The sequence below is a fragment of the Novosphingobium sp. BL-A-41-Hi4A-0G genome (assembly GCF_055521735.1).
Genome location: NZ_CM145501.1, coordinates 2,982,990 through 3,205,972 on the forward strand (window position 1 = coordinate 2,982,990; position 222,983 = coordinate 3,205,972).

Consider the following 222,983-nt stretch of genomic DNA (forward strand, 5'->3'; position numbering starts at 1 on the left):
CCGGCCTACCACAAGGCGATGTTCGAGGGCGCGCGCCCTTCGGACGAGAGCATTGCAGCTGCAGCTGGCGTTGCCGGGCTGGATCTTGCCGCCGCACGCAGCTTTGCCGCGCGGCCCGATGTCGAGGAAGAGCTCAAGCGCAACCTGCAGATGGCCCGCCAGCTCGGCATCAACGGAACGCCCGCATGGATCATCGGCGACCAGCTGGTCCACGGTGCCGTCCCCGCCGAAGACCTGCAGGCCGCAATCGATGCCGCACGCAAGGGTTAGGTCGCACTAGCCTAGCCCCCTTCGAACGGTTACAAACCTTTTCATGGCCGCGCTGCCGTTCAGACCAACGCCGTTCTTCGGCAACAAGAACCGAGCCTTCTGGCGCCTGCAGTTCATGGGCTGGGGCGGCGCGATGCTGCTGCGTGCGATGTCCTCCATCGCCAATGCGCAGCCGTGGTCATTCCTCGTCATCGTGGTGATCGCCACGATCACCGGCTTCTCGATCTCGCTGATCCTCTCTGTGATCTACCGCGCGCTGATCAACCGGCGGCCGATCGTGACCTGGGGTGTGACGGCCATCGCGATGTCGGTCGCGGTGGGCCTCTATGCCTTCATCGATTCATGGGTGATCAGCCTCTACCGGCAGGGCGGCGATGCCAGCTTCGCGCAGCTGTTCCTCGGCGTGTTCTACCTCGACCTTACGCTCGTGATCTCGTGGACCGGCCTCTATTACGCGATCAACTTCTTCCTGCAGGTGGAAGAGCAGAACGACCAGCTGATGCGGCTCGAAGCGCAGGCAACCTCTGCCCAGCTGGCCATGCTTCGCTACCAGCTCAACCCGCACTTCCTGTTCAACACGCTGAATTCGATCTCCACGCTGGTCCTGCTCAAGCAGACCGAGCCTGCCAACGCGATGCTTTCGCGCCTGTCCTCGTTCCTGCGCTACACGCTGGTCAACGAGCCGACCGCGCGGGTGACTGTGGCGCAGGAGATCGAGACGCTGAAGCTCTACCTCGATATCGAGCGGATGCGCTTCGAGGAGCGGCTGCGCACCGAATTCCGCATCGACGATGCCGTGCGCAGCGGGCTGATGCCCTCGCTGTTGCTGCAGCCGCTGGTCGAGAACGCGATCAAGTATGCCGTCAGCCCGATGGAATATGGCGCGGAAATTACCGTGGAGGCGCAACTCGTCGGCCCGATGCTGCGGGTCACCGTGTCCGATACCGGACCGGGCTTGCCACCGGGCACCGATCCTTCAAGCGTGTTTGGCGTGAGCAGCGACAGCACCGGCATCGGACTTGCAAACATCCGCGATCGTCTGGTTCAGGCCTATGGCGAGAACCAGCGGTTCGACATCTCCAACCGCCCGGAAGGGGGTTTCCAGGTCGTGCTCGAACTGCCGTTCGAGGCGAAGGCAGAGCCGGTCCCGGCCACTCCTGTCCGGCGTTCTGGCATGATCGGCGTGGGGGTCGGCGCATGAAAGCGGGAACCGACTGCCGCTTTACCCGTCCTGCCATCAGGCAATCTCCAACGGGGGGACCGTTTCGGGGGCGCAACGTGATCCATAAGGGAACCGCATGACCATCCGCACGATCCTCGTCGACGACGAGAAACTGGCCATCCAGGGGCTGCAGCTCCGCCTCCAGGCCTTCCCCGATGTCGAAGTGATCGACACCTGCTCGAACGGGCGCGAGGCCATCCGCAAGATCAAGACCGAAAAGCCTGACCTCGTTTTCTGTGACATCCAGATGCCGGGGTTTGACGGTTTCTCGGTGGTCAAGGGCGTGATGGAGATCGACCCGCCGCTGTTCGTCTTCGTGACCGCCTATTCCGAACACGCGATCAAGGCGTTCGAGGCCAACGCGGTCGACTACCTGCTCAAGCCGGTCGAGGAAGACCGCCTTGCCGACGCGCTTGACCGCGCCCGCACACGCCTTTCGGAAAAGCGCGGACGCGAAGAGGCCGACAAACTCAAGACCGTGCTCGCCGAAGTCGCGCCCGGTGCCATGCCCGAGATCGAGGACGAGGGCGAGCCGGTGGCCGGGCGCTTCGAAAAGCTCATCAACATCAAGGATCGCGGCAAGATCTTTCGCGTCGATGTCGACACGATCGAGCGCATCGAAGCCGCAGGCGACTACATGTGCATCTACACCGGCGACAATTCGCTGATCCTGCGCGAGACGATGAAGGACCTTGAGCGCCGCCTTGACCCGCGCGTGTTCCAGCGCGTGCACCGCTCGAAGATCGTCAATCTCGATCAGGTGCGCCAGGTCAAACCGCACACCAATGGCGAATGCTTCCTCGTGCTCGAGAGCGGCGCCGAGGTGAAGGTGTCGCGCTCCTACCGTGATGTGGTGGCACGCTTCGTTCACTGAGTGGTCGATAGCGCCGCAGGCTTTCCTGTTTCTCGCAGAGACGCGAAGAAGAACGGAAGAGCGCAAAGATGACGCGCTTCTTCTCTGCGATCTCTTTTCCCTCTGCGTCTTTGCGAAAAACAGAAAAATAGCGGCGCGGTGCGATCACTCGACACGTTGTCCACGCATGGGTAAGTCCGCCGCATGACCGACTTCTCCATTCCCGGTTTCGATCTTGAAGCCTTCGTCGCCGCAACGCTTGCCGAAGATCTGGGCGAAGACCTGCCCGGCGGCGGGCATGACGTGACCAGTGAAAGCGTTATCCCGGCAGACGCTCGCTTTTCCGGCGTGATGGACAGCCGCGATGCGATCACCGTCTGCGGATTGCCGATTGCCGCTGCATTCTTCCGCACGCTTGATCCGGACATGAAGATCGAGATTCTCGTCGAGGAAGGCGCACAGGTCGCGCCCGGCTCCGATCTGATGCGCCTTGAAGGCAACGCCCGCGCAATGCTTACCGGCGAGCGCAGCGCGCTGAACACCGTCCAGCACCTTTCAGGCGTCGCCACACTGACCCGCCAGTATGTTGATGCCATGGGGGACACGAGCGCAAAGCTGCTCGACACCCGCAAGACCATCCCCGGCCTGCGCCATCTCGAAAAGTACGCGGTGCGCACCGGCGGCGGCACCAATCACCGCATGGGCCTGTGGGACGCGGCGATGATCAAGGACAACCACGTCCTCGTCGCAGGCGGCGTGGCCGAGGCCGTACGTCGCGCTTTGTCCGCAGGCGTCAAGGACGTGATCTGCGAGGTCGACCACATCGACCAGATCGAACCTGCCCTCGCCGCCGGTGCCACGCGCCTGCTGCTCGACAACATGGGGCCTGACCGTTTGCGCGAGGCCGTTGCCTTGGTCGCGGGCCGCGTGCCCTGCGAGGCCTCGGGCGGCGTCCGGCTCGACACCATCGGCGCGATTGCAGCCTCGGGCGTGGACTACGTCTCGGTCGGCCGCCTGACCCAGAGCGCGCCCGCCGCCGATATCGGCCTCGACTTCACTCCGATTGCCTGAACAGGACCAGCCCCATGCGCCCCACGACCATCCGCCTGTTCGAAGCCAGCGTGATCGCCAGCCAGCTGATCCGCATCGTCAACATCGTGATCCACGCAGACGCAATGGCGGCGGCTCTGGAGATCGGACGCAACCAGTTGCTGATCGGCCCGTTCGCCAACGCGCTGGTCGCCATCGGCCTCGCCCTTGCCGTGTCGCGCGGGCGGTTCTCGATTGCACGCTGGTTCCTCGCAGCCGTGATAGCGCTGGACCTGATCGGCCTTGGCGGCATTCCCGCCGTTGCCCTGATGATCGGCGTACCCTTCGCGATCTTCTCGGTCATCGCGATCCTGCTGATGCTGGCGGCAGGCGTGCTGATGTTCGTGCCTGCGTCGTCGCAATGGCTGAAGCAGCGCGCGTAATCGTTCGGGGCATGTGACCAAGATCGCTATCCCGCCTCGCGCGAAGGCGATAGCATGGCCGCAGTTCAAGGGAGCTGCCCGATGCGTCCACGTTCGATTACGATCTTTCATCGTCTGCTGATCGCCGTGATGGTAATCAGTCTTGTCCAGACCGCGATTTCGTGGACCTCCTCGCAGGACATTCTCCAGGCTGATCCTGCGACGCGGATGTTCGGCAGCTGGTGGTTCCTGATCGGCGTGAGCCTGATCAGCTACGGCATCTACGCGCTGATCTGGTTCAGGATCGTGGCCCGTGCCAGCAATGCCGCACGGTGGATCTTTACGGTGCTGACCGTGCTTAGCGTTGTCAGCGTACCGCTCAACCTCGCCAATGCTGTCTCCGGTTTGATCAGTCCTTTGACCGCGATCCTGATGCTGGCTTCCGCACTGGTGCAACTGGCCGCCCTCGTCTGCCTGTTCCTGCCGGATGCACGGCGCTGGTTCGCGAACAAGGGCGTAATGGCAGACCCGCTCGTCTTCGAATGAACCTCGCTCGACTGCTGACACTGCCGCTGGCCCTGCTGGCGACGCCCGCCCTCGCACAGGGCTGGCAGTGCCAGATTCCGCCGCAAATCAGCGTGCCGCCGCTGCCCGAGCCCGATGCCCCGCCGCGCATCGTGCCGACCACGGGCTACACGCTGGCGATCAGCTGGTCGCCCGAGTTCTGCCGCACGCGCAAGGACGATCCGCGCCACGCCACGCAGTGTTCGGGCAAGTACGGCCGCTTCGGCTTCGTGCTCCACGGCCTCTGGCCCGATGGCAGTGGCGGCCAGTATCCGCAGTATTGCCCGTCGCGCCGCCTGCCCGATGCGCAGACCCTGCGCCGCAACTTCTGCACCACGCCCTCCGCCGAGCTTCAGCTGCACGAGTGGGCCAAGCACGGCACTTGCATGAGCAAGGACCCGGCGGCCTACTTCGACAAGGGCCGCACGCTGTTCCAGGCGATGCAGTTCCCCGACATGGCACGCCTCTCGCGCACCGAGGGTCTGGACGCAGGAAAGGTCCGGCAGGCCCTGACCATCGCCAACCCGCGCCTCAAGCCCGACATGATCCGCCTGCTGCTGGGCCGCGATGGCTGGCTGCGCGAGATTCACGTCTGCCACTCGGTCCGCATGAAGCCCGCGCGCTGCCCCGGCGGCAATGGCCCGGCAGATACGGTGCCGGTGAAAATCTGGCGCAGCTTCTAGCGCCGTTCGCGGAAAAACCGGCGCAGCAGTTCCGCCGCCTCACCCTCGCCCATGCCGGAATAGACCTCGGGCCGGTGCAGGCAGGTCGGCTGCTCGAACACCCGCGCCCCATGCTCCACCGCACCACCCTTGGGATCGCTGGCGGCATAATAGACCCGCGCGATACGGGCGTGGGCGATGGCACCGGCACACATCGCGCAGGGCTCAAGGCTGACCCAAAGGTCGCATCCCTCCAGCCGCTCCTGCCCAAGCGTTGCAGCCGCCGCGCGAATCGCCAGCACCTCGGCATGAGCGGTAGGGTCGCACAGGCCGCGAGGCTGGTTGTGAGCCGTGGCAACAACCTTGCCGTCCTTGACCACGACCGCGCCGATCGGCACTTCGCCCTCGCCAGCCGCCCGCGCAGCCTCACCCAGAGCCAATCGCATCGGTTCAGGCAGGGGCCAGCGGGTCATGCCACGGGCTATAGGTGCCGGAACGTCGCTTTCAAACTCCGAATCCTTGACTTCGCTCCGTGAATCGATAAGAGCCGCGCCTTCCCGATAGGTATTATCGAACACAAGCGAGTTTTAGCCATGTCGCGTATCTGCGAACTGACCGGTAAGGGCCGCCAAGTCGGTCACAACGTAAGCCACGCCAACAACAAGACCAAGCGTCTGTTCCTGCCCAACCTGCAGAACGTCACGCTGATGAGCGAGAAGCTGGAGCGCAGCTTCAAGTTCCGCGTTTCGACCCATGGTCTGCGTTCGGTCGAACACAACGGCGGTCTCGACAACTGGCTGCTCAAGCAGTCGGACACCAAGCTCAGCACGCGCGCCCTCAAGGTGAAGCGCGAGCTGGTCAAGGCGACCGCCGCCTAATTCTTCTGCCCGCAAGGGTTGAGACATCGAAGGCCCCCATTCCATAACGGAACGGGGGCTTTTGTTGCGTCTGCTTTAGCGGGCCGGAAGGCGCGCAGGATCGAACTTCAGCTTCATCAGCCAGGTTTGCTGGAACGCCGAATCGTTGGCATCGGTCACCAGCCAGAGTGAATCGCCAACCAGCGCCATTCCTTCCCAGTTTTCACGCAGGACGCGCCCGTCGATCCGGGCAAGCTCCTGCGTGGCAAGCGGGCGCGCGAAATCCAGCTTCGTCAGATCCGCCAGCACGATTCGCGCCTCGAAGTGCGGCGGCAGAAAGGCGAAGCGGCGGACGAGGAGCAGAAGCCGTCCATCGGGGAGCGCTACGGCGTCAACCGGGTCGAACCCCGGCGGGACGATCAGGCCGAACGGCCGTCCCTTCACCTTGCCGGGATGCCCCGGAAACATCAGGCCCATATGCAGCCCTCCCCGCCCGGTGCCGCACGTTTCGCACAGCATGATCCAGCGCCCGTCGGGCAACCGCGCCATGGCTTCAGCGCCGCCGTTGCGCGGCCAATCGACGATCTGAGGCACTGCAAGGAACTTCGCCCTGCCCTTGGTGGTGTCGACGCGGACAATGTGCGCTTCGTCCTCAAGGCCAAGCCACAGCGTGCCATCGGGATCGCGGACGGCCGATTCGACATCGAAGCCGACGTAGCGGCCATCTTCGCGACGCAGGGAGATGGCGCGCTGGGCCTTGGGCACACTCCAGCCCTCGCGGGGTGGCAGGGGGAGCGAGAGGACACGGTTCCGGTCGCTGACGGCCATCAGACCGCCGCTGCGCGATTGAACGAGCGCGGAGTACCCGCCGAAGAAGCGGTCGGTGCCGGTGAGGTGCCACAGACCTTCGAGCGAGAAGGGCCCGAGGCTGTCCCGTTCGGCCTTGGGCACCTTGCCCGCAATGCTTTCAACCAGAACCCGGCCGGAGGCGCGATTGGGGTTGTCTCTCGGTCCGGTCCAACTCAGCCAGAGCAGAGGAACCAACAACAGGAGGAAAGCAACCGGTTTGCGCACGAAAGCGCGTTGGCACATCCGCAGCCGTGGTCAACCTTCAACCGTGCACCCCTGCCAACAAAGGTTCAGGCCAGATGGCGTCAGGCAGGCCGGAACTTCAGCGCATCCCCATTGATGCAGTAGCGCAGGCCCGTTGGCGCAGGGCCATCGTCGAACACGTGGCCGAGGTGCCCGCCGCACTGGGTGCAATGGACTTCGGTGCGCGACATGCCGAGGCTGCGATCGGTGCTGGTGGCAACGCCCTTGGGCAGCGGCTTCCAGAAGCTGGGCCAGCCGGTTCCGCTGTCGAACTTGGTCGATGAGGCAAACAGCGCGTTGCCGTCAGCCGCGCAGACGAACGTACCCTTGCGATGTTCCTTGAGCAGCGGCGAGGTAAACGGGCGCTCGGTTCCTTCCTCGCGCAGGATGTAGAACTGCTCCGGGGTCAGGACGCGGCGCCATTCCGCCTCGCTCTTCACGATCGGGAACGTGCCCTTGGCCGCAGGCTTGGCGCTGCACGCGCTGGCAAAGGGCAAGACCGATCCTGCGGCAAGAAAAGAGACGAAGCGGCGACGTGTGGCAATCATGGTCAACCTTCAGGTGTCCTGCCGATGGGTGAGAGGGTGTAACCTCGGGGGCGGAGTGCCCACCGACAGGACTTGGGTCCTTCTAGGCCTGTCCTGCTCTCACAATCGTGACACAAGTCATAGCATGACGACCTGTATGGACGATTACCGCTTTTCGAGCACCACCTCGAGCTTGCGGAAGCCGTGGACGAAGTTCGCCCGCACGCGCTCCACTTCGCCCGCCACGCGCACCTTCATCCGGCGCTCGTGCATTTCTTCCAACAGGATGCGCAGTTGCAGCTCGGCCAGCCGCGCCCCGACGCAACGGTGCACGCCATAGCCGAACGAGAGGTGCCGCCGGGCGTTGTCGCGGTCGACGATCAGCTTGTCGGCATTCTCGAACACGGTCTCGTCGCGGTTGGCCGAGATGTACCAGAGAATCAGCTTCTCGCCGGCCTTGACGTTCTGCCCGAACACCTCGGCATCGGCCGTGGCGGTGCGGCGCATGTGTGCAAGCGGCGTGACGTAGCGGATGCACTCCTGCACCGCATTCGGGATCAGCGAGGGATCGCTTGCCAGCAGGTCACGCTGGTCAGGGAACTGGTCGAGCGCGTGGATGATGCCCGACATGGTGTTGCGCGTCGTATCGTTGCCGCCAACGATCAGCAGCACCAGATTGCCCATGAACTCCTGCGGGCTCATGTGGTTCATCGCCTCGGAATGAATCATCATCGAGATGAGATCACCCGAAGGCGCGCTGCGCATCCGTTCGCCCCACAGGCGCTGGAAGTAGTGCGCCATCTCGCCGAGGAAGCTGAAGCGCATGTCGGACAGTTCGCGCGCAAGCACCAACTCCACGTCGCCCGCCCAGTCCGACCAGAACGTCAGCAGGCGGCGGTCCTGCCACGGGAAGCCGAACAGCAGCGCAAGCATGCCGGTGGTCAGTTCGATCGAGACCTTGTCGACCCAGTCGAACTTCTCGCCCCAGGGCAGCGAATCGAGAACTTCGCCGGTGCGCTGACGAATCTCGCGCTCCATTTCGATCATCTTGGCGGGCGTGAAAGCGGGGGCGACGGTGCGGCGCTGGCCAGTATGCTCGGGCCGGTCCATGGCGATGAACATCGGCAGCTGCCGCTCGGCCAGAAGCGAAGGATCGGTGTCGGCCGGAGGATCGCCGATCGTGATGCCGCCGTACTTCCATGACGAGGAGAACAGCTCGGGCAGTGATTCGACGTGCTGGATCGCCTTGTGGTTCACCACGTTCCAGTATGCGCCATAGGGCGATTCGGGCACGAAGTTGACCGGGGCCTGCGCGCGCATCTCCGCAAAGATCGGCTGCCAGCGATCCTCCACGTAAATGTCGGAACGGCTGACGTCCCACTTGTGCGTGTGCGGCGGGAACGCCTGCGGGTTTTCCTTGAGCCAGGCGGTGAACGCCTCGATCGCGGTGGGCGAACTGCGGTAGCTGAACTGCTGGGCTTCGGGAGCAAGCTGCGTGGCCATGGTCATCCTCCGGCAGGGCCGCGCTTTGGCGCGCGGTTCCCTTCACGCTGACAAGCTGCCACAACCTACACAGATGTCAATAAGCCTTGTCCTCATTGCGACGGAACAGCTTGGCCATCAGCGACACCGAGGATTTGCCCCGTGCGGGACCGGACTTCATCACCGTGCGGCGGAACAGTTGCGCCCCTGCTCGCACGATCACGATCACCCACAGGACCTGCCAGCCCAGCGCTGCCAGATGTGGCCAGATTTCGGGCTCCTTGGCGGCGCGGGCGAGCATCGCGTAGGGCGAACTGACCGGGAAGGCGATGGAGAGCCATTCGACCCAGGTTCCCGGCATCGTTAGCGCGTAGCTCGCAAAGAAGAACACCATCAGCTGGAACATCGACACCGGCATCGACAGCGTCTGCACCTCGCGCACGGTCGCGGCCATGCCGCCGATCGAGAGGAACAGCGAACCCATCAGCAGATAGGCCATCGCGAAGTAGAGGAAGCCGAGGATCAGGAACAGCGGCCAGCCGACGGCGGGCGTCGATATCGCCGGAAGGCTCTTGGCGCCCATCAGCACGATCACCCCGATGGCTGTTCCCCACACCGCGATGCCGACAAGGCTGACCGCCAGCATGGCGAAGAGCTTGCCCATGAACATCGCATCCATCGGGATCGCGGCCGCCAGTACCTCGATGATCTTGTTGCCCTTTTCCTCGACGAGATTGGACAGGACCATGCCTGCGAGCAGCATCGTCAACAGGAACAGCAGCACTTGTGCAGCCTGGGCCGTGTAGATCTGGCCCGTCTTCACCTTGGCGAGCGACGTCGTGACTTCCTGCACCATGACGTCCGGATAGGCAGTCGGAGACGGGGCGCGGGCCCGCGCTGCAAGGTTGGACACGAGCCCGACCCACTGCCGTGCGCGCTCTGCGGGGGCCGTAAGCGTCGGCGCATCGAGCGTGCCGCCGACGACCGCCGTAACCTGCCGGTTCGCGTCGGCAAGCGCTGCCTTTGCGTCGAAGTCTTCCCCCGGCCCGACGTCCTGCAGGACGACCAGTTCGGGAATGCCTCCGGCCATCCGCCCATCCAGCTCGTCGCGCGCCGCCAGCATCCGCTGCGAATCGCTGTCGCTCATGGCGAGGCCGATCGTCGGTCGATCGACGTTCTGCTGGACCTTGGCGCCGATATTCCCGGCAAGACCGCCGACCAGCACCGGGAAGGCCGGACCGATCAGGAAGAAGATGAAGGTCTTGGAGAAGACCACCGCCACGAAGTCCCTGCGCGCCACGACCAGCGCCGCGCGCAGCTTTTCACGAAGGCCAGTCATCGTGCCTCTCCTTCGCTCTCTTCAAGCGCCTTGGCCGCAGCTTCGCCCGCAATGGCGACGAAGGCATCGTGCAACCCTGCGCGCTCGATCGACAGGCTGAGGATGCCCGCATCGCCCTCGATCAGGGCGCGCAGCAGGGGTTCAACCCCGGTTTCGGGCAGGGTGAAGTACCAGAATGCGCCTTCGTGGCGTGCGTCATCGGGAAGCGCGGCGCGCCACGGCCCGTCCTGCGCGCGCGTTTCGAGGCGGACCTGCGGGCGCAGGCGGTCGCGGGCGAGGTCGACGGGGCCTGCGAAGGGCACCTTGCCGCCGGCGATGATGGCGATGCGGTCGCACAGGCGCTCGGCGTGGGCGATGACGTGGGTGGAGAAGATGACCGTCGTGCCCTTCGCCGCCAGCGCGCGGATCATGCGTTCGAGCTTGCCCTGGTTGAGCGCGTCGAGGCCCGAGAAGGGTTCGTCGAAAACCACCAGATCGGGCTGGTGAACCAGCGTGCCGAGCAGTTGGACGGTCTGCGCCATGCCCTTGGACATCTGCCGGATCTGCCGGTCGGCGGCATAGCCAAGCCCATGTTCTTCCAGCAATTCCCGCCCCTTGCGCCGCCCTTCTTTCAGCGGCACGCCGCGCAGGGCGGCAAGGAAACCGATGGCCTCGTAGGCTTTCATCGCGGGGTAAAGCCCGCGCTCTTCGGGCAGGTAGCCGATGCGCCGCGCGACGTCGGTCGGGCGTTCAGCGCCGAGCACGCAGCGGTAGCCTTCGTCGGGATCAATGATGCCCAGCAGCATGCGCAGCGTGGTCGTCTTGCCCGCGCCGTTGGGGCCGAGAATCCCGAAGATCGAGCCCTTTGGCACCGATATGTCAACGCCATCGACGGCAGTGAAGCCATCGAAGCGTTTGACCAGCCCACGCGCCTCGATGGCGAGTTCCACACCGGCGTGGTCAACCGCGTTGCCAGTCACCGGCCATTCCCCTAGCTCGATTTTCATGGGTCATTTGCCTAGCGATAGGCGATGAACGAGCAGGGCAGCAAGTGTGGTTAACGCAAGTCCAACTCTCGGATGCAGAGAGGCAACTCTCGAGGGCAGAGGGCCAACTCTCGAAGGCAGACTGGGGGCAGAAGCCATGCGCCTGGGCTTCGCCGCCTGCGGCATTGCACCCGCCGAGGATGACCCCGTCCGCGCCACCCGACTCGAACAGTGGCTGGGCGAAGGTCACCACGCGACGATGGAGTGGATGGAGACGCGGCTGCATCACCGGCGCGGTCCGCAATCGCTCTGGCCCGAGGCGAAGAGCGTGATCGCGCTGGGCATGAGCTATGCCCCCGCCGCCGATCCGCGCGGCCTGGAAGCCCATCCGGAGCGGGGGCGCATTTCGGTCTATGCGCAGGGCGGGGATTATCACGACGTGGTGAAGCGCAACCTGAAGGCGCTGGCGCGGTGGCTCGTGGCCGAAGCGCCTGAAGCGCAAGTGAAAGTCTTCGTCGATACCGCGCCGGTGATGGAAAAGCCGCTGGGGCAGCTGGCGGGGATCGGGTGGCAGGGCAAGCATACCAACCTGGTCAGCCGGACCCATGGGTCGTGGCTGTTTCTGGGGGCGATCTATACGACGCTGGAGTTAGTCACCGATACGCCCCACGCCGACCGGTGCGGGTCGTGCACCGCATGCCAGACGGCCTGCCCGACCGAGGCTTTTCCCGAACCTTATCAACTGGATGCGCGGCGGTGCATTTCCTACCTGACGATCGAGCACAAGGGACCGGTGGCGGAAGAATTCCGCGAGGCGTTGGGCAACCGGATCTATGGCTGCGACGATTGCCTTGCGGCCTGTCCGTGGAACAGCTTTGCGCAAGCCGCGCAGGCGAACCGGGCCTTCCTGCCGCGTGCCGAGCTTGCCGCCCCGAAGCTGGCCGAACTGCTCGCGCTGGATGACGCGACGTTCCGGCAGGTGTTCAGCGGCAGTCCGATCAAGCGGATCGGGCGGGACCGGATGGTGCGCAACTGCCTCTATGCGGCGGGAAACAGCGGCGACCGGTCGCTGCTGCCGAGCGTAACGGCCTTGGCCGCAGACCCTGACCCGGCGGTGGCAGATGCCGCCCGCTGGGCCATGGAGCGTCTGGCCTAAGCCACCATTTCCTTGAGCGGCACGCTGGCATCGGCCAGTTGCTCAGGCGAAAGCTGGGCGCGGGTTTCGACCAGTTTCTTGCCCTGCACGTAGTCCTTGACCATGTTCACGCAGTCGAGCGCAACGACCTTGCCGCCCTTGAGATACACGACCGAGAACGAGCGCGTGGCCGGATCGCCGCGCAGCACGGCGGTGTCGTGGCCGGTCGAGAGGCCCACCGTCTGCAGGCGCAGGTCATACTGATTGGACCAGAACCACGGCGTGGCCTTGTAGGGCACCGGCGCGCCGCAGATGTCCTTGGCGGCAGTGGTCGCCTGATCGTTGGCGTTCTGGACGGATTCGAGGCGGATGACCGCACCGTCGACGAAATCGTTGGCGTGGGCCGCACAATCGCCGATAGCATAGACATCGGGCAGCGAGGTGCGGCAGAACTCGTCGACGTCGACGCCATTGCCGCCCGCAGCGCCTGCCGAGAGCAGCGGCCCGACGCATGGGATGATGCCGATGCCGACGATGACGATGTCGGCGGGCAGGACCGAGCCGTCCTGCATCCTGACGCCGGTGACCTTGGTGCCGTCACCCTCGATGCAGTCCATCGCAGCGCCGGTGCGCAGATCGACGCCGTGGGCGCGGTGCTCGGCCTGGTAAAATTCTGAAAGCGCCTCGCCCGCAACGCGCGCCAGCACGCGGGGCAGCGCTTCGAGCAGGGTGACCGATACGTCGAACTTCGTGAGGACGGCGGCGGCTTCGAGGCCAATATAGCCGCCGCCGATGACCACGGCGCGCTTGGCGGCACCTTTTGAATCAAGGGCATCGAGTTCGGACATCAGCCGGTCAGCATCTTCCTTGGTGCGCACGGCGTGGACGCCGGCAAGGTCTGCACCCATGCACGAGAGACGGCGCGGATCGCCCCCCGTTGCCCAGATCAGCTTGCCGTAGCCGATTTCCGAGCCATCGCCGAGCTTGACCGTGTGCGCGGCGGGATCGAGCGAGACGACTTCGGCGCCGAGCTTCATCTCGACCGCCTTGTCCTCCCAGAACTGAGCCGGGCGGATGCAGATGCGATCGAACGTCTTTTCGCGCGCGAGGTATTCCTTCGACAGCGGCGGACGCTCGTAGGGAATCTCCGGCTCGCGCCCGATAACGAGGATGCGGCCTTCAAAGCCATTCTGGCGCAGCGCGATGGCAGCCTGTGCCCCGCCGTGCCCTGCACCCACGATGATGACGTCTGCGCGATCTGCTTCGTTGGCCATTCGAATCCTCCGATCTTTCTGTGCCGTTTGGCGAAAACCGCGCGGGCGTCAATCAGCGAAGATCAAATTGTCCTATGCTGACAAATGCAGATGCACTTGCGCCAACGAATAGACCGGGTCTATGCTATGTCATATAACATCCGGGTGAAAGCCTGGAACCGGAGAGAGATTCGGATCATGCGCAATCCAAAGGCCTGTCAGTTGCTAGCCAGCACCATCTCCATGCTGCTTGGCATCGCTGCCCTTCCCGCCAGTGCCGAAAGCCCGCCGACCGCCCCACCCGCCACGCCAGCAGCAACTCCGGCCGATCCGGTGATCTCGATGCGCCAGCACTGGCTGGATGGCGACATCAACAGCTTCAACTTCAGGAACTCGGCGCAGATCTTCGAGACGCGCAGGGTAGCCACCGCCGGGAAGGTCTGGGGCCTGCCCAAGGGGCCTGCCGCAGCGATGCCCGCCAACTACGACACCTGGGCTCGCCGCACTTATACCAACGCCCTGCTGGTGATCCACGATGGCAAGATCGTGTTCGAGGACTACCGCAACCGGACGACGCCCGAGGACCGGTTCATCTCGTTCTCGATGGCCAAGTCGATCACCGCGCTGCTCGTCGGCCTTGCCCTGCAGGACGGCAAGATCGCGTCCATCGACGATCCGGTCAGCAAGTACGTGCCGGAACTGAAGGGTGGCGGGTACGAGGGGGTATCGATCCGCCATGTCCTGCAGATGCGCTCGGGCGTCGCCTATGAGGAGCGCTACGACTTCGGCGAGAAGCCGAGCCTTGCCGCGCTGATCCACATGAACGCGATCGTCGCGAACAAGGAGCGCTTCGCCGACCGCGCCCGCACGGTTGGCAAGGCAGCTGAGCCGGGTTCACGCTTCAACTATGCGACGCTCGATACGGCGGTGCTGGGCTGGGTCGTGGAGCGCGCCACCGGCGAGAAGCTGGCATCCTACATGAGCCGCCGCTTGTGGCAGCCGCTGGGCGCGGAGGCCGATGGTTTCTGGATTGCCGATGGCCCGGAAGGCGTGGGGCGTGAGCTTTCAGGAATGGGCTACAACGCGCGGCTGCGCGATTTCGGGCGCATCGGGCTTATGCTGCTGAACAAGGGCAAGGCGGGTGGCAGGCAGGTGGTGCCCGCCGACTGGGTGAAGCAGCAGACCACGATGATCCCGTTTGCGGCATCGGCGGCGCTGGGCCTTGGCAAGGGCTATGGCTTCCAGACCTGGCAGCTGGATAGCGAGCCCGGGGCCTATTCGGCGGTCGGGCTGGCGGGGCAGTTCATCTATGTCCATCCCGCCAGCAACACGGTGATCGTCAAGCTGAGCCATTTCCCCAATCCGGAGCCGGAGGGAATCATCGACGAGACCTTGGGCGGCTTCCACGCGATCATTGCGGGGTTGCCGAAGTAGTTCAGAGTTCGATGATCCGGCTGGCCAGCCGTTCGACTTCGGCGCGATCGTGGCTGACGTAGAGGATGGGCAGACCCAGTTCGTCGCGCAGGCGCTCGATGGTGCGCATGATCTCCTCGCGGCGGGCGCGGTCGAGCGCCGCCAAGGGTTCGTCCATCAGGAGGAATCGGGGGTTGCCGAGCAGGGCACGACCGATGGCGACGCGCTGGGCCTCGCCGCCTGACAGCGTGCGGGGCCAGCGGTCCAGCAGGTGGTCGATGCCGAGGAAGCGGGCGGCTTCGGCAAGCGTCATCAGGCCCTCACCGGAACTCCCGTAAACCAGATTGTCGCGCACGCGCATGTGGGGGAACAGGCGGCCATCCTGGAAGACGTAGCCTGCGCGGCGGGACTGGACCGGGACGTCGATGCCGGAGGCTGAGTCGAACAGCACTTCGCCGCCCACGGCAATACGGCCATCGTCGGGCTTTAGCAGGCCAGCGACCATGTTGAGCACCGAAGTCTTGCCCGCGCCCGAGGGGCCGAACAGGGCCGTCAGTCCGGCCTCCGCGGCGAAGGTGCATTTCACGATGGTATCGCCCAGCCGCCGCGAGACACTGACTTCAAAGGACATGGGCGCTCCTCCCCATCCGGCGGGCGAGGACTTCGGAGACGACCAGCGCGGCGAGCGAGAGCGTGACGGAAATGCCCGCAAGACGGGCGACCGCCGCTTCGCCTCCCGGAACCTGAAGTGCACTGTAGATTGCCAGTGGCAGGGTCTGCGTCTCGCCGGGGATATTGGAGACGAACGTGATCGTCGCGCCGAATTCTCCGAGCGAGCGGGCGAAGCCGAGCACCGCGCCAGCGACCACGCCGGGCAGCGCGAGCGGCAGGGTGATCGTGCGGAATACTCGCCAGCGCGAGGCGCCCAGCGTCATGGCGGCTGCTTCAAACCGCAGGTCGACCGCCTCGATCGACAGGCGCATGGCACGGACCATCAGCGGGAGCGCCATGACCGCTGCCGCTAGCGCCGCGCCGGTCCAGCGGAACATGAAAGTGAGGCCGAGCGCATTCTCGAACCAGCTGCCGATGGGGCCTTGCGGACCGAAGGCGAGCAGGAGCATCCAGCCGGTGACCACAGGTGGCAGCACCAGCGGCAAGTGGATGAGTGCGTCGAGCAGGACCTTGCCCGCAAACTTACCGCGCGCCAGCAGCCACGCCAGCGCAAAGGCAAGCGGCAGGCAGCCGCCGACGGCGACGGCGCTGACCTTTAGCGACAGGTGGACGATGGCCCAGTCTTCTGGGGTCACTGAGTTTTGCCGAAGCCGCGACGGGCGAGGATGGCGCGGCCCTCGCGCGAGATCAGGAAGCGCCGGAAGGCTTCGGCATCGCGGTGCTGCGAGGTCTTGAGCAGGGCCACCGGATAAGTGATCGGGCGATGGCTGGATGCCGGGAACAGGCCGACGATGCGCACGCCCTTCGAGGCCTGCGCGTCGGTCGCATAGACCACGCCGAATGGCGCAGCGCCGCGTTCGACCAGCGCCAGCGCGGCGCGGACGTTCTCGGCCGCCGCGATCTTTCCGGCAACGCCTGGCCAGACGCCGAGGTTGGTGAGCGCTTCGCGGCCATAGCGGCCTGCCGGGACCACGGCGGGATCGGCCATCGCCAATCGTCCGCTGCCCAGCGCCCGGGCAAGGGGAAAGTCGCGCGCGATGCGCAAGGTGGCGCGGGACTGGAGCGGGGCGACGAGCACCAGCCGGTTTTCGGTCAACCGTGCGCGCGAGCCCGGTTTGAGCAGGCCCTTGCCTTGCAGGTAGTCCATCCACTCCTCGTCCGCCGAGGCGAACAGATCGGCGCGCGCGCCTGCCTCTGCCTGCCGGGCAAGCGCGGAGGACGCGGCGAAGGACAGGACGGGGCGGGCGTGGCCCTTGGCAACCCACCGGTCGGCTGCATCGCCCAGTGCTTCCTGCAGGCTCGATGCGGCGAGCACCAGCGGCCCGCGCTCCTGCGCTGCTGCTGGCACGGCAAACGGTGTGAGCAGGAACAGGGCAAGGATCGAACGGAAGAGCAGCTTCATCAAGGTTCCGGGCGCTGGCTATGTTCAGGCGTATATAACAAGCCCGAAGCAGAACCAAGCGCCCCTTCGTCGCTGCCGCCTCCCGTCAGTCAGCGCCCGAGCAGGGTCCTTGCCTGGCTTGCGACTTGCGCAAGCATGGCCGCCGCAACCGTGGGTGCCGCCTGCGCGCGTGCGACCAGCCCGCGGAATTGGCGGACCGCCGCTGCGTTGGACACGAGCCATTCGGCCACGAAGGAGTCAGGCGAACGCCCCTTCGACCTTGCAAGAAAATCGAGGCGCATCTGCTCGAAATCGCGCGAAAGGCCGGCGACGAGCAGGCGCTCCCATGGATCGGAGGGATTCATCCGTCGCGACGCCTGCTGCGCCCAGTCGAGGCCGAGGGCAGCGCCGAGATCGGCAAAGGCGCCGGTCAGGGCAGCGGCATCGACGGCAAGATCGCGGGCGAGATGGGCGAGGCCCACGGCGCCGTCCATGTCGTAGAGATGGACCAGCCGCGCCGAGATTTCGGGCGGCGTGCCCGCAGCGGAAAGGTCGTCGGCCATCTGCCGGGCCTGTGCCTGCGCTTCCCCGCGCAGCAATTGCGCGGTGGCGTGGCTGAGCAGGCCGACGCCGCCCGAAAGATCCTCGATCAGCGCGCCGGGCTGCTGCGAGCCATTGCCGACGCGCAGGACATCGGCAACGTGGCCGCGCAGGCCTTGTGCCGTCCGGTCGAACAGGTCGAGCCTCAGCACTTCGGGCATGGCGGCCTGATCGAGCAGGTCCCAGGTCTTGCGCAAGTCGAGCAGGCGCTCGGCCGCGACGAAGGCGGCCACGACTTGCGCCAGCGAAAGGCCTTCCTCCTCGCACAGTTCGAAGGGCGCGACGGGGCCCATCCGGTTGATCACGCGGTTGGCGAGCTTGGTCGCGATGATCTCGCGGCGCAGGCGGTGGCTGGCGATTTCTTCGGCAAAGGCTTCGCGCATCTGCGGCGGGAAGGCGGCGAAGAGTTCGCTTTCGAGCATCGGATCATCGACCACTGCGCTCTCTTCGAGCGCGCGCTGGAGGACGAGCTTGGTGCTAGACAGGAGCACGGCCAGTTCGGGACGGGTAAGACCCTGACCCGACGCGGCACGGCGGGCGAGGTCTTCGGCAGACGCGAGGCCTTCGGTCTTGCGATCGAGGTCGCCGCCTTCTTCGAGCACATCGATCAGGCGCGACCATGCGGGCATGGCAAGCGCGCCGCCGCGTTCGGCAATGGACAGCGCGAGGGCCTGCAGGCGGTTGTCCTCCAGAACCAGATGCGCAACCTCGTCGGTCATCGAGACGAGCAGGTCGACGCGGGCGTCCTCGGTCAGCTTGCCGGTGCGCTTGGCCGCGGCCAGCGCGATCTTGATGTTGACCTCGTTGTCCGAGCAATCGACGCCGGCGGAGTTGTCGATGAAGTCGGTGTTGATCCGGCCCCCGTGCAGCGAGAACTCGATGCGGGCGGCCTGCGTGGTGCCCAAGTTTGCGCCTTCGCCGATGACCTTGGCGCGCACTTCGTTGGCCGAGATGCGGATGGCGTCGTTCGAGGGATCGCCGACGTCGACGTTGTTCTGGGTGCTGGCCTTCACGTAAGTGCCGATGCCGCCGAACCACAGCAGGTCGACGTCGGCGCGCAGGATTGCGGTGATCAGGGAGTCTGGGTCGATCTCTGCCGCTTCGAGGCCCAGCATTGCCTGCACTTCTGGCGAGAGAGGGATGGACTTCATCGAGCGCGGGAATACGCCGCCGCCCTGCGAAATCAGGCTTTTGTCGTAATCGTCCCAGCTCGAACGCGGGAGAGCGAACATGCGGGCGCGTTCTTCCCAGCTGCGCGCCGGATCGGGATCGGGATCGAGAAAGATGTGGCGGTGATCGAAGGCGGCGACGACCTTGAGCGCCTTGGACAGCAGCATGCCGTTGCCGAACACGTCGCCCGACATGTCGCCGCAGCCTGCGACGCGGACAGGCTCGGACTGCACGTCGACACCGAGTTCGAGGAAGTGGCGGCGGACAGAGAGCCACGCGCCCCTGGCGGTGATGCCCATCGCCTTGTGGTCATAGCCCTTCGAGCCACCGCTGGCGAAAGCATCGTCGAGCCAGAAATCGCGCGATTCGGCGATGGCATTGGCAACGTCGGAGAAGGCTGCGGTGCCCTTGTCGGCGGCGACGACGAAGTAGGGGTCTTCCCCATCGCGGACGATGACGCCTGCGGGGTGGACGACTTTGCCTTCGACGATGTTGTCAGTGAGCGAGAGCAGGGTGCGAATGAAGACCTGATAGCTCGCCTTGCCCTCGGCCAGCCAGCCTTCACGGTCGCGGACCGGATCGGGGAGCTGCTTGGGATAGAAGCCACCCTTGGCCCCAGTCGGCACGATCACCGCGTTCTTGACGCGCTGGGCCTTCATCAGGCCGAGGATCTCGGTGCGGAAGTCGTCGCGCCGGTCGGACCAGCGCAGGCCCCCACGGGCGACGGGTCCAGCGCGCAAGTGGATGCCCTCGACGCGCGGGGAATAGACGAAGATCTCGCGCCACGGGAGCGGCTTGGGCAGGCCGGGGACGGCGGCGGAATCGATCTTGAAGACGAGCGCTTCGGCAGCGGCGGGCGCGAAGGCGTTGGTCCGCAGAATCGCAGCCACTAGCGCGCGGAAGCTGCGCAGGAGGCGGTCGTCGTTGATCGCTGCGACCCCTGCAAGGCCCGTCTTGAGACGGTCGTCAGCGGCGGCGAAGGCGGTATCGCGCTCGCCCTTGAACGCGGGATCGTGGCGCGCGACGAAGCTTTCGATCAGCCCGCGCGTGACCGCTGGGGCATTCTTGAGCGCTTCGACCACGGTGGGCACGCCGAAGGTCATGCCTGCCTGGCGGAGGTAGCGGTAGAACGCGCGCAACCAGTTGGCCTCGACCGCAGTCAGGCCGGTGCCGACGATCAGGCGGTTGAAGGCATCGTCCTCTGCTGCGCCGTTGAGCACGGCGGAGAGCGAAGTCTCGATCGAGGTGGCACGCGCCATCAGGTCTTCGATGGAGCTGTCAGCCGGGTGTGAGACGAGGAAATCGTGGATGAAGCCGAGGCGGCCACCATCGAGCGGGGTGGGCACTTCCTCAAGCACGCGGAAGCCGAAGTTCTCGAGCACCGGCACGGCATCGGACAGGACGATGGCGCCTTCGCGCTGGTAGAGCTTGAGGCGCAGCGCGGCTTCGCCGGGGTGGCGATGGAGGCGGGCGGCGCGGCGCGGGGCATTGCTGCCCGAAAGCGTGCGCAACACGCGGATGTCCTGCGCGGCTTCGGCGGGGCCGGAGACATTGCGATAGGAGATCGGGAAGGCATCGGCATAGCGCGCGGCGATGGCGGCAGCGCGGGAGGGTTCTTCGGTGGCGCCAAGCTCTGCCTCGACCGCGCCCGCCCAGCCGCGGACCATACCCTGCAGCTGGTGATCGAGCGCGACCTCATCGGCGTGGCCGCCCTGATCGCGCACATCGAGCACGAAGCGCAGCATGGCGAGCGTGCTGCCTTCGACCTGCAGCGACCAGTCGATCACCTGCGCCCCGGCCCCGGCTTCGAGCATGGCGCGGATGGCGAGGCGGACCTCGGTGGAAAGCACGTCACGCGGGAGCCAGACGAAGGCGAAGAGGTGACGGGCAAGCGGAGCTTCGACCAGCGCGAGGCGTGGGCGCGGACGGTCGACCAGGCTCATCATCGCGGTGGCGACGCGTTCGAGATCGTCTTCGGCAAAGCTGACCAGCAGATCGTGCGGCAGCGCGGTGAGCGCGTGGACGAGCGCCTTGCCGGCATGGCCGTTGGGCGCAAAGCCGAACTTGTCCATCAGGCCGGAGAGCTGCGTGCGCAGGCGCGGCACGCGGTCGGGCGCGGCGGCCAGCGCGGCGCTGGTCCAGACGCCTGCGTGGACGGAAAGCGCAACAACTTTGCCGCTTTCGACGCGCGGCACGATGAACAGATCGAGCGGCACCCGGCGATGGACATTGGCGATACGGTTCGCCTTGACGATCAGCGGCGCGCGGCCCGTACCGCTTTCAAACCAGCGGAAGGCGCGTTCGAACGACGAGGCGGCGAGCAGGCTGCGTTCGCTGGCGCGGCAGATGCCGAGCGGGCGCTCTTCGGTGCCATCGCGCAGGCGGGTGACGCTGCCGAGCTGGGTGAGCATGCCGTCGGCCAGCCAGCGCAGCAGCGCAGCGCCTTCGGGATCGGCCAGCAGCGCCGCATCATCGCGCATGGCAGACTGCATCAGCGGCCAGTCGGCGACGGCGGCGCGCACGTCGGACAGGGTTTCTTCGAGCGCGAGAATCAGGCTGCGGCGCTGGCGGGCGTCTGCGCGTTCGGTTTCGAGATAGACGATGGATTCGCGCCGTTCGCCGCTGGCATCGCCTTCGGGAAACTCGGTCAGCCGCCCATCGGAACCGCGGCGCACGGCGACGACCGGGTGGACCAGCCGGTCGATGGCCAGACCCTGTGCGGTGATCGTTGCCGTGATCGAATCGACGAGAAACGGCATGTCATCATTGATCGCCGCGAGGCGCAGGTGCCGTCCGCCGGAGTCCGAACCGCTGACGCTTTCGATGGCGATAGCAGGTTGGCTGCCCTTGCGCAGCGCTGCCGCGCCTGCCGCGAAGCGCGCCGCTTCGGCGAGACGGGAAACATCGAAATCGCGAGCTTCGTCAGGGAGCAGCGCGGCGGCAAAGCGCTCTGCAAGGGCTGACGCCAACGGATCTGAGGGGGCCTCCGAAGCATCGGGGAGGGATGAGCGATCAATTGCGGTCTTCGACGCCATGGCGTTTTCCCGGCTCTCCAGCGAGAGAGGATGTTATCCTCTCTTGTAATTATCGAATACGATCTTGTATCATTCTTCCAGATGGTAATCCAGCCGTTGCGGAGCCTCAAGTCCGGTTGATCGTCGCTTCCGGCTTAACCTGCCGTTGTAATCCACGTGGTCGGAAATTGGTGCCGCAGCATTGCCTGCCGGTAACAATGGGTGCGAGACTCGCACTGTCTGACGGTCAAACGCTCAAGCCGCTGCCAGTTCCCGCGCGGCCTCTGCCGTCAAACGCAGCGAGCGCAGGCGCGATGGCTGGTCATAGATCGAGGCGGCGACGATGAGTTCGTCAGCACCGGTACGCTCGGCAAATGCGGCCAGACCCGCCCGGACCGTCTCGATCGAGCCGCAGGCGCTGACCTGCCGCACATGTTCGAGCATGGCGAGTGCGGGTGGCGGAAGAGTTTCGCGATAGCCCGGCACCGGAGGCCGGAGCTTGCCCGGATTGCCGGTGCGCAGGGCGACGAAGGCCTGATCCATCGACGAGGCGAGCAGTTGCGCTTCCTCGTCGGTTTCAGCAGCCACGACATTGATTGCGGCGGCGCAGTAAGGCGCATCGAGCGTGGCCGAAGGCTGGAAGCGCTCGCGATAGATCTTGAGCGCGGCGTCAAGGTGATCGGGCGCGAAGTGCGAGGCGAAGGCGTAGGGCAGGCCGAGCATGGCGGCGAGTTGCGCGCCGAACAGGCTGGAGCCGAGAATCCACAGCTGCGGCTTTGCCCCTTTGGCGGGATAGGCCTGCAACGGCACGCGCGGATCGCCCGCGAACTGGAGCTGGAGTTCGACGACGTCCTGCGGGAAGTCCTCGGCGGCGCGGTTGGTGTCCTTGTGCAGGGCGCGCATGATGCGCTGGTCGGCGCCGGGTGCACGGCCAAGACCGAGGTCGATGCGCCCGGGGAACAGGGCGTCAAGCGTGCCGAACTGTTCGGCGATGACCAGCGGGTTGTGGTTGGGCAGCATGATGCCGCCTGCACCGATGCGGATGGTGGAGGTTGCTTGCCCGATGTGGGCGAGAGCGACGGCGGTGGCCGCACCGGCCAGACCTTCCATGCCGTGATGCTCTGCCACCCAGTAGCGCTCATAGCCGCATTCCTCGGCCACGCGCGCGGCGGCAGCGGAGTTGTCGAGCGCTTCCCGCGCCGTCCCGCCCTCGACCACGCTGACCAGATCGAGGACCGAGATTTTCATGGCGCGCTCCTTGCTGCGACTTCCGGCTTTCCTGCGGTTGCCGGAGCTTCAGATTTAGGCGCAGGGCCAAGTTGTTCAAGGTAGCCCTTGGCGGTCTTGCCCGCCTCGCCGTCCTTGTCGGCCAGAACGACCGAGTCCCACGATTTGCGCGCGGCATCGTCACGCCCGGACAGCACGGCGATGACGCCCGCCTCCAGCCCGATGCGCGGATCGCGCGGGCCGTATTGGGCTGCGACCTCGATGTCGCGCTGGGCACGATCGAGATCGCCGCCGCGCCGGGCCAGCGTGGCGGACAGCAGCCAGCCTTCGGGGTCTTCTGGCGCAAGGCGATGCGCTTCATCGAGCGCGCCTGCAGCCTCGGCATTGCGGCCAAGAGCGACGAGTGCGCGCGAGCGGTCGATCTCGATGGCGGCGCGGCCTGCGTTGTCGGTGCCATCCTTCACGGCGAGCGCACGGTCGAACCAGCTGATGGCGACCTCGGCCTTGCCTGCGGCCAGCGCGGCATTGCCTGCCATGGCCATGAGCGGCACGGCGGCCACTTCCTGCTGGCTCGGCACGCCAGCAACGGCCTGTGCGAAGGCCTCGAGCGCACCGTCGAAATCGCCCGCGTTGGAGCGCAGCATGCCGAGGCACTGGTTGGCGCGGACCTGCTGGCCAGTATCGCGGCTTTCGCCAAGCCAGGTCTGCACTTCGACCATCGCCGCATCGGGATCGTTGGCGGCCTTTTGGAGGCAGTAGGCCAACCGATCCTGCTGAGGCAGATCGGGACGCACGAGACCGGCTTCCTTTTCCACCTGCTTCTGCTTTTCAGGATCGCGGCGGCGCGGGATGGGCAAGTCGGACGGGCGCATAGGCATGGGGCTGGGGCCGATCTGCATGAGCGCGGTGCCTTTGGGCGCGCCCTGTTCGAGCCTGTGCTCCACGGCGAACAGCGGCGCAGGGAGATCGATCATCGCAGGCTTGTCCTTCGGCACTTCAGTATGATCAGGCAGCATCAAGCCCGGCCAGTTCGCGCAAGAGCAGCGCGATGTCGGCCGGGCGCGAAAGCCGGTGGTCACCGTCCTTGATCAGATGCACCTGCACATCGGCTGAACGCAGGGCTCCTGCCAGCTGGATCGATATGTCCCACGGCACGTCAGGGTCTGCCTGACCGTGGATGAGACGCACCGGACCATCGAAGGCGACGCCACTGCGCAGACGCTTGTGCCGCTCCCCATCGGAGAAGAAACCGGCGTGGGTCGGGGTGGGTTCCGGGCCGTAGGGGTTGTCTTCGTAGATCGTGCGACCGGCGGCCAGTTCGATCCGCTGCGATTGTGACAGGCCCCATTCGGTGAAATCGGGCGCGGGTGCAATACCAACCAGCGCCTGCGCGCGCTCGCCCAGCGATTCGGCGATCAGCAGCATGAGCCAGCCACCCATGCTGGAGCCGACCAGCTGGACCGTGCCGATGCCGAGATGATCGATCAGGGCGACGACTTCATCGCGCCATTGCGAGAGGCGGCCATCGGCGAAATCGCCATCGCTCAGGCCGCAGCCGGTATAGTCGAGCAGCAGACAGGCGCGTCCCTGCTGGCCCGCCCATTCGAGCACGGCCTGCGCCTTGCTGCCCGACATGTCGGACATGTAGCCGGGGAGGAAAACGATGGTCGGCGATTGGCCGGGGAGATGGCGGTAGGCCATGGCCTGGCCTGAGGGCAGAGTGAAACGCGCTACGTCTGTCATACCCTTTCATGGCCCGCAGGCGCGGGCGCGGCAAGCTCAGTTGAGCGGAAACGTGAGGGTGATTCGGGCGGGCGCGTGTTCGGCGGCGGTAGCGGTCGGGCGGTCCTGCTTGTGGGGTTTGCTGGAGGACATCGAGGCTGCGGTGATGGCCACGGCAATGGCCGCCCACATCCCGAACCGGCGTGCTGGGTTCTTGCAGGGCATGTTCACTCTCCTCTTTCGAAGATCTCTTCAATGGGAAGGCCGAACAGGTCGGCGATGCGGAAGGCGAGCGGGAGGGAAGGGTCATACTTGCCCGTCTCGATCGCGTTGACCGACTGGCGGCTGACTTCGAGCTTTTCGGCGAGGTCTGCCTGGCTCCAGTCACGCATGGCGCGCAGGACCTTGAGGCGGTTCTTCACTTGCAGCCTCCGTCCCAGCCCGCGTCACCGATGGTGAGCTTGTTGAACAAGGCACCAAGGCCGAGGCCTGCAAACCAGAAGAATGCGGCGCCGAACCCGGCATCGCCCGAGGGAATCATGTCGAAGTTCTGCAGCCATTCGCGGATCGTGGTGACGACAAGCGCAAAGCCGGTGGCGAAGAGGCACTGGCGCACCAGCAGCATGCGCAGATATTCGTCGGTCTGCTCGACCAGCAGCCGCATGACGGCCCAGAACACGCCGATGATCGGCAGAGCGGGCAGAACGGCGAGAACATAGCCGAGCGTGCCTTCGGCAAAGCCGCGCTTGAACATCCACTTGGCGAAGAGCAGCAACAGGACATAGGCGGTCATGAGCACGAAGAGCCGCAGGGTGTAGCGGCGCGCGGCAGGGTTCTTGATATTGGCGGGCATTGGTCAAGCCTCCTTGATCTGATGACAAGCTTACTTGACCAGATTCGGGATAATGTCAAGTGTCATTGTCATTGTGACGGGTTCGCTTGACCTAACAGGCGGGATGACTCTTGGGATCAATCCCGCTAAAAGCCGCCCATCATGGCGCAACGCACCACCACCTTCACTACAACCACTACCCCCGCGAGCCGGGGGCGGTCGCTGCTGGCCTAGCGCCTGAGCGATGCCGCCGCCCGGTTCGGGTGGCTTTGCGCATCGCCTCCCGAACCGAACGATTTGCCTGATGCGCGCCCTTTCGGTGGCGGCGCTCCTGTGCCAAAGCGCTGCCACGAGATTGCAGAGAGACCCGCATGTCCGAGTTGCTGAAGATCACCCTGCCCGATGGCTCCGTGCGCGAGGTTGCGCCCGGCAGCACGCCTGCGGACATTGCCGCCGCAATCGGCCCCGGCCTTGCCAAGGCCGCGCTGGCGGCGAGAGTCGATGGCGAACTGGTGGACCTTTCGCGCCCGTTCACGGCGGACGCGCAGCTGGCGTTGGTGACGGCCAAGGATGAGGCAGACGCACTTGATCTTGCGCGCCATGACTACGCGCACGTGCTGGCCGAAGCGGTGCAGGCGCTGTTTCCGGACACGCAGATCACCTTCGGGCCGAGCACGGATGACGGGTTCTATTACGACTTCGCGCCGAAGGATCGTCCGTTCACCGACGAAGACCTGCCCGCGATCGAGGCGGAGATGCGCAAGATCATCGCCGCGAACAAGCCGCTGCGCCGTGAAGTTTGGAGCCGCGAGCAGCTGATCAGCCGCTGGAAGCAGCAGGGTGAAAGCTTCAAGGCGGAATGGGCGGCGGAACTGCCCGGCGACGAGCCGCTGACGGTATACTGGTCGGGCGACGACTGGCTCGACATGTGCCGCGGGCCGCACCTGCCCTCGACCGGGAAGCTCGATCCCGCAGCGTTCAAGCTGACGAGGGTTTCGGGCGCGTATTGGCGTGGTGACCAGAAGAATGCGATGCTCAGCCGCGTCTATGGCACCGGCTGGCTCAACAAGAAGCAGCTCGATGCGCACCTGACGCGGCTTGAGGAAGCGGCCAAGCGCGACCATCGCAAGCTGGGCAACGAGATGGACCTGTTCCATCTTCAGCAGGAAGCCCACGGCAGCGTGTTCTGGCACCCCAAGGGCTACCTGATCTGGCGCGAGCTGGAAGCCTACATGCGGCGCGCCATCGACGGCGCGGGCTATCGCGAGGTGAAGACGCCGCAGGTCATGGACGCGCGGCAGTGGGAGCAGTCCGGCCACTGGGGCAAGTATCGCGAGAACATGTTCGTGATCCCCGACGAGGTGCCGAACGTCGAGGACGAGGGTCCGGTCATCAGCGGCGAGGCCGACTGGATGGCGCTGAAGCCGATGAACTGCCCAGCGCACGTGCTGATCTTCCGGCAGGGCATCAAGTCCTACCGCGAACTGCCCATGCGCCTCTACGAGAACGGCTGCTGCCACCGCAACGAGCCGCACGGCGCGCTGCACGGGCTGATGCGCGTGCGCCAGTTCACGCAGGACGATGCGCATATCTTCTGCCGCGAAGACCAGATCGTCGATGAAGTGCAGGCGTTCTGCGAACTGGCCGACCGCGTCTACAAGCACTTCGGCTTCACCTACTCGATCAAGCTGGCGCTGCGCCCCGAAAAGCGCTTTGGAACCGAGGAGATGTGGGACAAGGCGGAAGCCGAGCTGCGCGCCGCCGTGGTCCGCGCTGGCCTTGCAACGGAAGAATACGGCTGGGAGGAACTGCCTGGCGAAGGTGCATTCTATGCGCCCAAGCTGGAATGGCACCTGACCGACGCGATTGGCCGCACCTGGCAGGTCGGCACGATCCAGTCGGACCGCGTGCTGCCCGATCGCCTTGATGCCACCTACATCGGCGAGGATGGCGACAAGCACCGCCCGGTCATGCTGCACCGCGCGATCTTCGGCTCTTACGAGCGCTTCATCGGCATCCTGATCGAGCACTTTGCAGGGCGCCTGCCAGCTTGGCTGGCACCGGTGCAGGCGGTTGTCGCGACCATCGTCTCGGACGCTGACGACTATGCCAAGGATGCGCTGGCCAAGCTGAAGGCAGCCGGCATCCGTGCCGATACCGACCTGCGCAACGAGAAGATCAACTACAAGGTGCGCGAACACTCGCTTCAGAAGGTCCCCTACCTGCTGGTGGTGGGCAAGCGCGAGGCCGAGGAAGGCACCGTGGCGATCCGCACTCTGGGCGAGCAGCAGCAGAAGGTGATGTCGCTCGACGAGGCGATTGCGCTGCTGAAGAGCGAAGCCACGCCGCCGGAACTGAAATGATGCTTCGACAAGCTCAGCGTGAGCGCGTTTGGTGGGATTTGAATATCCCGATCCGCTCGTCCTGAGCCTGTCGAAGGACGTTTGATGCTGCTCGACCTGCCAATCCTGTCGCTCGCCCTCTGCGCGATGGCGGCATTTGTCGCTGCCTTCGTGCGCGGACTGGCGGGGTTTGGCATGGCGATCCTGCTGGTGCCCCTGATCGGGCTGGTGATCCCGCCGGGCGAGGCGGTGGTTGTTTCCAACATGCTGGGGCTGCTGATTGGCCTCGTTGGCGCGCGGAATGTGTGGAACGCGGGCGAGAAGAGCGCGGGCGTTATCGGCGGGTTTGCAATGCTGCTCACGCCTGTCGGGCTACTGGCACTGTTCGCGACTCCCCCCGAAGTGGCGCGCGTGTTGATTGCGGCGGTGGCGATCGGCGCGTTCCTGCTGGTTCTTCTGCCCGCCAAGCCTGGCCATGCACCGGGCCGGATCGAAACCGGCCTGACTGGCGTCTCGGCGGGCCTGCTCACCGGATTTGCCGGAATGCCGGGGCCTCCGGTCGTGCCCTACTACTTGCGCCGCCCGATCCCACGAGACGTGGCGCGCGCATCGATGCTCACGGTGTTCCTGCTGACCTCGATTGCGAGCACTGTCGCGGCACTGGCGCTGGGTCTTGCAACCTGGCGCGACGCGCTGTTCGCGCTGATTCTGTTCCTGCCGGTTCTGGCAGGCAATCACCTCGGCTCTCTCGCCTTCGGCAAGGTGAGCGATGCGGCCTGGCGCGGCTTTGTCGGCTTCCTGCTGGCCATGTCCGGGCTGATGGCAGTGGTCAGGCTGATAACCCCAAGTTAAGCGGTTTCCCGTAAACCCGCCTGCGATTGAACGCTTGAGGGACCGAGCACGCATGACCCTGCATTTCCGCGCTTTGGCAGAGCAGGCCGCCAAGGACAGCGCGATCACTCTTGAGGAAATCCTCGAGCTGCGCCGCTCCGCATGGCCCGACGGCAGGATCGACCCTGAAGAAGCGGAAGCGATCTTCATTCTCAACGACAAGATCGCCGAGCCGACGCCCGAATGGTCCGACTTCTTCGTCGAAGCCCTGGTCGAATTCGTGGTCAACGCAAGCGAGCCCAAGGGCCATGTCTCGGACGGGAATGCGCGCTGGCTGATCGAGCGCGTCTCGCACGATGGCAAGGTGGAAAGCCTCACCGAACTCGAACTGCTGGTGCGCGTGCTGGAAAAGGCGCTGTCCGCACCCGATGACCTGCGCATGTTCGTGCTGGAGCAGATCGAACGTGAAGTGCTGACCGGCGAAGGGCCGACGCGCTGCGGCGGCACGCTCGATCCCGGCAGCATCACCGAGGCCGAGTGCACCCTGATCCGCCGCACGATCTTTGCCTCAGGCGGGGATCGTCCGGCCGGAGTGAGCCAGCGCGAGGCGGAAATGCTGTTCCGCCTGAAAGATGCCACGCTGGGCGCAGGCAATGCGCCTTCGTGGGAGCGCCTGTTCGTGCAGGGCGTGGGCAACTACCTGCAGGGCTGGAACGGGGCCAAGGGCATCACGCGCGAGCGGGCGGCCGAGCTCGAAACCTTCATGGACGACCGGACCACCCACATCGGCAAGTTCTTCGGCCGCATGGCCCGGGTCGACGGGACGGCCTTTGCCCAAGCCATCCGTGAGGTGGGCTTTGGCCGCAAGCAGCCAGGGCGCGACATTGCCGGGGAAGCCGCTGCCGATCACGCGGTCACCGATGCGGAGAACCTGTGGTTGCAGGCACGCATCGATGCCGATGGGCAAGTCGATGCGCTTGAGCAGGCGCTGCTGAAGTTCCTCGCCGAAGGCTAGACGGTAAAGCTCTCGCCGCAGCCACACGATCCCTTGGCGTTGGGGTTCTGGAACACGAAACCGGCGGTGAAATCGTCTTCCTGCCAGTCCATCGTGCTGCCGATGAGGTAGAGCACCGAGGCGCTGTCGATGAAGAACAGGCCGCCGGGGGTCTCGATCTTCTCGTCGAGCGGGTTGGCCTCGGTCACGTAATCGACCGAGTAGGCCAGACCCGAACAGCCGCGACGGGGCGTGGAAAGCTTCACGCCGATCGCGCCTTCGGGGGCCTTGTCCATGAGGTGCGCCACACGCGCTTCGGCGCTGGCCGTGAGGATCACGGCGGCGGGGCGGGGGCGGCGGACTTTGGTTTCGGTGGTCATTTCAAAATCTCCCCCCTCCCGCTTGCGGGAGGGGTCGGGGGAGGGCCTGTTGAATATAGGGATGGGTTTGGCCGCTGCCCACCCCCAACCCCTCCCGCTTGCGGGAGGGGGGAAACTCAGAGCATTCCCAGTTCAAGCTTGGCTTCGTCGCTCATCTTGGCCGGATCCCATGCGGGGTCCCAGACGAGATTTACCTCTGCATCCCGAACGCCGGGGACCGAAGACACGCGCAGTTCGACTTCGCCGGGCATCGATTCCGCCACCGGGCAGTGCGGCGTGGTCAGCGTCATGGTGACGGTCACATCCGACTCATCCGAAACTTCGACGCCGTAGATCAGGCCGAGATCGTAGATGTTGACCGGGATTTCCGGGTCGAAGATTTCCTTGAGCGCGGCGACGACGCCTTCATAGATGTCGCCACCCGGCTCGGCGGGAGAGACGGCTTCAGGCTTGGCCGCGAGGAAGCCTTCGAGGTAATCGCGCTTGCGCTCGAGCTTTTCGGCAGGCGTTTCCTCGGGCGCGTCTTCCACGAAGGCGCGCTTGGGGGCGGTCACGGCCTCGACCTCTTCAACCACGAATTTGGATTCGTTCTCGCTCATCCGAAGATCCTCTTGGTCCTCTCGATGCCGCGCACGAGCGCGGCAATATCGCTTTCATCGCTGTAGATGCCGAAGCTGGCGCGCGCCGTGGCGGGAACGCCAAGGTGCGCCATCAAGGGCTGTGTGCAGTGATGCCCGGCGCGGATCGCCACGCCTTCCTCGTCAAGAATTGTGCCGAGATCGTGCGGGTGCACGCCTTCGAGCGCGAAGCTGAGGATGCCGGCGCTGTCGGCAGGGCCGAACAGCTTGACCGAATTCATGCGCCCGAGCGCTTCACGCGCCTTGGCCACCAGCGCGCATTCGTGGGCATGGATGGAGGCGAGGCCCTGCGCCTGAACGAAATCCACTGCCGCGCCGAAGCCGATGGCTTCGACGATGGCAGGCGTGCCAGCCTCGAACCGTTGGGGCGCGGGGGCATAAGTGGTGCGCTCGAATGTGACCTTGTCGATCATCGCACCGCCGCCCTGCCATGGCGGCATGGCATCGAGGATTTCGGCCTTGGCCCAGAGCGCGCCGATGCCGGTGGGGCCATAGAGCTTGTGCGCAGAGAAGACGTAGAAATCGGCGCCCAAAGCCTTCACGTCGACGGTGAGGCGGGCGACCGACTGGCAGCCGTCGAGCAGGATCTTCGCGCCGACGCTGCGGGCAAGCGCAACGGCGCGGGGCGCATCGAGCACCGAGCCGAGCACATTCGAGACATGCGCGAAAGCGACCAGCTTGTGCGCAGGCGTGATCATGCGTTCTGCCGCGTCGAGATCGATCAACCCGTCTTCGGTGAGCGGGCAGACGTCGATGTCCACGCCGGTCCGGTCGCGCAGCATCTGCCAGGGCACGATGTTGGCGTGGTGCTCGAGCGTGGAGATCAGGATGCGGTCACCGGCCTTGAGGTTCTGCACGCCCCATGTCTGCGCAACGAGGTTTATCGCCTCGGTCGCACCGCGGGTGAAGACGAGTTCGTTCTCCGCGCCGCCGATCAAGCCCGCAACCTTGCGGCGCGCGGCTTCGAAGGCCAGCGTCATGTCGGCCGAGCGGGCATAGACGCCGCGATGAACGGTGGCGTAATCGCTGCCCAGCGCGCGGGTGATGGCGTCGATGACGACTTGCGGCTTCTGAGCGGTGGCAGCCGTATCTAGGTAGTGCCAGCGACTGCCGTCAGGGTTGACGAGGCCGGGCCACTGCGAGGCGCGGGTGAGCGCATCGACCGTCACAGCACCGCCTCCAGCGCCTTGAGGGCAGCCTCGGTCAGCGCTTCTTCATCAGCGGCACCGACGAAGGCTTCGGCGATGAAGGCCTGCAGCATCAGCTTCTTGGCCACGGCGGGCGGAAGTCCGCGCTGGGCAAGGTAGAACAGCCCTTGCGGATCGAGTTCGCCGACCGCGCAACCGTGCGCGCACTTCACATCGTCGGCGTAGATTTCGAGTTCCGGGCGGGCGTTGGCAGTGGCAGTGCGATCGAGCAACATGGCGCGGATCGATTGCGAACCATCGGTGCCGATGGCGCCGCGCGCGACCGCGACCTTGCCAAGATATGTCCCCGTGGCGTGGCCACCCAGAACCGAGCGCACGATCTGGCTGGAGACCGCGTCAGGTTCGGCATGGACGACTTCGGTGACGATCTCGGCGGTCTGATCGCCGCCGGCGATCTGCGCCGCGCCCAGGTGGAACTTCGCGCCCTTGCCGAGCGTGACCTTGACCGCAATGCGGCCATAGGCATAACCGGCGTTGAGCAGGCGCAGGTCATATTCTGCGCCGTCTTCCAGGGTGATGACGATATCCTGCGCAGCATCGTTCGCGCCATTGAGCACGACTGCGCTTGCCCCCTGTTGGCCCGCCACGACGCGGATTTCCTGCACAGGCAGGGGCCAAAGCGTTTCAAGCGCCGCAAGATCGGCGTAGCGGAACGCTTCGTCCTTGCGGGTGGGCGGGGCAAGACTGGTCACAGCGCCGACTCCCATTCCCCGTCACCCCGGCGCAGGCCGGGGTCCATCGTGGCCGAAGTCGGAGTGCGACCTCCGACGTCATGGGCCCCGGCCTTCGCCGGGGTGACGGAAGTATCGAGGGTCATGCCGCGACAGCCTCGTAGCCGTGTTCTTCCAGCTCAAGCGCCAGTTCCGGCCCTCCGCTGCGCACGATGCGGCCACCGGCGAGGACGTGGACGAAGTCCGGCTTCACGTAATCGAGCAGGCGCTGATAGTGGGTGATCAGTAGCACGGCCTTGTCGGCTTTACGCATGATCGCATTGATGCCTTCGCCGCAGATGCGAAGCGCATCGATGTCGAGGCCGGAATCGGTTTCGTCGAGGATCGCGATCTTGGGATCGAGGATGCCCATCTGCACCATCTCGGCGCGCTTTTTCTCGCCGCCCGAAAAGCCGACGTTCACCGGGCGCTTGAGCATGTCCATGTCCATGCGCAGCAGGCCCGCCTTTTCCTTGGCAAGCTTGAGGAATTCGCCGCCCGAAAGCGGTGCTTCCCCACGCGCCTTGCGCTGGGCATTGGCGGATTCGCGCAGGAATTGGACGAAAGAAACGCCGGGGATTTCGACCGGGTACTGGAAGCCAAGGAACAGGCCGGCGGCGGCGCGTTCGTGCGGTTCGAGTTCGAACAGGTCGGTGCCATCAAGCGTGGCGGTGCCGCCGGTCACTTCGTAGCCGGGCCGCCCGCCGAGCGTGTAGCCGAGCGTCGACTTGCCCGCGCCGTTTGGCCCCATGATCGCGTGGATTTCGCCCGCGTTGATGGTGAGCGAAAGTCCCTTGAGGATCGGCTTGTCGGCAACACTGGCCTGGAGGTTCTGGATTTCGAGCATGGTCATCTCTCTCAGTCGCGAGCCCGTGGGTAAGGGCTGCGCTGCGGGCGCGCGCCGGAGCGCGAATAGGAGGGGCGCTGCGGGCGCGAGGCGGCGCGCAATTCGTCGTAGCGGGCCTTCATCGCGGCCAGCACTGCGGCGCAGGCACCTTCGGGATCACCGAGCACTTCGGCGGCATCGTAACGCAGGACCTTGAGGCCGACTTCGGCAAGGCTGGCATCGCGGCGGCGTTCGATCTCGGGCGTGTCGCCCCGGTCGAGCGCAACGACCAGCTTGAGCGGCTGGCTGGCGAAATCGACGATGGCCGAGCCGATCACCGCGTAACGCTTGAACTTGTACTTGCCGAGGTCTTCCTTCGCCAGCTCCTCGGCCAGCGCGAGATGGGCCTCGTCCGGCTCGCGACGCAACTGGCGCGCGCGGTCATGGATCGCATCGAGGCGCGAGCCCGAAATGGCCCAGCCACGCCCCTTCTTCTGGATCTTCGGCGCCTCGGCACGTTCCGAAACGGGGCGGAGGGAAAGGGTCTTTTTGATCATTGTGCCGTCCTTGGCGCGAAGAGATGACCGGCCAGCGCGCTCAACACATAAATGCCGACCAGCACGGAACCGAAGATGATCAGCACCTTGATCGCAAAGCGCTTGTCCTCGGCGCTGGCTCTCGATGGCTTGCGCCGGGGCTCCGTCGGAGCAGGGTTCGCCTCGACCGCCTTGATCGTCTCGATGCAGAATTTGATCATGTCGGCATTGCCGAGACGTTCTTCGCCTTCCTGCCACCAGCCTTGCGCATCGGTAAGTTCGCAGATCGCGCGCTGAACCAGTGACATGGCGAGAATGGAGCTCTGGTGCCCTCGCGCCGCGAACGCCAGCGCAGTATCGCCATGCTCGGAATAGTCGGGGGCTTCCGGATCATTCCTGAGATATTGCTCGCGCGATAGCACCGCGTAATCGAAACCTGTGTTGACGCCATTCAGCAAGGCTGGCACCCAGCCCGAATGAGCCTTGTCGGTGGTGTCGAAACCAGCCGGAAAGGCAATCGCATGTCCGTATTCGGCAACCTTGCGCACGATCGCATCCGCCGCAGGGACGGCAGAGAAATCGAGGAATAGATCGCTTTCGGAAAGGCTCATCCAACGCTGCCTTCAAGGCTGATGCCGAGCAGCTTCTGCGCTTCGACGGCAAATTCCATCGGCAGCTGCTGCAGCACTTCGCGGGCGAAGCCGTTGACGATCAGGGCGACGGCGCTTTCCTGATCGAGGCCGCGCTGCATGGCGTAGAACAGCTGGTCGTCGCTGATCTTGCTGGTGGTGGCTTCGTGTTCGATCGTGGCGCTGGGATTGCGCACTTCGATGTAAGGCACGGTGTGCGCGCCGCATTCGGCGCCCAGCAGCAGGCTGTCGCACTGGGTGAAGTTGCGCACGCCTTCGGCCTGCGGGGCGACGCGGACGAGGCCGCGATAGGTGTTGTTCGACTTGCCCGCAGAGATGCCCTTCGACACGATGGTCGAGCGCGACCCCTTGCCGTTGTGGATCATCTTGGTGCCGGTATCGGCCTGCTGGTGGTTGTTGGTGACGGCGACCGAGTAGAATTCGCCGACCGAATCCTCGCCATTCAGCACGCAGGAAGGATACTTCCACGTGATGGCAGAGCCGGTTTCGACCTGCGTCCACGAAACCTTGGAGCGCGCACCCTGACACAGCGCACGCTTGGTGACGAAGTTGTAGATGCCGCCAAGGCCCTCGGCGTTGCCGGGATACCAGTTCTGCACCGTGGAGTACTTGATCTCGGCATCGTCGAGCGCGACGAGTTCGACCACGGCGGCGTGAAGCTGGTTTTCATCGCGCTGCGGGGCAGTGCAGCCTTCGAGGTAGGAGACGTAGGCCCCCTTGTCGGCGACGATAAGAGTGCGCTCGAACTGTCCGGTGTTTTCCGCGTTGATGCGGAAATAGGTGGACAGCTCCATCGGGCAGCGCACGCCTTCGGGGATGTAGACGAAGGTGCCGTCCGAGAAGACCGCGCAGTTGAGCGTGGCGAAGTAGTTGTCGTGCATCGGCACGACCTTGCCGAGCCACTTCTTCACAAGGTCAGGGTATTCGCGGATCGCTTCGGAGATCGAGCGGAAGATGACGCCTGCCGCTTCCAGTTCCTTGCGGAAGGTGGTGGCGACGCTGACGCTGTCAAACACGGCATCGACCGCGACCTTGCGCGCGCCTTCGACGCCCGCGAGCACCTTCTGCTCCTCGAGTGGAATGCCGAGCTTTTCGTAGATGCGCAGGATTTCCGGATCGACTTCGTCAAGGCTGCCGAGCTTGGGCTTGGCCTTGGGCGCGGCCCAGTAATAGGCGTCCTGATAGTCGATCGGCGGCACGTTGAGCTTGGCCCAGTCGGGCGTGGGCATGGTCAGCCAGTGGCGATAGGCCTTCAGGCGCCATTCGAGCATCCATTCGGGCTCGTTCTTCTTGGCCGAGATATAGCGGACGGTATCTTCGGAGAGGCCCTTGGGCCCGTACTCCTGCTCGATATCCGACGACCAGCCGTGCTCGTACTCGGCAACCTTTGCCGCCGCCTCGCGTGCAGCCTGATCCTTTACTTCAATGTTCTCGGTCATGCCATAACCTCCGCCACCGGGACCGCCGGGACGGCGGGGCGGGACAATTGGGTAAGCGGTATTCCGGCCAGCGCGCCGCGCAGGGCGGCATCGACCGCAGGCCAGTGCGGACGGACAGTGCACGCAGCTTCCAGCGTGCAATCGTGGCGCCCATGCTCGCTGCAGGGCGTAAGAGCAATAGGGCCTTCGACCGCCTCGACGATATCCGCCAAAGTGATGGCTGCGGCGGGGCGGGCAAGCTTCAGCCCGCCGCGCGCGCCGCGCACCGACTTGAGCAGCCCGGCAGCCGACAGCTTGCTCACCAGCTTCTGCACGGTCGGCACCGGAAGGCCGGTTTCATCGGCGAGTTGCTGGGCACAGACGCGCTGGCCGCCGCAGTGGCGCGCAGCGGCGGTCATCGTCACGACGGCGTAATCGGCCATGCTGGAAAGGCGCATTGGCGAAGGTCCCGGGCAATGGTCCGCGAAATCGGACCGAATCACTCCGGTTATCTAGGCGCGGGTGTCTGGCGGCACAAGAGGCTGAGGCACTTCGCGATGGCACAAAAAAAGGCGGCCGAACCCAGATGGGTCACCGGCCGCCTGAAAGTCGAGAACCCGTTGCATTGCTGCACCGAGCCCTTCGGGTCGCAGCGCTTTCCTACGCAGAAGGCCGTAAGGTGAATTGTATGGATTCGACAATTTCGGTGGCAAAGGCGCAACATACCAAGAGCAATCAATTACAAATGCTGTCAGAATCGAGAAGTTCCGGCTTGGCCATTGCGCAATCTCGTCGCAAAGACAGCGGTCAGGGGTGTGCGCGGTCTTGAAGCGTCGCGAATTTGCCCGAATCGAACCTGCTGAATCGCCAATCCGGAACCTTGTGCCCTTGACGCCTTATTCCCTGCTGCGCCCGCTGATCTTCCGCATTCCTGCAGAACCGGCCCATCGGCTGACGATCAAGGCTCTGGCGCTGAGCCAGCCTTCCGGCCCGGTCGCGCCCACGCCGACGCTGGCCCAGCGCATTGCCGGGATCGCTTTTCCCAACCCGGTCGGAATGGCACCGGGTTTCGACAAGAACGCCGAAGTCCCCGATGCCATGCTCGGCCTCGGATTCGGATTTGTCGAAGTCGGCACGGTCACTCCGCTGCCACAGGAAGGCAATCCCAAGCCGCGCCTGTTCCGGCTGGTCGAGGACCGCGCCGTCATCAACCGCATGGGCTTCAACAACGAAGGCGCGCAGGCGGTCACCAACCGGCTGGTCAAGCGGCTTGAAACCGGCAAGCACGGGCTGCCCGGCATCGTCGGCGTCAACATCGGCGCGAACAAGGACTCGGTCGACCGGATCGCCGATTATGCGCAGATGACCCGGATCATGGCGCCGCTGGCGTCCTATCTTACCGTCAACATTTCCTCGCCCAATACGCCGGGCTTGCGCGCGCTGCAGGACGAAGGCGCGCTTTCCGCGCTGCTCGATGCCGTCATCGAGGCGCGAGGCAACATCAACGTGCCGGTATTTCTCAAGCTGGCGCCCGATCTCGAATCTTCGGACATCGATGCGATCTGCCGCATCGCTCTGGAAAAGCGCCTTGCCGCGCTGATCATCTCGAACACCACGATCACCCGCCCGGCCCTGCGCTCGACACATGCTGCGGAAACAGGCGGGCTTTCAGGCGAGCCCTTGCGCGAGCTAGCGCTGCAGCGCCTGCGCGATTTCCGCAAGGCCAGCGGAGGGGCTATCCCGCTGGTCGGCGTTGGCGGGATCGGCACGGTTGACGATGCCTGGGCCCGCATCCGCGCAGGCGCCAGCCTGATCCAGATCTACAGCGCGATGGTCTATGAAGGCCCCGGCCTTGCCAAGCGCATCGTCGCAGGCCTTGAACGCAAGGTCCGCGAAGCGGGCATGACCTCCATTGCCGAGGCGGTCGGCAGCGAATAGCAAGGGAGGCATGACCCTGCCTCTCCCGTTCCGGATTGCCCCCCTCGCAGCCGCGCTTTGCGCCAGCGCCTGCGTCCCTCCGCCCAATGCAGCGATCACACCGCCTGCCGCCTCGCCCGTTGCCTCGGCTGCGCAAGGCGTGCCGCTCGAGGGACCTGGCCTGGTCTCTGCGGCTGATCCTCGTGCGGCCGAAGCCGGAGCTCAGATGCTGCGCCTTGGCGGCAGCGCAACCGATGCTGCCATCGCGACGATGCTGGCGCTGACGGTTGTCGAGCCGCAGAGTTCGGGCATCGGCGGTGGCGGCTTCCTCGTGCTGGGCGATACGGCGGGCAACGTCGATACCATTGACGGACGCGAGACCGCACCCAAGGCGGCAACCCCGCAGTGGTTCTATGTGGACGGCAAACCGCTCTCTTATGGCGAGGCGATCCCCGGCGGCCGCAGCGTCGGCATTCCCGGGAACCTGCGCCTTGCGGCAAGCGCGCACAACGCCAAGGGCAAGCTGGCCTGGCGCACGCTGTTCCAGCCGGCAATCCGCCTTGCCCGCGAAGGCTATGCGATAACCCCGCGCCTCAATGCCATACTCGCTGCCGCCAGCCGCACCGGCGCGCTCGATCCGGATGCGCGTGCGCTCTATTATGGCGCTGACGGACAGCCGCTTCCCATCGGTACGGTGGTGCGCAATCCGGCACTCGCAGCAACGCTCGAGTCCATCTCGGCCCGTGGCGCGGACAGCTTCTACACGGGCGACAACGCCGCAACCATTGCCGCGAAGGTCGGGACGGCGCCGCGCAATCCTGCGCCGATGACCACGGCAGACATCGCAGCCTACCGCGCCGTGGCCCGGCCCGCCGTCTGCGGGCAGTACCGCGCTTACCGCATCTGCGGGATGGGTCCGCCTTCGTCGGGCGCAACGACAGTCTTTGCCATTCTCAAGCAGCTTGAACGCTTCGACATGAAAGCGCTCGGCCCGGCGAACCCGGTTTCGTGGCACCTGATCGCCGAATCACAGCGTCTCGCCTACGCTGATCGCGACCAGTATCTGGCCGACAGCGATTTCGTCTCGGTCCCCGTCGCGGGGCTGACGGACCCGGCCTATCTTGCGGGGCGCTCGGCGCTGATCTCGGAAGGCAGCACGTTGCCGGGCGTACAGCCCGGCACGCCGCCCGGTGCAAAGCTCGCCTTCGCACCCGCGCCGCGTCAGGAAGAGAATGGCACCACGCATTTCGTCACGGTTGACCGCTGGGGCAATGCCGCGAGCTATACCTCGACCATCGAAGGACCGTTCGGTTCAGGCCTGATGGTCGGCGGGTACTACCTCAACAACGAGTTGACCGACTTCAACATCGTGCCCGACCGCGATGGCAAGCCCACCGCCAACAGGGTCGAAGGTGGCAAGCGCCCGCGCAGTTCGATGGCGCCGACGCTGGTCTACGGCCCCGACGGCAAGCTTCGGCTCGCGGTCGGCGCGGCGGGCGGGGTGACGATTCCGGCACAAGTTGCCAAGGCAATCATCGGCGTGCTCGACTGGAACCTTTCGGCGCGCGAGGCGATTGCCCTGCCGGTGATCTTCGCGCCCGGCGGCGATATGGTCTTCGTCGAAAAGGGCACCAGCCTCGAGGCGATGATTCCCGCTCTCCAGCAACTGGGCCATGCGCAGGTCGTCGCCCGCTCGCCATCGTTCAAGGCCAATGCCATCGAACGCGTTGGCGATCGCTGGCGTGGAGCCGCCGATCCGCGCAGCGAGGGCGCCGCCATTGCTCCGTGACCCGGCCCGTTCGGGCATATCTTCCCGGCGAATGCCCTCACCGGTTGCCGTGAAGGAACTGCGTCACTAGGTTCCCCTCCAACTGGCGGGAAGCTTTGCCTCTTCCTGCCGACAAAGGGGCGAGGGTCACGACGTGCAGCTTACGGATTTCGCAGGCTTTCCGAATCTGGTTTCGATGTTCCTCGACCGCGCGGGCAAGCGCGGCGATGCGCCGTTCCTGTGGGCCAAGAGCAAGGGCGAGTGGCATTCGCTGAGCTGGGCGGAAGCGGCGCGGCAGGTTTGCGTACTTGCGCAGTCACTGCGCGCGCTTGGCCTCAATCCCGGCGACCGGGTGGCGCTCGTTTCGGAAAACCGGCCCGAATGGTGCATTGCCGACCATGCGATCATGGCGGCAGGTCTCGTCACCGTGCCGACCTACATCACCAATACCGAGCGCGATCACCTGCACATTCTCGAGAACTCGGGCGCGCGGGCAGTAATCGTGTCGACGGCCAAGCTCTCGCAGCCGCTGCTTCCAGCCGCGCTGTCCGCGCCCTGCGTCGAGCATGTGATCGGCATGGAGCCGCTGCGCCAGATGCAGGCGGGCAAGCTTGCGTTCCATGACTGGCAGACGATGACCAGCGGCGACGGCGCAGAGGCGCGTGCGGCGGTCGATGAACGGCTGCGGACGACGGGCCGTGATGACCTTGCCTGCATCATCTACACCAGCGGCACCGGCGGAAGCCCGCGCGGGGTGCGGCTGCATCATGGCTCGATCCTGTGCAATGTCGAAGGTGCCGCCGAAATCCTCGCCAACGATTTCGGCTGGGGCGAGGAAGTGTTCCTGTCGTTCCTGCCGCTGAGCCACGCCTATGAACACACCGGCGGGCAGTACCTGCCGATCGGCATGGGCGCGCAGATCTACTATTCCGAAGGGCTCGAGAAGCTCGCGTCCAACATCGAGGAAGTGCGGCCGACGATCATGGTCGTCGTGCCGCGCCTGTTCGAGGTGCTGCGCACGCGGATCATGAAGCAGGTGGAGAAGCAGGGGAAGGTCGCGAACTACCTGATGGACCGCGCGCTCTCGATCGGGGGGCGCAAGGCAGCGGGCAGGGGGCGCCTGCTCGATGCACCGATGAACCTGATCCTCGAAAAGACCCTGCGACCAAAGATCCGCGCCCGCTTTGGCGGCCGGATGAAGGCGATGGTGTCGGGCGGTGCGCCGCTCAATCCCGATGTCGGCGTGTTCTTCCAGTCGATGGGCCTGACCATGCTTCAAGGCTATGGGCAGACCGAGGCTGGCCCTGTGATTTCGTGCAACCGGCCCAAGGTAGGCCTGAGAATGGATACCGTCGGCCCGCCGATGAAGGGCGTGGAAGTGAAGATCGCCGAGGACGGTGAAATCCTCGTGCGCGGCGAGCTGGTGATGCATGGCTATTGGCACAACGATGCCGAGACCGCCCGCGCGATCCCGACCGAGGGTCCCAACGCGGGCTGGCTGCACACCGGCGACATCGGCCATCTCGACGCAAAGGGCCGCATCGTCATCACCGACCGCAAGAAGGACATGATCGTCAACGACAAGGGCGACAATGTCTCACCGCAGAAGATCGAGGGCATGCTGACGCTGCAGCCGGAGATCGCGCAGGCGATGGTCTCGGGCGACAAGCGGCCCTACATCGTCGGCCTGATCGTGCCCGATCCGGAATGGTCGCTAGAATGGGCCCGCGCGCAGGGCGAACACTTCGACTTCAAGGAACTGCAGGACCTGCCCGCGTTCAAGAGCGCCATCCGCGCGGCCGTGGACCGGGTGAACAAGGATCTCTCGGTGATCGAGAAAGTCCGCCAGTTCGCCTTTGCCGACGAGTCGTTCAGCATCGACAACGGCGAGATGACGCCCAGCCTCAAGATCCGCCGCCACAAGATCAAGGAACGCTATGGCGCGCGGGTGGATGCGCTTTACAAGGGGTGAGAGATCACCGCCCCGCCATCGCCTTAACCCGCGCGAGGTAGGTTCGGCCGATCCGCTGCAACGATCCGTCGGCCAGTTCCGCTGACCATACACCAAGGCCATCATGCTTGAGGCCCGCAATCCGATCGCGGCGGACGATGGTCGAGCGGTGGAGGCGGATGAAGCGTTCGGGATCGAGGCGCGCCTCCAATCCCGCAATGGTGTGCAGCATCATGTAGCTGCGCTGTCCCACATGCAGCCGCACATAATCGCGCTCGGCATCGATGCGTTCGAGGTCGGCCGCCGCCACGCGGATCAGTTCGGAGCGGTGCGGCACCCAGAATTCCTCGATCCATTCGCTGGCGGGTTTCTCGGGCGTAAGTGGCGTTTCGACGGGAGCGCTGCGGCGCGCCTGCGCCCGTTCCACTGCACGCTCCAGCCGCTCCTGCGCGACGGGCTTGAGCACGTAATCGACCGCGTCGCAATCGAAGGCCTCGACCGCGAAATCGTCATGCGCGGTGACGAAGACCACGGCCGGGCGATTGGCCTGTCCGGCCAGCGCCCGTGCCACGCCCAGACCATCCAACTCGGGCATCGTCATGTCGAGCAGCACCAGATCGGGGGTTAACGCATCGATCAGGCGCAGCGCCGCAGCGCCATCGCTGGCAGTGCCGACCACCTGCAACGCCGGTATTCGCGCGCAGAGGATCTGCATCCGTTCGACCGCCAGTGGTTCGTCATCGACAATCAAGGTCCGCAACGACAAGTCCCCCTCAGCATTCATTCCGGACGACCGGCATCGTCAGCACAGTCGCGTATCCGCCGGCCGGCAGCGGGCCGCTTTCGACCTTGGCCACGTCTTCGCCGAAACGGGCAGCAAGGCGGCTCTTCACGTTGGCGATGCCGATCCCGGTACCGCCGTTGGCAAAGCCTTCACCCGGACCATCGTCGGCCACGGTCAGCACGAGGAAGCCTCCGGCCTCCCGCGCAGTGATGCGGATGGTGACGGGGCGGATCGTGGTCGAGACCGCGTACTTGATCGAATTCTCGACCAGCGGCTGGAGGATCATCCCCGGGACGCAGGCGCTCATCAGCTCCTCGGGAATGTCGAACTCGCAGCGCAGCCGTTCGGGAAAGCGCACCGCTTCGATCTCGAGGTAATGGCGCTGCAGGGCGATCTCGTCCTCCAGCGGCATGTCCGTGGTCGGATCGCCGGCAAGGCTGTGGCGATAGAAACGGGAAATCGACTGGATCATCCGCTCGGCCTGTTCGGTTCGTCCAACCATGACCAAAGCCGACAAGGAATTCAATGTGTTGAACAGGAAATGCGGGTTGACCTGATACCGCAAGCTGCGCAGCTCAGCTGCCTTGGCGGCACGCGCATATTGCCCTTCGCGATATTCGGCAGCGCGCAGCTGCTCGCCATTGCCCAGCGCCAGATAGAGCGCGGCCCAGGCGATCAGCAGGAAGTAGCGCCCGAGTGCCACATCGGTCAGCTGCCGCCACAACCCCTCGTTCTCGACCGTCTGGCGGATGATCGTGACGTGGTCAGGCCCGCGATAGTCCTCGGTGACGATGTCGGACGGTGAGGGCTGCGGTTTGCCGGAGCTGCCGGTGGTCGGAGCCTTGGTCGCTTGCGCTTTCGAGGCCTTAGCGCGCGCGGCGTTGGCCTTCTCCAGCGCGGCAGCGCGCAAGGTCTGTGCCCGGGCGAGCGCCTTCTCCGCCTCGCGCCGCGCGGTTTCGCGGATTTTCTCCTGCGCGGCGGCAGAGAGTGCAGGCGGGGCTGGAGGGGCAGGCGGCGCTATACTGGCCGCGGGAGCAGGCGGTTCGGGCGGGGCCGCGTCTTCACGAATCGAGGCGACCTCGCCATCTTCGTCCACCGAATAGATCTTGCCGCCGGTGCGAACTTCGGAGCGCCCATCGGCATACTGGCGAACGTAGAGACCCGGCTGGGTGATGACCGTGCTTCCATCCTCATTCTGGACGATGCCGGTGTTCTTCAGCGCCTCGAACGTCTTTTCATCGCCCAGCCGCTTGAGTTCGGCAATGTCCTCTTCGCTCAACAGCGGTTCGGGGACGGGAAGAGCCTTTGGCGCAGTAACTTTGGGGGCTGGCGGCGGAGCAGGCGGCGGCGGTGGGACGAAGCCTTCATCGAGCACATCGACCAGCACGTTTCCGGCCATGTCGTGGCGAATCTTGACTGTGCCGCCCTTGCCTTGGTCACCCACGCCATTGCCGGTTGTGACGGTGGTCTGGGTGGTGGTCTTTTCGCCGGTCTGCTGCTGCGGGTCGGTGCTGATCCGTTCGATCATCCGCTTTTCGACCGGAGCAAAGGCCCACTGGTTCACTGCAGCCAGTGCCAGGGCAGCAGGGAGCATGATGACGAGAGCGGCGGCAACGCGGGTAGCGAGCGGTCTTGCATCGAAGCGTCGCAGGAGTGGCCAGCACGCCACTGTCACGACGATCCCCGCCGCCGTCACCAGCGCGCGCCGCCAGAGCAGGTCGGAAAAGTCGCCCAGTTCGACCACGAGTCCGCGCACGGTGATCAGCAGGAAATAGCACAACCACAGCGCAGCCGCCGACAGGATCACCTGCCGGGCCGGTACGCGCGGGATACCCGGATCGATTTGCGACGACGTCATCGCACGATGTCTAAACGCGAACCGCCCGACACGCCATAACGGCGGTCGGGCGGCGTAGGTCGTTCATCGAAGCGAAAGGTTACGCGGGGAGGAGCTTCTCGTCCGCGATCTTCTTCTTCCACACCAGTGGTGCGGACTTGTGGACATTTTCGCCTTCGCTATCGACGGCCACGGTCACCGGCATGTCCTCGACGGTGAATTCGTAGATCGCTTCCATGCCGAGATCCTCGAAGCCGACCACCTTGGACTGCTTGATCGCCCGCGCCACGAGATAGGCAGCACCGCCCACGGCCATGAGATAGGCGCTCTTGTGGTTGGCGATCGACTGGGTCGCTGCAGGGCCACGCTCAGCCTTGCCGACACTGGCGAGCAGGCCGAGGTCGAGCATGGTGTCGGAGAAGCTGTCCATGCGCGTCGCCGTGGTCGGCCCTGCTGGTCCCACGACTTCATCGCGCACCGGATCGACCGGGCCGACGTAGTAGATCACACGGCCCTTGAAATCGACGGGGAGTTCTTCGCCCTTGGCCAGCATGTCCTTGATCCGCTTGTGCGCGGCATCGCGGCCGGTGAGCATCTTGCCGTTGAGCAGCAGGCGATCGCCCGCCTTCCAGCCTTGCACTTCTTCCTGCGTCAGCGTGTCGAGGTTGACGCGCTTGGCCGCGCTGTCGGGCGCCCAGTGCACTTCAGGCCATTCGTCGAGCTTGGGGCGCTCGAGGTAGGTCGGCCCCGAACCGTCGAGCACGAAGTGGGCGTGGCGGGTCGCGGCGCAGTTGGGGATCATCGCCACCGGCTTGCCAGCGGCATGGCAGGGCGCATCCATGATCTTGACGTCGAGGATGGTCGAAAGACCGCCCAGCCCTTGCGCTCCGATGCCGAGCGCGTTGACCTTGTCGAAGATCTCGATGCGCAGCTTCTCGATATCGTTCTGGGGACCTCGCTCCTTGAGCTGGGCCATGTCGATCGGCTCCATCAGCGCCTTCTTGGCGAGCAGGACGCAGTGTTCCGCCGTTCCGCCGATGCCGATGCCAAGCATGCCCGGCGGGCACCAGCCGGCACCCATCTGCGGCAGCATCTCGATCACCCAGTCGACGATCGAATCGCTGGGGTTCATCATCTTGAACTTGGACTTGTTCTCCGAGCCACCGCCCTTTGCGGCAACGTCGACCACGACCTTGGAGCCCTTGACCATTTCGACATGGAGCACGCAGGGCGTGTTGTCGCGCGTGTTGCGGCGAGTGAAGGCGGGGTCAGCCAGGACCGAAGCGCGCAGCTTGTTGTCCGGGTTAAGATAGGCCCGGCGCACGCCTGCATCGACCACGTCCTGCAGCGACAGGTCGGATTCGAGGCGGCAGTCCTGTCCCCACTTGATGAAAACATTGACGATGCCCGTATCCTGGCAGATCGGACGGTGCCCTTCGGCGCACATGCGGCTGTTTGTCAGGATCTGGGCGATGGCGTCCTTTGCCGCCGGGCCCTGCTCCGCCTTGTAGGCTTCGCCTAAGGCACGGATGTAGTCCATCGGGTGGAAATAGCTGATGTACTGGAGCGCATCGGCAACGCTTTCGATCAGGTCCGCTTCCTTGATCGTCACCATGTCGGCCATCCGGAAATCCCTCCAAAGCCTGAGAAACTGCGAACGCCCCTTACGCCTCGACAATCGACATGCAAATCCCTTGGAAACGGCAGATCGATAATCTACAGGCACTTGGCAACATTCAGGCTGCATCGGTGCGGTGATGCAGCGCAAGCGATATGAGGGTTCGAATGACCGTGGTTGAAGATCGCCCGGCTGCAGACGAGATGCTGGTCGCCCGGCGTGCGATGATCGATAGCCAGCTCCGCGTGAGCGGCGTGAACTCGCCTGCAGTTCTGGCTGCATTCAACGCAGTACCACGCGAAGACTTCGTGCCTGCCGAGCGCCGCGCCGTGGCCTACGCTGACCGCGCGCTGCCGCTGGGCAATGGCGCAGTGCTTTCCCCGGCGCTGACCTATGGCCAGATGCTCGAAGCTGCTGCCACCGTACGCGACGATCGCATTCTGGTCATTTCCACGAACGGCTATCTTGCTGCTCTCGCTGGCCAGCTTGCGGCCGACGTGACGCGTGCTGACAGCCTCGCTGCGGCACAGGGTGGTCCCTACTCGCTGATCCTGATCGACGGCGCCGCAGAGGTCCTGCCCGATTCGCTGGCCGCTTTGCTGGCCGACGATGGGCGCGTGGTTACTGGTCTGGTCGACCGTGGCGTTACCCGGCTGGCCGTTGCAACCAAGGCGCTTGGCCACGTGGTCGCAACGCCAGTGTCCGACGCCGACTTCGCCGTTCTGCCGGAATTTGCCGCGCCCAAGAAGTGGAGCTTCTGAGCCTCATGCGCAATGCAAAGGCGCTGCGGCTGTTGCTCGTCTCGGGCGCAGCCACCATGCTCGCATCGCCTGCCCTGGCTGATGACCTGCGCGAGGCGCTGACCAGCGCCTACAACACCAACCCGACGCTCCAGGCAGCACGCGCCAACCAGCGCGCAACGGACGAAGGCGTGCCGCTTGCGAAAGCGCGGGGCCTGCCGAGCCTGCAAGGACAGGCCAGCTACACCAAGATCCTGCGAGCCAACCCCAATTCGTTTCTCATCACCGACTGGTCGTCCAGCGTCGATCTGAACCTGGGCGTGCCGCTCTATTCAGGCGGATCGGTGAAGAACGCGGTCCGCGCCGCCAAGACCCGTGTCGAAGCCGGACAGGAGGATCTTCGCGGCACCGAATCGGGCATTTTTTCGCAGGTCGTGGCTGCGTACATGGACGTCATCCGTGATTCCGCGATCGTCGGGCTCAACAGGAGCAACGTCGAAGTTCTCGAGGTGAACCTCAAGGCGACAAGCGACCGTTTCGAGATCGGTGACGTGACCCGTACCGACGTTGCCCAATCGAACTCCCGGCTCGCACTGGCCCGTGGCGATCTGCGCACGGCGCAGGCGAACCTGATCGCCAGTCGCGAACGGTACATCCAGGTTGTGGGCAAGGCGCCGACCGAGTTGCAGCCGCCACCGCCGCTCCCCGGCCTCCCGGCCAATCCGGACGATGCGGTCGACTTCGCGCTCGAGAACAATCCCGATCTGATCGCTGCGCGTGAGCGCAGCAAGGCGGCCGCCTTCGACGTGAAGGTTGCCGATGCTGCCAAGCTGCCCACGGTATCGCTTTCCACAAGTGGCAGCCGTCAGGCCTTCAAGGGAACTTTTCTCGGGTCGAACCAGACGCTGCAACAGGCGAACACGACAGCCCAGGCTGGCATCAGTGTCTCGGTCCCGCTGTTCCAAGGTGGCGGTCCGGCCGCGCAGACCCGACAGGCGCAGGCCCGCGAGAGCGCTACGCTGGAACAGGAAATCGGCGTTGAACGCGAGGTCATTGCCAGCGTCCGCTCAGCCTACGCTTCGTGGCAGGCGGCGAACGAGATCATTGCGATGAACCAGACCGCGGTAGATGCGGCCGCCCTCAGCCTTGAAGGCGTGCGCGCGGAGAACACCGTGGGCAATCGCACGATCCTCAACATCCTCGACGCCGAGCAGGAACTGCTCCGCGCCCAAGTCCAGCTCGTTGCGGCACGGCGCAACGCCTATGTCGCCGGGTTCAACCTGCTTTCGGCGATGGGCAAGGCCGATGCCAATGATCTCGGCCTCGACGGCGGCGCACTCTACGACCCGCAGGTCAACTACGACCGGGTCAAGGGCCGCATCTGGGACTGGGACCGCGATCCGACCCCAAAGGCCGTCTCGACGCGCACCGTTGACACGCCCGCACAGGATGCGACAATCGGGGCCTCATCGCGGCCGTAAGGGAATCGGCGTTGCAGGGGTATGTGGGGGTAGAGATTTCAATGCGTCAGGCCGGCGAACCGTCCGTCGAGGAAATCCTCGAATCGATCAAGAAAGTGATCGCGCGTGACAACAAGGCCGAGGCGCAGGCGCGTCTGCGGGCCGAGCCCCGCCCTTCGCTGCGCTCGGACGTGCTCGAACTGACCGAGACTGCGCAAGAGGATGACGATGACGCACCCGGCGGCCTGATCGCCGATGCCGCAGCCGCCTCGATGCGCGAATCGCTTGCCGCCCTTTCGATGCTGGCACAGCCCGGTGCCGCGCCGCAGATCGTCCGCTCGGGCGAGACTTCGCTCGAAGGTCTGGTCCGCGACCTGCTCAAGCCAATGCTGGCCGAATGGCTCGACAAGAACCTGCCCGCGATGGTCGAGAAGATGGTCGCTGCAGAAATCGCCCGCATCGCCGGGAAACGCGGCTGAAATTCCGATTTGCGTCGTGAGGTTACGGCGCTAATCCGGTTTCCATGAAAACCAACTCGATGTTGCTGGCGGCCGCTTCTCTGGCCGTTGCATTCGCCGCACCTGCCCTTGCCCAGCAGGCCGCTCCCTTCTCGCCGCAGGATCTGGTGACGCTTGGCCGCCTCGGCGGCACGGCGGTTTCGCCCGATGGCAAGACCGTCGCCTACATCGTCACCAGCACTGACCCTGCCAGCTACCAGCGTACCCCGTCGCTGTGGGTCCGCAGCGCCGACGGCAAGGGCGAGCCACGCCGCATCGACACCGGCGGCAGTGCCAGCGATCCGGCCTTTGCGCCCGACGGCACGCTATACTACCTCTCCGATCGCAAGGTGGGCGAGGCCGAGACCACGCAGGTCTGGAAAGTCGACGTAGGCTCGGGCGTGACCACGCAGGTGACCGCGTTCCAGGCCGAAGTTTCCGGATTCGAGCTTTCACCCAATGGCAAGCGCATTGCCGTGTGGGGCGACATCGCGCGCGATTGCGCGACCTTCGGCTGCGTCAGCGATGGCAACACCGCGCTCCCCGGCCCTGGCACCGGCCGCCACTACAAGGACGGTGCGGGCTTCGTGCGGCACTGGGACGCATGGGAAACGCCCGGCAACTACAGCCGCGTCTTCGCCTTCGATCTGGGCGCAGACGGCAAGGTGATGGGCGAAGGCAAGGCGGCTGACGGACCTGTCGGCACCCTTACCGGCGACAGCCCGGGCAAGCCGTTCGGCGGTGGCGAGGACGTGGCGTGGAGCGCGGATTCGCAGTCGCTGTTCTTCGTCGCGCGGCAGGCCGATCGCCACGAGCCGACCTCGACCAATCTCGACATCTGGCAATCGAAGCTGGATGGCGCAGCCCCGAAGAACCTGACCGAGGCCAACAAGGCTACCGACAACACGCCCGCGCCTTCGCCCGATGGCAAGTGGCTGGCCTATGCCGCGATGGCACGGCCTGGTTACGAGGCCGACCGGCTGGTGGTGAACCTCATCAATCTGCAGACCGGGGAACGCCGCGAGTTGACCGGCGCATGGGACCGTTCTGTCGCCTCGCTGACCTGGACGCCAGACAGCAAGGCGCTGATCGCGACGGCCGAAGACGTGCTCGATACGCCCGCCTTCCGCATCGATCCGATGAACGGCACGGTCACCCGGCTGGTGCTCAATCCCGGCCGGGAAGGGCATGTTAGCAATGTCGTGCCGCTCAAGGACGGCCGCTTTGCCTATACGCGCGATTCAATCGACAACCCGGCGGAGATGTTCATCGGCAAGCCCGGCAAAGCGGGCACGCGCCTGACCGACGTTGCCGCCACCGCGCTCTCGCAGCGCGCGCCGGTCGTGACGCAGCGCTTCAGCTTCAAGGGCGCGGATGGCGATACCGTCTGGGGCCAGATCACCAAGCCGTCATGGGTGAAGGGCAAGATGCCTTCGGTCCTGTTCGTCCATGGCGGACCGCAGGGCTCCTACAACGACAGCTGGTCCAACCGCTGGAACCCGCGCGTCTGGGCGAGCCAGGGCTATGCGATCGTCTCGGTCGATTTCCATGGCTCCACCGGATACGGGCAGAAGTTCACCGACGGGATCAACCGGGAATGGGGCGGCAAGCCGCTGGAAGACCTGCAGAAGGGCTTTGCCGCCGCCATCGCGCTCGACTCGCAGATCGATGGCGACAATGCCTGCGCGGCAGGCGCCTCCTACGGCGGCTACATGATGAACTGGATCGCCGGGAACTGGTCCGACCGGTTCAAGTGTCTCGTCCAGCATGACGGCGTGTTCGATGCGCGTGCCATGGCTTACGAGACCGAAGAGCTGTGGTTCGACGAATGGGAGCACGGCGGGCACCCTTATTACGAGGCGCCCGAAGAGTTCGAGAAGTGGAACCCGGTAAACCACGTCGCCAAGTGGAAGACGCCGATGCTGGTCATCACCGGCGAGAAGGACTTCCGCATTCCCTACACGCAAGGCCTCGCCGCGTTCACCGCCCTGCAGCGCCGGGGCATTCCGTCCGAGCTGCTGGTGTTCCCCGATGAAAACCACTGGGTACTCAAGGCCAAGAATTCGTTGCAGTGGCACCAGACCTCGTTCAACTGGCTCGATCGCTGGTTGAAGAAGAGCGAGAAGTGACAGCAAGCCAAGAAGAGATACGCCAGGCCGAGATTGCGCTCGAAAAGCTCGGCGGGTTCAATCCGCAACGCCACATCCTGCTCTGCGCAGGACCGGACAAGGACAAGTGCGCCCCGCGCGCAGTGGGCGACGAGGCATGGAACTACCTCAAGAAGCGCCTCGGCGAGCTGAAGCTTGGCGGGGCGCAAGGGGTGTTGCGCAACAAGGTCGGCTGCCTGCGGGTATGCCTCGTCGGGCCGGTCGCGGTCGTCTATCCTGACAACGTCTGGTACCACTCCTGCACCCCGCCAGTGCTCGAGCGGATCATCCAGGAACACGTGATCGGCGGCGTGCCAGTGGAAGATTTCATGCTTACCCCACCCGCGCCATCACCCGCGGGATGAACGCAAGCAGCTCGCTGGCGAGATATCCCAGCGGGCCGACCTCCTCGGCACAGCGCCGCCCCGCTTCGCCATGGAGCCAGACCGACCACAGGGCGGCCTGAAGCGGCTGCGCGCCCCGCGCCAGCAGGGCACCGGCAATGCCGGCCATCACGTCGCCCGATCCACCTGTGGCAAGCCCCACATTGCCACCACTGTAAGCGAACAGAACCCCCTCGGGCGCGGCCACGAGGCTGATTGCTCCCTTGAGGACGACAACCGCACCGAACCGGTCGGCACACCGCTTGACCGCACCTTCACGGTCTTGCGCAATTGCCGAGGCATCCTCACCCAGCAATGCGGCAATCTCGCCCAGATGGGGCGTCAGCACTGCGGGCGTCGGTCTCCGGCGCAGGCGCGGCGCGTGATCGCAGATCGCCATGAGTGCGGCCGCATCGAGCACCAGGGCAGTATTGTCCGATGATTCCAACAGACCACCGACGAGCGCCGATGCCTGATCCGCACAGCTCATCGCGGGGCCCAGCACGAGGCAATCGCTCTTTCCTGCCTCGTCGGCCAGTGCGGCGCGCGCAGCATCGATCTCGCCTTTTGCATCGATAGCGAGTGGCAGGACGGCAACTTCCGGCATCAAGGCGCCGATCGTCAACGCCGCAGGTTCGACAGTCGCGATCCGCACCTTGCCCGCGCCCGCCCGCAACGCCGCTTCGGCGGTGAGCCGCACGCCGCCCGGCACCATCGCGCAGCCCCCGACCACCAGCACGCGTCCCCGTGCGTTCTTGTCGCTTTCCTCATGGGGCTGCGGCAAAGGGTTCTCACGCAACCACGCTCCGTCGAGAACTGTCGGATCAGCCACGGGCGGCCACCATACGATCCGGTGCCCGCGTTGCCTCGGTGCCTTCGCGAACCATGGGGGCCACCATGTTGTAATGCTCGAGCACCAGTTCGCCCTCGCCTTCGCCCGAACGGTCCAGCCGATACTGGGTGATCGCACAGTTGGCGATATCACCGGCCTTGTCGATCGAGAGAATCTCGGCCTCGGACATGTGTTCAAGCACGTAGCGCATGCACAGCACCACCACCTGATGCGCCACGATCATCACCCGCTTGCCCGCGTAGTGCAGCGACACGGTGTCGAGCAGCGCGCGAAGCCGGAAGATCACGTCCACCCAGCTCTCGCCACCTGGCGGACGGTGGTAGAACTTGCCCAGCACGCGGCGAAACTCCGCCTGTTCGGGCTGGAAGTTCCGGATGCCGGGTGCGGTCAGACCGTCGAGAATCCCGAACTCCTTCTCGCGCAATCGCTCATCGACGCAGATGCGCAGGTCAGGCGCGCAGCCCCCTGCCTCGCGAAACAACTCGGCGGTCTGCACCGCGCGAACATAGGGGCTGGCAAGGATTACTTCCGGTCGCTGGCCTTCCTCCCCACTGGCAAACCAGTGCCCGAGCGCGCGGGCCTGTCGGCAGCCCAGTTGCGAAAGCGGTACGTCCACATCTCGATGATCAAGCGCGATACGCAGATCTCCAGCCGCATCCGCCGCATCGCGGGCAACATTGCCAGCGCTCTGTCCATGGCGGATCAGCCAGAGGACTTCGGGCCAGCGTTCGCGCGGCTGATGCGTTGATTTGTCAGAGGTTTCGTTGTCGCTCATGCCGCTTCAAGCGAATGGTATGCGGTTAGGTTCCGAAAGGCGGTCGCGGAACCCAAGCGCCGTTGGGGGTTTGTTCGGGCAAGACACTGACCCGAGGATACCTGACATGCCCCAGACCACATTCACCGATGCCATAGCCATGCTCAAGGCAGACCACCGCGCCGTCGAGGACCTGTTCGAAAAGTTCGAGAACGCGCGTGATGACCGCAAGCAGACCATTGCGCTGCAGATCTGCAACGAACTCAAGATCCACACGATCATCGAGGAAGAGATCTTCTACCCCGCCCTGCAGGGGAAGATCGAACAGGAGACCTGGACCGAGGCCTATGTCGAGCACGACGCCGCCAAGGTCCTGATCAACGACATCATGGCAAGCTCGCCCGAGGACGAGTTCTTCGATGCCAAGGTCAAGGTGCTGAGCGAAGAGATCAAGCACCACGTCCACGAGGAGGAAGCCCGCTCCGAAGGCATGTTCTCTCAGGCGCGCGATTCCGGCGTCGACATGGTGGCGCTGCGCGATGCGATGATGGCGCGCAAGCAGGAGCTTATGCAGCAGATCGGCAAGGGGTCTGCCGCGAGCGCGCTCCCCGAAGCCGAACTGCGCGTGGTCCAGACCTCGGCCTGAGGCCTTGCTCTAGGGTCAGGATCTATTAATCGCGCCTTCGAGGTTTGAGGCAAAATGGCCCAGCGCAAGGCGGATGGGCGCAGGGATAGTGGTTCTATTTCAAGGCCATCCAACGCAGTGATGGGCCATTTTGGTCAAATCCCTTCGGGACGCTGGAATGGCTTCCATCTCGAACGGAAATCCGCTTGGAAAGGCAACCAGCCTTCCCGGCGCGAATTTCCGCCCGATATGTTCGCCATTCCAGCGCCTCGAAGGCGCGATTAATAGGTCCTGACCCTAGGCCTGCGCCGCCTCCGCGCCCTGCCGCATCGTGCGGTAAGCGTTCGCCGCGCGGCGGATGTGCGTATTTGCCACCGCACCCGCCCAGTCCTCGTCACGCATCTCGAATGCGCTGACGAGGTCGCGGTGATCACGCTGGCTCTGTTCCATGTCGGCGCGGGAGTATTGCTCGGCCGTGCGGTGGACCACGATCTGGCTCACCACGAAGCGCATGAGCTGCCCCAACCGTTCGGACTGTGCCGCCGCAAGGATCACGGCGTGAAAGCGGCGGTTGCCTTCGACGAAACCCGACACGTCCGGTCCTTCCGGCGCGGCAATCGCATTGTCGATGAAATCGCAGTGCGCGCGTAGTTCGGCAATCTGTTCGTCCGTGATCAGCCTTGCCGCACGCGTGGCGCAGTGGCTCTCCAGCATGGCGCGCAGGGTGAACAGCTCTTCCTCATCCTCGTCCGACCAGACGGGAACGAATACCCGGTTCGTGCCGGAACGCTGCAGCAGCATCTCGGCGACCAATTCGGCAATGGCCTCGCGCACCGGTGTGCGCGAGAGGCCGCAATACTGCGCGAACTCGTCTTCGGGCACGAACTGCCCGGCAGGAAAGTGCCCCGAAAGTATGCCGGCGCGAATCTTGCGATAGGCTTCTTGCGAGGCTTTGGACACGTATGCTCCTGAATCAAACGGGGAGCAGGACCTAGCCTGCTCCCCGCTGCCCTCATCAGAACGAGGCGCCCACTTCAACCCCGATCAGGCGACGCGCGCCCGGCGAGATGAAGGAGCCGCCGAACTCGATCGCCGGGATCGCTTCGGCGATGTACTTGCGGTCGAGCAGGTTGTCGGCAAACACCGCGATCCGATAACGCGGCGTGGTGATGCCCGCACGCAGGTTCAGGACACCGAAGGCATCGCGCTTGGCCACGTCATAACGCGCGTTGCCGAAGGCCGGCGGCAGGAACGGCAGCTGCGAGATCGGCAGGAGCCCCGAGAAGATCGTCGGGCGCTCCTGATCCTGCACCGAGTGGAACCACGTCGGACCGGTCACGCGGTAATCGGCACGGAACAGCAGCTTGGCGCTGTCGGACAGCGGTGCGGTGATTTCAGTGCCAAGGTTCAGCGTCCAGTCGGCCGTGTAGGGCGACTTGTTGCCGACGGTGTAGGGGCGCGAGGCGTTCTTCTTGATCTCGCTGTCGGTCACGTTGAACGAGCCGAACACCTTCCAGCCGTCCACGACCTTGCCGGTCAGATTGATTTCGGCACCCTTGATGTCGACGCGGTCGATGTTCGAAACCACGCGCAGCAAGCCGAAATCGCCGACGAAGAATTCGAAGAACTGCATGTCGGTGACGCGGGTGTAGTAGCCCGCGAGATCGTAGGTGATGCGACCGTCGAACAGCTCGCCCTTGATGCCGGCCTCGAACGCGCTCGACTTTTCCTTGCGGTACTGGTCGTTGATCGTCACGTCGGCATCGATCGTGCCCGGGGTCACGCCGTTGTTGAAGCGGGTGTTGACCACCGCGGACGAGCCCTGGTTGTTGAAGCCACCCGACTTGAAGCCGATGCCCCAGTTTGCATAGATGTTGAGGGCGTTCGTCGGGTGATAGCTCAGCGTCACCTTGGGCTGGAGCTGCTTGAACGTCGCGTTCTGCGGGGTGAAGGCCCCGAACGCGAGGCCCGGATTGATCGGCCCGCCGGTGAACGGATCGACTGCATTGGGGACCAGCGAATTGGCCGCGCGGTCTTCGATGTCATAACGCAGCGCGATGCCACCGGTGAAGACTTCGGAAGGCTTCCACTCAGCCGAACCGAATGCCGCATAGACGTTGGTGCGGAACTTGTCGGCGAGCAGCAGCGAGGTCGGGTTCGCGGTATTGGGCGCGTTGTAGAGCTGCTTGATCACGCCCTGCCCAGTATCGGCACCGAGGCTGACGCCGGTCTTGCGGTCGATGTGCAGGTAGTATGCCCCAAGCTGCCAGGTGAGCGGGCCGTCGGTGTTCGACAGCAGGCGGACTTCGGTGCTGAAGTCCTTCTGGTTGCGCAGCTGGTACTGGATGCCGTCGCAGGTCGTCGGGCTGTAGGGGCCGAAGGTCGATCCGTTCGCCGGTGCGAACAGGAACGGTACCGGGATCTGCCCGATGTTGCCGGGCTGGTTGACCGGGAAGCCGGTAAGCGCAGCCGTGCTCGAGAAGCAGCTGGCAACCGACGAGTTCACCGCTGGATTGGCGTTCGAGATATAGCGTGCGAAGTCGGCAGAAGTGCCGTCAGCTACGAGGTCCTGCTTGACGTCGGAGTAGAGCGCCCAAGCCACCAGCTTCATGCCATTGCCGAATTCCTGATCGAGCTTGGCCGAGAAGTCGACGCTCTTCTGATCGTTGCTGGCGCGGATGTTGTTGTAGAAATTGAACTGGTGCTTGTTCACGTCCTCGTAGAACGCAGGGTTGACCGTGCCGAACAGCGGCAGGTGGAACGAGGCGTTGAACGGCAGCGAAGCGCCATGGAATTCGGCGTATCGGGCCTTGAGGTCGATCTGGGTGGCAGTGCCGCGACCAATCATGACGCGACCGTCGATTGCCCAGTTCTCCTTGTCGTCCACGGTCTTGGAGTTGTTGAGGAACTTGTTCCGCCACCAGCCATCGGTGCTGAAGTAATAGCCCGATGCGACGAAGCCGACGTTGTCGCCCAAGGGGCCTGCAATGTGCGCGGTCGCCTCGTAGGTGGCTTCATTGGCATAGGAGGCCCGCATGCCCCCAGTCAGCGTATCGGTGGGCTTGAGCGTCTGCAGCACGATCGCACCAGCGGCAGCGTTGCGGCCATAGAGTGCGCCCTGTGGACCCTTCAGCACTTCGACCTGCGACAGAGTGCCTTGCGGTTGGTTGAGCTGCGCCGTGTTGGTCTTGAGAATACCATCGACAACGAGGGCGACTGAGCTTTCGGCGTCACGCGCGCCGTTGATGCCGCGAATGTTGATCTGGGTGTCGCCCGCTTCTGCAGTGCCGGTCACGATGGTGACGCCCGGCGTGAGCTGGGTAAAGTCCTCGGCCTTGACCGCGCCGGTGTTCTGCAGAGCCGATGCTGTGAGCACCGAGACCGAAGCCGGCACGTCCTGCAGACGCTCGTTCTGGCGGCGCGCGGTGACGATGATCGTTTCGCCGGTCTCGTCCGCCATGGCCGAATCCTGCGGGGCTTCCTGCGCAAGCGCAGGCATGGCGGCGAGCACCAGGCCCAGGGCCGATGCATTCATTAGAAGACGGCTGGCACGCATTCTCAAACCTCCCTGTTCGGTTCGATGTCGTCTTGGCCCGAAGGCCATGGTGCGTTCGAAATCCGATCTGTGCAGCGAGCGCTGGGCCTTGAGCCCACCCTCTTGACGCTCGCTTGCGGCAAGTGCAGCTTATTGTATACAAACCGTCATGGTCAAGGCGCTTGAATACCTGCACCTACGGGCAGGTTTCGGCGCTGCCAGAGATAGCCCCACAGTTATATTGAATACGAAGTGAGACCTATTTTGATGATTCCCGGCCACCTTCCCTGTCATTGCGGTTTCCCGGCGTGAGCGCGCGGGCAATCTCTTTTGTCGAGGTCGGCCCGCGTGACGGGCTGCAGAACGAGAAGACGATCGTCTCCACGGCGGACAAGCTTGAACTGATTCGCCGCAGCATCGCGGCCGGTGCCCGCCGCATCGAAGTCACCAGTTTCGTCAATCCCAAGCGGGTGCCGCAGATGGCTGACGCCGAGGACGTCTGCGCCCGGCTGCCATCGGCCGACGGCGTCAGCTTCATTGGCCTCGTCCTGAACGGCAAGGGTGCGGAGCGGGCAATTGCCACCGGAACCTTGCACGAACTCGGCGCGGTCTGCGTGGCAACCGATGGCTTCGCGATTGCCAACCAGGGCCAGACCAGCGACGAATCGGTCGCCTCGGCCAAAGCAATCGTTGCCATGGCGCAGGACGCAGGTCTCAAGGGTCAGGCCACCATCGGCGCATCATTCGGCTGCCCGTTCGAGGGCGAGGTCAGCGAGGACCGCGTTGTCGCGATGGCATCCTCGCTGGCAGAGGCGAACCCGATCGAGGTTGCCCTTGCCGACACCATTGGCGTGGCGGACCCCGCGCATGTCTCGCGCCTCGTGCGCCGCGTGGTCGAAGCCGTGGCACCGCTGCCGGTACGGGTTCATTTCCACAACACCCGCGGCACCGGAATCGCCAATGTCTGGGCTGCGGTCGAGGCTGGAGCGACTGTTGTCGACGCAGCGCTCGGTGGCCTCGGCGGCTGCCCCTTCGCACCAGGCGCCGCGGGCAACGTGTCGAGCGAGGACGTCGTCTACATGCTCCACCGCGCAGGCGTGGATACCGGCATGGACCTCTCGCAGCTGATCGAGGCCAACCACTGGCTGGCCGCTGTCATGGATCGCAAACTTCCCGGAATGGTGGCGCAAGCGCCCGCCTTCCCCAAGATACCGCAGGAGCAATAACGAGATGGGCTATCGCCTTGGCGTGGACGTCGGTGGCACGTTTACCGACCTCCTGCTTTTCGACACCAGCAGCAGCGCGTTCTGGCGGCACAAGACGCCATCGACCCCGCATGACAGCTCGGAAGGCATCCTCAACGGCGTGACCGCGATCTGCGAGAAGGCCGGGATCACGCCCGGTGACGTGGATTACTTCCTCCATGGCACCACGGTCGCCACCAATGCCGTGCTTGAAGGCAAGGGTTCGCGCGTCGGCCTCGTCACGACCGAAGGCTATCGCCATGTCATGCAGATCGCGCGCTCGTTCGTGCCCGGCGGCCTTGCCGGATGGATCGTCTGGCCCAAGCCCCAGCCACTCGCCGCGCTTGAAGATACCGTGACGATCAAGGGCCGGATGAGCGCCGAGGGCACCGAAATCCGCCCCATAGACGATGCCGACATCCGCTCCCAACTCTCGGTGCTCAAGGCAAATGGCGTAGAAGCCATCACCGTCAGCCTGATCAACGCCTATACCAATGGCGCCCACGAAGCGCGCGTCGGCCAGCTTGCCGCCGAAATCCTGCCCGGCGTGCCGGTCTCGCTCTCCCACGAAGTCCTGCCCGAAATGCAGGAGTACGAGCGCACCCTGACCACCGTTGCCAACGCCGCCGTGCGTCCGGTCGTCGGCAAGTACGTCTCCAACCTGCGCTCGCGCCTTGCCGAAGCCGGCATGAACGGCAAGCTCTCGCTGCTGCGCTCCGACGGCGGTCTGATGAGCGCGCAGAAGGCCGAGGAGCACCCCGTAAACATCCTGATGTCCGGACCTGCCGGTGGCGTCACCGGCGCGATCTGGGTGGGCCGCAATGCCGGGATCAGGAACATCCTCACTTTGGACGTCGGCGGCACCAGCACCGACGTTGCCCTGATCGAGAACCTCGAAGCCCGCCGCCAGCGCACTACGGAAGTGGGCCATCTCTCGGTCCGCGCCTCCGCGCTCGATGTGAAGACGGTTGGCGCGGGCGGCGGTTCGATCGCTTATGTTCCTGAGCTGACAAGAGCCCTTCGGGTCGGGCCGCAAAGCGCAGGAGCAGTGCCGGGGCCGGTCGCCTATGGAAAAGGCGGCACCCTGCCCACGGTAACCGACGCGAACGTCGTGCTCGGTTACCTTCCCGAGAACCTCTTGGGCGGCACATTCAATCTCGACCGCGAAGGCGCGAAGAAGGCGGTGCAGACCATCGCCGATGCGCTCGGCATCGACCTGATGGCCGCTGCCCGCGGGATCATCGACATCGTCAACGAGAACATGTTCGGCGCGCTGCGCATGATATCGGTGCAGCAGGGCTACGATCCGCGCGACTTCGCGCTGATGGGCTTTGGTGGGGCGGGTCCGCTCCACGTCAACGCCGTCGCCCGCCTCATGGGCAGCTGGCCCGCGATCTCGCCGGTCAGCCCCGGCGTGCTCTGTGCGCTCGGCGATGCCACCACGCGGATGCGCACCGAAACCGCACGCTCGTTCAGCCGTCTCGCCAGCCAGACCGAAGCGGCGGACCTCATCGCCATCCTCGACGAAATGGCCGCGCAGACCCGCGCTGAACTGCTCGCCGATGGCGTGCCGGAAGACGAGATCAGCACCGCCTTTGAAGTCGACGTGCGCTATGCCGGGCAAGCCTTCGAAGTGCCGCTGACGATCACTGCCGACGTGCTGACCACCGATGGCATCGCCGGAATCCTCGCCCGCTTCGATGCCGAGCACAAACGCCTGTTCACCTTCAACATGGACACCCCACACGAGATCGTGAACCTGCGCGCGGTCGCCATGGGCCGCGCGCTCGACCTGCCCGCTGCCGAGTTGGAAAAGGGCGACGGCAACCCCATCGCCGCCAAGATGCGCGACCACACCCTGTGGATGGACGGCCGCGAACAGCCCGCCGTGATCTACGACCGCAGCAAGCTGCGCGCCGGAGACGTGATACCCGGCCCCGCCATTGTCTGCGAGATGGACTCGACGACGCTGATCGAGAGCGGCTGCACCGGCACCGTCGACCATGTCGGCAACATCCTGATCAATCTGGCCTGACGGAGCGCGAACCCATGCCTGCAACCATCGTCCAGACCAACGCCACGCCCTTCAACCGCGTGCCGATCGATCCCGTCACGCTCGACATCATCGAGAACGCCCTGCGCAACGCGCGCATCGAGATGGACGCGACGCTTGTGCGCACCGCGATGTCGCCCGGCATCCGCGAACAGGGTGACGCCTTCCCGCTGATCGCCGATCACACCGGCAAGATGATCGTCGGCCAGTTCGGCTCGTTTATCGGCGGCTTCCTCGACAACTACGAGGGCACGCTCGAGGACGGCGACATGATCTTCCTGTCCGACCCCTATTCGGTCGGCGGAGCGGTCAGCCACTCGAACGACTGGCTCGTGCTGCTGCCCGTGTTCAAGGATGGCCGCCTGATCGCCTATACCTCGATGTTCGGCCACCAGTCCGACATCGGCGGCAAGGTCGTCGGTTCGATGCCGATCAACGCCCGCTCGATCTTCGAGGAAGGCGTGCGCATTCCGCCGGTGAAAATCTGGAAGAAGGGCGAATACAACGAGGACCTCATCCGCCTCGTCATGCACCAGACGCGCAAGCCCGACTGGTGCGCGGCAGACCTCAATGCCCTGATCGCCGCCTGCCGCGTGGCCGCCCGCCGCGTGATCGAAATGGCCGCCCGTTTCGGCGACGACGTCTATGTGTCGGCCACGCAGGAACTCCTCGCCCGCAATCACCGTGCGATGAAAGCGCTGGTCGGCATGGCCATTGCCGAGGAGCCGGTGAGTTTCGAGGACTACATCTGCGACGATGGCATGGGCTTTGGCCCGTACAAGATCAAGTGCACGATGTGGCGCGAGGGGGAGAAGGTCATCCTCGATTTCGCAGGGACCGATCCGCAGTCGGTTGCCTCGATCAACTTCTTCCTCAACGAGAACATGTTCAAGATGTTCTTCGGCATCTACATGATCATGGTCTTCGACCCGCAGATCCTGTTCAACGACGGTTTCTACGACCTGATCGACGTGCGCATTCCCGAAGGCTCGCTGCTCAAGCCGAAGTTCCCCGCCGCGCTCTCGGGACGCACCCACGCGCTGGGCCGGATCTTCGACATCCTCGGCGGACTGCTCGGCCAGAAGACCCCGGAATTCCTCAACGCTGCCGGGTTCTCCTCTTCACCGCACCTGTTCTACGCGGGCAACGACGAGCGTGCGGGCAAGAACGGCGAGTGGTTCCAGCTCTTCCAGATCGGCTTCGGCGGCATTCCGGGACGTCCGATGGGCGATGGGCCCGATGGCCACTCGCTCTGGCCGGGCTTCACCAACGTGCCCAACGAGTTCCTCGAACGCTACTTCCCGATGGTGATCGAGCGCTACGAGTGCGAGCCGGATTCGGGTGGCGCAGGCCTCCATCGCGGTGGCAACGGCATCCGCATGACCTACCGCTTCCTCTCCAAGGGCACGATCGCGATCCATGACGACCGCTGGTTCGTACCGCCCTGGGGCGTCAACGGCGGCGAGCCCGGCGCGCGCGCCCGCAAGATCCTCGAAAAGCCCGATGGCGCGCAGACCATCGTCGGCAACAAGGTCGAAGACCTTGAAGTCGAAGCCGGTGACATGCTCCACTTCATCACCTGGGGCGGCGGCGGCTGGGGCGATCCGCTTGAGCGCGATCCGGCGCTGGTCGGCAAGGAGATCGTGCAGGGCCTCGTCACCGCGCAGGGCGCGCTCGCTTACGGTGTGGTCGCCGATGACCGTGGAGCGGTCAATCTCGCCGAGACCGAAGCCTTGCGCGCGCGCCTGCGCGATGAGCGGGGCGAGCTTCCGCTGTTCAACTACGGACCAGGCATCGAGACGCTTCGCGCAAACTGCGAAGCGGAAACCGGCTTGCCTGCCCCCGTTCAACCCGAATGGCCGCTACTGGAGGCGGCGGAATGACCATGGCTACCAATAACCCCGGCGCTCTCAGGGACATCCGTGTCGTCGAACTCGGCCAGCTCCTTGCAGGTCCGTTCTGCGGCCAGTTGCTGGGCGACATGGGCGCAGACGTGATCAAGGTCGAACCGCCCGTGACCGGCGATCCCATGCGCGACTGGGGCCAAGGCTCGGAAAAGGTCCAGTGGGAAGTTATCGCGCGCAACAAGCGCTCGGTCAGCGCCAACTTGCGCGTTCCAGAAGGTCAGGCGCTGGTGAAGAAGCTGATCGCCCACGCCGATGTGGTGATCGAGAATTTCAAGCCCGGCACGATGGAGAAGTGGGGCCTCGGCCCTGACGTGCTCCTCGCCGCAAAGCCCGATCTGATCATCGCGCGCATGTCCGGCTATGGCCAGACCGGCCCCTATTCCGACCGCGCGGGCTTTGGCGGCATTGGCGAGGCCATGGGCGGGTGGCGCTACATTGTGGGCGAACCCGACCGCGCGCCCAGCCGCATGGGCATCTCGATCGGCGATACGCTCACTGCCACATACGGCTGCATGGGCGTTCTGGCAGCTCTGCACGAACGCGCGCAGACCGGGCGCGGGCAGGTGATTGACGCCGCGCTCTACGAATCCGTGCTGCAGGTCATGGAAGGCCTCGTCCCCGAATACGACCGTACCGGCTACATCCGCGAACGCTCAGGCTCGGTGCTCAAGGGCATCGCTCCGTCCAACGTCTACAAGTGCAAGGACGGCGAGTTCATGATCGGGGCCAACAAGGACTCGCTGTGGAAGCGCCTCGCCACGGCGATGGGCCGCCCCGAACTCGGCGACGATCCGCGCTATGCCACGCACCTTGCCCGCGGCGAGAATCAGGACGAGCTGGACGAGCTGATCAACCAGTGGACCCGCACCCTGACAGTGGACGAGGTCGACGCGCTGATGATCGAATATTCGATCCCCGCAGGCCGCGTCTATCGCGCGCCCGACATGCTGGCCGACCCGCACTTCCAGGCGCGCGAGGCGATCATCGAGGTCGAAACCGAGCGCTTCGGCCCGCTCAAGATGCAGTCGAGCTTCCCCAAGTTCTCGGCAACACCGGGCACCGTAAGGCGCGCCGCGCCGTCAAAGGTCGGCCAGCACAACGCCGAGATCTACGGCGAACTGCTGGGGCTGGGCGAAGCGGAACTTGCTCAAATGGCCGCGAACGGGGTGATTTAAGGCAGCGCTGGAAGCCTACCCCCAGCCCCTCCCGCTTGCGGGAGGGGAGAACAAAGGTCCGCGCTATCATTCCCCCTCCCGCAAGCGGGAGGGCTCAGGGGTGGGCATTCGCCGACAGGTGAGCCTCTTGCCTCAAGCTGAGTGCTCAGCCCCCCGCCTGTTCCCGCTCGATCTCGCGCCAGCCGATGTCGCGACGGCAAAAGCCTTCCGGAAAACTGATCGCATCGACTGCCGCATAGGCCGCGTCGCGCGCCGCCTTTACGCTCGGGCCCTTGGCCGTCACGTTGAGAACGCGCCCGCCGCTGGCCGAAAGCACGCCGTCCGCCGAAAGCGAGGTCCCTGCGTGGAACACCTTCGCACCTGTCGCCTCGACCGCGGGAATGTGGTCGATCCGCCCGCCCCTCTTCGGCGTACCGGGATAGCCTTCCGCCGCCATGACCACAGTCATCGCCACGTCATTGGAAAAGCGCGGGGGCTGGATGCTCGAAAGCTTGTTGTCGGCACAGGCCAGCAGCAGTTCGACGAGGTCGCTCTCCAGCCGCATCATCAGCACCTGGCATTCGGGATCGCCGAAGCGCGCGTTGTATTCGATCAGCCTGGGGCCCTGTTCGGTCAGCATCAGCCCCGCATAGAGTACGCCCGAATAGGGCATGCCTTCGTCGGCCATGGCCTTCACCGTGGGCGCGATGATCTGCGAGAGCACTTGCGCTTCCAGTTCCGGCGTCAGCACCCGCGCCGGGCTGTAGGCGCCCATGCCTCCGGTGTTGGGGCCGGTATCGCCATCGCCGACGCGCTTGTGATCCTGCGCCGAACCGAACGGCACGATCGTCGCACCATCGGTCAACGCGAAGAAGCTCGCTTCCTCGCCAGTCATGAATTCTTCGATGACGACTTCGGCACCGGCAGCGCCGAACGCGCCATCGAACATGTCGTCGACCGCTGCTTCGGCTTCGGCCATGGTCATCGCCACCACGACGCCTTTGCCCGCGGCCAGACCATCGGCCTTGATGACCACCGGCGCGCCGAAATCCTTCAGCGCCGCACGCGCTTCTTCCAGCGATTTCGTGCGCACATAACCCGCCGTCGGAATGTCGGCCCGCGCGCAAAGATCCTTGGTGAAGCCCTTCGACCCTTCAAGCTGTGCCGCCGCCCGGCTGGGCCCGAACACCGAGAAGCCCGCAGCGCGGAGCGAATCCGTCAGGCCATCGACCAGCGGCGCTTCAGGGCCGACCACGACAAGACCAATGCGATTGCTCTCGCAGAACGTCACCACGGCGGCATGGTCGGTCAGGTCCAGCGCCACCAGCTCGGCATGTTGCGCGATGCCCGGGTTGCCGGGTGCCGCATAGAGCTTGCCCGTCAGCGGCGATTGGGCCAGTTTCCAGCTGAGGGCATGTTCGCGCCCACCCGATCCCAGCAGCAGGATATTCATGGCATTCCCTTCCGCGCCCTATGACGACGACGATACAAATGGCTCGGGCGGGCTCCTAGCGAGGGAATCGGCTGGCGACAACGCTCCGGCCCTGTCGATCTCCGAGATTTCGGCGCTGCTCAAGCGCACGGTCGAGGATCGCTTCGGCTTCGTGCGCGTGCGCGGGGAGCTTTCGGGCGTTAAGCGCGCCGCCTCCGGCCACCTTTACGTCAGCCTCAAGGACGAGAACGCGCGGCTTGATGGCGTGATGTGGCGCGGCAACGTGCAGCGCCTGAACTTCCGGCCCGAAGACGGCGTCGAAGTCATCGCCACCGGCAAGCTCACCACCTATCCCGGGCGCTCGAACTACCAGATCGTGATCGAACGAATGGAGATTGCGGGCGAAGGCGCGCTGCTGGCGCTGCTCGCCAAGCTCAAGGCCCGCCTCGAAGCCGAGGGCCTGTTCAATCCTGCCCGCAAGAAGCCGCTGCCCTTCCTGCCCCGCGTGATCGGCGTGGTCACCTCGCCCACCGGCGCTGTCATCCGCGACATCCTGCATCGTCTGTCCGACCGCTTCCCCACCCGCGTCGTCGTCTGGCCGGTGCTGGTGCAGGGTCAGGGCGCGGGCGCGCAAGTGGCGAACGCAGTGCGCGGCTTCTCCGCCCTGCCCGAAGGCGGTCCGATCCCCCGGCCCGACCTTGTCATTGTCGCGCGCGGTGGCGGCTCTATCGAAGACCTGTGGTGCTTCAACGAGGAAGAGGTCGTCCGCGCCGTGGCCGACTGCACCATCCCGATCATCAGCGCCGTCGGCCACGAGACCGACACCACACTGTGCGATTTCGCGGCAGACTTGCGCGCCCCTACTCCCACCGCTGCCGCCGAACTCGCGGTGCCGGTGCAGGCCGAACTTGCCGCCTTCGTCGCCGATCTCAACGCGCGCCAGCGCCGCGCGCTTGCCCGCCAGCTCGCACAGTCGAAAGAACGCCTCGAGGCGCGCAGCCAGCGCCTGCCCCAGCCGCAGACCCTGCTGCAGGGCCAGGCCCAGCGCGTCGACGATCTGGCCGAGCGCCTGCGCCGCGCCCTGCTCCACCGCACCGAAATCGCAGGGTCGCTCCTCGCCCGCCATGCCGGAGCCTTGCGCCCTGCGCTGCTCTCCGCCCGCGTCGAGCGCGAAGCTGAGCGCCTTGCTGCCCGCCGCCTGCGCCCTGAAGTGCTGCTCCAGCGCATCGAGCATGCGCGCAGCAAGGTCGACGCACTCGATCGTCTGCGCAAGTCGCTCGATCCCGAGGCCCCGCTTGCGCGCGGCTATGTGCTGGTGACCGACCGCGACGGCCACCTGATCAAGGACAAGGCCACCGCTACCCAGCGCGCCGCACTCACACTCAAGTTCGCCGATGGCACGCTCGACGTGAGCACAGGCTCCACGCCGCCGCCACGCCCCGCGCCCAAACCACGCTCCCCTGCGACGCCGGGCAATCAGCAGGAATTGTTCTGAGGCGCACAAGCGACTACATTGCCCCCATGCTGATGTCCCAATCCGGCCGCCTCGCGCGCCTGCACTATCTTTCCGGCTCCTTCCGCCAGCTTTCGGGCGGCGACCATGTCGTCTGCGCGGTGAGCGGCGAGCAGATCCCGCTCGATGCCCTGCGCTACTGGTGTGCAGAGCGGCAGGAAGCCTACGCCACTGCCGAAATCTCGACGCGCCGCCACCTCGAAGGCTGAGGGCCTGCCGATGATCCTCCAGCGGCGCGCGTTCCTCACCGGGTCCGCCGCCACGCTGGCGGGCATGGCCTTGGGCGGCAATGCACCTACGTCCGCGCTGACGATCGAACCCGGCGGCAGGGCGATGCAGGGCGGATGGCTGCGCGGCCGGGTCCAGCCCGGCTCGACGGCACTGATGCTGGACGGCAAGCCCTTAAGCTTTGCGCCTGACGGTGCCTTCCTGCTGGCATTCGACCGGGACGCCGGCGCGTTGGCGCGGATCACGGTCACGCCGCCTGGCGGAACCCAGTCCACCCGCGACATCGCCATCGCCCCCCGCGCCTGGCGGATCGAGCATATCAACGTCGCCCGCAAACCCGGCGGCGTGACCGACGAGGACTATCTGCGCCTGCGCCGCGCCGAACTTGCCCGCATCTCCGCCGCCCGCGCACTCGATACTGGCGCGCAAGGCTGGCGACAGGATTTCATCCGCCCTGCTCCGGGCCGCTTCTCGGGCTTCTTCGGCTCGCAGCGCATCTACAAGGGTGAACCTGCCGCCTATCACTCCGGCCTCGACATTGCCGGCGGCGCTGGCACGACTTACGTCGCTCCGGCCGACGGCGTGGTCCTCCTTGCAGCGCAGACGCCTTTCAGCCTTGAGGGTCGCCTGCTCATGCTCGACCACGGCATGGGCCTGAACAGCGCCTTCCTGCACGCCTCGGAATTGCTGGTGAGCGAAGGGCAGCACGTGCAGCGAGGCGAGCCGATTGGTCGAATCGGCAGCAGCGGCCGTGCCACGGGGCCGCACCTCCACTGGTCGGTCAAATGGCGCGAAAACCGCATCGACCCCTTGCTGCTGATCGACTCCGCTTCCTGACCGCTGGTCACCCTGCGGAACCAGGCGCTTTCTTGCACAGTTTGCAACATTGAGGTCGGCAAGCGTACGGGATCAACCCGATTCCGGTATCCTCTGCAACCCATTTAGCGTTCACAAGACACGGTTGTTTCAACCGAAACCGTCGCCGTTGAAATTAATGGCAAGTGAACCGAAGGTAACTGTAATTTCCGTGCATCACCTCTAAATGGCCGGAATCGCGGGGCAACATCCCTGCCCCAAAGGCGGTGTGGCACTTTCGCTACACATGCTTCGAATTCATTTCACAACTTACAATCGTGTTTTGATGGACCGACACATTTCAGCCACACAGGCTCATCTTGCCCGTCAACCAGGGGGCCAAACGCGATGTGCAACAGCACGTCGCCAAGGTTTGGTGAAACGGGAAAGTGCCTGCGACAGCCTCACCGGCGCGTGGGCTACAGGACAAAAGGGACTGGAAACGTGAACATCAAAACCTTCTCTGCGCTCCGTGCGAGCGCCGCGCCTCTTGCGCTGGTCGTCGCCGGTTTCGCCGGCTCGGCCGCCTTCGTCGCGCCTGCCATGGCGCAGGACTTCACCTACGCAACCGCAAGCGGCCAGATCGTCGGCGAGGACGATGCTCCGCTCGCAGGTGCAACGGTCGAGATCAAGTCGAACGATCAGGGCTTCACCCGTTCGGTGACCACCGATTCGGCTGGCGGATACCGTATCCCGACCCTGCCGCAGGGCACCTACACCTTCACGATCACGGCCGAGGGCTACCAGACCTTCAGCGACCCCGCCGTCCGCATCACCCAGTCCGAAGGCGGCAACTCGTTCCGCCTGGTTCGCACCGGTGCCGGCACCACTTCGGCTGACGGTTCGATCGTCGTTACCGGTCAGCGCATCCGCGTTTCGGACTTCGACCGCACCACCACCGGCCAGGTCATCTCGGTCGCCGACATTGCCGAGCGCGTTCCCGTCGCTCGCGACCTGACCTCGGTCATCCTGCTCGCTCCCGGCACAAGCCAGGGCGACAGCGCATTCGGCAACCTGCCCGCCATCTCGGGTTCGTCGGTTTCCGAAAACACTTTCTTCGTCAACGGCCTGAACATCACCGACTTCCGCGAAGGCCTCGGCTCGGTTGCGGTTCCGTTCGAGTTCTACCAGACCGTCGAAGTCAAGAACGGTGGCGTCCCGGCAGAATTCGGTCGCTTCACCGGCGGCTTCATCAATGCGATCACCAAGTCGGGTTCGAACCAGTTCCACGGCGGCGTGCTGTTCAACTGGCAGCCCGACAGCCTGACCGAAGACCGTCCGAACACCCTCATCGACCGTAACGATCAGGACACCCGCGAAACCCAGCAGGCGATCTTCAGCCTCTCGGGCCCGATCATCAAGGACCGCCTGTTCTTCTACGGTTTCTACCAGACGAACTACATCAAGTCGGGCGATACGCTGCTGACCGTCAACCCGAATACCACGATTGACGATCCCAACAGCGCCGATCCGGCCGACCGCCTTCAGGTCCAGCCCTACAGCACCGGCCTGCGTCGCCTTCAGGACACGACCAAGACCCCGTTCTACGGCGGCAAGATCGACTTCCTGCCGTTTGACGGTCACCGCATCGAGTTCACCTACTTCAACTCGACCACCAAGACCCTGCGCAACTCCTACGGGATCACCGACGAAAACGGCGGTGGTTACGACACGCGTGACGACCTCGGCGCTCCGGTTCGCGGCGCTTACCAGAGCACGGCGCAGCTTGAAGACGGCGGCGAGAACTACGTTGCCCGTTACACCGGCCAGCTGACCGACTTCCTCACGATCTCGGGCGCATACGGCAAGAACAAGAACCGCCAGATCACTGGTTCGACGCAGCCGAACTATCCCGGTATCTCGGATACTTCGGGTAACTTCAGCCCCGCGCTTTCCGGCAACCCGGTCAACGTGGTCGAAACCAACCTCGACACCCGCGAGTTCTACCGTGCGGACGCCGAACTGTTCGTCAACCTGATGGGCGAGCACCACTTCAAGGGTGGTTACGACCGCGAAAACCTGACCACGGATTCGACCAGCAGCTACACCGGCAACGTGTTCTACACGTACGTGAACTCGGGTCCGAGCGGCGACGTGTACGTTTCGACCCCGAACACGCTCTACGTGACGGGCCGTACGTTCATCAACGGTGGCGTGTTCAAGTCGAAGAACGAGGCATTCTACCTGCAGGACAGCTGGTCGCTGTTCGACAACCGTCTCCAGCTCAACCTGGGCGTTCGCAACGACCGCTTCTCGAACAACAACGTGAACGGCGTCACCTACTACAAGTCGGGCAACCAGTGGGCTCCGCGCCTGTCGTTCGCTCTCGACCCGTTCGGTGACAAGCGCACGAAGGTCTACGGTTCGTATGGCCGTTACTTCCTGCCGATCGTTGCCAACACCAACATCCGCCTTGCTGGCGCGGAACTCGACTACACCCGTTACAACTATGTCAACGGCGTGAACCCCGACGGCACGCCGATCCTCGGTGCTCCGGTGCTCGGCTTTGCCGATGCCACCACCTGCCCGGACAACAGCATCCGCAACTGCGACATCATCTCTGACGGCGTGGCCACTCCCACGGAAGCCACCGTCTCGAAGAGCCTGCGTCCGCAGTCGGTTGACGAGTTCGTGTTCGGCGTCGAACAGCAGATCGGCAGCCGTATCCGCCTCGGTCTGTTTGGCCAGTACCGCAAGCTGAACGACTCGCTCGAAGACATCGCAATCGACGCTGCCGTCAACAAGTACTGCGACGACAACAACATCGATTGCACCACCGCTTCGGGCAGCCCGATCTGGTCCGGTTTCCACCAGTACGTTCTGGCGAACCCGGGTCGCGATGCCACGATCACCCTGTCGAACCCGGTCAACGGTGAATCCACTCTCCGCACGATCAACTTCTCGGCGGCTGACCTGGGCTATCCGCGTGCAAAGCGCACCTACAAGGCGATCACCTTCACCTTCGACCGCGAATTCGACGGCGTGTGGAGCCTTTCGGGTTCGTACACCTGGTCGAAGTCGGAAGGTAACATCGAAGGCGGTATCCGTTCGGACAACGGCCAGACCGACTCCGGCCTGACCACCGCGTTCGACCAGCCGGGTCTCGTCAACGGCGCCTATGGCTACCTGCCGAACGATGCACGTCACAAGTTCAAGGTGTTCGGCTCGTACAAGATTGCCGACTGGCTGACGCTCGGTGCGCAGTTCCAGGCGATCGCACCGCGCAAGTTCGGCTGTATCGGTCGCGTGCCGCGCAGCATCGATCCTTATGCGGGTGCCTACGGCGCTGCAGGCTTCTACTGCAACCTCGACGCTGACGGCAACGTGATCACCAACCCGGCGTTCAAGGGCTTCTCGAACGGCGCAAGCAGCACGTCGCTGCAGTTGACCCCGCGTGGTTCGCAGCTGAAGTCGGACTGGAACATCTTCACCAACCTGTCGGCCGTGTTCACGCTGCCCACCGATGCGGTCGAAGCCACCTTCCGCGTGGACGTGTTCAACGTCTTCAACCAGAAGAACGTCCTCGACCTTCGCGAAGTCGGCACCCAGGGCAACGGTCGTCCGCGCGGCGACTACGGCACCCCGCTGTCGTACCAGCAGCCGCGCTACTTCCGCTTCCAGTTCGGCGTGAACTTCTGATCTGGAACGAAGTCTCGAGCAAAATGGGAAGGGGCGGCTTCGGTCGCCCCTTCTTTTTGTCTTCGGTACGCGACCTATTCTTTTGCCCGTGCCCATGCTGTAGCACCTGCGGATGTCCCTGATCGCCATGACCCAAGACGAAGCCGTCACCCAGTTGCGCCGCTTCGTTGCAGCGCTGGAATCCAACAGTCGGCGCGATGCCAATTCTGCAGCGTTCGCCCTGATTGCCGGCCGCGCGCCGCTGGGCGACAAGTGGCACTCCATCGCCCGGGTCATGCAGACCAACGGCGAGATCTCCGCCGCCAACGCGGCCATGCAGAACTACGCCAACCATCGCCGAGGCGATCCTCAGGCCGCCTTTCTTCAGGCAGCCATGCTCGCCCAGACCGGCCGTCTGGAACAGGCCTGGGCGGTAATGGAAAAAGTGCCCCCGGCGGTCCCGGACGTTCCCGGCAACCGCTACATTCGCGGCACCATTGCGGTGAATCTCGGACGGACGCAGGAAGCCGAAGATCTTCTCCTTGCCGCGCTCGACGCCAATCCTGCACTGGGTCAGGCAATGCTTGCGCTCGCTGCGGCACGAAAGCGCAAGAGCGGAGACCCTGTCGGCGACCGTATTCTCACAGCGGAATCGCGCATGTCGGGCGCACCTGCGTTAGAGCGTGCCCATTTCCACTACGCCGCCGGACGCGTCCATTTCGACCGCGGGGAGGCCCAGGCCGCATTCCGCCATTTCAGCGCAGGCGCCGCCCTCGTGCCGGGATGGCGCCCCTATGATGCCAAGGCAGATGCGCGCGAAGTCGATCTGTGCCGTGAAGGCTTCGACCCCGAGTTCGTCGCAGGCGTAAACCGCCAGGTCACGATCGAAACCAGCCAGCCCATCTTCGTCACCGGCCTGCCACGCTCCGGCACCACTCTGGTCGAACAGATCCTGGTCAGCCATTCGGCCGTTTCAGGTGGTGAGGAACTGGGCCGCATGGCGATCGTCAGCCGTGATCTGCCTTCGCTTTCCGGCGCTGGTCTCAAGAACTATCTCGGCAAGGGCGGCAAGGCCGATGATCTTGCCGCGCTCTATCTCCACCTCGGACAGGAGCGTTTCGGCAAGGCCGGTCGCTACGTCGACAAGGCGCTCAACACCAGCCGCTTCATGGGCCTGATCGCTGCACTGCTGCCACAGGCCCCGGTAATCTGGCTGCGGCGTGACCCGGTGGACTGTGCCTGGTCGGCATTCCGCACCTATTTCATCCAGGGTCTCGACTGGTCGTGGAAGCTCGAGGACATCGCCACCCACTTCGCGCTTGAAGACCAGTTGTTCCACCACTGGTCGCGGATGTTCCCGGAGCGCATCCTCGTCGTGGACTATCAGGAACTGGTCCGCACGCCCGAGACGCAGATTCCCCGGATTCTGGACCACTGCGGTCTGGCGCCCGAGCCGCAGGTGTTCCGTCCTCACGAAACCAAGCGCATCGTGTCCACCGCCAGCGTGATGCAGGTGCGCGAGCCGATCAATACAGGAGCCATCGGCGCAGCGGAGGCCTATCGCGACCACCTGACGCCCTTCACGGAGCGCTATCGCGCTCTCACCTCCTGATCAGGGTGCGCGTACCCGCCAGACCTTGACCCCGCTCTGCGCCGGAACCGGCACGGGCTCCAGCCACTCAGGCACCTTGCCCTCTATCAGGTGTGCCATGAACCCGTCCGGGGCGAGGTGCGCATAGACACGGGATTCGCTTCCCGCAGCGCAGACCGCCACCAGCGTCGCGCCGCGCTTGGCCATTACTGCCCGCGCACCCCGGTCCGGGCCGAGGAAGGCAACGAGTTCATCGCGCATCGCGGCGCTCGCACGATGGTGGGCCGTGGCAATGACCGTGTGCCCGGTGGTCACCAGCAGCGTCGGCCCGATGTCCAGCCCGGCAAGCACGGTTGCGCGCGGCATGGACGCCATGGCCGGAACCAGCGCCTGAAAATCGCAGGCCTGTGTCGATGGCCGTGTCGTCGCCTCGGGCGGAGCAATGATGGCTTGGGCCATGCCGATCACACCGCCCGGCAGAAGTAGTGCGATCATGCCGCCCACGCGTGCAAGGCGCCGCCACAACAGACGATCGGCCTGCCAGCGCAAGAACAAGTCCTCTAGCTGCCACGCCGCAGGCACGGCCGCGAACAGGCAGGCGACGCCCGAGGCGCGCGCCACCATCACGCCCACCAGCATAGCGCCGGCCAGCAGCAGCCCCATGTCCAGCCACCAGTCACGCGTGGCCGCATCGCGGCTGCCCCGCCAAAGCCGCCAGCACGCCACAAGGCCGATGAGAGGCACCAGCACCATGGTCCCTCCAAGCACCAGTCCCTGCCGCCAGACCGGCAATCCCTCGCGCACCGAGCCCAGCCAGACCTTGCGGACCAGCGGATCAAGTTCGGCAAAGGCATCGCCCGAAAGGCATTGCGGCGCAGCAAGTCCCGCTATCGCTATCGCGCCGAGCCCGAGCAGAGCCAGCGTCGCCAGACTCAGCATCGGCGGACGATTGCGCAGGCGTGGCAGGATCAGGGCGCATCCGGCGCCGGTCCACACCAGCACGGCCACGTGCACCGGCGACAGCGCATCGCAATGCTGGGCAAGGTCGCTCAAGCCCCGGGTGCCAAGGAACAGCGCCACGCTGCCCAGCGCAAGGCTCGCCATATAGGCAACCAGCCAGTCGCCCTGCCCCCGCAACAGGCGAAGCGTGCAAACCGCCGCCACGATGACCGTCAGCGGCAGAGATTCGAGCGAGATCGACAGCGCCAATGCCAGCGCGAGGCCCGCCACCGCGCCGCCGCTCTTCGGCACGCGAGCGGCCAAGCCGTTCAGCGCGACGAGCGCGAGCACGAACTGCCAGGCGTGATGGTCGATGCGCAGCGGCATCATCCGGAACGATGCAGGCACGGCCACCGCGACCAGCAAGGCCGCCACGATACCCACGTTGCGCCCGAACTGGCGCGCCGCCAGTCGCGCCGCCAGCGCCATTGCCGCCAGCAGGCTCAGCAATGGCACGATCACGATCGCGCAGATTTCGGCCTGTGCAGTGCCGATGAAGGGCCGCAGCAGCAGGATCACCGCCGCGATCGGCAGGTCCACTACGCGGGTCCAGTGCATCGCCACCCCTTCGGGCGGCGCGATGCGGTACTGGTGCAGATCGAACCATCCCTGCCCGGCCAGCAGGTCACGCACCTGTTGCAGGCGCAAGGCGTCGTCGCCGTCCGCAAATGCTGCCGGCGTCAGCCTGCCGCCGATCACCAGGAGCATCAGCGCAGCAACCACGATCCATGCCACGATCACGCCGGTCCAGGGCAGGCTCGCGCGGCGTTCTCCCGGCGGTGGGCCGGAAATGCTGTGCATCACTGAAAGACGACCCGTTTCCTGAGCAGCCATGTCGCGGTGAAGCTCGCGCCGATGGCGACCAGCTTGGAAATACGCGAATCAAGCCCCATCGCAGTACCCGCCCCGACAATCAGCGTGGTCAGCGCCAGCCCCACGAGCGCCGAGCCGACGAACAGCGCCTTCTGGCGGTTGCGCGCTCCACGCTCGGCGGCAACCGAGTCGGTAAACACCGCGCGGCTCGACAGCAACCAATGCGCCACGATGCCAAGCGAATATCCGCTCGCCGAAGCGATGACGGGAGCGGTCCCCATCGCCAGCAGCGCAAGGAACGAGCCCATGTCCACCGCCAGCGCGCCGACGCTGGCGAGCAGGTAGCGCAAGAGCATCACACGGCGCAGACGATCGATCATCGGCAGGATCATCCCGGTCATTTGGCGGTCCAGACTTGCGTTCAGGCGGCCTTTGCAGGCGCAATCCGCTCGGGCACGTCGCGCACCGATGCAAGCGCTGCGGCTTGATCCTCGCTCAGCGCGGCGCGGGCCGGGATCGACTGCTCGGCCCCCTCGTTGCCGGCCTCGTGGTACTCGGCGTCCTCGTTCACGCACCAGGTGTCATAGACGCGGGCACCGGCGGCGATGTTCTCCACCGTCAGCATAGCGGTCATCATTGCATGATCCTGGTTGTTGTACCGGTGCATGCCGTTGCGGCCGACCATGTGCAGGGTCGGATGGCGCGCTTCGAGTTCGCTGCGCATCGCGGCCACGTTAGCGGCATATTCGTCGTCATAGACCGGGTAGGCCTTCTCCTGACGCACCACCACGCCGCCGATCACCTTCTCGGGACTGACGAGTCCGAGGATCGCCATTTCCTTCTTGGCGAGTTCGACCAGATCGTCGTCCGAGGAATCCCACAGATCGTCGCCCTCAAAGCAGAAGTATTCGAGACCGACGCAGGCCACGCTCTCGTCGGGCACCATTTCGGGCGACCAAGAGCGGAAGTTCTGGATGCGGCCGACTTTCACCTTGCTGTCGTGAATGTAGATCCAGTTGTCCGGGAACAGTTCTTCCGAGCGGATCTTGAGCGCGACGGTCAGGAAGTCGCGGTACTTGAGACGGCTCGCCTCGAGCGTCGTTGCCGGAAGCGGGTGCAGGCGTGCTGCCAGCTCGCGCATCGGTGCCGAACTGATTGCATGGCCTGCCTCGATCACCACGTCGCCGTCCGGGCCGGTCGCAGACAGGCGCCAGCCGCCCTCACCGTCGGCAGCCAGCTGCTTGAAGGCATGGCCCATCAGCACTTCGCCCTTGCCGCTGGCGACGATCTTGTCGCGCGCAGCATCCCACATCATGCCGGGCCCGAGGCGCGGATAGCGGAAGGTTTCGAGCAGGGTCTTGGTCTGCATCCCGTCGTTCGGGCGCTTGTTGAGCCCGAGGCTGCGCTTGAGGCCGTCGGTCACCGCACCCCACAACGAAAGCCCCTTGATGCGCTGCGCCGCCCAGTCGGCGCTCATCTCGTCGCAGGGCATGCCCCAGACCTTCTCGGTATAGGTCTTGAAGAAGATCGAATAGAGCTTCTGCCCGAACTGGTTGACAGTCCAGTCCTCGAAGCTCTTGACCTTCTTGTTCGGGAACGCCTTGGCCTTGGCAAAGCTCGCCATGCACAGCGTCGAACGCACAAGGCCAAGGTTCCACAAGGCTTCGAACGCGCGCAGCGGATAGGAGTAGAACTTGCCCTCGTAGTAGATGCGGCTCATCCGCGGACGCTGGATGAAGTCGTCGGGCAGGATCTCGTTCCACAGGTCGACCACCTGCTGCGACTTGGAGAAGAAACGGTGCCCGCCGATATCGAAGCGGTAGCCTTCATGCTCCACGGTGCGGCTGATCCCGCCGACGTAGGTCTGGTCCTTCTCGATGATCGCCACCGTGAAGCCGCGCTTGGTCAGGAGGTAGCCGGCGGTCAGGCCAGCAGGCCCTGCGCCAATGATCGCAACGTCAACCTTGCGGCTTGAGCCTGCATCCGTCGCACCCTTTGCGCGAATCGTCCCGTTAACCATCAAAACCCCCGTCTGAAGCGCTGTTCGCAGGACCAGAGGTGAAGGAAATTGGATAAAGGATGGTTAACGAGCGTCTGCGGTTTCGCGAAATCGCCCGGGTCCCTCGCGATCTGGCTAGGACCCCTGACGAATCAGGCCTTCTGCGAATCAGGTGGTCCGCGAATCAGGCCGTCTGCAAATCACGGACGCCCGAAGCGTTCGCCCTTGAAGCTTTCATTCCCTGGACCCGAGACTCCGGATTCCGAACGGGGTCCGCGCGGGGCGTCGGGCTGGTCCGTAGGCTGCAGCGACGCAGTCAGGTGTGCCAGTTCGTCAAGCTTGAAGGTCTGCTCGAACAGCACACCATAGCGCGGATGGCTGCGCCACCGCACCTTGGCGTAGATCGGCTGCATGACGCCGGTCTCGAGCCGGACCAGCTCGTTCATCAGCAGCCACTTGTCGCTCTCGATGCAGGCGCCCTGCTGCGAAATGTCCTGAAACGATACCCGCACCGCCTCGCCGCCAGAGTGAAGAATCGCATCGAGATGAATGCGCAAACGGACCTGTCGCTTGGGAAATGTGCCATGGCTTTCGTCAAGCAGGCGTTCGATGTCGACATCGCCGGTAAAGCGAAAGCCCGCGTATTCGCCTTCGCTCCAGATCTGCTCCACCGGATATCGATCGCCATTGCTCATCTCGATCGCCAGCTCCCGGTGCGGCGGAAGGGCATTGAACAGGCGGATCTTGAGGCCGGACGCAGAGGCATCGCGGATCACGCAAAGGAACTCGCTCTCGCCGTCGGCGATCAGCTTGGCGGCACGGATCAGCAGCGTAAAGCGCGGCGCAGCGCGCTGTTCCGCGTCACGGCCTTGCGCCGTTGGCACCTGATCGTCGTCTGCCTGGGCCAAGCCCGTTTCCCCTTGCGTGCTCGCTGAAATCGACTCTTCGTCGACCAAGCGCCGGGACGCACGCAAATCCCGAGCGGGTGCAGTATAAATGCGTAAGTCCTACCGCCGGGTTACCAAGCAAACCGCCGCAATAATTTAATATTTTACAGTGCTGTAAGTTAATCGTCACGTTCTGTGACTTCACGTGACTTGGCTTTGGGCCGGGATCTGCTTGGCCCGAAGAATCGCCCAAGACTTCGCAACGAAGACGACAGCATTGGTGCGGACGGCGGGACTCGAACCCGCACGATCAAGGATCAAGGGATTTTAAGTCCCCGGCGTCTACCATTCCGCCACGTCCGCATCGCCTGCGCGACTTTGCCCGCGCTGAAGCTGCCGCGCGCCTGCCACAGCAGCAACGGCGCTGCAACGACTGTTGCAGCGCGACCTCTCCGTCCTCTTTCGGCAAGACGCAAGCAGAACAAGACCCGCAGCCGAACAGCCGCAGGCCTCAATCATCCACTCGGCAGATCAATCAGCGCAAATCAGTCCGCATTCAGGCGCTGGCGCATTTCCTTGCCAGCCTTGAAATAGGGCACGCGCTTGCCCGGCACCTCGACGGTTTCGCCGGTGCGCGGGTTGCGGCCCTTGCGGGCATCGCGTTCTCGCGTTGAGAAGGCACCGAAGCCGCGCAGTTCGACACGGCCGCCTTCGGCCAGCCGCTTGGCAATTTCATCGAAGAACACGTCGACAACGCGTTCGATTTCTTCGCTGCGCATTCCCGGGCTCTCTTTGGTGAGTGCCTGCAGCAGCTCCGATCTGATCATGTAATCCCTCCGCCAGGCGACCTTGCGGACGCCCCCCATTATTGACGATCCCAGCGCCCCAACCCCCGTAAGGACGCGAGAAGTGATCCTGCCACGCCGGAACCGGCATGACAATCGTTTCATATTACGCAATGAGGCCAAAAATGGACCGTTTCAGGCCATTTCCGTAGCGTCTGCCTCAAGGTCCGACAGTTTCAGACCCAATCGCCGCATCCGGGCGGCAACCATCGGCCACTCTTCCTCCAGGAACTGTTCGCGCTCGCGGCGGCGAAGCGCCTCGACGGCACCGGGGGCGACGAACATCCCGACGCCCCGCTGCACCACCACCAGCCCTTCGTCCTGGAACTGCTGGTAGGCCTTCGCCACGGTCAAGGGATTGGCTCCCTGCTCCGCGGCAAAGGCGCGCACCGAGGGCAGCATTTCGCCTTCCGGATGTCGCCCGTCGAGGATGGCGGCGCAGATTTCGTCGCGCAGGCGCAGATATACGGGACGGTTGGCCTGGGTCATGGTGATGCACTGCCATAATACAGCGAAGCGCACAACAGCGCGCAGCCCGAATACACGTGGATCCCGGCCTTCGCCGGGATGAGGCTGCAATTGGGAGTCTTACTTCAACCGTCGCCCCGGCGAAGGCCGTGGCCCACAACCTCACCGAATGACACAATCACCTCGCTCCCTGCCCGCTTCCATCGCGCCATCAAGGTCAACCGGTTGCGATTGAAAATAGTTTCTTGCCATGCGGGATCGTGCCACTAAGGCGAAAGTCCTGCCGCGCGGGAGAGGCGCGGCTGCTTTGCACGAACCCGACCCGTAAACCGGATAACGACGAGAACGCTCGCCCGCATGGCCCAGATCGACACGAATCCCGCACGAACCCCCGCGACCGGCGAGTGGTTCGGCCATCCTGCGCAACTCAAGCGCCTGTTCACCACCGAGATGTGGGAACGCTTCGGCTATTACGGGATGCGGGCGATCCTGACGCTCTATCTCGCCAAGCATTTCCTGTTCAACGATACCACCAGCACCGGCATATACGGCGGCTTCACTGCGCTGGTCTATCTCACCCCTCTGATCGGCGGCCTGATCGCCGACCGCTATCTCGGCTCGAAGCGCTCGGTGAAGTTCGGCGCGATCCTGATGGCGATCGGCTATTTCATGCTCTGCTTCGGCGGCGATGCGGCCAAGCCCTATGCCACGATCGAAGGCCAGCGCTATGACGTGACGGTCAGCGAGGCGAACGGCAGCGAGTTGCGCTCGATCGAGATGGGCGGCCAGAAGCTTGAAATCGTCGGCAACGACGACAAGTCGGTCTCGCTCAAGGCGGTTGACGGCAGCGAAGCCAAGCGCATTGCCCCCGGCGCGTTCCAGTCCGACGGCGAACGCTCCTCGTTCCACATCGCCATCCTGCTGATCGGCCTCTCGCTCGTCACGGTGGGCAACGGCTTCTTCAAGCCCAACATCTCGACCATTGTCGGCACGCTCTATGCCGAGGGCGACCGGCGACGCGATGCCGGGTTCACCATCTTCTACATGGGCATCAACCTCGGCTCGCTGATCTCGCAGTTCTTCTGCCCGATCCTGGCCGAAAGCGTGGGCTGGTGGGCCGGCTTCGGCCTTGCCGCCATCGGCATGACCTTCTCATGGATACTGTTTCAGTTCGATGGCGGCAGGCTCGACGGATATGGCGAGCGCCCGGCCGGTGCCGATCCGCGCAAGGACTGGCTGATCTATGGCGCGGCGCTGGTCTGCGTGCCGCTGTTCTTCTTCCTGTTCACCAATCTCATGGCCTATGTCCCGCCCGAAGCTGGCGAAGGCCTCGTCGGCTACTTCCTCGGCCTGCCGATCATGGGCAAGCTGATGTTCGGCACGTTCCTGATCGCGATCCCCGGCATCCTGATCTGGGCGTTGGCGGCGGGCAACCGGGTCGAATTCCAGATGATGGTCGCCGCCATGGTGCTGATCGTGTTCAACACCGTGTTCTGGACCCTGTTCGAACAGGCCGGCTCCTCGCTCACCCTCTTTGCAGAGCGCAACACCCAGCTCGAGATCGCGTGGACGCGCCCGCTCTTCGCGATGTTCCGTTCAACGCCTGCCAGCTATTATGTGTTCTTCGCCCTGTTGCTGGGCGGGCTGGGCTGGGCGCTCGCATGGTTCTTCGGCAATGGCGAAGCTCCCGAAACGAAGCGCAAGATGACGCTCGGCTTCGGCGTGGTCATGCTCGCAGGCTTCTTCGGCATGGTCTATGCCCGCAGCCAGGGCTTCGGCAGCGAAGAAGTCTATGTCATGCCCGCAGGCCAGACGCAGATCTTCAACGCGCTGTTCATCGTCACGCTGGCCCCGCTGTTCAGCGTGATGTGGAATGGCATGGCTCGGCGCGGCGTGGAGCCGTCGATCCCGGTCAAGTTCGCGCTCGCCCTGATGGGCGTGGGCGGCGGTTTTCTCCTGCTGGTCTGGGGCTCGCAGTTCGCCGACGCGCAGTTCAAGGTCGGCCTCGTCTGGCTTGCCGGGCTCTACCTGGTTCATTCGATGGCAGAGCTGTGCATTTCGCCGGTCGGCCTGTCGATGATCACCAAGCTGTCCATGGCCCGCATCGTCGGCATGATGATGGGCGTGTGGTTCCTGTCGATTGCCGTCGCCCAGTACGTCGCGGGTATGGTCGCGCAGGTCGCCAGCGTCGAAACGGTCGGCGGTCAGGTTACCAACCTCAAGGTCAGCCTTGATACCTACGTCGGCGTGTTCACGACGATTGGCTGGATATCGGTGGGCATTGGTGCTGTGCTTCTGGTCATAGCGATTCCGCTCAGGAAGCTTATGCATGGGGTGACCTGAAGGCGTTCGGGAACAAATTTCCACCTTCGGATTATTGGCCTAACCCTGAAGGCATCTGTTGTCAGATTTGTTACAAAAGCTAGAAGGGATGTTAATCAATATAAATGCCCGCGCCATTCGAGGCGCAGCAGGGGGGCGGAGATGGATGCAGATTTGATTCACCTCGTCATCGCGACAGCCGCGTTCGTGTTTACGCATTTCGCGATGTCCGGTCCGCTCAGGCAACCGCTCGTTTCAAGACTCGGGGCCCAGGGCTTCCTCCTGCTGTATTCGCTGGTGTCGATCGGGACCTTGGCCTGGGCCGTCGTCGTTTTCGACCGGACCGATGCCGATTGGCAGGCATGGAACGGCATGGCGCCAGTGCCGTGGGCGCTGGCAAGCCTGCTGACCCTTACCGGGCTTGCGCTGCTCATCCCGTCCTTCGCGCGCAACCCTGCCCTGCCCGGCAAGACGGCCGCGGGGCTTGGCACGATGATTCCCGTCGGCGTGTTCCGCGTGACGCGGCATCCGATGATGTGGGGCATCGCTATCTGGGCGCTCGGCCACATGATCGCTGCACCTTCGGCTCGCGTGCTGGTGCTGATGACCGGCATCATCCTCCTGGCGCTGGTCGGCTCGCACTTTCAGGACAAGCGCAAGGTCGCCGGCAACAAGCGCGAGTTCGGACCCTGGCAGCGCCGCACCACGTTCTGGCCCAAGTTCGGCGAACTGCTGCGGCTTCACACGATCCTGCTTATCGCCTTCCTCGTGTGGTTCATCGCCACCTGGATCCACTACCACCTGTTCGGCATCCCTGCCGGCCTGTGGCTGTGGCTGACCTGATCTAGCGCAACGCCCGCAGGCGCGCAGTCAGGCCCGCGCCTCGCTCACACCCGCAGAGTTGTGCCGCAGTGCTTTCAGCACCGTATCGACGATATGCGGCGCATTGAGCCCAGCCGTGTCGTATTGCTTGTCCGGCGAGTCATGGTCCTGAAATACGTCGGGCAGGCGCATGGTGCGAATCTTGAGGCCCGCATCGGTCAGCCCCTCGTCGCTCGCCATGGTCAGCACGTGTGCGCCAAGTCCGCCGATCGATCCTTCCTCGATCGTCACCACGACCTCGTGGGTCGCCATCAGCTGGCGGATCAGGTCGGTGTCGAGCGGCTTGGCAAAGCGCAGGTCTGCCACCGTGGTAGAAAGCCCCTTGGCCTCCAGCTGGTCCGCCGCCTTCAGTGCCTCTGCCAGACGCGTGCCGAGCGATAGCAGCGCCACCTTGCTGCCCGAACGCACGATGCGCCCCTTGCCGATCTCCAGCAATTCCGGCTCCTCCGGCAGCGCAACGCCGGTGCCATTGCCGCGCGGATAGCGGAACGCAATCGGGCCGCTGTCATGCTTTGCGGCGGTGTAGGTCATGTGGACCAGCTCCGCCTCGTCGGCCGCCGCCATCACCACCATATTCGGCAGTGTGGCAAGATAAGTAACGTCGAACGAGCCCGCGTGCGTCGCCCCGTCAGCCCCCACCAGCCCGGCGCGGTCAATCGCAAAGCGGACCGGCAGGTTCTGGATCGCCACGTCGTGCACGACCTGATCGAACGCGCGCTGCAGGAAGGTCGAATAGATCGCGCAGAACGGGCGCATGCCCTCTGCCGCAAGGCCTGCCGCAAAGGTCACCGCATGCTGCTCGGCAATGCCGACGTCGAACGTGCGTGTCGGGTGCGCCTTGGCAAACTTGTCGACGCCGGTGCCGCTGGGCATCGCCGCCGTGATCGCGCAGATAGTGGGATCGCTGTCCGCCAGCTTCGCCAGCGTCTCGCCAAACACGTTCTGGTAGGCCGGCGCACCCGGCGTGGCCTTGACCTGCTCGCCGGTCACCACGTCGAACTTCTGCACGCCGTGGTACTTGTCCGCCGCCTGCTCGGCCGGGCCATAGCCCTTGCCCTTCTGCGTCACCACGTGAACGAGGCACGGCCCTTCGGCCGCATCGCGCACGTTCTCCAGCACCGGGATCAGCTGGTCGATGTTGTGCCCGTCGAGCGGCCCGACGTAATAGAAGCCCAGCTCCTCGAACAGCGTGCCGCCCATCGCCATGCCGCGCGCGAACTCGTCGGTCTTGCGCGCCGCCGTGTGCAGCGGACGCGGCAGCTTGCGCGAAAGCTTGCGCGCGATCTCGCGCAGACCCAGAAACTGGCGCGACGACACCAGCCGCGCGAGATAGGCCGAAAGCCCGCCAACCGGCGGCGCAATCGACATGTCGTTATCGTTGAGGATCACCACGAGCCGGTTGCCCGCAAGCCCTGCATTGTTCATCGCCTCGTAGGCCATCCCTGCGCTCATCGCGCCGTCGCCGATCACCGCGATGCCCTTGCCGGGCCGGTCAGAGAGCTTGTTGGCGATGGCAAAGCCCAGTGCGGCCGAAATCGACGTGCTCGAGTGCGCCGTGCCGAACGGATCGTATTCACTCTCGCTGCGCTTGGTGAAGCCCGAAAGCCCCCCGCCCTGTCGCAGCGTGCGGATGCGATCACGCCGCCCGGTGATGATCTTGTGCGGATAGGCCTGGTGGCCCACGTCCCACACCAGCTTGTCCTGCGGCGTATTGAACACATAGTGGATCGCCACGGTCAGCTCGACCACGCCAAGCCCCGATCCGAGATGCCCGCCCGTCGATCCGACGGCGGATATCATCTCGGCACGAAGCTCGTCCGAAAGCTGGCGAAGCTGCGAAGGCGCGAGCTTGCGAAGATCCTCAGGGGTATCGACCGTGTCTAGCAGCGGCGTTGCCGGTTCTGAACTCATCCAACCGCCCTTACACCGATGCTTCTGTGCTGTCGAACATGATCATGCAGGTTGACCCTTCCCCATGGTCGGTGCCGCACGCCCCTGCGTCAGCAAGGCCGAAACCACCAGCAGTACCGCCGCCAGCACAAAGGCATATCCCGGCGCTGCAAGATCGCCTGTGGCTGAAATGTGCCGCGTCAGCAGCACCGGCGTCACCCCGAACGTGACCGCTACGATCACGCCATAACCAATGCCGACCAGCCCGGCGCGGTGGCGCTTGGGCGTAATCTCGACGAATGAGGCATAAGCCACAGCCGCCGAAATCGTCGCCATCAGCAACAGCAGTGCCGCAGCTGGGGCCAGCTGCGCCAGCGAAGCCTCGGCAATGCCCCAGCGGAACAGCGGCAGCGAAACCAGTGCGGCCAGCGCCGAAGTGCCCAGCATGACCTGACGCCGCCCGATCCGGTCGCCCAGCCATCCGCCGAACAGCAGCCCCACGATCTGCGTCCCCGCTGCCGCCATCTGCAGCAGATAGCCGTTGGTCACCGGAATCTTGAGGAACGTCGTCGCATAGACGAACAGGTAATCCCCGGCAGCGCCTGCCAGCAGGAACCCCGTCACCCCGATCAGCGCCACCACATAGGCCCGCACATCAAGCTCGGTCACCACGTTTGGCCCGGTTTCGGGCAGATGCAGCGTCTCGTCCAGCCGCCGCCGCAGTGCAAAGGCCAGCGGTACGATGGCCGCGCCAATGCCGAAGGCGATGCGCCAGCCGAAGGCATCGAGCTGCTCCGGCGTCAGCAGGCTCGCCAGCACCAGCCCCACCATACCGCTCGCCAGCACGCCGATGCGCATGGCGACAAGTTGCAGCGCGATCAACAGCCCGCGCTTTTCGGGCGGCGCGCTTTCGGCAAGGAAAGCCGTGGTCGGCCCGACATCACCCCCGGCGGCAAGGCCCTGCAACAGGCGGAAGGCAACGACAAGGATCGGTGCCCACACGCCGATCGTCGCATAGCTTGGCGTCAGGGCGAGCCCGATGGCGCTCAGGCCCATCAGCGCGAAAGTTGCCAGCATGGTCGGTCGGCGACCCAGCTTGTCGCCCAGAAGGCCAAACAGGATCGCACCCAGCGGCCTTGCGCCGAACCCCGCGCCCGCCGTCATCAGCGTCAGCAGCAACGCGCTGCCCGGAACGCCCGCCGGAAACATCACCCGCGAGACATTGGCGGCAAAGAAGCTGAAGCTCAGGAAATCGTAGAATTCCAGCGCATTTCCGGAAATGACCGCCGCAAATTGCCGTCTGCTCGGCAGATGTCGCGTCTCTTCGCTCAGATCGTTCATGCGGCCCTCCCCCCGTCAGGCACCTTATTCCCCGCTGGCGCACTCCGCGCAATGACCGCGAATCTCGACCACCGGGCGCACTTCGGCAAAGCCCGCGTCCTGCGCGGCCTTGCGCAGCGCTCCGGTCAGGCTGTCGTCGTCGATGTGCACGGCGGTGCCGCACAAGTCGCAGATCAGGAAGATGCAGTCGTGGCGGCAGCCGGGATGGCTGTTGGCCACATAGGCGTTGGCGCTCTCCACCCGCCGCGCAAGATTGGTGCGCACGAACAGGTCGAGGATGCGATAGACCGAATTGGCCGCGACGCGCTTGCCCCGCCGCGTGCCCACGCTTTCGGCAATGTCATAGGCCGATGCCGGCTTCTCGCGCTCGGCCAGCGCCTCGAACACGTCGGCGCGCATCTCAGTCCACTGCTCGCCGGACGCGGTGAGCGCATCGCGCGCGGCCTCGATCAGCCTGTCGCCTGCAAAGTCGTGATGATTGTGCCCGGACATCGGTCCTAGATAGGCACGCCTTGGCTTTGGCGCAAATCAGTTCCGCGTGAACGTCGGCTTGTAGAGATCGGGGAACAGCTTCTTCAGCGCCGCCACCTTTGGCGCGTCCCAGCGCCGGATATAGCCGCGGTCGGGATTCCGGTCGGCAAAGTCCTGATGATAGGCCTCGGCCGGATAGAACGCCTTGTAGGATTCCACCGCCGTCACAATCGGCTGCTTCCACAGGCCCGACTTCCTCAGCTGACCCAGATAGGCCGCCGCCACCCGCGCCTGCTCCTTGTCCATCGGCACCAGCGCATTGCGGTACTGCGTGCCGTGATCGGGGCCTTGATAGTTCAGCTGCGTCGGATCCGCGCCAACCGCGAAGAACACCCGCAGCAACTGGTCGTAACGGATCTTGGCGGGATCGTAGGTCACCCGCACCGCTTCTGCGTGTCCGGTATTGCCCGAGCCCACGACATCATAAATCGCGGTCTTCTGCGCTCCGCCGTGATAGCCAGAAACGACGCTGCTCACGCCCTTCAGATGGCTGAACACCGCCTCGATGCCCCAGAAGCAGCCGCCTGCAAACACGGCGACCTTCTTGCCCGGCGCTTCATTGGCTTGCACCGCCGCTGCGGGGGTGGACACCGCACCTTCGGCCTGCGCCGGTTGCTGGCATGATGCGGTCAGGACTCCCACCGCCATGAGTGCGGTCAGGAGCGGGCGGCGCATCTTAGTGCGACGCCTGTTCGGTATCGGGGGTCGCCAGCGCGGTCGTACCCGAGCTGATGCCCATGACGGCAGCGCCCATCAGGAACCCGAAGGCCAGCGCGCGGAAGAAATCAGGCTTGAACAGGCCCATCGGTTTTGGCTTTCACGATCTTGTCTGGCGTCGGCCTTGCACCGAGTCGCCTGAATGTGTGGTGACGCCCTGCACAGCCATACGCGCAAGCCATCAGCGTTTCTGCGAACCGTTCACCGCGTGCGACGAACGGTTAGGTCTGCAACTGCACCCAGATCGGTGCATGGTCACTGGCCTTTTCGCGGCCGCGATATTCCTTGTCGACGCCTGCTGCCACCAGCCGGTCGGCCAGCTCGGGCGAAAGCAGTGCGTGGTCGATGCGGAAGCCGTGGTCACGCTGCCAGGCACCGGCCTGATAGTCCCAGAACGTCCACACCCCGCCCTGCGGATTGAACGTGTCGATCGCGTCGGTCCAGCCGTCGTTGAGCAGACGGCGATAGGCGTCGCGCGATTCGGGCTGCATCAGCGCATCGTCGGCCATCGCCTTGACCGAGAAGGTATCCTTGTCCTCAGGGATCACGTTGTAATCGCCGATCACCACGGCGGGTACGTCCTCGGCGGTGATTTGCGCCATGCGCTGGCGCAGGCGTTCCATCCAGCGCAGCTTGTAATCGAACTTCGGCCCCGGCTGCGGATTGCCGTTGGGCAGGTAAATGCACACCACGCGGATGCCGAAGACATCGGCCTCGAGATAGCGCGAATGCTCGTCCTCCGGCTCGCCCGCCAGCCCGCGCTGCACTTCGACCGGTGCCTGCCCATCGGCCAGAATCGCCACGCCGTTGAAGCCCTTCTGCCCGTGCCAGATCGCGTGATAGCCGATCTTCTCGAACTCGGCCGCCGGGAACCCCTCGTCCTGTGTTTTGATCTCCTGCAGGCATGCAACCGAGGGCCGAGTTTCCTCAAGCCATTCGAGCAGACGCGGCAGACGGGCCTTGATCCCGTTGATATTGAACGATGCGACTTTGATCATATGGCGAACGAAGCGCCGCAACCACACCCCGAAGCTGCCTGCGGGTTGCTCACCCGGAAGGCCGCGCCGCCCAGCGATTCGACATATTCGACCACGCTGCCTTCGAGCAAGCCGAGGCTCACTTCGTCGACCACCAGCCGGACTCCGTCGGTCTCGGCAATCAGGTCACCGTCCTCGGGGGCGTCGGCAAGGCCGAACTTGTACTGGAAGCCCGAACAGCCGCCGCCTTCCACCGAAAGCCGCAGGATCGCGGGCTTTGACTGCTTGGCGGCAATCGTGGCAACGCGCGCGGCGGCGCTGGGGGCTAGGGTGACCTGTGTTTCGCTCATTCCGACAAGATAGGGACTAAGCGCGCCAACCTCAACGTCCGATCATCAGCGATTCCGCTCGTCCTCCAGCCGGTCCTCGATCGATTCGTCGTGGCCTGTCCCGCTGGAGAGGAACACCAGCCCCATCAATGCCGCCATCAGCATGATCGTCAGCCAGACGCCCAGCGCCGAGGCGATGAACAGGTGGATCGAGATCATGCCGATCTGGAGGTAAAGCACGTAGAGAACCACACCGACCACGGCAGTGCTGAACAGCGCCATCCAGCGCATGATCAGCCAGTATCGCGCCCAGGCAAATCGAGCGTTTTCAGGATCATCGAGAGGAGAGTGTCCGGCCATCGTCTGCGGTCCTTTGCCGATCGTAAGTGGTGGTGGCAACGGCTTTGACAATGGCCGCCAAGATGGCATGATCCCTATGGGAGATCAGGCGGTCGGCAAAGACGCCCGAAGGCGCATCGGCCGCATCACGAAGGAGGATGCCATGACGATTGCGCACGTGATTCAAGGACGTCTTGGAGCGGGTGGGGGCGAAGTGTGGAGCGTCGATGCCGACGCGCAAGTCTCGGACGCGATCGACATGCTCGCCCACCACCGCATCGGCGCCCTGCCCGTCAGCGATGGGGAGAGCGGCGTTGCCGGCATCTTCTCCGAACGCGACATGATCCGCTGCCTGCACAAGCATGGCGAGGCGGCGCTGCACATGAAGGTGCGCGACATGATGACCGCGCCGGTCGTGACCGTATCCCCGCAGACTTCGGTGATGGAGGCCCTCGCCCTGATGACCCAGCGCCGCTTCCGCCATCTCCCTGTAGTGGAAGGAAATCGCATGGTCGCCTTCGTCTCGATCGGGGACCTGGTGAAGCACCGGCTCGACAAGATCGAGGCCGAGGCGGACGCGATGCGGGTCTACATCCAGCAGGCCTGAGGCGCGTTTCCAACTCTCGGGGGCAGAACGGCAACTCTCCCCCAACTCCCCCCCAACTCTCTCGGGCAAAGGCACAACTCGCGCGCACGCCGTCCATGCACGCGCAGGTGATTCCCATTTCACGTGAAACCATCTAGGCTTCCCCTTCGAAAAGGGGATTCCGCCATGACCATGACCCGCCGCTCCCTCCTCGCCGGAGCTGCCGCCGCGACCGCATCGCTCTCGATCTCGATCCGCGCGCAAGTCCTCCCACCCCCCGGCTTCGCCACCCCGTCGGGCACCACCCCCTTCGCGCCCGAGGTCTATCGCGAGCGGCGGGCGAAGCTGATGGCGTCGCTGAAGGATGGCGTGGCGGTGATCCATGGCGCCGAGCGCGACCGGTCGAGCGGCCCGGTGAGCCCACCGTTCTATCAGTCGGGCGATTTTGCGTGGTTGACCGGAATCGTCGACGAACCCGGCGCGGTGCTGGTGCTGGCCCCTGCAGAGCGGACCTACCGCGAGTTCCTGCTGCTCCCCTCGCGCGATATCGAGACCGAGCGCTGGGACGTCGAGCGCCTGCCGCTGGGCTCGCTGATCGAACAACGCACGGGAATTCAGCGGGTCAGGCGCATTTCAGGACTCGATGGCCTCGTCACCCAGCTTGCCGCGCGCAGCCGGACGCTGCACTTCATGGGGCCGATCGCCAGCGCCTCGGCCCCGGTGCCGCCCGCGATGGACCTCTATGGCCGGGTGATGGCGCGCGTTCCGGGCTGCGCGATGAAGGACCAGAGCGCCCTCCTCCCCGCCCTGCGCACCGTCAAGGAACCGCGCGAGCTGGAGCTGATGCGCCGGGCGCTCAGCGCGACGCAAGCTGGCCACCTCGCCGCGATGAAGGCGGTGCGCCCCGGCATGACCGAGCGCCAGCTGACCGCGGTGCTGGAGGACGGGTTCCGGCAGGGCGGGGGCGAGGGCCTGTCCTACGATTCGATCGTCGCCACCGGCCGCAACGCCGCCTCGCTGCACTATGCCCATGGCAATGCCGTGATCGGCGCACAGGACCTCGTGCTGATCGATGCTGCGGCCAGCGTCGGCACTTATGCCTGCGACATTACCCGCACCTTCCCCGCCTCGGGCAAGTTCACAGCGCAGCAGCGGGCGGACTACGAGCTGGTCATGGCGGCCCAGGATGCTGCGGCCAAGCTGTTGAAACCGGGCGTCATTCACGAGGACATGACCGAGGCGGTCTATGCCCTGTTCCGCAAGGCAGGCCGGATTGACGAGTTCACCCACGGCCTCGGACACTTCGTCGGCCTCGATGTCCATGACGCGGGCGACTATGCCAAGCCGATCCCGGCAGGCGCGGTGATCACCATCGAACCGGGGCTCTACAACCAGCAGATGAACCAGGGCATCCGCATCGAGGACCTCTACCTCGTCACCCCCACGGGCTGCGAACGCCTGAGCACCGGCATCCCGCGCACGGTGGCGGAAATCGAGGCGTTCATGGGGCGGTGACTTCAGGCTGAACTCCAAACCTCCGTCACCCCGGCGCAGGCCGGGGGCCATTACCTCGCCGTCGAGCCGGACACCGGCGTCATGGGCCCCGGCCTTCGCCGGGGTGACGGGTGGTATGGATTGGTGGTTGGACTGAGATCAGCCCAGGCGCTTGGCCACCAAGTCCTGCAGGTCGGCCTCGGGGCGGGCGCCGTAGTGGGAGATGATTTCTGCGGCGCAGATGGCGCCCAGCGTCAGGCTCTCCGCAAGCGGTCGCCCGCGGACGTAGCCGTAGAGGAAGCCTGCGGCGAAGAGGTCGCCTGCGCCGGTGGTGTCGACCACCTTGTCGATGGGCTCGGCGGGAACCTGGGCGTGTTCGCCGTGGCTGACCGCGTGGGCGCCGTTTTCGCTGCGGGTGACGACGACCGTGGGCACCTTGGCGGCGAGCTGTTCGAGGCCTGCGTGGAAGTCCTCGATGCCGGTGAGGGCGGCGAGTTCGTGTTCGTTGGCGAACAGGATGTCGATCTCGCCCGCTTCGATCAGTGCGCGGAAATCATCGCTATGGCGCGAGATCACGAAAGCGTCGGACAGGGTGAAGGCCACCTTGCGGCCGGCATTGCGCGCAGCGGCAATGGCGCGGCGCATGGCCTTGCGCGGCTCTTCCGGGTCCCACAGATAGCCTTCGAGATAGAGTACGCTGGCCGCAGCGATGGTAGCGTCGTCAAGCGCTTCGGCAGGCAGGAACTGCGAGGCGCCGAGGAAGGTGTTCATCGTGCGCTGGCCATCGGGGGTGACGAAGATCAGGCAGCGCGCCGTTGGCGGTTCGTCTGTGCGCGACGGGGTCTCGAAAGCGATGCCGCCTGCGCGGATGTCGTGCGCGAAGACTTCGCCGAGCTGGTCGTCCGCCACCTGGCCGATGAAGCCGCACTTCGCGCCGAGCGCGGCAAGGCCTGCCAGCGTGTTGGCCGCCGAACCGCCCGAGATTTCACGCGCGGGGCCCATGGCGTCGTAGAGTTCCTTGGCACGGTCGGTGTCGACCAGCGTCATGCCGCCCTTGGCGAGGCCGAGCCGCTCGATGTCCGCATCATCGCAGGGGGCCATCACGTCGACGATGGCGTTGCCGATGGCGATGACGTCGTAAAGCGGTTCGGACATGCGGGACAGGCTCCGTATCTTGGGCAATTGCGCGATGGCCTAGCCGCTATGCCGCGTTGCAGCAAGAGCAGGAAGGGTGCGTCAGAACGCTTGGCCTGTGCGCCGTATCGCGCCGCCTGCGGTTGACCCGGCGGTGCTGGCGGGGCATCCCCGCGCGGTGACATTCCGCGCTGCCGCCATTCCGCTTCTCGCTCTCCTCCTTGCCTCGTGCGGCGGGGGAGGGCTGCCAGCGGGCGGCAAGACCCCGGTCGTGCGCTCTGCGCCGACAGCGCCGGTCCGCACCACGGTTCCGCGCCCTGCGCCCGTGGGCAAGCCTGTCGCGCAAGTGCAGATGATCCCCGGCCTTGAAGGCGTGATCGGGTCTGACGCGCTGCAGCTTGGCCGCACCTTCGGCACGCCGCGTCTCGACGTGATCGAGGACGACGCGCGCAAGATGCAGTGGTCGGGGACGGCCTGCATTCTCGACGTCTATCTCTACCCGCCTGCGGGTGGCGGCAAGCCGACCGCGACGTACGTGGATGCAAGGCGTGGCGATGGGCGTGACGTTGATCGCGCGGCCTGCGTGGCGGCGCTCAGGAAGGCTCCGTAACCGCGCAGGTGGGGCCGGGAGCAGGCAAAGCGGGCAGGGCGGCCCACGGTGCGAAGGCAGCGACGCCCTCGCGCGAGACATCGGCCAGCGTGTAACGGTCCAGCACGGCGAGGAAGGCGTCGAGCGCTTCGGCCAGCACGCTGCTCAGCGCGCAATCTTCACGCAGGGCGCAGGTGGCGCAATCGGCAAGGCGCAGGCCGCGTTCGAGCTTGCGTACCACTTCGCCCACGGTGATCTGGTACGCGGGGCGGGCGAGCGCGATGCCGCCGCTGCGCCCGCGCTGCGACATGGCAAAGCCTGCCTGTACCAGCGCTTGCGCGACCTTTGCGACGTGGTGATAGCTCAGGCCCTGCTGCGCGGAGAACGCGGGCAGGCTGACCGCCCCGTCCTTGCGCGCGAGCACGATCAGCAGGCGCAGGCCGAAATCGGTGTGCTGGGTCAACTGCATTCAAAAACCATCGTTTTTCCGCTTGCGAGAATCAAGCAGATAAAATACCGGTATTTGTAATACCTGATTGGAGATACCCATGCGCACCGCTTCCGAACACGCAAAGACCATCGTCAAGGCCACCGCTCCGGTGATCGAAAAGCACGGGGTGGAGATCACCACCGCCATGTACAAGCGCCTGTTCCAGAACGATGATGTGAAGGCGATGTTCGATGCCGCCGCGCAGGAAAGCGGCGAGCAGCCGCGCCGTCTGGCCGCCGCGATCCTTGCCTATGCCAAGAACATCGACAAGCTCGAGAACTTGGGACCAGCGGTGACGCGGATGGTGCAGCGCCATGTCGAGTGCGGCGTGAAGGCCGAGCATTACCCTTATGTCGCCGAGGCCCTATTGCCCGCGATTCGCGACGTGGTGGGGGCCGATGTGGCCACCGACGAAGTGCTGGCGGCCTGGGGCGAGGCCTACTGGATGCTCGCCGATATTCTCATCGGTGAAGAAGCCGAGGCTTACGCGGCGGCGGCCTGAGCGAGGGCCCACCCCGCTGCGACTAACTTCACTGCGTTCAGTAAGTCTCGCGGCCCTCCCGCTTGCGGGAGGGCAAAGAAGTGCGCTGTCACTCCCCTCCCGCAGGCGGGAGGGGTTGGGGGTGGGCAGAACGCAGGCGCTACTCCGCCGCGAAGCTGATCTCGGCGTGAGCGCGCAGGCGGTCTACCAAGGCTTCGCCGAGGATCGCGCCGGGGGTTCCGACCACGCCGCCAGCCTTGCTCGACAGCAGGGCAATGGCGGTCTCGGCGATCATCCGGCTGGTCGAGCCGTAGCCGGGATCGTAGCGCCCTTTCACGCCGTAGCGGATTTCCTGACCATCGGGCATCGTGCCAAGGAACAGGACATCGTAGTAACCGGTCTCGCGCTGCTCCTTCGACGGGCCTTCGCCGGGCTTGGGATCATCGGGGCGGCCGATGCTGGGCGTCTTTGCCATGTGCTCGGCAGCGGCCTTGCCCTGATCGCCAGGGCCGGTGAGAATCATCTCGTCATAGACAAAGTCGGTGCCCCAGGCGTGACCGAGCAGGGCATTGGTGCGGTGGACGTTCTTGACGTTGATCGCGGCCATGACGAACGGCGTTTCCCAGCTGCCGATGGCTTCGTCGTACTGGACCTTGTCGCCACGCGGCTGTTCGGGGCCTGCGAAGCCGGGAGTGAGGCAGAAGGCGCTCTGCATCAGCGGAATGAGCGAAGGGTCCTTGCCCAGCGCCTGCAGCGTCGCACCGAGGCTCGCGGCGGTGCCGCCCGAAACGCCGCCCTTGAAACCGCGCACGCGGCCCTTCACGCGCGGGGCAGGGCGGCCGAACTTCGCCACGGCTTCCTTCTGCAGCATCAGCACGCCCAGATCGAACGGGATCGAATCGAAGCCCGAGGAGAAGCAGATTCGCGCGCCGGTTTGCTTGGCTCCCTCACCATACTTGTCGATCATCTGGCGCATCCAGACCGGCTCGCCGCAAAGATCGGCATAGTCCGTGCCCGCTGCGATGCAGGCAGCGAGCAAGGGTTCGCCATAGAGCTGGTAGGGGCCGACGGTGGTGATGACGACCTTGGCCTGGCTGACCATCGCTTCGAGACTGGCAGGATCTGCGGCATCGGCCACGATCAGCGGGGTGTTCTTGGGCGCCTCGATCAGGGCACGCACCTCGGCCAGCTTTGCCGCCGAACGCCCGGCCATGGCCCAGCGCGGGCCTTCCTGGCCATAATGCCGCGCAAGATACTCCGCGACCAATCGCCCGGTAAACCCCGTCGCCCCATAGACGACGATGTCATAGGGCCTCTCCGACTTCTCCATCAGCCTCTCCGCCTGTTCTCGTTGTGCGGCAAGCTTGGCGAGTTCGGTGGCGATTGCAACCGGATTTAAGCGGGGGGTTAAGGCGTGGTGCCAACATCCTTCGACAGGCTCAGGATGAGCGGGTTTGAGAACCGATCAGGCATGCGGCACCGACCCACTCCTCCGCCCTACACTCCGTCGTCCCGGCGCAGGCCGGGACCCATGGCGCTGGCCGGCTAGCACGTTGCCGGAAAGGCGGCGCAGGGTTGTCAGGTGCGATTGCGGCGAGAGGTTGTGGGCCCCGGCCTGCGCCGGGGTGACGGTGGGGGAGTAGTTGTCAGAGGCGCGGCAGCGTCACCCCGCGCTGGCCCATGTATTTGCCGGCGCGGTCGGCGTAGCTGACTTCGCACGGTTCGTTGCCCTGGAGGAACAGGAACTGGCACGCGCCCTCGTTGGCGTAGATCTTGGCGGGCAGCGGCGTAGTGTTCGAAAATTCGAGCGTGACGTGGCCTTCCCAGCCGGGTTCGAGCGGGGTGACGTTCACGATGATGCCGCAGCGAGCATATGTGCTCTTGCCCAGGCAGATCACCAGCACATCGCGCGGCACGCGGAAGTATTCGACCGTGCGGGCCAGCGCGAAGGAATTGGGCGGGATCACGCAGACGTCGGTCTCGCGGTCGACCAGGCTGGCGCCGTCGAAGTTCTTGGGGTCCACCACCGCGGAATCGACGTTGGTGAAGATCTTGAACTCGCGCGCGACGCGGGCGTCGTAGCCGTAGGACGAGAGGCCGTAGCTGATGCAGCCATCGCGGCGCTGGTTCTCGACGAAAGGCTCGATCATGCCCTCGTTCAGCGCCTTTTCGCGGATCCACTTGTCGGAAAGAATGGCCAATTGATGTCCCCAGATATCGTCAGGCGAGATTGGCGGGGCCGAAGGCGTTGGGCAAGAGTACCGAGAGGCGCATTTCCACGACTTCCTGCGCGCCGACGCAGATCACCAGCGGATCGGTGCCACCCAATGCCGCCAGTTCGTTCAGCACCTGTCGGCAGCGGCCGCAAGGGCTGATCGCAGCTTCCACCGCGCCACCCATGCCTCCGAGTACCGCCACGGCGAGCAATCCGCCGCGCCGTCCGGCATGGGAGGCGATGGATGCGGCCACGGTTTCGGCGCAGAGCGAAAGGCCGTAGCTGGCGTTCTCGAAGTTCGCGCCGGTGACGATTGCGCCATCATCGAACAGCAGCGCCGCGCCGACGTGGAAGCCCGAGTAGGGCGCGTAAGCCGTGTCCATCGCGCGACGCGCGGCGGCGATCAGGTCTTCGCGAAGCTCGGCCACGAGGTCGGTCATTGTTGCACCACCACCCAGTGCAGCGGCGTATTGGCTGCGTCCAGCCGCAGACGGTCGCTCGCGGTCCACATCACCCATGGCCTGCCGGCATAGGCGGGCTCGAGGTAATCCTGTTCGACCCAGATGTTGCGGTCGATCCGGGCGGCGAGATGGTACTGCTTTTCGAGTGCGCGGGACACCATGAGGATCACCGGCTTTTCGGCGTGCTTTTCCACCTGGTTGAGGAACGTGGTCAGCTCGCTCTGCATCTGTGCTTCGCCGGGGACCTGCGGGCAGGTGCGCGAATCGATGTCGAAGCGGATCGCGGGCGGCAGCAGGTCTTTGTCGCGCGGGACGACGGTGACAAAGTTCGCCGCCTGAGCATCTGCGGGCGCGCATAGGTCATAGACGTGGACTGCGCCGACCTGCATGCCCCGCTCGCGCGCGGCGATCAGGCCATCGGCAAAGGCGGTGTCGCGTGTCGAGATACCTTCGCTGGCAGTCAGATAGGCGAAATCGGCCCCGGCAGCGCGCAGCAGGCGCCAGTCGACAGCGCCGCTGTCATCGCTCAGCCAGACGCCCTGCACGGGATAGTCGCGCCGGTCGGGCATCCAGGTGCGCGCCTTCCACCAGCCGATGCCGAGGCCGACGAGGACCACCAGCAGCAGGGCGGCCAGCAGGCGCCTGCGCCCCGTATGCGGGCGGGCAGTGTTCCGTTTCTTCGGCATGATGAGATTCGCTTGGGACCCGAGTTCTGATTCAGCCCCTGATATGCAGCACGCAGATCAGGGTAAAGAGGCGTCTGGCGGTGGGAAAATCCGTCTCGATCTTGCCTTCGAGGCGTTCGAGCAGGGTGTCGGCGGCATCGTTGTGGATGCCGCGTCGGGCCATGTCGATCGTCTCGATCTCGGCTGCGGTCGCCTTGCGGATGGCCTGATAGTAGCTGTCGCAGATGGCGAAATACTCGCGGATCGGACGGCGGAACCGGCCAAGGCCGAGAATCACGGTTTCAAGCGGAGCGCCGCCATCGTCCGAGACCGCCAGCACGAGCCGCCCGTCATCAACCGAAAGTTTGAGCCGGTAAGGCCCTTCGTGCCCAGCCTCAAACGCGCGCAGCGGCTTGAACGTGTTTTCCTCGATCAGGTCGAAAATGGCGATGCGCCGCTCCTGCTCGATATCGGCGTTGCGCCAGATGATCGTCGCTTCGTCCAGCTCGATATGCGAGATGCGCGGGTCTGCCATTGGGCTTTCTGTGTTGCAGACGCGTGGGGCGCGGGCAAGGGTTTTGGCCACTCGGTCCCCGCTATCCACAGGGGCGATGCATTGCCGGATCGGGCCGCTTCGGGCACTATGCAAAGCATGTCCGCCAGCGAAGCCATTCTCACCCGCGAACCGTCAGAGATTCGTGCGCTCCCCTCAAACGTGGAAGCCGAAGCGGCGTTTCTGGGCGCGGTGCTGATCGACAACCGCATCCTTGAAGAACTGCAGACCCCGCTCAAGCCCGAGCACTTCTTCGCCGCAGTCCATGGCCGCGTGTTCGAACGCATCCAGGCGCTGATCGATCGCAAGGCGGTGGTCACGCCGGTCACGCTCAAGCCCTATTTCGAGACCGACGAAGGCCTCAAGGAACTGGGCGGCACCGCCTATCTGGCGCGGCTGACCTCGGACGGGCAAGGCCTGCTCAATCCGCGCGAGCTGGCCGAGCAGATCTATGACCTGGCACTTTTGCGCGAGCTGATCTCGGTCGGGCGCAACCTTGTCGAAGGTGCGCTCGATACCAGCGATTCGGTCGCCCCGCTCGAACAGGTGGAGAAGGCCGAAGCCGCGCTCTATGCCGTGGCCGAAGGTGCGCAGACCGGCAGCGAAGCGCAGAGCTTTGCGCAGGCCACGCGCGCCTCGCTCGAGATGATCGAGAAGGCGCTGCTTTCAGGCGGCCACATTTCGGGCAAGACCACGGGCCTGACCTCGGTAAACGAGAAGATCGGCGGCCTGCACGATTCCGACCTTATCATCCTTGCCGGACGCCCGGGCATGGGCAAGACCTCGCTCGTCACCAACATCGCATTCAACGCGGCCGACCGGCTGCGGCGCGATCTGGCCGACGGCATTGCGCTCAAGGATTCGGTGGGGGCAGGGGTCGCCTTCTTCAGCCTGGAAATGAGCGCGGACCAGCTCGCCACGCGTATCCTGGCCGAGCAATCGGGCATCAGCTCCGAATCGCTGCGCATGGGCCGCATCAGCCGCGAGGATTTCCAGCAGCTGTCCTTCGCCAGCCAGCGCCTGGCCGAACTGCCGCTCTATATCGACGATACCCCGGCGCTGACCATCGGTTCGCTGCGTGCCCGTGCCCGCCGGTTGAAGCGCCGCCACGACATCGGCCTGATCATTGTCGACTACCTGCAGCTGCTGCAGGGGTCCGGCCGCAGCGACAACCGCGTCAACGAAATCTCGGAAATTTCGCGTGGACTCAAGACCCTGGCCAAGGAACTCTCGGTCCCGGTGATCGCGCTCTCGCAGCTTTCCCGTGCGGTGGAACAGCGCGACGACAAGCGCCCGATGCTGTCGGACCTGCGCGAATCGGGCTCAATCGAGCAGGACGCCGACATGGTCTGGTTCGTGTTCCGCGAGGACTATTACGTCGCCGCCAAGGAGCCGAAAGTCCCGCAAGGCAACGACGATTCGAAGATCCAGGAAGCCCACGCCGCGTGGCAGGCCGAAATGGAACGGGTCTATGGCCTTGCCGAACTGATCGTCGCAAAACAGCGCCACGGCTCGACCGGCAAGGTCCGCCTGCGCTTCGAAGCCCGCATCACCCGGTTCAGCGACCTTGCGCCTGACGACATGCGCGCAGCCTATGGCGGCGGGGACGACTGAGTCGGACGCCACGCGCGAATCCTTGACTTTTCCACACCCCCGGCCTAGCTGCCGTCCTTTCCGTAATTCTCAAGTGATTGGAGTGCCCTGATGGCGCGCGTTACCGTCGAAGATTGCGTCGACAAGGTTCCCAACCGTTTCGATCTGGTCCTGCTGGCCGCCGAACGCGCCCGCGCGATTTCGGGCGGTGCCGAACTCACCGTCGATCGTGACCGTGACAAGAACCCGGTCGTCGCTCTGCGCGAGATCGCCGAAGAGACCGTGCGTCCTGCCGTGCTCAAGGAAAACGTGATCCAGTCGCTCCAGCGCGTGCTGCCTGACGATGACGATGAAGTCGATGAAATCGGCTCGCTGTCGCAGTCGGCCGAAGCGCTGCGCATCACAGCTGCGGCACCGGTGCGCAACACCTCGCTGGGTGCTGATTACGACGGCTGATTTTTTCGGCTGATCAATGGCTTAGATTAGGCCCGCAGTTCGCGCTGCGGGCTTTTTCGTTTCTCGCAGAGACGCAGAGAAACAGGGAGATCGCAGAGAGGTTGCGCCTGGCCGTCAGGCCGCTCGACTTACGGTCATTTCATCCAAGCCGCGACACATGAAATTCAACGCGGTTTCACCGCAGGAGCGCCTTCTCTGCGCTCTTCTTTCCCTCTGCGTCTCTGCGAGAAACCCTTAAAAACGCAACCGCTCAGGTGTTCTCCAGCCGCTCGGCCATCAGCTGCCAGACCTTGTTGATCGCCTTCAAGGGCCGGACCATGACCTTGAAATCGACGATGCGGCCTTCAAGGTCGAAGCGGATCAGGTCGATTCCGTTGACGCGCACGTCGTCCATCTCGCACTCGAATTCGAGGCAGGCCTCGGGGCCGTCGACCAGCTCGCGCACATAGCGGAAGGTGCCGTTGCCGAAGACCTGGCCCGCGGCTGTGAGATACATCAGCACTTTCTCGCGCCCCGCTTGCTGGGTGTGAACGACGGGAGAATGGAACACGGCGTCATCGGCGACGAGTTCCTCGAGCAGCGTGATATCGCCGCTGATCATGTACCGGTGCCATGCTGCTAGGCCGAGTTTCATGCGCTTCTCCCGTTGTTCTTCTTGTGGTTAGGGCAGGGGCGTTGCGCGGGCATTGATCCCGCGCAACGCCGAAGACTTAGCCGAGGTGCTGCGCGAAGAAATCGCGCGTGCGGCGGTCAGCAAGCTGCGCGCCTTCCTCGTCGCGGCGGTCGCCCATCTCGGCCGCAAAGCCGTGATCCAGGCCCTCGTAATCGTAGAGCGTCACCTTGGGGTGCGGATCAAGCCCGTCGTGGATCGCCTTCTGCGCTTCGGGGCCAACGAAGTGGTCGGCGGTCGGAATGTGCAGCATCAGCGGATTGGCGATGGCGTGCGATTCGTTCAGCATCTGGTCGATCATCACGCCGTAATAGCCGACCGAAGCATCGATATCGGTGCGCGCCGCCGCCATGTAGGCCATGCGTCCGCCCAGGCAGAAGCCGACGAGGCCGACCTTGTCGATGCCTTCGTAGCCGCGCAGGAAACGGATTGCCGCCTCGATGTCCTTGATACCCTTGTCAGGATCGTACTGGCCGAAATAGCCAAAGGCTTCCTGCATCTGCTCCGGCACATCGGGATCGAGTTCGACGCCGGGAGCAAAGCGCCAGAAGATGTCGGGCGCGAGCGCCATGTAGCCCTGATCGGCCGAGGCCTCACACTTGTGACGGATACCGGGATTCACTCCGAAGATCTCCGGGATGATGATGATCGCCGCGCGGATCGGACCGTCCGGCGTTGCGAGATAGCCCGGTATATCCCCTTCGCCGTCGAGTGCTGCAAATGTGATCTTCTCGCCCATGTCGTTCATCCTGCGATTCAATGGAGTTGGTCTGGATCCATGTTGGCCCTGCCCATGGACTTTGCCAAGCGTGCATGACAGTCTTGCAAGCCAAGCGGATGCCGGGAGAGGCGCACATGAAAGTCACCGTCGAAGTCGATTGCACGCCAGAAGAGGCCCGCCGGTTCCTCGGGCTGCCCGATGTCTCGAAGGCGAACGACGTCTATGTCGAAAGCGTCGCCAAGGCGATGCAGGGCGCGGGCAGTCTCGATCAGTTGCAGAGCTTCGCCAAGCAGGTCGCGCCGATGGGCGAGATCGGGCTTAAGCTGTTCCAGAACTTCATGGAGCAGGGCGGTCTCGGTGCGATGACCGGGTCGGGTTCGAAGAAGCCGAAGGACTGACGCTCTTCCAATGATCGTGTAGGGGAGGGGCGTGACCGATACGATCTTCGCCCTCTCCTCCGGCCCACCACCCGCGGGCATTTCCGTCATCCGCATCAGTGGCCCGCAGGCAGGGGCGGCGCTTGAGGCGCTTTCGGGCAAGCTGCCCACGCCGCGCCGCGCGACGCTGGCCACGCTGGCCGATCCGCGCGACGACACACACCTCGACCGGACGATGGTGCTATGGCTGCCCGGTCCCGGCACGGCGACGGGCGAGGACAGCGCGGAACTGCATCTGCATGGCGGGCGTGCTGTTGTTGCAGCGGTGGAAGCGGCGATTGGGCGCTTGCCCGGTTTGCGGCGTGCGCAGGCCGGGGAGTTTACCCGCCGCGCATTTGCCAATGGGCGGATCGATCTGGCCGAGGCCGAGGGGCTGGCCGACCTGCTTTCTGCCGAGACCGAACTGCAACGCCGCGCTGCGCTGGCGATGGCCGAGGGTGCGCTTTCCCGTGAAACGGAGCGCTGGCGTAATGCCTTGCTGGGCATCTCGGCGAAGCTCGAAGCGGCGCTCGACTTTTCTGACGAGGACGACGTCGGGGCGGAGCAGGACCTGCTGCCGCCGGGATTTGTTGCGGACTGCGCAGCGCTGGCGCAAGACCTCGAAGCATGGCTCGCCCGCCCGCGCGCTGAGCCGCTGAAGGAGGGCTTTCGTGTGGTCCTGGCAGGGCCGCCCAATGCGGGGAAGTCGACCTTGTTCAACGCGCTCGTTCAGCAGGAAGCCGCGATCACCGCGGCGGAGCCCGGGACGACCCGCGACGTCCTGACCTTCGCTGCATCGCTTGATGGCGTGCCGTTTACCTTCGTCGACACCGCTGGCCTGCGCGATGAAGGCGCGGGCGAAATCGAGCGGATCGGCATTGCCCGGGCACGGGCGGCGGCGGAGAAGGCGGACCTGATCCTGTGGCTGGGGCCTGAAGGTGAGGGGCCGGAGGGACGGGCGTTGTGGGAAGTGGCTGCGCGCTCGGATGATGCCAGTGCACCGCGCAAGTCGGATGCAGCCTTGCAGCTATCGGCACGCACGGGCGAGGGGATGGCGCAACTGCGTGAGGCGTTGATCGCTCATGCCCGGAAGTCCTTGCCTGCTCCTGGGGAGGCCGCCCTCAACCAGCGGCAGCATGAGCGACTTGGGCAAGTGGCGGCGGCGCTCGATCAGGCGCAGCGTGAGAGTGATCCCTTGCTGGCGGCGGAGAACCTGCGCCTCGCGCGCATTGCGCTTGATGCGCTGGTTGGGCGGACGAGCACGGAGGACATGCTCGATTCGCTGTTCGGGCGGTTCTGCATCGGGAAGTAGGTGTTTCACGTGGAACATCGCTCTTCGTCATTGCCGCGAAGGCGGGAATCCAGTTAGCTCGGGGCGTGAACATGGATTCCCGTCTTCGCGGGAATGACGAAGTTGTGGCGGCGAGCGGCATCTGTTTCACGTGAAACGCTCCATCTGAAACTTTGACGCGAATCCTCAACTCGCGTATCGCGCGAAGCCATGCACCAGTTCGATATCATCGTGGTCGGCGGCGGACATGCCGGCGTCGAGGCGGCGGCCGTTGCGGCGCGGATGGGCGCGCGCACGGCGCTGGTTTCGTTCGATCCGGCAACAGTCGGGGCGATGAGCTGCAACCCGGCCATTGGCGGACTCGGCAAGGGCCATCTGGTGCGCGAGGTCGATGCCTTTGATGGACTGATCGCGCGCGCGGCAGATGCGGGCGCGATCCACTACCGGATGCTCAACCGCTCCAAGGGCAGCGCCGTGCAGGGGCCGCGCGTTCAGGCCGACCGCAAGCGCTTCAAGGCGGCGATCCAGCAGATGATTGCCGCGCAGCCGAATCTGACCGTCGTTGGGGGAGAGGCGGCTGCGCTTCATTTGGAGCAGGGACGCGTCGCCGGGATCGACCTCGCCGATGGCTCGCGGCTCTCGGGAAGGGCGGTCGTGCTATGCACCGGCACATTCCTTGGCGGGCGGCTGTTCCGGGGTGAGGAACGCATGGACGGCGGACGCATCGGCGAGGACTCTGCGCATCGTCTGGCGCAGCAGTTGCGCACGGCGGACCTGCCGATGGCGCGGCTCAAGACCGGGACGCCACCGCGTATCGATGGGCGCACCATCGACTGGGCGCGCTTGCCCGAGCAGCCGAGCGATGCCGATCCCTGGACGATGTCGCCGCTGACCAAGGCGCGGCCACTGCCGCAAGTGTTCTGCGCCATCGCCCGCACCAACGAGCGGACGCACGACATCATCCGCGCAGGGCTTGACCGTTCGCCATTGTTCACCGGTGCGATTGGCGCGCAGGGTCCGCGCTATTGCCCCTCGATCGAGGACAAGATCCACCGCTTCGGCGACCGCGACGGACACCAGGTTTTCCTCGAGCCAGAAGGTCTCGACGACAGCACCGTCTATCCCAACGGTGTCTCGACCTCGCTGCCGACCGATGTGCAGGTGGCGATGATCCGTTCGATGGAAGGGCTGGAGCAGGCCGAGATCACCGTGCCGGGTTATGCCGTGGAGTACGACCATATCGATCCGCGCGCGCTCAATCGCGGGCTGGAGGTGAAGGCGATACCCGGCCTCTATTGCGCCGGTCAGATCAACGGAACGACGGGGTACGAGGAGGCCGCAGCCCAGGGGCTGGTCGCGGGGATGCATGCCGCGGCTGCCGGACTGGGCCGCGAAGCCCCCGAGCTGGACCGCGCCAACTCCTACATGGCGGTGATGATCGATGACCTGACGCTGCACGGCGTGAGCGAGCCCTATCGCATGCTGACCGCCCGTGCGGAATACCGCCTGCGGCTGCGCGCCAACAATGCCTCGACGCGGTTGACGCCGGTCGGGCTGGCGGTGGGCTGCGTCGGTGAAGAGCGCAGGCAGTGGTTCGAGGAGCGGCTTGCCCAGCGTGAGCGACTGGAAGACTTGCTTACGCAGGAGGCGACGCCGACTGAACTCAACCGGGCGGGGATGCCGGTTCGCGCCGATGGCTCCCGGCGCTTGCTCAAGGAATGGCTGCGCTTTCCCGAGGTCACGCTGGACACGCTGCAGCCTTGGATCGGCGACGAGCGCTTCGATCCGCTGCTGGCCGAAGAGGTCGAGGAGGACGCAGCTTATGCACCCTATCTCGCCCGGCAGGATGCCGAGCTGCGCGATCTCCGCGCCTCCGATGGCGTGCCACTTGGCGCGGACTTTCCCTTTGCCGAAGTGCCGGGCCTGTCGCGCGAGATGGTCGAGAGGTTGGAGAAGGCGCAGCCCGATACGCTTGCCGCTGCCGGACGGATCGCGGGGATCACGCCTGCGGCGCTCGCCAGCCTGCTGGTCCATGCGCGGCGGAGGCTGGCGGCATGAGCGTGTTGGTGACCGAGGCCGAAGCACAGGACTGGCTCCGCAACGTTCTGCAGGTCGATGACGTCGGGATGGATCGCCTGTCGCGGCTCGTCTCACTGCTGCTCGAAGAGAACGAGCGGCAGAACCTTGTCGCGCGCGGGACGCTGCCGCACGTCTGGGTACGCCACATCGTCGACTCGGCGCAGCTGCTCCATGTTTCACGTGAAACACTCCCTGAAGGGGAATGGCTCGATCTCGGGACTGGAGCCGGTTTCCCTGGGCTGGTGGTCGGCGCACTTCAACCGGAACGCCCGGTCAAGCTCGTGGACTCGCGCCGACTGCGGACGCAGTGGCTTCAGCGCTGTGCTGATGCCCTCGGACTGGAGCGCGTGCGTGTCGTCCTTTCGCGAGTCGAAGATCTGCCTGACGGTCCGCATGCCGTGATCTCGGCGCGCGCGTTTGCGCCATTGGACAAATTGGTTACGCTTTCCGCCCGCTTTTCCACACCCGACACGGTCTGGCTGTTGCCGAAAGGGGCAGGGGCACCGCATGAATTGCAGGTGCTCCCCGACTCATGGAATCACCTGTTCCACGTGGAACAATCGCTGACCGATGAGAATGCCGGGATCATCGTCGGGCGCCTGCTCGGCGGGAGCGCACCGCGAACGACGCAATCCAAAGGCAAGCGCAAATGATCACCGTCGCCGTTGCAAACCAGAAGGGTGGAGTGGGCAAGACCACCACCGCGATCAACATCGCCACGGCGCTGGCCGCCACGGGGTGGAAGTCGCTGCTGATCGATCTCGATCCGCAGGGCAACTGCTCGACGGGCATCGGCATTTCATCGGGCGAGCGCGAGCGGTCTTCCTATGACTTGCTGATCGATCAGGCATCGGTTGCCGATTGCATGATGCCGACGCGCATTCCGGGGCTCGACATCGTGCCGGCGACGGTGGACCTTTCGGGCGCCGAAGTGGAACTGGTCAGCGTCGAAGACCGCACGCACCGTCTGCGCAAGGTGCTGACCGCGGAGACCGGGCACGATATCTGCCTGATCGACTGCCCGCCCTCGCTCGGGCTGCTCACGCTGAATGCGCTGACGGCGGCAGATTCGATCCTCGTTCCCCTGCAGTGCGAGTTCTTCGCGCTCGAAGGCCTGAGCCAGTTGCTGCAGACGGTCGAGCGGGTGCAGGAGCGGTTCAATCCCGATCTCGGCATCCTCGGCATCGTCCTGACCATGTACGACCGGCGCAACCGCCTGACCGACCAGGTGGCGGACGACGTGCGTTCGTGCCTGCGCGATCTGGTGTTCGAAAGCGTGATCCCGCGCAACGTGCGCCTGTCCGAAGCGCCGAGCCATGGGCTTCCCGCGCTGATCTATGACCATGCCTGCCCCGGTTCGCAGGCCTACATGAAGCTGGCCCGCGAACTGATCGGCCGGCTGCCCGAACGGAGGATTGCGGCATGAGTGGCGACGAAGCAGTCAAGGCACCGGCGCGCAGGACCGGGCTGGGTCGCGGACTCGGCGCGCTCATGGGCGAAGTCCGGCGGGAGGAGCCGATTGCGCGCATTTCGGTTTCTGGCGAGGAAGGCGCAGCGTCGCGCGATGGGGGTCTGGCGCTGCTGACTGTCGCCTCGATCGAACCGCATCCCGAACAGCCGCGCCGTCACTTCGATGAGGATGCGCTGGAGGAGCTGGCGCAGTCGATCGCGGCGCGCGGTGTAATCCAGCCTGTCGTCGTGCGGCCGATTGCTGGCGGACGCTACCAGCTCGTCGCGGGCGAGCGGCGCTGGCGCGCGGCGCAGAAGGCGCGGGTTCACGAAATCCCGGCCATCGTGCGAAAGCTCGATGATCGCGATGTGGCGGCGCTCGCGCTGATCGAGAATCTCCAGCGCGAAGACCTGAACCCCGTGGAAGAAGCCCGCGCCTATCAGCGCCTCGCCGACAGCGAAGGGCTGACGCAGAACGACATCGCCAAGTTCGTCGACAAGTCGCGCAGCCATGTGGCGAACATGATGCGCCTGCTCGGGCTTCCGGATGACGTGCTCGACATGGTCGTGCGCAGCGAGCTGTCGATGGGCCATGCGCGGGCGCTGATCAATGCGCCCGATCCGGTCTCGCTCGCACGCGAAGTAATCGCCAAGGACCTGTCCGTGCGCGATACCGAGAAGCTCGCGCGCAAGGCAACGCGGCCCGAAGGCCAGCGGCGTCAGGCGCGTGCCGGCAAGGATTCCGTGGGCGCTGCAGATCTCGCCGCGATCGAGCAGCACCTCGAGGATTTCCTCGGGCTCAAGGTCACGATCCAGCCAGACTCCGATCCTACGACCGGTGCGGTGACGATTCGCTACAAGAATCTTGACCAGCTGGACCTGATCTGCGGCCGGTTGACCGGCGGAGATTTCTAAGCCTCTGGTCATAAAGGGATTTCATTGACGTCACGGCGTCATGTCTCCTGCACCAACGTACATTAATTGGTCGATTAAATATTCGTTGACCGGAACAGGGCTGTGCGCATAGGTTGGCACGATAACAGTTCAAGACCGGAGAGATTGGCCATGTCGCTCGACCTGATCCCGCGCACTGCCTACAACGAAGACCACGAAGCCTTCCGCCAGACCGTCCGCCGCTTCCTGCAGGATGAGGTTGCCCCCCATTCGAACGAGTGGGCCGAAGCCGGGATCGTGCCCAAGAGCATCTGGCCCAAGGCGGGCGAACTCGGCATGCTGTGCCCGACCGTTCCGGAAGAATACGGCGGCCTTGGCCTCGACTTCGGCTACAACGCCATCGTCGACGAAGAGAGCGCCTATTACGGCCGCGTCGCCACGGGCTTCTCGCTGCAGTCCGACATCGTGGTCAACTACATCGTCTCCTACGGCTCGGAAGAGCAGAAGAAGAAGTGGCTGCCCAAGATGGTCTCGGGCGAGGTGATCACCGCCATTGCCATGACCGAACCGGGCACAGGCTCCGACCTTCAGGGCATGAAGACCACCGCCAAGAAGGACGGCAACCACTACGTGATCAACGGGTCGAAGACCTACATCACCAATGGCCAGAACGCCGACCTGATCCTGGTGTGCTGCAAGACCGACACCGAGGTGCAGCCGGCGTGGAAGGGCGTCTCGATCGTGCTGGTCGAAGCTGATCGCGAGGGCTTCAAGCGCGGCCGGAATCTCGACAAGATCGGCCAGGACGAGGCTGATACCTCGGAGCTGTTCTTCGAGGACGTGCGCGTTCCGATCACCAATTGCCTGGGCGAAGAGGGTAAGGGCTTCATCTACCTGATGAGCGAATTGCCGCAGGAGCGCCTGTCGATCGCCGTCAGCGCGCAGGCTTCGGCGCAGAAGGCGTTTGATGACACCGTGGAATTCACCCGCGAGCGCAAGGCCTTTGGCAAGCCGATCCTCGACTTCCAGAACACCCGCTTCACGCTGGCCGATCTCAAGACCAAACTGCAGGTGGGCTGGGCGCACCTTGATTGGGCGCTGGCTCGTCATCTCAAGCGCGAACTGACTGCCGAGGAAGGCGCGGCGGCCAAGTTGTGGCACACTGAACTGCAGTGGGAAGTGATGGACAAGTGCCTCCAGCTCCACGGCGGTGCGGGCTACATGAACGAGTACGCGATTGCCCGCGCCTGGCGCGGCGCGCGCGTGACGCGCATCTTCGGCGGCACCAACGAGATCATGAAGGAACTGATCGGGCGCAAGCTCTGAGACTAAGGCTCCGTGGATTCCCGCCTTCGCGGGAATGACGACAGTGGACAAGGAAAGGGCCCGCTCTCCGGATTGGAGGGCGGGCCCTTTCGATTCCGTGGTCGTCATTGCGAGCCCGCGAAGCGGGAGAAGCAATGACGAGGGTTTTGGGTAGGTTCAGCCCGTGTAGACGCGCTTTTCCTTGACCCGCTTTTCCTTGATGATCTTCGGGCGCGGCCGGATCACGCGGCTGCGCTTGGTCTCGACCCAGGTTTCGGTGACGACGGTAGTTTCCACGCAGGGCTTCTGCGGGGGGAGCATGACCGGCACCATCACGTAGCCGTAGGGCGCATAGCCGGGGTAGTATCCGGGATAGGCTGCGCCCGGATACCCTTGCGGCGGGAGCGAGGCGAAGTAGTCGTCGCATTCGCGGCGCAGGCCCTTGTCTTCGGCCTTGTCGATCACATTGCCCGCGACGGCCCCGGCGACGGCTCCGACCGCCGTGCCGAGCACGCGGTCACCCTTGCCGGCGATGCGATTGCCCGCCACGCCGCCGAGCAAGCCACCCAGCAAAGCGCCGCCCACGCCCTTGTCGCCATAGACCTTTGCGCAGCGCTCGTTCATTTCGGCCCAGCGCGGATCGGGCTGAGGGCGGTAGTTGTTCGGGCGATAGGCCTCTTGCGGTGGTGGTGGCGCATCGGGCATCGGCTGCGCCATGATGACCGTAGGGTAGGGCGCGCCGATCATCGGCGGGTAGTAGATCGGCCCCGAAGCGCCACCATAATAGCCGCCCCCATAGGAACCTCCCTGGTATCCGCCCTGCCAGCTGCCGCCGACCTGACCGGAGTGGTGATAGTCCCCGGCCAGCGCGGGAGTGGACATGGCACCGAGCGCCAGCGCTGCGAGTGTTAGACGACGAAGCATGCGGTTTGCCCCAGATAAGGTTCGTTAACCGCAAACTTACCATCATGGCCCGCACAAAACCAAGGTTTCGGGCGCGGCTGAGTCCCGCCTGTCCCGAATCGGGGCAGGAATCAGATGCGCGAGGCAATCGTCACAGCAAGAGCCTCGATTCCGCGCGCGTCTTCCGCGTCGAACCTTGCGGGCGAGGGGCTGTCGAGATCGATCACGGCGATCACCGCGCCATCGCGAATCACCGGCACGACGAGCTCGGAACGGCTTGCCGCATCGCAGGCAATGTGGCCGGGGAAGGCGTGAACATCAGGGACCAGCTGCGTCTTCGCGGTTGCCGCGGCGGTGCCGCAGACGCCCGAGCCCAGCGCAATGCGGATGCAGGCAGGCTTGCCGATGAACGGTCCGAGGACGAGTTCGCCGCCAACCATGCGATAAAAGCCCGCCCAGTTGAGATCTGGCAGGTACTCCCAGATCAGCGCGGCGAGATTAGCCATGTTGGCAACGCCATCGGGTTCGCCCTCGGTCAGGGCCTTGGCGGCGGCAAGGAGGTCGGCGTGGAGTTCGGCCTTGGGCTGGCCTTGGGTGGGAGCGAATGTGAACATGGGCAGCGCCTTAACCCATCATCCGCCAAAAGTCGCGCCGCGCAACTTCATGCGGTCCGCCATTGCCCTGAGAGGCAGGGGGGCCTAGATTCGGGCCCATGAAAGTCATCAAGAAGATCCTGATCGCGCTGCTCGTGATCGTCGCCATTCTCGCAGCCTGGATTGCCTGGTCAATTCACGGCTCGTCCGCGGAATACACGCTCAACGAGACGTCGGGACCCAAGCCCAAGCTGGCGATGCCCGACAGCCAGACGATCCCGACGATCAAGACCGCCGACCCGATCGGTTGGAAGGACGGCGAGGCGCCCGTCGCCGCACAGGGCCTTGCAGTGACGCGCTTTGCCGACAAGCTCGATCATCCGCGCACCGTGGTGACCCTGCCGAACGGCGACGTGCTGGTGGCCGAAACCAACTCGCCGCCACGCAAGGTCGAGGGGATTACCGGCGCTGTGATGAATTACCTGTTCGAGAAGGTCGGCGCGGGTGGCCCTTCGCCGAACAAGATCGTGCTGCTGCGCGATGGGGATGGTGACGGCAAGGCCGAGCAGCGCTTCGTGATGGAGAACCCGGCGCTCGATTCGCCCTTCGGCATGGCCTTCCGTGAAGGCCGGTTGCTGGTGGCCAACCACAATGCGGTGCTCTCGTTCCCGTATGAACTGGGCCAGACGACGCTGACCGGAAAGCCGGAAAAGCTGATGGACCTGCCGGGCGGCGGCAATCACTGGGCGCGCAACCTGCTGCTTTCACCCGATGGCTCGAAGCTCTACGTTACCGTCGGCTCGTCCTCCAACATCGCCGAGGATGGCATCGACGCCGAATACCGCCGCGCCTCGATCCACCAGTACGATTTCGCCAAGAAGAAGTCGTTCGAGTTTGCAGGCGGCCTGCGCAATCCCAATGGGCTCGACTTCAACCCTTACAGCGAAGAGCTGTGGACCGTGGTCAACGAGCGCGACATGCTCGGTTCGGACCTCGTGCCCGATTACCTGACCAACGTGCCGTTCGGCGCGAACTATGGCTGGCCGTGGGTCTACTGGAAGAAGAACATCGACCAGCGCGTGACCGCGCCGATGCCCGAGTACATGCTCGATTACGTGCGCAAGCCGGAATACGGGCTCGGCGCCCACACCGCGCCACTGGGCCTTGCCTTTGCCAGGGGCGGCAACCTGATGGGCGACAAGTTCCAGCAGGGCGCCTTCATCGCACGGCACGGTTCGTGGAACCGCCGGCCGCTCTCGGGCTATGACGTGGTCTTCGTGAAGTTCGACACGATGGGCAATGTCCTGCCCAATCCGCCGGTGCCGGTTCTGACCGGCTTCCTTGCCGATGAAAACACCGCGCACGGGCGTCCGACCTGGGTCACGTTTGCCAAGGATGGCGCGCTTCTGGTGAGCGACGATACCGGTGGCGTGATCTGGCGCGTGACGGCTCCCGGCGCGAAGCCGGCAGCCGCGATCACCCCGCTACCGACACGCACGGCTCCGCCCCAGCCCAAGGGCACGGGCAAGTTCATCATGAAGCCCAATGCGGATTCGGATCTGATGAAGCCGGAGCAGTGATCTGAGAGTTCGTCATTCCCGAGAAGGCGGGAATCCAGTTAGCGCCGCGCCGCATGGATTCCCGCCTTCGCGGGAATGACGACTGTAGGCTTAGAGACTGCGTCCGGCACGCCCTGCCAGCTCGTTGACATACTGCCACGCCACACGGCCTGAGCGACCACCGCGGCGCTTGGACCATTCCAGCGCGTCGCCTTCGTCGTAGGTCAGGCCGAAATGCGCGGCGTATCCGGCGATGATCGCGAGGTAATCGTCCTGCGTGCAATTGTGGAAGCCGAGGCTGAGGCCGAAGCGGTCGGCCAGGGCGAGGCGGTCGTCCACCACGTCGCGCGGGTTGATCGGGTCATCCTGCTCGGACAGGTGCCGCTCGACGATGGCGCGGCGGTTGGACGTGACCGCGAGCCGCACGTTGGCCGGACGCGCCTCAACGCCACCCTCCAGCCATGAGCGCAGCTTGCGCGCCCCATCGCTGTCCGAGGCATCGAAGCCGAGGTCGTCGAGGAACACGAGGAAGCGGCGCTCGACCTTGCGCAGCACACTGAACAAGTCGGCAAGGCCCGCGTCGGGGCTGGCCTGCACCAACGCGATGGAGCCGGGATTGGCCTGCTGCGCCGCCAGCGTTGCCGCGCGGAGCAGGGCGGACTTGCCCATCCCGCGCGCGCCCCACAGAAGCATGTCGTGCGCCGCAGCGCCGCGGGACAGGCGGGCGACATTCTCGACCACGGCGGTTTTCTGCTTGTCGATCCCCTGCATCAGGTCGAGTGCAGGCGCCTCCAGCGGATCGATCCCGCGCGCTGACTTGCCATCCCAGACATAGGCGGGGAAGGCGCGCCAGTCGGCGCTTTCGGCACGCGGCGGGGCAAGACGCTCGAGCGCGTCAGCAATGCGGGCAAGCAGGATATCGTCGGCCATGGAGCCGGGGGTTATCCGGCCAGCGCCTCGCTGTCGAGATCGTAGAGCAGGGCAGCACCGGCCATGGCCGAAGAGCCGAGCCCGCGCGCTTCGGGCACGATCACACGGTTGAAGAACTTGGTCACCGCGATCTTGCTGTGCAGATCCGAGGCGCGCGACTGGCGGGCAAGCTGCCATCCGGCGACGGCGACCGCGCACATCGTGGTGAACGGCACCGAGCCTGCCAGCTTGTCGTCCAGCGATGCAGTCGTGCTCATCCATTGGCCGATGGCGGCGGCATCCTTGGCCAAGGCCGCGACTTCAGGAACGTCTTCCATCTCGGACGCGATCTCGGCCATCAGTGCCTGCAGCACGCCGCCGTTATCGTATCCGAGCTTGCGGGTAACGAGGTCGGCCGCCTGGATGCCGTTGGTGCCTTCGTAGATCGGCGCGATGCGCGAATCGCGCAAGTGCTGGGCAGCACCGGTTTCCTCGATGAAGCCCATGCCGCCGTGGACCTGGATGCCAAGGCTGGCGACTTCGCAGCCGATGTCGGTGCCCCAGGCCTTGAGCATGGGCACGAGCAGTTCGGCACGCTTCTGCGCGGCCTCGTTGCCAAGGCTCCCACGATCGACCTGTCCCGCCGTGTAATAGAGCAGGGCGCGGCTGCCTTCGGTCAGGGCGCGCATGCGCATCAGCATGCGGCGGACATCGGGATGCTCGATGATCGCGACCGGGCTCTTGTCGGGCGAGCCGGCGCGGGCGGACTGCACGCGGTCGCGGGCATAGCCCAGCGCCTGCTGCAGCGCGCGTTCCGCAATCTGCACCCCCTGGCTGCCGACGTTGATGCGTGCCGAGTTCATCATCGTGAACATCGCGCGCAGGCCCCCGTTTTCGTGGCCGACCATTTCGCCAATGCACTCGTCATTGTCGCCATAGGACATCACGCAAGTGGGCGAGGCGTGGATGCCGAGCTTGTGCTCGATAGAGACGCAGCGCACGTCATTGCGCGCGCGGAGCGATCCGTCCTGTTCCACGTGAAACTTCGGCACGATGAAGAGCGAGATGCCGCGCGAACCTTCTGGCGCACCCGGCGTGCGGGCGAGAACGAGGTGAATCACGTTGTCGGCCGCGTCATGCTCGCCGAAGGTGATGTAGATCTTCGTGCCCTTGATCAGGTACTTGCCCGCGTGCGGACCTTCAGTGACCGGGGTGGCCGTGGTGCGCAACGCGCCGACGTCGGACCCGGCTTGTGGCTCGGTCAGGTTCATCGTGCCCGACCATTCGCCCGAAATCAGCTTGGGCAGGTAGACGGCCTTCTGCTCCTGATTGCCGTGATGCTCCAGCGCCTCGATCGCGCCGACGGTCAGCATCGGGAGAAGCGTGAAGCCCATGTTGGCCGCGCCGAGCGTTTCGAGCGTGGCCGTCGCCAGCGTGAAGGGCAGGCCCTGGCCGCCGAATTCGGTCGACCCGGCGATGGAGTTCCAACCCTGCTCGACGAAGGCTTTGTAGGCATCGACGTAGCCAGGGGGGAGGGTGACATCACCGTCCTTCCACTTCGCACCGATCTGGTCGCCCGCGCGGTGGAGCGGTGCCCATTCGCCGGCGGCAAATGCGCCGATGCCTTCGACGATCGCCTCGACCAGATCGGGCGTGGCGGCAGCAAAGCGTTCGCTCTGGGCCAGCTCGTCGATCCCGGCGCTCACGCGGATGGCGAGAAGCTGGTCGGCAGTGGGCGGGGTGAAAGTCATTGTCCTCTCCTGTCTCGCGCAAATCCAGGCACAGGGCATGTGCGCTTGGCGCGGGGCTTGCGTCTCCCTATAGCGACCCTGATGGAGCCGACAAAGCCTTCCAAGGTGCACCTGTCCGATGATCGGGGTCTGGATGAAGCCGCGCGGGTGATCGTGCGGGGCGGAACCGTCGCCGTGCCGACCGAGACGGTCTATGGTCTGGCAGCCCGGGCAGACGACGATGCTGCGGTTGCAGGCATCTATCGCGCCAAGGGTCGGCCCGATTTCAACCCGCTGATCGTACACGTGCCTGACGTTACGGCAGCCGAGGCCTTGGCCGTGTTCGATGACCGGGCGAGGGCTCTGGCACAGGCGTTCTGGCCCGGCGCACTGACCATGGTCCTGCCCTTGCGCGCGGGTGCCGGTCTTGCCCCGGCAGTGAGCGCGGGCCTGCCCACCGTGGCGCTGCGCTGCCCCGCCCATCCGGTGATGCAGGCACTGTTGAAAACCTGTGGATTGCCGCTCGCCGCACCATCGGCGAATCGCTCTGGCGGGGTGAGTCCGACCAGCGCGGCCCATGTCGCGGCATCGCTGGGCGACAGGGTCGACCTGATCCTCGACAGGGGCGAGACGCAGCAGGGGATCGAGTCCACCATCGTCGGCCTGCGCGCCGATGGTTCGTGGAGCGTGCTGCGTCCCGGACCGATCACCGAAGCACAGATTGCCGCCGTTCTGGGTGGCAGCAGTGCCGCCATGACGTCAGCAAAAATCGAAGCTCCGGGGCAGTTGGCGAGCCATTATGCGCCGGGAAAGCCCGTTCGGCTCGATGCAGCACGTGCCGAAGCGGGGGAATTCCTGATCGGCTTCGGCGATGTCATGGGTGACGTCACGCTTTCGGCCTCGGGCGATCTCGCCGAGGCGGCAGCGCGGCTCTATGCCTGCCTGCACCATGGCGCTGCCGCAGCAGAGCCCCGGATTGCCGTGGCGCCAATTCCGGACCATGGCATCGGCGTGGCGATCAATGACCGCCTCCGCCGCGCCGCAGCCTGATCGGCTTACTGTTCTTCAGCAGGTTCGCTGGCATCGCTTTGCGGCGTCACGCCGTTTTCGCAAACCAGCTTGCCCGAGCCCATTGCGCTGACCTTGCAGGTCGCGCGGCCGAACACGCGCACTTCACCCGAGCCCATGATGTTGGCATTGACGTGGCCATTGGAGGCAAAGCGGGCATTGCCCGATCCGGCGACGTCGACCTTGACCTCGTCGACGTTGAGCCCGTCCATCTCGGCATCGCCGCTGCCGGCAATGGTCATCTTGAGTTCCCTGGCCTTGCCTGCGGCCTTCAGCTTGCCCGAACCGACCACGTCGATCCCGAGCTTCTGCGCGTCGATCGCGCGCGCATCGACCACGCCCGAACCGGCAACCGTGATCTTGGCTTCGTTGCCGCCCATCTGATCGGTGGTGAGGTTGCCGGAACCGGCAAGCATGACCTCGCTCAGCATCGGCAAGGTGACGTTGACTGTGGCAGCCTGGGTCGATTGCCCAAGCTTCCAGTCATCACGGGTAATGCCAAGCTGGCCCTCGGAGAGCGCAAAGCGCAGCTTGTCGGCCCCTTCGCCGTCGACGGTGATCGCCAGCTTGTCGCCGCGCGTCACGCGGACGTTGTCAGGGCCAAGCAGGGCAATGGTGGTGGGGGCAGGGCCGTTCAAGTCGAGCTCGGACAGAGGCACGCCCTTCTTGCCATTAAACGAGATATTCGCCCCGTCACACCCGGCGAGCGCGGTGGCGAGACCCATGACTGCAACGCCTGCCAAGGCACGAACGAAATTCTTGAGCATCACGAAGTCACTCCTAACTGTATTGCCGATATAACACGGTGATACGATCAGGGCCAAGTCGTTCGTGGAGTGGTAGCGGGGGTTGGTCGTCTGGGGAAACCGCTTTTGCGCCGCAGGCAGGAAGATGGGGTTTCTCGCAGAGACGCAGAGGGAAAAGAGAACGCAAAGAGGATTTCAGCTCTTTGTCTTTGCGGTCTTCTTCTCCTCTGCGTCTCTGCGAGAAACCCTCCTCAATCTTTCAAAGCCTCCGGCGGACATACGAAAAAGGCCCCCGGTTTCCCGGAGGCCTCGTTGCAGCGCCAGTGCGGCGGAAACGGATCAGGCCGTTTCGTAGTACTTGGGCGCGTGTTCGTTGAGGATCTCGAGGATCTTCTTGAGCGCGGCAGGCTCGTCGGTCTTTTCCATCGCGGCCAGTTCGCGCGCGAGGCGCGAGGAGGCGGCTTCGAAGATCTGACGTTCCGAATAGGACTGCTCGGGCTGATCGTCGGCACGGAACAGGTCGCGCGTCACTTCGGCGATCGACACGAGGTCACCCGAATTGATCTTCGCTTCGTACTCCTGGGCGCGGCGCGACCACATCGTGCGCTTGACCTTGGGCTTGCCCTTGAGCGTATCGAGCGCTTCGCGCAGCGTCTTGTCCGAAGACAGCTTGCGCATGCCGATGGCTTCGACCTTGTTCACCGGAACGCGCAGCGTCATGCGCTCCTTTTCGAAGCGCAGCACATAGAGCTGCAGCTTCATGCCGGCAATTTCTTCGTCCTGAAGTTCGACCACCCGGCCGACACCATGCTTCGGATAAACGACGTAGTCCCCAACATCGAAGGCGAGAGCCTTACCTGCCATTGGTAATCCTTTCGACGCGGGCAGGACCGGCAATGGACAGTGCGAAGCCTTTTGGGGGAAAAGGGCATGGGCCCGCCGGATCGACGGTCATGCAAGGCTTGCGATCCGATTGCTTTTTTCGTCCTGCCGTTTTCGTGGTGAAAAGACGCCGGACAGGACAAAGCCCACCGGCGCTTGGCGGCCCATATAACATCTCGGCAACAAAATTACCACCCCTGAACGCACTGCAGCGCAGCAGAAATCGTTTGCTGCCTCCGATGTGGAAGCAACAGGGGGTAGCAGGACCCTCTCAGCTGTGGGTCGGACAGGCAGAGCGTAAGGAGCGTTCGCCGCGCAAACGCTCCCAAAGCGCTGGAATCAGTCGCCTTCGCCGGGCTCTGCCGAGAAGTACTTGTCGAACTTGCCGTCTTCGCCCTTGTGCTCGTCGGCGTCGGCCGGAGCATCCTTCTTGGCGGTGATGTTCGGCCATTCCGCCGAGAACTTGGCATTGAGTTCGAGCCACTGCTCGAGGCCGGATTCGGTGTCGGGCAGAATCGCCTCGGCCGGGCATTCCGGTTCGCAAACGCCGCAGTCGATGCACTCGCTGGGGTTGATCACCAGCATGTTCTCGCCTTCGTAGAAACAGTCCACGGGGCAGACTTCGACGCAGTCCATGAACTTGCAGCGGATACAGGCGTCGGTGACGACATAGGTCATGGCGAATTGATCCCTCAGGTATCTGTTTGAGGCCGTGCTAGAGGCGTTGCACCCGGCCCGTCAAGCACCCGATAACAGGCCTGTGCCTCAGGGGCAGGTCCACGCCGGTCGGGAAGTGCCAGAACCTCGACCACCATGACCCTTGTGCGCATCGGCAGGACAAGCACGTCACCCAGCCTGACATCGGCACTGCAGCGTTCGATCCGGCGACCGTTGAGGCGGATGTGGCCGTCCTCGACCCAGCCTTGCGCCAGGCTCCGGCTGCCTGTGAAACGGGTGAACCAAAGGAACTTGTCGATCCGCAAGCAGCGTTTCTCCCCGTTCTATCGTGCGACCAGTTCGGCCAGCGCGGCGAAAGCGCCACTGACAGGACGGGGCGGTATCGGTGCATCGACTTGCGACACATTGCGAGTGGGGCGCCAATCCCACAGCGGCGGCTGCGGCGGACCGAATGCCTTTTCGGGCAAGGCACGGCCCATGTGGACGCGAAAGCCCCCGGCGCGCAGCAGCGCGGCATAAGCGGCGGTCGAAAGATTCATCGATCGCGCGATGGCGGGATCAAGGAACACGCGCCGCGCCTTGGTGCCCATCCGTGTGGCGTGGGCGTGGTGGAGCAGCTTCTCTGCGAGATCGACCCGCAGGGCTTCGTTGCCGAGGCGGCGGTATCCGGCAGGCGCGATCTTCGTGTGGACCACCGGCTGCATCGTTTCGGGAGGCAGCGGGGCAGGCTTTCCCCAGATGCGGGCAAGGCGATGCCACGCCTGCATCGCGCCGGGGCGCAGGGCATTGGGCAGGAACAGATCGAGCGAACCGATCCGCACGCCAAGCTTCTTCAGGCGATGCCGCTGCGCAGGGTCAAGCCGGTCCAGCCCCGATTCCTCGCGCACAAGAACCCCGCCTGCTTCGACGAGGTGGAGCAACAGGGCCCTGAGTTCCGGCCCCGAAGCCGGATCGCGACTGGCCTCGTCCAGCGCCAGCAGCGCGGCCAGGTGCCGCTTGTGCTGTGCGCCAAGCCACGCTTCGAGCGCGGCGACGACTGCCGCCTTGTCGCCGGGTGCGAGCCTGTCCAGCGCCGGATCGGGCTTGAGGCGGGGACTGAGCATCGTGCGCCCGCGTTCGAGCCGCGCGACCACGGTGTCCTGCCAGACAAGCGCGGTGTCCTCGAACTCCAGGGCGCCGGGTTCAGCCGCAGCGGCGACCAGTGCCCTCGCGCGTGCCGAAAGCAGGCCGGGCAGATGCCGCTCGGCCGCTGCCAGCAGCAGCTTGCGATCCTCGGCGCGGGCGAGGGGATCGACGACGAAACGGAAGCCTTCGATGTGGCCGATGGGCTCGTCATCCACCAGCAGCGCGCCTTCCTCGGACAAACGGACCGGCAGCAGTCCCGCGTCAGCCCCGGCCTTGCGCATCAGCACGGTGGTGCGGCGGTTGACGAAGCGTTCGGTCAGGCGCGCGTGGAGCGCATCCGAAAGCCGCGCCTCGACCGCGCGGGAGCGGGCCGACATCTCCTCCTTCGCCAGCACCCAGTCAGGCCGCTGCGCGATATAGGCCCAGGAACGGATCGCGGAGATGCGGGCCTGCAGCGTGTCGATGTCGCCCGAAGGGTTGTCGAGCTGGGCAATCGCCTGCGCCACGTAATCCGCGCCGAGATAGCCATGGCGCAGATCCTGCCAAAGCCGGCTGACGAAGCGGCTGTGCGTCTCCTCCCCCTGCGAGCGGAAATCGGGCAGGCGGCAGACGTCCCAGAAGCGCTGGACCGAGCGTTGGCCGCGTATGCTGGAGGCTGTCTCGGGTTCTTCGGCAAGCCGCTTGAGCACGGCAAGGTCGATGGCCTGGGGCGGCACCACAAGTTCCGGGCGCGGCGGCAGGCTCTCAAGGTCCTCCATCAGCGTCGCGATGCTGTCAAACCGCGGTTCCGCTTCGCGCCAGAACAGGCGGGTCAGCGGCGGGAAGCGATGCTCTTCGATCGCGTAGATTTCTTCGTCGGTGAACTCCGGATTGGTCCCGCCCATTCCGGCGAGCGTGCCGAAGGTGCCATCGCGCTGGTGGCGTCCGGCGCGCCCGGCAATCTGCGCCATTTCCGCCGTTGTCAGACGGCGCTGGCGATGCCCGTCGAATTTCGAGAGTCCGGCGAAGGCAACGTGATGGACATCGAGGTTGAGCCCCATGCCAACCGCATCGGTTGCAACGAGATAATCGACCTCTCCGGCCTGATACATCGCCACCTGGGCATTGCGCGTCTGTGGGCTGAGCGCGCCCATCACCACAGCCGCGCCGCCCCGGAAGCGCCGCAGCATTTCGGCCATGACATAGACCTGCTCGGCACTGAACGCGACGATCGCGCTGCGCGGGGGAATGCGCGAAAGCTTCTTCGCTCCGACATGGGTCAGCGTGGAAAAGCGCGGGCGGGTGACCACTTCGGCCTCGGGCACGAGCGCCTTGATCATCGGCTCCAACGTGGAGGAGCCAAGCAGCATCGTCTCCTCGCGCCCGCGCGTGTGCAGCAGGCGGTCGGTGAAGACATGGCCGCGTTCGGGATCGGCGGACAGTTGCGCCTCGTCCAGCGCGACGAAGGCGAGATCGGGGCGCGAAGGCATGGCCTCGACCGTGCACAGATGCCAGCGCGCGCCCTTGGGCTCGATCTTCTCCTCGCCGGTGATCAGGGCGACGTTTTCCGCCCCCTTGATCGCACAGACCCGGTCATAGACCTCACGCGCAAGCAGGCGCAGCGGAAAGCCGATTGCGCCCGAGGAATGGGCGCAGAGCCGCTCGATGGCGAGATGGGTCTTGCCGGTGTTGGTCGGCCCGAGCACCGCCTTGACCACGCCCGTATGGCCGGTTTTCCGAGGCTGGGCGGGAAGACGCTGGGCCATGGAGGGGAATGTGGCGGGCATGATCGTCTGAAACAAGCGAGGAGGGGAATTTTATCCCCTGCCCGAAGTGTCGCCCTTTAGTGGCGCTGCGCGCCATGCCCACCCCCGACCCCTCCCGCCTGCGGGAGGGGGGAAGTGTAGTGCTGCATGCCCTCCCGCAAGCGGGAGGGCCGCGAGACTTGGGTCACGAAGTGGCCCTAGTCGCAGCGGGGTGGGCCTGGTGCGGCCCAGCGTTACTGGTTCATCGTCGCAAAGAAGTCTTCGTTGGTCTTGGAATCCTTGATCTTGTCGAGCAGGAATTCCATCGCGTCGATCGTGCCCATCTGCATGAGGATGCGGCGCAGCACCCACATCTTCGAGAGCTGGTCCTTCGGCACGAGCAGCTCTTCCTTGCGGGTGCCGCTCTTGCCCACGTCGAGCGCGGGGAAGATGCGCTTGTCGGCCACCTTGCGGTCCAGCACGATTTCCGAGTTGCCGGTGCCCTTGAACTCTTCGAAAATCACTTCGTCCATGCGGCTGCCGGTATCGATCAGCGCGGTGGCGATGATGGAGAGCGAGCCGCCTTCCTCGATGTTGCGCGCCGCGCCGAAGAAGCGCTTGGGGCGCTGCAGGGCGTTGGCGTCGACACCACCGGTCAGCACCTTGCCCGAGCTTGGCACAACGGTGTTGTAGGCACGGCCCAGACGCGTGATCGAGTCCAGCAGGATCACCACGTCGCGCTTGTGCTCGACAAGGCGCTTGGCCTTCTCGATGACCATTTCGGCAACCTGGACGTGGCGCGTGGCGGGCTCGTCGAAGGTCGAGGAGATGACCTCGCCCTTCACCGAGCGCTGCATGTCGGTGACTTCTTCCGGGCGTTCATCGACCAGCAGGACGATCAGGAAGACATCCGGATGGTTGTCGGTGATCGCCTTGGCCATGTTCTGCAGCAGCACGGTCTTGCCGGTGCGCGGCGGGGCGACGATCAGCGCGCGCTGACCCTTGCCCTGTGGGCTGACCAGATCGATCACACGGGCCGACTTGTCCTTGACCGTGGGGTCAAGCGTGTCGAGGCGCAGGCGCTCGTTCGGGTAGAGCGGAGTGAGATTGTCGAAGTTGACGCGGTGGCGCACGGCCTCCGGTTCGTCGAAGTTCACCTTGATCAGGCGGGTGATCGCGAAATAGCGCTCGCCATCCTTGGGCGCGCGGACTTCGCCTTCCACCGTATCGCCGGTGCGCAGGCCCCATTTGCGGACCTGGTTGGGCGAGACGTAGATGTCGTCAGGGCCGGCCAGATAGTTCGCTTCGGGGCTGCGCAGGAAGCCAAAGCCGTCGGGCAGGACTTCGATCGTGCCGATGCCGAGGATTTCCTCGCCGTCTTCAGCCATTTCCTTGAGGATCGCGAACATCAGGTCCTGGCGGCGCATGGTGCTGGCGCCTTCGACCTCGAGCTCTTCGGCCATCTGGACCAGCTCGGCGGGGGTCTTCTTCTTGAGTTCCTTCAGGTGCATTTCTTGAATTTCCAAAGGGTTAGGTAGATGGCCGGAAACCTCTGAAGGGCTTGGAGAAAGCAAGAGGGCGGCTGCATCAGCGGCAGCGCGTCAATCTTCCGGTTCATCGGCAGATATGCCTCAGGCGGGCGATAGTCAATTGTGGATCGGGGCAGGGGGGTGGTATCCTCGAACCATCGAGCCGGAAAACCGGCCCATGCGAGAGGAACGACCATGATCAGACTACCCCGCCGCGCCGGCGAATTCCCCCGACCCCAAGCCCACGATGCCCCGGCCAACGCTTGGGGCTCGCAATGGAAGCACCTGCCGCGTTCGCCGATGACGCTCGTGCGCACAGCAATGGGCGAAGGCTTGCGGACCTTGCGCGGCTGAAAAAGGATTTCTCACGCAAAGACGCAAAGGCGCGAAGATGTTGCGCGTGAGCGAAGCCTGTTGAATCTTCGCAATAGACTTTGATCGGCACAAACGGCCTGCGGCAATCGCTACCTCTTTGCGCCTTTGCGTCTTTGCGTGAGACCAAAAATCAGAACGGCTTCACGATCACCATGATGACGATCACCGCGGCGGCCATGCCCGGGATCTCGTTGAGCATGCGCAGCTTCTTGCCCGAAAGCTTGCGGACGCCCTGCGCCAGTGCCTGCGCATAGCTTGCTAGCCAGAACTGGTAGGCGGTCAGCACCAGCACGAACGCCAGCTTGAGGTGGAACCAGCCTTGGGCAAACGCGCCGATGTCCATGGCGAGCGCAAGGCCCAGCACCCAGACCACCACCAGCGCCGGCCACATGATGATCTTCATCAGCTTGCGCTCGCGGTCGACCCAGATCGCGTTCTCGGGCGAACCTTCCGGCGCTTCCTGGTGATAGACGAAGAAGCGCGGTAGCATGAACAGGCCGGCCATCCAGAAGATCACGAAGATGACATGGCCCGCCTTGAGCCAGAGATAGAGCATCGCCAATACCTGCTGCATGATGTGCGTTTCCGCCTGCCAATGCGCCCCTGCTGAGGGCTATTTCGGCGCGGTAACGGTGGTTTGCAAGACGTCCTGAAAACTTGCGGGTGCCCCTCCACCATCCTGCGGATGGTCCCCCTCCCTCCCGGCCTTCGCCAGGACAGGCCGGGGAGGAATCTTACCGCGACCAGCCCCGCACGACCTTCAGCAGCGCCTCGACGTTGGCGATCGGGGTGTGCTGGCCGATACCGTGGCCCAGGTTGAACACGTGCGGGCGGTCAGCGAAGGCTTCGAGCACGCGGATCGTCTGGGCTTCCAGTTCCGGCCCGCCCGAAAGCAGCAGCAGCGGATCGAGATTGCCCTGCACCGGCATCCCTGCAGGCAGTTCGCGCGCGGCCCACAGCGGGTCGATGGTCTCGTCCACACCCACCGCATTGATGCCGGTCTCGCGGGCATAGGCGGCAAGCTTTTCGCCCGCGCCCTTGGGGAAGCCGATGACCGGAACGTGCGGATAGCGACGCTGCATTTCGGCCGCGATCTTGGCATTGGGGGCGATGACCCAGCGTTCAAACTGTGCGGGCGAGAGGCTGCCTGCCCATGAATCGAAAAGCTGCAGGCCTTGTGCGCCTGCTTCGACCTGACCCGACAGGTATTCGATGGTCACCGCGCTGATCGCATCGATGATCGCCTGGAACGCGCCCGGATCGCGATAGGCCAGCGCGCGGGTGTCGTGATGATCGCGGCTGCCTTCGCCTGCCACCATGTAGGTCGCAACCGTCCACGGAGAGCCTGCAAAGCCCAGCAGTGTCGTCTCAGGGCTGATCTGCGCCTTCACCTTGGCCACCGTCTCGTAGATCGGCGTCAGGCGCTCAGGCACCGCCACAAGGCTGTCCAGCGCCACGTCGAGCAGGCGGGGCGAAAGGTCTGGGCCTTCGCCGACGAGAAACTTGAGATCCTGCCCCATCGCATAGGGCACGATCAGGATATCGGAAAACAGGATCGCGCCATCGAAGCCGAAGCGGCGGATCGGCTGCACGGTCACTTCGGCGGCGGCATCGGTATCATAGACCAGCGCGAGAAATCCGCCCTTCTCGGCGCGCAACTCGCGATATTCGGGAAGGTAGCGGCCAGCCTGGCGCATGAGCCAGATCGGGCGTTGTGCGAGGTTCTCGCCGCGCAGAGTCCGAAGGAGAGGGCCAGCTTCCGGGGTTTCGGACATCGTGCGTCGATCCATTCTACTTAAACTAGATTCTTAGAATCAGGTTGATGGTGTTAGTTGGCCCTGTGGAAACCGGGGATTGCACTCGTCTGCCCGATTTGTGAGTCACCTTCCACACTTTTCGGTGTTCGCGACTCTGGACAGACCATGAGTCAACGCGAAGTTCTCACCGCTCTCCACAGGCTGGGGAAAACCCTGTCCACTTGTCCACAACTGGACTGCAAGCGGACTCGGATCGGGTGTGAAATTGGCCTCCAAACTTGTCCCCGGTCCTCTCCCGTGGTTTATCAGGCCACTGTCCACAGGGTCATGCCCATGAGGGTCTACCCGCACCAGAAAGCCCGCAAATGCAGCGCCTGCACCTGCACCTGCTGTCGGATTCCACCGGCGAGACGCTGGAAATGATCGCCAAGGCGGCACTGGCGCAGTTCGATGGGGCCGATGTCGTGCGCCATTTCTGGCCGATGGTGCGCTCGATGCAGCACCTCGATCGTATCATGGGTGAAATCGCCGCAAATCCCGGCCTCGTGCTTTATACCCTGGTCAATGCCGAGACCCGCGAACGGCTCGAACAGCGCTGCATCGCCCTTGGCCTGCCCAGCGTCGCCGCGCTCGATACCGTGACCGACGCGCTGCAGCAGCAGCTGGGCGTTCAGGCAAAGGGGCGTCCCGGTCGCCAGCACATGATGGACGAAGCCTATTTCGCCCGCGTCGACGCGATCCAGTTCACCATCGCGCACGATGACGGGGTTAACTGGGAGAACTGGGAAGAGGCCGACATCGTGCTGGCGGGCGTCTCGCGCAGCTCGAAGACGCCGACCTCGATCTATCTTGCCAACCGTGGCTACAAGGTGGCGAACATCCCCATCGTGGTGGAAAGCCCGCCCCCGCCGATGCTGTTCTCGTTGCGCCGCCCGCTGGTCGTGGGCCTGACCACCAGCCCCGAACGCCTGATCGCGGTGCGCCGCAACCGCCTGCTCTCGCTGAACCAGGCGCCCGAGACCGCCTATGTCGACAACGATCAGGTGACGCGCGAAGTCCAGTACGCGCGGCGCATGTTTGCCGACAACGGCTGGCCGGTGATCGACGTCTCGCGCCGCTCGATCGAGGAAACGGCGGCCGCCGTGATCAATCTCTACAACGAACGCACCGCTGGCGCCGGGGGCGATGGAGCAAAACCGATATGACACTCGTTCTCGCGAGCCAGAGCTACTCGCGAAAGATGATGCTGGAAGCCGCAGGCGTGCCGTTCGAGGCGCGCTCGTCCGATGTCGATGAAGGTGCGATCAAGCGCGAGCTGATCGGCGTGTCCGGCTGCCAGATCGCGACCGTGCTGGCCGAGGCCAAGGCACTGGCGGTTTCGCTGGGTCTGCCAGGCCGTCTCGTCCTGGGTGGGGATTCGCTGGTCGAAGTCTGTGGCCGCCAGTTCGACAAGCCGACAAGCCGCGAGAATGCTGCCGAACATCTCGAATTCTTCTCCGGCAAGGAGATGCACCTCCATTCCGCCGCCGTTCTGATGCGCGATGGCAAGGTGGTGTGGAAAACCTGCGAGACCGCAAAACTGCAGGTTCGCGAGCTTTCTCCCCAGTTTATCCAGAGCTATCTCGACAGGGAGTGGCCTGCCGTTTCGGGCTGCGTCGGCGTGTTCCGGATCGAGGCGCTGGGCGTCCAACTGTTCGAACAGATCGACGGCAGCCACTTCACCGTGCTGGGAATGCCGCTATTGGCGCTGCTCGACGCCTTGCGAGGCCAAGGAGAGCTGCCGTCTTGAGTGTACCTTATGCCGAAGTGATCGGCGATCCGATCGCACAGTCCAAATCGCCGGTGATCCACGGCTTCTGGCTCGAAAAGCTGGGCCTGGAAGGCCGCTACGACCGCGCGCATGTGAAGGGCGAGGGGCTGGTCGACTACCTCGCATCGCGCCGCGCCGATTCCGACTGGCGCGGTTGCAACGTGACGATGCCGCACAAGCAGGCGGTCATCCCCTTGCTCGACCGGCTCGATCCGCTTGCCGAACGCATCGGTGCGGTAAACACCATCGTGCCCGAGGACGGCGCGCTGGTGGGCTACAACACCGACGCACCCGGCTTCCTCGAACCCCTGCGCGATGATCTGGCGAAAACGCACTATTTCCGCATGGCCCGCGTGCTCGGCACCGGGGGCGCTGCCCGCGCGATCATCGCAGCGCTGGCGGATGAGCACATGATCGTGGTTCTCGCCGGTCGCAACGTGGACAAGGCGCGCGCGCTGCTCGATGAACTCGACCCGCATGGCGAGCACCACGTCGCCCCGCTCGATCACTTCGCCGACGCCACCGATTTCGCCTTCGACGACCGCGAAGGTTGTTATGACCTCATCGTCAACGCGTCGTCACTCGGCATGACCGGGCAACCCCCGCTCGCCTTCGACATGACCCACGCCCCGCCGGGCTCGGTGTTCTACGACATCGTTACCAGCCCGCTCGAAACCGATTTCCTGAAAGCTGCCAAGGCTGCAGACTTTCGTACCGTCGATGGCCTGTCGATGCTGATCGGTCAGGCCGACCACGCCTTCCGCCGCTTCTTCGGCGCCACTCCGCCGCGCGGGCAGGCGGACGCAGAGCTGCGCGCAAGGATACTGGCATGAGCCGCCCCTACGTCATGGGTCTCACCGGCTCGATCGGCATGGGCAAGTCCGCCGTCGCGCTGATGCTGCGCGAGCTGGGCGTGCCGGTGTTCGATGCCGACGCCGCGGTCCACCACCTGCAAGGCCCCGGCGGCGAACTGCTCCCTGCCATCGAAGCCGCCTTCCCCGGCACCACCGGTCCGGAAGGGGTGAAGCGGCAGGAACTCGGGGCCAAGGTTTTTGGCGATCCCGAGGCCCTCAAGCGCCTCGAAGCCATCGTCCACCCCGCCGTCGCCCGGATGCGCGAGGCCTTCATGATCGAGCACATGGGCGAACCGCTCGTCGTGTTCGACATTCCGCTGCTTTACGAGAAGGGCCACGGCAAGGATCTCGACGCGGTCATGGTCGTCTCCGCCCCCGCCCCCGTCCAGCGGACACGCGTCCTCGCCCGCCCCGGCATGACGGCGGAAAAGTTCGCCCACATCCTCTCGCTGCAGGTGCCCGATGCCGAAAAGCGCGCGCGGGCAGATCACGTGATCGACACCGGCGTCACTCTGGCCGAGACGGAACGACAGGTGGCTGCGCTGGTTGCGGCGATACGGGAAAAAAACCCGCGTCGGTAACCGTTGCGCCCCTTGCCAGCCCCCATTTGCGGGTCCACATATTCTTCAATGCGTGAGATCGTTTTCGATACCGAGACGACCGGGCTTGATCCCAGAAGTGGCGATCGGCTGGTCGAGATCGGTTGCGTCGAAATGGTCAACCGGGTGCCCACGGGCGCGGTTTACCATTGCTACTTCAACCCCGAGCGCGACATGCCGGCAGAGGCCGAGGCCGTCCACGGCCTGTCCATCGCGTTCCTGACCGACAAGCCCAAGTTCGCCGAAAGGGCGGGCGAGCTGCTCGATTTCATCGCCGATTCGCCGATGGTCGCGCACAATGCGGGCTTTGACTTCGGCTTCATCAACAACGAGCTGGAAATGTGCGGGCTTGAGCCCGTCAGCCGGGACCGCATGGTCGATACGGTGGCCATCGCCCGCCGCAAGCACCCCGGCGCCAAGCTCAGCCTCGATGCCTTGTGCACGCGCTACGGCATAGACCGCAGCCACCGCACCAAGCACGGGGCGCTACTGGACGCGGAACTGCTCGCCCAACTCTACGTAGAGTTGATGGGCGGCAGGCAGATCGGCCTCGAACTGGCGGCAGACGTCGCCGGGCAGAGCGCCGGAATCGTCGTGACGCAGGAGACCGTCCTGGCTTCCTCGCGTCTGACCCGCGCATTCCGTTCCCCGCGCCCGCATGCCGCGAGCGAGGAGGAGCTGGCCCGCCATGCCGAATTCATGGCGGGTTTCAGCGAGCCGATCTGGTCGCGCTGACGCCGCAGGGCGAAAGTGCAACGGGTCTGCTTGCCCGAATGACAGGAGAAGTGGCTTATGGATATTCGCGTTTCGGGACACCAGGTCGATACCGGCGCTGCCTTGCAGACCCATGCGGAAGAGCGCCTCGGCGCCATCGTCGACAAGCACTTTTCCCGAGCGCTTTCCTCGCACGTGACCATGGGGAAGGCACCGCACGGCGGCTTCCGATGTGACATCGTCACGCACGTGACACAGGGGTTGATCCTGAAAGGGAGCGCCATCGCGCAGGACGCGCACATCGCGCTCGACCAGTCGGCCGAGAAGATCGAGAAGCAGCTGCGCCGCTATCGCCGCCGCATCAAGGATCGCCACGAAGGCGCCGATCACGCACGCAAGACCGATGAGGCAAACTTCGAGGTGCAGGAAGCGGCCTATACCGTGTTCGCGCATGACGAAGTGGGCGAGGAAGAACCCGCAGATGCGCCGCTGGTCATTGCCGAAACCCGCGTCGACGTGCCAACTGCCAGCGTTTCGGATGCGGTGATGATGCTCGATCTGCGCAACACCAACGCCCTGCTGTTCAAGAACGCCGGCACCGGCGTCCACAACATGGTCTATCGCCGCGGCGATGGCTCGATCGGCTGGGTTGAGCCCAAGTAAAGGACCCTCACACTCTACCTTCGTCATTGCGAGCCCGCGAAGCGGGAGAAGCAATCCGGAGCGGCCTTGCAAAGGCGCCTGATCGCTTTTCCCAGCTCGCAATGACGAAAGTTTATCGCAGGTCTTCGCCAAAGCGTTTCCAAATGCTTTGCGCTTGCGTTCCTAACCAATCGGGAGCATTGCGCGCCCCAATTCACCGTGCCTTTGCACTCATGTGATACGTCATCCGTATGTCGGTTATCTTCACCCTTGATCCTCAGGCCGTCCGCGTGGTGCGCGCGGATTCCAAGCAGCAGATCCTTACCGATCTCGCGCGCTGCTTCGCGTCGGTCTACGGGCTGGACGAAGGCGTGGTGATTGACGGGATCGAGGATCGCGAAAAGCTCGGCAGCACCGGCTTCGGACGTGGCGTTGCCATTCCCCACGCCCGGATCGATGGGTTGGAGCGTCCGGTTGCGGCTTTCTTCCGCCTTCAAAATCCGGTCGAATTTGCCGCTGCCGATGGCATGCCGGTCGATTGCGTATTCGGCCTGCTCTCGCCCTCGCAGGCAGGGGCAACGCACCTCCAGGCGCTGGCCGCCATCTCGCGGCTGATGCGGGACGAGCGGATGCACGAACGCCTCGTCTCCGCGCCCGATGCCGAGGCGCTCTACGGGTTGCTCGTCAACGTCATCGATCGCGATGCCGCCTGAACCAGCGGGGGACAGCGCCAGCCTGCATTGGCGCGCGCTCGAAGGTCTCTATGCTTCGGCCCCGGTCAATACGCTGTTCGAATCGCGGCTCGAGATTGTCGGTGAAGGCCTTTCGCGCATCCATTTTGACGTGACTCCGGCCTGTTTCCACGCTGCCGGCGCGGCGCATGGCACGATCTACTTCAAGATGCTCGACGATGCCGCCTTCTACGCGGCCAATACCCTCGTCACCGACCGTTTCCTGCTGACGACTTCGTTCAACCTGTTTTTCAGTCGCCCGATCAAGGGCGGACGCGTTATCGCCGAAGGTCGCTGGGTCTCGGGCCGCCGCCGCGTGCTCGTCGCCGAAGCGCGACTGATCGATGAGGACGGCGAGGAAGTGGGGCGCGGCACCGGCACGTTCCAGCGCTCGCGCATCCCGCTTTCGAGCCTTGATGGCTACAACGCCGGCCTGCGCGAAGCGCTCGCCAGTCCGTCAAAGTGATGGACACGCGCCTCCCCGCCCACATCGAAGTCAATGGTCTGGTCCGCGCCGCGCAAGCTGTCGGCGGCTTTGCCATGGTCCTGCAGAAGGGTGAACGGGATGCCGGAACCATCCTGATAGTTTTCCTTGATAATCAGGACCTTGGTACGCTCTACGAACGGATGCCGGACATCGACGGCACCCGGAAATGGCGCGTTTCCAAGTCTCAAGTAATTGACAATAAACAGGAATTTGAAGACTATCTGGAACGTCGCAAGTCCCAGGACCGCGACTTGTGGATAGTTGAACTGACTGTCGCGGATCGCGAACGGTTCGTCCGGGACAACCTGTCCTCAGCCTGAACATGGGTTGACTTTGCCGCAGCGCACAATAAAGGCGCGCTACCGATTTTTGCGCAGGCGGTGACGGGCGGCATTGAAGCCAATCGCACTGGCACGCAGACGGGGGGTAACCAACATGGCCCTTCGGCATCCGGCCGCGATGCGGATTTTCCGCGGATCGTGGTCCTTGTCGCGCCATGGATGGAAGCTCACCGCCCATTGACGATACAGTATGAGCAACAAGTTCAAGTACGCAGCATCGCTGAGCATCGCTGCGACATTCATCACAACGCTTCTCAGCACGGGCGGATCCCATGCCGCCGCACAGGGCATCAATGCCCCGGTTGCCTCCGCCGCAACCTTCATCTCCCAGCCCGTGGTTCAGCCCGTTGCCACTGCAACGCCGGAAACCACCGCCGAAGCCGATACCGCCAATGCGGATTCGCTGGTCGAGCTGGTCGAGGAAACCCAGATTCCCGCTACGCTTTCGAACGAGCTCGAGTGCCTTGCAGGCGCCGTCTATTTCGAGGCCAAGAGCGAAACCCTTGCAGGCCAGCTGGCCGTGGGCCGCGTGATCGTCGCGCGCGCCAATTCGGGCCGCTTCCCTTCGTCGTACTGCGGTGTCGTGTACCAGCCCTCGCAGTTCTCGTTCATTCGCGGGCACGCGATGCCCGCGATCAACCGCGACAGCCGCGCCTGGCAGACCGCCGTCCGCATTGCCCGCATTGCCGATGAAGGCCTGTGGAAGAGCCCGGTCGAAGGCGCGATGTTCTTCCACGCCGCGCACGTCTCGCCCCGCTGGGCCAAGACGCGCATGGCCCGCGTGGACAGCCACATCTTCTATCGCTGAATTTCGGCTAGCCTGGACGGCAGGAAAAAAGGGCCGGTCCCCCGCGGGGCCGGCCCTTTTTCTATGTTTCTGACTGCAACGTTGGCGCGATACCCACCCCGCTGGCCTGCAGCTCGACAAGTCTCGCACCCCTCCCGCAAGCGGGAGGGGTGGGGGGTGGGCAAGCAGCACTTGCTGTGCTTCAGTGCCGGAAGTGGCGCATGCCGGTGAAGACCATGGCAAGTCCCGCTTCGTCAGCCGCCTTGATCACGTCCTCGTCACGGATCGAGCCGCCCGGCTGGATCACGCAAGTCGCGCCCGCTTCCACTGCGGCCATCAGGCCGTCGGCGAACGGGAAGAACGCGTCCGAAGCCACGGCAGAGCCCACCGTGCGCACTTCGGTAAAGTTGTGCGTCTCGGCCGCTTCCTTGGCCTTGGCAGCGGCGATGCGCGAGCTGTCGCGGCGGTTCATCTGGCCAGCGCCGATGCCTGCTGTCACCCCGTCCTTGGCATAGACGATGGCGTTCGACTTGACGTGCTTGGCCACGGTCCACGCGAACAGCGCGTCTTCCAGCTCCTGCTCGGTCGGCGCGCGCCTGGTCACGACCTTGAGGTCGGCCTTTTCGATCTTGCCTGCGTCGCGATCCTGCACCAGCAAGCCGCCCGCGATCGGCACGGTGACCAGACCCTTGCGGTTGGCGTCGGGCAGGCTGTCGATCAGCAGCAGGCGCAGGTTCTTCTTGCGCGCGAAGGCCTCCTTCGCCGCATCATCGGCACCCGGCGCAACAACGACTTCGGTGAAGATCTCGCAGATCGCGTTCGCGGTCGGGCCATCAAGCGGCACGTTGGTCGCCACGATCCCGCCGAATGCCGAGACCGAATCGCATTCCAGCGCATCCTTCCACGCATCGAGCAACGTGTCCGCCGTGGCGACGCCGCAAGGATTGGCGTGCTTGACGATGACGACGGTTGGCTTGGCGCCGGCGAACTCTGCCACCAGTTCCAGCGCCGCATTGGCGTCGTTGTAGTTGTTGTAGGACAGCTCCTTGCCCTGAACCTGGGTCGCCTGCGGCAGCCCGGTCACGGCGGGGTTGCGCGGCACATAGAGCGCCGCGTCCTGATGCGGGTTCTCGCCATAGCGCAGCGTGGTCACGCGGGTGTGCGCGGCGGCGAGGACGGGCGGGAAGTGCTCGCCCTGATCCACGGTCGCGAACCACTGCGAAATCGCCGAGTCATAGGCCGCCGTCGCCGCATAGGCCTTGGCCGCCATCTTGCGGCGGAAGGCCAGCGTGGTTGCGCCGCCGGTCTGCTCCAGTTCGCCGAGGAACGTGGCATAGTCCGCAGCGTCGGTCAGGATCGTCACGTAATCGTGGTTCTTGGCGGCAGAGCGCACCATCGAAGGCCCGCCGATGTCGATGTTCTCGATCACCTCGTCGCGCTCGGCACCCTTGGCCACGGTCGCTTCGAACGGATAGAGGTTGACCACGACCAGATCGATCGCGCCGATCTGGTGTCCGGCCATCGCGGCGGCATGTTCGGGATTGTCGCGCACCGCCAGCAGCCCGCCATGGATCGTGGGGTGCAGCGTCTTGACGCGGCCGTCCATCATTTCGGGGAAGCCGGTGTGCTCCGACACGTCCTTCACCGTAAGCCCTGCATCGCGCAGCGCCTTGGCCGTGCCGCCGGTCGAAAGCAGCTCGACGCCGCGCGCTGCCAGCGCCTTGCCAAGATCCACAAGACCGGACTTGTCGGACACCGAAAGCAGCGCCCGCTTGATCGTAACCTCGCTCACGTGGGAATTCCTATCTATCGCATCTTCTTCAGCAGCCAGGAGAAGCTCTCTCCGCTGCGGGGAACCTTGGCCGTCACGACCAATTGCCGCGTGCCGATAGGCCTTCCGAGCCCGTCTGCCCAGAGGCTTTCCTCGATTCCGACCGCATCGCGGCCAGATCGGAACTGCCACAGGCTGCCATCGGGCAAAGAGAGCGTCACGCCCTTGCCATCGGCACTTGCGGCCAGCTCGATATGCGGGCCGAGGTGGAAACGCAGCGCCACCCCGATCATGCCGCGCTTGCCCTTGCGTCCGGCGGGCACCAGCAGATCCTCGCCGCGCAACTCGGTGCCATCGTCACGCAGGATCAGGATGCGGCGGTGGACCAGACCATAGCGCCCGACATAGCCGTTATGGCTCGCCTCGATCCGTGTCGCGCCCGGCCCGGTGCCCTCTGCCGAAAGCGTGCGCCGGTCGACTTCGACCTCGGACACGCCCGAGCCGAGCCGCCCGTTGATCAGCACTGCGGTCGAGTTGAAGTCGTCGATGGTCAGCGTCGAATGCGCCGCCGTTGCGCGCAGGCCCTGTTCGAGCCGCAGCGGGATCAGCCCGCCCGCAAAGGCCGCGCCCCCGCAGTTGACGATCAGCCGCTCCGCCCCGTGGCTGAATTCGAAGGCCAGCGTGGAGGCGCAGCCATCACGGGTGTGGCGGGCGACCGGCGGGGGCCCTGCATCGAACTGCAGCACCGCCTTGCCCGCGCTCGCGCGCTGGTATCCCCACTGCCGCGCATCGCGCAAAGGCCGCGTGCGGACGCCGCTGGCACGCACGACCTGTTCGATCCGCTCGGCCGAAACCGCGCCCGCGCCCTGCCAGTTGCCTAAGCCGCCATCGCCGTGGAGCAGCGCCAGCAGTGGTGGCACCAGCAGCGTCAGCATCGTCTGGATCTGCGGCAGCGGTTCGGATCGCACCGCTTCGTAGCAGGCGCGCAAGCTGACCAGCAGCTCGATCGCCTCGATCTGGCAGAGCGGGCTGCGCGACAGCACCCCGCCATCATCCCCCACCAGCTCACCCAGCGCGCGCACCAGCCCGGCTTCGCCATAGAGGCGGCGCGGCTTGCCATCGGCCATGAGCAGGCCCACCGCCACCAGCGCACACCAGCCCGCCACTTCCGAAAGCCGGTCATCCGCCTTGGTGACCCTCCGGTCGAGCCAGCGCGCGGTATCCTCGATGGTGTGCAGCACTTTCGAACGGAACGCGCGGTCCTGCCCCGAAAGCACCAGCGGTGCATGGACCATCCAGTTGAGCAAGCGGTGCCCGACATTGCCCACGTCCCACGCAGGCGTCGGGTCAGGCTTGGGGTTGGCGGCAAGCCAGGTGGCAAGGATTCGCTCGGCCACTTGCGCGCACTGTGCCCGCGTGCCGCCCGATTCCAGATCGCGCAACCAGCGGAAGCCGTGAACCATGCGCTCGAACGCGGGCGGCAGGCGCGGCCCCGAGAACGCGGTGTCGGCAATCGGAGACTTGAAGCCGTGGACCAGGAAATGTCCGGCCCGCAGCGCCTTGCCGGCAGCAGGATCGCCCGGCAGGGGCGGCGTGACGGTGGCGGTCAGCCGGGTCTTGCCCCGCTTGCGGAACGGATGGACCGCGCTTGCCGGAAGCCCGAGCCCGTAGGCAAAGCGCACCAGCCTGTCGCCCGCGCCCAGCGAAGGCGGCGCGAAATCGGTCAGCGCCAGTGCGCGTCCCGGCTCGATGATCGAAGGATCGGGGCGGTCGTCGTCCAGCGCAACGTAGCGGACTGTTGGCTCGTCACTGACAGGCGGGGTTTCGGCCAGCGGTTCCTCCTTCGTCGCCTCGAGCGGGATGGCGGATGAGCCAGCAGCAGGCGAACGGTCCGCCGTGCGGCTTCCAAGGTCAGGGAAGCCGCGGGTCGCCATCTCAGCCTTCGCCCCCGCCCAGCGCCTTCAGCGCCGCGATGTTCGCGGCATATTGCGAAGGCCCGCCCTTGAACGAGGCCGTCCCGGCAACCAGCACATCGGCGCCTGCATCCACGCAGGAGCGGATGGTGCGCGTGTCGACCCCGCCATCGACCTCAAGGTGAATGTCCCGGCCCGACTTGTCGATCATCTTGCGCACCGCCTCGATCTTGCGAAGCTGGCTGGAGATGAAGCTCTGCCCGCCAAAACCGGGGTTCACGCTCATGATCAGGACCAGGTCGACATCGTCGATCAGGTAATCCAGCATCTTGGCAGGCGTTCCCGGATTGAGCGAGACGCCGGCTTTCTTGCCCAGGCCCTTGATCGCCTGCACGGTGCGGTGGATGTGCGGACCTGCTTCGGGGTGAACGGTGATGATGTCCGCCCCGGCATCGGCAAATGCCTGCAGATAGGCGTCGACCGGCGAGATCATCAGATGCACGTCAAACGGCTTGGCCGTGTGCGGGCGCAGCGCCTTCACCACCATCGGGCCGATCGTGATGTTGGGTACGAAGTGGCCGTCCATCACGTCGACATGGATCCAGTCGGCCCCGGCCGCGTCGATGGCGCGCACTTCTTCACCGAGCCTGGCGAAGTCTGCGGAAAGGATCGACGGCGAAATCAGCGGAGTCATCTGGTTCTTCCTGCGACGGGTGGCAGGCAGATTGCGTGCGCAAAAACGCCAAGGCACGGCCACCCCACGCTTTGCGCTTACCGTTCGCGAATCGGCCGAACAAGCGTTTTGCAGGTCCTTATCCACACGGAATGTCCCGGATTGGATGGGGTTGGAATCCTGAATGCTTGGCGCGGAGGAAATTCAGCCGTTATTCACGCCGCGAATCGTACTTAACGGATGAGAAATCTGCCGGTAATGGTCCGGTGGGGCAGGTAAGCAGCGCTGCACCGTGGTGCAGCAAGGAGCTATCCGGAAACGCGGATTACCTGAAAGACACATCGATATCGGGGCTTTTGAACATGACCAAGCCGAGACGGTTGCGCGCCGCGGCCGCCATTACTGCCACTGCCTTTGCCGCAATTATCGGCGGAAGCACGGCTGCGAGCGCCAATGGCCCCAATTGCGCCGGGCCGGTGAGCGATACCTGGATCAACGTGACGGTCGATGGCGTGCGCAACGGCAACGGGCTTATGGCGGTCACGCTCTATGCCGACGAGCCGCGCAAGTTCCTCGTCAAGAAGGGCTCGATGTACGTCGGCCGCGTCGATGCCACTGCGCCCGAAACGCGCATGTGCCTCTACGTGCCCAAGCCCGGCGTCTATGCGCTTGCCGTCTATCATGACGAGGACGCCAGCCGGAACATCAAGCGCAGCGGCGTTCTCGGTCTGCCCGAGGAAGGCTTCGGCTTTTCCAACAACCCGCCGACGATCGCGAGCATTCCCTCGTTCCGCTCGGTGCGCCTGAACATCTCGAAGTCAGGCCTGTCGACCCGGATTCACCTCAAGTATCCCTGATCGCAGTGTGAAGGCATTGGGCCCCTCCCGCAGGCGGGAGGGGCGAGCCCTTCAGTTCCTCACGCAAAGCCGCAAAGGCGCGAAGATGTTGCGCCGTAAGCGCGACCGTGCGCTCGCGATAAGTCCAGCGGTCATCTGATCACGTGGAGTCGAGACCAGCGCGAGTTCTTCGCGCCTTTGCGGCTTTGCGTGACAATCAAGAAAATCAGCTCATTCGCCTGCTGGCACGCCGATATCGGCAAACGTCCGCGCAAGGTGCCAGGGCGCAAGTTCTTCGGCCAGCGCGTGGGCGCGGGGATCGTCAACGTCCATCCACCACGCATCGTCGATGTCCATCGTGCCTGCCCGGCCGGCATCTGCCAGGCGCTGCATGCCGTCGGACAGGCTTCCGGGCTTGCCCTCGGCAATCGCATCGCGGATCGCCAGCGCAAGTTCCGGCGTCGCGAGGAACGCACCGCAATCGACCGCGTCGTAAGGCGCGATGGTCTTGCCGATGGCGGTGATGCGGCCTTGATCGTCCATCCGCACCCAGGTCGCGTCATCGGGATCGACCAGCGGATTGTCGATGCGACGGTCGACCGCCAGCGTCACCCCGCGATCCGGGCGATCCTCCAGCATCAGCCGCTCGAGAATGTCGGCATCGAACATGTGGTCGGCCATCATCAAGAGATAGTTGCCATCGCAGCGCGTTGCGCCAGCCATAACCGAATGGCCATTGGGCGTCGACCAGTTGGACAGCCGCACCGGCACGATCTCGATCCCTGCACGCAGCGAAAGATCGGCCAGAAACGCTTCGAGCATGTCAGCATGATGGCCGGTCACCACCACGACCCGGGTCACGCCCGCCAGCATCGCCTGACGCACGCCAATCTCGATCAGCGGCACGCCCGCAACAGGGGTGAGCGGCTTCGACGGCGAGAGCTCGGCAAGGCGGCTGCCGTATCCGGCAGCGATGATCAGGGCATCCATGGTCGCTCCGGGTAAAGGTTTCGAAGCCAAATGAAAAGAGTGCCCGTCGGAAGGGGGTAGAAGGAGGTTTCTCGCAGAGACGCAGAGGAAACAGAGAGCGCGAAGAAGGCGGTCATGTCCGAAGGACAGCTTATCCCGGCACCTTCAGGGTTTGACCAAGCCATGATGAGAGCGCGGCTTCGCCGCAAAAACGGTCTCTCTGCGCTCTCTGTTTCCTCTGCGTCTCTGCGAGAAATACCGGTTCAAGCGTCAACCTGTCGCGATCGCCAGCTCCGAAAACGAAAAAGGGCCGACCAGACTTGCGTCCGGCCGGCCCCATATCTCGTGCGTGTAGCGGTCGCTTATTCGGCGGCCAGCTTCTCCACCGAAGCGTACTCGTCAACCATCTGGGCGGCGACGTCGTCGTTGAACTGCTGCGGCGGGTGCTTGCAGAAGTAGGCCGACGGGCCGATCAGCGCGCCGCCTTCGCCACGATCCAGCGCAACCTTGCAGCAACGGATCGCATCCATCACGCAAGCGGCCGAGTTCGGGCTGTCTTCAACCGACAGGCGCAGTTCCAGGTTCATCGGAACGTTGCCCCACTGCTGGCCTTCCATGCGGATGAAGCACAGCTTGTTGTCCTTCTGCCACGGAACATAGTCCGAAGGACCGACGTGGATGTTCTCGTCCTCGAGACGCGTGGCGAGCATGGCCTGCACTGCCTCGGTCTTCGATTCCTTCTTGCTGCCCAGACGCTGGCGGTCGAGCATGTTCATGAAGTCGGTGTTGCCACCGGTGTTGAGCTGGTAGGTGCGCTCGACGTTCACGCCGCGGGCGGCGAACAGGCTGGAGAGCACGCGGTGGACGATGGTTGCACCGACCTGCGCCTTGATGTCGTCGCCGACGATCGGGATGCGCTTCTCGCGGAACTTTGCTTCCCATTCCGGGGTCGAAGCGATAAACACGGGCATGCAGTTGACGACGGCAACGCCGGCTTCAAGTGCGCATTCCATGTAGAACTCGGTGGCTTCCTGCGACCCGACGGGGAGGAAGTTGAGCAGCACTTCTGCGCCCGAATCCTTCAGAGCCTTGACGATGTCGGCCTGGGTGGCTTCGGGCTGGTCAGCCACGATGAAGCCCTTTTCACCGACTGAGGTCATGTGCGCGGCAACGCCGTCAGACACGCGGCCCATGATCACCTTGGCGCCGGTCTGCGGCACGTTGGGCTGGAACACGGTGGTGTTGTTTGGAGCAGCAAAGATGGCTTCGGCGATGTCCTTGCCGACCTTGCGGGCGTCAACATCGACGCCGAGCACGAAATCGACGTCACCGGCGCCATAGCCGCCAATGCGGTCGTGGATGAGGCCCTGCGACGAATTGTTGTTGCGATAGTAGGCTACACCCTGCACCAGCGAACTAGCGCAGTTGCCCACGCCGATCACGGCGACCTTGATTGGCTTCATGAATAACGATCCCTTCAGACAGGCGCCCTGAGGCGGCTGTAATCAAACTGACTCAAAATACCGAAATGCCGTCGAATGCAAGCCGATTCCTCAGTCCGTCACGACGAAGCGGGGAAGGGCAGGCCGATAAAACCCACCTTGATCCTCGCTCCCTACTCGCAATCCCGCTACCTGCACTGCACCAAAGTACGGGCGCGCAGGCTACAGCAAGTTCCGATGGGACGCGGCCCTTAACCGAAAAATGCGACCTGCGATAGTGCGTTTCCGCAAGAGGGCTCAGATCACGGCAACCGATGCCCCGACCGTGGCAATATGGTCACCAAGTTCTTCCAGCGAGGCCAAGGTCCGGGTGCCCGGAACCGCCCTCTCGAAATCCTCTTGCGAGAACGCGTCGGTCAGGAGTGCACGAAACCGGACTCCTGCGGCGGCCGCGATGTGGGCGTCGTTCGGTGAATCTCCGGTGAACAGGAATGATGCGCGGGGCAGGCCGAAGCGCTGTTCCAGCGCCTGGAAGTGCGCTTCGCCCTTGGCAAAGCCCGGGTCGCTCGCACTTGCGGCGCGATATCCGAGTGCGCAATCCACCGGCCAGTCACGCGCCAGACGCTCGACATAGCATTCGAGATTGTTGGAAGAGATCGCGACAAGAAAGCCTGCATTGCGCCAGCCTTGCAGCACCGCGGCGGTTTCGGGCGCTATCGCGATCCCGGTCAGGTAGCCGTCCTTCCACTGCTCGAAGCGCTCGGCCACCGGATCGGTATCCTGCCCGGGATAGAGCTGGCGCAACTGCCGCTCGAACGGCAGGCCCGATGTGGCGAAATAGGACCGGCGGGCTTCGTCAAACGGCGTGCCGAACGCCACTTCCATCAGTTGCGCGGCGCGGTCGGCATAGTCGTCCATCGTCGGGACGAGCGTCCCGTCGAGATCGAACACGAGAACGCGGACATCGCTTTCAAGGCTCACGCGGTGAGGCTTTCGCGGGCGACGGCAAGGTCTTCGGGCGTATCGACTTCGAACCACCTGAGCCCAGACAGCCAGCAGACGCGCGGCGCGCTCTGCGGGTCCTGCGCCAGTTCGTGAAGCACCATCTCGACCGAGGCACTGGCAAGGTCGCGGCTGGCGAGCACGTGGTCGAACGCGGCCCAGTAAGTTTTTTGGCTATCCGGCCCGATCCGCGTCGTGCCGATATAGGCACCATCGTATTTCGGCAGCGTTTTCGAGATCGCGACGAGGGCGCCATCCTTCTCGATCACCTTCATCTCGTCGGGCAGAACCGGCCGCTCGCGCTCGCAGGCAATGGCGATGCGGGCATCAGTGCCGGGCGCGAAATGGCGGGTGTACATGTCGGCGGGGAACAGGTGGTCTGCGTTGGTCAGGACGAACGGGGCATCCCCGATCAGCGAACGCGCCGCGCCAAGCGAGGTCAGGTTCCCGGCCTCGAGCATGGTGTTGCGCACCGTGCGCACCGGCGCGGTCGGCCATTCGGCGGCGATATGGTCCTCGATCAGCTGCGCGCGGTATCCGGTGACGACGATAACTTCCTCGACAATGGCGAGGAGCGCTTCAATCGCGAAATCGAGGCAAGTGCGGCCTGCAACGGTCATCAACGGCTTGGGCAAGGTTTCGGTCGCATCGCCGAGCCTGCTTCCGCGGCCCGCAGCCAGGATAACACCCTTCATCGAATCCCTCGGTTCCCTGTTGCGGTCGAATGGGTCCAATTTGGGGGAAGGTAGCGCGTCGCGCAAGGGGTGGAGCCAATTGCCCCCTTCGTGCATGCCCGAAGTTGCCGAGAGTTGCCGCTTTGCCCCCGAGAGTTGCCTGGGAGTCAGGGGAGAGTTGGGGGAGATGGAAACGGCGTCCTACAGCTGTCGCATGTGTGGCGGGAGCAGCACTCCCTCTCTGTCTCGCGCGATCAGGGGCGCGCACCAGGCTACTGCGCCCAGCCAGATGCACAGTCCGCCCAGCAGCATTCCGGGCAGAACCCAGGCGAGGCCCAGCAGGCAGAACACGCAGGCGACCATTACATAGACATCGCGCTTGAACAGCCGCTCGAGCGTGAGCGTGACCGTCTGCAGCACCGGCCGACCCTCAAGCTTGCGCTCGAGCGCTGCGCGCAGCACGTCGAAGCTGCCGCGCTTGGGCCCCATCCGCACGAGGACGCTCATGGCGATTATACCGCTGACCAGCAGGACCACGCAGGCAAGAGCAATCCAGGCATAATCAACACCATACGTGCGGATCACGCCGGTCATCAGCCCGATCACGAAGCCGAGGTTGGCCACCATGTCGCATGCCGTATCCAACAGCGCGCCGCGCCGGCTCATCGCCCAGGAAACCCGCGCAATATCGCCATCGACGCAATCAGTGACCGATACGGCCTGAAACAGGAAGCCGCCAAGCGCCAGCCATTCGGCACCGCCCTGGCCGAGGATCACCGCCATGACCATGGCCAGCGCCAAGGTGAACCAGGTGATCGGATCGGGCCCGAGACCAAGCTTCATCGCCACGGCCGACATGCGGAACGATATCGGCCGGTTGATCCAGCGCCCGACCGGACCTTCGGTGGGCTTAAGCGTGGCACGCAGCAGGGCCATGACCGTGGCGTGATCGCTCGGCTCCCGGATCAGGCGCGGGTCGCCCGGGGCGAGAATCAGCGTGGGATCGTCGCGCAATGCTTCTAGCGCGGCCTTGGTCGGCTGAGCTTCGGCTGGAAGATGCGCCGTTCCGGCCGGAACGGGCGTGCCGGGTGCAACCACGGAGACGTCCGGCAAAGGTCGCGCGCGCATCGAAAAGCTGCGGCGCCAGTCCTCATCGACCGGCGCATCGGCGAAGATCGTGATCGTCTGTGCACCGACAAGATCTGCCAGAATCACCCCGCGTGCGATTCCGCTGATCCCGCCGATGCGTCGGCGCAGATAGGAACTCGCTGGAATTGCGACAGAAAACGAGGTATTCAAGCGCGTCTGCCTTACCGAGAGCACTTCAGGCCCTTTCCTCGGCCTATAGACACGGCTACCTGTTGCGCCAAGACGGCATCGGCGGGGCTGCACCACTGTTCGCAGCGGTGTCCCGGGACACGGGATCAAGGGGTCGCATTGGTGAACGCGGGAAATCGGACCGGGGCAATCGAGCGGCCCAAGCGTCCGCGTGAATTGCAGGACGGGCTGAACTATCATCTCTATCATCCGCTGGCATGGCGGCTGGCGAGGCTGCTGGCGCACACGCCGCTGACCCCGAACATGGTCTCGGTCTTCGGTGGGCTGCTCGTGGTTGCGGCGGGCGTGGTCTATTACAACATGGATTCGACTGGCGGCACATGGGCGCTGGGCTGGCCGATGGGCGCGATGCTGGGCATGGCGCTGCACATGAGCTGGCACGTGGTCGATGGCGCAGACGGCGATCTGGCGCGCATCACCGGAAAGTCCAGCCCGATCGGCGAGATGGTCGACGGGGTGTGCGACTATGTCAGCCACATCGTGCTCTACGTCCTGCTCGCCTTCGTGCTGACCCGGCAGGTCGGGTCGGGCGAGGCCTGGGCGTGGACGCTGGGTGCGGGTGCGAGCCACATCGTCCAGTCCAACCACGTCGAAGTGCAGCGGCGCTTCTACCAGTACTGGACTTATGCCGTGCCCTGGCTGAACAACGCGAAGGACAACAGCGACGGCGTGTTCGGCACGCGCGGGCCGATTGCCCGGCTGTTCGAGGTGATCACCAAGGGCTACCTGTTCCTCGCCGCCGGGATGACGCCGCATGCCCATCAGGTTGATGGTGCGGTGCGCACGGCGCTGGCGAGCGGAGACAAGGCGCGGCTCGAAGCGATCCGTGCCGAAGTGGCGCGCGAGCAGAAGCCGCTGCTGAACTTCCTCAAGCTGCTCGGCCCAAATCCGCGCGCGATCGTGCTGGGTCTTGCGATGATCGCGGGTAGCCCGGTCTATTACTTCTTCTATCAGGTGGTGGTGCTGAACCTGCTGCTGCTGATCTCAGTCCAGCTGCACAATCGCGCGGCGCGAGCGACAGCTTCGAGAATCTAGCTGACGCGGTAGCGGTTGAGCGAGAGCACGCCGGGCTGCGCCTTGCGCCAGAGCGCAACGAAGGCGCCATAGAAGGCAAGAGCGATCAGCGGCGCGAGTGCCTTGATCACCATCGGATGCGCGCCTGCCAGCGCCGTGCCTTCGACAAGTCCGCCAAGCCAGATGCCGAGCAGGACGGAGACGCCTGCCGCCAGCATCGGGATGCCGGCGTGGAACGGGTGCGGGCGCACGCCAAGCCCCGACAGCCAATGCCTGCGCATGAACGAGGCGACGAGCGCGGCCAGCAGCATCGCCAGCCCTGCACCGAAGATGCCGTATTCCGGGGTGAGCAACGGGATGGCGACGCCGGCGATAACGATCAGGATCAGGTTGACCTGGAGGGCCAGTGCAGGGCGGCGGTAATAGAGGATCAGTTCGGACACGCCGAACGCGCCGTTGACCGTCTCGGCCAGCACCATCGCCAGTAGCGCGGCGTAGCTCCCGGCATAGTGCGCGCCGAACAGGTCGAGCAGCGCCTCGCCGGTTGCCGCCATAAGCAGGACGACGGCGAGCTGGAACGTGAGGATCACGCGGGTTGCCGCCGCCGTCGCCTTGCCGGTGGCGACATCGCCGTCCGCCATCATCGTGCGCGCGGTGAGCGGGGTGAGGATGCCGTCGAAAGCCTGCCGCACCTGCAGGATCGGCGTGCGCAACTGCCGCAGCACGCCATAGACGCCGACCGCCGCATCGCCGAGCAGGAAGCCGACGAGATAGAGATCGATGCGCTGGGCGAGCGTGGTCAGGAAATCACTGCCGCTGGCGGGCAGGAGGGCGCGAGCACGACGCAGCAGCGCTGGAGGGTCGGGCCTCCAGCGGCGCAGTTGCAGCGAGTCGAGGCAATGGCGCGCGCTCCACACCGAGAACAGCGCGAGCGCTATCGAGCCTGCCCAGTAGCCCAGCACCATGCCGGTCTGTTCAAGGCCGAGATACCATGCGCCCAGCGCCACCGCGGTCAGCACGTATGGTTCGACCAGACCGCGCGCGATCACCTCATAGCGCATCTTGTGGGTCCAGCGCGTGGCGGCGAGCGCGATATCGCCGAAGATCTGGCCGAGCACGGCAGGCGCGATCAAGGCGAGGGCAAGGCGCAGGTCACTGGAGACCAGCCCATCGGGCAGGGCCTCCGCACCGAGCACGAGAATCGCCGAGACGAGCACGCCCGCGACCAGTGCCAACAGCAGGGCATCGAGCAGGACATGGGTGGCGAGGCGCGGGTTTTCACCCGTCGTCGCGTCTTCCAGCCAGGGGAAGATCATGCGCTTGAGGCCGAGGCTGGCAACCGGCACGGCCAGTTCGACCATGGCGCTGGCCATGGTGAACACGCCATAGCTGGCCGCGCCATAGAGCCTTGCACCGACATAGAGGAACGAGGCGCGCGCGGCGAAACGGATGACGAAGCTCAACGCATTGGAGCCTGCGCCGCGCGCAATTACCGTCTGGGAGCCTCGGGACGCGGTCATTTCGCTGCGGCGCTTGGGCGTAAATGCCCGGATTGGCAAGAGCGCGCAGGTGGTGGCGAAACGGGCAGCGTCAGACCTAGGATCAGATTCAGGCCGGGGATCAGATCTTGTCCTTCTCCACGGTGAAGATGCACAGCACGACGACCGTCAGCGCCAGCGCTTCCATCACGCCCCATGCCAGCCATTGCGAGTGGTTGTAGAGCCAGACGCCGATGGCAGGCGCGGCGATATAAGCCGCGCCATTGGCCGAGGCGACGATGCCGGCGGACTGGCCCTGCTCGGCAGGCGAGACGGCAAGGCTCGCGCCCGAAGTGAAACCGGGGCGGAACAAGCCGAAGCCTATCGAGGCAATGGCAAAGCCGACCGCGATGGTATGGAGATCGCTGCCCGTGGCGACCGGGATGATGCCGACGGTTGCAAGGCCCATGCCCCAGAGCGTGGAGGTTCGAGGGCCGAGGCCGAGCATCGGAATGAGCCCCCATTGCGCGAGCAAGGTGGCTACCGCGCCCGACATCAGTACGAGACCGATGGGTCCGGCACCTGCATCGGGATTGCCGCGCAGCCCAAGCCGGTCAAGCAGCAGGAACCCGATCACGCCGAGCAGCATGGCCTGGGCATGGCCACCGACGACACCGGCTGCCAGCCACGGACGCAAGCGGCGGTCGGTCCAGCGCAGACGGTCGGCACCGGCGTGCTGTGGTTCGGCTTCGGGCAGTTCGTCGGGCGAACCGTCGGGTTGCGCTTCGACCATGCGCGGATTGGACGAGGCACTGAAGGGGGCTGCCATGACCTCTCCCCGTCCGGCAAAGCGCGGATCGTCATCGGGCAGGCGCGTGCGCAGCAGGACCAGCACGACCAGGCCGAACACCGCGAACATGGCAAAGGGGCCGACAAGGCCAAGGCCGGGGAGAATCAGCAGCGGGGCGAGCGCCGGGCCGAGCACGGTGCCCAAGCCGAAGCTCGAGGCGACCAGCGACAGCGCCTTGGTGCGGTCAGCCCGGCCGGTGCGGCTGGCGACATAGGCCTGCACGGCTGGCGGTGCCGCCGATCCGAACCCGCCATAGAGCGAGCGGGCAATGGCGAAGAGCCCCATCGTCATGCCCGCGCTCAACCAGCCATCGAGCCCGAAGTGCAGGACCGCGCCGCACAGCGCGAACGAGGAAATGAACCCCAGCACGCCCAGCGCCATCATCGCCTTGCGCCCTCGCCGGTCCGAACGGCGCGCCCAGAACGGCGCCATCATCACCCACAGCAGCGCCGACCATGAATAGGCAAGGCTCACCCAGACGTCAGCAATGCCGAGCCGCGTGCCGATCGACGGCATGACCGACTGCATTGCGGTATTGCCCGCAGCCGTTACCAGCATGACCGCAAAGAGCAGTGCCATGCGCTCTTTCGGCAGGCGAATCGGCCCTTCGGTCATGCCGGGTTGCTTTCGCGGCGGTTCGCCATTGTCCACGACTGGTTCATCCAATCCTGACTAGTGTCGGCTAACGGTGCTTGCAATGGCAGGCCAAATTTGCGACCCGCTTGGGCCAGCTTGACCGGCAGAGGACCATTTCCTGCAATGACTTCGACCCAGGTGGCGCGTGAGCCTCTTCTTCAGCGGGCAAAACGCAAGGTAGCGCGCTTGGCTGGCCCGGCCGGTATCTTTTTCAAGGGCTTCCTCAAGCACCCGGCCATGGTCGGGGCAATCGTGCCCTCGTCGAACCGCACGATTGAGCGCGTGCTCTCGGTGGTGGACTGGGAAGAATGCCGCCTCTTCGTCGAATATGGTCCCGGCGTGGGCACTTTCTGCCGCCCGGTGCTGGAAAAGCTGCGCCGCGATGGCCGGTTGATCGTGATCGACACCAACCCCGATTTCATCGCCTACCTGCAGAAGACCATCGGCGACAGCCGCTTCATCGCGGTCCACGGTTCGGCCAGCGACGTGGAAGAGATCGTCAAGGCACATGGCTTCGACCATGCCGACTACGTGCTGTCGGGCCTGCCGTTCTCGAACCTGCCCGAAGGCGTCGGCCCCGCGATCATGGGCGCGACGCATCGCGTGCTGCGCCCCGGCGGTGCGTTCCTCGTCTATCAGTACACCGCCCGCGCGCGAGATCTGATGGGCCAGTTCTTCCGCCGCATCGACAAGGGCTTCGAGCCGGTCAACGTGCCCCCTTGCGTGATCAGCTGGGGCTGGAAGGAGTAGGTCTCCAGTCGAAGACCGCTCAATCGAAAACTGACGTGATTTCCGCGGTCGGCTCTCCGGCCATCTGGCGATAGACCGCCGCCAGCATCGCAATGAAATAGACCAGCGCCGCAGCGGTGATCGCGCTCGAGACAGCGGCGGTCAGCACGCGCTGCAATTCGCCGCCTGTGGTCAGCACCAGCACGACGCCGACCAGCATCATGGCGAGGCCATAGACCACCACGAAGACCAGTCCTGCAAGGATGAAGAAGGCAAGCAGGCGGCCGGAATTGCCCCGGGTCAGCTCCCATGAGCGGCGCAGGGCGGCAATGGGATTGCGCTCGGCCTCGATTGCCAGCACCGGGGCGACCAGCGCCATGCGCAGGCTGCACCACAGCATCGCGACGAACACGGCGAGAATCACGATGGCGGCAATCGCCTGCACTCCGGTCAGCGCAGCGGCGCTCACCAGCACAAGGAATGCCATGCCGAGCGCCCCGCCGACGATGATCTGGGCGAGGACGTAGGGCCCGAGCGCCTTGAAGCCGCGCGCGATCGCCTGGGCCACGGTGGGGCGGGCAGGGTCCGTCATCACGATCAGCATGGTCACCGTGCCTGCCATCTGCAGCAGGGTGACGATGATCAGCAGCGGCAGCGACGAAGTCCACGCCTCGGCCATGATTTCCATCATCTCGCCCGGAGGCGTGCCCGGGGCCATCTGCGGCTCGGGCACGAAGATCGAGAAGGCGAGGGCGGGGAGCAGGAAGAACACCCCGGCAATGGCCATGAGCACGTCGCGGTTGGTGGCGACGAGGCGGGTGGCGGTCTTCCAGGCAAGGCTGCTGTCGAGGCGGGGGGTCATGAGCGGGTCAATAGCAGCGTCGTGGCTTGGCGTCGAACGTCAGTTTTTGCCGGTTGCGCCTCTTGCCAGTGGCAAAGCGCTGCGCCATCTCGCAGGCCATGGCCTCACGCGATATGATCGAAATCCGCCGCGAAAGCGCGCAAGTGCCTTATCGCGAGGCGCTTGACGCCATGGCCGCGCGCAATGCCGCGATTGCCGTGGGCAACGCGCAGGAGCTGATCTGGCTGCTCGAGCATCCGCCGGTCTATACCGCCGGCACCAGCGCTTCGCCCGACGAACTGCTCGACCCGCGTTTCGAGGTGGTCGAGGCCGGGCGCGGGGGGCGCTATACCTATCACGGGCCGGGGCAGCGCATCGGTTACGTCCTGCTGGACTTGCGCACGCGCGCTCGGGACGTGCGCGGTTTCGTCCACGCGCTGGAGGGCTGGGTGATCGACACGCTGGCAGACTTCGGCGTCGAATCGTGGCGCGCGGAAGGCCGCGTGGGCATCTGGACAAAGGGTGCGGACGGGCGCGAGGCCAAGATCGGCGCGATCGGCGTGCGCATCCGTCGCTGGGTGACGATGCATGGTTTCTCAGTCAATCTCTCGCCCGATCTCGCGCACTTCGGCGGCATCGTGCCCTGCGGGATCGAGGAGTTCGGCGTGACGAGCCTTGCCGCGCTCGGCCGCGATGTTACACCCGCGCAGTGGGACGAGGCGCTGCTGGCGCACTTCGACCGCTTTCTCGAACGCCTGGACACCGCCTGTCCGCCTCCGGAGGCCGCATGATCATTCGCTCCCTCGCGCTCGGCCTGTGCCTCATGACCTGCGCCTGCGGCAAGAAGGCCGATGAGGTCACCACGAGTGCCGCGGGGGGCGAAGTCCTGCCCGGCTCGATCTCGGACGCGATGATCGATCTCGACACGTCCACGGCCTCGCCGCCGATGGCCTCCGTTCATGCAGACAAGAAGAAGGCCGCGCCCGATGCGAGCGAGGCGGCACCCGACGAAGCTGCCGCAGAACCCGCAGCCGAGGCCGCGCCTGCTGATTCAGCCGATACCCAGTAGCTGCTTTGCCATTCTGAGGTGCGGCTGGTCGACCATGCGGCCGTTGTACTGCAGCGTCCCGGCATAGGGATTGGCGGCAAAGAGCGCGACGATGGCCTGCGCTTCGGCCAGCTCTTCCTCGGTCGGCGCAAAGGCGGCATTGATCACCGGCACTTGTGAGGGGTGGATCGCAAGCATGCCGGTGAAGCCATCAGCCTTGGCGGCTTCGGCAGCGCGGCGCGTGCCCTCCTCATCGCGGAAATCATCATGCAGGGTATCGATAGCCCAGACGCTCTTGGCGTGGGCGGTCAGCAGGCACTGTGCGCGGATGAAACGGAAGGCATCGGTCCATGCGCCGCCCGCATCGCGCTTGCGGCTGGCGCCGAGTACGGCGGACAGGTCTTCTGCACCCCAGGTCAGCCCTGCAAGGCGAGGCATCGGTGCATCGACGTATAAGGGGATGGTGAGGGCCGATTTGGCCGTCTCGCTTACCAGCGGGAGGATTTTCGTCGCACCATTGGGCACTCGGTTGCGCTGTTCGAGCTCGTAGATCTCGGCGGCGAGCATGCGGACCTGTTCGGGCCCCTCGCACTTGGGCAGCATGACGCCATCGGGCGCGCCTGCCATGACCACAGCCAGATCGTCGCGCCACATGCCGGTGTCGATCGCGTTGATCCTGACCCAGCGCGCGACGGGGCGGTTCTCGGTCACGTGCTGACGGTGGATCGCGAGCCAGTCGCGGGCGAGGACGCGGGCTTGCGGCTTGGCCGCAGGAGCCACCGCGTCCTCGAGATCGACGATCACCGCATGCGCACCCGTCGTCATGGCCTTGCCCAGCTTCTTCTCGCTGTCACCGGGAACGAAGAGCCATGATCTTGGCGGCATGCGGCATTACTCCATAAGAGCGCTTCTAGCCGGCCAGAGCGGTCTCCTCCGCCAGCGTCGGATAGTCGGTATAGCCGACCTCGCCCGGGAAATACCATGTCTGAGGCACCCCCTTGTTCGGATTGAGGTGGGCACCGGTGCGGATGCGCTCGACGAGATCGGGGTTGGAGATGAACGGGCGGCCGAAGCTTATCGCGTCAGCACGGCCAGAGGCGATGTCCGCAGCCGCCTTCTCCGGAGTGTAATCGCTGTTGAGCACCAGCGGGCCGGTATAGATCGAGCGGATAAGTGCGTCCTGCTGGGGAACCTCGGTCGCACCGTAGGTACCATCAGGACCCGGCTGGCGCAGTTCGAGGAAGCCGATGCCCAGAGCCTGCAGGGCGCGCGCGGCTTCGCCAAAGGTGGCCTCGGGATTGCTGTCGTCCGTTCCTTGCGAATCGCCGTTTGGCGACAGCCGGACACCGACCCGCTCCTTGCCCCACACATCGATCAGGCGCGCGGTCACTTCGCGCAGGAGGCGCACGCGGTTGGCCGGGCTGCCGCCATAGTCATCATCGCGCAGGTTGGTACCATCGCGCAGAAACTGGTCGATCAGGTAGCCATTAGCGGCGTGGAGCTGCACGCCGTCGAACCCGGCCTTCTTCGCATTCTGCGCAGCACGGGTGTAATCATCGAGCAGGCGCGGGATTTCGTCGAGCCGCAGGGGGCGCGCGGTTTCATAGTCCTTGCGCCCTTCAGGGGTGTGGGCATGGCCCGGTGCACGCGTAGCCGAAGCGGAAACCGGCGGTTCGCCATTGTTGAAGACGGAGTGGACGACGCGCCCCATGTGCCAGAGTTGCAGCACGATGCGGCCACCCGCATCGTGAACCGCTTCGGTCACCGGCTTCCACGCTTCGGTCTGTTCGTCGCTCCAGATGCCCGGCGCGCTCGGCCAGCCAAGGCCTTCGCGGCTTATGCCGGTGGCTTCGGAAATGATCAGCCCTGCGCTGGCCCGCTGGCGATAGTATTCGACCATGATCGGCGTAGGCACGCTGTCACCGCTGGCGCGGCCGCGGGTGAGCGGAGCCATGATGATTCGGTTGGGCGCTTCGATCGCGCCAAGGTTCAGGGGCTGAAACAGGGGCTCGTGCATGCTAGGGGCCTCTTTCGTGAAAAGGTCGGCGAACGTTCTAGGTTTCGCTTTGCAACTGGATTAAGCAGCGCCGATGACGAATTCAAGTGACGCAACCTTGTCATTTCGCCCCAGTCCCAAGCATTTCCTTGCCCTGTTGACAGGAAACGTTGCGCTGGCATTGGGACCCTGGTTCGTGCGCATTGCCGACAGCGGACCGGTCTCGGCCGGATTCTGGCGACTGGCGTTGGCGCTTCCGCTGCTGGGCCTGTTTGCGGTGCGTAGCCGCGAAACCTTGTGGGGATACCGCGCGAAGGACTGGTGGTTCATCGCAGGCGCGGGCGTTGTCTTTGCGCTCGACCTTGCCAGCTGGCATGTCGGGATCGAGCGGACCAAGCTCGGCAACGCGACCCTGTTTGGCAATTCGGGCAGCGTGATCCTGATGGTCCTGGGCCTTTTCACCATGCACCGCCGCCCGCATTTGCGTGAATTTGCAGCGGTGGCGATGGCACTGGGCGGAGCGGGGCTGCTGCTTGGCCGCTCGATGGAGATCGACGCGCGCACGCTTGCCGGGGACCTGTTCTGCATCCTCGCCGGGCTGTTCTACGTCGTTTACATCCTGCTGGTGCAGAACGTGCGCGAGCGGTTGAAGCCGTGGAGCCTGTTGTTCTGGTCGAGCCTTGCTGGGTGCCCGGTCATGCTCGGCACGGCGCTGGCGATGGGCGAGCCGGTGCTGGCGCACAACTGGTTGCCGCTGATCGGACTGATGCTGGCAAGCCAGATCGTCGGGCAGGGGCTGCTGGTCTATTCGCTTGGCCACTTTCCCCCGCTGGTGATCGGACTCGTGCTGCTGACCCAGCCTGCAGTCTCGGTGATCGTCGGCTGGATTTCGTTCGGCGAGGTTCTGGCCCTTCCCGATGCCATCGGCATGGCGCTCGTCGGCGCGGCGCTGGTGCTGGCGCGGCTGGGTGAGGGGAAACCCGCAGGATAGTGCCAATATCGACTCGTCTCCGCTCGTCTGCTATGTGTGAATCACATAGTCAGAGGCAATGGAGTTCGAGTTCGATCCGACCAAGGACGAAGCCAACCGTTTCAAGCACGGGCTGAAGCTGGCGTTCGGGGTGCGCGTGTTTCTGAGCGACGACCATGTGGTCGTGGCCTCGCACCGCGCGATCGATGGTGAGGACCGGTTCAAGGCCATCGGGCTTGTTGACGGAAAGCTTTATACCGTCGTCCACGTTTGGCGGGGCGACAAGGTGCGGCTGATTTCGACCAGACGGAGCAACGCGAGTGAACAAAGAGACTACGATCGCTATTCCGGCCGATCCGAACGATCCGGAGGATTTCGATGTTACCGTCGCCGCGCTGGAACGCGGGCTGATGGGCCGTCGCGTGCGCAAGCTGCGGAACCGCCTTGGGATGACGCAGAAGGAATTCGCCGCCGTTTTCGGCATCCCCGCCAACAGCATCCGCCAATACGAGATCGGGCGCTACATGCCCCCGCCCGCCGTGCGCGCTTACCTCAAGGTGATCGAGGCAGAGCCGGAAATGGTGCGGCGAGTGATGGCTGGTTGATCGGTCAGCTACCGAACGGCTTCGCCCCGAGATCGCCCATGCCTACCGTGCCGCTGGCCATGTCGAGCATGCGGTCGAGGCTCTTCTTGGCGGCGAGGCGAAGGTCTTCGTCCATCTCGATGCGGGGCTGCAGGTCGCGCAGGGCGAGGTAGAGCTTTTCCATGGTGTTGAGTGCCATGTAGGGGCAGATGTTGCAGTTGCAGTTGCCGTCCGCGCCGGGGGCGCCGATGAAGGTCTTTTCCGGGATCGCCAGCTGCATCTGGTGGATGATGTGCGGCTCGGTCGCCACGATCAGGGTGTCGCCGGTGAAGGTCTTGGCGAACTGCAGGATGCCGCTGGTCGAGCCCACATAGTCGCAATGGTCGATGATGTGCGGCGGGCATTCGGGGTGGCCTGCCACCGGCGCGCCGGGGTGCTGCGCCATGAGCTTGAGCAGCTCGGTTTCCGAAAACGCCTCGTGCACGATGCAGACGCCCGGCCAGAGCAGCATGTCGCGGCCGAACTTGCGGTTGAGATAGCCGCCGAGGTGACGGTCGGGCCCGAAGATGATCTTCTGTTCGGGCGGGATCTGCGCGAGGATCGTCTCGGCGCTCGATGACGTCACGATGACGTCGGACAGCGCCTTCACCTCGGTCGAGCAGTTGATGTAGGTCAGCGCGATGTGATCGGGGTGGGCTTCGCGGAACGCCTTGAACTTGTCGGGCGGGCACGAGTCCTCGAGGCTGCAGCCTGCGTCCATGTCGGGGAGGACCACGATCTTCTCAGGGCTGAGGATCTTGGCGGTATCGGCCATGAACTTGACGCCGCAGAAGGCGATGACGTCAGCATCGGTAGCGGCTGCCTTGCGCGAGAGTTCGAGGCTGTCGCCCACGAAATCGGCGAGGTCCTGAATTTCCGGGCGCTGGTAATAGTGCGCAAGGATCACCGCATTGCGCTCCTTGCGCAAACGGTCGATCTCGGCGCGCAGGTCAAGGCCGGAAAGGTTCAGGGGCTGGGCAGTCATCGCGTCACGTCCTCCCGCCCGCTTGGGTTCGCGGGCGAGAGGGGGACTTAGGGTCCTCAGCCCGCTGCCGCAATACCTTCAGCGAGCGAAACGAACGGGGGGAAGACCGACAGGCCCATCACAACGCCGAACAGGACGATCACGGCAAGTGCGCTGATGCGGGTGGCAGTATGCACCGAGCCGGTTTCGCTCCGGTCGTGCAGGGCGATGATGCCGACCGCGCAAAGCTGGAAGAACGCTTCGGTGACCGGCGTCCATACCGGCCCGAGGATGGGTGCTGGCACAAGGCGGCCGATGGCAGGTTCGAGAACGAGGATCATCGCGCCCATCATCAGGCGGCGGTGCCATTGCGTTTCCTTGCGCATGGCGATGGCAGAGATGACCATGGCTGCAAACAAGGTCGTGCCAATGTGCGTCAGCGCCAGAAAGTAGGCGTTGCTGAAGAAGGGCGGCACGCGGTGCAGTTCGATCGCCATGCGGCCGGTGAACATGCCGAGCCCGGCAATGAACAGGACGAGGGCCAGTGAAACCCAGCCGAGCTTGCGGTGCAGGGCGATGTTGCCAGTCAGTGCCAGCTGGTTCTGAAGCACGAACATGCCGAGCCACGAGAGCATCGCCACGCCGTGGAGATGCACCCAGATCGGCGCGGTGCTGGGCGAAACGAAGCCGCGCAGGGCCCACTGGCCGAACGCGAAGACGACAAACACAGCCATGCCGATGGCCATGCGGGTAAAGAAGCGCTGGTCGCGCGAGTAAGGATAAGCGTAAGTGATTGCGGCGGTAGCCATTTCGAGTCTCCACCAGTCCCGGTGCGCCCGCTAGGAGATTCGCACAGGATCGGCGGTGACGCCAGTCACACTTGCAACTAAATCAGGCTGACAACTATTTGCCGTCGAAAGTGACTTCGACCTTGGCCTTGCCATAGCCAGCGACCTGCAAGGGGATCGACAGGTTCTGCGCGATGGCTTCCTTCGCGGCTTGGCGAGCAAGGTTCATCAGCACGGGATTCGCCGCCTGCTGCACCGCCTGTGCTTCGGCAAGACGAGTGTTGTCGCGGGTCAGCTTGTCCTGCGCGTCGCGGCTGATCCAGATGCCGTCGCGCAAGTATTGCGCGCGCGCTTCATCGAGGTTGGGGCGGCTGACGCTAAGCGGGGGCAAGCGGACGGCAAGGGTCTGCGCTTCCGGGTTCCACGACAGGCGGTCCCGGCCCACGGCGGCAAGGTTGACTGTGTAATCGACGCGCGCGGGGATGACCGCGACCTGCTTGGCGTTGACGAGGCCGAAGAGGCGGGAATCGTTGCTTGAGACCACGGGTGCGAGTTCCGCGCTGAACACGGTCAGCTTGTCCTGCTTTTCGAATGCGACGAGGCTGGTGGCGAGGGGATCGCCCAGATCATCGGGCTGCCACCACTTCCACGCAAAGAACGCAGCGGCGGCAAGCGTGATCAGAAACAGGCCCCATGGCAGCAGCGAGACGCGTGCCAGCGAAGGCGAGGGGCGGGAGGCAGCGGGGGGCTGGCCGGTCAGGCGGTGATCATCCATGTCTCGTCCTCAACCCGCACCCGGCCCTGCTGTTCCAGATCGATGAGGTGGGCAAGGACTGAACGGCCTGCGGCACCGTGAAGGCGCGGGTCTAAGCCTTTGTACATTGCGGCGACGAATTCGGGGATGGCGTGCGGACCGCCATCATCGAGCAGGCGCAGGATCTGGCGTTCGCGCTGGCGGCGGTGGCCGAGCATGCCGCGCACCAGCTGGCGCGGATTGTCGATCTGCGGGCCGTGCGCGGGGTAGAGCACACGGTCGTCGCGGTCATGGAGCTTCTGCAGACTGGCCATGTAGGCGGCCATGTCGCCATCGGGCGGGGAGACGACCGAGGTCGACCAGCCCATGACGTGATCGCCGGTAAACAGCGCGCCGCTTTCGACCACGCTGTAGCACAGATGGTTGGAGGTGTGGCCGGGCGTGGCAACGGCTTCGAGCGTCCAGCCATCGCCCGAGATGCGCTCGCCATCGGTGAGCACGCGGTCGGGGCTGTAGTCGGCATCGAAGGCAGCGTCGGCACGCGGGCCGTCATCGTCGAGCGTGAGCGGGGCGCAGCCGATGATGGGGGCGCCGGTGGCTGCCTTGAGCGGACGCGTGGCCGGACTGTGGTCGCGATGGGTGTGAGTGCAGACGATGGCCGCGATCCGGGCATCGCCCACCGCGCGCAGGATCGCATCGACATGCCCCTCGCTTTCCATGCCGATCCGGTCGTCCATGCCGAACGGTCCGGGATCGATCACCGCAACGTCAGAGCCTGCGCCGACGATGTAGGTCTGCGTGCCGGTGAAGGTATAGGGCGACGGGTTGGGAGCAAGCACGCGGCGGACCAGCGGTTCGAGCTGCTCGGCAAGGCCGACAGGCCATTCGCTGCGGTCGGGTATGGGGGGCATCTGCGCCATGCCGAGTGCTATGGGGATTGTGCGCGGTCCGTGCAACCACGGACGCACGGACATCAGGCAGCGCTTGTCGTTTCCTCGACGGCGCGGGCAAGCCGTTCGCGCAATCGCTGGACAGCCCCGGCGCTTGCCACACTTTCCGAGCGCCAGGCCTGCTCCAGACGCTGGATGCGTTCGTAAAGGCGCTCGCTCTCATGAACCAGGGTCTGCACGTCATCGGGCAGCGAGGCGACTACATCGGGATCGCTGGCCGGGAAGTTGGCGATCAAGCGGCCATGGCGGCGCAGCTGGAGTTCGGACAGTTCGCCGGCGAAGTGGGCGCGGTGATTGAGCAGCCAGGCGAGGCAATGCATCACGCGCGTCGTCGTGCGCAGCGCCTCGCAGCTGACCTGCACGCGCTGCAGGTCCTCGTCGGCAAGGCCCGAGCCAGCCGTTTCTTGGCGCAGCCGTTCGAAGCGCACGCGCACCGCATCGGCAAGGCCGAGGGCCTGCGCATGAAGCGCTTCGACAATGCGCGGGTTGAGGCTCTGCATCAGGGGCATGACAAGCGCATAGTCCTGCGATCGGGCTTTCGCCAACACCGCTTGGCCGGTGCAATTGTCCCAAAACCTGAACGTTTCTTAACGGGACAGGTCACCAATTCGGACCTTTCGATTCAAGTCTTTGATTTCAGGCGATGATGTCCGGGATTAGGTAATCCTCGATCATCGCGATCTGGTCTTTCAGCAGCAATTTGCGCTTCTTGAGGCGGGCGATCTGCAGTTGGTCGCGCACGCCATTGAGAGACAGCGCATCGATGGCGGCGTCGAGATCGCGGTGTTCGATACGCAGCGCCGCGAGCCGCTTGCGCATTTCCTCTTCGGTCACGTTACGCCAAACTCCTTCGACCCGGTAAACCGGTGCTTGCGCAAGTCTTACGGTCAAACCCGTAAACCTGCACGCTCCGACGCGGTTTGACTTGCAAGATACGGCGATTGTGGGAGCATGACAACGCGCCGCCTGAACGAGTCGGGCACAACACCGATCAAGGCGTCGCCGCCCCCGCACGGGGCAGGCCTGTGCGGGTATCTGACGGGGGCTTTCCCCTTAGGAGGACAACGCATGGAATCGACGCATCTCAGCGCACTCCAGATGAAGCACGCCGGACTTGAAAGGCAAATCCAGATGGAAATGTCCCGGCCCCTCCCCGATGATACGCTGGTGGCCCAGCTCAAAAGAAAGAAGCTGAAACTCAAGGAAGAGCTTTCCCGGCTCAATTGAGCGCCATCCAAGAGGCAAGTGCAGAGCCGCCCCGCAAGGGCGGCTCTTTTGCGTCATGGCAGGTGAATAGCTATCCGCTCCACAATGGTGGACGTATCGGATTGTGCGCAACATTCCCAAAGCGCGCGCACTAGGCTAATCCGTGTCCCATGCTCAGCGCCGTGACCGCCGCCCGCCAGATTCTCACCTCCCTCCACGAGGTCATGGCCTCGCGTGCCGGCGCGCAGGCCAAGCTCAACCAGATCGTCGAAGTGATCGGCAACAACCTCGATTCCGAGGTCTGCTCGATCTATCTCCTGCGCGAGGGCATGCTCGAACTCTTCGCCACGCGTGGCCTCAACCAGGCGGCAGTGCACGTGACGCGCCTTGCCGTGGGCGAGGGTCTGGTCGGGACGATCGCGGGCAATGTCGAGACGCTGAACCTTGCCGAAGCGGCCGCTCATCCGGACTTCGCGTTCCGCCCCGAAACGGGCGAGGAAAAGTTCCACTCCTTCGCAGGCGTGCCCATCGTCCGGCGCGAACGGGCCGTAGGCGTGGTCGCCGTCCAGCATGTCGAGCCGCGCCGCTACGAAGAAGTCGAGATCGAGGCGCTGCAGACCGTGGCGATGGTGCTTTCGGAACTCATCGCCAATGCCGAGCTGATCGACGACGAGGAAACGCTCGGCGTTCCCGCGCACCTCACCGGGCCGGACCGGCTCAAGGGGCTGACGCTGGTCAAGGGTCTCGCCAGCGGGGTCGCGGTGTTCCACCAGCCCCGCGTGACGATCGAGCACGTGGTCGCCGAGGATACCGAGGCCGAGCGCCAGCGGGTCTATCTCGCGTTCGACAAGATGCGCGAGCAGATCGACCGGATGGCCAGCCAGGCCGAGTTCGGCGTGGGTGGCGAGCACGAGGAGGTGCTCGAGACCTATCGCATGTTCGCCTACGACGAGGGCTGGTCGCGCCGCATCAACGAGGCGATCGATTCAGGGCTCACCGCCGAAGCCGCGATCGAGCGGGTCCAGCAGCGCACCCGCATGCGCATGCGTCAGATTGACGATCCGCTGCTGGCCGATCGCATGCACGATCTTGAAGACCTCTCGAACCGGCTGCTGCGCACGGTGTCCGGGCAGGTCGGCACGGCGGCGAGCATGGGGCTGAAGGGCGATGCCATCCTGATCGCCCGCAACCTTGGCCCTGCCGAACTGCTGGAATACGATCGCCGCCGGTTGAAGGGCGTGATCCTCGAGGAAGGTTCGCTCACCGCGCACGTGGTGATCGTGGCGCGTGCCATGGGCATTCCCGTCGTGGGGCGGATGCGTGCGCTTCGCGGGAAGGTGCGCGAGGGCGATCACCTGCTGCTCGACGGCGATCAGGGCGTGGTGGACGTACGCGCCTCACCCAGCCTGATCGAGGCGTTCGAGGCCCGCTTTGCCAAGAACCGCGAACGTCAGGCCCATTACGCGACGATGCGCGAGGTGGAGCCGTTCACGCGCGACGGTACGCGAATCACCGTGCTGATGAACGCAGGCCTGCGCGACGATACGCCGATGCTGGGGATGACCGGGGCAGACGGCATCGGCCTGTTCCGAACCGAATTCCAGTTCCTCGTCTCGGCAACGCTCCCGTCGCGCGAACGCCAGACGCGGCTCTATCGCGACGTGCTCGATGCCGCCGGAGACAAGCCGGTGGTGTTCCGCACGGTCGACATCGGCGGCGACAAGGTCCTGCCCTATCTTCGCCACAACGATGGCGAGGCCGAGGAAAACCCGGCGATGGGCTGGCGTGCCCTTCGCGTTGCGCTCGAACGCGATGGTCTGCTCAAGGTACAGGCGCGCGCGCTCCTCGAAGCTGCGGGCGGGCGCACGCTCAACGTCATGTTCCCGATGGTGACCGAGCCCTGGGAGTTCGATGCGGCTCGCGCCGTGTTCGAAAGTCAGCTGGCTTTCCTGCGCCAGCGCAAGAAGATCCTGCCCGAGGCGATCCGCTATGGCGCCATGCTCGAAGTTCCGGCGCTGGCGGAATGCCTTGATATCCTGGCACCCAGGCTGTCATTCCTGTCGATCGGCACGAACGATCTGACGCAGTTCCTGTTCGCCGCCGATCGCGCGAATCCCAAGCTGGCCGAGCGTTATGACTGGCTCAGCCCCGCCATCCTGCGCTTCCTGCGCCGCGTGGTGAACACGCTTGCCCCGTTCGGCACGGATGTGACCGTCTGCGGTGAAATGGGCGGACGCCGTCTCGAGGCGCTGGCCCTGCTCGGCCTTGGCATAACCCGGTTGTCGATCACGCCTGCCGCAGTCGGGCCGGTCAAGGAACTGGTTCGCAAGATTGACGTGAAGGAGATTCGCGCCGCCATGAACGGCTGGCTTTCCGAACCGCCTGCCGACTTGCGCTCCGCCATAGCCGAATGGGCGTTCTACCGTGGCATAGAGTGTGATTGACACGTGATCGTGATTTGACGCGTGCGCGGCTGACACCGGCAAAAGTGCGGTTCGTCGCCGAATTCCGCCATTTTTCACCCAAGGGCGTTGACTTTCACGGCATTGCAGCGAAGCCTTGTTAAAGGGTTGCTAAGCACCAGTTGAAGACGGGAGCCACGCCTTGGCTGAAGCCGGCGGTCTGCAGGACATTACCAACGACGACACCACGCTCACGCCCGCCGGAGAACCTGGCAGGCCGCGCGTGAACCACACTCTGCGCGCTGCCCGCGAGGCTGCAGGTCTGGATATCAAGCAGCTTTCCCAGCTTACACGCGTCACTTCCCGCCATCTTGAGGCGATCGAAGCGGGTGACTACGCTTCGCTGCCAGGTCGGCCCTATGCGCTGGGCTTTGCCCGCAGCTATGCAAAGGCAGTCGGACTTGACGAAAAGGTGATTGCCGATGCGGTACGCGCCGAACTCGACACCCATGCGCCACCGCCACCGCCACGGGTCATAAACCAGTTCGAGGTCGGCGACCCGATCAAGACGCCCACACGGCTGACCGGCTGGTTGGCGGCGGGCCTTGCTCTTGCCATAGCGCTCGCTGGGCTGGTGTTCTGGCGCAGCTATTACCTGCCCTCTGCCGAACTGCCCTCGCTGGTCGGGCCTGAGGAAGCCACGCCTGCGGCTGTGCCCTCTGCTGCGGCTGCCCCGGTCACCCCGCCGATACCTTCCGGACCGGTTGTCTTCACGGCGACCGAGGACCGTATCTGGGTCAAGTTCTATGACGGCCAGGGCAAGCAGATCCTCCAGAAGGAACTGGCCAAGGGCGAAAGTTTCACTGTTCCGGCCGATGCCCTGGACCCCAAGCTTTGGACGGGGCGGCCCGATGCGCTGTCGATCACGATCGGTGGTCAGGCAGTGCCACGGATTGCCGAGAAGGAAGGCATCGTGAAGGACGTGCCCGTGACGGCGTCGGCGCTGCTGGCTCGCGCGGCGGTCCCTGCACCGACGGTCACGGAGAATGCCGTGTCGGCGACCAGACAGCCTGCGGCACCAAGGCGGACGACTGCGCGCCGTCGTGCGGATACCGCAGCGACAAGCGCTCCGGCCGAAGGATCGGCGCCGGTCGCTGCGCCGATACCCGCTGCGGCGACGACTGCACCTGCATCCACGGCCTTGCGCTGACACCGTCTCGACTTGGCGGCCCTGATCGGGCAATCTTCGGTTAACGGCTGATCAGCGTTCGCGGGATCGTGCGAGCGCCGCTGTACCGGGCCGCAGTACGGGAATGACCATGACGATGACTCTCCGGCGAGCCGCGCCGCTTGCTGCTATACTGATGGGACTGACTGTCCCTGCCGTCACGCCGCTGTTTGCGCAGTCGGCTGCTCCGAAGGCCTCTGCCGCGCCGGTCGATCCGGAAATGCGCCTGCGCCGGATCGAGGCGGAAATCCGCGCGATGCAGCGCAAGGTCTTCCCCGATGGCGCGGGCAAGACTTTCGTGCCCGAAATCACGCCCGGCCAGGCTGCTGCCGCCCCTGCGACTGCCCCAGCCTCGTCGGCGGTAAGCGATATCCTTGCGCGGATGGACGCGGTCGAAGCGCAGATGTCGCGCCTGACCGCGCAGGTCGAGGAAGGTCAGAACCGGACCGCCAAGCTCGAGGAAAGGCTGGCGAAGCTTGAGGCTGCTGCCGCGCCGGCTGCCGAGCCAGTGGCAGAGTCTCCGGCTCCCCAGGCCACGCCGGTTGCAACGCCTGCCGCGCCAGCGCCCAAGCCTGTCGCGACACCACCTGCAAAGCCCGCTGCAACACCTCCGGCCAAGCCTGCCGCAGCGCCTGCCGCCAAGCCTCTCACACCCTCGGCAGCACGCGTCGCCGCCGTTCAGGCGATCGAGAAGCCCGCCACTGCCGATGCCGGGATGGACGACTACAACTACGGTTTCCGGCTGTGGGAAGCCAAGTTCTATCCAGAGGCGCAGCAGCAGTTGCAGATCTACGTCGATCGCTATCCCAAGCACAGCATGATCAGCTTCGGTCGCAACCTGCTCGGCCGCGCATGGCTCGATGATGGAAAACCAGGCACCGCGGCGCAGTTCTTCCTGCAGAACTACCTTGCCGACAAGAAGGGCGCGCGTGCACCTGACAGCCTGCTTTATCTCGGCATTGCCATGGTCAAGCTCAAGGACACCGAGAAGGCCTGCGGTGCGTTCGCCGAACTCGCCTCGACCTACCCGGACGAGATCGCCGGTCGCCTCAAGGGCCAGTATGATGCCGCGCGCGGCTCGGTGAAGTGCAAGTAATGGTCTCGGGAATAGCCTGACCGCTGCGGCTGCGCGCTTTGCCGCGCAGTGGGCAGCGGTTGCTCCTGAAGGTCGCGTCGGGCTTGCCGTATCGGGCGGGCCGGACAGCCTCGCCATGCTGCTGCTGTTCCACGAAGTTGCGCCGCGCGACTTCTCCGTGGCGACGGTCGATCATGGTCTGCGCCCGGAAAGCGCGAATGAGGCGGCGATGGTCGCTGGCCTCTGCGCGGAACGCGGCATTGCCCACACGACGCTGACGATTTCGCTCGCCAAGGGCAGCGCCGTGCAGGAGCGGGCGCGGGCGGCGCGGTATCACGCAATGGCAGGATGGATGCGTGAACAGGACTTGCGCGCCCTCGTCACCGCCCACCACGCCGACGATCAGGCCGAGACGATGGTGATGCGCCTGAACCGTGGTGCAGGCCTGCGCGGACTTGCCGCAATGCGCAGCGTGGCTCAGGTGCCGGGCGCGGCCGAACTGCCCCTGCTGCGCCCGCTGCTGGGGTGGCGGCGGGCAGAGCTTGGCGCGGTAGTCGAAGCCGCCGGAATCGCCCCGGCACTCGATCCATCGAATCACGACGCCAGCTATGAGCGGGTGCGGGCGCGTGAAGCCATGACGTCAACACAAGCTTTCGACGCCAATGGCTTTGCGACAAGTGCCGCGCATCTGGCGCAGGCCGATGTAGCGCTCGACTGGGCACTGGCGCAGCTGTGGACGCAAGTTGCCGTCGACGCATCCGCCATTCACATCACCCCGCCGCCAGACCTGCCGCGGGTGCTGGCGCTACGCTTGCTGGAACGTGTGATGGCGCATTTCAACGCCCCGTCCCCGCGCGGGGGCGAGCTCGTCCGCTGGCTCGAGTCGCTTGAAGCGAAAGGGGTGGCGACGCTTGGCGGAATCAAGGCCGATGGCCGCGACAGGGCATGGCGTTTTACCCTTGCGCCAAAGCGCCGCGACGCCTGAACCTGCCCTAGCGGGACAGGTCGCTGAAAAACCGCAATTGCTTTATATAGCGATTCAGGCGTTATTGAGATTCTGAAGGCCAATCCTACATTGGCTTCATGCCCGCCCGCGTCCCCGGGCGATTGCGGAAAGACAGCGATGAACGACGACCAGCCCCAGGGCAATCCGTGGATCAAGAGCCTCCTCGTCTGGGGCGGGATATTCCTCGCACTCCTGCTCGTCGTCTCGATGTTCGGCTCGCGCGTCGATACGACCGCGACGACCATTCCCTATTCCGCCTTCCGCAGCCAGGTGAGCGAAGGTCTGGTCCGCTCGGTCGAGATCGCGCCGGAGCGGATCACGGGCACGCTCAAGAACGGCGGCCAGTTCGCTACGGTGCCGGTGCCCGGCGATTCGGACCTGCCCAAGCTGCTGGCCGACAACAACGTGCAGTATGCCGGCAAGGCGGCCGAACAGCCTAACATGCTGATGTACATCCTGTTCAACTCGCTGCCGTTCCTGCTGATTCTCGGCGTCGCATTTTTCGCGCTGCGCCAGATGCAGAAGGGCGGCGGTTCGGGCGCGATGGGCTTTGGCAAGTCCAAGGCCAAGCTCCTTACCGAACGGTCGGGCCGCGTCACTTTCGATGACGTTGCCGGCATCGACGAAGCACGTGAGGAGCTGGAGGAAATCGTCGAGTTCCTGCGCGATCCATCGCGCTTCTCCAAGCTCGGTGGCCAGATCCCCAAGGGCGCGCTGCTGGTCGGTTCGCCCGGCACCGGCAAGACCCTGCTCGCCCGCGCGATCGCCGGTGAAGCAGGCGTGCCGTTCTTCACAATCTCGGGCTCGGACTTCGTCGAGATGTTCGTCGGCGTCGGCGCAAGCCGCGTGCGCGACATGTTCGAGCAGGCCAAGAAAAACGCGCCATGCATCGTGTTCATCGATGAAATCGACGCCGTCGGCCGCCACCGTGGCCACGGCCTCGGCAATTCGAATGACGAGCGCGAGCAGACGCTGAACCAGCTGCTGGTCGAGATGGACGGCTTCGAGGCCAACGAAGGCATCATCATCATCGCGGCAACCAACCGCCCTGACGTGCTCGACCCTGCGCTGCTGCGTCCCGGCCGATTTGACCGTCAGGTGGTCGTGCCGATCCCCGATATCGAGGGCCGCGAAAAGATTCTCTCGGTGCACATGAAGAAGGTGCCGCTCGCGCCCGACGTCAACCCGCGCACCATCGCGCGCGGCACGCCGGGCTTCTCGGGCGCGGACCTTGCCAACCTCGTCAACGAGGCCGCCCTGCTCGCCGCGCGCCGCAACAAGCGCCTTGTTGCCATGCAGGAGTTCGAGGACGCCAAGGACAAGGTCATGATGGGTGCGGAACGCCGCTCGATGGTCATGACCGACGACGAAAAGAAAATGACCGCCTATCATGAGGCTGGCCATGCCATCGTCTCGGTGCAGGAACCGGCGTCCGATCCGATCCACAAGGCCACGATAATCCCGCGCGGCCGCGCGCTGGGCATGGTCATGCGCCTGCCCGAACGCGACAGCTATTCCTACCATCGCGACAAGATGCACGCGAACCTCTCGGTCGCCATGGGTGGCCGCGTCGCCGAAGAGCTGATCTTCGGGCATGACAAGGTGTCGTCGGGCGCTTCGTCGGACATCCAGTACGCCACCTCGCTGGCGCGCTCGATGGTGACCAAGTGGGGCATGTCCGAGAAGCTTGGGCCGCTGCAGTACGAAGACCAGCAGGAAGGCTACCTCGGCATGGGGGGCTCTGCCCGCCTCTTCGCTTCCGACGAGACCAACAAGCTGATCGACAGCGAAATCCGCGGCCTCGTTGACGGTGCCCATGCGCGGGCGACCGACATCCTCAAGACCAACGAAGACAAGCTCCACCTCCTTGCCCAGGCGCTGCTCGAGTATGAGACGCTGACCGGCGACGAGATCAAGGATCTGCTCGAAAGCGGCAAGCTCGACCGTCCGCAAAGCCCGAGTGGCCCGGCCCGTCCGGTCTCGGCGCAGGGTTCCGCGGTGCCGCGCGCAGGCAAGAAGTTCGGCGGTTCGGCCAGCCCGCAGCCGGCCTGATCCAAGCTTGATCGAAATGCGAAAGGGCGGGGGGCGACCTCCGCCCTTTTGTTTGCCTGTTGGTCTCAGCCACCTGCCTCGACGAGGATGATGACCGCGAACAGCATCATCGCCAGAAAGGCGAACATGCTGAGGAACCACGTTCGCCACCACGCGCCGAACCACGAAAGGCCATAGGCCCCGCGCAATTGCAGCAGCATGTGGATCGGCGGAAGGATGGCGATGATGCCGATGTTTGCGATGCCGAGCGTGTTCCCGATCGTTGCCACGATGCCCAGCAGGGTCATGAAGCAGAGCGAATAGGTGACGAAGACGGTGTGATCGTAGAGCCCGAAGCGGCGGCTGAATGGGAACAGCAGCCACAGGAACGGCACCGAGATCGGGATCAGCGCCCAGCTCAGTTTGTAGCTGTAGTTCTGCACCTTGTAGAGCGCGAGGCCGGGATTGGCCTTGGCCTTCTTCACCGCCTCGTTGATCCAGCCAATGTCGCTTGCCGTTTCAAGGCCGCTGGTATCTACGTTCGCCACGCTGATCCCGCTTGCCTTGACCTGTTCCAGCCCGGTGATGTTCTTGCGCGTTTCGGCAATGGCCGCGTCGATCTTCGCCAGCTGTTCTGCGTCGCCTACCGCATCGGCGCGAGATGCCTGCAACTTGACGAGGTCTTCGCGTTCCTTCTGCAGTCCCTGCTCGACTGTCGTGTTGACGCTGGCCCCGATGTCCCCGCCCAGCGAATTGATCGTGGTGAACAGCAGGAACACGCAGAACAGGAAAAGCGCGATCGGCGAGACGTAAGAGGCGCGCTTGCCGTCGATGTACTCGCGGGTGAGCTTTCCGGGCCTGGCCACGAGCATCGGCAGCGTGCGCCAGATCTTGCCTTCGAAGTGGAATACGCCGTGCAGCAGGTCGTGGAAGAACGCGCCCAGCGTCTTGTGGACGTGCGCGGCCTGTCCGCAGGCGTGGCAATGGCTGCCGACCAGCGCCGTGCCGCAGTTCAGGCAGGCCGATTCGTGGGTGTGGCCATCGGCCCGGTATTCGCCCGCCGTTGGCTCTACCGCGCGCGCCGCTGCCAGCGCGCCTGCCATATCGCCGAGTGTGTCGGTGCCGCTCAATCTGTTTCCCCCTGTTTCGCCCGCAAGCATAACGCCCCCGCGCTTGCCCTGCCACACCCTTGAGACGTCACGATTTCACCGAACATTAACCTTGAACGTGCAGTCCGGAGCCCAAGAGGGTAAGCAGGACACGTGTTCACGCCACGAGATCAGATGATGGCGCTCGCCGGAGCGGGTGGGGGGAGCGGCTTCGGCCAGCGCACTGCCCCGCCGCGTGCGCCTGTCCTGCCCTCGCGTGCGCAGCGTCTGCTTCGTACGTTCGAGCAGCGGTTAGCACATCATTGGCCCCGCGTGATCGCACCGGTCGAACGCTGGTTCGCGAAAGTCGATCTTGCGCCCGATCTTGCTGAGGACATCGGTAGCGCCCGCTGGTTCCGCGGGTTTGGAACGATGCTCGGTCTTGGCGCAGCGGCTGTGCTGATGTGGCCCGACTTCGCGCCGTTGCAGGCTGCGCCGCTCACTGTTCTCGATGAAGCGGCGCAGGCTGAAATGCGCGTGCAGGGCATCCGTCCACTCGCGCTCGGCGCCGACAATGGCCGCCACATGACCGCGACCGCTGCCGTCATCCCGCTGGCTGCGGCGCCTGAGCGGCCCAGCATCGATCTTTCTGCAACGCTCGGTGCCGGCGACAGCTTCCCGCGCATGTTGCAGCGCGCAGGCCTTGCCAGCACCGACATCGTCCGCGTCATCGATCTGGTGGGCGGGCAGGTGAAGCCCGGCGCAATCCCGGAGGGTACACGCTTTGCTATCAGGCTCGGCGCGCGCTCCAGTCCGGCCCAGCCACGTCCGCTGGAACAGCTCTCGTTCCGTCCGCGCTTCGATCTTGCACTGGATATCCGGCGCAGTGGCGGCGGGCTGGTGCTGGCGTCGAACGCCATTGCGGTGGACACTTCGCCCATGCGCATTCGCGGCATCGTCGGGGCGAGCCTATATCGTTCTGCCCGCGCAGCAGGTGCACCGCCGTCGGCCGTGCAAGACTACCTGCGCACGATCGACGAGCACATGGCCTTCGAGGAAATTGCCCCGGGCGACGAGTTCGACCTCGTCTTTGCCAACCGCCGTGCCGGAACCGGCGAGGAGCAGGCGGGCGACCTACTTTATGCAGGCGTGGTCCGCGCCGGAAAGCCGGTTCTGCAACTGCTGCGCTGGGGCAATGACGGCGCGTTCTATTCGCCGCAGGGCATGGCTGAGGGCGCGCAGGAGACCACCGGCTTCCTTGGCGCGCCGGTCAATGGTCACATCACCTCGGGCTACGGCGCACGCCGCCACCCGATCCTCGGTTACGTCCGCATGCATGCCGGGATAGACTTCGCCGCCAGCTGGGGCGCTCCGATCTATGCTGCCACCGACGGGCGCGTGAGCTTTGCCGGATGGCACGGCGGGCACGGCAACTACGTGCGGCTCGATCACGGCGGTGGCATTGGCACAGGTTACGGTCACATGAGCCGCATCGCTGTGGCTCCGGGCATGAGCGTGCGGCGTGGTCAGGTGATCGGCTATGTCGGCTCGACCGGCCTCTCCACCGGCCCGCATCTGCATTACGAGATGTATCGTGGCGGGCAGACGGTGAACCCGCTGTCGATGACCTCGATCGTGCAGCGCGCCGCGGTTGACCCGGCGCAACTGGCGGCGTTCCGCAGCAAGCTTGCCCAGATCACGGCGATCCCGGCAAATCGCAGCCGGTGATTGCAGCCGCATCGCTGGTTCGCTACGCCTGCAACCATGACCAGCTATCCGATGATCCGCCTGCGCCGCACCCGTGCCACCGCGTGGAGCCGCGCCATGCACCGCGAGGTGCTCGTCACGCCTGCCGACCTGATCTGGCCGTTGTTCGTGACCGAAGGGCAAGGCGTCGAAGACCCGATTCTTTCGCTTCCCGGCGTATCGCGCTGGTCGGTCGACGGGATCGTGGCGCGGGCAAAGGAAGCGGTGGCGCTCGGCATTCCCTGCCTTGCGCTGTTTCCGAACACGCAGGCTGACCGCCGCAGCGAAGACGGCAAGGAAGCCCTGAACCCCGACAACCTGATGTGCCGCGCCATCCGCGCGATCAAGGACGCCTGTGGCGACGACATCGGCGTGCTGACCGACGTCGCGCTCGATCCCTATACCAGCCATGGCCAGGACGGGCTGATTGACGAGCAGGGCTATGTCCTGAACGACGCAACCGTCGAGATGCTCGTCGGCCAGAGCCTCAACCAGGCGGCGGCGGGCGCTGACATCATCGCGCCATCGGACATGATGGATGGCCGCATCGGTGCGATCCGCGAGGCGCTGGAAGGTGCTTGCCACGCCAACGTGCAGATCATGTCCTATGCGGCCAAGTACGCCTCGGCGTTCTATGGTCCGTTCCGTGACGCCGTGGGGTCAAGCGGGCTGCTCAAGGGCAACAAGAAGACCTACCAGATGGACCCGGGCAATGCCGAGGAAGCGCTGCGCGAGGTCGAGATGGATCTGGCCGAGGGCGCGGACAGCGTGATGGTCAAACCGGGCCTGCCTTACCTCGACATCGCATGCCGCGTTAAGGAAACGTTCGGCGTGCCGGTCTTCGCCTATCAGGTGAGCGGCGAATACGCGATGATAGAGGCGGCTGTGGCGGCGGGTGCTGCCGATCGCGACGCGATGGTGCTCGAAACGCTAGTGGCGTTCAAGCGCGCGGGCTGCTCTGGCGTGCTGACCTACCATGCTGCCCATGCGGCGCGCCTGATGAGCAAGTAAATGACCTATCCCGACGTTTCGATCATTCCGTTCAATGGCAAGATGCCGCGCGTCCACGAATCCGCGTTCATTGCGCCGGGCTGCCGGATCATCGGCGATGTCGAGATCGGGCCGGACGTATCCATCTGGTACAACTGCGTGCTGCGCGGCGACGTGAACGCCATCCGCATCGGCGCGCGCACCAATATCCAGGACGGCAGCGTCATCCATGTCGACAGTCCGGCGCCGAACAAACCCGACGGTTTCCCGACGATCATCGGCGAGGACGTGCTGGTCGGCCATCTTGCCATGGTCCACGGCTGCGTGATCGAGGATCGCGGTTTCGTCGGCCTCGGCGCCATCGTGATGAGCGGCGCGCATATCGAGAGCGATGGCATGCTGGCGGCTGGCGCGATGCTGACCGGTGGCAAGCGCGTGCTTTCGCGCCAGCTGTGGAGCGGACGCCCCGCAGCGTACATGCGCGATCTCAACGACGTTGCGATCACCGAGATGCAGCGCGGCGTGCAGCACTACGTCCAGAACGGACAGGCGCATAAGGCAGCTGTCCTTGGCACGACCGAAGGCTGACCTCCCGTCGCCCGCTGCCTTGCGGGCGCTTGCGGACAGTGAAGGACGGCTGGCCGTGCGGGTGACGCCAGGCGCGCGCAGCGAAGGCATCGAGATCGAAGAGGGCCGCGTATCGGTCAAGGTGCGGGCCAAGCCTGAGGACGGCAAGGCCACGACCGCCGTTCTCGAACTGCTGGCGCTGGCGCTGGAAGTCGCGCCGTCGAAAGTGGAAATGTTGCGCGGCGCAACTTCGCGCGAGAAGCTGTTCAGGATTCCTCTGGAACCCTGAACGCGATGGCGACCATCAGCGCGCACCATGCGCTGGCGATCCACAGGCAGGCCATCGGCAAGCGGTCCTGCAGGAATGCACCGAGCACCGCGCCGGCCAGCAGCCCCATCCACAATTGTGCCCAGGATGTCCAACCGCTCTGCCGCTTGCCTGCCAGCTGCCCCGCCAGCCCGATGCCGAGCTTGACCAGCGCTCCCGTCATGTAGGTAAGGCCCACCGTCACTTCGCCATCGCGCTGGAACGTGTTGTTGAGCGCACCCATGGCGAGAACGAGGCCGCCCATCATCATCGCGTCATGATCAAGGGCGCGGGCGAGCGATGCGGCGAGCAGCAGCAATGTGACCAGCGCCAGCACGGCGGGCTTGCGCAAGACGCCCGCGCGCTCCGAAACGAGAGCGCCACCGGTCACGCCGGATATGAATCCGAGGATCAGCAGGGCGGGCACCAGAGCATCCGCTGGTGCCGTACCGAGCGCTACGCCAAGCCGGGTGGTGTTGCCCGACATGAACGAGACGAAATAGCCGTGCGCCGAGAGGAAGCCGACCGAATCGACGAAGCCGGCCATCGCGGCAAGGGCCATGGCAAAGGCGCGGCGCTGTCGGTCATTGAGGATCACGCAGGCCTTCTAGCGGGCCTGTGCCCGGCTGGGAATCAGTTGCGTGCCATGCCGCGCGCCATCTGTCCCAGCACCTGGCTCAGCCCTTCGGCAATCTCGCGATCGTCCGGCGCGACATCTGTGATGGCGCGGGCCATGCAATCGGCCCATTGCGTCGCCGTTTCGCGGGTGATCGGGAAGGGCTTGTGCATCGACATCATGCACTTGCCGGGATTGGCCTCGAACCACTGGCGCGGGCCGCCGCTCCATCCGGCAAGGAAGCCGGGAAGCGATTCGCGCATGGGGCCAAGATCTGCTGCATGCATATCGCGCAGCGTTTTGTAGGCCGGGTCCGTATCCATCAGGTCATAGAAGCGGTCGGTTATCTGGCGCAGCACGTCGATACCGCCAAGGCGCTCATAGGGACTCGTTGCAGGTGCTTGGGTGGCCAAGGGTCGGGCTCCGGGGAAGGAATCTGGAGCCTCGGTCCTGCCCTGCCGCTGTCCAAGCGGCATTGACCGGGATCAATCCCGGTGAGGAAGCGCCTTTGCGGCAAGCCCTGCCGCCATGCCACCGAGCACGGCACCGATCGCCCAGTTCGTCGCCACGGCATCCCATTGCCGATACCGCGTCCACTCGCTCCCGGTGCGCAGCGATGCCCAGGCGAGTCGGCCCAGCGCATAGGCTGGCGCGGCGAGCAGAAGGTTTGCCATTATCGTTCTCTCCCGGATAGTTACCGGGAAACGGCACGGCGCGCGCGTGGTTCCGTGAAAGCTCAGTCCGCAATCAGACCTTTGAGCGTCTCCAGCCGATCCGCTTCATGCGCTGGCTTGTCGGTGCGGATGCGGCTGATGCGGGGGAAGCGCATGGCGACGCCCGACTTGTGGCGCTTGCTGGCATGGACCGAATCGAACGCCACCTCGAATACCAGCGACTTGTCGGTCTCGCGCACCGGGCCGAACTTGGCGATCGTGTGCTGACGGACGTGGCGGTCGAGGAACTTCAGTTCCTCGTCGGTGAAGCCGAAGTAGGCCTTGCCCACCGGCAGCAGTTCCGCGCCCGCATCGGGATCGCCGTTCCAGCAGCCGAAGGTGAAATCGGAATAGAAAGATGAGCGCTTGCCGCTGCCCCTTTGCGCGTACATCAGCACGCAATCGATCAGCAGCGGATCGCGCTTCCACTTGTACCACAGCCCGGTCCGCCGCCCCGCCACATAAGGCGAATCGCGCCGCTTCAACATGACGCCTTCGATGGCGTCATCCCGCGCCCGCGCACGGATCTCGGCGAGATCATCGAAGTCCTTGGCCGCGATCACTTGTGAGAGGTCGAACCGACTCGAGTCGAGGCGCGGCACCAGCGCTTCGAGCCGTGCCCGCCGCTGCTCCCACGCCCACTCGCGCAAGTCCTCGCCCTCGTCGATCAGCAGATCGTAGAGGCGCACGAAGGCGGGATAATCGGCGAGCATTGCCTTCGACACCGTCTTGCGGCCCAGGCGCTGTTGGAGCGCATTGAAACTCGCCGCCCCCCCGATCTCGCCACCCTGATGTGCTCCACGCACGAGCAATTCGCCATCGAGCACGCAAGGGATTGTCAGCGCGGCGGTCACTTCCGGGAATGTCCCCGAGATGTCGTCGCCACCGCGCGAATAGACGCGCGTTTCGCCCGCAACGTGGACGATCTGCACGCGAATCCCGTCCCACTTCCACTCCGCCGCGAATTCCGACAGGTCGAGGCTTTCCGCCTCCAACGGATGGGCGAGCATGAACGGCCGGAACAACGGCAGCAGATCGGTTCGCGGCGGGGCCGCACCATTTGCCGCCCAGTCGAACAGCGGAATGTAGGGCGGGGCCTGCCCGTGCCAGTACTCCTCGACGTCTTCCACGCTGACGTCGAAGGCTTGGGCAAATGCCACTTTCGCCAGCCTTGCGGAGATGCCGATGCGCATGGCGCCAGTCGCAAGCTTCAGAAAAGCATAGCGACCATTGACGTCAAGACGGTCCATGAGCTCTGCCACGACGGCAGGCGCGGTGCTGCGTGTGGTGGCGTGCAGTGTATCGACCACTTCGGCGACAGTCGGCGTGGGATGTTGAACACCCACAGGTTCCGGCCAGAGCAGGCTTGCCGTCTCGGCAGTATCGCCCACGTAATCGCGGCTGAGCGTCCACAGCACGGGATCGACCCGCTCGGCCATCAGGCTGCGGATCAGGCTGGCCTTCACTGCCGGAAAGTCCAGCCCGTCGGTCAGTGCGGCCAGCGCCCAGCCCCGGTCCGGATCGGGTGTTTCGCGCAAGTAGTCGGCCAGCAGCCCCAGTTTGGCATTGCGCGATGGGGTGAGCACGAGCGCATCGAGCAGGGCGGCGAAGCGCTCCATCAGTCGTCCTCATCCTCATACCCCACCAGCGCCAGCGCGCGGGCCTTGCGCTGGGTCAGTTCGCACCAGCGCAACAGCGCTTCCTCGCGGCCATGGGTGACCCACGTTTCGGACGGGTTTACTTGCGCGATGGTCTGGGTCAGCTCGTCCCAGTCGGCATGGTCGGAGATGATCAGCGGCAGTTCGACGCCGCGTTGCCGCGCCCGCTGCCGCACGCGCATCCAGCCTGACGCCATGGCGGTGACCGGATCGGGCAGGCGCCTGCTCCAGCGATCATTGAGTGCAGAGGGCGGGCAGACCACGATGGCGTTTTCCAGCGCCGCCTTTGCCACCCCTGCCACCTGCCTCAGATCGCCAAGATCGACGCCGTGCTCCTCATAGAGCCTGCACATCCGCTCCATCGCGCCGTGCAGCCAGATCGTCTCATGATACCCGGCGGCGCGAAGCTCCGCGATTACCCGCTGCGCCTTGCCCAACGCATAGGCCCCGACCAGCACGCACCGCCCAGCGTCATTCTCGCGCGCGGCGAGAAGCTTGGCCATTTCGTCGGCAATCGGCGGATGGCGGAACACCGGTAGGCCAAAGGTCGCCTCGGTCACGAAGACATCGCAGGGCGTCACCGCAAACGGCGGGCAGGTAAGATCGGCGCGGCGCTTGTAGTCGCCGGTCACGACCACACGCTCACCCGCATGTTCGAGCAGGATCTGTGCCGAACCGAGGACATGGCCTGCCGGGACGTAAGTTGCGCTGACACCACCTTTCAGCCGCACCGTCTCGCCATAGGCCACAGGCGTCGCGGCCGTTTCCAGTACGCCATAGCGCAGCGCCATGATCGCCAGCGTCTCGGGCGTGGCGATGGTGAGCCCATGCCCACCGCGTGCGTGATCGGCGTGGCCGTGCGTGACCAGCGCCGTATCCACCGCCCGCGCCGGGTCGATCCACGCATCGGCGGGGGCAACGTAAAGCCCGTGCGGTTCGGGTCTCAGCCAGGAGAAGTGCAGCGCCATCATCGTGAAATGGACGGTTCGGCCTTTGGGTTCCAGTGCCCTTCGTGCCGTGAAGTTGCGCTGCGCAACTTTGCATCTCTGCGGGAAACCCCTTCCGAAAAAGAAAAAGGCCCACCCCTGATGGGGCAGGCCTTGATCTCTTGCGCGAGGAAGAAGCTTACTCGGCTTCGTCGGCGCTCGGCTCTTCAGTCGCGGCGGAGCCCGCCTTGCCCTTCTTCGCCTTTTTCTTGACCAGCTTGGGTGCGGCCGGGGTCAGCTCGAAGGAGAGCGCATCCTCCTTCAGGCTGACGTGGACCTCGCCGCCATTGGCCAGCTTGCCGAACAGCAGTTCCTCGGCGAGCGGTTTCTTGACCTTTTCCTGGATCAGGCGGGCCATCGGGCGGGCGCCATAGAGCTTGTCATAGCCCTTCCTGGCCAGCCAGCTGCGCGCGTCGGCATCGAACTGGATGTGGACGTTCTGTTCAGCCAGCTGGAGTTCGAGCTGCAGGATGAACTTGTCTACCACGCGGCTGACGACTTCGGTCGGCAGGTAGCTGAACGGCACGATCGCATCGAGACGGTTGCGGAATTCAGGCGTGAACATCTTCTTCACCGCCTCATCGCCCGCGTCGGCCTTCGACACGTCGCCAAAGCCGATCCCCTGCCGCGCCATGTCCGAGGCGCCCGCGTTGGTGGTCATGATCAGGACCACGTTGCGGAAGTCGACGGTCTTGCCGTGGTGGTCGGTCAGCCGCCCGTTGTCCATCACCTGCAGCAGGATGTTGAACAGGTCAGGATGGGCCTTCTCGATTTCGTCGAGCAGCAGGACGCAGTGCGGCTGCTGGTCGATGGCGTCGGTGAGCAGACCGCCTTGATCGAAGCCGACATAGCCCGGAGGCGCACCGATCAGGCGCGAGACCGAGTGCCGCTCCATGTATTCCGACATGTCGAAGCGCTGCAGCGGGATGCCCATGATCTGGGCAAGGCTGCGCGCGACTTCGGTCTTGCCGACGCCGGTGGGGCCGGAGAACAGGAACGAGCCGATCGGCTTGTCTGCATCGCGCAGGCCAGCGCGGCTGAGCTTCATCGCCGAGGACAGCACCTCGATGGCCTTGTCCTGACCGAACACCAGACGCTTCAGGTCGCGGTCGAGATGTTCGAGCACCTTCTTGTCGTCGCTCGACACCGACTTGGGCGGGATGCGCGCCATCGTCGCGATGACCTGCTCGATCTCGCGCGCGGTGATGGTCTTCTTGCGCTTCGAAGGCGGCACCAGCATCTGCATCGCGCCCACTTCGTCGATCACGTCGATCGCCTTGTCGGGCAACTTGCGGTCATTGATGTAGCGCGCCGACAGTTCGACCGCGGTCTTGATCGCATCGGGGGTGTACTTGACCTTGTGGTGTTCCTCGAACGCGGTGCGAAGGCCGCGAAGGATCTTGATCGTGTCCTCGATGGTCGGCTCGTTCACGTCGATCTTCTGGAACCGGCGCAGCAGGGCGCGGTCCTTTTCGAAGTGGTTGCGGAACTCCTTGTAAGTGGTCGAGCCGATGCAGCGGATCGTCCCGCCCGAAAGCGCGGGCTTGAGCAGGTTCGAAGCATCCATCGCGCCGCCGCTGGTGGCACCGGCACCGATCACGGTGTGGATCTCGTCGATGAAAAGCACCGCGTGCGGCATCTTCTCGAGTTCGGAAACGACCTGCTTGAGGCGTTCCTCGAAGTCACCGCGATAGCGCGTACCGGCGAGCAAGCTGCCCATGTCCAGTGAGTAGATCACCGCCTCGGACAGCACTTCGGGAACGTCGCCCTCGACGATCTTGCGCGCAAGGCCTTCGGCAATCGCCGTCTTGCCCACGCCCGGATCGCCCACATAGAGCGGGTTGTTCTTGGAGCGGCGGCACAGGATCTGGATCGTGCGGTCCACTTCGGGGCCACGCCCGATCAGCGGATCGACCTTGCCGTTCAGCGCCTTCTCGTTGAGGTTGACGCAGAACTGGTCGAGCGCGGTTTCCTTCTTCTGGCCCTTGGCGTCGGCCTTCTCTTCCTGCTGCTTGGGTGCCTCTTCCTCCGCGCCCTTGGGCGTGCGGCCCTCGACCTGACGGCCGCCCTTGCCGATGCCGTGGCTGATGAAGCTGACGGCATCCAGGCGGCTCATGTCCTGCTGCTGGAGGAAATAGACCGCGTAGGAATCGCGTTCGGAAAACAGCGCGACCAGCACGTTCGCTCCGGTCACGGTGTCCTTGCCCGAGGACTGCACGTGAAGGATGGCGCGCTGGATCACCCGCTGGAACCCGGCGGTCGGCTGCGGATCGGCCTTTTCCTGCGTCTTGAGCGACTGGTATTCCTGATCGAGGTACTGGCGCACCACGTCACCCAGATCGCCAAGGTCCACGCCGCAGGCCTGCATGACCTGCGCCGCATCCGGATCGTCGATCAGGGCCAGCAGGAGATGCTCGAGAGTCGCGTACTCGTGGCTGCGCTCGGATGCATTGGCGAGCGCGGTGTGCAGCGTTTTCTCGAGGCTCTGGGCGAAACTGGGCATGTTGCGGCTACTTTCTGGCTGGCGCCGATGGGTTCCCTGAAGGGGAGAGTGCACACGCGTTATTAACTGTGGCTAAACCACGTGTGAGGGTGAAGACAGATGCCCTGAAGACATCATCATATACGGCGATATGGGGACGCCCTCCGGCAAAAGGAAGGGCGTCGCACATCATCCCGCTTCACCTGAAGGCGGGGGCTTTCCGAACAGGGCTTCGGCGGCGGCGCGATGGGCGCTGGCCTTGTCGCGATGCGCCACGGTGCGCATGATCTCCAGCTCGAGCAGGCGGATGCGCTCGTTCAGTTCATCGTGCGAATAGGGGTCGAGCAGCTCCGTTGCCAGCTGGCTGGCCAGATCCCCTTTCGGGCGAGGGCGCTCGTCTAGGTCCATTGCGGTCAGTTTGTGCACTGCAATGCCTTGCTGTCAACGCCCTGCGTGGGCTAGCCAGACGCAAATTGGTATTCGGTAGCAACAAGGGCATCGGATGAGCGGCATTCCTGCAACAATGACGGCAATCGGCTGGGATGCTCCCGGCGGACCGGACGTGCTTCGCCCCGAACAGGTTGCGGTGCCGGTGCCGGGGCCGGGTCAGGTGCTGGTCAAGGTTGCGTTTGCGGGCGTCAACCGGCCCGACGTGATCCAGCGGCAGGGCTTCTATCCGCCGCCGCCCGATGCCTCGCCCCTGCCGGGACTGGAGATTTCGGGTCAGATCGTCGCTATGGGCGAAGGCGTGACCTGGCCGTTTACCGGTACAATGGTCTGTGCGCTGGTCGCCGGCGGCGGTTATGCGCAATACTGCATTGCAGAGGCCGCGCAGTGCCTGCAGGTCCCCACCGGCCTCTCACTGGTAGAGGCTGCGGCCATTCCGGAAACGCTGTTTACCGTCTGGCACAACGTGTTCGAGCGCGGGATGGCGGCGCCGGGCGAGACGATCCTCGTCCACGGCGGCACCAGCGGGATCGGCTCGATGGCGGTGCTGCTGGGCAAGCTGTTCGACGTGAAGGTCATCGTCACCTGCGGCGGCGCGGAAAAGTGCGCGCAGGCGCTGGCGATCGGGGCGGCCCATGCGATCGACTACAAGGCCAGCGATTTCGTCGAGCAAGTCGGGCGCATCACCGAAGGCCGGGGCGTAGACATGGTGCTCGACATGGTCGCGGGCGACTACGTGGCGCGCAATATCAAGTGCCTGGCCGATGACGGGCGCCACGTCACCATCGCGGTGCAGGGCGGTCTCAAGGCCGAACTGAACATGGCCGAAATCATGCGCCGCCGCATCACGCTGACGGGCTCGACCCTGCGCCCGCGCTCGAAGGCGTTCAAGGCGGCGCTCGCCTCCGAGATCCGCGAGACGGTCTGGCCACTGGTCGCCGCAGGCGAGTTGCGCCCGATCATGGACCAGACTTTCCCGCTGGCGGAAGCCGCCGCTGCTCACGCGCGGATGGAGAAGGGCAGCCATATCGGGAAGATCGTGCTGGCGGTTTAGGCTGCAGTCGATAGTCGCGCTGCGCGCGATGCCCACCCCCAGCCCCTCCCGCCTGCGGGAGGGGAGTAAAAGCGCAGTGCCGTCATCCCCCCTCCCGCAAGCGGGAGGGGTTGGGGGTGGGAATTGGCGATAGCCAAGAAAAAAGCCGCCCCTTCGCAAGGGCGGCCTTTTCATTCCAGCAATAACCCCAGCCTCAGCTGTCCGATAAACCCTCGGCGCGGCGGGCGGCGAGCCAGGCGGCGGCTTCGGCTTCCTGCGCGGCTTCCGATGCGGCCTTGGCCGAGGCGTCGCGCTCGGCGCGCAGCTCCTCGATCAGGGCCTCGCGGTCGGTGCCGAGGCGCAGGGCGGCTTCGCCGTTGTCCTCGATACCCGCCTTCTTCGCCGCCTTGGCCACCAGCGAATCCAGTTCGCGCTGCGAGCACAGGCCGAGCGTCACCGGGTCCTTCGGATTGATGTTGCCGATGTTCCAGTGGCTGCGATCGCGGATCGCGGCGATGGTGGTGCGGGTGGTGCCGATCAGCTTGCCGATCTGCGCGTCCGAAACTTCCGGATGGTTGCGCAGGATCCAGGCGATGCCGTCGGGCTTGTCCTGACGCTTCGAGACCGGCGTGTAGCGCGGCCCCTTGGTGCGGCTGACCGAGATCGGCGCGCGCTGCATCTTGAGCTTGTATTCGGGGTTTGCCTGACCCTTGTCGATCTCGGCCTGGTTGAGTTCGCCCGAGTGGATCGGATCGCGCCCGGTGTACTTCTGGCCGGCCAGATCATCGGCCATCGCCTGCACTTCAAGGATGTGCAGCCCGCAGAACTCGGCGATCTGCTCGAACGTGAGTGCGGTATTGTCGACGAGCCACGACGCGGTGGCGTGCGGCATCAGCGGATACGTGGGCTGGGTGCTCACGGACAATCTCCCGGAAGAGGGACGCCGCAAATGCGGGTCACCTGAAAAGCGGATACAATAAGGGCCGCCCCTTGCGGAGCGGCCTTGAACGGGGTCGATGTAAGACGGGAATGGCGAATCGGCAAGTTTTGTTTTGGAACCCCTCAGCTGACCAGCGTGAGCGAGGGCTCTTCGCCCGCATGGACGCGATGGGCAAAGCGGCCATCGACCTGCGCGCCCTGTTCGATCGTCAGCGCGTCATAAGACACGTCGCCATGAATGCGCGCGGTCTTGAGGATCACCAGTTCGCCCGCCTCGATGGAGCCGTGGACCGTGCCCGAAAGCCGCGCGCTCTGCGCCTTGATCGCGCCGGTCACCGTGCTCTTCTCGCCCTGAACGAGCGCGACGCAGGTGATGTCGCCCTCGACCGTGCCGTCGATGTGCAGATCTGCACTGGCCGAAAGATCGCCCTTTACGGCAACATCGGGACCCAGAACGGAGAAGGTCGCGGCCATCGTCGTGTTACTCCCCGTTGGTGTGCGCGGTGCTTCCGGCGCGGATTTCCTGAACATGCCTGTTTGCCTCAAGGAACGGGCGCGGGTTGACCGGACGGTCGTTGATCCGCACTTCGAAATGGAGATGTGGGCCCGTGGAGCGCCCGGTATTGCCGATCTTGCCGATCTCGCTGCCGGCCTCGACCTTCTGGCCAAAGCGCGCTTCGGTACGCGACATATGCGCATAGCGCGTCATCAGGCCGTTGCCATGGCTGACTTCGACGACGTTGCCATAACCCTGCCGCTGACCGACAAAGCTGACCGTCCCTGCTGCTGCGGCATAGATCGGAGCGCCCACCGGACCGCGGAAATCGAGGCCTGCGTGGAACGCAGGGCCACCGGTGAACGGGTCGGAACGATAGCCGAAGCCGCTAGAGATGTATTCGAGGCTCGCGGGCAGCGTGTTGGGGATGCGGCGAAGGCCCTTTTCCAGTGCGGCCATGCGCTCGAGGCTCGCGCCGAGGCGGGCAAAGCGCGGATCGACCGTGTCGTCGCTGCCGGTGAACAGGCGGATCAGCGGGCCGCCCATTCCGTTTTTGGCCTGGCCTTCGCGGGCCGAGGCGCGCAGCATCGCGGGGTTGAGCCCGACGCGGCGGATTGCCGTCTCGGCCTGGGCCGACCGCGCATCGGCAAAGCGGGTCAGTCGCTCGATAAAGGCCAGTTGGCGTGCTTCGACTTCGGCGAGGCCCTTCGCCTCAGGCAATTCCATTGAAATCTTGCGGACGGTCTTGCTCGCCTCGCCACTGCTGTCAGACACTGTGCCTTGCGGGAGGTCCTTGGGCAGTTCGCCGATCGTCCCTTCGATGGCCTTCTCGATGAAGTCCTGACGGCGGTTGAGATCGTCCGCCACGCCTTCCAGCCCGCCACGATACTTCGCAACGCGGCTTTCTGCCGATGCAACGGCGGCTTCGCGCTCAAGCAATTCGGCGCGGTCGCGCGATGCGGTGAATTGGGAAATCAGCGTTGCCGCCATGACCACGAGCCAGAGCAGCATGGCCCCGGCAACGGCTCCCGCCACAGTCATCTGCAGGCGCGAGGAAATGCGGATGAACCGGACCTGCCCTTGCGAGCGCATGAAGAATTCGCGTTCGGGGAACCAGACGCGGACGCGCGCTATCGCATCAGCCAAGGCTGGCACAGCCGCAAAGCGGGCAGGCTTTATGGATGGCACAGGCAGGCGACCCCCGAGTCGTTATTCGTGTGGCTTGGTTAATCCAGTTCCCGTCGCGGCGCGGACTAGCCGCCGGGTTCCCGGCTGGCGAATCGGAATCCCGCCAAGTGCGCCGAGTCGTGTGAGTCCCCCGATGAATCGTTTGCATTCTTGTGATGCACCGCATTGCCGCATGTGCACCATTCTCCGAAGCGCTTGCGCCGTAATCCATCTGGATGACAGGCCTTGCCCCCGGTGCTAGGGCGCATCGCATGTCTACTGCATCCGTGTCCCAGCCCGAATCCGTGACCGATCTTGTCGAAGGTCTCGCCCGTTCTTCCCGCGCAGCCCAGCGCGTTCTGGCGCGGATGGATTCGCCAGCCAAGGAACATGCGCTCAAGCTCGCCGCAGCAGCCCTGCGCGCGGCTGAGGCTGACATTCTGGCGGCAAACGCCCGCGACATGGCCAATGGCGAGACCAACGGCCTGACCGGCGCACTGCTCGACCGGTTGCAGCTAACGCCCGAGCGGCTTGCTGGTATTGCCGATGCGGTGGAGCAGGTGGCCAGCCTTGCCGACCCGGTCGGGGAAGTGATCTCCGAGGCCGCGCGTCCCAACGGAATGGTCCTGCAGCGCCTGCGCATTCCTGTGGGCGTCATCGGGATCATCTACGAAAGCCGCCCCAACGTGACCGCCGATGCCGCCGCGCTCTGCGTGCGCTCGGGCAACGCCACGATCCTGCGCGGCGGGTCCGAGGCGGTTCATTCAAACCGGGCGATCCACAAGGCGCTGGTTTCAGGACTCGTTGAAGGCGGCGTTCCCGCCGAGGCGGTGCAACTCATGCCTACGCAGGACCGTGCCGCTGTCGGCGCGATGCTGGCGGCTGCCGGGCTGATCGACATGATCGTGCCTCGCGGTGGCAAGAGCCTCGTCGCCCGCGTGCAGGCCGATGCCCGCGTGCCGGTGCTGGCCCACCTCGATGGCATCAACCACACGTTCGTCCACGCCGCTGCCAATCCTGCCATGGCCAAGGCCATCGTGCTCAACGCCAAGATGCGCCGCACCGGCATTTGCGGGGCGATGGAAACGCTGCTGATCGACGCGACCTATCCCGATCCGCACGGTCTCGTCGAACCGCTGCTCGATGCCGGGTGCGAATTGCGTGGCGATGCCCGCGCCCGCGCCATCGATCCTCGCATCGTGCCGGTCGCCGCTAACGACTGGGACACCGAATATCTCGACGCGATCCTTTCGGTTGCCGTGGTCGATGGCCTTGATGAAGCGCTTGCCCATGTCTCGGCCCACGCCTCGGGCCATACGGACGCCATCGTGACCGAGGACCAGGCCGTGGCTGACCGCTTCCTCACCGAGGTCGACAGCGCGATCGTCATGCATAACGCCTCAAGCCAGTTTGCTGACGGTGGCGAGTTCGGCCTCGGCGCGGAGATCGGCATTGCTACGGGCCGCCTGCATGCTCGTGGTCCGGTCGCGCTCGAAGGTCTCACCACCTACAAGTGGCTGGTGCGCGGTTCGGGGCAGGTCCGCCCCTGAAAGCGCCTGCGGCTCCCCTGACCGGCCTGTTCGGCGGCAGCTTCAATCCTGCGCACGGCGGCCATCGCCGGGTCACGCTGTTTGCGATCGAGGCGCTCGGGCTTGATGAAGTGTGGTGGCTGGTCTCGCCCGGCAACGTGCTCAAGCCGGTGGAGGGTATGGCCCCGCTCGAAGCGCGAATGGCATCAGCCATGGCGATGAGCCGCAATGCGCCGATCCGCGCGACGGCAATCGAGCGCGAACTCGGAACGCGCTTCACCGTCGACGCACTGCGCGCGATCAGGCATCGATACCCTCGGCGGCGGTTCATCTGGCTGATGGGCGCGGACAACCTTGCCCAGTTCCACAAGTGGAAACACTGGCGACAGATCGCGCGCGAGATGCCGATTGCGGTGATCGCGCGTCCGGGTTATGATTCGGCTGCCTTGGCAAGTCCTGCCATGGCCTGGCTGCGCCGCTGGCGTCAGCGGCCCGGACAGTTTGTTTCCGGCGCAATGCGGAGCGCTCCGGCGCTGACCATTCTTCGCTTCGATCCTGACCATCGGTCCGCCAGCGCGATTCGCGCCGATGATCCTGATTGGTCGCACCGCATGTCCGCTGCGGTCCTGCGCGATGCCGTCACGCATCGTCAGGTAAAAGGATCGATTGTAAAGCGAGGAAAATCCTGACCGCGCAATGCCTTTGCTGCCCTTCCACCATGGGGTGGAGAGGTGAAACTCTTGCGCGTTCCAACCGTTATTCCTTGACTCTTGAGCCACGGAGGCCATTTCGCGCGACATGACCAGCGTTCAACCGCTGTCGGCCAAGGCCGACACAGCCCAAAAGACCCCCTACACGCCCGCCGCGCTGCACGATCTCGTGCTGCAGTCGCTTGACGATGATCAGGCGCAGGAGGTCGTTTCGATCCCGCTCGAGGGCAAAAGCTCTGTGGCCGATTACATGGTGATCGCCTCGGGCCGCTCGACCCGTCAGGTCGCCTCGATGGCGCAGAAGCTGGCCGAGCGGATCAAGCAAGGCGGCTTTGGCCACGTGCGGATCGAGGGCTTGCCCGCAGCTGACTGGGTGCTGATCGATGCCGGTGACGTCGTCGTCCACCTGTTCCGCCCGGAAGTGCGCACGTTCTACAACCTCGAACGCATGTGGGCCTTCGGAGACGCGGGCGCGGCGTAACTTGCGGTACGCCCTTGGCATCCGCCAAGGGCTTGCGGCGCGGCTTTCTGTTTTTGGCCCACTCCCCGGCCCGACCACCCAGAGCCTACCCGGTGAGGTGATCGTACCGGGGGAGCGGACTGGTGCCGCTGCTTTTTCGCCAAGGGATTCTCTTGTCGCCGATTCCCGGCTAGACCAGCCCCATGCTGCTCCACGTCATCGCTCGCGGAAAGATCGGCCGTTCGCCCGAGGCGGAGCTGGTCGAGCGCTATGCCAAGCGCATTTCGTGGGGCTGGAAGGTCAGCGAACTGCCTGATCGGGGCGGCACTGTCCCGCAACCCTCGCAAACCCCATCGCGCACCGTGGCGCTTGATGAGCGGGGCAAGCAACTCACCTCCAGCGAGTTTGCCGCGATCCTCGGGCGTTGGCGCGACGATGGCGTGCGCGAGACGCGGTTCCTGATCGGTGCGGCGGACGGCCATGATGACCCTTTGCGTGATTCCGCCGATCTCCTGATCGCTTTCGGCAAGGCCACCTGGCCGCACATGATGGCCCGCGCGATGCTGGCCGAACAGCTCTGGCGGGCAACCAGCATTCTTGCTGGCCATCCCTACCATCGCGAGGGATAGCTGGCGGCATGACGTCACGCCTTCTCTTCGTTGCCAGCGTTCTGGCACTTGCCGGGGTCGCCGGTTGGCAGGCGATAGCACAGCAGGGCACGCCCTATGCCGACGCGGGCGAGGCCGGTGAGGTCCTGCGCCGGGCAGGGCAGGCCCTCGCCCAGTCGCGTACCCGTGCCGAGCAGCTCGAACTGGCCGCGCGCAAGGCAGGCGCCGAAGCGGATCGTACCGCGCAGGAAGCCGCCGCCGTCGCCGCACGCATTCAGCAGTCCGAAGCCGAGATCCAGCTCGCGCAGGCCAAGATCACTCTGATCGACCGCCAGCGCGAACGCTTGCGCGCTCGCATGGCCGAGCGGCAGGAGCCGGTCGTGCGGCTCACCGCAGCACTGCAGATGATGGCCCGCCGCCCGCTCGCTTTCAGCCTCGTCCGCGCCGAAAGCTTGCGCGATACGGTGCATTTGCGCGCGGTGATGGAGACCATGCTCCCCGAAGTCCGCCGCCGCACTGCGGGTCTTCGCGCCGAAATCCTGCGCGGCCGCCGCCTGCAGGACGAGGCACGCCTCGCGGCCACCCAGCGGCGCGAGGGCGAGAAGGGCCTTGCCGCGCGCCGGATCGAACTGGCAGCACTCGAAAGCCGCCAGCGCCTCGCCTCGCGCGCCGCACAAGGCGTGGCGAGCCGTGAGACCGACCGCGCCCTCGCGCTGGCCGAACAGACCCGCGACCTCTCGGCGCTGATGTCCCGCCTCGAAGCCGATGGTGCCCTGCGCCAGAGCCTTGCCGCACTCCCGGGCCCGGTGCTGCCACCCTCTCGCCCCGGTGAAGTCCTCCGCGTGATCGACGCGCCCACACCGCTGGCGGCAACGGGATCGCCAAAGCTCCCATGGATCATGCCCGTCTCCGGCCGACTCGTGGCCGGCTACGGCGAGAAGTCCTCGACCGGGCTCACCACTGGCGTAGCTCTCGCTCCGGCGGGCGGCGCGCAGATCATCTCCCCCGCCGACGGGCGCATCGCCTTTGCCGGCCCCTATCGCGGCTACGGGCGGATCGTGATCATCGAGCATGCGGGCGGCTGGACCACGCTCGTCACCAATCTTGGCCAGATCGCCGCAAGCGTGGGCGAGAAGGTGGTGCAGGGCTCGCCCATCGGCACGGCCGGGCCTGGACGCCCGGTGCTGACGGTTGAGCTTCGCCGCGATGGCACCCCGGTCAATCCACTCGATCTGCGCGGCTGAAGTCGGCGCTGGTCGAAGCATATCGGCGGTTCATGGCGCTTGCCCTGTCCCAAAACCTCATCTGGCGTTAATTCATCGCCGGTTATAGAACACTTGCAATGAATGCCTCTTCGCGAAAGGCCCCCGGGCACATGAAGTTCGCCCCCTTCCTGCGCGCAACCGCGCTCGTCACTGCCGTCGCGCTGATTCCGGTGGCGACCACCGGCCTTGCCGCGGTCGATGCAAAGTCCGGCCCAGAATTCGGGAAGTTGATGGCCGTCTATGAGCGGATCAAGGCCAACTATGTCGAGCCGGTTGACGACGACAAGCTGCTCAAGGGCGCGATTGACGGCATGCTCGCCACGCTCGACCCGCACAGCGCCTATCTCGATGCCCGCGATTTCGAGAACCTGCGCACACAGACCGAAGGTTCCTACGGCGGCCTTGGCCTGTCGGTGACCATGGACGACGGCGCGGTCAAGGTGATCGCGCCGACCAAGGGCAGCCCGGCTGACCTCGCCGGGGTCAAGGCTGGCGATTTCATCACGCACCTCGATGGCAAGCTGATCTATGGCGGCTCGCTCGACGAGGCGGTTGACCAGATGCGCGGCGTTCCCGGCACGCAGATCAAGCTCAGCGTGTTCCGCCCCGGCCGCGACGAACCGTTTGACGTGACGATCACCCGCAAGATCATCGAACTGAAGCCGGTCGAGTGGGAACTCCAGGGCAACGTCGCGGTGATCTCTGTCTCCAGCTTTAGCGCCGACGTCGGTGCCTCGGTCCAAAGGGCGTGGAACGATGCCAGGGCCAAGGCTGGCGGCAAGGTCACTGGCCTCGTGCTCGACCTGCGCGGCAATCCGGGCGGCTTGCTTGATGAAGCGGTGGCCCTGTCTGACCTGTTCCTCGATCACGGCACCATCGTCTCGCAGCGCGGCCGCTATGCGCGCGATACCGAAGTCTATCCCGCCGAGATCGACACCAAGGGCGACATCGCCAAGGGCGTCCCGATGATTGTGCTGATCGACGAGGGCTCGGCCTCGGCTTCCGAAATCGTTGCGGGTGCCCTGCAGGACCAGCACCGCGCCGTGGTCATGGGCCAGCGCAGCTTCGGCAAGGGCAGCGTGCAGACGCTGATCCCGCTGACCCGCGATACCGCCGTAAAGATCACCACCGCGCGCTATTACACGCCTTCGGGCCGCAGCGTGCAGGAAGGCGGCATCGATCCCGACATTGCCGTGCCGCAGATTTCCGACCCCGACCTGCGCAAGCGCCAGCTGCGCTCCTACCGCGAGAGCGACTTGCGCGGCCACCTGATCAACGAGATCAAGCTGGACGACAAGGATCTCGAAAAGGACAAGGTCGAAGACCCACGCTTCAAGATGACGCCGGAAGAGCTGAAGGCCAAGAACATCAAGGATTTCCAGCTCTACTACGCGGTACAGACGCTGGGCCGCACCGTCCCGAGGAGCGCTCTTGCCGCAAAGCTGAAGCGGTAATAGGGCACGGCCCATGACCTCGCATCAGTCCCGGATCGCCGCCTATGCGCTCGCCCTGATCGTACCCGCAGCCCTGATGGGCGGGGCACTGATCTCGCAGTTCGTGTTCGGGCTCTATCCGTGCCAGATGTGCTGGTGGCAGCGTTATCCGCATATCGCCGCAATCGTGCTCGCGCTTCTGGCGTGCACGATGAAGGGCAAAGGATCAGGCGATCTCACGGTCACGCTCGCCGCCATTGCCATCGGCATTTCCGGCCTGATCGGGGGCTTCCACGCAGGCGTCGAATATGGCTGGTGGGAAGGCGTCACCGCCTGTTCGACCGTGGCAGGCGGCGGCAATCCGCTTGATGCGATCATGAATGCGCCGGTCGTCCGCTGCGATGTTGCCCCTTGGGACCTCTTCGGAATCAGCCTCGCCGGGTTCAACTTCCTGATCTCGATCACCGGCGCGATCCTCGTGCTTGCGCTGCTCGGCAAAGGCCGCAAGGGAACCTGATATGTCCAAAACCGCCGAAATGCTTCGCGTCGACCAGGCCGGCGAATTCGGTGCGACCCGCATCTATGCAGGCCAGCTTGCGGTCATGGGCAATCGTGGCCCTCATTCGGCAGAGATCGCCGCGATGGCCGAACAGGAAGCTGGGCACCGCGCCAAGTTCGATGCCCTGCTTGCCCGTCGCGGCGTCCGTCCCACCGCGCTGCAGCCGGTATGGTCCGCTGCCGGGTTCGCTTTGGGCGCTGCCACCGCGCTGATCGGCCCTGAAGCGGCGATGGCCTGCACCGCCGCGATCGAGACAGAGATCGACCGGCACTATACCGAACAGCTCGAAGAACTGGGCGACCAAGACCCCGAACTCGCCGACATGATCCGCGAATTCCGCGACGACGAACGCGAGCACCGCGACGCTGCGCTTGCTGCAGGTGCGGATAAAGCCCCGGCTTACCCGCTGATGTTCCACGCCATCCGCCTCGGTTGCCGCGCGGCCATCGCACTTTCGCGGCGGATTTGATTCCCCGCAACGACCGCGCTTCATCTACCATTCACGGCAGTCGCGCCCTATATCGGGCAGAGCCTGACCGGAGACCGATTATGAAGCGCCTGATCCCTGCCGCCCTGCTGCTTTCGAGCGCGCTTGCCGCCCCTGCTTTTGCGCAAGGGGCCGATCAGGGACTCGTCGATCCAGCGGGCGAGAAGGTCAACCAACTGATCGTCTATGGCGACGATCCCTGCCCCAAGTCCGAAGGCAACACGATCACCGTCTGCGCGCGCAAGGAAGAGGAAGAGCGCTTCCGCATCCCCAAGCCGCTGCGCGACAATCCCAACGCGCTGGTCAATCAGGCGTGGAGCCAAAAGGTTCGCGCCTATGAAACGGTCGGCAACTTCGGCACGAACTCTTGCTCAGCCGTCGGCGCGGGTGGTGCCACGGGCTGCCTCACTCGCCTGATCGACCGCGCATATGCCGAGAAGCGCAACAGCTCCGACGTTCAGTTCGGCAAGCTGATCGAGGAAGAGCGCGCCAAGCGCCTTGAAACGATCGATGCCGATGCGGCTGCCGAACAGGGCCGGGTTGAGCAGATCGAGAAGGAATACGAAGCCCGCCTGAAGCGCGAACGTGAGCAGGCAGGCGAACAGGCTACTCCGCCCGTGGCGACGCCAGCTCAACCCTGATTGCCCACCCCGCTGCGACTAAGCTCGCCTACGGCTCCCTAAGTCTCGCGGCCCTCCCGCCTGCGGGAGGGCAGGCGCTGTGCCTTGTTCCCCCCTCCCGCAGGCGGGAGGGGTTGGGGGTGGGCACCGGCGACAGCCGGTAAATCAACCCAAGGCAATATCCGGCGCGTCTTCCTGCTTCATGCCGACGGTGTGGTAGCCCGCGTCCACGTGATGCGTTTCGCCGGTCACGCCCGATGACAGGTCGGACAGGAAATAGAGCCCCGCGCCACCGACGTCCTCGATGGTCACGTTGCGGCGCAGCGGGCTGTTCAGCTCGTTCCACTTGAGGATGTAGCGGAAGTCGCCGATGCCGCTGGCAGCCAGCGTCTTGATCGGGCCTGCCGAGATCGCGTTGACGCGCACGCCTTGCGGCCCGCAGTCGTTGGCGAGGTACTTCACGCTGGTTTCCAGCGCCGCCTTGGCCACGCCCATCACGTTGTAGTGCGGCACGACCTTTTCCGCGCCGTAATAGGTCAGCGTCAGGATCGAACCGCCATTGGGCATCATCTCGACCGCGCGCTTGGTGACGGCAACCAGGCTGTAGGCCGAGATGTTCATCGTCATCAGAAAGTTGTCGAGCGTGGTATCGTAGAACTTTCCGCGCAGCTGGTTCTTGTCTGAATAGCCGATGGCGTGGACGATGAAGTCGATCGTCGGCCAGCGCGCCTTGAGCGTCTCGAAGGTCTGGTCGAGCGCGGCCATGTCGGACACGTCGCATTCGATCAGGAAATCGCTGCCAAGGCTCGCGGCCAGCGGACGCACGCGCTTTTCCAGCGCCTCGCCCTGATAGGAAAAGGCCAGTTCCGCGCCATGTTCGTGCAGCTGCTTGGCAATGCCCCAGGCGAGCGACTTGTCATTGGCGAGGCCCATGATCAGCCCGCGCTTGCCTTGCATAAGTCCGGTCATGCGTTCTCGTTCTCGCTTCTTGTCTCGTTCCCGGCGCGGCCCTGTTGAGCGCGCGCGCGATTGTCGGCCTGTCCCAGCATGTCGCGCTCTTCCGGCGTTTCGGCAAGTGCGGCGTTGAGTTCGGCCCCCACGACCATCCCTAAGCCGACCAGCCAGAAAAAGAAAAGGGCGATCATCACCCCGGCAAGGCTGCCGTAGGTCAGATCGTAGGAGAAAAAGGTGCGCAGCGCAGTTGGGAGCGCCGTGGTCACCGCGATCCACCATGCCGTCACGAACAGCGCGCCCGGCCATTTCGGATAGTCCCGACCGCGATAGGCGCCCGGCGTGAGCGAGATGAACAGCAGCCACAGCGCGCCGTAGAGTACCACCGCAGGCACGAAGCGTGACAGCGACAGGCTGCCCACGAACGAACCGAATTGCGGCAGGAAGGCCTCGATCACTTCCTGCGCCGCACCGATCAGCACCTGCGCGAAGATCGCCAGCAGGATCAGCACGACCGACGCCAGCGTGATTCCCGTAGAAGCGAGGCGATAGCGCCAGAAGGCATGTTCCCAGCGCGTGCCATAGGCCCGCCGCAGGATGTCGCGGATCGTCTCGACCAGACTGCCCACAGTCCACAGACCGACCATACCGCCGATCCACAGCAGCCAGCCGGTGCGCGCCTCGATCACGCTGCGCGCCACCGGCTCGATCGTGGTGGCGACAACCGGGGGCAGGGCGATCAGCACCGTGTCGATCGCGGCCGACCGCTGGCTCGCCTCGCCGATGAACGAGAACAGCGCTGCCCCGGTGATGAAGAACGGAAACAGCGCGATCACGATCATGTAGGCAAGGTTTCCGGCATGGATCGAGCCATCGTTGAACACGCCGGTCCACACGCGCTTGATCACTTCCCACGCCCGGCTTCCCGGCCCGAGCCGCTGGCGCGCTTCGGAGAGGCCTGAACGCCAGCGCAGCGCTTCACGCCGCCGGGCTTCCGGCGACAGGTCGGGAAGGTCGACGAGAGGACGTGCCCCCGGCGGTGTCTGGCCGGAAGCGCTCATGACGGGAGCGTGTCCTCAGACACCAAGTTTGCCGCGAAGGTTGCGCATGTCCGCCCAACCCTCGAGACGCGCTTTCAGGTCCCCGTCATCGGCAGGAAGATCGATCTGCAGCGTGACCAGCTGGTCCCCGCGCGTGCCGTCCTTGCGGGTGAAACCCTTGCCCTTGAGGCGAAGCGTGCGCCCGCTCGAACTTCCCGGCGCGACGGTGAGCATCACGGCGCCGTCGACCGTCGGCACTTTCACCTTGGCCCCGTTCAGCGCTTCGGCGAGGCTGACCGGCAGGTCGAGCCGGATGTTGTCACCATCGCGCTCGTAGAAAGGGTGGCTGCCGATCTCGATTGTCACGATGGCATCGCCATTGCCGCCCGGGCCAGGCTCGCCCTTGCCGGCAAGGCGCATCTGCTGGCCGCTTTCCAGGCCCGCAGGCAGCTTCAGGTCGACCGTCTTGCCGTCAGACAGGGTGATGCGCTGGTTGGCGCGAGTCGCAGCGTCGACGAACGAGACCTGCAGCCGGTAGTTGACGTTGGCACCCTTTGGCGGAGGGCCGCGGCGCGCGCCGCCCATTCCGCCCATGCCACCGGCTCCCATACCTCCGCGCCCGCCGAACAGGCCCTCGAAGATATCGCCGATGTCGATGCCTTCCGGCCCGCCGCCGAAGCCGCCTTCGAAACCGCCATCGTGGCGGAAGCCGCCCTGGTTGCCGCGAAACCCTCCGCCGCCACCGCCAAAGCCGCCGCCGAACGGGCCCATCGGATTGCCGTCGGCGTCGATTTCGCCACGGTCGAACTTCGCCCGCTTGTCCTTGTCCGACAGCAGGTCATAGGCACGGGTGACTTCGGAGAAGCGCTCCGTGGCCTTGGGATTGTCCTTGTTGGTATCCGGGTGCAGTTCCTTGGCCAGCTTGCGGTAAGCGGACTTGATGTCCTTCTCGCTCGCGCTGCGCGGAACTCCCAGGATCGAATACGGATCTGCCATGGCATCCTAGCTAGGGCGCGCAGGGCCTGCCCGCAAGGTTGGCTTTCCTACATTGCGCGAGAAGAGTAGGCCGGACCCATGCAATTGATCCCGGTCATGGAGAAGCGCCCGAATTTGCGCAGAGTCCCCGCGAAGGCGGGGACCTCGACGAGCGTCAATCAACGCCCGTCAGGCCCCATGACGGTTTCTCTCTGGACAGTGTAAACAGCGTAAACCCTTTCAGGAAACTCCCGTGAAGTCTGAACAGAATTCCGACGCGATTCCCCACGCCGATCCTTTCGCGATCTTCGAATCATGGTTTGCGCAGGCGCAGGCGAGCGAGCCCAACGACCCCAACGCGATGGCGCTCGCCACCGCTACGCCCGATGGCCATCCTTCGGTGCGCATGGTGCTGCTTAAGGGCCACGGCCCCGACGGCTTCGTGTTCTACACCAACTTCCACAGCCGCAAGGGCGGGGAACTGGCCGCGAACCCCAACGTCGCGCTGCTGTTCCACTGGAAGTCGCTCCGCCGCCAGATCCGCATCGAAGGTGCGATTGCCGAGGTCACACCGGAAGAAGCCGACGCCTACTTCGCCAGCCGCCATCCCGAATCGCGGCTGGGTTCGGCAGCGTCTGACCAGTCCCGCCCTCTGCCTGACCGGCAGGCCTATCTTGATCGCGTGACAGCGCTGCGCGAGCAATACCCCGACGGCAACGTGCCGCGTCCCGCGCACTGGTCAGGCTATCGCGTGACGCCTGTGGCCATCGAGTTCTGGCAGGACCGCGACTATCGTCTGCACGAACGCCGCCGCTTCGTCAGCGATGGCGCAGGTGGCTGGACCAGCACCCTGCTTTACCCCTAAGGCGCCCGCCATGGACATGACCCGCGCCGATACGCACAACGACCTCAACCGCAAGGCCGCGCTTGCCAGCACCTCGGTGGCGGTGCTGCTTGTCGGCCTGAAGGTCTGGGCGGTGCTCTCGACCGGGTCAACGGCGATGCTCGGGTCATTGGCCGATACTGCGCTCGATCTCGTTGCGAGCCTTGCCACCCTGCTCGGCGTCTGGATCGCCTCGCAGCCCGATGACCACAACCACCGCTTCGGACACGGCAAGGCCGAGGCGCTGGCGGCGATGTTCCAGGTCGTGCTGATCTCGATCTCGGCCATCGGCCTTGCTTTCCGCGCGGTCGGCCAGTTCGTCGGGCAGGCTGAGGTGGCAGAGGCCGAATCGGGCGTGATTGTCTCGACCATCGCGCTGGCCGCAACCTTCGCGCTGCTGGCCTACCAGCGCCACGTGATCCGCCAGACCGGCAGCCTCGCGATCAGCACCGACAACGTTCATTACAAGTCGGACCTGTTCCTGAACCTCGCGGTGATCGCAGCCCTCGTCATCGATACCTACGTCGGGATCAAGGGTGCCGATGCGGTGTTCGCTTTCGGCATCGCGCTGTGGCTCGGCTGGGGCGCATGGAGCGCGTCGCAGGAAGCGATCGAGCAGCTGATGGACCACGAATGGCCGCTGGAAAAGCGCGAGCGCTTCCTTGAAGTCGTGGCCCAGCACCCGGAACTCAAGGGCCTGCATGACTTGCGCACCCGCACCAGCGGCAACCGCGATTTCGTCCAGTTCCACGTCTGGGTCGACGGACGCATGACCGTGACCGAGGCGCACCGTGTTATGGACGAGATCGAGGACAAGCTGACGGCGGAGTTTCCCGGCGTCGAAATCCTCATCCATCCCGATCCGGAAGGGCTGGTCGACGAGGACATGATGGGCGCGGAGAACCTGCTCAACCCCGGTCCTGACGGCACCAGCCCCGCCATCCTTGCCCAAGGTTCGCCAAGCACGGGAGCGCCTGCAACGTGAGCGATTCCAGAGTACCCTACTTCCACGTCGATGCCTTCACCGCCCGTGCCCTCGGCGGCAATCAGGCCGCAGTGATGATGCTCGAAGCCTGGCCTGATGACGCCACGCTTCAGGCGATCGGCGCGGAAAACATGTTCGCAGAAACCGCCTTCCTCGTGCCCGACCAAACCGGGGTGGCGGACTTCGAGTTGCGCTGGTTCACCCCTGCAGTGGAAGTCGCGATGTGCGGCCACGCCACGCTGGCGTCTGGCCATGTGGTGCTTGCGCAAGACCCGATGCGTGGCCGGGTCACCTTTGCCACGCGCAAGGCCGGCATTCTCGAAGTGGCGCGCGATGGCGCACGCTATGTGCTGTCGCTGCCAGCGGTGCCGACCGCACCGGGCGCGTTCGACGAAGCGGTGCCGCTGCTCGGTCCGGGCCAGCCGACAGAGGTGTGGCAGTGCGATGGCTACAACCTGTTCCACTACGCCACAGCCGACGAAGTTCTTGCCCTTGCTCCCGATTTCAAGGCGCTGCTCGCCTTCGGCGACGTGCAGTTCATCGCCACCGCAGACGGAGCGGGCCACGTATCGGGTGCCGACATCGTCAGCCGCGTCTTCGTACCCGGCGGCGGGATCGACGAGGATGCGGCGACCGGGTCTGCCCATGCCGCGCTGACGCCGTTCTGGGCGACCCGCCTCGGCCGCAACACCTTCAGCGCGCATCAGGCATCGGCGCGGGGCGCGGATTTTGCCTGTCGTCTCGAAGGGGACCGCGTGCTGCTCGGCGGCGATTGCGTGACCGTGGTCGAGGGGCTGTTCCGCCTCCCTTGAGGTGCGGCGCTAGCGGTAGAGCGAGACGATATCGGCAAGCCCGTCGACAACCGGCGGGAGCTTGTCGTCCTGCGTCTTGCCGAGGCGGACCACGGTCAGGCCCCGGCTCGGGCTGACCATCACGTACTGGCCCAAGTGGCCGATGCATGAGAACAGGTCTTTGGGACCGCGATCGGGAAACAGCGAGGCTTCGCCGCTAGTGGGAGTGCGGTTGAGCCAGATCTGCGCACCGTACTGCGCCTCGCGCGGGGAGGGCGTGACCATGAACTCGATCCACTGGCGCGGGATGATCTGCGCGCCCTTGACCGCGCCCTTGTTGCGTAGGAACTCGCCGAACTTCGCCCAGTCGCGCGCGGTGCCATGGATCAGCGATCCCCCGACGAGCGTGCCCGAGGCGTCGAATTCGGGAAGCATCGACTTCATTCCCGCCGGTTCGAACAGGCGGGTGCGCAAGTAGTCGGCCACGGCGTGGCGGCGGCTTTCGGGATCGCTGGCCGGGCTGAGCACGCGCGCGGCTAGGTCTGCGAGGATCACGCTCGTCGCTGTCGAATACTCGAACTTGCGCCCCGGTTCGGCCTCGAGCGGCTGGTCCTCGGCATAGCGCGCCATGTCGTCGCGTCCGTCAAGGAACAGCATCCGCACCTCGTCCGATTCGTAAACCGGATCGATCGCCTCGGCGTGTCGCAGGCCCGAGCGCATCTGCAGCAGCTGGCGCACGGTGATCTCGCCGCGCGGGTCGCCGGGGCGCTGCCAGGCGGGAACCGGGGCTGATTGATCAAGCCGCAGGCGTCCGTCCGAAACCAGCATGCCGATCATCACCCCGGTGACCGACTTGGCCATCGACCAACTGACGAAGCGCGTGTTCTCGTGGTAGCCCTCGGCATAGCGCTCGGCCACGATCCGCCCGTTCTTTATCACGATCACCGCGCGCGTCTCACCCATTTCGGGCGCGAACAGGGCATCGACCGCGCGGGCAAGCTTCTCGCGGTTGACGCCGGGGTCCTTGACCACCGCCTTCAGCGCGGTTTCAGAGACCGGCGGCGGGGCGTCAGACGCATTCGTCCCCTGCGAACATCCCGCCAGCACTGGCAGCAGCGCAAGGCTGAGGATAAGGGAGAGCGAGCGGCGGGCCATCGGGCCTGTCCTTTCGTCCAGAATCGGTATCCATGGCAACCGGCAACCACAGTTCCCCCACAGCTCCGTCGCTGACCATCGCCCCGCGCCGCAGCTGGCGGCTTCGCGCTGCGCTGATCGTGGTCGTGCTGCTGGCAGCACTGCTCGCGACGTTCTGGTCCTCGATCCGGGGCTACGGGCAGACCGGGGCGAGCTACGGCGCACGCGTTGCCTGCTCCTGTCGCTATGCCGGTGGCCGCACGCTTTCGGATTGCAAGAAGGATTTCGAGCCGGGAATGGAGCTGGTTACTCTGAGCGAGGACGCCGAGGCGAAGAGCGTGACCGCACGTTTCGCGCTGATGTTCGGCCAGACCGCGACCTATCGCGAAGGCTCGGGCTGCGTGCTGGAGCCGTGGAAGCGCTGACCCCTAGCTGTCCCAGCGTTCGGTCGAATCGATCCAGCCGCCGCCGACTACACGCTCCCCGGCATAGAGCACGGCGGCCTGCCCCGGTGCGACACCGTATTCGGGCTGGAGGAAGCGGATGCGCGCGCTGGCGCCATCGCCGAACGAGCCTTCGAGCGTGACCGGCACTGGCTTTGCCAGCGAGCGTACCTTTGCCGTCAGCGGGCCTTCCGGAAGGGGGCCGATGCGATTGGTCTCGGTGATCAACGCGCTGCTCACGGCCAGCATCGGGCGCGGGCCGACGAGGACACGACGCGACGGCGCGTCGAGACCGACCACGTAAAGCGGCTCGGGCTGGCCCCCGATCTCGAGGCCACGGCGCTGGCCCACGGTGTAGTGGATAATGCCGCGATGATGCCCCAACACTTCGCCGCTGGCCGCATGGACGATGTCGCCCGGCGCATCGCCTTCGGGACGGACCGCGCGCACGATCTTGGCGTAGTCTCCATCGGGCACGAAGCAGATGTCCTGGCTGTCGGGCTTGGCCGCGACGACAAGACCCATCTGTTCGGCCATTCGCCGGGTTTCGCTCTTGGGCAGGCCACCCAGCGGAAAGCGCAGGAAATCGAGCTGCGCCTCGGTCGTGCCATAGAGGAAGTACGACTGGTCGCGCGCGGGATCGAAGGCGCGGTGCAGTTCGGCGCCGGCGGGGCCCATCACCCGGCGGACGTAGTGCCCGGTGGCGAGGCAATCGGCACCCAGTTCGCGCGCCATGGCCAGCAGGTCGGTGAACTTGGGCCCCATGTTGCAGCGGACGCAGGGGATAGGTGTGCGGCCGTTGAGATAGTCGTCGGCAAATCGCTCGACCACTTCCTCTCGGAAACTCGACTCGTGGTCGAATACATAATGGGCAATACCGAGGCGGTCGGCGACGGCTCGGGCATCGCGAATGTCGTCACCGGCGCAGCAGGCACCCTTGCGGCCGGTTGCCGCACCATAGTCATATAGCTGTAGCGTCACGCCGATGACTTCGGCACCGGTCGCAGCCGTAAGTCCGGCCACGACCGAGCTGTCGACTCCGCCCGACATGGCAACGACGATTCGCCGGGCCGAAAGTGGTCCGGGCAGGTCGAAAAGGTCTGTCTGGGCGAGAGTATCAGGCATCGCGCGCCCATAGGCGTTTTCGCGAAGAAGGGCAAAGTGCCTGTGTTGCCGGGGCCAACTGGGGATAAATCGGTCCTTGCTCCATGAACAAAAGCTAAATTGCTCCTTTACCGGACCTTAGCCATCTCCTGCCTAGAAGCGTGGCATGGACATGAGCTTCAACGATCCCGGCGGATTTGCCACAGGAGAGGGCGCCGTCGGGCTGCGCCCTTTAACGTGGCACGGACTGTGCGCGCGCATTTCTGCCGCCCAGGATCTGCGCCGGGCACTCTCGGCTGTCGGGGCAAGCTCTGGCGCAAGTGCGCCGGGCAGCTCCGTTCCTGCCACCGGGAGTTTCCACCGGCAGGCTGCCGCGTTCATCGCATCGGGAATTCCGGGCGTTCCGCCGCACCTGAGCGCGGGTGAACACATCGTTAACCCAAACTCTTCAGCGAATGGCAAAGCGAACCCGGGCACACCGGAAGACCTGAATACAGGGGTGCGGTCCAGCCGCGCCGAAGCATGAGATTCCTATGATCGAGAACCAGAAAATCCGTCCGGCACAAGTGATCGGCCCGCTCGGAGAGCCGCTGACGATCGACAGCCTGCCGCCGCCGAACACAACCCGCTGGGTCGTTCGGCGCAAGGCCGAAGTCGTGGCGGCGGTCAACGGCGGACTGCTGACGATCGACGAAGTCTGCGAACGCTACGGCCTGACGCTCGAAGAGTTTGCCTCGTGGCAGCGAGCGGTTGACCGTTCGGGCATGCAGGGCCTGCGCGTGACCCGCATCCAGCACTACCGCGATCTGTACGAGCGCCAGCTCAAGTACTGATTGCGCCAACCAGCTCCATCCGCAACGGTCGCTTCCACCCGGAAGCGGCCGTTGTTCTTTTGGGCGTCTGTTCTGCACCGCCCGGTCATTGCACAGCGGCATCCTTGCTGCGGCAAAAGCGTTACAAAAAGTTACAGGTGCAAGAAAGACACGGTCCTGAATTGGGCATAAGTCCTTCGTCGAGACGGAATTGCACCTCGTCGGAAGCAGGTCTATTGCATCGGCTTGGCCTGCCAATACGGCGGGGCCGCGTGTTTGCGGCGAGTGCGTTGCGGATGTGACACACCTACTCGAGTTTTGAAGGGGCCGGCCCTCGCCCCGCCAAGGGACGAAGGCAGTGACGAACATGAACTACGAAACGACCATCAATGCCGAAGGACCGCTTTCGCCCCAGTTTTCGGGAGACGAGGGCAGGCCGGGCAACACACGCCGCTTCTGGATCATCGGTGCGCTTGTCGCTGCCGTTGTGGTCGCTGCATGGTTCCTGATGCACCGTGGCAGTGATGCAGGTGCAGGCGACAAGGCAGCGCAGGCGCAGGTCGTGACCGTGGTGGTTCCGGGCGCGACGACGATCACAGGCACGATCACGGCCAGCGGCACGATTGCGGCCCGTCGCGAAATGCCGGTCGGCGTGGCAGGCGAAGGCGGACAGATCGTCAGCGTACTGGTCGACGCGGGCGATTGGGTGAAGGCAGGGCAGGTGCTCGCCGTCATCGACCGCTCGGTGCAGAGCCAGCAAATCGCGAGCCAGGCCGCCAACGTCGAAGTCGCAGCCGCCGATGCACGCCTCGCTCAGGCCAATCTCGACCGTGCGCTCAAACTGGTCGAGCGCGGGTTCATTTCGAAGGCTGACGTCGACAGGCTGACCGCCACGCGCGATGCCGCCGTTGCCCGGGTCCGTGTGGCGCGGGCGAGTCTCGGTGAACTGGGTGCGCGTGCGGCGCGGCTCAACATCGTTGCACCTGCCGCCGGTCTCGTGCTGACCCGTGCGGCAGAGCCGGGCCAGATTGTCAGCCCCGGCAGCGGCGTGCTGTTCTCGATGGCGCGCGATGGACAGATGGAAATGCAGGCCCGCCTTGCCGAATCCGATCTCGCCAGGCTCGCGGTCGGCGCCTCTGCCAAGGTCGTCCCGGTCGGCTCCGAGCGCACGTTTGACGGCCAGATCTGGCAGCTTTCCCCAACCATCGACCAGACTAGCCGCGAAGGCATTGTCCGCATTGCCCTGCCTTATGACCTTGCGCTGCGTCCGGGTGGCTTTGCCACGGCCACGCTGGCTTCGGGCACCGTGACCGCGCCGCTTCTGCCTGAATCGGCGATCCTGAGCGATGACAAGGGTACCTTCGTCTACGTGATTGGCAGCGACAACAAGGCCGAGCGCCGCCCTGTAAAGACCGGGGAAGTGAGCGCACGGGGCATTACGGTGATCGAGGGGCTTTCGGGTCGCGAGCGCGTGGTGCTGCGGGCCGGCGGCTTCCTGAATCCGGGCGACAAGGTCCAGCCGGTCGTTCAGAAGTAAGGGCTGGCGATGAACTTCCAGAACATCTCGGCCTGGTGCATCCGCAACCCGGTCGTCCCCATCGTCCTGTTCATCGGGCTGACGCTCGCGGGCATTGTCTCGTTCATGGGGATGAAGGTCCAGGACAACCCGGACATCGAGTTCCCTGTCGTCATCGTCCAGATCTCGCAGCCCGGTGCCGCGCCGACCGAGATCGAGAACCAGATCACCCAGCGCGTCGAATCTGCCGTCCGGTCGATTGCCGGCGTCGACACGCTGACTTCGACCGCGTCGGAGGGCAGCAGCCAGACGCAGGTCCAGTTCAAGATCGGCCAGGACATCAACGCGGCGGTCAACGAGGTCAAGAACCAGGTCGACCAGATCCGTTCGGACCTGCCTGAAGGCATTCTCGAGCCGCAGGTGTTCAAGGTCGAAACATCGTCCAACCCGATCGCGTACTATGCTGTCGTGGCCGACGATATGACCATCGAGCAGCTTTCGTGGTTCATCGACGATACCATCGCCAAACGTCTGTTGACCGTGCCGGGCATGGCCGAAGTCAGCCGCTCTGGCGGGGTCAATCGCGAGATTGCCGTCACGCTCAACCCGGCGAAGATGACCGCGCTTGGCGTGACTGCAAGCCAGGTCAACGCCGCGCTGCGACAGGTCAATATCAACGCCGCGGGCGGCAAGACGGAAGTTGCCGGATCGCGCCAGTCCGTGCGCGTGCTGGGCAATGCCAAGACGGCCTATGACCTCTCGCAGACCGAAATCTCGCTCTCGGGCAACCGCACCGTGCGTCTGGCCGACGTCGCCGATGTGCGCGATGCCTACAGCGAGCTCACTTCGGTCGCGAAGTTCAACGGCAAGGGCGTGGTCACCTTCTCGTTCTCGCGCGCTCGCGGGGAATCCGACGTCTCCGTCTATGACGGGGCGCTGGAGGAAATGAAGAAGATCGAGGCGGAGCAGGGCGGCAAGATCCACTTCGAACTGCTGTTCACCTCGGTCACCTACACCAAGGACCAGTACCGCTCGTCGATGAACGCCATGGTCGAGGGCGCGGTGCTCGCGGTCGTCGTGGTGTTCCTGTTCCTGCGCGACTGGCGTGCGACAATCGTTTCGGCGCTGGCCATTCCGCTTTCCTCGATCCCCACGTTCTGGGTTCTCGACCTGATGGGCTTCACGCTCAACCAGATGTCGCTTCTGGCCCTCGGCCTGGTTGCAGGTGTGCTGGTGGACGATGCGATCGTCGAGATCGAGAACATCGTCAGACACATGCGAATGGGCAAGAGCGCCTATCAGGCCGCCATTGACGCGGCCGACGAGATCGGCCTGGCGGTGGTGGCCACGACCTTCTCGATCGTCGCGGTGTTCTTCCCCGTCGCGCTCATGCCCGGCGTTTCCGGCCAGTTCTTCAAGAACTTCGGCCTGACTGTGGTCATTTCCGTGCTGTTCTCGCTGCTCGTCGCGCGCATGATCACGCCGATGGTCGCGGCCTACTTCCTGCAGGCCCATGGTGAGGCCGAGCATGGCGGCGGGCCGTGGATGGACAAGTACATGAAGGTGCTGGGCTGGTCGCTCGACACTTCGAAAGCCGCGGCCTACCGCGCCGAGCATCCGCGCCGCCGTTTCCGCGCGCGCCTGCGCGATCATCGCATGTGGATGATGGGCATCGGCATAGGCGCATTCGCCCTGACGATCGTCATGTTCGCCTCGATCCCGGCACAGTTCTTCCCCGATGCGGACAGCGATTCCAGCACCGTGACCATCGAAATGGTGCCGGGGACGACGCTGCAGCAGACCGAGCGCAAGGTTTCGGAAGTCGTATCGCTGCTGGCAAAACAGCAGGAGGTCGAATCGCAGCTTGCTTCGGTGCGCGAGGGGCGGGCCAATATCTACGTCAACCTCCGGCCCGATCGCGTGCGGACCAGCCTCGATTTCGAGCGCGAGCTGACCCCGCAGTTGCAGGCGGTCCCCGATATCCGCGCGAACTTCCAGGCGCAGGGACCAAGTGGTCCAGGTGGCGGTTCGGGACGCCCGATCAGCATCATGCTGGCGGGGTCGGATCCGGAACTGCTCCAGAAGACCGCGCAGACGCTGGTGGACCAGATGGGCACGCTGCCCCTGCTGGTTGCCCCGCGCATCAGCGCCGACTTGCGCCGCCCCGAAGTGATCATCAAGCCACGGCTTGATCTTGCGGCCAATCTCGGCGTGACGACACAGGCACTCAGCCAGGTGATCCGCATCGCGACGCAGGGTGAAATCGACCAGAATAGCGCGAAGTTCTCGCTGTCGGACCGTCAGGTTCCGATCCGCGTGAAGCTGCCTGAATCCTCGCGCCGCGATCTTTCGACAATCGAGAATCTGCCGGTGCCGACAGCCTCGGGTGGCTCGGTGCCGCTATCGCGCGTGGCAGAGATCGGGTTCGGCTCCGGTCCCACCCAGATCCAGCGCTACAACCAGAGCCGCCGCGTCTTCGTTGGCGCCGACTTGCGGCCCGGCGTGGTCAAGGGCGATGCCATGGCCGCCATTGCCAAGCTGCCGATCATGAAGAACCTGCCGCAGGGCGTTTCCAACACGGCGGCCGGTGAAGACAAGTTCCAGGCCGAACTGATGAAGAACTTCGGCATCGCAGTGGCCTCAGGCATCCTGTTGGTGTTCTCGGTTCTGGTGCTGTTGTACCATCGCTTCATCTCGCCGCTGGTCAACATGGGTTCGCTGTTCCTCGCCCCGCTGGGCGGTCTGCTTGCGATCTGGCTGTTGGGTGAGGCCCTGTCGCTGCCGGTGTTCATCGGCATCCTGATGCTGTTCGGCATCGTCGCGAAGAACTCGATCCTGCTGATCGACTTCGCGATCGAGGAAATGGCCACAGGCAAGGACAAGCTCGCCGCCATTACCGAGGCCGGCCACAAGCGCGCGCAACCGATCATCATGACGACGGTCGCGATGGTGGCGGGCATGATCCCGACCGCCGTTTCCGTCGGCGGCGATGGCGGATGGCGCGCGCCGATGGGCATCGTCGTGATTGGCGGGCTGACTCTGTCGACCGCGCTGACCCTGCTGATCGTTCCGGCAGGTTTCAGCCTTGCCGATGGCGTCGAGAAGCGCATCGGACCATGGCTTGCCCGCAAGGTTCTCGGCTACCAGCCGAACGACCGGGCGGACTCCGAGCGGAACGAACCGGTGCGCGAGGCATTACCGGCGGAGTGATTGCAACAACGCCCGAGCCAGCCGGGGCAAGACTCCGGGCCAGCGCGGATTTCACCGCATGACGTCCGGCCGCCTTGCTTCTCGACCTGCAGGCCCGGTGGATCGGGCGCGCCGGATGCGGGTAGTGGCAACATCCCTGCTGCTGGCCATGGCGGTGGTCTACGCTCTGACCCGGCGTTACGAAGGCCTTCATCCCGCGCTCGGCTTCGTCCGCGCCTTTGCCGAAGCCGCGATGGTGGGCGGCCTGGCTGACTGGTTTGCGGTCACCGCGCTGTTCCGCCATCCGCTGGGCCTGCCGATCCCGCACACCGCGATCATCCCCGAGAACAAGGACCGCATCGCCGAGACGATGGCGGCGTTCCTGCAGGCCAACTTCCTCACGCCGCAAGTCGTCGCGCGCAGGATGGGGGCGGTCAACGTTGCCGCAGCCGCTGGCACTTTCCTTGCCGATCCCCGCACCGGTGAGAGCCGATTGCGCGACGGTGCGGCAGGACTGCTGGCCGACGTGCTGGAATCGCTCGATCCGGAAGAGCTCGGCGGCCTCGCCAAGGGCGCCTTGCGGGCGCAGCTGGAGAAGATCGAACTCGCGCCGCTGCTCGGCCAGCTGCTCGGCGCGGCGATTGCCGACGGGCGGCACATGCCGGTGATCGAGAGCCTGATCCGCAAGGCAGCCGAAACGATTGAGGCCAACGAACCGCTGATCCAGGCCACCATCCACGAGCGTGCCAACACCATCCTGCGCTGGACTGGCCTCGACGAGAAGCTCGCCAACGCGATTCTCGACGGGCTCTACAAGCTGCTGGCCGAAACGCTGGTGGTCCGCGACCATCCCCTGCGCCGCAAGATCGAGGAAGGGCTCGAAACCCTCGCGCACGATCTCGTCCATGATGCAGAGATGCGCGCGAAGGTCGAGCGGATGAAGCACGAGGTTCTTGCCAATCCCGCATTCGGACGGTGGCTCGACGGTTTGTGGGAGCGGGGTCGCACGCGCCTGCTGCAGATCGTGCGCAATCCGCGCGGGGCGCTGGGCGGACAGTTCGGCGCAAGCCTTGCCGAGCTTGGTAGCGCGCTGAAGGATGACGTGCGCCTGCAGCGCGTGGTCAATCGCTTCGCCCGCCGGACCATGGTTGGCGTTTCCACGCGCTACGGTGCCCAGATCGTCAGGCTGGTGTCCGAGACGGTCAAGCGCTGGGATGCGCGCACGGTTACTGACCGGATCGAAGGTGCGGTCGGTCGCGACCTCCAGTTCATCCGCATCAACGGCACGCTAGTCGGCGGGCTCGTTGGCCTCACTCTCCACGCACTGGATCTTGCGCTGTGACTCCCGTGATCGAGACAACTCGCCTGACGCTTTCCGAACCCGGACGCGAGGACTACGTGCTCCTGCGCGATCTGGTGTCCGATCCGGAAGTGCACCGCTTCCTCGGCCCGCGGCCGGAAGACCCCACCACCGACATGTTCTCGCGGGCCTTGCGGGCGGCAGGCTCCTGGCATTTCTACGGCTACGGCCTGTTTCTTGCGCATGAAAAGGCGACCGGGAGCTTCGTCGGACAGTTGGGCGTGTTCCACTCCATGCGTGGCTTCGGCAAGGGCATGGACGACGTGGTTGAAGCGGGCTGGATCGTTGCGCGCGAGCACTGGGGCAAAGGCTTTGCGCGCGAGGCCATGGAAGCGGCGCTGGCCTGGGTCGAGAAGATGCATGGCATCACGCGGGTCGCCTGCATGATCGAGCGTGGAAACGATGCCTCGGTTGCACTGGCGGAGCGGCTCGGTTTCGTCAGATACGGCGAGCACGAGATCGCCGAAGACGTGGTCGTCGACCTGTTCGAGAGGTTCAGCCCTCGGGGTTGAGCCCTCCGTCACCACCAAGCAGCTTTGCGGCGCGGCGCTGAAGCTCGTCGATGGGGAAGGGCTTGGTCAGGACGTCCACCCCCTGCTCCATCGAATCCTTTTGCAGGACCACGCTGTCGGCATAGCCGGTGACGAACAGGACGCCGAGGCCGGGGATGCGGCGGCGGGCCTCGTCGGCGATCTGACGGCCATTGAGCCCCCCGGGCAGACCGACATCGGTGATCAGCAGGTCGATCCCGTCCTGACGGTCCAGCAAGGCCAGTGCCGCCGCGCCATCACTGGCCTCGATGCAGTTGACATTGATCAGGCCCAGGCCATCGACGATCATCATTCGGACAGTCGGCTCGTCGTCCACCACCAGCACGGTTGCGCCCGGTAGCGCATGAGGCGAACGGCGCGAACTCGCAGGAACGGGTGCCTCTGCCTCGGCATCGTGGCGCGGGAGGTATATGCGCACTTCCGTGCCAAGCCCTGGCGTTGAACGAAGGCGGACCAACCCGTTGCTCTGCCGGGCAAAGCCGTAGACCATCGAAAGGCCAAGGCCCGTACCCTGCCCGGTAGGCTTGGTGGTGAAGAACGGTTCGAACACGCGGTCGAGGTCTTCGGCCGGAATGCCGACGCCTGAATCGCCGACCGTGATGGTCACATAGTCGCCCGCAGCAAGGCCGCGCTTGTCGGCTTCCTCGTCACACAGCGTGACGTTGAGCGTGGAAATCGACAGGCGGCCGCCATCCGGCATGGCATCGCGGGCGTTGATGCACAGGTTGAGCAGCGCATTCTCGAGCTGGTTGGCATCAACCAGAGCAGGCCAGAGCGCAGGGTCAAGTTCGGTCTCGACCGTGATTGCCGGCCCCATGGTGCGGCGCACGAGATCGATGAAGTCCTCGACAAGGCGGTTGGCAGGCGTGGCACGCGGGGAGAGAGTCTGGCGCCGGGAGAAGGCCAGCAGGCGATGGGTCAGCGCGGCCGCACGCTGCGCGGCCCCGAGACCGGCTTCGACATAGCGCGGAACCTCGCCGGTCCGGCCCTGCTCCACGCGGCGGCCGATCAGTTCGAACGAGCCGGTGATCCCCGCGAGCAGGTTGTTGAAATCGTGCGCGAGGCCACCAGTCAGTTGGCCCACAGCCTCCATCTTCTGCGCCTGGCGCAGTGCGCTTTCTGCAAGCTCGCGCTGTGCGAGAGCATCGGCAACCCTCTGTTCGAGCGTTTCGTTGAGCTGGTGCAGTTTTCCTTCCGCACTGACACGTTCAGTGACGTCCTTGAACAACACCGCAACGAGCCGGTCCTCGAAGCGGCCGATCCTGAAGGATGACACTTCAAGATAGCGACCAGTCGCCACCAGTTCATTGCGGAACCGGATCGGCTCACCAGTATGGAGGACCTTGCCGTAGAAGGCGATCCAGTCATCCGCCTCGTCCGGAACCATTTCGCGCAAGTATTGGCCCACCACATTGGGGATGCCGGTGTGACGCTCGTAGGCGGGGTTGGCGAGGACATGGACGTAGTCGCTCAACGGTCCATGCGGACCATCGACGAACTCGATCACACAGAAGCCGTCTTCCATGTTTTCGAACAGGATACGGTATATCTCACGGTCGATTGCCGCGCCTCGGGAAGGACCCGAGGCCGGGAGTGTCGCTGCCGCAAACCCGTTCTTCACGGGTGGACCGGGGCCGGAGTCGTATCGCAGGCACAATTCATCGCTTGCCAAACGCAGTCCGTCGCGTCCGGTTCCCGGAATACTTTCTGCCCGGTGAACGAAAAGGGCCGGAAGGATTGCTCCCTCCGGCCCGATTTCTGTCAGCGAGAGCTGGCTTGGACTTAGAAGTCCATGCCGCCCATGCCGCCCATGCCACCACCCATCGGCGGCATCGCGGGCTTGTCGTCCGGACGTTCGCTGATCGCAGCTTCCGTGGTGATCAGCAGGCCCGAGACCGAAGCTGCGTCCTGAAGCGCGGTGCGCACGACCTTGGTCGGGTCGATAACGCCAGCGGCCTTGAGGTTTTCGTAGACGTCGGTCGAGGCGTTGAAGCCCTGGTTCTCGTCATTCTCGCGCAGCAGGTTACCGGCGACAACCGCACCGTCGTGCCCGGCGTTCGCGGCGATCTGACGCAGCGGGGTCTGGATCGCGCGGCGCACGATGTCGATACCCTTGGTCTGGTCGTCGTTGGCGCCCTTGAGGCCTTCGAGAGCCTTGGTGGCATAGAGCAGCGCGGTACCGCCACCGGGGACGATGCCTTCTTCAACGGCTGCGCGGGTTGCGTGCAGCGCGTCGTCGACGCGGTCCTTGCGCTCCTTGACTTCGACTTCGGTCGCACCGCCGACCTTGATCACGGCAACGCCGCCAGCAAGCTTGGCCAGACGCTCCTGCAGCTTCTCGCGGTCGTAGTCCGAAGTGGTGACTTCGATCTGCGCACGGATCTGCTCGACGCGGGCCTTGATGTCTTCGGCAGCACCGGCGCCGTCGACGATCGTGGTGTTGTCCTTGTCGATGGTGACCTTCTTGGCCTGGCCGAGCATGGCGAGCGTGACGCTCTCCAGCTTGATGCCGAGGTCTTCGGAGATCATTTCACCAGCGGTAAGCGTGGCGATGTCGCCCAGCATGGCCTTGCGACGGTCACCGAAGCCCGGAGCCTTGACGGCAGCGATCTTCAGGCCACCGCGCAGCTTGTTGACGACGAGCGTTGCGAGCGCTTCGCCTTCGATGTCTTCGGCGATGATGAGGAGCGGACGGCCCGACTGCACAACCGCTTCGAGGATCGGCAGCATCGCCTGGAGCGACGAGAGCTTCTTCTCGTGGATCAGGATGTACGGGTTTTCGAGCTCGACCGTCATCTTTTCCGGGTTGGTGATGAAGTAGGGCGAGAGGTAGCCGCGGTCGAACTGCATGCCTTCAACGACATCGAGCTCGAATTCGAGGCCCTTGGCCTCTTCCACGGTGATCACGCCTTCCTTGCCGACCTTCTCCATCGCCTCAGCGATCTTGTTGCCGACTTCAGCGTCGCCATTGGCCGAGATGATGCCGACCTGGGCGATTTCGGCAGAGCCGGTAACCGGGGTCGAGCGGGCCTTGAGGTTCTCGACGACCTTGGTCACGGCGATGTCGATGCCGCGCTTCAGATCCATCGGGTTCATGCCGGCGGCAACCGCGGTCATGCCTTCGCGAACGATCGCCTGAGCCAGAACGGTCGCGGTGGTGGTGCCGTCACCGGCTGCGTCGTTGGCCTTCGAGGCCACTTCGCGCAGCATCTGGGCGCCCATGTTCTCGAACTTGTCCTTGAGTTCGATTTCCTTGGCGACCGAAACGCCGTCCTTGGTGATGCGGGGTGCGCCGAAGCTCTTGTCGATCACGACGTTGCGGCCCTTGGGGCCCAGCGTGACCTTCACGGCATCAGCGAGAATGTCGACGCCGCGCAGAATGCGTTCGCGGGCGTCGCGGCCGAACTTTACGTCCTTGGCAGCCATGATGTGTTCCTTTGAATTTCTTGAGTGGAGTTCAGGACAGCAGCGTTGATCAGCCGATCACGCCGAGGATGTCCGATTCCTTCATGATCAGCAGATCTTCGCCTGCGACCTTGACTTCGGTGCCCGACCACTTGCCGAACAGGACGCGGTCGCCGACCTTGACGTCCATCGGGGTGATCGTGCCGTTTTCGGCGCGCGCACCGGTGCCGACGGCGACGATTTCGCCTTCAGCGGGCTTTTCCTTGGCGCTGTCAGGAATGATGATCCCGCCAGCAGTCTTTTCCTCGGCTTCGACGCGGCGTACCAGCACGCGGTCGTGCAACGGACGGAACGACATGGGTTTCTCCCTCTTCCATACTAAAAAACGGGGCTTGGCACTCTCAGGTGGAGAGTGCCAGCGGGCGGGATATGGGAGCAGGCCTGAGGGGCGTCAATGGTCTTGCGCGAGATTCTTTTCACGCTGATGAACAGATCGACTGCCAATCGTTGGGGCGCCCGTCCGCTCAGGCGGGAAGCAGGCCGAGCCTTGCCCTCATGCTCCAGCGCCAGTGCAGCAGCGCGGCAACGAAGATCAGGCCGACCAGCAAGCCGATCCACACCCCAAGGCCGCCGATGTCCGTGAACAGACCCAGCCACAGCGCGGTGCCGACACCGGGCACCCAGTAACCGAAGATCGCGATCAGCATGGGCACGCGCGTATCCTGAAGGCCGCGCAACTGGCTGGCGCCCACCGCCTGCGCTCCGTCGAACAGCTGGAAGGCAGCCGCAACCATCATGTATTGTACGGCCAGCACGACGACGCGCGCATTCTCGGGCGCTGCAGGATCGATGTAGAACTTCAGCAATTCCAACGGGAACAGCAGCATGATCCCGGCCGACAGCGCCATGAAGCCGATGCCGAGCTGCGTGGCGACCCTTCCGGCCAGCGCAATCGCCGCGTTGTCGCGCGCGCCATAGGCAAGGCCGACCCGGATCGTTGCCGCCTGTCCGACGCCGAACGGGACCTGGAAGGCGATGGCTGCGAACTGCAGCGCCAGCGTGTGCGCGGCAAGCTCGACTTCGCCGATGCGGCCCATCGCGAAAGCCGCGCCATTGAACATGCCTGCCTCGGCAATGATCGTGCCGCAGATCGGCAGGCCGATGCGCAGGACGTCGGCAAAGCGTTTCCATTCCGGCTTCCACCAGCGTCCGAAGAAACGGTAGCGACGCAGGCGGCGGTCGAACTGGATGACGAGCACGAAGGCCGCCAGCATCGCCGTACTCGTCACCACGCTCGAGATCGCCGAACCGAGCAGGCCCAGTTCGGGTGCGCCAAGGTGGCCGAAAACGAAGATCCAGTTGCCGAGCGCATTGATCGCCACGGCCATGCCGGTGATCGCCGTGCCGATGCCCGGCCGCCCGAGCGTTGCTACCACCGTGCGCAGGAGCGCGGCCAGCACCGCAGGAATGGATGCCCACATCAGCACCTGCAGGAAGGGGACCGCGCGGGCAATCACGCCGGGGTCCTGCCCGGTGATCCGCATCAGCGTTCCGCCCAGCATGCAAACGCCCATGGCGACCAGGGCCGCAAGAAGCCCGGCCCAACCTGCCATGCGCACTGTGCGGCGGACCTCGCGAACCGCGTGGCGGCGGCTGCCCAGCTCGGCGGCAATCAGGGGGGAGGCCGCGCCAACGAGACCGGTCATCGACCAGATCAGCAGGCCAAACAGCGACACCGAGAGCGAGGATGCGGCAAGGGCTTCGGGCCCCAGCCTTGCGACGAAGACAACGTCGACCGCGAAGACCGCCATCTGCAGCAGGTTGGCACCGACGAGCGGCGCGGCGAGCCGCAGCATCGCGCGCATTTCATCGATCCAGCGGTGGGGCGGCTTCTCGAACATCGTGCGGGGCATAGGGCGGGCCGCGCGACAAGGGAAGGCGTCTTCGAGTCGGGCGTCGACCGGTCCAGCGCGACGATTCTCGGGTGGTGCATCAAGTGCAACTTGTGCGACGGATAGCGGCAAGCCTCTGATTTGCGACGTTTTGTCGTTACAAATGTCACAAATGATGTCCACGGTGACGCGGCGGTTGACCGCCCTGCAAGGTGGTGACAGCGTCCCCGCCATGGAAGGAACCGCCGATCTGGCAACCCGGCCGCGCGTGGGGCGAAAGTCGGGAGGGCAAGCGGCCGGTGGCTGGAGCCGCCTGCGCGCCTTTGTCGAGACACATCCCCCCCACGGCCCGAACCTGTCGCGCCTCGCGGTCCGGGCGGCGACGCTGCTGCTCGTGCTGGCGGCGGTCCAGGCCGTTGCAAGTCTCGCCTTCTACGATGTGATCGACAAGGAAACGCTGCGCGAGGACCACGCACGCCGCGTGGCCGAGCTGCTGGTGGTCAGCAATCGGCTGCACGAGCTAACGCCCGAATCCCTGGGTACCACGATGAGCACGAGCCATCTCGAGGTCGCACTTGCCGATCGGCCGCAAGCGATTCCGGGTCGCGAAGAGGAGGGCGTGGAGGAAATTCGCCGCTATATCCTGCGCTGGGAGCCAGATCTTGGGCGGCAACGGATCATGCTGGGGCTCGAACCCTCCCGTTTCGGCTACGGAAATCTCGTCGGGGCCATGCAGTTGTCCGATGGGCACTGGCTCAATTTCCGCTCGCGAGACGTTACCTCGGGCTGGCCGATTGCCCTGCGCGCGACCATCCTGACCCTGATCACTGCGGTGGTCGGCTTTGCCTTGGCGCTATGGTCTCTGCGCATCATCACCCGTCCCTTGCGCGAACTGACCGATGCAGCCGACGCCATCGGCATGGGCCAGGTGGTTCCCGTGCGCGAGAGCGGGCCTGACGATCTGCGCAGCCTCGCCCGTTCGATGAACGGAATGCAGGCGCGCATCGCCGGAATGCTTGAGGATCAGGCGCGCTCCTTCGAAGCGATCAGCCACGATCTGCGTACCCCGCTTTCGCGCGTTACCATTGCCGCAGACCTGATCGATGACGCGGAGATCGCAGGTCTTGTCCGCGACGCCACGCACGAGATGGAAGCGATGCTGATGTCGCTCCAGCTCTACCTGCGGGCGCAGCACCTTGCCGCCGAGCCGTTGACGATGGACCTCGGCCTTGCCGTCACCGATCTGGCGCTGGGGACATATCACGGGAAGGTGGATGTCGATGTCGCGCCCGGTGCGGTGGTGCGGACATGGCGCGAGCCGCTGCTGATGGCGCTGCGTCCGCTGGTCGAGAACGCGGTGCATCATGGCGGCAGCGCGCGGATTGCGGTGCGGCCCGATGCCGAAGGGCGCTGGACGATCACCATTTCGGATTCGGGGCCCGGCATTCCGGAAGACCAGTTCGAGCGCATCCTCGCCCCGTTTTATCGGATCGACGAAGCCCGCGCGCGAGATACCGCCGGCTTCGGCCTTGGCATCCCCACGGCACACCGTTTGCTGCAGCGCTTCGGCGGCGCGCTGTCGTTCGCGCGGGCCGAGGGTGGGGGGCTGTCGGTTACCGTGCTGGTACCGCAAGCGCCGGACGCCTGATCGGCTGTCGACCTGACGCACTGAAACGAAAAAGGCGGAGCCGAAGCCCCGCCCTTCCCATCCGCGAACGCTTCAAGACGCCCGCGAAACCTGCAAAGAAGATTACTTGATTTCGACGGTGCCGCCGGCTTCTTCGATCTTCTTCTTGATGTCTTCGGCTTCAGCCTTCGACACGCCTTCCTTGATCGCCTTGGGAGCCGATTCAACGAGGGTCTTGGCTTCGGTCAGGCCGAGCGAGGTGATCGCGCGGACTTCCTTGATGACCTGGATCTTCTTGCCACCGTCGCCGGTGAGGATCACGTCGAATTCGGTCTTCTCTTCAACCGCTTCGGCAGCAGCAGCAGGAGCTGCAGCGACGGCAACGGCAGCAGCGGCGCTGACGCCCCATGCTTCTTCGAGAGCCTTGGCAAGGTCAGCGGCTTCGAGGACGGTCAGCTTCGAAAGTTCTTCAACGAGCTTGGCGATATCGGCCATGGTATTTCACTCCTGATTTGGTGGCGTCCGGCGACTGCGCCGCCGGGCGGAATTCGAACAATCTTATGCGGCTTCCTTGGCGTAGGCGCCGAAGACGCGAGCCAGCTTGGCTGCCGGAGCAGTCGTGAGCTGGGCGATCTTCGTGGCCGGAGCCTGGATGAGGCCGATGAGCGTGCCGCGCAGTTCGTCGAGGCTGGGCATGGAGGCGAGCGCCTTGACCCCGGCTTCGTTGAGAACCTGCGAACCCATTGCACCACCGACGATTTCGATCTTGTCGGTGGTCTTGGCGAACTCGACCACTGCCTTGGCGGCAGCAACCGGATCGACGGACGCAGCGATTGCGGTCGGGCCGGTGAACAAGTCGACCAGACCTTCGTAATCGGTGCCCGTGGCGGCAAGCTTGGCAAGACTGTTCTTCGCAACCTTGTAGGTCGCGCCCGCTTCGCGGATCTTGTTGCGCAGGGCAGTGGACTGGGCCACCGTCATGCCGAGGTTGCGGGTGATGACCACCGCGCCGGCCTCGTTGAAGACACCGCTCAGGAAGGCGACCGATTCGGCTTTCTGCGAACGATCCATGCCTAACTCCTTCACAAATGACCGAACCGGATACCGGTGCGGTCGGCTACGTTTGTCGATGGCCCGAAGACCACCGGCGAGTCCGTGACAAGGGAAGGAGATGCGCCCGAAGGCGCGGGAGGCGCCACGTTCCATCGAGGAGCGAGGGGCCAGAAACTCTTTTCCCCGTCTAGGTTGGAGATTAAGTGCGGACGAATTCCGCACACCAACTGTCTCGGACGGATGATCGGCAAAACCAAAAGAGGCCCACCGGTCGGGGCGGGCCTCTGGCGGATTCGGCTCTGGAAGTCAAGCTTCGGGGGTGTCTGCCCCTTCCGCCTCATATCCCAGCACGTCCCCGGGCTGGCATTCCAGCTCCCGGCAGATCGCTTCGAGCGTGGAGAAGCGGATTGCCTTGGCCTTGCCGGTCTTGAGGATCGAGACGTTGGCCAGCGTCAGGTCGATGCGGTCGGCCAGCTCGGTCAGGGTCATGCGGCGGGCGTGGAGCAGGTCGTCGAGTTTGACATTGATCGGCATCACACGGTCCCTTCCAGCTCTTCGCGCATCTGCGCGCCGGTGCGGAACACGCGGGCCAGGATGAACAGGACCAGCGCGAGCAGCAGGCCATTGGTCGAGAAACCGGCATCGATGTTCACTGAACCGGCATCTCCGGTCGCCTCTTCGAGCATCGACCCGATAATGCCGACGGGCAGCGAAATCGCCTGGATGGCCACGGAAAGCCAAGCCATCACCCGCAGGCGCTCGGCATTGAGAGGCGTGAACGGATCGCCTTCCTCGACCGTCCTGACGATGGCGCGCAGCTTCTCGACGAAGCGATAGCTGGCGGCGAGCATGACAGCGACAATGGGCAGCATGGCGAGAATGAGCCAGTAGCTCGATGGATCGGCGCCATTCTCGACCAGTTCGGCAACGACCCTGCCGTGCATGGCGGCAACGGCGACGACGCCAATGCCGACGCCGACTATGCCGATCACGATCATTACCATCATGAAGGTGAGCAGGGCCTTGGCAAATCCCAGCAGCGGATCGGTTCGAAGTGTGGACATCTGGATACCCTCCTGTTGTGCGAGACGGTCAGGCAGCCAGCGGGAGCTGGTAGGTCGCCATGACCGGACCATCGGCGAGAGCAAGCGATGCCGTGTCCACCGTCGGCAGCCACAGCGTGGCAGCCAGCAGCAGCGAGAGGATCGCGGCGGCGGTCTGGGGGATGAAGCGGGGCATTGATCGTTCTCCGATATGGTCGATATCGAAAGTCAATAAATCCGATTCGCCTTATCGTCAATCAATAATATTGAAAAACGATATGTCCCTTATCGTTTCCCGAATGAGGCTTTGCTGGAGGCGCAAAAAAGGAGCGGTCCTGTCCTGGAGGGTGGACGGGACCGCTCCCCTTCACCGCGACGTGGCGGACGGGTGAAGTATGCTTACTCAAGCCTCAGGCATGGGCGTACTCCGGCCTAACATCTGAATGCTCCGGGGCGACGTGCGTCGAACTGGTCGCAGCCATTGGTACATCGCTGCGTGCGGCCATCGACTGCACCATGATGCGGGCGCGACGGCGGCGAGCCTTGCGCGAGGTGAACGGATTTGCCGCATCGGGCGGCGAGGCGACGATGCGTTCTATCAGTGCTTCGCGTTCTGTCGGCGTTGCCATCCGGGCGGGCGTCACGCCAAACGTCGGCTCGGTCGGGCGCGGTTGGGCGAAAGGTTCGCAGATCCGACGCTCCGGTCCACTTGCCGGACGCGTAACGACGGGCGGCACGAAGTCCACGTCTTCCTCATAGGGGCGGCGGCGACGGCGCATGGCCAGTGCCGCGCCACCCACGACGAGCAGGGTCGCTGCAGCGCCGACCGGCACGGCCCAATCGTTATCGGAATTGTCCTGCGCCACTGCCGGAGTCGCTGCTGGCGGGGGCGCAGCAGGCACCTCCTCAGCCACCGGTGCCGGTGTGGCAGGTTGTGCGACAGGAGCCACCGGCGCGCGCGCTTCGTTCGAAGGGGCAGTCGAAGGTGTCCCCGCTCGCGTGGTTGCGCGCCGCGTCGGCGCGGTTTCCGCGCGGACAGGGGCAGCTTGGGCTGGCGCCGCCGTTGCCGGTGTCGCGAGGGGCTCCGGCGCGACTGTCGGGATGACGATCGTCGGGGCCGCCGATGGCATGGCCAAGGTTGGCGAAGGAGTCACAACAACAGGTGCGTCCGTAACGGGCACGGTCACGTCCTGTGCATGCGCCATTCCTGCAGAAAGCATCAGCATGGCTGAAATCGCCATGGTGTTGCGGGGCGATATGGTGTGGAGTCTGGTCATGTCCGGAAAACGCGACGAAATGCGATTCGGGTTCAGTATTGTCGACGAAGCGAGCCGTTGATGCCCGTGAGCTGCAGTCATTTGCGAACTGCGCAAGATTGTTTCATCTATTCTGAACATCGATTCATCGCAGTGATGTATTTCTTGCGGGCTTGTACCAACCTTAGGCTTTGCAAAATGGTGATGCGGACCAAGCTATCCGGACTGTGGTGCAAACCGGCGATGTCTGCGCCTTTGACTTAATAGACCCGCGCTCCTATATGGCGCTCACGTCTGACGCTTCGAGCAAGGCCGTCCCATGCGCAGGGGATGGCTCGGGAAGGAAGCGGAAGGGCTATCCATCTGACGCAAAAGGCTGCGGGCCATGGCTTCCGTTGAACGGGGTGCTGTGCGCTGTGCGGCCTTTTCCCGTTTGGTGGCGCACCCCTTGCGTGTGGCAGGATTTTCGCCGGTTTTCCGGCAGTTTTTGAGAAGAGGCTCGTAACCTTTATGGCTACCAAGGCGACGTCTACCAAGGCGCCCGGCCGTCCCGGCGTGAAGAAGCGGATCCGCAAGATCTTCGGTGACATCCACGAAGTCGTGCAGATGCCCAACCTGATCGAGGTCCAGCGCGAATCGTACGAGCAGTTCCTCCGCTCCGATCCCGCCACGGGCTACGTCTCGGGTCTGGAAAAGACCCTGCGTTCGGTCTTCCCGATCCAGGACTTCGCCGGCACCGCCAGCCTTGATATCAAGGAGCGCGACGGTTACGTTCTCGAAGCGCCGAAGTACGACGTGAACGAGTGCCGCCAGCGCGGCATCACCTATGCTGCCCCGATGAAGGTGACGCTCAAGCTCGCCACGTTCGAGGTTGACGCCGAGACCGAGACCAAGTCGCTCATCGATATCAAGGAGCAGGACGTCTACATGGGCGATATCCCGCTCATGACCGAGAACGGGACGTTCTTCATCAACGGCACCGAGCGCGTGATCGTCTCGCAGATGCACCGTTCGCCGGGCGTGCTGTTCGACCATGACCGCGGCAAGACGCACTCCTCGGGCAAGTACCTCTTCGCGGCCCGCGTGATCCCCTACCGTGGTTCGTGGCTCGATTTCGAATTCGACGCCAAGGACATCGTCAACGTCCGTATCGACCGCAAGCGCAAGCTGCCGGTCACGGCGCTGCTGCACGCGCTCGGCCTCGATGACGAAGCGATCCTGCACCACTTCTACGACACCGTGAACTGGGCGCGCGCCGAAGGTGGCTGGAAGGTGCCCTTCGTGCTCGAGCAGTGGCGCGGGTCGAAGCCGATGTTCGACATCGTCGATGCCAAGTCGGGCGAAGTGATCTTCCCCGCTGGTCAGAAGATCAGCCCCCGCGCTGCCAACAAGGCGGCCAAGGACGGTCTCGAAGCCCTGCTCATCCCGACCGAGGAAATCTTCGGCCGCTACGCCGCGCGCGACCTGATCGATGAATCGACCGGCCGCATCTGGATCGAAGCCGGTGACGAAGTCAGCCCTGAGAATCTTGACCTGCTCGACAAGGCCGGGATCGACACGCTCGAACTGCTCGACATCGACCACGTCTCGACAGGGCCCTGGATCCGCAACACCCTGAAGGCCGACAAGGCCCCGGATCGCGATCACGCTCTGGCCGACATCTACCGCGTCATGCGCCCGGGCGAGCCGCCGACGCGCGAAACCGCCGAAGCGCTGTTCGACGGCCTATTCTTCGATCCTGATCGCTACGACCTCTCGGCCGTCGGTCGCGTCAAGCTCAACATGCGTCTGGGCCTCGATGCCGAGGACACCATCACCACGCTGCGCACCGAGGACATCCTCGCCGTGGTCAAGGAGCTGGTGAACCTCAAGGACGGCAAGGGCGAAGTCGACGACATCGACAACCTCGGCAACCGTCGCGTGCGTTCGGTGGGCGAACTGCTGGAAAACCAGTACCGCGTCGGCCTGCTGCGCATGGAACGCGCCGTTAAGGAGCGCATGTCGTCGGTTGACGTTTCGACCGTCATGCCGAACGACCTGATCAACGCCAAGCCGGCGGTTGCTGCCGTGCGCGAGTTCTTCGGTTCGTCGCAGCTCTCGCAGTTCATGGACCAGACCAACCCGCTGTCGGAAGTGACGCACAAGCGTCGCGTCTCGGCGCTCGGGCCGGGCGGTCTCACGCGTGAGCGCGCAGGCTTCGAAGTCCGCGACGTTCACCCGACCCACTATGGCCGCATCTGCCCGATTGAAACGCCCGAAGGCCCGAACATCGGTCTGATCAACTCGCTCAGCACCTTTGCGCGCGTCAACAAGTACGGCTTCATCGAAACGCCGTACCGCAAGGTCATCGACAACAAGGTCACCGGCGACGTGATCTATCTGTCGGCGATGGAAGAGCAGAAGCACACCGTCGCGCAGGCTTCGGCCGAACTGAACCCGGACGGTTCGTTCGTCGAGGAACTCGTCTCGGCTCGCCAGAACGGCGAATTCGTGATGAGCCCGCGCGATCAGGTCACGCTGATGGACGTTTCGCCCAAGCAGCTCGTCTCGGTTGCCGCCTCGCTCATTCCGTTCCTGGAAAACGACGACGCCAACCGCGCGCTCATGGGCTCGAACATGCAGCGTCAGGCCGTTCCGCTGATCAAGGCGGATGCGCCTTTCGTCGGTACCGGCATGGAAGAAACCGTGGCGCGCGATTCGGGCGCCGCGATCTCGGCGCTGCGCTCGGGCGTGGTCGACCAGGTCGACGCCACCCGTATCGTGATCCGCGCTTCGGGTGACATCGAACCCGGCCAGTCGGGCGTCGACATCTACCGCTTGCAGAAGTTCGAACGCTCGAACCAGTCGACCTGCATCAACCAGCGTCCGCTGGTGAAGGTGGGCGATCTGATCGAGAAGGGCGACATCATCGCAGACGGTCCCTCGACCGAGTTCGGCGAACTGGCGCTGGGCCGCAACGTGCTCGTCGCGTTCATGCCCTGGAACGGCTACAACTACGAAGACTCGATCCTGATCAGCGAACGCATCGTCAAGGAAGACGTCTTCACCTCGATCCACATCGAGGAGTTCGAAGTCATGGCCCGCGACACCAAGCTCGGGCCTGAAGACATCACCCGCGACATCCCGAACGTGGGCGAGGAAGCCCTGCGCAACCTCGACGAAGCGGGCATCGTCTACATCGGCGCGGAAGTTCACCCCGGTGACATCCTCGTCGGCAAGATCACCCCGAAGGGTGAATCGCCGATGACGCCGGAAGAGAAGCTGCTCCGCGCGATCTTCGGTGAAAAGGCCAGCGACGTGCGCGACACTTCGCTTCGCCTGCCCCCGGGCGTTGCCGGCACGATCGTCGACGTTCGCGTCTTCAACCGTCACGGCATCGAGATCGACGACCGTACCCGCGCCATCCAGAACGAGGAAATCGAACGCCTCGCCAAGGACCGCGAGGACGAGCGCGCCATTCTCAACCGCGCAACCTTCAACCGCTTGCGTGACATGCTGCTCGGACAGGTTTCGGCAGCTGCGCCCAAGGGCATCAAGAAGGGCGAAGTCATCGACGAGCAGGTGCTTGCCGATGTCGAGCGCTACGAATGGTGGAAGTTCGCCGTTGCGGATGACGCGCGCCAGCAGCAGCTGGAAGCGGTCAAGGCGCAGTACGATACTGCGGTGAAGGCGATCCAGGAGAAGTTCGAGGACCGCAAGGAAAAGCTCGAGCGTGGTGACGAACTCGCCCCCGGCGTGCTCAAGATGGTCAAGGTCTTCGTCGCGGTGAAGCGCAAGCTGCAGCCGGGCGACAAGATGGCCGGCCGTCACGGCAACAAGGGCATCATCAGCCGCATCCTGCCGCAGGAAGACATGCCGTTCCTCGAGGACGGTACGCCGGTCGACTTCGTGCTCAACCCGCTGGGCGTGCCTTCGCGCATGAACGTCGGGCAGATCTTCGAAACGCACCTTGGCTGGGCCGCTCGCGGCCTTGGCAAGCGCATCGGCGCGGCTCTCGACGCATGGCGCGAGGCCAACCCGAACCCCGAAGCCGGCCAGCCGCCGGAAGCGGTGCGCGAGCTGCTCAAGGAGATCTACGGCTCGAACTACACCGACGAGATCGACGCCCGCAACGACGAGCAGATCATCGACTTCGCCCAGTCGGTCCGCCTCGGCGTGCCGATGGGCTCGCCGGTGTTCGACGGCGCGGTCGAGAAGGACGTGACCGACATGCTCCGTCTGGCAGGGCTCGATGAATCGGGTCAGGTCACGCTCTATGACGGCCGCACCGGCGATGCGTTCGACCGCAAGGTGACCGTGGGCATGAAGTACGTGCTCAAGCTGCACCACCTTGTCGACGACAAGATCCACGCACGTTCGATCGGGCCGTACTCGCTCGTCACCCAGCAGCCGCTGGGCGGTAAGGCGCAGTTCGGTGGCCAGCGCTTCGGCGAAATGGAGGTCTGGGCGCTCCAGGCCTATGGCGCGGCCTACACGCTGCAGGAAATGCTGACGGTGAAGTCGGACGACGTGGTCGGCCGCACCAAGGTCTACGAAGCGATCGTCAAGGGCGACGACACCTTCGAGGCCGGCATTCCCGAAAGCTTCAACGTGCTCGTCAAGGAAATGCGCTCGCTCGGCCTCAACGTCGAACTGTCGTCGATCGACGACACGGATGACGACGGTCTCGCGCAGGCGGCGGAGTAAGGATCATGGGCGGCGGCTCGTCCGCCGCCCTCCCCTTCGCAAAGAAATTCACGTCCAACGCCTCGTCATGAGGCAAGGGAACGGCACCAAATGAACGACCTGACCAAATTCACCAACCAGATCGCCAAGCCCGAGACTTTCGACCAGATCCAGATCGGTCTGGCGAGCCCCGAGCGCATCCGCAGCTGGTCCTTCGGCGAGATCAAGAAGCCGGAAACCATCAACTACCGCACGTTCAAGCCCGAGCGTGACGGCCTGTTCTGCGCGCGCATCTTCGGCCCCGTGAAGGACTACGAGTGCCTGTGCGGCAAGTACAAGCGCATGAAGTACAAGGGCGTCGTCTGCGAAAAGTGCGGCGTCGAAGTCACAGTCACCAAGGTGCGCCGCGAGCGCATGGGCCACATCGAACTGGCAGCGCCTGTCGCGCACATCTGGTTCCTCAAGTCGCTGCCTTCGCGCATCGGCCTGCTGCTCGACATGCAGCTCAAGATCCTTGAGCGCATCCTCTATTTCGAAAGCTACGTGGTCACAGAGCCGGGCCTGACCCCGCTCGAAAAGTACCAGACGCTGACCGAGGACGAACTGCTCGACGCGCAGGACGAGTATGGCGAAGACGCCTTCTCGGCCGGCATCGGTGCCGAGGCCGTCAAGCACATGCTGATGAACCTTGATCTCGAGCAGGAGCGCGATGATCTGATGGAAGAGCTGCGGACCACCAAGTCCGAGCTGAAGCCAAAGAAGATCATCAAGCGCCTCAAGGTCGTGGAATCGTTCATCGATTCAGGGAATCGCCCCGAATGGATGATCCTCGACGTCGTGCCGGTAATCCCGCCCGAACTGCGCCCGCTGGTGCCGCTCGACGGTGGCCGCTTCGCGACCTCGGACCTCAACGACCTCTACCGTCGCGTCATCAACCGCAACAACCGCCTCAAGCGCCTGATCGAGCTGCGCGCGCCGGACATCATCGTCCGCAACGAAAAGCGCATGCTGCAGGAAGCCGTTGACGCGCTGTTCGACAACGGCCGCCGTGGCCGCGTGATCACCGGCGCCAACAAGCGTCCGCTGAAGTCGCTGTCCGACATGCTCAAGGGCAAGCAGGGCCGCTTCCGCCAGAACCTGCTCGGCAAGCGCGTCGACTATTCGGGCCGTTCGGTCATCGTGACCGGTCCCGAACTCAAGCTGCACCAGTGCGGCCTTCCGAAGAAGATGGCGCTCGAACTGTTCAAGCCGTTCATCTACGCGCGTCTTGATGCCAAGGGTCTGTCGATGACCCTGAAGCAGGCCAAGAAGTGGGTCGAAAAGGAACGCAAGGAAGTCTGGGACATCCTTGACGAGGTGATCCGCGAACACCCGGTCATGCTGAACCGTGCGCCTACGCTGCACCGTCTTGGCATCCAGGCGTTCGAACCGGTCCTCATCGAAGGCAAGGCGATCCAGTTGCACCCGCTCGTCTGCTCGGCCTTCAACGCCGACTTCGACGGTGACCAGATGGCCGTCCACGTGCCGCTCTCGCTGGAAGCCCAGCTTGAAGCGCGCGTGCTGATGATGTCGACCAACAACATCCTCTCGCCCGCCAACGGCAAGCCGATCATCGTGCCTTCGCAGGACATGGTTCTCGGTATCTACTATCTGTCGATGGACCGTGCCGGTGAGCCGGGCGAAGGCATGATGCTGGCCGACATGGCCGAAGTGCACCAGGCGCTGGAGGCCAAGGCCGTCACGCTGCACTCGAAGATCATCGCCCGCGTCCCGCAGACCGACGAGGACGGCAAGCAGTACCTCAAGCGTTTCGAAACGACGCCGGGCCGCATGCTCATCGGCGAATGCCTGCCCAAGAGCCACAAGGTTCCGTTCGAGATCGTCAACCGCCTTCTGACCAAGAAGGAAATCGGCGACGTGATCGATCAGGTCTATCGCCACACCGGCCAGAAGGACACGGTGCTGTTCGCCGACGCCATCATGGCGCTGGGCTTCCGCCACGCGTTCAAGGCCGGCATCTCGTTCGGCAAGGATGACATGATCATCCCCGACAGCAAGGATGCGCTGGTTGCCGAGACCAAGGAACTCGTTGCCGACTACGAGCAGCAGTACCAGGACGGTCTCATCACCCAGCAGGAAAAGTACAACAAGGTGATCGACGCCTGGAGCCGTTGCGGCGACCAGGTGGCGAACGCCATGATGGAAGAGCTGAAGTCCTCGCCGATCGATCCCGAGACCGGCCGTCAGAAGCCGATCAATGCGATCTACATGATGTCGCACTCGGGCGCTCGTGGCTCCCCGGCGCAGATGAAGCAGCTTGCCGGTATGCGCGGCCTGATGGCCAAGCCTTCGGGCGAGATCATCGAGACCCCGATCATCTCGAACTTCAAGGAAGGTCTGACCGTCCTTGAATACTTCAACTCGACCCACGGCGCTCGTAAGGGCCTCGCGGACACCGCGCTCAAGACCGCGAACTCGGGTTACCTGACCCGTCGTCTGGTCGACGTGTCGCAGGACTGCGTCGTGATCGAGGAAGACTGCGGCACCGAACGTGCGCTGGAAATGCGCGCGATCGTCCAGGGCGGTTCGACCATTGCCTCGCTTGGCGAGCGCATCCTTGGCCGTACCCTTGCCGAAGATCTGATCGAGGCGAAGTCGGGCGAAGTGATCGCGCAGAAGGGCGAACTGCTCGACGAAGCCGCGATCGCCAAGATCGAGGCTGCTGGCGTGCAGTCGGCCCGCATCCGCTCGCCGCTGGTCTGCGAAGCCCAGCAGGGCGTCTGCGGCAAGTGCTATGGCCGCGACCTCGCTCGCGGTACGCCGGTCAACATCGGTGAAGCTGTCGGCGTCATCGCCGCGCAGTCGATCGGTGAGCCGGGCACCCAGCTGACTATGCGTACCTTCCACATCGGTGGTGCGGCGCAGGTCAACGAGCAGTCGCACCTCGAAGCGATCTCCGATGGTACCGTGGTCTATCGCGACATCCCGACGATCACCGACAAGCGCGGCCGTCGTCTGTCGCTGGCCCGCAACGGCGAAATCGTGGTCATGGACACCGAGGGCCGTGAGCGCGCCATCCACCGCGTGCCTTATGGTACCCACCTGCTGCACGAGAACGGTGCGATCATCTCGCAGGGCGACCGCCTTGCCGAGTGGGACCCGTTCACCCTGCCGGTGATCACCGAAAAGCCCGGTATCGTGCGCTATCAGGACCTTGTCGATGGCAAGACCCTGACCGAGGCGACCGACGAAGCCACCGGCATGTCGAGCCGCGTCGTCACCGAGAACCGTGCCGCCGGCCGGGGCAAGAAGGAGGACCTGCGTCCTCGCCTGACCCTGCTCGACGACGATTCGGGCGAAGCTGCACGCTACCTGATGGCGCCGGGCACGACGCTCTCGGTCGAGGACGGCCAGCGCGTCGAAGCGGGCGACATTCTCGCCCGTGCTTCGCGCGAAGCCGCCAAGACCCGCGACATCACCGGCGGTCTGCCGCGCGTTGCCGAACTGTTCGAGGCCCGCAAGCCGAAGGACAACTCGATCATCGCCAAGATCGCAGGGCGCATCGAATTCGTGCGTGACTACAAGGCCAAGCGCAAGATCGCGATCATCCCGGAAGAGGGTGAACCGGTCGAGTACCTCGTGCCGAAGAGCCGCGTGATCGACGTGCAGGAAGGCGACTACGTCAAGAAGGGCGACAACCTGATCTCGGGCTCGCCTGATCCGCACGACATTCTGGAAGTGATGGGCGTTGAGGCCCTGGCCGAATACCTCGTTGCGGAAATCCAGGAAGTCTACCGCTTGCAGGGCGTGAAGATCAACGACAAGCACATCGAGGTGATCGTTCGCCAGATGCTGCAGAAGGTCGAGATCACCAACGGTGGCGACACCACCCTGCTGCCGGGCGAACAGGTCGACTACGAGGAAATGCTCGAGACCAACGCGAAGCTCGAAGAGGGCATGCAGCCCGCCGAAGGCAAGCCGGTCCTGCTCGGCATCACCAAGGCCTCGCTGCAGACGCGTTCGTTCATCTCGGCCGCGTCCTTCCAGGAAACCACCCGCGTGCTCACGCAGGCGGCCGTGGAAGGCAAGAAGGACTCGCTGATCGGTCTCAAGGAGAACGTGATCGTCGGGCGTCTCATCCCCGCCGGTACCGGTGCGGGCATGAACCGCCTGCGTGTCGCCGCCTCCTCGCGCGATGCCGCGCTGCGTGCGTCCTACCGCAAGCTCCAGGAATCGCTGATCGCTCCGGCGACGGCAGCCGAAGAGCATGCGGCAGAACTGGCGCAGGGTCCCGAAGCCGCCATCGGTGACGATCCGCTGGCAGCGGTCGAGGGTGAAACCCATGGGCTCGACGCAGACGCCGGTGACTACCTGATCGAAGGCGATGAAGCGTAAGTTTCACTGCCCCGATTACAAGTAACGCAAAACGAAAGGCCCCGCTGGAACAATCCAGCGGGGCCTTTTTTATGCAATTCTGCGACAATTCACCGTAAACATCACTATACTGCACCACCGGCCAAATTAACCCGGCTGCTTCATGCCATATCCACTACAGTCATGAGGAGCACCGGCATGATCAGCGAGCAGACCTCGCGTGGCGCCAGACTGGTCGTGGGTCTGATACTGGCCGCGATCGTAATCGTGAGCGTTGCCGTCAGCTATATCCGCTTCGGCGGACCGCTGCATCGCCAGAATCTGCTGCAGGACGAGCTGCTGGCCGACATCCTTCCGCCGCCGGCCTTTGTCGTCGAACCATACCTGCACGCAACGTGGGTCCTGACCGATCCCGGCCATGCTGCCCGCGCGCGGGCAGAGCTTGTCGAGGAGCGCACCCTGTTCGATCAGCGCAAGGCTTACTGGAAGACCGCGCCGATCCCGGAGGAACTGCGCGGCGAAGTCGATGCAACCATCGGGACCGCCGACGCGTTCTGGGCGGCCATCGACAAGCGCTATCTCCCTGCTCTTGATGCCGGCAATCTCGAGGTGATGAAGCAGGTCCACCACGACGAGCTCGCACCCGCCTACCAGAAGCAACACGACGCGGTGGAGCGCCTGGTCGAACGATCGACAGCTTACCGCACGTCGCTGATGGAACACGCAGATCGACTGGTCCTTGGCATGATCGTCGCCTTTGCGGTGATCGCGCTTGCTGTTTTTGCCATCATCCTCCTTGCCGTCCGGATGGTCCGCCAGCGCATCGTCACGCCGCTCGTCGAAACGGCGGAGACCATGCAGCGCATGGCGGACGGCGACTACCGGAGCGAAGCCAGCGGAGCCGATCGCAATGACGAGATCGGCGTCATGGCCCGCGCGATCGCCGTCTTCCGCAGCAATGGCCTTGCCCGCCAGAAGGCTCAGGAAGAGCAGCAGGCCGTCGTCGCGGCGCTCTCGGCGGGGCTTGACTGCATGGCCCGGCAGAACCTCGAATATCGCATCGAGCAGGCATTTCCCGAGGGCTACGAGGAACTCAGGACGAACTACAACAGCGCGGTCGAGTCCCTCGCATCGGCCATGCGCACCGTGCGGGTCGGCGCGGCCAGCGTGCTGACCTCGATCGCAGAGATCCGCGACGCCAGTGACGACCTTGCCCACCGCAACGAACAGCAAGCCGCGAGCCTCGCGCAGACGGCATCAACCATGCAGAGCGTCACCGGCAGCGTGCGCGAGACTGCGCTGGGGGCAAGGAACGTCCACGGTGCGATCAACTCCGCGCATGGAGAGGCAAGCAGCGGCGGGGAGGTGGTGCGTCAGGCCGTAGCCGCCATGGCTGCGATCGAAGCCTCGGCGCAGGAGATCGGCAGTATCATCTCGGTCATCGACGGGATTGCCTTCCAGACAAATCTTCTCGCGCTCAACGCCGGAGTCGAAGCGGCCCGCGCCGGGGAATCGGGCAAGGGCTTTGCCGTCGTCGCGACCGAAGTCCGTGCGCTCGCCCAGCGCTCGGCGGAAGCTGCGCAGAACATCAAGACGCTGATCGAAAACAGCACCAGCCAGGTCGGCGAAGGCGTCCGCCTCGTCGGCGAGACCGGCACCCGACTGACCGGCATCGTCGACCAGATCGCAGCGGTCGA

At 64.8% G+C, this 222,983-nt stretch carries 215 protein-coding genes, 1 tRNA gene and 1 pseudogene (2 of these 217 cut by a window edge); 101 read left to right on the forward strand and 116 right to left on the reverse strand.

The genetic code is table 11. The features are described 5' to 3' along the window. The 7 genes from ACZ1JX_RS14430 to ACZ1JX_RS14460 form a co-directional block, all read left to right on the forward strand. Nucleotides 1-270: the end of a DsbA family protein gene (locus tag ACZ1JX_RS14430; RefSeq protein WP_465124209.1), read on the forward strand. The gene continues 528 nt to the left of window position 1, outside the view; 270 of the gene's 798 nt are visible here — the last part of the coding sequence; its start codon lies beyond the left edge, outside the window; the stop codon is at nt 268-270. Nucleotides 271-313: 43 nt separating this feature from the next. Next, a complete protein-coding gene (locus ACZ1JX_RS14435; RefSeq protein WP_465124210.1) occupies nt 314-1,471 on the forward strand; it encodes a sensor histidine kinase in 1,158 nt (385 codons plus the stop codon). Nucleotides 1,472-1,568: 97 nt separating this feature from the next. Beyond that, nucleotides 1,569-2,366 carry a LytR/AlgR family response regulator transcription factor gene (locus ACZ1JX_RS14440; RefSeq protein WP_465124211.1) on the forward strand — a complete coding sequence of 266 codons (798 nt, stop codon included), beginning with the start codon at nt 1,569-1,571 and terminating at the stop codon, nt 2,364-2,366. 183 nt (nt 2,367-2,549) lie between these two features. Then, nucleotides 2,550-3,416: a carboxylating nicotinate-nucleotide diphosphorylase gene (nadC, locus tag ACZ1JX_RS14445; RefSeq protein WP_465124212.1), complete on the forward strand. Its 867-nt coding sequence runs from the start codon at nt 2,550-2,552 to the stop codon at nt 3,414-3,416. Between the two features lie 14 nt (nt 3,417-3,430). Beyond that, nucleotides 3,431-3,817, forward strand: a complete 387-nt coding sequence (locus ACZ1JX_RS14450) for a hypothetical protein (protein WP_465124213.1) — start codon at nt 3,431-3,433, stop codon at nt 3,815-3,817. 81 nt (nt 3,818-3,898) lie between these two features. After that, complete coding sequence (locus ACZ1JX_RS14455; protein WP_465124214.1) at nt 3,899-4,342, forward strand: hypothetical protein; 444 nt, start codon at nt 3,899-3,901, stop codon at nt 4,340-4,342. Further along, nucleotides 4,339-5,043: a ribonuclease T2 gene (locus tag ACZ1JX_RS14460; protein ID WP_465124215.1), complete on the forward strand. Its 705-nt coding sequence runs from the start codon at nt 4,339-4,341 to the stop codon at nt 5,041-5,043. The genes ACZ1JX_RS14455 and ACZ1JX_RS14460 overlap by 4 nt, the downstream gene beginning before the upstream one ends. Here ACZ1JX_RS14460 and ACZ1JX_RS14465 read toward each other — a convergent pair. Further along, entirely contained in the window at nt 5,040-5,495 is a 456-nt protein-coding gene (locus ACZ1JX_RS14465) for a nucleoside deaminase (RefSeq protein WP_465124216.1), read from the reverse strand. The two genes, ACZ1JX_RS14460 and ACZ1JX_RS14465, sit on opposite strands and share 4 nt — an antisense overlap. 120 nt (nt 5,496-5,615) lie before the next feature. Here ACZ1JX_RS14465 and rpmB point away from each other — a divergent pair, with 120 nt between their 5' ends. Continuing rightward, entirely contained in the window at nt 5,616-5,900 is a 285-nt protein-coding gene (gene rpmB, locus ACZ1JX_RS14470; RefSeq protein ID WP_465124217.1) for a 50S ribosomal protein L28, read from the forward strand. Between the two features lie 75 nt (nt 5,901-5,975). Here the strand turns inward: rpmB and ACZ1JX_RS14475 are convergent, their stop codons facing one another. The 5 genes from ACZ1JX_RS14475 to ACZ1JX_RS14495 all read right to left on the reverse strand — a co-directional run bounded on the left by ACZ1JX_RS14475 (nt 5,976) and on the right by ACZ1JX_RS14495 (nt 11,305). Next, a complete protein-coding gene (locus tag ACZ1JX_RS14475; protein ID WP_465124218.1) occupies nt 5,976-6,953 on the reverse strand; it encodes an esterase-like activity of phytase family protein in 978 nt (325 codons plus the stop codon). Nucleotides 6,954-7,033: 80 nt separating this feature from the next. Continuing rightward, on the reverse strand, nt 7,034-7,519 hold the full coding sequence (msrB, locus tag ACZ1JX_RS14480; protein ID WP_465126427.1) for a peptide-methionine (R)-S-oxide reductase MsrB: 486 nt from the start codon (nt 7,517-7,519) through the stop codon (nt 7,034-7,036). 144 nt (nt 7,520-7,663) lie between these two features. Beyond that, nucleotides 7,664-9,001, reverse strand: coding sequence for a cytochrome P450 (locus ACZ1JX_RS14485; protein ID WP_465124219.1), 1,338 nt, complete (start codon nt 8,999-9,001; stop codon nt 7,664-7,666). Between the two features lie 76 nt (nt 9,002-9,077). Beyond that, nucleotides 9,078-10,319, reverse strand: coding sequence for an ABC transporter permease (locus ACZ1JX_RS14490; protein ID WP_465124221.1), 1,242 nt, complete (start codon nt 10,317-10,319; stop codon nt 9,078-9,080). Then, nucleotides 10,316-11,305: an ABC transporter ATP-binding protein gene (locus ACZ1JX_RS14495; RefSeq protein ID WP_465124222.1), complete on the reverse strand. Its 990-nt coding sequence runs from the start codon at nt 11,303-11,305 to the stop codon at nt 10,316-10,318. The genes ACZ1JX_RS14490 and ACZ1JX_RS14495 overlap by 4 nt, the downstream gene beginning before the upstream one ends. Before the next feature lie 136 nt (nt 11,306-11,441). Here ACZ1JX_RS14495 and queG point away from each other — a divergent pair, with 136 nt between their 5' ends. Further along, nucleotides 11,442-12,440 (forward strand): tRNA epoxyqueuosine(34) reductase QueG, encoded by a 999-nt coding sequence (gene queG, locus ACZ1JX_RS14500; RefSeq protein ID WP_465124223.1) that lies wholly within the window; start codon nt 11,442-11,444, stop codon nt 12,438-12,440. Here queG and ACZ1JX_RS14505 read toward each other — a convergent pair. Continuing rightward, nucleotides 12,437-13,693: an NAD(P)/FAD-dependent oxidoreductase gene (locus tag ACZ1JX_RS14505; RefSeq protein WP_465124224.1), complete on the reverse strand. Its 1,257-nt coding sequence runs from the start codon at nt 13,691-13,693 to the stop codon at nt 12,437-12,439. The genes queG and ACZ1JX_RS14505 overlap by 4 nt on opposite strands. Before the next feature lie 177 nt (nt 13,694-13,870). Here ACZ1JX_RS14505 and ACZ1JX_RS14510 point away from each other — a divergent pair, with 177 nt between their 5' ends. Beyond that, nucleotides 13,871-15,106: a serine hydrolase domain-containing protein gene (locus tag ACZ1JX_RS14510; RefSeq protein WP_465124225.1), complete on the forward strand. Its 1,236-nt coding sequence runs from the start codon at nt 13,871-13,873 to the stop codon at nt 15,104-15,106. 1 nt (nt 15,107) lies between these two features. Here ACZ1JX_RS14510 and ACZ1JX_RS14515 read toward each other — a convergent pair whose 3' ends face one another. The 10 genes from ACZ1JX_RS14515 to ACZ1JX_RS14560 form a co-directional block, all read right to left on the reverse strand. Continuing rightward, nucleotides 15,108-15,716 carry an ATP-binding cassette domain-containing protein gene (locus ACZ1JX_RS14515; protein ID WP_465124226.1) on the reverse strand — a complete coding sequence of 203 codons (609 nt, stop codon included), beginning with the start codon at nt 15,714-15,716 and terminating at the stop codon, nt 15,108-15,110. Then, nucleotides 15,706-16,392, reverse strand: coding sequence for a molybdate ABC transporter permease subunit (modB, locus tag ACZ1JX_RS14520; protein ID WP_465124227.1), 687 nt, complete (start codon nt 16,390-16,392; stop codon nt 15,706-15,708). Before modB ends, ACZ1JX_RS14515 begins: the two co-directional genes overlap by 11 nt. Further along, a complete protein-coding gene (gene modA, locus ACZ1JX_RS14525; protein ID WP_465124228.1) occupies nt 16,389-17,159 on the reverse strand; it encodes a molybdate ABC transporter substrate-binding protein in 771 nt (256 codons plus the stop codon). Before modA ends, modB begins: the two co-directional genes overlap by 4 nt. An 89-nt stretch (nt 17,160-17,248) precedes the next feature. Further along, a complete protein-coding gene (locus ACZ1JX_RS14530) occupies nt 17,249-21,943 on the reverse strand; it encodes an NAD-glutamate dehydrogenase domain-containing protein (protein ID WP_465124230.1) in 4,695 nt (1,564 codons plus the stop codon). 234 nt (nt 21,944-22,177) lie between these two features. Continuing rightward, nucleotides 22,178-23,170, reverse strand: a complete 993-nt coding sequence (locus ACZ1JX_RS14535) for an LLM class flavin-dependent oxidoreductase (protein ID WP_465124231.1) — start codon at nt 23,168-23,170, stop codon at nt 22,178-22,180. Then, nucleotides 23,167-24,165, reverse strand: coding sequence for a tetratricopeptide repeat protein (locus ACZ1JX_RS14540; protein ID WP_465126428.1), 999 nt, complete (start codon nt 24,163-24,165; stop codon nt 23,167-23,169). Before ACZ1JX_RS14540 ends, ACZ1JX_RS14535 begins: the two co-directional genes overlap by 4 nt. Next, entirely contained in the window at nt 24,155-24,892 is a 738-nt protein-coding gene (locus ACZ1JX_RS14545) for an alpha/beta fold hydrolase (protein ID WP_465124232.1), read from the reverse strand. Before ACZ1JX_RS14545 ends, ACZ1JX_RS14540 begins: the two co-directional genes overlap by 11 nt. A 36-nt stretch (nt 24,893-24,928) precedes the next feature. Continuing rightward, nucleotides 24,929-25,096, reverse strand: coding sequence for a hypothetical protein (locus tag ACZ1JX_RS14550; protein WP_465124233.1), 168 nt, complete (start codon nt 25,094-25,096; stop codon nt 24,929-24,931). 2 nt (nt 25,097-25,098) lie between these two features. Next, nucleotides 25,099-25,293, reverse strand: a complete 195-nt coding sequence (locus tag ACZ1JX_RS14555; RefSeq protein ID WP_144904392.1) for a helix-turn-helix transcriptional regulator — start codon at nt 25,291-25,293, stop codon at nt 25,099-25,101. Then, complete coding sequence (locus ACZ1JX_RS14560; RefSeq protein WP_465124234.1) at nt 25,290-25,724, reverse strand: hypothetical protein; 435 nt, start codon at nt 25,722-25,724, stop codon at nt 25,290-25,292. Before ACZ1JX_RS14560 ends, ACZ1JX_RS14555 begins: the two co-directional genes overlap by 4 nt. A gap of 350 nt (nt 25,725-26,074) precedes the next feature. Between ACZ1JX_RS14560 and thrS the strand changes: the two genes are divergently transcribed. From thrS to ACZ1JX_RS14575, 3 genes are all read left to right on the forward strand, one after another. Beyond that, on the forward strand, nt 26,075-28,066 hold the full coding sequence (thrS, locus tag ACZ1JX_RS14565) for a threonine--tRNA ligase (protein WP_465124235.1): 1,992 nt from the start codon (nt 26,075-26,077) through the stop codon (nt 28,064-28,066). Between the two features lie 84 nt (nt 28,067-28,150). After that, nucleotides 28,151-28,897, forward strand: a complete 747-nt coding sequence (locus tag ACZ1JX_RS14570; protein ID WP_465124236.1) for a TSUP family transporter — start codon at nt 28,151-28,153, stop codon at nt 28,895-28,897. A 52-nt stretch (nt 28,898-28,949) separates the two neighbouring features. Next, nucleotides 28,950-29,891 (forward strand): hypothetical protein, encoded by a 942-nt coding sequence (locus ACZ1JX_RS14575; protein ID WP_465124237.1) that lies wholly within the window; start codon nt 28,950-28,952, stop codon nt 29,889-29,891. On the opposite strand, the gene ACZ1JX_RS14580 is transcribed toward ACZ1JX_RS14575, so the two are convergent. From ACZ1JX_RS14580 to ACZ1JX_RS14625, 10 genes are all read right to left on the reverse strand, one after another. Continuing rightward, on the reverse strand, nt 29,888-30,250 hold the full coding sequence (locus ACZ1JX_RS14580) for a HesB/IscA family protein (protein WP_465124238.1): 363 nt from the start codon (nt 30,248-30,250) through the stop codon (nt 29,888-29,890). The genes ACZ1JX_RS14575 and ACZ1JX_RS14580 overlap by 4 nt on opposite strands. Nucleotides 30,251-30,366: 116 nt before the next feature. Next, on the reverse strand, nt 30,367-30,849 hold the full coding sequence (locus ACZ1JX_RS14585; protein WP_465124240.1) for an SUF system Fe-S cluster assembly protein: 483 nt from the start codon (nt 30,847-30,849) through the stop codon (nt 30,367-30,369). Next, on the reverse strand, nt 30,846-32,057 hold the full coding sequence (locus ACZ1JX_RS14590; protein WP_465124241.1) for a cysteine desulfurase: 1,212 nt from the start codon (nt 32,055-32,057) through the stop codon (nt 30,846-30,848). The genes ACZ1JX_RS14585 and ACZ1JX_RS14590 overlap by 4 nt, the downstream gene beginning before the upstream one ends. Further along, complete coding sequence (locus ACZ1JX_RS14595) at nt 32,054-32,788, reverse strand: SufD family Fe-S cluster assembly protein (protein ID WP_465124243.1); 735 nt, start codon at nt 32,786-32,788, stop codon at nt 32,054-32,056. Before ACZ1JX_RS14595 ends, ACZ1JX_RS14590 begins: the two co-directional genes overlap by 4 nt. Next, on the reverse strand, nt 32,785-32,913 hold the full coding sequence (locus ACZ1JX_RS14600) for a hypothetical protein (RefSeq protein ID WP_465124244.1): 129 nt from the start codon (nt 32,911-32,913) through the stop codon (nt 32,785-32,787). The genes ACZ1JX_RS14595 and ACZ1JX_RS14600 overlap by 4 nt, the downstream gene beginning before the upstream one ends. Next, the gene (sufC, locus tag ACZ1JX_RS14605) at nt 32,910-33,653 is read right to left on the reverse strand and encodes a Fe-S cluster assembly ATPase SufC (protein WP_465126429.1); all 744 of its coding nucleotides are present in this window, start codon (nt 33,651-33,653) and stop codon (nt 32,910-32,912) included. The genes ACZ1JX_RS14600 and sufC overlap by 4 nt, the downstream gene beginning before the upstream one ends. 11 nt (nt 33,654-33,664) lie before the next feature. Continuing rightward, the gene (locus ACZ1JX_RS14610; protein WP_465124245.1) at nt 33,665-34,189 is read right to left on the reverse strand and encodes an endonuclease domain-containing protein; all 525 of its coding nucleotides are present in this window, start codon (nt 34,187-34,189) and stop codon (nt 33,665-33,667) included. Then, nucleotides 34,186-34,716 carry a hypothetical protein gene (locus tag ACZ1JX_RS14615; RefSeq protein WP_465124247.1) on the reverse strand — a complete coding sequence of 177 codons (531 nt, stop codon included), beginning with the start codon at nt 34,714-34,716 and terminating at the stop codon, nt 34,186-34,188. Before ACZ1JX_RS14615 ends, ACZ1JX_RS14610 begins: the two co-directional genes overlap by 4 nt. A gap of 59 nt (nt 34,717-34,775) precedes the next feature. Beyond that, the gene (gene sufB, locus ACZ1JX_RS14620; RefSeq protein ID WP_465124248.1) at nt 34,776-36,257 is read right to left on the reverse strand and encodes a Fe-S cluster assembly protein SufB; all 1,482 of its coding nucleotides are present in this window, start codon (nt 36,255-36,257) and stop codon (nt 34,776-34,778) included. Then, complete coding sequence (locus ACZ1JX_RS14625; protein WP_144904413.1) at nt 36,254-36,694, reverse strand: SUF system Fe-S cluster assembly regulator; 441 nt, start codon at nt 36,692-36,694, stop codon at nt 36,254-36,256. The genes sufB and ACZ1JX_RS14625 overlap by 4 nt, the downstream gene beginning before the upstream one ends. A gap of 430 nt (nt 36,695-37,124) precedes the next feature. Here ACZ1JX_RS14625 and ACZ1JX_RS14630 point away from each other — a divergent pair, with 430 nt between their 5' ends. The 3 genes from ACZ1JX_RS14630 to ACZ1JX_RS14640 all read left to right on the forward strand — a co-directional run bounded on the left by ACZ1JX_RS14630 (nt 37,125) and on the right by ACZ1JX_RS14640 (nt 41,893). Beyond that, a complete protein-coding gene (locus ACZ1JX_RS14630; RefSeq protein WP_465124249.1) occupies nt 37,125-38,174 on the forward strand; it encodes a quinone-dependent dihydroorotate dehydrogenase in 1,050 nt (349 codons plus the stop codon). Nucleotides 38,175-38,184: 10 nt separating this feature from the next. Continuing rightward, nucleotides 38,185-39,942 (forward strand): gamma-glutamyltransferase, encoded by a 1,758-nt coding sequence (ggt, locus tag ACZ1JX_RS14635; protein ID WP_465124251.1) that lies wholly within the window; start codon nt 38,185-38,187, stop codon nt 39,940-39,942. 133 nt (nt 39,943-40,075) lie between these two features. Next, nucleotides 40,076-41,893 carry an AMP-dependent synthetase/ligase gene (locus ACZ1JX_RS14640; RefSeq protein WP_465124252.1) on the forward strand — a complete coding sequence of 606 codons (1,818 nt, stop codon included), beginning with the start codon at nt 40,076-40,078 and terminating at the stop codon, nt 41,891-41,893. A gap of 4 nt (nt 41,894-41,897) precedes the next feature. Here ACZ1JX_RS14640 and ACZ1JX_RS14645 read toward each other — a convergent pair whose 3' ends face one another. The 3 genes from ACZ1JX_RS14645 to ACZ1JX_RS14655 form a co-directional block, all read right to left on the reverse strand. After that, a complete protein-coding gene (locus ACZ1JX_RS14645) occupies nt 41,898-42,656 on the reverse strand; it encodes a LytR/AlgR family response regulator transcription factor (RefSeq protein ID WP_465124253.1) in 759 nt (252 codons plus the stop codon). Beyond that, on the reverse strand, nt 42,646-44,514 hold the full coding sequence (locus tag ACZ1JX_RS14650) for a sensor histidine kinase (protein ID WP_465124254.1): 1,869 nt from the start codon (nt 44,512-44,514) through the stop codon (nt 42,646-42,648). The genes ACZ1JX_RS14645 and ACZ1JX_RS14650 overlap by 11 nt, the downstream gene beginning before the upstream one ends. 79 nt (nt 44,515-44,593) lie before the next feature. Then, on the reverse strand, nt 44,594-46,117 hold the full coding sequence (locus tag ACZ1JX_RS14655; protein WP_465124255.1) for a fumarate hydratase: 1,524 nt from the start codon (nt 46,115-46,117) through the stop codon (nt 44,594-44,596). 161 nt (nt 46,118-46,278) lie between these two features. Here ACZ1JX_RS14655 and ACZ1JX_RS14660 point away from each other — a divergent pair, with 161 nt between their 5' ends. From ACZ1JX_RS14660 to ACZ1JX_RS14680, 5 genes are read left to right on the forward strand one after another with little or no spacing between them, the layout of a single operon-like run. Further along, a complete protein-coding gene (locus ACZ1JX_RS14660) occupies nt 46,279-46,872 on the forward strand; it encodes a protein-L-isoaspartate O-methyltransferase family protein (RefSeq protein ID WP_465124256.1) in 594 nt (197 codons plus the stop codon). A 5-nt stretch (nt 46,873-46,877) separates the two neighbouring features. Then, the gene (locus ACZ1JX_RS14665) at nt 46,878-48,332 is read left to right on the forward strand and encodes a TolC family outer membrane protein (RefSeq protein ID WP_465126430.1); all 1,455 of its coding nucleotides are present in this window, start codon (nt 46,878-46,880) and stop codon (nt 48,330-48,332) included. 41 nt (nt 48,333-48,373) lie between these two features. After that, on the forward strand, nt 48,374-48,790 hold the full coding sequence (locus ACZ1JX_RS14670; RefSeq protein WP_465124257.1) for a DUF2497 domain-containing protein: 417 nt from the start codon (nt 48,374-48,376) through the stop codon (nt 48,788-48,790). A 44-nt stretch (nt 48,791-48,834) separates the two neighbouring features. Beyond that, nucleotides 48,835-50,937 (forward strand): S9 family peptidase, encoded by a 2,103-nt coding sequence (locus ACZ1JX_RS14675; RefSeq protein ID WP_465124258.1) that lies wholly within the window; start codon nt 48,835-48,837, stop codon nt 50,935-50,937. Beyond that, nucleotides 50,934-51,320 carry a (2Fe-2S) ferredoxin domain-containing protein gene (locus tag ACZ1JX_RS14680; protein ID WP_465124259.1) on the forward strand — a complete coding sequence of 129 codons (387 nt, stop codon included), beginning with the start codon at nt 50,934-50,936 and terminating at the stop codon, nt 51,318-51,320. The genes ACZ1JX_RS14675 and ACZ1JX_RS14680 overlap by 4 nt, the downstream gene beginning before the upstream one ends. Here the strand turns inward: ACZ1JX_RS14680 and ACZ1JX_RS14685 are convergent. After that, nucleotides 51,289-52,170, reverse strand: a complete 882-nt coding sequence (locus ACZ1JX_RS14685; RefSeq protein WP_465124260.1) for an NAD(P)H-hydrate dehydratase — start codon at nt 52,168-52,170, stop codon at nt 51,289-51,291. The genes ACZ1JX_RS14680 and ACZ1JX_RS14685 overlap by 32 nt on opposite strands. Continuing rightward, nucleotides 52,163-52,966, reverse strand: coding sequence for a histidine phosphatase family protein (locus tag ACZ1JX_RS14690; protein WP_465124261.1), 804 nt, complete (start codon nt 52,964-52,966; stop codon nt 52,163-52,165). Before ACZ1JX_RS14690 ends, ACZ1JX_RS14685 begins: the two co-directional genes overlap by 8 nt. 106 nt (nt 52,967-53,072) lie before the next feature. Between ACZ1JX_RS14690 and ACZ1JX_RS14695 the strand changes: the two genes are divergently transcribed. Continuing rightward, nucleotides 53,073-53,591, forward strand: coding sequence for a hemerythrin domain-containing protein (locus ACZ1JX_RS14695; protein WP_465124262.1), 519 nt, complete (start codon nt 53,073-53,075; stop codon nt 53,589-53,591). A 276-nt stretch (nt 53,592-53,867) separates the two neighbouring features. Here the strand turns inward: ACZ1JX_RS14695 and ACZ1JX_RS14700 are convergent, their stop codons facing one another. Further along, nucleotides 53,868-54,530 (reverse strand): GntR family transcriptional regulator, encoded by a 663-nt coding sequence (locus tag ACZ1JX_RS14700; RefSeq protein WP_465124263.1) that lies wholly within the window; start codon nt 54,528-54,530, stop codon nt 53,868-53,870. 55 nt (nt 54,531-54,585) lie between these two features. Continuing rightward, nucleotides 54,586-57,105 (reverse strand): TonB-dependent receptor, encoded by a 2,520-nt coding sequence (locus tag ACZ1JX_RS14705; RefSeq protein WP_465124265.1) that lies wholly within the window; start codon nt 57,103-57,105, stop codon nt 54,586-54,588. 308 nt (nt 57,106-57,413) lie between these two features. Between ACZ1JX_RS14705 and ACZ1JX_RS14710 the strand changes: the two genes are divergently transcribed. From ACZ1JX_RS14710 to ACZ1JX_RS14725, 4 genes are read left to right on the forward strand one after another with little or no spacing between them, the layout of a single operon-like run. Next, nucleotides 57,414-58,331: a hydroxymethylglutaryl-CoA lyase gene (locus ACZ1JX_RS14710; protein ID WP_465124266.1), complete on the forward strand. Its 918-nt coding sequence runs from the start codon at nt 57,414-57,416 to the stop codon at nt 58,329-58,331. 4 nt (nt 58,332-58,335) lie between these two features. After that, the gene (locus ACZ1JX_RS14715; RefSeq protein ID WP_465124267.1) at nt 58,336-60,384 is read left to right on the forward strand and encodes a hydantoinase/oxoprolinase family protein; all 2,049 of its coding nucleotides are present in this window, start codon (nt 58,336-58,338) and stop codon (nt 60,382-60,384) included. A 14-nt stretch (nt 60,385-60,398) separates the two neighbouring features. After that, entirely contained in the window at nt 60,399-62,285 is a 1,887-nt protein-coding gene (locus ACZ1JX_RS14720) for a hydantoinase B/oxoprolinase family protein (RefSeq protein WP_465124268.1), read from the forward strand. A gap of 2 nt (nt 62,286-62,287) precedes the next feature. Further along, nucleotides 62,288-63,484 carry a CaiB/BaiF CoA transferase family protein gene (locus ACZ1JX_RS14725; RefSeq protein WP_465124269.1) on the forward strand — a complete coding sequence of 399 codons (1,197 nt, stop codon included), beginning with the start codon at nt 62,288-62,290 and terminating at the stop codon, nt 63,482-63,484. A gap of 145 nt (nt 63,485-63,629) precedes the next feature. Here the strand turns inward: ACZ1JX_RS14725 and purD are convergent, their stop codons facing one another. Continuing rightward, nucleotides 63,630-64,916, reverse strand: a complete 1,287-nt coding sequence (purD, locus tag ACZ1JX_RS14730; protein ID WP_465124270.1) for a phosphoribosylamine--glycine ligase — start codon at nt 64,914-64,916, stop codon at nt 63,630-63,632. Between purD and xseA the strand changes: the two genes are divergently transcribed. The 5 genes from xseA (at nt 64,915) to ACZ1JX_RS14755 (ending at nt 72,721) form a co-directional block, all read left to right on the forward strand. Continuing rightward, complete coding sequence (gene xseA, locus ACZ1JX_RS14735; protein WP_465124271.1) at nt 64,915-66,390, forward strand: exodeoxyribonuclease VII large subunit; 1,476 nt, start codon at nt 64,915-64,917, stop codon at nt 66,388-66,390. The two genes, purD and xseA, sit on opposite strands and share 2 nt — an antisense overlap. A gap of 26 nt (nt 66,391-66,416) precedes the next feature. Next, nucleotides 66,417-66,617, forward strand: coding sequence for a DUF2093 domain-containing protein (locus ACZ1JX_RS14740; protein WP_465124272.1), 201 nt, complete (start codon nt 66,417-66,419; stop codon nt 66,615-66,617). Between the two features lie 10 nt (nt 66,618-66,627). Further along, nucleotides 66,628-67,473, forward strand: a complete 846-nt coding sequence (locus ACZ1JX_RS14745; RefSeq protein WP_465124273.1) for a peptidoglycan DD-metalloendopeptidase family protein — start codon at nt 66,628-66,630, stop codon at nt 67,471-67,473. A gap of 462 nt (nt 67,474-67,935) precedes the next feature. After that, nucleotides 67,936-71,130, forward strand: a complete 3,195-nt coding sequence (locus tag ACZ1JX_RS14750; RefSeq protein ID WP_465124274.1) for a TonB-dependent receptor — start codon at nt 67,936-67,938, stop codon at nt 71,128-71,130. Between the two features lie 127 nt (nt 71,131-71,257). After that, nucleotides 71,258-72,721, forward strand: coding sequence for a sulfotransferase family protein (locus ACZ1JX_RS14755; RefSeq protein ID WP_465124275.1), 1,464 nt, complete (start codon nt 71,258-71,260; stop codon nt 72,719-72,721). On the opposite strand, the gene ACZ1JX_RS14760 is transcribed toward ACZ1JX_RS14755, so the two are convergent. From ACZ1JX_RS14760 to ACZ1JX_RS14790, 7 genes are all read right to left on the reverse strand, one after another. After that, entirely contained in the window at nt 72,722-74,533 is a 1,812-nt protein-coding gene (locus ACZ1JX_RS14760; protein WP_465124276.1) for a hypothetical protein, read from the reverse strand. Further along, the gene (locus ACZ1JX_RS14765; RefSeq protein WP_465124277.1) at nt 74,500-74,913 is read right to left on the reverse strand and encodes a GtrA family protein; all 414 of its coding nucleotides are present in this window, start codon (nt 74,911-74,913) and stop codon (nt 74,500-74,502) included. Before ACZ1JX_RS14765 ends, ACZ1JX_RS14760 begins: the two co-directional genes overlap by 34 nt. A gap of 20 nt (nt 74,914-74,933) precedes the next feature. Beyond that, nucleotides 74,934-76,532, reverse strand: coding sequence for an NAD(P)/FAD-dependent oxidoreductase (locus ACZ1JX_RS14770; protein ID WP_465124278.1), 1,599 nt, complete (start codon nt 76,530-76,532; stop codon nt 74,934-74,936). Between the two features lie 179 nt (nt 76,533-76,711). Further along, the gene (locus ACZ1JX_RS14775) at nt 76,712-77,419 is read right to left on the reverse strand and encodes a PilZ domain-containing protein (protein WP_465124279.1); all 708 of its coding nucleotides are present in this window, start codon (nt 77,417-77,419) and stop codon (nt 76,712-76,714) included. A gap of 257 nt (nt 77,420-77,676) precedes the next feature. Beyond that, a tRNA-Leu gene (locus ACZ1JX_RS14780) sits at nt 77,677-77,761 on the reverse strand. 182 nt (nt 77,762-77,943) lie between these two features. Beyond that, complete coding sequence (locus tag ACZ1JX_RS14785) at nt 77,944-78,225, reverse strand: integration host factor subunit beta (protein ID WP_465124280.1); 282 nt, start codon at nt 78,223-78,225, stop codon at nt 77,944-77,946. 153 nt (nt 78,226-78,378) lie between these two features. After that, nucleotides 78,379-78,732 carry a GntR family transcriptional regulator gene (locus tag ACZ1JX_RS14790; protein ID WP_465124281.1) on the reverse strand — a complete coding sequence of 118 codons (354 nt, stop codon included), beginning with the start codon at nt 78,730-78,732 and terminating at the stop codon, nt 78,379-78,381. Between the two features lie 336 nt (nt 78,733-79,068). Between ACZ1JX_RS14790 and ACZ1JX_RS14795 the strand changes: the two genes are divergently transcribed. Together ACZ1JX_RS14795 and ACZ1JX_RS14800 are read left to right on the forward strand one after the other, a co-directional pair. Beyond that, nucleotides 79,069-81,054 (forward strand): peptide MFS transporter, encoded by a 1,986-nt coding sequence (locus ACZ1JX_RS14795; RefSeq protein ID WP_465124282.1) that lies wholly within the window; start codon nt 79,069-79,071, stop codon nt 81,052-81,054. A gap of 141 nt (nt 81,055-81,195) precedes the next feature. Continuing rightward, complete coding sequence (locus tag ACZ1JX_RS14800) at nt 81,196-81,876, forward strand: NnrU family protein (protein WP_465124283.1); 681 nt, start codon at nt 81,196-81,198, stop codon at nt 81,874-81,876. A 27-nt stretch (nt 81,877-81,903) separates the two neighbouring features. Here ACZ1JX_RS14800 and dxs read toward each other — a convergent pair whose 3' ends face one another. From dxs to ACZ1JX_RS14840, 8 genes are all read right to left on the reverse strand, one after another. Beyond that, nucleotides 81,904-83,826, reverse strand: a complete 1,923-nt coding sequence (dxs, locus tag ACZ1JX_RS14805; RefSeq protein ID WP_465124284.1) for a 1-deoxy-D-xylulose-5-phosphate synthase — start codon at nt 83,824-83,826, stop codon at nt 81,904-81,906. A 42-nt stretch (nt 83,827-83,868) separates the two neighbouring features. Further along, the gene (locus ACZ1JX_RS14810) at nt 83,869-85,146 is read right to left on the reverse strand and encodes an MFS transporter (RefSeq protein WP_465124285.1); all 1,278 of its coding nucleotides are present in this window, start codon (nt 85,144-85,146) and stop codon (nt 83,869-83,871) included. Nucleotides 85,147-85,170: 24 nt separating this feature from the next. Further along, on the reverse strand, nt 85,171-85,638 hold the full coding sequence (locus ACZ1JX_RS14815; protein ID WP_465124286.1) for a Fur family transcriptional regulator: 468 nt from the start codon (nt 85,636-85,638) through the stop codon (nt 85,171-85,173). 36 nt (nt 85,639-85,674) lie between these two features. After that, on the reverse strand, nt 85,675-86,352 hold the full coding sequence (gene msrA / locus ACZ1JX_RS14820) for a peptide-methionine (S)-S-oxide reductase MsrA (protein WP_465124287.1): 678 nt from the start codon (nt 86,350-86,352) through the stop codon (nt 85,675-85,677). Between the two features lies 1 nt (nt 86,353). After that, a complete protein-coding gene (locus tag ACZ1JX_RS14825; RefSeq protein WP_465124288.1) occupies nt 86,354-86,482 on the reverse strand; it encodes a hypothetical protein in 129 nt (42 codons plus the stop codon). 133 nt (nt 86,483-86,615) lie between these two features. Then, the gene (gene xth, locus ACZ1JX_RS14830; protein ID WP_465124289.1) at nt 86,616-87,392 is read right to left on the reverse strand and encodes an exodeoxyribonuclease III; all 777 of its coding nucleotides are present in this window, start codon (nt 87,390-87,392) and stop codon (nt 86,616-86,618) included. After that, nucleotides 87,389-87,721, reverse strand: a complete 333-nt coding sequence (locus ACZ1JX_RS14835; RefSeq protein WP_465124290.1) for a HesB/IscA family protein — start codon at nt 87,719-87,721, stop codon at nt 87,389-87,391. The genes xth and ACZ1JX_RS14835 overlap by 4 nt, the downstream gene beginning before the upstream one ends. 45 nt (nt 87,722-87,766) lie before the next feature. Further along, nucleotides 87,767-88,060: a hypothetical protein gene (locus ACZ1JX_RS14840; RefSeq protein WP_465124291.1), complete on the reverse strand. Its 294-nt coding sequence runs from the start codon at nt 88,058-88,060 to the stop codon at nt 87,767-87,769. A 142-nt stretch (nt 88,061-88,202) separates the two neighbouring features. Here ACZ1JX_RS14840 and ACZ1JX_RS14845 point away from each other — a divergent pair, with 142 nt between their 5' ends. Then, the gene (locus tag ACZ1JX_RS14845; protein WP_465124292.1) at nt 88,203-88,646 is read left to right on the forward strand and encodes a CBS domain-containing protein; all 444 of its coding nucleotides are present in this window, start codon (nt 88,203-88,205) and stop codon (nt 88,644-88,646) included. Nucleotides 88,647-88,811: 165 nt separating this feature from the next. After that, the gene (locus ACZ1JX_RS14850; protein ID WP_465124293.1) at nt 88,812-90,140 is read left to right on the forward strand and encodes an aminopeptidase P family protein; all 1,329 of its coding nucleotides are present in this window, start codon (nt 88,812-88,814) and stop codon (nt 90,138-90,140) included. Between the two features lie 138 nt (nt 90,141-90,278). Here ACZ1JX_RS14850 and ACZ1JX_RS14855 read toward each other — a convergent pair whose 3' ends face one another. After that, the gene (locus ACZ1JX_RS14855; RefSeq protein WP_465124294.1) at nt 90,279-91,274 is read right to left on the reverse strand and encodes an adenosine kinase; all 996 of its coding nucleotides are present in this window, start codon (nt 91,272-91,274) and stop codon (nt 90,279-90,281) included. A 76-nt stretch (nt 91,275-91,350) separates the two neighbouring features. Between ACZ1JX_RS14855 and ACZ1JX_RS14860 the strand changes: the two genes are divergently transcribed. Beyond that, nucleotides 91,351-91,863 carry a hypothetical protein gene (locus ACZ1JX_RS14860; protein ID WP_465124295.1) on the forward strand — a complete coding sequence of 171 codons (513 nt, stop codon included), beginning with the start codon at nt 91,351-91,353 and terminating at the stop codon, nt 91,861-91,863. Here ACZ1JX_RS14860 and ACZ1JX_RS14865 read toward each other — a convergent pair. Further along, nucleotides 91,847-92,311 (reverse strand): RrF2 family transcriptional regulator, encoded by a 465-nt coding sequence (locus ACZ1JX_RS14865; protein ID WP_465124296.1) that lies wholly within the window; start codon nt 92,309-92,311, stop codon nt 91,847-91,849. The genes ACZ1JX_RS14860 and ACZ1JX_RS14865 overlap by 17 nt on opposite strands. 79 nt (nt 92,312-92,390) lie before the next feature. On the opposite strand from ACZ1JX_RS14865, the gene ACZ1JX_RS14870 reads away from it, so the two are divergent. Further along, nucleotides 92,391-92,834: a globin domain-containing protein gene (locus tag ACZ1JX_RS14870; protein WP_465124297.1), complete on the forward strand. Its 444-nt coding sequence runs from the start codon at nt 92,391-92,393 to the stop codon at nt 92,832-92,834. A 139-nt stretch (nt 92,835-92,973) separates the two neighbouring features. On the opposite strand, the gene ACZ1JX_RS14875 is transcribed toward ACZ1JX_RS14870, so the two are convergent. The 5 genes from ACZ1JX_RS14875 to ACZ1JX_RS14895 all read right to left on the reverse strand — a co-directional run bounded on the left by ACZ1JX_RS14875 (nt 92,974) and on the right by ACZ1JX_RS14895 (nt 96,689). Next, nucleotides 92,974-94,143: a saccharopine dehydrogenase family protein gene (locus ACZ1JX_RS14875; RefSeq protein WP_465124298.1), complete on the reverse strand. Its 1,170-nt coding sequence runs from the start codon at nt 94,141-94,143 to the stop codon at nt 92,974-92,976. A 316-nt stretch (nt 94,144-94,459) separates the two neighbouring features. Then, a complete protein-coding gene (dcd, locus tag ACZ1JX_RS14880; RefSeq protein ID WP_465124299.1) occupies nt 94,460-95,014 on the reverse strand; it encodes a dCTP deaminase in 555 nt (184 codons plus the stop codon). Between the two features lie 19 nt (nt 95,015-95,033). After that, on the reverse strand, nt 95,034-95,468 hold the full coding sequence (locus tag ACZ1JX_RS14885; protein WP_465124300.1) for a cytidine deaminase: 435 nt from the start codon (nt 95,466-95,468) through the stop codon (nt 95,034-95,036). Further along, the gene (locus ACZ1JX_RS14890; RefSeq protein ID WP_465124301.1) at nt 95,465-96,175 is read right to left on the reverse strand and encodes a glycoside hydrolase family 25 protein; all 711 of its coding nucleotides are present in this window, start codon (nt 96,173-96,175) and stop codon (nt 95,465-95,467) included. Before ACZ1JX_RS14890 ends, ACZ1JX_RS14885 begins: the two co-directional genes overlap by 4 nt. A gap of 31 nt (nt 96,176-96,206) precedes the next feature. Further along, a complete protein-coding gene (locus tag ACZ1JX_RS14895; RefSeq protein WP_465124302.1) occupies nt 96,207-96,689 on the reverse strand; it encodes a UPF0262 family protein in 483 nt (160 codons plus the stop codon). Between the two features lie 117 nt (nt 96,690-96,806). On the opposite strand from ACZ1JX_RS14895, the gene ACZ1JX_RS14900 reads away from it, so the two are divergent. Together ACZ1JX_RS14900 and rpoZ are read left to right on the forward strand one after the other, a co-directional pair. Beyond that, nucleotides 96,807-98,321, forward strand: coding sequence for a replicative DNA helicase (locus tag ACZ1JX_RS14900; protein WP_465124303.1), 1,515 nt, complete (start codon nt 96,807-96,809; stop codon nt 98,319-98,321). Between the two features lie 90 nt (nt 98,322-98,411). Then, on the forward strand, nt 98,412-98,756 hold the full coding sequence (gene rpoZ, locus ACZ1JX_RS14905) for a DNA-directed RNA polymerase subunit omega (protein WP_039333165.1): 345 nt from the start codon (nt 98,412-98,414) through the stop codon (nt 98,754-98,756). A 250-nt stretch (nt 98,757-99,006) separates the two neighbouring features. Here rpoZ and ACZ1JX_RS14910 read toward each other — a convergent pair whose 3' ends face one another. Continuing rightward, entirely contained in the window at nt 99,007-99,390 is a 384-nt protein-coding gene (locus tag ACZ1JX_RS14910) for a nuclear transport factor 2 family protein (protein ID WP_465124304.1), read from the reverse strand. Nucleotides 99,391-99,466: 76 nt separating this feature from the next. Further along, the gene (locus ACZ1JX_RS14915) at nt 99,467-100,165 is read right to left on the reverse strand and encodes a dienelactone hydrolase family protein (RefSeq protein WP_465126431.1); all 699 of its coding nucleotides are present in this window, start codon (nt 100,163-100,165) and stop codon (nt 99,467-99,469) included. 116 nt (nt 100,166-100,281) lie between these two features. Between ACZ1JX_RS14915 and ACZ1JX_RS14920 the strand changes: the two genes are divergently transcribed. The 7 genes from ACZ1JX_RS14920 (at nt 100,282) to ACZ1JX_RS14950 (ending at nt 107,602) form a co-directional block, all read left to right on the forward strand. Continuing rightward, nucleotides 100,282-100,545, forward strand: coding sequence for a DUF6489 family protein (locus tag ACZ1JX_RS14920; protein ID WP_465126432.1), 264 nt, complete (start codon nt 100,282-100,284; stop codon nt 100,543-100,545). A gap of 31 nt (nt 100,546-100,576) precedes the next feature. Next, on the forward strand, nt 100,577-101,875 hold the full coding sequence (mnmE, locus tag ACZ1JX_RS14925; RefSeq protein WP_465124305.1) for a tRNA uridine-5-carboxymethylaminomethyl(34) synthesis GTPase MnmE: 1,299 nt from the start codon (nt 100,577-100,579) through the stop codon (nt 101,873-101,875). A gap of 189 nt (nt 101,876-102,064) precedes the next feature. Further along, nucleotides 102,065-103,912, forward strand: coding sequence for a tRNA uridine-5-carboxymethylaminomethyl(34) synthesis enzyme MnmG (gene mnmG, locus ACZ1JX_RS14930; protein ID WP_465124306.1), 1,848 nt, complete (start codon nt 102,065-102,067; stop codon nt 103,910-103,912). Continuing rightward, a complete protein-coding gene (gene rsmG / locus ACZ1JX_RS14935; RefSeq protein WP_465124307.1) occupies nt 103,909-104,586 on the forward strand; it encodes a 16S rRNA (guanine(527)-N(7))-methyltransferase RsmG in 678 nt (225 codons plus the stop codon). Before mnmG ends, rsmG begins: the two co-directional genes overlap by 4 nt. Further along, complete coding sequence (locus ACZ1JX_RS14940; RefSeq protein WP_465124308.1) at nt 104,583-105,359, forward strand: ParA family protein; 777 nt, start codon at nt 104,583-104,585, stop codon at nt 105,357-105,359. Before rsmG ends, ACZ1JX_RS14940 begins: the two co-directional genes overlap by 4 nt. Continuing rightward, a complete protein-coding gene (locus tag ACZ1JX_RS14945; protein ID WP_465124309.1) occupies nt 105,356-106,297 on the forward strand; it encodes a ParB/RepB/Spo0J family partition protein in 942 nt (313 codons plus the stop codon). Before ACZ1JX_RS14940 ends, ACZ1JX_RS14945 begins: the two co-directional genes overlap by 4 nt. Nucleotides 106,298-106,447: 150 nt before the next feature. Next, entirely contained in the window at nt 106,448-107,602 is a 1,155-nt protein-coding gene (locus tag ACZ1JX_RS14950) for an acyl-CoA dehydrogenase family protein (protein ID WP_465124310.1), read from the forward strand. A 156-nt stretch (nt 107,603-107,758) separates the two neighbouring features. Here ACZ1JX_RS14950 and ACZ1JX_RS14955 read toward each other — a convergent pair whose 3' ends face one another. Next, a complete protein-coding gene (locus ACZ1JX_RS14955) occupies nt 107,759-108,505 on the reverse strand; it encodes a glycine zipper 2TM domain-containing protein (RefSeq protein ID WP_465124311.1) in 747 nt (248 codons plus the stop codon). Nucleotides 108,506-108,615: 110 nt separating this feature from the next. Beyond that, nucleotides 108,616-109,098 carry a GAF domain-containing protein gene (locus ACZ1JX_RS14960; RefSeq protein WP_465124312.1) on the reverse strand — a complete coding sequence of 161 codons (483 nt, stop codon included), beginning with the start codon at nt 109,096-109,098 and terminating at the stop codon, nt 108,616-108,618. Between the two features lie 98 nt (nt 109,099-109,196). Between ACZ1JX_RS14960 and ACZ1JX_RS14965 the strand changes: the two genes are divergently transcribed. Next, nucleotides 109,197-110,657, forward strand: a complete 1,461-nt coding sequence (locus ACZ1JX_RS14965; protein WP_465124313.1) for a PQQ-dependent sugar dehydrogenase — start codon at nt 109,197-109,199, stop codon at nt 110,655-110,657. A gap of 90 nt (nt 110,658-110,747) precedes the next feature. Here ACZ1JX_RS14965 and ACZ1JX_RS14970 read toward each other — a convergent pair whose 3' ends face one another. Further along, on the reverse strand, nt 110,748-111,566 hold the full coding sequence (locus ACZ1JX_RS14970) for a DUF815 domain-containing protein (RefSeq protein WP_465124314.1): 819 nt from the start codon (nt 111,564-111,566) through the stop codon (nt 110,748-110,750). A gap of 11 nt (nt 111,567-111,577) precedes the next feature. Continuing rightward, nucleotides 111,578-113,296 carry an acyl-CoA dehydrogenase gene (locus tag ACZ1JX_RS14975; RefSeq protein ID WP_465124315.1) on the reverse strand — a complete coding sequence of 573 codons (1,719 nt, stop codon included), beginning with the start codon at nt 113,294-113,296 and terminating at the stop codon, nt 111,578-111,580. Nucleotides 113,297-113,377: 81 nt separating this feature from the next. Here ACZ1JX_RS14975 and ACZ1JX_RS14980 point away from each other — a divergent pair, with 81 nt between their 5' ends. Next, nucleotides 113,378-114,325: an L-threonylcarbamoyladenylate synthase gene (locus ACZ1JX_RS14980; protein WP_465124316.1), complete on the forward strand. Its 948-nt coding sequence runs from the start codon at nt 113,378-113,380 to the stop codon at nt 114,323-114,325. Nucleotides 114,326-114,330: 5 nt separating this feature from the next. Here ACZ1JX_RS14980 and ACZ1JX_RS14985 read toward each other — a convergent pair whose 3' ends face one another. The 6 genes from ACZ1JX_RS14985 to rho all read right to left on the reverse strand — a co-directional run bounded on the left by ACZ1JX_RS14985 (nt 114,331) and on the right by rho (nt 121,009). Next, nucleotides 114,331-115,110 carry a head GIN domain-containing protein gene (locus ACZ1JX_RS14985; protein WP_465126433.1) on the reverse strand — a complete coding sequence of 260 codons (780 nt, stop codon included), beginning with the start codon at nt 115,108-115,110 and terminating at the stop codon, nt 114,331-114,333. Nucleotides 115,111-115,428: 318 nt separating this feature from the next. Then, a complete protein-coding gene (locus ACZ1JX_RS14990) occupies nt 115,429-115,953 on the reverse strand; it encodes a CarD family transcriptional regulator (protein ID WP_144904546.1) in 525 nt (174 codons plus the stop codon). A 357-nt stretch (nt 115,954-116,310) separates the two neighbouring features. After that, a complete protein-coding gene (gene fdxA / locus ACZ1JX_RS14995) occupies nt 116,311-116,649 on the reverse strand; it encodes a ferredoxin FdxA (RefSeq protein ID WP_144904548.1) in 339 nt (112 codons plus the stop codon). A 14-nt stretch (nt 116,650-116,663) separates the two neighbouring features. Further along, nucleotides 116,664-116,954: an RNA-binding S4 domain-containing protein gene (locus ACZ1JX_RS15000; RefSeq protein WP_144904550.1), complete on the reverse strand. Its 291-nt coding sequence runs from the start codon at nt 116,952-116,954 to the stop codon at nt 116,664-116,666. Nucleotides 116,955-116,972: 18 nt separating this feature from the next. Continuing rightward, nucleotides 116,973-119,519, reverse strand: a complete 2,547-nt coding sequence (locus ACZ1JX_RS15005; protein WP_465124317.1) for a helicase-related protein — start codon at nt 119,517-119,519, stop codon at nt 116,973-116,975. Between the two features lie 233 nt (nt 119,520-119,752). Further along, the gene (gene rho, locus ACZ1JX_RS15010) at nt 119,753-121,009 is read right to left on the reverse strand and encodes a transcription termination factor Rho (protein ID WP_465124318.1); all 1,257 of its coding nucleotides are present in this window, start codon (nt 121,007-121,009) and stop codon (nt 119,753-119,755) included. A gap of 213 nt (nt 121,010-121,222) precedes the next feature. Between rho and ACZ1JX_RS15015 the strand changes: the two genes are divergently transcribed. Next, nucleotides 121,223-121,381 (forward strand): hypothetical protein, encoded by a 159-nt coding sequence (locus tag ACZ1JX_RS15015; RefSeq protein ID WP_158637709.1) that lies wholly within the window; start codon nt 121,223-121,225, stop codon nt 121,379-121,381. A gap of 151 nt (nt 121,382-121,532) precedes the next feature. Here ACZ1JX_RS15015 and ACZ1JX_RS15020 read toward each other — a convergent pair whose 3' ends face one another. After that, nucleotides 121,533-121,976 (reverse strand): CopD family protein, encoded by a 444-nt coding sequence (locus ACZ1JX_RS15020; RefSeq protein ID WP_465124319.1) that lies wholly within the window; start codon nt 121,974-121,976, stop codon nt 121,533-121,535. A 160-nt stretch (nt 121,977-122,136) separates the two neighbouring features. Further along, nucleotides 122,137-123,177 carry a uroporphyrinogen decarboxylase gene (gene hemE / locus ACZ1JX_RS15025; RefSeq protein WP_465124320.1) on the reverse strand — a complete coding sequence of 347 codons (1,041 nt, stop codon included), beginning with the start codon at nt 123,175-123,177 and terminating at the stop codon, nt 122,137-122,139. A gap of 347 nt (nt 123,178-123,524) precedes the next feature. On the opposite strand from hemE, the gene ACZ1JX_RS15030 reads away from it, so the two are divergent. The 10 genes from ACZ1JX_RS15030 (at nt 123,525) to ACZ1JX_RS15075 (ending at nt 130,145) form a co-directional block, all read left to right on the forward strand. Continuing rightward, on the forward strand, nt 123,525-124,364 hold the full coding sequence (locus ACZ1JX_RS15030; protein ID WP_465124321.1) for a pyruvate, water dikinase regulatory protein: 840 nt from the start codon (nt 123,525-123,527) through the stop codon (nt 124,362-124,364). Continuing rightward, the gene (locus ACZ1JX_RS15035; RefSeq protein WP_465124322.1) at nt 124,361-124,948 is read left to right on the forward strand and encodes a nucleoside triphosphate pyrophosphatase; all 588 of its coding nucleotides are present in this window, start codon (nt 124,361-124,363) and stop codon (nt 124,946-124,948) included. Before ACZ1JX_RS15030 ends, ACZ1JX_RS15035 begins: the two co-directional genes overlap by 4 nt. Beyond that, nucleotides 124,945-125,802, forward strand: a complete 858-nt coding sequence (gene aroE / locus ACZ1JX_RS15040) for a shikimate dehydrogenase (RefSeq protein WP_465124323.1) — start codon at nt 124,945-124,947, stop codon at nt 125,800-125,802. Before ACZ1JX_RS15035 ends, aroE begins: the two co-directional genes overlap by 4 nt. Further along, the gene (coaE, locus tag ACZ1JX_RS15045) at nt 125,799-126,404 is read left to right on the forward strand and encodes a dephospho-CoA kinase (RefSeq protein ID WP_465124324.1); all 606 of its coding nucleotides are present in this window, start codon (nt 125,799-125,801) and stop codon (nt 126,402-126,404) included. Before aroE ends, coaE begins: the two co-directional genes overlap by 4 nt. Before the next feature lie 48 nt (nt 126,405-126,452). Next, a complete protein-coding gene (dnaQ, locus tag ACZ1JX_RS15050) occupies nt 126,453-127,157 on the forward strand; it encodes a DNA polymerase III subunit epsilon (RefSeq protein WP_465124325.1) in 705 nt (234 codons plus the stop codon). Between the two features lie 57 nt (nt 127,158-127,214). Beyond that, nucleotides 127,215-127,799 (forward strand): ribosome hibernation-promoting factor, HPF/YfiA family, encoded by a 585-nt coding sequence (gene hpf, locus ACZ1JX_RS15055; RefSeq protein WP_465124326.1) that lies wholly within the window; start codon nt 127,215-127,217, stop codon nt 127,797-127,799. 230 nt (nt 127,800-128,029) lie between these two features. After that, nucleotides 128,030-128,491, forward strand: a complete 462-nt coding sequence (locus ACZ1JX_RS15060; protein ID WP_465124327.1) for a PTS sugar transporter subunit IIA — start codon at nt 128,030-128,032, stop codon at nt 128,489-128,491. After that, nucleotides 128,481-128,975: a PaaI family thioesterase gene (locus tag ACZ1JX_RS15065; RefSeq protein WP_465124328.1), complete on the forward strand. Its 495-nt coding sequence runs from the start codon at nt 128,481-128,483 to the stop codon at nt 128,973-128,975. The genes ACZ1JX_RS15060 and ACZ1JX_RS15065 overlap by 11 nt, the downstream gene beginning before the upstream one ends. Beyond that, nucleotides 128,975-129,316: a DUF1491 family protein gene (locus tag ACZ1JX_RS15070; protein WP_465124329.1), complete on the forward strand. Its 342-nt coding sequence runs from the start codon at nt 128,975-128,977 to the stop codon at nt 129,314-129,316. Before ACZ1JX_RS15065 ends, ACZ1JX_RS15070 begins: the two co-directional genes overlap by 1 nt. Before the next feature lie 211 nt (nt 129,317-129,527). After that, complete coding sequence (locus ACZ1JX_RS15075) at nt 129,528-130,145, forward strand: cell wall hydrolase (protein WP_465124330.1); 618 nt, start codon at nt 129,528-129,530, stop codon at nt 130,143-130,145. 181 nt (nt 130,146-130,326) lie between these two features. Here the strand turns inward: ACZ1JX_RS15075 and purH are convergent, their stop codons facing one another. The 3 genes from purH to rpe are packed head-to-tail and all read right to left on the reverse strand — an operon-like array spanning nt 130,327 to nt 134,502. Further along, entirely contained in the window at nt 130,327-131,916 is a 1,590-nt protein-coding gene (purH, locus tag ACZ1JX_RS15080) for a bifunctional phosphoribosylaminoimidazolecarboxamide formyltransferase/IMP cyclohydrolase (RefSeq protein WP_465124331.1), read from the reverse strand. Nucleotides 131,917-131,930: 14 nt separating this feature from the next. Then, a complete protein-coding gene (locus ACZ1JX_RS15085; RefSeq protein WP_465124332.1) occupies nt 131,931-133,829 on the reverse strand; it encodes a heparinase II/III family protein in 1,899 nt (632 codons plus the stop codon). Nucleotide 133,830: 1 nt separating this feature from the next. Further along, the gene (gene rpe / locus ACZ1JX_RS15090; protein ID WP_465124333.1) at nt 133,831-134,502 is read right to left on the reverse strand and encodes a ribulose-phosphate 3-epimerase; all 672 of its coding nucleotides are present in this window, start codon (nt 134,500-134,502) and stop codon (nt 133,831-133,833) included. A 341-nt stretch (nt 134,503-134,843) separates the two neighbouring features. Here rpe and ACZ1JX_RS15095 point away from each other — a divergent pair, with 341 nt between their 5' ends. Continuing rightward, nucleotides 134,844-135,338, forward strand: a complete 495-nt coding sequence (locus ACZ1JX_RS15095; RefSeq protein ID WP_465124334.1) for a DUF2141 domain-containing protein — start codon at nt 134,844-134,846, stop codon at nt 135,336-135,338. A gap of 210 nt (nt 135,339-135,548) precedes the next feature. On the opposite strand, the gene ACZ1JX_RS15100 is transcribed toward ACZ1JX_RS15095, so the two are convergent. The 5 genes from ACZ1JX_RS15100 to ACZ1JX_RS15120 all read right to left on the reverse strand — a co-directional run bounded on the left by ACZ1JX_RS15100 (nt 135,549) and on the right by ACZ1JX_RS15120 (nt 140,703). Further along, on the reverse strand, nt 135,549-136,307 hold the full coding sequence (locus tag ACZ1JX_RS15100) for a phosphocholine cytidylyltransferase family protein (RefSeq protein ID WP_465124335.1): 759 nt from the start codon (nt 136,305-136,307) through the stop codon (nt 135,549-135,551). Nucleotides 136,308-136,648: 341 nt separating this feature from the next. Next, the gene (locus ACZ1JX_RS15105; RefSeq protein WP_465124336.1) at nt 136,649-137,749 is read right to left on the reverse strand and encodes an inositol-3-phosphate synthase; all 1,101 of its coding nucleotides are present in this window, start codon (nt 137,747-137,749) and stop codon (nt 136,649-136,651) included. 276 nt (nt 137,750-138,025) lie between these two features. Next, nucleotides 138,026-138,709: an HAD family hydrolase gene (locus tag ACZ1JX_RS15110; RefSeq protein WP_465124337.1), complete on the reverse strand. Its 684-nt coding sequence runs from the start codon at nt 138,707-138,709 to the stop codon at nt 138,026-138,028. Continuing rightward, nucleotides 138,706-139,425 (reverse strand): phosphocholine cytidylyltransferase family protein, encoded by a 720-nt coding sequence (locus tag ACZ1JX_RS15115; protein ID WP_465124338.1) that lies wholly within the window; start codon nt 139,423-139,425, stop codon nt 138,706-138,708. Before ACZ1JX_RS15115 ends, ACZ1JX_RS15110 begins: the two co-directional genes overlap by 4 nt. 180 nt (nt 139,426-139,605) lie before the next feature. Beyond that, nucleotides 139,606-140,703: a CDP-alcohol phosphatidyltransferase family protein gene (locus ACZ1JX_RS15120; RefSeq protein ID WP_465124339.1), complete on the reverse strand. Its 1,098-nt coding sequence runs from the start codon at nt 140,701-140,703 to the stop codon at nt 139,606-139,608. A 141-nt stretch (nt 140,704-140,844) separates the two neighbouring features. Between ACZ1JX_RS15120 and ACZ1JX_RS15125 the strand changes: the two genes are divergently transcribed. Continuing rightward, nucleotides 140,845-141,777: a CDP-alcohol phosphatidyltransferase family protein gene (locus ACZ1JX_RS15125; protein ID WP_465124340.1), complete on the forward strand. Its 933-nt coding sequence runs from the start codon at nt 140,845-140,847 to the stop codon at nt 141,775-141,777. On the opposite strand, the gene ACZ1JX_RS15130 is transcribed toward ACZ1JX_RS15125, so the two are convergent. Together ACZ1JX_RS15130 and ACZ1JX_RS15135 are read right to left on the reverse strand one after the other, a co-directional pair. Next, nucleotides 141,774-143,276 carry a lipopolysaccharide biosynthesis protein gene (locus tag ACZ1JX_RS15130; protein ID WP_465124341.1) on the reverse strand — a complete coding sequence of 501 codons (1,503 nt, stop codon included), beginning with the start codon at nt 143,274-143,276 and terminating at the stop codon, nt 141,774-141,776. The two genes, ACZ1JX_RS15125 and ACZ1JX_RS15130, sit on opposite strands and share 4 nt — an antisense overlap. 100 nt (nt 143,277-143,376) lie before the next feature. Next, nucleotides 143,377-144,699, reverse strand: coding sequence for an MFS transporter (locus ACZ1JX_RS15135; protein ID WP_465124342.1), 1,323 nt, complete (start codon nt 144,697-144,699; stop codon nt 143,377-143,379). Nucleotides 144,700-144,843: 144 nt separating this feature from the next. Here ACZ1JX_RS15135 and ACZ1JX_RS15140 point away from each other — a divergent pair, with 144 nt between their 5' ends. Next, nucleotides 144,844-145,470 carry a class I SAM-dependent methyltransferase gene (locus ACZ1JX_RS15140; protein ID WP_465124343.1) on the forward strand — a complete coding sequence of 209 codons (627 nt, stop codon included), beginning with the start codon at nt 144,844-144,846 and terminating at the stop codon, nt 145,468-145,470. Between the two features lie 19 nt (nt 145,471-145,489). Here the strand turns inward: ACZ1JX_RS15140 and ACZ1JX_RS15145 are convergent, their stop codons facing one another. Next, nucleotides 145,490-146,311: a glycerophosphoryl diester phosphodiesterase membrane domain-containing protein gene (locus ACZ1JX_RS15145; RefSeq protein ID WP_465124344.1), complete on the reverse strand. Its 822-nt coding sequence runs from the start codon at nt 146,309-146,311 to the stop codon at nt 145,490-145,492. Between the two features lie 98 nt (nt 146,312-146,409). Here ACZ1JX_RS15145 and lipB point away from each other — a divergent pair, with 98 nt between their 5' ends. Then, on the forward strand, nt 146,410-147,081 hold the full coding sequence (gene lipB / locus ACZ1JX_RS15150) for a lipoyl(octanoyl) transferase LipB (RefSeq protein ID WP_465124345.1): 672 nt from the start codon (nt 146,410-146,412) through the stop codon (nt 147,079-147,081). Continuing rightward, the gene (locus tag ACZ1JX_RS15155) at nt 147,078-147,359 is read left to right on the forward strand and encodes a hypothetical protein (RefSeq protein WP_465124346.1); all 282 of its coding nucleotides are present in this window, start codon (nt 147,078-147,080) and stop codon (nt 147,357-147,359) included. The genes lipB and ACZ1JX_RS15155 overlap by 4 nt, the downstream gene beginning before the upstream one ends. Here ACZ1JX_RS15155 and ACZ1JX_RS15160 read toward each other — a convergent pair. Both ACZ1JX_RS15160 and ACZ1JX_RS15165 read right to left on the reverse strand, forming a co-directional pair. Further along, complete coding sequence (locus ACZ1JX_RS15160; RefSeq protein WP_465124347.1) at nt 147,342-148,223, reverse strand: HpcH/HpaI aldolase/citrate lyase family protein; 882 nt, start codon at nt 148,221-148,223, stop codon at nt 147,342-147,344. The two genes, ACZ1JX_RS15155 and ACZ1JX_RS15160, sit on opposite strands and share 18 nt — an antisense overlap. Before the next feature lie 25 nt (nt 148,224-148,248). After that, complete coding sequence (locus ACZ1JX_RS15165) at nt 148,249-149,355, reverse strand: alkene reductase (protein WP_465124348.1); 1,107 nt, start codon at nt 149,353-149,355, stop codon at nt 148,249-148,251. Nucleotides 149,356-149,491: 136 nt separating this feature from the next. Here ACZ1JX_RS15165 and ACZ1JX_RS15170 point away from each other — a divergent pair, with 136 nt between their 5' ends. The 3 genes and pseudogenes from ACZ1JX_RS15170 to ACZ1JX_RS15180 all read left to right on the forward strand — a co-directional run bounded on the left by ACZ1JX_RS15170 (nt 149,492) and on the right by ACZ1JX_RS15180 (nt 150,909). Then, nucleotides 149,492-150,325, forward strand: coding sequence for a DMT family transporter (locus ACZ1JX_RS15170; protein WP_465124349.1), 834 nt, complete (start codon nt 149,492-149,494; stop codon nt 150,323-150,325). Between the two features lie 58 nt (nt 150,326-150,383). Then, nucleotides 150,384-150,569, forward strand: a pseudogene (locus tag ACZ1JX_RS15175) (BrnT family toxin); the annotation flags it as partial. A gap of 55 nt (nt 150,570-150,624) precedes the next feature. Further along, entirely contained in the window at nt 150,625-150,909 is a 285-nt protein-coding gene (locus ACZ1JX_RS15180) for a helix-turn-helix domain-containing protein (protein ID WP_465124350.1), read from the forward strand. Nucleotides 150,910-150,913: 4 nt separating this feature from the next. Here ACZ1JX_RS15180 and nadA read toward each other — a convergent pair whose 3' ends face one another. The 6 genes from nadA to ACZ1JX_RS15210 all read right to left on the reverse strand — a co-directional run bounded on the left by nadA (nt 150,914) and on the right by ACZ1JX_RS15210 (nt 155,217). Then, complete coding sequence (gene nadA, locus ACZ1JX_RS15185) at nt 150,914-151,912, reverse strand: quinolinate synthase NadA (protein WP_465124351.1); 999 nt, start codon at nt 151,910-151,912, stop codon at nt 150,914-150,916. Between the two features lie 56 nt (nt 151,913-151,968). Continuing rightward, on the reverse strand, nt 151,969-152,700 hold the full coding sequence (locus ACZ1JX_RS15190) for an adenylate cyclase (protein ID WP_465124352.1): 732 nt from the start codon (nt 152,698-152,700) through the stop codon (nt 151,969-151,971). Between the two features lie 94 nt (nt 152,701-152,794). Then, nucleotides 152,795-153,454 (reverse strand): DUF4230 domain-containing protein, encoded by a 660-nt coding sequence (locus ACZ1JX_RS15195; RefSeq protein WP_465124353.1) that lies wholly within the window; start codon nt 153,452-153,454, stop codon nt 152,795-152,797. Beyond that, nucleotides 153,436-154,353, reverse strand: coding sequence for an MBL fold metallo-hydrolase (locus tag ACZ1JX_RS15200; RefSeq protein ID WP_465124354.1), 918 nt, complete (start codon nt 154,351-154,353; stop codon nt 153,436-153,438). Before ACZ1JX_RS15200 ends, ACZ1JX_RS15195 begins: the two co-directional genes overlap by 19 nt. 53 nt (nt 154,354-154,406) lie before the next feature. Continuing rightward, a complete protein-coding gene (locus ACZ1JX_RS15205; protein WP_465124355.1) occupies nt 154,407-154,892 on the reverse strand; it encodes a DUF1465 family protein in 486 nt (161 codons plus the stop codon). 127 nt (nt 154,893-155,019) lie between these two features. After that, nucleotides 155,020-155,217, reverse strand: coding sequence for a YdcH family protein (locus tag ACZ1JX_RS15210; protein ID WP_144904618.1), 198 nt, complete (start codon nt 155,215-155,217; stop codon nt 155,020-155,022). Nucleotides 155,218-155,334: 117 nt separating this feature from the next. Between ACZ1JX_RS15210 and ACZ1JX_RS15215 the strand changes: the two genes are divergently transcribed. From ACZ1JX_RS15215 to ftsH, 6 genes are all read left to right on the forward strand, one after another. Continuing rightward, nucleotides 155,335-155,610, forward strand: coding sequence for a YdcH family protein (locus ACZ1JX_RS15215; protein WP_465124356.1), 276 nt, complete (start codon nt 155,335-155,337; stop codon nt 155,608-155,610). Nucleotides 155,611-155,759: 149 nt separating this feature from the next. Beyond that, a complete protein-coding gene (ptsP, locus tag ACZ1JX_RS15220) occupies nt 155,760-158,033 on the forward strand; it encodes a phosphoenolpyruvate--protein phosphotransferase (RefSeq protein WP_465124357.1) in 2,274 nt (757 codons plus the stop codon). A 160-nt stretch (nt 158,034-158,193) separates the two neighbouring features. Then, the gene (locus ACZ1JX_RS15225) at nt 158,194-159,201 is read left to right on the forward strand and encodes a helix-turn-helix domain-containing protein (protein WP_465124358.1); all 1,008 of its coding nucleotides are present in this window, start codon (nt 158,194-158,196) and stop codon (nt 159,199-159,201) included. Between the two features lie 109 nt (nt 159,202-159,310). Beyond that, nucleotides 159,311-160,315, forward strand: a complete 1,005-nt coding sequence (locus ACZ1JX_RS15230; protein ID WP_465124359.1) for a tetratricopeptide repeat protein — start codon at nt 159,311-159,313, stop codon at nt 160,313-160,315. 16 nt (nt 160,316-160,331) lie between these two features. Continuing rightward, entirely contained in the window at nt 160,332-161,279 is a 948-nt protein-coding gene (gene tilS / locus ACZ1JX_RS15235) for a tRNA lysidine(34) synthetase TilS (RefSeq protein ID WP_465126434.1), read from the forward strand. 138 nt (nt 161,280-161,417) lie between these two features. Beyond that, the gene (ftsH, locus tag ACZ1JX_RS15240) at nt 161,418-163,352 is read left to right on the forward strand and encodes an ATP-dependent zinc metalloprotease FtsH (protein ID WP_465124360.1); all 1,935 of its coding nucleotides are present in this window, start codon (nt 161,418-161,420) and stop codon (nt 163,350-163,352) included. A gap of 65 nt (nt 163,353-163,417) precedes the next feature. On the opposite strand, the gene ACZ1JX_RS15245 is transcribed toward ftsH, so the two are convergent. Beyond that, nucleotides 163,418-164,461 (reverse strand): DUF3667 domain-containing protein, encoded by a 1,044-nt coding sequence (locus tag ACZ1JX_RS15245; RefSeq protein WP_465124361.1) that lies wholly within the window; start codon nt 164,459-164,461, stop codon nt 163,418-163,420. A gap of 132 nt (nt 164,462-164,593) precedes the next feature. On the opposite strand from ACZ1JX_RS15245, the gene ACZ1JX_RS15250 reads away from it, so the two are divergent. The 4 genes from ACZ1JX_RS15250 to ACZ1JX_RS15265 are packed head-to-tail and all read left to right on the forward strand — an operon-like array spanning nt 164,594 to nt 168,011. Continuing rightward, the gene (locus ACZ1JX_RS15250; protein WP_465124362.1) at nt 164,594-166,147 is read left to right on the forward strand and encodes a peptidoglycan DD-metalloendopeptidase family protein; all 1,554 of its coding nucleotides are present in this window, start codon (nt 164,594-164,596) and stop codon (nt 166,145-166,147) included. Between the two features lie 36 nt (nt 166,148-166,183). After that, on the forward strand, nt 166,184-167,176 hold the full coding sequence (gene hemB, locus ACZ1JX_RS15255; RefSeq protein ID WP_465124363.1) for a porphobilinogen synthase: 993 nt from the start codon (nt 166,184-166,186) through the stop codon (nt 167,174-167,176). Continuing rightward, entirely contained in the window at nt 167,177-167,743 is a 567-nt protein-coding gene (locus ACZ1JX_RS15260) for a gamma carbonic anhydrase family protein (RefSeq protein WP_465124364.1), read from the forward strand. Next, entirely contained in the window at nt 167,724-168,011 is a 288-nt protein-coding gene (locus ACZ1JX_RS15265; RefSeq protein WP_465124365.1) for a DUF167 domain-containing protein, read from the forward strand. The genes ACZ1JX_RS15260 and ACZ1JX_RS15265 overlap by 20 nt, the downstream gene beginning before the upstream one ends. Here ACZ1JX_RS15265 and ACZ1JX_RS15270 read toward each other — a convergent pair. The 7 genes from ACZ1JX_RS15270 to ACZ1JX_RS15300 form a co-directional block, all read right to left on the reverse strand. After that, a complete protein-coding gene (locus ACZ1JX_RS15270; protein ID WP_465124366.1) occupies nt 167,989-168,627 on the reverse strand; it encodes a YoaK family protein in 639 nt (212 codons plus the stop codon). The genes ACZ1JX_RS15265 and ACZ1JX_RS15270 overlap by 23 nt on opposite strands. 35 nt (nt 168,628-168,662) lie before the next feature. Next, the gene (locus ACZ1JX_RS15275; protein WP_465124367.1) at nt 168,663-169,058 is read right to left on the reverse strand and encodes a group II truncated hemoglobin; all 396 of its coding nucleotides are present in this window, start codon (nt 169,056-169,058) and stop codon (nt 168,663-168,665) included. 72 nt (nt 169,059-169,130) lie between these two features. Next, the gene (locus ACZ1JX_RS15280; RefSeq protein ID WP_465124368.1) at nt 169,131-169,319 is read right to left on the reverse strand and encodes a hypothetical protein; all 189 of its coding nucleotides are present in this window, start codon (nt 169,317-169,319) and stop codon (nt 169,131-169,133) included. Nucleotides 169,320-169,381: 62 nt separating this feature from the next. Further along, a complete protein-coding gene (locus ACZ1JX_RS15285; protein WP_465124369.1) occupies nt 169,382-170,977 on the reverse strand; it encodes a cisplatin damage response ATP-dependent DNA ligase in 1,596 nt (531 codons plus the stop codon). Beyond that, nucleotides 170,977-171,987: a ligase-associated DNA damage response exonuclease gene (locus tag ACZ1JX_RS15290; protein ID WP_465124370.1), complete on the reverse strand. Its 1,011-nt coding sequence runs from the start codon at nt 171,985-171,987 to the stop codon at nt 170,977-170,979. Before ACZ1JX_RS15290 ends, ACZ1JX_RS15285 begins: the two co-directional genes overlap by 1 nt. Before the next feature lie 154 nt (nt 171,988-172,141). Next, the gene (gene clpA, locus ACZ1JX_RS15295) at nt 172,142-174,505 is read right to left on the reverse strand and encodes an ATP-dependent Clp protease ATP-binding subunit ClpA (protein ID WP_465124371.1); all 2,364 of its coding nucleotides are present in this window, start codon (nt 174,503-174,505) and stop codon (nt 172,142-172,144) included. A 168-nt stretch (nt 174,506-174,673) separates the two neighbouring features. Next, complete coding sequence (locus ACZ1JX_RS15300; RefSeq protein WP_338113535.1) at nt 174,674-174,910, reverse strand: DUF1192 family protein; 237 nt, start codon at nt 174,908-174,910, stop codon at nt 174,674-174,676. Between the two features lie 97 nt (nt 174,911-175,007). Between ACZ1JX_RS15300 and ACZ1JX_RS15305 the strand changes: the two genes are divergently transcribed. After that, complete coding sequence (locus tag ACZ1JX_RS15305) at nt 175,008-175,985, forward strand: NAD(P)H-quinone oxidoreductase (protein ID WP_465124372.1); 978 nt, start codon at nt 175,008-175,010, stop codon at nt 175,983-175,985. Between the two features lie 193 nt (nt 175,986-176,178). On the opposite strand, the gene ACZ1JX_RS15310 is transcribed toward ACZ1JX_RS15305, so the two are convergent. From ACZ1JX_RS15310 to ACZ1JX_RS15320, 3 genes are all read right to left on the reverse strand, one after another. Next, the gene (locus ACZ1JX_RS15310; protein WP_465124373.1) at nt 176,179-176,883 is read right to left on the reverse strand and encodes a DUF1013 domain-containing protein; all 705 of its coding nucleotides are present in this window, start codon (nt 176,881-176,883) and stop codon (nt 176,179-176,181) included. A gap of 143 nt (nt 176,884-177,026) precedes the next feature. Next, nucleotides 177,027-177,377 (reverse strand): bactofilin family protein, encoded by a 351-nt coding sequence (locus ACZ1JX_RS15315; RefSeq protein WP_465124374.1) that lies wholly within the window; start codon nt 177,375-177,377, stop codon nt 177,027-177,029. Nucleotides 177,378-177,384: 7 nt separating this feature from the next. Continuing rightward, a complete protein-coding gene (locus tag ACZ1JX_RS15320) occupies nt 177,385-178,545 on the reverse strand; it encodes a M23 family metallopeptidase (RefSeq protein ID WP_465124375.1) in 1,161 nt (386 codons plus the stop codon). Nucleotides 178,546-178,838: 293 nt separating this feature from the next. Here ACZ1JX_RS15320 and ACZ1JX_RS15325 point away from each other — a divergent pair, with 293 nt between their 5' ends. From ACZ1JX_RS15325 to ACZ1JX_RS15365, 9 genes are all read left to right on the forward strand, one after another. Further along, the gene (locus ACZ1JX_RS15325) at nt 178,839-180,116 is read left to right on the forward strand and encodes a glutamate-5-semialdehyde dehydrogenase (protein WP_465124376.1); all 1,278 of its coding nucleotides are present in this window, start codon (nt 178,839-178,841) and stop codon (nt 180,114-180,116) included. Beyond that, nucleotides 180,080-180,784, forward strand: coding sequence for a nicotinate-nucleotide adenylyltransferase (locus tag ACZ1JX_RS15330; RefSeq protein ID WP_465124377.1), 705 nt, complete (start codon nt 180,080-180,082; stop codon nt 180,782-180,784). Before ACZ1JX_RS15325 ends, ACZ1JX_RS15330 begins: the two co-directional genes overlap by 37 nt. Before the next feature lie 109 nt (nt 180,785-180,893). Continuing rightward, on the forward strand, nt 180,894-181,286 hold the full coding sequence (gene rsfS / locus ACZ1JX_RS15335) for a ribosome silencing factor (protein WP_465124378.1): 393 nt from the start codon (nt 180,894-180,896) through the stop codon (nt 181,284-181,286). Between the two features lie 182 nt (nt 181,287-181,468). Next, nucleotides 181,469-181,894 carry a 23S rRNA (pseudouridine(1915)-N(3))-methyltransferase RlmH gene (locus tag ACZ1JX_RS15340; RefSeq protein ID WP_465124379.1) on the forward strand — a complete coding sequence of 142 codons (426 nt, stop codon included), beginning with the start codon at nt 181,469-181,471 and terminating at the stop codon, nt 181,892-181,894. Nucleotides 181,895-181,902: 8 nt separating this feature from the next. Beyond that, the gene (locus tag ACZ1JX_RS15345) at nt 181,903-183,117 is read left to right on the forward strand and encodes a murein hydrolase activator EnvC family protein (RefSeq protein WP_465124380.1); all 1,215 of its coding nucleotides are present in this window, start codon (nt 181,903-181,905) and stop codon (nt 183,115-183,117) included. A gap of 131 nt (nt 183,118-183,248) precedes the next feature. Continuing rightward, the gene (locus ACZ1JX_RS15350; protein ID WP_465124381.1) at nt 183,249-184,592 is read left to right on the forward strand and encodes a S41 family peptidase; all 1,344 of its coding nucleotides are present in this window, start codon (nt 183,249-183,251) and stop codon (nt 184,590-184,592) included. A 13-nt stretch (nt 184,593-184,605) separates the two neighbouring features. Further along, nucleotides 184,606-185,088, forward strand: a complete 483-nt coding sequence (locus tag ACZ1JX_RS15355) for a disulfide bond formation protein B (RefSeq protein WP_465124382.1) — start codon at nt 184,606-184,608, stop codon at nt 185,086-185,088. Between the two features lie 19 nt (nt 185,089-185,107). Continuing rightward, the gene (locus ACZ1JX_RS15360; protein WP_465124383.1) at nt 185,108-185,599 is read left to right on the forward strand and encodes a demethoxyubiquinone hydroxylase family protein; all 492 of its coding nucleotides are present in this window, start codon (nt 185,108-185,110) and stop codon (nt 185,597-185,599) included. An 80-nt stretch (nt 185,600-185,679) separates the two neighbouring features. Then, nucleotides 185,680-186,258: a hypothetical protein gene (locus ACZ1JX_RS15365; RefSeq protein ID WP_465124384.1), complete on the forward strand. Its 579-nt coding sequence runs from the start codon at nt 185,680-185,682 to the stop codon at nt 186,256-186,258. A 144-nt stretch (nt 186,259-186,402) separates the two neighbouring features. On the opposite strand, the gene fabI is transcribed toward ACZ1JX_RS15365, so the two are convergent. The 3 genes from fabI to ACZ1JX_RS15380 are packed head-to-tail and all read right to left on the reverse strand — an operon-like array spanning nt 186,403 to nt 189,224. After that, on the reverse strand, nt 186,403-187,206 hold the full coding sequence (fabI, locus tag ACZ1JX_RS15370) for an enoyl-ACP reductase FabI (RefSeq protein WP_465124385.1): 804 nt from the start codon (nt 187,204-187,206) through the stop codon (nt 186,403-186,405). Next, the gene (locus ACZ1JX_RS15375; protein WP_465124386.1) at nt 187,203-188,249 is read right to left on the reverse strand and encodes a YihY/virulence factor BrkB family protein; all 1,047 of its coding nucleotides are present in this window, start codon (nt 188,247-188,249) and stop codon (nt 187,203-187,205) included. Before ACZ1JX_RS15375 ends, fabI begins: the two co-directional genes overlap by 4 nt. 15 nt (nt 188,250-188,264) lie before the next feature. Next, nucleotides 188,265-189,224, reverse strand: coding sequence for a DnaJ C-terminal domain-containing protein (locus ACZ1JX_RS15380; protein ID WP_465124387.1), 960 nt, complete (start codon nt 189,222-189,224; stop codon nt 188,265-188,267). Between the two features lie 232 nt (nt 189,225-189,456). On the opposite strand from ACZ1JX_RS15380, the gene pdxH reads away from it, so the two are divergent. Genes pdxH through ACZ1JX_RS15395 form a run of 3 tightly spaced genes read left to right on the forward strand, consistent with a single transcriptional unit; the run spans nt 189,457 to nt 191,883 of the window. Further along, nucleotides 189,457-190,068: a pyridoxamine 5'-phosphate oxidase gene (gene pdxH, locus ACZ1JX_RS15385; protein WP_465124388.1), complete on the forward strand. Its 612-nt coding sequence runs from the start codon at nt 189,457-189,459 to the stop codon at nt 190,066-190,068. A 10-nt stretch (nt 190,069-190,078) separates the two neighbouring features. Continuing rightward, complete coding sequence (locus ACZ1JX_RS15390) at nt 190,079-191,071, forward strand: cation diffusion facilitator family transporter (protein WP_465124389.1); 993 nt, start codon at nt 190,079-190,081, stop codon at nt 191,069-191,071. Beyond that, the gene (locus ACZ1JX_RS15395) at nt 191,068-191,883 is read left to right on the forward strand and encodes a PhzF family phenazine biosynthesis protein (RefSeq protein ID WP_465124390.1); all 816 of its coding nucleotides are present in this window, start codon (nt 191,068-191,070) and stop codon (nt 191,881-191,883) included. The genes ACZ1JX_RS15390 and ACZ1JX_RS15395 overlap by 4 nt, the downstream gene beginning before the upstream one ends. A 9-nt stretch (nt 191,884-191,892) precedes the next feature. Here the strand turns inward: ACZ1JX_RS15395 and ACZ1JX_RS15400 are convergent, their stop codons facing one another. After that, on the reverse strand, nt 191,893-193,017 hold the full coding sequence (locus ACZ1JX_RS15400) for a serine hydrolase domain-containing protein (protein WP_465124391.1): 1,125 nt from the start codon (nt 193,015-193,017) through the stop codon (nt 191,893-191,895). Between the two features lie 32 nt (nt 193,018-193,049). On the opposite strand from ACZ1JX_RS15400, the gene ACZ1JX_RS15405 reads away from it, so the two are divergent. Next, nucleotides 193,050-193,421 (forward strand): hypothetical protein, encoded by a 372-nt coding sequence (locus tag ACZ1JX_RS15405; protein WP_465124392.1) that lies wholly within the window; start codon nt 193,050-193,052, stop codon nt 193,419-193,421. 3 nt (nt 193,422-193,424) lie between these two features. On the opposite strand, the gene mnmA is transcribed toward ACZ1JX_RS15405, so the two are convergent. Continuing rightward, nucleotides 193,425-194,564 carry a tRNA 2-thiouridine(34) synthase MnmA gene (gene mnmA / locus ACZ1JX_RS15410; RefSeq protein WP_465124393.1) on the reverse strand — a complete coding sequence of 380 codons (1,140 nt, stop codon included), beginning with the start codon at nt 194,562-194,564 and terminating at the stop codon, nt 193,425-193,427. A gap of 145 nt (nt 194,565-194,709) precedes the next feature. On the opposite strand from mnmA, the gene ACZ1JX_RS15415 reads away from it, so the two are divergent. From ACZ1JX_RS15415 to ACZ1JX_RS15440, 6 genes are all read left to right on the forward strand, one after another. Continuing rightward, nucleotides 194,710-195,069 carry a hypothetical protein gene (locus ACZ1JX_RS15415; RefSeq protein ID WP_465124394.1) on the forward strand — a complete coding sequence of 120 codons (360 nt, stop codon included), beginning with the start codon at nt 194,710-194,712 and terminating at the stop codon, nt 195,067-195,069. A gap of 7 nt (nt 195,070-195,076) precedes the next feature. Further along, the gene (gene sciP / locus ACZ1JX_RS15420) at nt 195,077-195,376 is read left to right on the forward strand and encodes a CtrA inhibitor SciP (RefSeq protein WP_465124395.1); all 300 of its coding nucleotides are present in this window, start codon (nt 195,077-195,079) and stop codon (nt 195,374-195,376) included. 346 nt (nt 195,377-195,722) lie between these two features. Beyond that, the gene (locus ACZ1JX_RS15425; RefSeq protein WP_465124396.1) at nt 195,723-196,892 is read left to right on the forward strand and encodes an efflux RND transporter periplasmic adaptor subunit; all 1,170 of its coding nucleotides are present in this window, start codon (nt 195,723-195,725) and stop codon (nt 196,890-196,892) included. 9 nt (nt 196,893-196,901) lie between these two features. After that, nucleotides 196,902-200,081, forward strand: coding sequence for an efflux RND transporter permease subunit (locus tag ACZ1JX_RS15430; protein ID WP_465124397.1), 3,180 nt, complete (start codon nt 196,902-196,904; stop codon nt 200,079-200,081). 115 nt (nt 200,082-200,196) lie between these two features. Further along, nucleotides 200,197-201,402 (forward strand): DUF445 domain-containing protein, encoded by a 1,206-nt coding sequence (locus tag ACZ1JX_RS15435; protein WP_465126435.1) that lies wholly within the window; start codon nt 200,197-200,199, stop codon nt 201,400-201,402. Between the two features lie 5 nt (nt 201,403-201,407). Further along, the gene (locus tag ACZ1JX_RS15440; protein ID WP_465124398.1) at nt 201,408-201,932 is read left to right on the forward strand and encodes a GNAT family N-acetyltransferase; all 525 of its coding nucleotides are present in this window, start codon (nt 201,408-201,410) and stop codon (nt 201,930-201,932) included. Here the strand turns inward: ACZ1JX_RS15440 and ACZ1JX_RS15445 are convergent. From ACZ1JX_RS15445 to ACZ1JX_RS15460, 4 genes are all read right to left on the reverse strand, one after another. Then, complete coding sequence (locus ACZ1JX_RS15445; RefSeq protein ID WP_465124399.1) at nt 201,916-203,592, reverse strand: ATP-binding protein; 1,677 nt, start codon at nt 203,590-203,592, stop codon at nt 201,916-201,918. The two genes, ACZ1JX_RS15440 and ACZ1JX_RS15445, sit on opposite strands and share 17 nt — an antisense overlap. A gap of 161 nt (nt 203,593-203,753) precedes the next feature. Continuing rightward, on the reverse strand, nt 203,754-205,397 hold the full coding sequence (gene groL, locus ACZ1JX_RS15450) for a chaperonin GroEL (RefSeq protein WP_465124400.1): 1,644 nt from the start codon (nt 205,395-205,397) through the stop codon (nt 203,754-203,756). Nucleotides 205,398-205,446: 49 nt separating this feature from the next. After that, nucleotides 205,447-205,734 carry a co-chaperone GroES gene (gene groES / locus ACZ1JX_RS15455; protein WP_144904692.1) on the reverse strand — a complete coding sequence of 96 codons (288 nt, stop codon included), beginning with the start codon at nt 205,732-205,734 and terminating at the stop codon, nt 205,447-205,449. 166 nt (nt 205,735-205,900) lie between these two features. After that, nucleotides 205,901-207,277 (reverse strand): MATE family efflux transporter, encoded by a 1,377-nt coding sequence (locus ACZ1JX_RS15460; RefSeq protein WP_465124401.1) that lies wholly within the window; start codon nt 207,275-207,277, stop codon nt 205,901-205,903. Between the two features lie 163 nt (nt 207,278-207,440). Between ACZ1JX_RS15460 and ACZ1JX_RS15465 the strand changes: the two genes are divergently transcribed. Continuing rightward, nucleotides 207,441-208,916: an ATP-binding protein gene (locus ACZ1JX_RS15465; protein ID WP_465124402.1), complete on the forward strand. Its 1,476-nt coding sequence runs from the start codon at nt 207,441-207,443 to the stop codon at nt 208,914-208,916. 102 nt (nt 208,917-209,018) lie between these two features. Here ACZ1JX_RS15465 and rplL read toward each other — a convergent pair whose 3' ends face one another. The 6 genes from rplL to ACZ1JX_RS15495 form a co-directional block, all read right to left on the reverse strand. After that, nucleotides 209,019-209,390: a 50S ribosomal protein L7/L12 gene (gene rplL / locus ACZ1JX_RS15470; protein ID WP_144904696.1), complete on the reverse strand. Its 372-nt coding sequence runs from the start codon at nt 209,388-209,390 to the stop codon at nt 209,019-209,021. A 63-nt stretch (nt 209,391-209,453) separates the two neighbouring features. Beyond that, entirely contained in the window at nt 209,454-209,966 is a 513-nt protein-coding gene (gene rplJ / locus ACZ1JX_RS15475; protein ID WP_144904697.1) for a 50S ribosomal protein L10, read from the reverse strand. Between the two features lie 288 nt (nt 209,967-210,254). Continuing rightward, complete coding sequence (locus ACZ1JX_RS15480; protein ID WP_465124403.1) at nt 210,255-210,482, reverse strand: helix-turn-helix domain-containing protein; 228 nt, start codon at nt 210,480-210,482, stop codon at nt 210,255-210,257. Continuing rightward, the gene (locus ACZ1JX_RS15485; protein WP_465124404.1) at nt 210,482-211,012 is read right to left on the reverse strand and encodes a DUF2975 domain-containing protein; all 531 of its coding nucleotides are present in this window, start codon (nt 211,010-211,012) and stop codon (nt 210,482-210,484) included. The genes ACZ1JX_RS15480 and ACZ1JX_RS15485 overlap by 1 nt, the downstream gene beginning before the upstream one ends. Before the next feature lie 28 nt (nt 211,013-211,040). Then, entirely contained in the window at nt 211,041-211,187 is a 147-nt protein-coding gene (locus ACZ1JX_RS15490; protein ID WP_465124405.1) for a hypothetical protein, read from the reverse strand. Between the two features lie 214 nt (nt 211,188-211,401). Beyond that, nucleotides 211,402-212,121 (reverse strand): hypothetical protein, encoded by a 720-nt coding sequence (locus ACZ1JX_RS15495; RefSeq protein ID WP_465124406.1) that lies wholly within the window; start codon nt 212,119-212,121, stop codon nt 211,402-211,404. 636 nt (nt 212,122-212,757) lie between these two features. Between ACZ1JX_RS15495 and rpoB the strand changes: the two genes are divergently transcribed. From rpoB to ACZ1JX_RS15510, 3 genes are all read left to right on the forward strand, one after another. After that, the gene (gene rpoB / locus ACZ1JX_RS15500) at nt 212,758-216,933 is read left to right on the forward strand and encodes a DNA-directed RNA polymerase subunit beta (protein ID WP_465124407.1); all 4,176 of its coding nucleotides are present in this window, start codon (nt 212,758-212,760) and stop codon (nt 216,931-216,933) included. A 90-nt stretch (nt 216,934-217,023) separates the two neighbouring features. Continuing rightward, complete coding sequence (gene rpoC / locus ACZ1JX_RS15505; protein WP_465124408.1) at nt 217,024-221,307, forward strand: DNA-directed RNA polymerase subunit beta'; 4,284 nt, start codon at nt 217,024-217,026, stop codon at nt 221,305-221,307. 177 nt (nt 221,308-221,484) lie between these two features. Further along, nucleotides 221,485-222,983 carry the 5' portion of a methyl-accepting chemotaxis protein gene (locus ACZ1JX_RS15510; protein WP_465124409.1) on the forward strand. Its footprint extends 304 nt past the window's final position, so the window shows 1,499 of its 1,803 coding nt (coding positions 1-1,499); the start codon lies at nt 221,485-221,487; the stop codon falls past the right edge of the window.

Bases quoted from the DNA above. Each gene is read 5' to 3' on its own strand.
- ACZ1JX_RS14435 (WP_465124210.1), top strand. From the start codon at position 314: ATGGCCGCGCTGCCGTTCAGACCAACGCCGTTCTTCGGCAACAAGAAC.
- ACZ1JX_RS14440 (WP_465124211.1), top strand. From the start codon at position 1,569: ATGACCATCCGCACGATCCTCGTCGACGACGAGAAACTGGCCATCCAG.
- nadC (WP_465124212.1), top strand. From the start codon at position 2,550: ATGACCGACTTCTCCATTCCCGGTTTCGATCTTGAAGCCTTCGTCGCC.
- ACZ1JX_RS14450 (WP_465124213.1), top strand. From the start codon at position 3,431: ATGCGCCCCACGACCATCCGCCTGTTCGAAGCCAGCGTGATCGCCAGC.
- ACZ1JX_RS14455 (WP_465124214.1), top strand. From the start codon at position 3,899: ATGCGTCCACGTTCGATTACGATCTTTCATCGTCTGCTGATCGCCGTG.
- ACZ1JX_RS14460 (WP_465124215.1), top strand. From the start codon at position 4,339: ATGAACCTCGCTCGACTGCTGACACTGCCGCTGGCCCTGCTGGCGACG.
- ACZ1JX_RS14465 (WP_465124216.1), bottom strand. From the start codon at position 5,495: ATGACCCGCTGGCCCCTGCCTGAACCGATGCGATTGGCTCTGGGTGAG.
- rpmB (WP_465124217.1), top strand. From the start codon at position 5,616: ATGTCGCGTATCTGCGAACTGACCGGTAAGGGCCGCCAAGTCGGTCAC.
- msrB (WP_465126427.1), bottom strand. From the start codon at position 7,519: ATGATTGCCACACGTCGCCGCTTCGTCTCTTTTCTTGCCGCAGGATCG.
- ACZ1JX_RS14485 (WP_465124219.1), bottom strand. From the start codon at position 9,001: ATGGCCACGCAGCTTGCTCCCGAAGCCCAGCAGTTCAGCTACCGCAGT.
- ACZ1JX_RS14490 (WP_465124221.1), bottom strand. From the start codon at position 10,319: ATGACTGGCCTTCGTGAAAAGCTGCGCGCGGCGCTGGTCGTGGCGCGC.
- ACZ1JX_RS14495 (WP_465124222.1), bottom strand. From the start codon at position 11,305: ATGAAAATCGAGCTAGGGGAATGGCCGGTGACTGGCAACGCGGTTGAC.
- queG (WP_465124223.1), top strand. From the start codon at position 11,442: ATGCGCCTGGGCTTCGCCGCCTGCGGCATTGCACCCGCCGAGGATGAC.
- ACZ1JX_RS14505 (WP_465124224.1), bottom strand. From the start codon at position 13,693: ATGGCCAACGAAGCAGATCGCGCAGACGTCATCATCGTGGGTGCAGGG.
- ACZ1JX_RS14510 (WP_465124225.1), top strand. From the start codon at position 13,871: ATGCGCAATCCAAAGGCCTGTCAGTTGCTAGCCAGCACCATCTCCATG.
- ACZ1JX_RS14515 (WP_465124226.1), bottom strand. From the start codon at position 15,716: ATGTCCTTTGAAGTCAGTGTCTCGCGGCGGCTGGGCGATACCATCGTG.
- modA (WP_465124228.1), bottom strand. From the start codon at position 17,159: ATGAAGCTGCTCTTCCGTTCGATCCTTGCCCTGTTCCTGCTCACACCG.
- ACZ1JX_RS14530 (WP_465124230.1), bottom strand. From the start codon at position 21,943: ATGGCGTCGAAGACCGCAATTGATCGCTCATCCCTCCCCGATGCTTCG.
- ACZ1JX_RS14535 (WP_465124231.1), bottom strand. From the start codon at position 23,170: ATGAAAATCTCGGTCCTCGATCTGGTCAGCGTGGTCGAGGGCGGGACG.
- ACZ1JX_RS14540 (WP_465126428.1), bottom strand. From the start codon at position 24,165: ATGCTGCCTGATCATACTGAAGTGCCGAAGGACAAGCCTGCGATGATC.
- ACZ1JX_RS14545 (WP_465124232.1), bottom strand. From the start codon at position 24,892: ATGACAGACGTAGCGCGTTTCACTCTGCCCTCAGGCCAGGCCATGGCC.
- ACZ1JX_RS14550 (WP_465124233.1), bottom strand. From the start codon at position 25,096: ATGCCCTGCAAGAACCCAGCACGCCGGTTCGGGATGTGGGCGGCCATT.
- ACZ1JX_RS14560 (WP_465124234.1), bottom strand. From the start codon at position 25,724: ATGCCCGCCAATATCAAGAACCCTGCCGCGCGCCGCTACACCCTGCGG.
- thrS (WP_465124235.1), top strand. From the start codon at position 26,075: ATGTCCGAGTTGCTGAAGATCACCCTGCCCGATGGCTCCGTGCGCGAG.
- ACZ1JX_RS14570 (WP_465124236.1), top strand. From the start codon at position 28,151: ATGCTGCTCGACCTGCCAATCCTGTCGCTCGCCCTCTGCGCGATGGCG.
- ACZ1JX_RS14575 (WP_465124237.1), top strand. From the start codon at position 28,950: ATGACCCTGCATTTCCGCGCTTTGGCAGAGCAGGCCGCCAAGGACAGC.
- ACZ1JX_RS14580 (WP_465124238.1), bottom strand. From the start codon at position 30,250: ATGACCACCGAAACCAAAGTCCGCCGCCCCCGCCCCGCCGCCGTGATC.
- ACZ1JX_RS14585 (WP_465124240.1), bottom strand. From the start codon at position 30,849: ATGAGCGAGAACGAATCCAAATTCGTGGTTGAAGAGGTCGAGGCCGTG.
- ACZ1JX_RS14600 (WP_465124244.1), bottom strand. From the start codon at position 32,913: ATGACCCTCGATACTTCCGTCACCCCGGCGAAGGCCGGGGCCCATGAC.
- sufC (WP_465126429.1), bottom strand. From the start codon at position 33,653: ATGCTCGAAATCCAGAACCTCCAGGCCAGTGTTGCCGACAAGCCGATC.
- ACZ1JX_RS14610 (WP_465124245.1), bottom strand. From the start codon at position 34,189: ATGATCAAAAAGACCCTTTCCCTCCGCCCCGTTTCGGAACGTGCCGAG.
- sufB (WP_465124248.1), bottom strand. From the start codon at position 36,257: ATGACCGAGAACATTGAAGTAAAGGATCAGGCTGCACGCGAGGCGGCG.
- ACZ1JX_RS14625 (WP_144904413.1), bottom strand. From the start codon at position 36,694: ATGCGCCTTTCCAGCATGGCCGATTACGCCGTCGTGACGATGACCGCC.
- ggt (WP_465124251.1), top strand. From the start codon at position 38,185: ATGACCCTGCCTCTCCCGTTCCGGATTGCCCCCCTCGCAGCCGCGCTT.
- ACZ1JX_RS14645 (WP_465124253.1), bottom strand. From the start codon at position 42,656: ATGAATGCTGAGGGGGACTTGTCGTTGCGGACCTTGATTGTCGATGAC.
- ACZ1JX_RS14650 (WP_465124254.1), bottom strand. From the start codon at position 44,514: ATGACGTCGTCGCAAATCGATCCGGGTATCCCGCGCGTACCGGCCCGG.
- ACZ1JX_RS14655 (WP_465124255.1), bottom strand. From the start codon at position 46,117: ATGGCCGACATGGTGACGATCAAGGAAGCGGACCTGATCGAAAGCGTT.
- ACZ1JX_RS14660 (WP_465124256.1), top strand. From the start codon at position 46,279: ATGACCGTGGTTGAAGATCGCCCGGCTGCAGACGAGATGCTGGTCGCC.
- ACZ1JX_RS14665 (WP_465126430.1), top strand. From the start codon at position 46,878: ATGCGCAATGCAAAGGCGCTGCGGCTGTTGCTCGTCTCGGGCGCAGCC.
- ACZ1JX_RS14670 (WP_465124257.1), top strand. From the start codon at position 48,374: ATGCGTCAGGCCGGCGAACCGTCCGTCGAGGAAATCCTCGAATCGATC.
- ACZ1JX_RS14675 (WP_465124258.1), top strand. From the start codon at position 48,835: ATGAAAACCAACTCGATGTTGCTGGCGGCCGCTTCTCTGGCCGTTGCA.
- ACZ1JX_RS14690 (WP_465124261.1), bottom strand. From the start codon at position 52,966: ATGAGCGACAACGAAACCTCTGACAAATCAACGCATCAGCCGCGCGAA.
- ACZ1JX_RS14695 (WP_465124262.1), top strand. From the start codon at position 53,073: ATGCCCCAGACCACATTCACCGATGCCATAGCCATGCTCAAGGCAGAC.
- ACZ1JX_RS14705 (WP_465124265.1), bottom strand. From the start codon at position 57,105: ATGAATGCATCGGCCCTGGGCCTGGTGCTCGCCGCCATGCCTGCGCTT.
- ACZ1JX_RS14715 (WP_465124267.1), top strand. From the start codon at position 58,336: ATGGGCTATCGCCTTGGCGTGGACGTCGGTGGCACGTTTACCGACCTC.
- ACZ1JX_RS14720 (WP_465124268.1), top strand. From the start codon at position 60,399: ATGCCTGCAACCATCGTCCAGACCAACGCCACGCCCTTCAACCGCGTG.
- ACZ1JX_RS14725 (WP_465124269.1), top strand. From the start codon at position 62,288: ATGGCTACCAATAACCCCGGCGCTCTCAGGGACATCCGTGTCGTCGAA.
- xseA (WP_465124271.1), top strand. From the start codon at position 64,915: ATGGCATTCCCTTCCGCGCCCTATGACGACGACGATACAAATGGCTCG.
- purD (WP_465124270.1), bottom strand. From the start codon at position 64,916: ATGAATATCCTGCTGCTGGGATCGGGTGGGCGCGAACATGCCCTCAGC.
- ACZ1JX_RS14740 (WP_465124272.1), top strand. From the start codon at position 66,417: ATGCTGATGTCCCAATCCGGCCGCCTCGCGCGCCTGCACTATCTTTCC.
- ACZ1JX_RS14745 (WP_465124273.1), top strand. From the start codon at position 66,628: ATGATCCTCCAGCGGCGCGCGTTCCTCACCGGGTCCGCCGCCACGCTG.
- ACZ1JX_RS14755 (WP_465124275.1), top strand. From the start codon at position 71,258: ATGACCCAAGACGAAGCCGTCACCCAGTTGCGCCGCTTCGTTGCAGCG.
- ACZ1JX_RS14760 (WP_465124276.1), bottom strand. From the start codon at position 74,533: ATGGCTGCTCAGGAAACGGGTCGTCTTTCAGTGATGCACAGCATTTCC.
- ACZ1JX_RS14765 (WP_465124277.1), bottom strand. From the start codon at position 74,913: ATGACCGGGATGATCCTGCCGATGATCGATCGTCTGCGCCGTGTGATG.
- ACZ1JX_RS14770 (WP_465124278.1), bottom strand. From the start codon at position 76,532: ATGGTTAACGGGACGATTCGCGCAAAGGGTGCGACGGATGCAGGCTCA.
- ACZ1JX_RS14785 (WP_465124280.1), bottom strand. From the start codon at position 78,225: ATGATCAGATCGGAGCTGCTGCAGGCACTCACCAAAGAGAGCCCGGGA.
- ACZ1JX_RS14790 (WP_465124281.1), bottom strand. From the start codon at position 78,732: ATGACCCAGGCCAACCGTCCCGTATATCTGCGCCTGCGCGACGAAATC.
- ACZ1JX_RS14795 (WP_465124282.1), top strand. From the start codon at position 79,069: ATGGCCCAGATCGACACGAATCCCGCACGAACCCCCGCGACCGGCGAG.
- ACZ1JX_RS14800 (WP_465124283.1), top strand. From the start codon at position 81,196: ATGGATGCAGATTTGATTCACCTCGTCATCGCGACAGCCGCGTTCGTG.
- dxs (WP_465124284.1), bottom strand. From the start codon at position 83,826: ATGAGTTCAGAACCGGCAACGCCGCTGCTAGACACGGTCGATACCCCT.
- ACZ1JX_RS14810 (WP_465124285.1), bottom strand. From the start codon at position 85,146: ATGAACGATCTGAGCGAAGAGACGCGACATCTGCCGAGCAGACGGCAA.
- ACZ1JX_RS14815 (WP_465124286.1), bottom strand. From the start codon at position 85,638: ATGTCCGGGCACAATCATCACGACTTTGCAGGCGACAGGCTGATCGAG.
- msrA (WP_465124287.1), bottom strand. From the start codon at position 86,352: ATGCGCCGCCCGCTCCTGACCGCACTCATGGCGGTGGGAGTCCTGACC.
- ACZ1JX_RS14825 (WP_465124288.1), bottom strand. From the start codon at position 86,482: ATGGGCCTGTTCAAGCCTGATTTCTTCCGCGCGCTGGCCTTCGGGTTC.
- xth (WP_465124289.1), bottom strand. From the start codon at position 87,392: ATGATCAAAGTCGCATCGTTCAATATCAACGGGATCAAGGCCCGTCTG.
- ACZ1JX_RS14835 (WP_465124290.1), bottom strand. From the start codon at position 87,721: ATGAGCGAAACACAGGTCACCCTAGCCCCCAGCGCCGCCGCGCGCGTT.
- ACZ1JX_RS14840 (WP_465124291.1), bottom strand. From the start codon at position 88,060: ATGGCCGGACACTCTCCTCTCGATGATCCTGAAAACGCTCGATTTGCC.
- ACZ1JX_RS14845 (WP_465124292.1), top strand. From the start codon at position 88,203: ATGACGATTGCGCACGTGATTCAAGGACGTCTTGGAGCGGGTGGGGGC.
- ACZ1JX_RS14850 (WP_465124293.1), top strand. From the start codon at position 88,812: ATGACCATGACCCGCCGCTCCCTCCTCGCCGGAGCTGCCGCCGCGACC.
- ACZ1JX_RS14855 (WP_465124294.1), bottom strand. From the start codon at position 91,274: ATGTCCGAACCGCTTTACGACGTCATCGCCATCGGCAACGCCATCGTC.
- ACZ1JX_RS14865 (WP_465124296.1), bottom strand. From the start codon at position 92,311: ATGCAGTTGACCCAGCACACCGATTTCGGCCTGCGCCTGCTGATCGTG.
- ACZ1JX_RS14870 (WP_465124297.1), top strand. From the start codon at position 92,391: ATGCGCACCGCTTCCGAACACGCAAAGACCATCGTCAAGGCCACCGCT.
- ACZ1JX_RS14875 (WP_465124298.1), bottom strand. From the start codon at position 94,143: ATGGAGAAGTCGGAGAGGCCCTATGACATCGTCGTCTATGGGGCGACG.
- ACZ1JX_RS14885 (WP_465124300.1), bottom strand. From the start codon at position 95,468: ATGACCGACCTCGTGGCCGAGCTTCGCGAAGACCTGATCGCCGCCGCG.
- ACZ1JX_RS14890 (WP_465124301.1), bottom strand. From the start codon at position 96,175: ATGCCGAAGAAACGGAACACTGCCCGCCCGCATACGGGGCGCAGGCGC.
- ACZ1JX_RS14895 (WP_465124302.1), bottom strand. From the start codon at position 96,689: ATGGCAGACCCGCGCATCTCGCATATCGAGCTGGACGAAGCGACGATC.
- ACZ1JX_RS14900 (WP_465124303.1), top strand. From the start codon at position 96,807: ATGTCCGCCAGCGAAGCCATTCTCACCCGCGAACCGTCAGAGATTCGT.
- rpoZ (WP_039333165.1), top strand. From the start codon at position 98,412: ATGGCGCGCGTTACCGTCGAAGATTGCGTCGACAAGGTTCCCAACCGT.
- ACZ1JX_RS14910 (WP_465124304.1), bottom strand. From the start codon at position 99,390: ATGAAACTCGGCCTAGCAGCATGGCACCGGTACATGATCAGCGGCGAT.
- ACZ1JX_RS14915 (WP_465126431.1), bottom strand. From the start codon at position 100,165: ATGGGCGAGAAGATCACATTTGCAGCACTCGACGGCGAAGGGGATATA.
- ACZ1JX_RS14920 (WP_465126432.1), top strand. From the start codon at position 100,282: ATGAAAGTCACCGTCGAAGTCGATTGCACGCCAGAAGAGGCCCGCCGG.
- mnmG (WP_465124306.1), top strand. From the start codon at position 102,065: ATGCACCAGTTCGATATCATCGTGGTCGGCGGCGGACATGCCGGCGTC.
- rsmG (WP_465124307.1), top strand. From the start codon at position 103,909: ATGAGCGTGTTGGTGACCGAGGCCGAAGCACAGGACTGGCTCCGCAAC.
- ACZ1JX_RS14940 (WP_465124308.1), top strand. From the start codon at position 104,583: ATGATCACCGTCGCCGTTGCAAACCAGAAGGGTGGAGTGGGCAAGACC.
- ACZ1JX_RS14945 (WP_465124309.1), top strand. From the start codon at position 105,356: ATGAGTGGCGACGAAGCAGTCAAGGCACCGGCGCGCAGGACCGGGCTG.
- ACZ1JX_RS14950 (WP_465124310.1), top strand. From the start codon at position 106,448: ATGTCGCTCGACCTGATCCCGCGCACTGCCTACAACGAAGACCACGAA.
- ACZ1JX_RS14955 (WP_465124311.1), bottom strand. From the start codon at position 108,505: ATGCTTCGTCGTCTAACACTCGCAGCGCTGGCGCTCGGTGCCATGTCC.
- ACZ1JX_RS14960 (WP_465124312.1), bottom strand. From the start codon at position 109,098: ATGTTCACATTCGCTCCCACCCAAGGCCAGCCCAAGGCCGAACTCCAC.
- ACZ1JX_RS14965 (WP_465124313.1), top strand. From the start codon at position 109,197: ATGAAAGTCATCAAGAAGATCCTGATCGCGCTGCTCGTGATCGTCGCC.
- ACZ1JX_RS14970 (WP_465124314.1), bottom strand. From the start codon at position 111,566: ATGGCCGACGATATCCTGCTTGCCCGCATTGCTGACGCGCTCGAGCGT.
- ACZ1JX_RS14975 (WP_465124315.1), bottom strand. From the start codon at position 113,296: ATGACTTTCACCCCGCCCACTGCCGACCAGCTTCTCGCCATCCGCGTG.
- ACZ1JX_RS14980 (WP_465124316.1), top strand. From the start codon at position 113,378: ATGGAGCCGACAAAGCCTTCCAAGGTGCACCTGTCCGATGATCGGGGT.
- ACZ1JX_RS14985 (WP_465126433.1), bottom strand. From the start codon at position 115,110: ATGCTCAAGAATTTCGTTCGTGCCTTGGCAGGCGTTGCAGTCATGGGT.
- ACZ1JX_RS14990 (WP_144904546.1), bottom strand. From the start codon at position 115,953: ATGGCAGGTAAGGCTCTCGCCTTCGATGTTGGGGACTACGTCGTTTAT.
- fdxA (WP_144904548.1), bottom strand. From the start codon at position 116,649: ATGACCTATGTCGTCACCGACGCCTGTATCCGCTGCAAGTTCATGGAC.
- ACZ1JX_RS15005 (WP_465124317.1), bottom strand. From the start codon at position 119,519: ATGGCCCAGCGTCTTCCCGCCCAGCCTCGGAAAACCGGCCATACGGGC.
- rho (WP_465124318.1), bottom strand. From the start codon at position 121,009: ATGCACCTGAAGGAACTCAAGAAGAAGACCCCCGCCGAGCTGGTCCAG.
- ACZ1JX_RS15015 (WP_158637709.1), top strand. From the start codon at position 121,223: ATGATCAGACTACCCCGCCGCGCCGGCGAATTCCCCCGACCCCAAGCC.
- ACZ1JX_RS15020 (WP_465124319.1), bottom strand. From the start codon at position 121,976: ATGCAGCAGGTATTGGCGATGCTCTATCTCTGGCTCAAGGCGGGCCAT.
- hemE (WP_465124320.1), bottom strand. From the start codon at position 123,177: ATGTCCGAAACCCCGGAAGCTGGCCCTCTCCTTCGGACTCTGCGCGGC.
- ACZ1JX_RS15030 (WP_465124321.1), top strand. From the start codon at position 123,525: ATGCAGCGCCTGCACCTGCACCTGCTGTCGGATTCCACCGGCGAGACG.
- ACZ1JX_RS15035 (WP_465124322.1), top strand. From the start codon at position 124,361: ATGACACTCGTTCTCGCGAGCCAGAGCTACTCGCGAAAGATGATGCTG.
- coaE (WP_465124324.1), top strand. From the start codon at position 125,799: ATGAGCCGCCCCTACGTCATGGGTCTCACCGGCTCGATCGGCATGGGC.
- dnaQ (WP_465124325.1), top strand. From the start codon at position 126,453: ATGCGTGAGATCGTTTTCGATACCGAGACGACCGGGCTTGATCCCAGA.
- hpf (WP_465124326.1), top strand. From the start codon at position 127,215: ATGGATATTCGCGTTTCGGGACACCAGGTCGATACCGGCGCTGCCTTG.
- ACZ1JX_RS15060 (WP_465124327.1), top strand. From the start codon at position 128,030: ATGTCGGTTATCTTCACCCTTGATCCTCAGGCCGTCCGCGTGGTGCGC.
- ACZ1JX_RS15065 (WP_465124328.1), top strand. From the start codon at position 128,481: ATGCCGCCTGAACCAGCGGGGGACAGCGCCAGCCTGCATTGGCGCGCG.
- ACZ1JX_RS15070 (WP_465124329.1), top strand. From the start codon at position 128,975: ATGGACACGCGCCTCCCCGCCCACATCGAAGTCAATGGTCTGGTCCGC.
- ACZ1JX_RS15075 (WP_465124330.1), top strand. From the start codon at position 129,528: ATGAGCAACAAGTTCAAGTACGCAGCATCGCTGAGCATCGCTGCGACA.
- ACZ1JX_RS15085 (WP_465124332.1), bottom strand. From the start codon at position 133,829: ATGGCGACCCGCGGCTTCCCTGACCTTGGAAGCCGCACGGCGGACCGT.
- rpe (WP_465124333.1), bottom strand. From the start codon at position 134,502: ATGACTCCGCTGATTTCGCCGTCGATCCTTTCCGCAGACTTCGCCAGG.
- ACZ1JX_RS15095 (WP_465124334.1), top strand. From the start codon at position 134,844: ATGACCAAGCCGAGACGGTTGCGCGCCGCGGCCGCCATTACTGCCACT.
- ACZ1JX_RS15100 (WP_465124335.1), bottom strand. From the start codon at position 136,307: ATGGATGCCCTGATCATCGCTGCCGGATACGGCAGCCGCCTTGCCGAG.
- ACZ1JX_RS15105 (WP_465124336.1), bottom strand. From the start codon at position 137,749: ATGAAGCCAATCAAGGTCGCCGTGATCGGCGTGGGCAACTGCGCTAGT.
- ACZ1JX_RS15115 (WP_465124338.1), bottom strand. From the start codon at position 139,425: ATGAAGGGTGTTATCCTGGCTGCGGGCCGCGGAAGCAGGCTCGGCGAT.
- ACZ1JX_RS15130 (WP_465124341.1), bottom strand. From the start codon at position 143,276: ATGACCGCGTCCCGAGGCTCCCAGACGGTAATTGCGCGCGGCGCAGGC.
- ACZ1JX_RS15135 (WP_465124342.1), bottom strand. From the start codon at position 144,699: ATGACCGAAGGGCCGATTCGCCTGCCGAAAGAGCGCATGGCACTGCTC.
- ACZ1JX_RS15140 (WP_465124343.1), top strand. From the start codon at position 144,844: ATGACTTCGACCCAGGTGGCGCGTGAGCCTCTTCTTCAGCGGGCAAAA.
- ACZ1JX_RS15145 (WP_465124344.1), bottom strand. From the start codon at position 146,311: ATGACCCCCCGCCTCGACAGCAGCCTTGCCTGGAAGACCGCCACCCGC.
- lipB (WP_465124345.1), top strand. From the start codon at position 146,410: ATGGCCTCACGCGATATGATCGAAATCCGCCGCGAAAGCGCGCAAGTG.
- ACZ1JX_RS15155 (WP_465124346.1), top strand. From the start codon at position 147,078: ATGATCATTCGCTCCCTCGCGCTCGGCCTGTGCCTCATGACCTGCGCC.
- ACZ1JX_RS15160 (WP_465124347.1), bottom strand. From the start codon at position 148,223: ATGCCGCCAAGATCATGGCTCTTCGTTCCCGGTGACAGCGAGAAGAAG.
- ACZ1JX_RS15165 (WP_465124348.1), bottom strand. From the start codon at position 149,355: ATGCACGAGCCCCTGTTTCAGCCCCTGAACCTTGGCGCGATCGAAGCG.
- nadA (WP_465124351.1), bottom strand. From the start codon at position 151,912: ATGACTGCCCAGCCCCTGAACCTTTCCGGCCTTGACCTGCGCGCCGAG.
- ACZ1JX_RS15190 (WP_465124352.1), bottom strand. From the start codon at position 152,700: ATGGCTACCGCCGCAATCACTTACGCTTATCCTTACTCGCGCGACCAG.
- ACZ1JX_RS15195 (WP_465124353.1), bottom strand. From the start codon at position 153,454: ATGGATGATCACCGCCTGACCGGCCAGCCCCCCGCTGCCTCCCGCCCC.
- ACZ1JX_RS15200 (WP_465124354.1), bottom strand. From the start codon at position 154,353: ATGGCGCAGATGCCCCCCATACCCGACCGCAGCGAATGGCCTGTCGGC.
- ACZ1JX_RS15205 (WP_465124355.1), bottom strand. From the start codon at position 154,892: ATGCCCCTGATGCAGAGCCTCAACCCGCGCATTGTCGAAGCGCTTCAT.
- ACZ1JX_RS15215 (WP_465124356.1), top strand. From the start codon at position 155,335: ATGACAACGCGCCGCCTGAACGAGTCGGGCACAACACCGATCAAGGCG.
- ptsP (WP_465124357.1), top strand. From the start codon at position 155,760: ATGCTCAGCGCCGTGACCGCCGCCCGCCAGATTCTCACCTCCCTCCAC.
- ACZ1JX_RS15230 (WP_465124359.1), top strand. From the start codon at position 159,311: ATGACGATGACTCTCCGGCGAGCCGCGCCGCTTGCTGCTATACTGATG.
- ftsH (WP_465124360.1), top strand. From the start codon at position 161,418: ATGAACGACGACCAGCCCCAGGGCAATCCGTGGATCAAGAGCCTCCTC.
- hemB (WP_465124363.1), top strand. From the start codon at position 166,184: ATGACCAGCTATCCGATGATCCGCCTGCGCCGCACCCGTGCCACCGCG.
- ACZ1JX_RS15260 (WP_465124364.1), top strand. From the start codon at position 167,177: ATGACCTATCCCGACGTTTCGATCATTCCGTTCAATGGCAAGATGCCG.
- ACZ1JX_RS15280 (WP_465124368.1), bottom strand. From the start codon at position 169,319: ATGGCAAACCTTCTGCTCGCCGCGCCAGCCTATGCGCTGGGCCGACTC.
- ACZ1JX_RS15285 (WP_465124369.1), bottom strand. From the start codon at position 170,977: ATGGAGCGCTTCGCCGCCCTGCTCGATGCGCTCGTGCTCACCCCATCG.
- ACZ1JX_RS15290 (WP_465124370.1), bottom strand. From the start codon at position 171,987: ATGATGGCGCTGCACTTCTCCTGGCTGAGACCCGAACCGCACGGGCTT.
- clpA (WP_465124371.1), bottom strand. From the start codon at position 174,505: ATGCCCAGTTTCGCCCAGAGCCTCGAGAAAACGCTGCACACCGCGCTC.
- ACZ1JX_RS15305 (WP_465124372.1), top strand. From the start codon at position 175,008: ATGACGGCAATCGGCTGGGATGCTCCCGGCGGACCGGACGTGCTTCGC.
- ACZ1JX_RS15315 (WP_465124374.1), bottom strand. From the start codon at position 177,377: ATGGCCGCGACCTTCTCCGTTCTGGGTCCCGATGTTGCCGTAAAGGGC.
- ACZ1JX_RS15325 (WP_465124376.1), top strand. From the start codon at position 178,839: ATGTCTACTGCATCCGTGTCCCAGCCCGAATCCGTGACCGATCTTGTC.
- rsfS (WP_465124378.1), top strand. From the start codon at position 180,894: ATGACCAGCGTTCAACCGCTGTCGGCCAAGGCCGACACAGCCCAAAAG.
- ACZ1JX_RS15340 (WP_465124379.1), top strand. From the start codon at position 181,469: ATGCTGCTCCACGTCATCGCTCGCGGAAAGATCGGCCGTTCGCCCGAG.
- ACZ1JX_RS15345 (WP_465124380.1), top strand. From the start codon at position 181,903: ATGACGTCACGCCTTCTCTTCGTTGCCAGCGTTCTGGCACTTGCCGGG.
- ACZ1JX_RS15350 (WP_465124381.1), top strand. From the start codon at position 183,249: ATGAAGTTCGCCCCCTTCCTGCGCGCAACCGCGCTCGTCACTGCCGTC.
- ACZ1JX_RS15355 (WP_465124382.1), top strand. From the start codon at position 184,606: ATGACCTCGCATCAGTCCCGGATCGCCGCCTATGCGCTCGCCCTGATC.
- ACZ1JX_RS15360 (WP_465124383.1), top strand. From the start codon at position 185,108: ATGCTTCGCGTCGACCAGGCCGGCGAATTCGGTGCGACCCGCATCTAT.
- ACZ1JX_RS15365 (WP_465124384.1), top strand. From the start codon at position 185,680: ATGAAGCGCCTGATCCCTGCCGCCCTGCTGCTTTCGAGCGCGCTTGCC.
- fabI (WP_465124385.1), bottom strand. From the start codon at position 187,206: ATGACCGGACTTATGCAAGGCAAGCGCGGGCTGATCATGGGCCTCGCC.
- ACZ1JX_RS15375 (WP_465124386.1), bottom strand. From the start codon at position 188,249: ATGAGCGCTTCCGGCCAGACACCGCCGGGGGCACGTCCTCTCGTCGAC.
- ACZ1JX_RS15380 (WP_465124387.1), bottom strand. From the start codon at position 189,224: ATGGCAGATCCGTATTCGATCCTGGGAGTTCCGCGCAGCGCGAGCGAG.
- ACZ1JX_RS15390 (WP_465124389.1), top strand. From the start codon at position 190,079: ATGGACATGACCCGCGCCGATACGCACAACGACCTCAACCGCAAGGCC.
- ACZ1JX_RS15400 (WP_465124391.1), bottom strand. From the start codon at position 193,017: ATGGCCCGCCGCTCGCTCTCCCTTATCCTCAGCCTTGCGCTGCTGCCA.
- ACZ1JX_RS15405 (WP_465124392.1), top strand. From the start codon at position 193,050: ATGGCAACCGGCAACCACAGTTCCCCCACAGCTCCGTCGCTGACCATC.
- mnmA (WP_465124393.1), bottom strand. From the start codon at position 194,564: ATGCCTGATACTCTCGCCCAGACAGACCTTTTCGACCTGCCCGGACCA.
- ACZ1JX_RS15415 (WP_465124394.1), top strand. From the start codon at position 194,710: ATGGACATGAGCTTCAACGATCCCGGCGGATTTGCCACAGGAGAGGGC.
- sciP (WP_465124395.1), top strand. From the start codon at position 195,077: ATGATCGAGAACCAGAAAATCCGTCCGGCACAAGTGATCGGCCCGCTC.
- ACZ1JX_RS15425 (WP_465124396.1), top strand. From the start codon at position 195,723: ATGAACTACGAAACGACCATCAATGCCGAAGGACCGCTTTCGCCCCAG.
- ACZ1JX_RS15430 (WP_465124397.1), top strand. From the start codon at position 196,902: ATGAACTTCCAGAACATCTCGGCCTGGTGCATCCGCAACCCGGTCGTC.
- ACZ1JX_RS15435 (WP_465126435.1), top strand. From the start codon at position 200,197: ATGCGGGTAGTGGCAACATCCCTGCTGCTGGCCATGGCGGTGGTCTAC.
- groL (WP_465124400.1), bottom strand. From the start codon at position 205,397: ATGGCTGCCAAGGACGTAAAGTTCGGCCGCGACGCCCGCGAACGCATT.
- groES (WP_144904692.1), bottom strand. From the start codon at position 205,734: ATGTCGTTCCGTCCGTTGCACGACCGCGTGCTGGTACGCCGCGTCGAA.
- ACZ1JX_RS15460 (WP_465124401.1), bottom strand. From the start codon at position 207,277: ATGTTCGAGAAGCCGCCCCACCGCTGGATCGATGAAATGCGCGCGATG.
- ACZ1JX_RS15465 (WP_465124402.1), top strand. From the start codon at position 207,441: ATGATGTCCACGGTGACGCGGCGGTTGACCGCCCTGCAAGGTGGTGAC.
- rplL (WP_144904696.1), bottom strand. From the start codon at position 209,390: ATGGCCGATATCGCCAAGCTCGTTGAAGAACTTTCGAAGCTGACCGTC.
- rplJ (WP_144904697.1), bottom strand. From the start codon at position 209,966: ATGGATCGTTCGCAGAAAGCCGAATCGGTCGCCTTCCTGAGCGGTGTC.
- ACZ1JX_RS15480 (WP_465124403.1), bottom strand. From the start codon at position 210,482: ATGCCGATCAATGTCAAACTCGACGACCTGCTCCACGCCCGCCGCATG.
- ACZ1JX_RS15485 (WP_465124404.1), bottom strand. From the start codon at position 211,012: ATGTCCACACTTCGAACCGATCCGCTGCTGGGATTTGCCAAGGCCCTG.
- ACZ1JX_RS15490 (WP_465124405.1), bottom strand. From the start codon at position 211,187: ATGCCCCGCTTCATCCCCCAGACCGCCGCCGCGATCCTCTCGCTGCTG.
- ACZ1JX_RS15495 (WP_465124406.1), bottom strand. From the start codon at position 212,121: ATGCCATCGGCGGCCCCGACGATCGTCATCCCGACAGTCGCGCCGGAG.
- rpoB (WP_465124407.1), top strand. From the start codon at position 212,758: ATGGCTACCAAGGCGACGTCTACCAAGGCGCCCGGCCGTCCCGGCGTG.
- rpoC (WP_465124408.1), top strand. From the start codon at position 217,024: ATGAACGACCTGACCAAATTCACCAACCAGATCGCCAAGCCCGAGACT.